The sequence below is a fragment of the Lysobacter ciconiae genome, from assembly GCF_015209725.1.
Taxonomy (GTDB): domain Bacteria; phylum Pseudomonadota; class Gammaproteobacteria; order Xanthomonadales; family Xanthomonadaceae; genus Novilysobacter; species Novilysobacter ciconiae.
On sequence record NZ_CP063656.1, the window covers coordinates 1518054 to 1748739 of the forward strand.

Here is a 230686-nt window from a genome sequence, read left to right on the forward strand (position 1 = left end):
TCCTGAGACCCTTTCCGTGAACGAGACGGTCACGGATCACGATGGCGTGTTCTTGATCTCAACAGAACATGTCGCCGAGTACGTTCGACTCTTCCAGCCTCAGTGCCTGCGGCACAGCGCAAGCTCAGGAAATGCCTTCAAACTTGACTACCTCAACTTCAAGGTGTCAAAAGGCATGACCTATGAGCGTGTACTGATTGTTCCGACCAAGCCGATTAGCAAATTCATCGCATCTGGTCTCCATCTAGAGGCCAACTCTGCCTCCAGCTTCTACGTCGCGGTTACGAGGGCCGAGCAAAGCGTAGCCATCGTTATGGACAAGGCGGGCACTTCTTCGTTGCCATTCTGGAAGCCAGGGAGGCTCGCCACGGGGCGGTGACGCTCGCTCCAGCGTGACTCTCCGAGGCCTTCGCCGATGTCCGCTTCTGGCCGGGAGTAGCCGCGAGCGATCCAAGTGGGCAGACCGGAACGTGTATTCAAAAAAATTCCACGGACGCTAGCTATCGGCACATGAGGCATGTTGCCGCGGCCCGCCAACACCGATGACAAACGTTTACAGCCCTTGATCGTCATTCCTGTAATTTACGGTGGCGGCGTCTGAGACTAGTGTCCGGCCGCAGACGAGGATGGGCAGCATGAGTGTGCGAGCCTCTCATGAAATGGCCGCCAATTGTCTTTCGACCCAGGTCAAGCCGTACCAAATACGCCGCGCGGTCTACACTCGGCCGATGCTTTTAGCAAGAAAACGCTCCGGCAGCTAATTTTAGCAAGCTTCAGCTAATCGAATGATTTCAACGGCTTAACACTTTCACGCCCTGCCTCATTGGCGAAGATGTAACGACACGAACGACCATGTGGCGATCCTGACGGTGGTGCATCGACCAGCCCAGCACCAGCTTGCTGTACAGATCGATGACGACGCAGAGGTACAACTTTCCTTCTGTTGTCACGATCTCGGTGATGTCGGTGACCCACTTGGTCTCCGGCTCGTGAGCGGCGAAGTTGCGCTGCAGCAGATTCTCCACACCCACCGGTCGGGTGCCGGGTTTAGCGCCGTAGCGGCGTCTGCTTCGCCGCGGCCAGCCTTGCAGGCCCGCACCGGCCATCAGGCGTGCCACCCGGTTGAGGCTGGCCTGTTCGCCTTCATCGACCAGGTCTTCCCGCATCCGGGGTGCACCAATGACGCCTTTGCTGTCCTCATGGATCTCCCGCATGCGCGACAGCAAGCGTGCATTCGCCCGCGCCCGAGGCCCCGGCGTGCGGCTCGCCCAGGCGTAGAAGCCGCTCGTTGATACTTCAAGGCAGCGGCACATCATCCCGACGGGGTAGTCGCTGCGGCAGCGCGCAATCACCGTGTACCGTTCGGTGATTGCTTCGCGAAGTACGCTGCCGCGTCTTTTAAAAAATCCCGTTCTTTGGTCACGCGCGACAGCTCGCGCTTGAGGCGGGCGAGCTCTTCATCACGAGGCGTTCCGCCGCCGGGGAAAGCCTTGGTTCCGCCGGCGTCGGCCTCCCGGACCCAGCGGGTCAGCATGTTCGGATTGAGGCCGACCTCCAACGCGATCTGACGGCAGCTCAACTTCGACCGCCAGACCAGCTCGACGATCTCACGCTTGTACTCAGGGCTGTAACGCTTGCGCTTGGACACGGACACTCCTCTGATCCAGTATGGATCTTAGTGAAAGTGTCCGCAGAATCGGGGTAGAACTCCTTCACCGAGAGCCAGATCAACGCCGTGCTCAAGCAGTCGCAGGCCGGCATGCCCTTTCCGAAGCTATGCCGCGAACACGGCATCAGCTCGGCCACGTTCTACAAGTGGCGCAGCAAATTCGGCGGCATGGCGGGGGGGATTACCGGATCAGATCGCCAAATTGGTCGCTTTCTCGTAACTCGACACGGTACTTCATGCCTACGACCTCGGGACCTAGTGGATGCCCCGGCGCTCTGCTTCGATTCCGTTCGGCCGGACTCCGATGCGATCACTGCAGCTTCAGTGGTGGCCTAGCGCCGGGGCACAGACAGGTTGTCGCTCTGAGTGATGGAGCGCCATCGACGAACTTCCCGCCGTGATGTCAGAGAATTCCCACTAGTCAGGTCGAGCAAGCCATTTGAACGGATATGTTTTCTGCCAATCGGGATCCGGATCAGCACCGAACCAGGGTTCCTCAAGGGCGAAGGCTTTCTCGCCGTCGGGCAGGTCGACGACATGGAGTGCGGGATAGTGACGAACTAACCGCTCGGCCTCTTGCCTGATGTGTTCGGGAAGCGTCTCATCCACACTAAGCTCCTTCAGGTAGCAGCCGGCTTGGATGAGATGTCGGGTTAGCTCGGTTGTCGTTGTCATGTGCATTCCTTGGTGACTGGTCCATACGGGTACTCGCGCCACCAGCCTGGGTCGATCTCGGGGTCGAAGCACATGCCGCGCATTCCCTTCGCCTGCAAAGCAGCTTCCAGATGGATGTCGACTGAGCTCGGGTAGTGCCGGAGGAGGCGATGCGACTCTTGGCGCACCGGCTCCGGCAGGGTGTGGTCGCTCCTTAGCGACCGTAGAAACCGCCTCGTCTGAAGGACGCAAAGGGTTCGCTCGTCGGGGGTGCTCATGGGATGCTCCTGTGGGTGTGAACTTGATGAAGTGTGGTGTCGTGTCGTCGCAATGATTGAGATCGGCAGATGTGGCGGGATCGTCCCAGCTCGGTAGTCATGGCGAAGCTAGCGTCCGAAAGCGCCCGAAACCTCACCACAGGTGTTCCTCAGCTATCGGAGACCATCGGTGATCCAGGATCACCAGTCGGTCGAGGGCGGATTGCAAGCCATTTAGTCAATGCCAAGCTCCCTGCGTAGTCCGGAAATGTAGGTACGGCCCACCTGCAGTTCTTTCCCATTCGCCATAACCAACCAGTAGCGGCTGCCGGAGCCGGAATGCAGCGAGCGGTTATGACGCAGATTGACAAGGCAGGAGCGGTGGCAGCGCACGAAATCGGGCGGCAATACGGCAGTCAGCGCGGCCAGGGACTTGTCGCGCAGTTCGCTGCGGCCATCGAGCAGGCGCACCTCGCTGTAGTCACCGTCTGCACGGATCCAGAGCACGTCGGCCAACTCGACCAGTGCCGTGCCCGCCAGATGCCGAGATAGCGTGCGAGTCCCGGGCGATAGCGGGCGGCGTCGAGCAGGCGATTGAGGGTCTGGCCGAGGCGTTCGCGCGTGAACGGCTTGGGGACGAAATCCAGCACCCCGTGTTCGAACGCTTGCAGGGCGCGCTCGCGATGGGCCGATACCACCACGCAGTGGTAGCGTCCGGCCACCGCCTGTCGCAACAGATCGAAGCCGTCCTCGCCGCCGAGGTTCAGGTCCAGCAGCAGACCGTCGTAAAGGCTGCGCTGCAGCCGGTCGCCGGCCAGGTCGAGGTCCGCGACGGCGTCGAAGCGTGCCCGTCCGCCCGCCAGTTCGCCGCACATGCGTAGCAATCGCTCGCGGATGAGCGGTTCGTCCTCGACGACCTGCACGGGGCGGGCGTCGAGCGCGTGGTGTTGATCGGCGTCGAAGGGCCGGACGACACCCTGAAGCTTCCGCTGGCGGCAGACGCGCTGCTCGCGGACCTGGCCGATATCGCCCGGGAGCAGGGCTTCGAGGACCTGACCGGCATGACCCGCCGCGTGCTGGCCAAGCTGCGTCGGGAGCCCGCCCAAGGCCGCAGCCTCATGCACCGGGGCAGGCAAGTGACCTTGGGCGCTTACGATGCGCAGCTGGCGATCGCCGCCTCGCTTGCAACGGGCGGCTGGAGCAGGACCTGCGCCAAGCCCACGAGGAAGCCGGGCGGCAGCAGCAGGAGCTGGATAGACTGCAGCTGATGGCTGCCGAACACTCCGCCCTGCAGGCACGCTGGACCGACGACACACATCGGTTGGACGCGCTGCAGAGCGAATTGACCGGTGCGCGTGATGCGCTGGACCAGGAACGCACTCAACGGCAGCGCGCCGAGGCGGAGGCCGCGCGGGTCAGTGCCCGGCTGGGAGCGACCCAGGAGCTCCTGGAACGCTTCAGTCCCGCATCGGAACCGGGACCGCGCCCGGGTAAGGCAGAGCGAGCGGCGATGAAGTAAGGCGTCGCCAGCGCGCTGCTATCGAGGTCTGAGGCCAGTGAAACGGAAAATCGGGTCGAGCGGTCGACACCGAATGGAACCGAAATGGCGGGTTAGCAACCCAGACATGGCGCGGGCGAACTGACATTTTGCGTCTGACCTTTTTGCCGCCAGGCTATGGGGAGGCGTTTGCGTATACCAAATGACCAAGAGGCCAGCTTGACCAACTCATCGAACCTTCGAGATCGTCTCGAACATCATCAAGTCATTACCTACTTCGCGGCCGTCATTGCCGCGGCGGCCGTCGCGCTCCTGGTACCGGGCACCGCCGCGCTGGAAACGGCAATCAACCCTGCGCTGGCCCTGATGCTGTTCGTCACCTTTTTGCAGGTGCCGCTTGCCGACCTGGGCCGCGCTTTCACCCGCATTCGCTTTCTGGGCGCGCTGCTGATCACCAACTTTCTGGTGCTGCCGCTGCTGGTCGCGCTCCTGATGCAATTCCTGCCAGCAGACCCGATGGTGAGGCTCGGGGTGCTGTTTGTCTTGTTGACGCCATGCATCGATTACGTGGTGACGTTCTCCCACATCGGCCGCGCCGACGCTCGGCTGCTGCTAGCGTCCACCCCGGCACTACTCCTCACGCAAATGCTCTTGCTGCCGGTTTACCTGCGCGTGTTCTTGGGGGACGCGGCGGCCGGGCTGGTGCAGCTTGGCCCGTTTGTTCATGCGTTCGTGTGGCTGATCGCCATTCCTCTTGCGCTGGCCGCCCTGGTGCAGTTGTGGGCGGCGCGCAGCGGGGGCGGCCAGCGTGTTGCGGCAGGTCTGGGCCTGCTACCAGTGCCGGCGACGGCGCTGGTTCTGTTCATTGTTGTGGCTGCGATGATGCCGCAGCTTGGGGCCGCCATCGAAGCCGCTTTGCAAGTGATTCCGCTGTATATGGCGTTCGCGGTGGTTGCCCCCCTCATTGGTTGGGCGGTCGCAAGGCTATTGCGGCTCGATGCTCCGGCCGGCCGGGCCGTGGCGTTCAGTGCCGGCACGCGCAATTCCCTGGTGGTGCTGCCGTTGGCCTTGGCCGTGCCGGCAGCTATCCCCGTTCTGCCCGCCATCATCGTGACGCAAACAATGGTCGAGCTAGTGGCTTCGGTGATCTACATGCGGCTGATCCCGAAGTTGGGTGCGGGCCGCAAACCCATCAATGAGCGCGCCGCCCGCTCTCGTCGATGACGACCTCGCCGTCCTCCTTGGTAAACGGACGGGTCACCGGCGGCAGGAGGTCGAGCACGACCTCCGAAGGTCGGCACAGCCGCGTCCCCATCGGCGTTTCCACGAAGGGCCGGTTGATCAGGATCGGCTCCGCCAACATGGCATCGAGCAGTTGCTCGTCCGACAGGGTCGGATCGTCGAGCCCAAGCTCGGCATACGGCGTGCCTTTCTGCCGCAGCGCATCGCGCACGCTCAGGCCCGCGGCCGCGATCAGCTCGATCAGACGTTCGCGCGTGGGCGGATCCCGCAGGTACTCGATGACCGTGGGCTCGATGCCGGCGTGGCGGATCAGTGCCAGCGTGTTGCGCGAGGTGCCGCAGTTCGGGTTGTGATAGATCGTCGCGTTCATGGCGGGGCCTCAGCTGCAGCTCGATGTGGTCCCACAGCAGGCGGCCCGCGCGGGCCGGGCGACTTCGGTACTCGATGTGCTCGCCGGCGAGGCCGCTGCCGGCGCGATCGCCGTAACCGAAGGGGCGGTGACCGCGCCGGAGGCCTCGGCCAGCGTGGCTGCGGCCAGGTCGCCCTTGCGTTCGCTGTAGCGGCTGGTCAGATACTCGCTGCGGTCGCGCACCAGCAGGGTGAACTTGACCAGTTCCTCGATCACGTCGACCACGCGGTCGTAGTACGGCGAGGACTTCATGCGGCCGTTGTCGTCGAACTCCTGCCAGGCCTTGGGCACCGACGACTGGTTGGGGATGGTGACCATCCGCATCCAGCGGCCGAGTTGGCGCAACGCATTGACCACGTTGAACGACTGCGAGCCGCCGCACACCTGCATCACCGCCAGGGTCCGGCCCTGGGTGGGACGCATCCCGGCCTGTTCCAGCGGCAGCCAGTCGATCTGGTTTTTGAACACGGCCGTCAGGGTGCCGTGGCGCTCCGGGCTGACCCAGACCTGCCCCTCCGACCACAGAGACCACTCGCGTAGTTGCTGCACCTTGGGGTGGTCCGCGTCCACGCTGTCCAGCATCGGCAGGTCGTGCGGATCGAACACCCGGGTTTCGGCGCCGAAGTGGCGCAGCAGGCGCTCGGCTTCCAGCGCGAGCTTGCGGCTGTAGGACTGTGGGCGCAGCGAGCCGTACAGGATCAGGATCCGCGGCGGGTGCGTGGCGCCGTCCGCGCCGAGCTTGTCGTGGGCAGGAATGTCCACGGCCGCTGGAGCCAGGTTGGCGAGATCGGGTGTTGTCATTGCGGTTGCTTCGTTCGGTTTCATTCCAGTATTCTAGAAACATGGAACTCAAGAACGCAACCACCGCACTGGCCGCCCTGGGGCAACCCACGCGGCTGTCCGTCTTTCGCCTGCTGGTCGAGGCCGGTCCAGAGGGGCGCATGCCCGGCGAGATCGCCGAAGCGCTGTCGCTGCCGGGGGCGACCTTGTCGTTTCATCTCAAGGAACTCGCCGCCGCCGGCCTGATCCAAGGCGAGCCCCGCGGCCGTTACATCTGCTACCGCGCCGACTTCGACGCCATGAACGGCCTGATCGAATTCTTGACCCGCAACTGCTGCGGTGGTGACCAGAGTCGCTGTCTCCCTGCCTCCCGCCCATCCGCCGCGGGTACCTGGAAAGCGAACAAGGTCTGAACCATGTTGCTTGCGCTGCTCATCTTCATCGCGACCATCGTCTTGGTCATCTGGCAGCCCAAAGGCCTCGGGGTCGGCTGGAGCGCTTCGTTCGGCGCCGCACTGGCGCTGCTGACGGGTGTGGTCGGCCTAGCCGATATCCCGACGGTCTGGGGCTTCGTCTGGAACGCCACCTTCACCTTTGTCGCGGTGATCATCATCAGCCTGGTGCTGGATGAAGCCGGGTTCTTCGAGTGGGCGGCACTGCACGTGGCGCGCTGGGGCAAGGGCAACGGGCGCAGGCTGTTTGTCTACCTCGTGCTGCTCGGGGCGGCCGTCGCGGCGCTGTTCGCCAACGATGGCGCCGCGCTGATCCTGACGCCGATCGTGATCGCCATGCTGCTGGCGCTGAAGTTCAGCCCAGCCGCCACGCTGGCCTTCGTGATGGGTGCCGGCTTCATCGCCGACACCGCGAGCCTGCCACTGATCGTCTCCAACCTGGTCAACATCGTCTCGGCGGACTACTTCGACATCGGCTTTGCCGAATACGCCTCGGTCATGTTCCCGGTGAACCTGGTCTCCGTGGCCGCGACGCTTGCCGTCCTGCTGTGGTTTTTCCGCCGTGACATTCCCGCGAACTACGACGTGACCCGGCTGAAGGATCCGCGCTCGGCGATCGTCGACCGCACCACCTTCAACGCGGGCTGGGCGGTGCTGGGCCTCCTGCTGGTGGGCTTCTTGGTGCTGGAAAGGCTCGGCGTGCCCATCAGCGCCGTGGCGGGCGCGGGGGCACTGGCGCTGCTGACCGTGGCGGCGAAGGGGCACGTGATCTCGACCCGCAAGGTCGTGCGCGAGGCGCCCTGGCAGATCGTGGTGTTCTCGCTCGGCATGTACCTGGTGGTCTATGGCCTGCGCAACGAAGGGCTGACCGACCACCTGGCCGGTCTCCTGGACGGGTTCGCCGGCCATGGCCTGTGGGCAGCGACCTTCGGGACGGGCCTGCTGACCGCATTCCTGTCGTCGGTCATGAACAACATGCCCACGGTGCTGGTCGGTGCGCTGTCGATCGACGCAAGCCAGGCGGACGGGGCGGTACGCGAGGCGATGGTCTACGCGAACGTCATCGGCAGCGACCTAGGTCCGAAGTTCACGCCGATCGGCAGCCTGGCCACGCTGCTGTGGTTGCACGTGCTGGCACGCAAGGACATCAGGATCACCTGGGGCTATTACTTCAGGGTCGGTGTTGTTCTGACGCTCCCGGTGTTGCTCGTGACGTTGGCGGCCTTGGTGATACGGCTGAGTCTTGCGTGATGGCGCCGACCGCTGCGATGACCCATCCGTGCGGCAGATCGTTTGCTCCGCTCTGACCTGAGGCGTTCGTCATGAAGAACCGTTACTACGTGTTGTTCCTATGCACAGCCAATTCCGCTCGCAGTCTCATGGGTGAAGCGTTAGTCAACGCCATGGGGGGAGAGCGCCTACGCGCTTTTAGCGCCGGCAGCCACCCGACGGGGCAGGTGCATCCGATGACTGCGCAGGTGCTCCAGAGCGCAGGGCTGCCGACCGCGAATCTGCGCAGCAAGAGTTGGGAAGAATTCGCCCATTCCAGCGCCCGGAAGATGGACTTGATCATTACGGTCTGCGACCAGGCCGCGGTTGAGGCCTGTCCCACGTGGCCGGGGCACCCGGTACGCGTGCACTGGAGCATTCCCGACCCGGCGAGGATGGACGGCACGCCTGAGCAAATCCAGGAGGCGTTCGCGGCCGCGCTGAAGAGGCTGCAACAGCGCATCTCCCAACTGCTGGCCCTGCCTCTTGAGACTTTGGACAGCGTGGCAGCAAAGAGCTGCATCGAGCAGCTTGGACAGAAGCGCGAGCCATCTACCAATCCACTCCTTTGCCCCTGAGACCGCGTGGTCGAGGCCGACAGCGATGCCGGTCATCTCATCAACGCCAGCAAAGGCTGGTACGCGGCTGAAGCCACCACCCGCTAAACCCGTGAGGCGTCGAGCATGAAAGACCGCTACAACGTGTTGTTCATTTGCACCGGCAACTCCGCCCGCAGCCTGATGGCCGAGGCCTGGCCAACGCCTTGAGGCGTGAGCGGCTGCGGGCGTTCAGCGCCGGGAGCCATCCGGAAGGTCAGGCACACCCCCTGACGCTGCAGGTGCTCGAAAGCGCCGGGCTGGCGACCGCAAACCTTCGCAGCAAGAGTTGGGACGAGTTCACCGGTGCCGGGGTCCCTGAAATGGACCTGATCATCACCGTCTGCGATCGCGCGGCTGGCGAGACCTGTCCGACCTGGCCCGGACACCCGGTCACCGCCCATTGGAGCATCCCGGATCCGGCCGCCGCGACCGGCACGCCCGAGCAGATCCGCAAGGCCTTCAGCGTCGCGCTGCAGATGCTGCAGCAGCGTATTTCGCTGCTGCTGGCGTTACGCCCCGAAGCCTGGGATCGCTTGGCGATGAAGACCCGGGTGGAGCAGATCGACCAATCCCCTTCCGCTACGTGACGCCACCGCACACCACACCTTTTCGGAGATCGAGCACATGAGCATTCGCGTTGGCATCAACGGCTTCGGCCGCATGGGCCGTCTCACCCTGCGCGCCGCGTGGGATGAGCCGGACATCGAGTTCGTCCAGATCAATGACCCAGCCGGCGAGCCGGCCACCCTCGCGCACCTGCTGACGTTTGACTCGGTGCACGGCCGCTGGGACCGAACGATTGAAGCCGACGGCGATGCGCTCGTGATCGAGGGCCGACGCATTCCGTTGACGCGCAACAAGGAGCTCGCCGCCACCGACTGGTCCGGCTGCGACGTGGTGATCGAAGCCTCGGGCAAGTTCCGCAAGCCGGACGTGCTGCAGCCCTATCTCGACCAAGGTGTGAAGCGCGTGGTGGTGACCGCGCCGATCAAGACGGCCGGGACGCTCGACATCGTCATGGGCGTCAACCAGGACCGGTTCGATCCGACCAAGCACCGCATCGTCTCAGCGGCGTCGTGCACGACCAATTGCCTGGCACCGGTGGTCAAGGTGATTCATGAGGGGCTTGGGATCCGCCACGGCAGCCTGACTACGATCCACAGCCTGACCAACACCCAGACGATCATCGACGCGCCGCATAAAGACCTGCGCCGGGCGCGCTCGGCCGGGGCAAGCTTGATCCCAACCTCCACCGGCTCGGCCACTGCGATCGCGGAGATCTTTCCGGAGTTGAAGCGTCGTCTCGACGGCCACGCCGTGCGCGTGCCGCTCACCAATGCCTCGCTGACCGACTGCGTGTTCGAGGTCGAGCGTCCGACCACCGTCGAGGAAGTGAACGCGATGCTGAAGGCGGCCGCCGATGGTGAGCTGTCCGGAATCCTCGGCTTTGAGACGCGTCCACTGGTTTCGATCGACTACCAGACCGATCCGCGCTCCAGCATCATCGACGCGCTGTCCACGCTCGTTGTCAACGGCACCCAGGTCAAGATCTACGCCTGGTACGACAACGAATGGGGCTACGTGAACCGCACCGCCGAACTGGTGCGGCTGGTCGGCAGCGCGGATCGGTGACCATGCTCGCGCGCCTCTCCCCGGACGTGCGCCAGTACCTGCTGATCACCGGCAACTACTGGGCCTTCACCCTGACCGACGGCGCCTTGCGGATGCTGGTGGTGCTGCATTTCCACCAGCTTGGCTACAGTCCACTGCAGGTGGCGATGCTGTTCCTGTTCTACGAGATCTTCGGGGTGGTCACCAATCTCGTTGGCGGCTGGCTCGGTGCGCACGTCGGGCTCAACCGCACCATGAACATCGGCCTGGCCCTGCAGGTGGTGGCCTTGTCGATGCTGCTGGTGCCGACCGCATGGCTGCTGGTGCCGTGGGTAATGGCCGCGCAGGCACTGTCGGGCATCGCCAAGGACCTCAACAAGATGAGCGCAAAGAGCAGCATCAAGCTGCTGGTGCCCAACGATCAACAAGGGGCGTTGTACCGCTGGGTCGCTGCGCTGACCGGCTCAAAAAACGCGCTCAAGGGCGTGGGCTGCTTCCTGGGCGGTGCGCTGCTTACCGCCGTCGGCTTCGCGCCGGCGATCGCGATCATGGTGGTCGGTCTGGCGCTGGTATGGCTGCTGAGCCTGGCGCTGCTGAAGCGTGACCTGGGCAAAGCGAAAGCCAAGCCAAAGTTCCGCGACATCTTCTCCAAGAGCCGCGCGATCAACCAGTTGTCAGCCGCGCGCATGTTCCTGTTCGGCGCCCGCGATGTCTGGTTCGTGGTGGCCCTGCCGGTGTTCCTGGCCGCCTCGCTGGGATGGGACCACTGGCAGGTCGGCGGCTTTCTCGCGGCATGGGTGATCGGTTATGGCGTAGTCCAATCGCTCGCGCCGTACGTCACCGGCCGCCGAGGCGGCAAGGTCCCCGATGGCCGCTCGGCGCTGGGTTGGGCGAGCGTACTCGCGGTGGTGCCTGCGGCGATGGCGATATTGTTGCTGCAGGGCCAGTCGCCGCAGCTGGTGCTGATCGCGGGACTGACCGTGTTCGGCGTGCTGTTCGCGATCAACTCCTCGCTGCACAGCTACCTGATCGTCAGCTATGCGGCCGAGGACGGCGTCTCGCTCGATGTGGGCTTCTACTACATGGCCAACGCGATGGGACGTTTGCTTGGCACGGTGCTGTCAGGCTGGGTGTTCCAGCGCTTTGGATTGGCCGCCTGCCTGTTGGTGTCGGCAGGGCTGGTCGCGACCGCGGCCTTGGCCTCGGTCACATTGCCACGGCACGACCGTGAGGGTGTGGTCCCACCATGAGACATGCTTTAGGTTCAACGCATGTTCGCTCGACCGCAATTGACCATCGAATACCGGCGTGATCTGAACTCGGATCACCCTCACGCAGCTCAATGGGTAGAGCAGCGGATTTATACCCGTAAGCACCAGAAGTGTCCCGGCGCATGAGATCGAACCGCTGCAGCAGGCGCAACAGTTCCTTGGACACGCGCTGCTGACCGGGCTGCGCGATCATCAGCCGTGTCTGTGTAGTGGTGGCCGCAAGTACAAGCGCTGCCATGGCCGCGAACTGAAACGCGCCTCGCCCTGTAGCCTTTGCGGCATTCAGCGAAATTGTATAACCCCGTTGCCCGCAGGTATCCTGCGTGGTCATGGTCCGCTTGCCCCGCCACCGCTGGTTGCCGCTCCTACGCGTTCTCGCGCTGGGGCTGTTTGCGCTGGGATTGGTGCTGCAACCGGTCATGACAGCCGCCGGTGAGATGCACGAGCTCGCACACGACCCGTCGGGCATGCACAGCCACGGCCCGCACGCCAACGATCTGGGCGCGGAGCTCACCGCGACAGGTGCGCACGATCAGGATGGATCGGAGACCTTGCACGTGCTTCTGGATTTTGCACATTGCTGTGGCGCAGCTGCGGCCGTAATGCCTGTCCTGGAGTCCTTGTCTGCTCTTCCGATAGCCGGTCGGCTGGTGGTTGAGAAGGCGTCGCCCCCACCGACCGTGCGCCTACCGAGTCCGTTCAAGCCTCCGATCTTCGGATGACTGCGCCATCGGCCTGACGCCGATACCCGTCATTTCGATTCACCGGAGCAACCCCCATGCGTTTTCGATCAGCGGCATTGGCCGCGTTCGTCGTCGTGTGTGCCGTGGCATTTCCCACGCACGCCGCCGGCCCCCTTACTCTGGACGACGCCTTTCTTCGCGTTGCCAGCACTCATCCCAATCTGCGCCTGTTTGGCGCCCGCCATGAGGTCCTGGCAGCCGAGTTGGAGCGAGCCTCCTTGCGCCCGGTGCTGGTCGCTGGCGCCGAACTCGAGAACGTGCTGGGTACCGGCCCGGCCAGCGGTCTCGACAGCGCCGAGATCACGCTGAGCCTCGCTTCCGTGTTGGAGCGGGGCGGCAAGCTCGATGCCCGCCGCACGTTCGCGCAGAGCCGCATCGACGCGCTGGCCATCGCGCGCGAGGCGCAGCGCTTGGATCTTCTGGCCGAAGTGGCCCGCCGCTACCTCGCAGTCATCGGTGCGCAACGACAAGGCGAGCTCGCGCGGCTGGACGTCGACCAGCGCGAGCGCACCGTCACTGCGGCGCGCCGACGTCACGAGGCGGGCGCCTCGCCCGAGTCGGTCGTACTCACCGCCCAGGCGGCCCTGGCGCGGGCCGAACTGGATGGGGCTCGGGCTCGACAGCGTGAGACAGCCGCCCGCCAACATCTCGCAGCCCTTTGGGGCGAGCGCAATCCGGCATTCGAGATCGCCGGGGGCGATCCGCTGGCAGTGCCGCGGGTCGCGGACTTCGCGGTACTCGCCGACTGGCTGCAACGCACCCCTGAGCTCGCGCAGTTCGTCGATCAGCAGCGCATTGGCGAGGCACGCCTGCGACTGGCGCGCAGCGAGGCGACCCCCGACCTCGACTGGCAGGTCGGCATCCGGCGGATGGCGGATGGCGAAAACTTCGGCTTAGTCGGCAGTGTCTCGATCCCACTGGGCACCACCAGCCGCGCACAACCGGGCATCCGTGCCGCACGTGCCGAGTTGACCGCGTTGGAAATCGAACGAGAGGCCACGGGTCTGTCGCTCTACTCCACCCTTGCCGAGGCGCATGGCCGCTTCGGTGTGGCGCGCCTGGAAGCGCAGCGGCTGGGTGAGGACGTGCTCCCACGCCTGGCCAAGGCCGAAGCCGCGGCCGCCACCGCGTATCGCGCAGGGGCGGCCAGCTATCTGGAGTGGTCGAGCCTGCAGGCAGAGCGCGCCGCGGCCCGGCGGCAACAAGTGGAGGCGGCGCTGGAAGCCCAGCGCGCTCTGATCGAAATCCAGCGGCTGACCGGCCAGGCATTCATCGCCGGCCCGGGCTCGCACGAAAACCAAGGAGCAACACCATGAAGCCTACTCACCTGATCCCCGCGCTGGCGCTGGCGCTAAGCCTGGCGGCCTGTGGTGGTGACTCGGACCAGCCGGCGAAGGACACCCCTGCCGACGAGACGGCTGACCACGGCACAGAGGCCGACGACCATGGCCATGAGGCGGGTGAAGTCGCCAGCACGGTCATTCCGGCCGAGATCGCCGAGAAGTCCGGTATCAAGACGCGGCCCGTCGGCCCCGGCGTGATTGCCGACGAGCACGAGGTGCAAGGCCTGCTGACCGCGGTCGATGGCCGTGTTGCCCAGATCTCCGCCCGCTTTCCCGGACCGATCCGTTCGCTGCGCGCCAACGCCGGCGACCAGGTTCGCGCCGGTCAGACGCTTGCGACGATCGAGAGCAACCTGAGCCTGAGCACCTACAGCGTGACCGCGCCGATCTCCGGTGTGATCGTCGAGCGCAACGCCTCGGTCGGCGGCCTGGCCAGCGAAGGCACTCCGCTGTTCGAGATCGCCGACCTGTCCCAGCTCTGGGTCGACCTGCACATCTTCGGAGCCGACGCCCAGCACATCCAGCCGGGCGTGCCGGTAACCGTCACCCGCATGAGCGATGGCGAGACGCTGCTCACCACGCTCGAACGTGTGCTACCGGGCATGGCCACGGCGAGCCAAAGCACTGTTGCCCGCGCGACGATCGACAACACCGACAGCCAGTGGCGTCCGGGAACTGCGGTCAAGGCGCGGATCACGGTCGCGCAGCAGCCGGTTGATCTGGTGGTGCCGTTAACCGCGCTGCAGTCGATGGATGGCCGGGAGGCCGTGTTCGTGCGCGAGGGCGAGACATACCAGGCCCGACACGTCGAGCTCGGCGTGCGCGATGCCACGCAGGTGCAGATCCTGTCAGGCCTGAGTGTGGGCGAGGAGGTCGTGGTCGCGGAGAGCTACCTGATCAAGGCGGACATCGGCAAGGAGGGCGCGGCGCATGAGCACTGACGCCACAGCCCACCAGACCGGCCTGCTGGAGCGGCTCGTCCGCTTCTCGATCCGGCATCGCTGGATGATGCTGGTGCTGACCCTGGGGCTGATCGGAGTGGGCATCTGGAGCTTTACCCGGCTCCCGATCGATGCAACCCCCGACATCACCAACGTCCAGGTGCAGATCAACACCGAGGCGCCCGGCTACTCGCCACTGGAGTCCGAGCAGCGGGTCACCTATCCGATTGAAACGGCGCTCGCCGGCTTGCCCCGGCTCGACTACACGCGCTCGCTGTCGCGATACGGCTTGTCGCAGGTCACCATCGTGTTCGAAGACGGTACCGACCTGTACTTCGCCAGACAGCAGGTAGCCGAGCGCCTGCAGCAGATCCGCTCACAGATTCCCGAGGGGCTGGAGCCCGAAATGGGGCCGATCTCGACCGGTTTGGGCGAGATCTTCATGTACACCGTCGACGCAGCGCCCGAAGCGACCAAGCCGGACGGCACGCCGTGGACCGCCACTGACCTGCGCACCCTGCAGGACTGGGTCATCCGGCCGCAGATGCGCAACACCCCCGGAGTGACCGAGGTCAACACGATGGGCGGCTTCGAGCGGCAGATCCACATCACCCCGGATCCGTCCAAGCTGGTCGCACTCGGCTTCACGCTGCAGGACATCGTCGACGCGGTGGCCGCCAACAACCAGAACATGGGTGCCGGCTACATCGAGCGCAACGGTCAGCAATACCTAGTGCGCGTGCCCGGCCAGGTTGGTGGGATCGACGAGATCCGGAACATCGTGCTGGACCGACGCGACGGCCTGCCGATCCGGGTCGCTGACGTGGCACAGGTGGGTGAGGGTCCGGAGCTTCGCACTGGCGCGGCGACCCAGAACGGCGAAGAGGTCGTGCTGGGCACCGCGTCGATGCTGGTCGGCTCCAACAGCCGAACGGTCGCGCAGGCCGCGGCGGCGAAGCTGCAGGATGCGAACGCAAGCTTGCCGGAAGGGGTCACCGCGACGGCGGTCTACGACCGCACCGAACTGGTCGAACGCACCATGCAGACCATCTCGAAGAACCTGATCGAGGGTGCCTTGCTGGTGATCGTGGTCCTGTTCCTGCTGTTGGGGAACTTCCGCGCCGCGCTCATCACCGCAGCCGTCATCCCGCTGGCCATGCTGTTCACCATCACCGGCATGGTGCGTGGCGGCGTGTCGGGGAACCTGATGAGCCTCGGTGCGCTCGACTTCGGGCTGATCGTCGATGGCGCGGTCATCATCATCGAGAACGTTCTGCGGCGGTTTGGCGAGATGCAGCGCCGACTTGGTCGGACGCTGACACGCGAGGAACGCAACGACCTGACGGCCACCGCCACGGTCGAAGTCATCCGGCCCAGCCTGTTCGGCATGTTCATCATCGCCGCGGTGTACCTGCCGATCTTCGCGCTGACCGGGATCGAGGGGAAGATGTTCCACCCCATGGCGATCACCGTGGTGCTGGCCCTCACCGGTGCAATGGTCCTGTCGCTGACCTTCGTTCCCGCGTCCATCGCGATCTTCATGGGCAACCGCGTCGAGGAGAAGGAGAACAGACTGGTCCAATGGACGCGGCGGCGCTATGAGCCGTTGCTTGCGTGGTCGCTTCACCGGCAGAACTGGGTATTTGGCGGGGCACTTGCCCTGGTCGCCGTGTCCCTGCTGCTCGCCACGCGTCTGGGCAGCGAGTTCATTCCCAGCCTGGACGAGGGGGACATCGCCATGCACGCGATCCGTATCCCAGGGACGGGTCTGGAGCAGTCGGTGAAGATGCAACTCGCCGTGGAGGAGCGACTGATGCAGGTTCCCGAGGTGGAGCGGATCTTCAGCAAGATCGGCACGGCGGAGGTGGCGACTGACCCGATGCCACCGAACGTCGCCGACACGTTCCTGATGATGAAGCCGCGCGAGCAATGGCCCGATCCACGCAAGCCAAAGGACGTGCTGATCGACGAGATCGAGGCGGCGGTGGCGACGCTTCCGGGCAACAACTACGAGTTCACGCAACCGATCGAAATGCGGACCAACGAGCTGATATCCGGCGTACGGGCGGACGTGGCGGTCAAGGTGTTCGGTGATGACCTGGACACGCTGATCGAAGTAGCCGAACAGGTTGAAGCGGTTGCCAGGCAGATCGAGGGCGCGGCCGACGTCAAGACCGAGCAGGCGACAGGCTTGCCACTGCTGACGATCGTCCCGGACCGTGCGGCGCTTGCGCGCTTCGGCTTGAATCCGGGCGTCGTGCAGCAGACCGTGGCAACCGCAGTCGGTGGCCAGGTCGCCAGCCAGCTGTTCGAGGGCGATCGCCGCTTCGATATCGTGGTCCGACTGCCGGAACACATGCGCGTTGATCCGGCAGCCCTACAGGACCTGCCGATCCCCTTGTCCGACGATGCGAATGCGGATCGATCGAGCCTGGAGCCCAGTTGGGCGACCGCACGGACCGTGCCGTTGCGGGAGGTTGCGACAATCGAGAGCCTGCTCGGGCCAAACCAGATCAACCGCGAGAACGGAAAGCGCCGGGTGGTGGTCACGGCCAACGTGCGTGATCGCGACTTGGGCGGCTTCGTTGAAGACCTGCAGCAGCGCATCGAGCAGCAGGTGAGCGTTCCGGAAGGCTACTGGATCGACTACGGCGGCACGTTCGAGCAGTTGATCTCGGCCAGCCAACGGCTCGCAGTAGTGGTACCGGTGACCTTGGTCCTCATCTTCGGCCTGCTGTTCATGGCGTTTGGCTCGGCCAGGGATGCGGTGATCGTGTTCAGTGGCGTGCCGCTGGCCCTGACCGGCGGTGTAGCTGCACTGGCATTGCGCGGTATCCCGTTGTCGATCACCGCCGGGGTCGGCTTCATCGCCCTGTCCGGCGTGGCCGTGCTCAACGGCCTGGTGATGATCGCCTTCATTCGCAACCTGCGGGAGCAAGGGCAGTCGCTGGATGACGCCGTCTTCAACGGCGCACTCGGGCGGCTACGGCCGGTCTTGATGACCGCCCTGGTGGCATCGCTCGGCTTCGTCCCGATGGCGCTCAATGTCGGCACGGGCGCGGAGGTGCAGCGTCCGCTCGCCACCGTGGTGATCGGCGGGATCGTATCCTCCACGCTGCTCACCCTGCTGGTGCTGCCGACCCTCTACCGCCTTCTGCACCGCGGCGACGCAGCGAAGTCGCAACGGGAGGCCCACTGACGTGAGCGAAGAGAAGATCGAAATACACGACGCCCACCAACGTCGGATCCTGTTGATCGTCCTTGCCTTGAACCTCGCGCTTGCCGCGGGGTTCTGGGTCACGGGTCTCGCTGCCGGCTCAAGCGCCCTGATCGCGAATGGACTGGACAATGCGTCCGACAGCGCTGTCTACATCATCACCCTGCTCGCGCTCAGTCGTTCACCGGCCTGGAAACGATCGGCGGCCAAGGTGTCCGGCTGGCTGCTGATCCTGTTTGCCGCGGGAATCCTTGTCGACGTGGGCCGTCGATTCTTCGGTGACGTCGAGCCCATTGGCACAACGATGATGGTGATGGCCCTGGGAGCCGCCATAGTGAACGCGACCTGTGTGTGGCTACTCAAGAAGATCCGGCAGGCCAACGTGAACGTGCGTGCCGCGACCACCTTCAGCACCAACGACTTTGTCGCCAACGCGGGCGTGCTTGTGGGTGGCGGATTGGTGCTCTGGACCGGGCGGGCCTGGCCCGATCTGGTCGTCGGTCTTGCGGTGGCGGCGATCGCCCTGAAAGGGGGCATCGAGATCCTGCGAGATGCGCGAGGTCAAGAGCATGGCTAGCAGAGCCGGCTTGCAGCACTTTCTCCATCGGAGCCGCGCTTTGTGTCGGGGCATTCGGCAGGGCATTACGGTAAACCCATGAGGCGATTGGAGGTGTCCACCGATGGGTGCCGCAGCGTGTCAAGGATGGCGCATTGGCCGCGCTCGCCCCCACTGCAGCTGCCGATCACCCGTTCGAGCTCCGCGGCCATCCGCTGCAGGTCACCGAGCCGGGCCTGAATGTCCACCAGGTGCACACGGGCGAGCCGGTCGACATCCTGGCATGACAATCCGTCGTCCTCGGCCAGGCCCAGCAGGCTGCGGATCTCCTCCAGGGAGAAGCCAAGGTCGCGGCCACGACTGATGAAGCGCAATCGATCCACGTCCGTTGACCGATAGTCGCGGTACCCGCTCGCTGTGCGCGGCGGCGCAGGCAACAACCTGATGCGCTCGTAGTAACGCACGGTTTCCGGATGGCACCCGCTGCGTGTCGCGACCTCTCCAATCTTCATGGGCTTGACCCTGTAGCGGCTACAGGCTTTAGGATCGCCGACCTGACAGCGGTCCGCAATTCCTGCGTCCGCTCCCATCTGGAGACTTGACCATGGGTGACTCGTGCGGCTGCGGAAGCACAGTGGATATCCGGGCCTTGGAGGCCGGGCAGCGGCGCGTGCTGATGATCGTGCTGGCGATCAACATCGCCACCTTCGTGATGATGATCACGGCGGCGATTTACAGCGGATCGTCCTCGTTGCTGTCAGGCAGCCTCGACAATCTCGGCGATGCGCTGACCTACTTGCTGAGCCTGGCGGTGATCGGCGCCAGCTTGCGCGCCAAGGCCAAAGTGGCGCTGATCAAGGGACTGCTGATTTTCGGCGCCGCGGTGGCGGTCGCCATCCAGATCAGCTGGCGCCTGGCCCATCCGGAGGTGCCGATCTTCGAGGCCATCGGCATTGCTGCGGTGATCAACCTTGCGTTCAACGCCCTGTGCCTGTGGTTGCTGACGCCGTACCGCTTCGGCGATGTGAACATGTCATCGGCGTGGGAGTGTTCGCGCAATGATCTGTACGAGGGTGTTGCGGTACTGCTGGCGGCCGCCGGCGTGTGGCTGTTCGATGCGGGCTGGCCCGATCTGGTCATCGCCGGTGGACTGTTGCTGATGTTTCTGCGGTCCGCCTGGCGGGTACTCCGTATGGCTTGGCGGAGCTACCGGGACGAGGCGAAATAGCAAGTTGCGGCCCGTTGCCCGGCCCAAGAGAAGAAATGCCCCGTATGCCGGGGCGTTTGTTCGCCGAGTTGGCTGATGATCGGCATCCACTGGCCGCGACCGTTATCCGCAGCAGGGATTCTGTTGCTGGATCGGTGGACACGGCACCGTGCCGTAAGAACAGAACACACAACAATCGCCCGGCTTGGGCCGCAGTACCGTGCCGCAGCCTGGACACTCGTAGAAAAACTGACAGGCCGTGGTAGGCATCATCTCGCTGGCCTGGTGCCTGCATTCTGGGCAGGTCAGCAAGCTTTGCAGTTGCAGATCAGCCACCATTTGTCCGCGCCTTGGCCAAGAAGCCTGCTTCGGTGATAGCCCGTGCGATGTCCGAAGCACTAGTACGCTCGGAATCGAAGGTCACCGTTACGGTGCCTGCCTTGGTATCGACCGCGGTATCAGCTACGCCGGGCACCTTCTCGAGCGCTTTCTCAATGGTGATGCTGCACGTGGGGCAGGTCATGTTCGCGGCCTGCAGCACCACCGTCTCAGTCGGGGCGGCCCCCGTCGTTCCGGCCCATATGACGGCCATCAAGGCCAATGTCCACTTGCGCATCGATCGTCTCCTACAGAAGCCAGATCACGTAATACGGAAACAACAACAACAAGGCGATCACGACCGTGACAAACCAAAGCCCGCGCCGCCGGCGGCTCAAGATGCCCGGATCCACGCATTGGCCTTCGGCGCGGCATCGAGAGGCTGGTCCGTACAGGCCCCAGAAGGCTAACCCCAGCGACAGCAGGGCGGCAGCAGTGAACCAAGGGCGCCATGGATCCAGCGCGGTCAGGTTGCCGATCCAGGCGCCACTGATGCCCAGCAGGACCAACGCCAGCGGCACGACGCAGCAGATCGATGCGCCAATGGCGGCGATGCTCGCGCCAACGATGGCTGGAACAGACGATTTGGCCGGGGTTGTTAGCATCGGAGCATACTAGCCTCTGTACCTAGGTACGGAGTCAAGCCGTGCGTCCGAACACGTTTACGATCAGCCGGCTGGCGGCGGCGGCCGATGTGCACGTCGAAACCGTGCGCTACTACCAGCGACGTAGGCTGCTGCGTCAACCCGAGCGACCGATAGGAGGCGTGCGTCGTTACGACGAAAACGATGTAAATCGGCTTCAGTTCATCCGTCGCGCTCAGATGATGGGATTCAGCCTCGACGAGATCGCTGGCCTGCTACAGATCACAGGCGAGCGTTCTTGCGAGCAGACCCGTCAGTTGACCGAGCGAAAGCTCGCCGATGTCCGTCTACGAATCCGCGAGCTGCGACAGCTGGAGAGGGATCTCGAACAGAAAGTAGCGCGGTGCGTTCAAGTGCCGACGGGAGAGTACTGCCCAACCCTCGATTTTCTGGAGCGGCCAAGAAAGCCAGCTGCGACAGGCAGTTAGCTCACTTTCGGCCGTTTTTTACACGAATCCCTGCCGACCCTCATTTCCGCCCACCCGACGTATGCACGCGCCTATCGCTTCGCTTGGTCGGCATTGCGCACCGGTGTTGCCGGCGACACCCGCGCGGAGAGCCTGTGGCTCAGCCCCACCTGGGAGATCTACGAGCGCTGGTGCTACGCGCGCGTGACGCACTGCCTGCGCGAGCGACATCCCGGGCTGCGGTGGTCGATGCACTATTCAGGCACTCAGGGCGATTGCATCAGACTGGTGGGCACTAGCCCATCACTCCGGATTGAAGCATGGCTGCAGCGGCGGTTCCATGCCGGCGATGGCAAGGCCACTGGATTTCGGAGCATTTCCGGGGTGCTTGTGCCTGATCTGCTGATCACCGTGGAAGCCGGTGATGTACGGCAGATGCTCGTGCTGGATGCGAAGTACCGGACGAGTCGGTCAAATGTCTTGGATGCCATGCGCTCGGCGCACCTTTATCAAGACGCGCTGCGATGGAACGAAGATCGCCCGGTTGCTTCTCTGTTGCTCGTGCCCCGGGGCGGCGGTGCTCCCTGGTTGGAAGCACCGGACTTCCACGCAGCTCATCGGGTAGGGGTGCATGTACTCTCACCTGATTCTCCGTCGTCGTTGTTAGACGCGCTGCTCGGGAGGTGGCTGGCCGCCGTGCCGGTGCTGGCAATGTCTGATGTCAGTGATAGCGGGGTAGAACCCACTTGAGGATTAGGGAGGTTTATCGGGGGTGGGGCAGGGCAGCTAGTTGCTTGGAACGGGGTTGCTTCTGGTGTCCGTAGATAGATAAGGGGCGGATCTTGGTGCTTAAGGTTTTTCTGAACCATTGTGCGGAAGACAAGGCGCTAGTCACGCCGTACTTCAACAAGCTTAAGGCGCTCGGTTTTGAGCCATGGATCGACAAGAGGATTCTTCCCGGACAGGACTGGGATGAAGTGATCCAGCACGCCTTCAATGCTGCCGACGTCTATCTGATCTTCATGACCCCGCGTAGCGTCAGCAAGCGCGGCTATGTCCAAAGAGAAATCAGTGACGCATTGGACAAGCAGCGATACAACTTGCCCGGAGACATCGGGCTGATCCCAATCCTGCTCGAGGACTGCGAAGTACCGGTAAAAATTTTAAGATCGCACCAGTACATCCGTTTGCCTGAGGGGTGGCAAGAGTTGGTTGAGTCGCTGGAACTGGCCGCACAGCAACGGAGTATCGCCATCCACACCGGCGTGGAGATGGACCCCTTTCGGATGTTCCTTCGCGAAGAGAAGCATCGGTGGGAAGGCCTTCCTGGCTACGAAGTGTCGATGAGATATCCGCATGTCGAGTCATCGCGAGTGCCCAACACCGCCGTCGAGCTCAACGAATTCTTCGCGTCCCTGCGGCTGAATTCCTTGCTCAATGCCAGAAAGGCCAGGATCAATCAGGAGGAGGAACACTTCTCAAGCTGGGCCGGCGACCCGGACTGGAAGCCGGCGAATTCATTCCATGTTTTCATCTCACCTAACTTGGCGAACCAATTCATCTTGAGCTTTAGCGTTCATGAGGATGGCATGTTTGCGGGCGCGGCTCATGGATTCATGTGGGTCGAAACACATAACTTCATGATCATTGATGATCAGCTAATCAAGATCAGTTTCGATGACTTTCTCTCCGAACCCCATTCGGCTTACACCTCGATAACTGCGTTGGTTCGAGAGCGAGTGGCGAAGGAGTATGCGGGTCGATTCGATGGGGAGCTTAGTTCCGACGATCTAATTAGAGTACGTGAAGCGTTACCCAGCGATGGGACGATCTTCAGGAACTTCATCATTACCCCTATAGGGATCACTTTTCTGTACCCGCAAGGTGAGTTGTTCGGACATGCGGCCGGCGCCTTTGGCGCCGATCTCTCGTTTAATGACCTCCGCCCGTGGTTGAAGCCCGGCGGGCCCCACACTTTCGCCCAACACGCCAGCGCGATTTCTTGGGACCCGGGGATAGACGATGAAGTCCACGAATAATATGAAGCCTACTAATCTGACCAAGCCTTCCGGCGAGAGGCCCTGAATGTGTACCGCTGAAGCGCTTGCTAAGAGATTGGCTGAACGGGGACAGCCCACGCGGGAGGACTACCAGGCAGCTCTGGGTTGTCTGGACGAGGCCGTATGCGAAGCCATAGCCGTCGGACAAGCCCAAGCTGGGCGGATGGCGAGTCCTTGTGTGGGATACGCAACGTACGTCTTCGCCCGCATGTGTGGCCACGCTACGGCTGCCATTCGTGCCGTACCCCTGTCCCGATGGGCTGAAAACGACTATGAGGAATGGGGGTTCCATGTACTGGCATGCCATGCACGGGCGCTATTGGAAGGCAATCTGTACTTCCACTACCTCGTATCTCCGACAGACGAGGATCTAGAGGAGGGCAGAGCTAGAATCACACTGCTTCAGCTTAACGACTGCTGTACTCGCTTGAAGATGTTCACGGACAATCAGGAGCAGCGACAGGGATTTGAGGGGCAGCGAGATGAGCTAGTTGCACGCTTGAAAGCAATTCCGTTCTTTCAACAATTGGCGCAGCCCGTGCAGGCACAATGTCTGTCTGGCAAGAAGGCTTGGTTCTTGGACCGGGCCCAGTTGGTGGAGATGGTGGGGATGGAGAAGGCGCAATTCGACATACTCTGGGACCTGTGGTCGCAGCACTCCCACATCCACCCTATGTCGTTCTACCGAATGGAAGCCAATGGCCGTGGTTCGGGGCTGGATAACGATACAGATCGAAGCTACCTGACAACCGCGATGCTGATATGTACAGGGATACTGGAAGCGGCCACCGACAAGATGGTAGAAATTAGTCCTGACGTGGCTGGTGTACGCCAGGGGCTGAATTCTAAGTTCAGCCCTGGCCCGAAGAGTAATAGGCCGCAGTAGCCTATAGATCGGAAGTGGAGTAGGAAGATTTATCGGGGGTAGGAGAGGCGGCGCACAATCCACAGCTGACGTACCCTGACGTTAACGTCGCCGAAGGTATGCGGCCGAGCTCGACGCGATAACGGTAAGCTTGCTATGACAGAAAGCGGGTCCGACACGGCTGCTATAGATGTGAAACCTTGTTGCTAGCGATGACGGATAAGGCCCGTTAGTTCGCTATTTCGCACCCGCAAACCAGGTGCCAAAGTTGCGATAAGGGATTCCACGATAAGCTGATCTGACTCGTTCGTGAGCGGGCCCAGTATGACTTCGCCCTGACTAAGAGCATTGGGTGCTAATGGCATGTCGATGAAGTGAGCCTTGGGGCCGAAGGGTCCCGGTAATCCCCCCACAGGTTAGCTGACCCCAGAAGTGGAATTTTCTCGTACGCTTTCCCGAGGAGGTTCCAATGAAGAAGTCCCGCTTCACCGACAGCCAGATCATCGCCGTGCTCAAGCAGGCACAGGCCGGCACGCCCGTCCCGGAGATATGCCGCGAACACGGCATCAGCTCGGCCACGTTCTACAAGTGGCGCAGCAAATTCGGCGGCATGGATGCGTCGATGATGTCCCAGCTCAAGGAGCTGCAGGACGAGAACCGGCGGCTGAAGAAGATGTACGCCGACGCGCAGCTGAGCGCCGACCTGCTGAAGGAAGCGCTCTCAAAAAAATGGTGAGGCCATCTCAACGCCGGGAGATGGCCCGAACAGCGATCGAGGGCGGGCGCACGAACATTCGGCACGCCTGCCGGACCTTCGAATTGAGCGAGACCTGCTACCGCTACCAGGCCACGTCGTCGGACGAGAATGCACGCATCGCCGACTGGCTGGTGCGGCTGACCACGGCGTATCGCGATTGGGGCTTTGGCCTGTGCTTCCTGCACCTGCGCAACGTCAAAGGCTTTGGCTGGAACCACAAGCGGGTCTATCGCATCTACCGGGAGCTGGAGTTGAACCTGCGGATCAAGCCGAAGAAGCGCCTGGTGCGGGAGAAGCCCGAGCCGCTGGCCGTGCCCGATACGATCAACCAGATCTGGTCCATGGATTTCATGCATGACCAGCTCAGCGACGGCCGGAGCTTCCGTCTGTTCAACGTGCTGGACGACTTCAACCGCGAAGGGCTGGGCATCGAAGTGGACCTGTCGCTGCCGGCAGCGCGGGTGATCCGTTCGCTGGAGCAGATCATCGAATGGCGCGGCAAACCCCGTGCGATCCGCTGCGACAACGGGCCGGAATACATTAGTGGCGCGCTGCTGGCCTGGGCCGAGCGACAGGGCATCCGGATTGAGCACATCCAGCCTGGGAAGCCACAGCAGAACGCCTATATCGAACGCTACAACCGCACGGTGCGTTATGCCTGGCTGGCCCGGATCCTGTTCGACACCATCGAGCAGGTGCAGGACAAGGCCACGCGCTGGCTATGGACGTACAACCACGAGCGCCCCAACATGGCACTCGGCGGCATTACCCCGATACAGAAACTGGCACGTGCCGCTTAGCTCCACTTTTGGTGTCCGTTAAAAACGGGGGGAGGGTTCTACCCCGTTTCCACGGACGGTTTGATTAAGGCCTGAAACTCCCGATCACGCCGGGCAACTCTACGACGCATTCGCGGGTTGTGGAACCGCTCCAGATAGTCGAACAGATCGGCCCGCGCCTCGTCCCGGGTCCGGTAGTGAGTGCGGTGCACGCGCTCCCGCTTGAGCACCCCAAAGAATCCTTCGCACGCCGCGTTGTCGCCGCAATGGCCAACCGCGCTCATGCTGCAGACCAGGGCGTTGCCGCCCAGAAACTTCTGGTACGTGCCGCTGATGAACTGCCCGCCGCGATCCGAGTGCAGGATCACTTCGTTCTCGCCTTCCCGCTGCCACACCGCCATCTGCACGGCCCGCACGACCATGTGCCTGTCCTGGCGATGGTGCATCGACCAGCCCATCACCCGTTTGCAGTACAGGTCCAGCACGACGCACAAGAACAGCTTGCCCTCGATCGTCACGATCTCGGTGATGTCCGTCACCCACTTGGTCTCCGGCTCGAAGGCGTCGAAATCGCGTTCCAGCAGATTCTCGACCCCAACCGGTCGACTGCCCGGCTTCTGGCCAAAGCGACGCTTCTTGCGCTGCGGCAAGCCCTGAAGTCCGTTCGCCGCCATCAGTCGCGCCACCCGGTTGAGGCTGGCGCTTTCGCCCTCGTCGCCCAGGTCTTCGTGCATGCGCGGCGCGCCGAGAACGCCTTTGCTGTCCTCATGCATCTCCCGGATACGCACCAGCAAACGCGCGTTGTCCTGCGCCCGCAGTCCGGGCTTGCGCCCGGACCAGGCGTAGAAGCCGCTGGTCGACACTTCAAGGCAACGGCACATCATCCCGACGGGAAAGTCGCTGCGGCAGTACTCAATCACCGCGTACCGTTCGGTGACTGCTTCGCGAAGTACGCCGCCGCGTCTTTTAAAAAATCACGCTCCTTGGTCACCCGCGTCAGCTCGCGCTTGAGGCGGGCGAGTTCCTCGTCGCGCGGGGTTCCACCGCCAGGAAAGGCTTTGGTTCCTCCGGCATCGGCCTCCCGCACCCAGCGGGTCAGCAGGGCCGGACCGACCCCGACCTCCAGAGCAATCTTTCGGCAGCTCGAATTCGACCGCCGGACCAGCTCGACGAGCTCGTGCTTGTACTCAGGGCTGTAACGCTTGCGCTTGGACATGGACACTCCTCTGATCCAGTATGGATCTTAGTGAAAGTGTCCGCAGAATCGGGGTAGAACCCCGCTGCCCATTCGAGGTCGTTGGTCCAGCCTTCTGGACCTGGTGTGGCGTGAAGAATAAACCTGACTTCTCTTTGAAAGGACCAATAAGTGTTCTTGAACGTCGCGAGTGAGGTCGTGCGCCCATTGATACGAAATCCATCTGGCGGAATCAATTCAATACGCGCCTCGTACTCTGCGGCGATATCGTCGACGTAGGTGACGCGACTTAAGAACTGACTCTCTTCATCTATATGGTCTGGGGACAATGTATAGCCTTGTCCGCGCACCCGCATCATAGACGCAGGGTTTGACATTATTGGCACATGAGCGAAAGGCTGCCTTGGAAGCGAAATTCGCACGCCTTTCATCGCAGCCCCATACATCGCCCATTGAGCGATATCCTCTTCGACCTTCTCTACCCAGCAGCTTGCGAACAGCATCGTGCCGAAGTCGAAGTTGCCGATACGTTGCGCCTCTTGGGTGTCATCCAATGTGTCCAGCCGCCCGAATCGGATAGTCTTGTGACGGAGGATGGAGGCCAGTGCGCCGATACTGGTGTAGTGGTGTATCAGTTGGTCTTTCATCTCACTGCGTTCTGGTGCAACTAGTTGCTCGCGCATCCCGTTAGATCTGCTCAGCATTCAGGGGCAAGAACTGCGGGATGATTGTGCCACGGGAAAAGGATCATCCTCCACAGCGTCCACCATAGGGACATGATCCCTGCGTTCCGCAGCTCGGCATCCGTCATCAGGCCATGGCAGTACGCATTGCGCAGATTGAACCCTTCCGAGTTGGCCAGCAGGACGTGAAGTTCAAATACAAGGTTCTTGCCAAAAAAACGTTCGGCTTCCGGCATATCGAGCATTTCGCCCAGCGTCTTCTCGTGTTGCGTGCCATCTTCGCTCATGCCCGTTGTATGAGTTCCAATCCTTTTTAGTTGCGCGCGCACGAAAGGCTCTACCGCGGGAATTAGGTAGACCGACACCGCAAGCCAGTCGGCGATGAAGCCCGAGAACAACCCCCTGGCTAGAGTCTCAGTTTGGCCACGCGGCGTGATGGGTGATGCTTCTACGATCTCCTTGACCACGTGGAATGATGGCTGATATTGGCTGTGCAGAGTGTTCACGACATGCGACACCATGACTGACGACCGCATGGGAATGTCGACTTCGTGGGCGCTACTGATTGCGTGCAGACGAACTGACGCTGGGTCATTCAGATCGAGGGGTGGGCGCTGGGCAACAACCACTCCGTCCGCGTTGACGTGAGTGGTTGTGAACATGCTTGCTAGCGGATGTTCGACATGCTGTTGCCGTACACGTTCCTCGATTTCTTCCAGATTCAGCCACTGCCCCGTGCGATAGGTCGCTCGAAGTAAAGCGGAGAAGAAATCGGGTGCTGCGATCTGCTCGTCGATCCACTTTACCCATTCGCTGACATCGGTGTTCGCGGAAAAATGGCCGAAATGGTCCATGGAAGCCCGTTCGTAGGTAGCAAGCCGATCTCGCAGATCCTGGATACGCGATGGCACCGCCTTGGCCTTGCGCAGGAGGCTTATGGCTTCGGTCATGTGCATTGGGGCGATCAGTGGTTGCTGCTCTGCGGCAAGTTCTGCAGCGCGCGCCATGGCCTCACCCTGGGCCATAAGCGACGCGTTGGCCTCCTTCGATTTACCCAATCGTTGATTCAGCCGATAGGCCTGCGCATGCCATCGCGCCGCTTCCTGAGGATCGTCGGCGTCCAAGGCGGCAGCCTTGGCTTCAATCTGGGGGAGGATGGCTTCGCAGGCGTGGCGATTACGATTAATCGCTTCGTCACACAGACGAAAAGCCAAGCCGGGCCAGTTGTTCTCGATCGAGTACGGAATTTCGTCGAGAATCACGTTCCAGTATCGCTCCCACAACGCGGGATCCTTTTTGGCATACACCCAGAGCAAGACCAGGCTGCGTTGCAGTTCGTCGAGTCCACGAATCGCGTGCTCCGTACCAAATACCGACCCGACGTAGTCTAGGTAGGCGTCAACAGCCAACCGCCCCAAGCGCCAATCGGGAGGGATGCGTCCATCGGCCGTTACCGAAAGGTCGGCAAATCGTGCCTTGAGCCAAGGAGTTGGAGCCTCACGGGCAGCGCGTGCCAGAAGGGCCACATCGTTCTGGCCGAGGTCCTCCATGGACATGCTCCGGCCTTCGCTGCTTTGAAATACTGGCCCAAAGGGTGCGTGGGACGGGTGCCGCAGGTGCATGGAGATAGCGCCACCCAAGACCTGCATGGCCTTGGATAGAAGAGGTTGACCTTCTTCTTCGAGTTCCCTGGCCCTCTGGTAAAATTTCGTCGTCAATGACCAGGGGGCGGCGCCGTCTCCTTCCTCCCCGACCAACGAAATCCAGTCAAGCGCAGCGTAGGTCTCATCGTCGATAGCCTCCTCTAGTACAGGCATGCACTTCTCCGATCGGTCGGTGTTGGTCGATATGAGGGATCACCACTCTAACGGCGAGCCGTTCTAAGATTCTGCCGCCGCCTCTCGCTACTTCAGTAGGCGAGCTGCAGGATTGTCTTCCGCTGCGCCTGCCTGAAAATACCCAATCACGCTCGCCACGGAACGATGCTCGGTCATCGCCATCACGGCCGGGAGTGGGACGCCTTGCTTGCCGGCCTCGGTCACAAATCCCGACCGCAAGCTATGCGCCCCAAAGTCCCCCTCCAACCCCGCCAAGCGAGCCCGGCGCTTCACGATAGTGGCCACCGAGCCCGGGAGAAGGGCAGGGCCCACCCGATCCTTCCAGATCCGCCGGAAGATCGCCCCTTCGTGGATCTCTGCCGCATTAAGCCAGGCCGCGAGCGCTTCGGCACTGCGCCCCAGGATCGGCTTATCCGGCGTCGAATCCGCTTTCACCCCGGCCTGCTGGGTCTTCGAGTACTCCAGTCGATAGATATAGCCGTCATCGCCCACCTTGCGCAGGTCGCGCACGTCCGCGGCGGCGATTTCACTGCGCCGGCGTCCGCCGCTGGCGAACCCGAAGCAGAGCAGGGCACGGTCACGCAGGCCTTCGAGGCTGTCGTCGCAGGTCGCCAGCATGGCCTCCAGCTCGGGGCGCGTGATGGCCGTCTTTTTGGTCGGGCGCTCGCCGCGCTTGACTGCGGCACGGCGGGCCCGGCTCAGCAGCGTGCGGACACTGGGCAGCTCGCAGGGGTTGGCTTGGCGCTTGAGCTTGTGCGCCGTCGACAGCACGGCCACCCGCTGAACCACGGTCGAGAGCTTCAGCGGCCCGATCCTAGCCTTGAGGCCGGCGGCCACCAGTGCCTGGTCCAGCGCTGAGGGCATCTCGGTGACGAGGCCGGCCTTGTTCTTGCGCTGGATGTGATCGACCAGGAACTGGATCACCACGGCTTCATTGACCGGCAAGGTCAGTTCGACGCCATAGCGGCCTTGGTGCCAGCCGGCCCAGTAGCGCAGGGCGGTCGCGTAGCTGCGGGTGGTGTTGGCGGCCGCGGCTTCGGCGAGCAGTTCGCGCACTGCGTCGGCCGCTTGCTGGGCGAGCTGCTCCGGCAGCACCAGGCTGGCGGCTGTCGCGGCGCTGACGGGGAGTGCGTTATTGCGTTTCATACTATGTAGTGTATGTTATGACATAGGGTGCGTACTGGCGATAATCATCACTTATCACCAGTACGGAATCAACCGAGTAGGGCGCCCGCGTAGGAGGCACCTCGATGGCACGTGGCATCACCGAATCTGACGTCCACGCAGCGGCCGACGCACTGGTCGCCGCTGGCGAACGGCCGACGATCGAACGGATCCGAGCGCATCTCGGCACCGGCTCGCCCAACACCGTGACCCGGTGGTTGGAAACCTGGTGGCAGGCGTTGGGTGCTCGGCTGCAGGGGCATCAAGCGCGCCTGGCCGTGCCTGAAGCGCCGGAAGCGGTCGCCGCGCTGGCAGGGCAATGGTGGGAGCTCGCCATCGATGCCGCACGAAGGAGTCTCCATGAGTCCCTGTCGGTCGATCGGGCCACCATCGGGGCGCTGCGCGAAGAGCTCAATCAGGATCGCGAAGCGCTACAAACCGAGGCCGCAACGTTGCGCCACGCCGCTGAAACCGCCTCTCAAGCGGAGCGCGTCGCCGTAGCCCAGACCACTGAGCTGCAGCGGCTGGTGAACCAGCTCCAGACCCAAGGCCAGGACCTTGGCGCCCAGCGCGATACCGCGCTGGCGCGGGTGACGGAACTGGAGTCGACGCGCCAGGAGCTGGAGACCCGGCTCCGCCTGTGGGAGGAGAACGCTCGCGCTGAGCGCGATAACTTGGCTCAGCACGTCCGCGCGGTCGAGGACCGCACCCACGCCGAAGTCGACCGGGCGCGGCAGGAGGCCAAGGAAGCTCAGGCACAGGTCGTCGCGGCGGCCCGGGAACGCGCATCCAGCGAGGGCCAGCTTCGCGCCGCGCGCGACCGGGCCCAGGCGGAGGCCGCACAGGCCCTGCAAGACGCCGGCGTCCAACGCGCACGGGCCGACGCTCTGGAACAGCAACTGGGCAAGCTGCAGGATTTGCCGGCTGCGCTGGAAGCGTCCTGGATCCGCAGCCAACGAAAGCCCCAGCCTGGATCACGGACGCCGGGCGCCGGGAAGGCGGCCGGGGCCACCGGCAAGCGCGCTACCAAGCGCAAGCCATCCGGGTAACCTAGGGTTTCCTAATCAGACGGTACCCACGCGCGTGATTCCAGCCGACAAACTCACCCGCTTTGATGCAGCAAGCGGTCACCGACAAAGCGGCCGAGCCCGGGTTCTTCGGGCGCTGCTGGAGGCGACGGTCTATGCCCACGTGCCGCGTGATGACCACCGTGGCCGCTTGCGCTACCCACATGAGTACGCTGAGCACACGACCGAGGTGCTACAGCAATTTCTGAGCGATTAGCAGGACGTAGGTCGGTCAGATTTCACCGACCCCAACGATCAAGAGGGGTCAGAAACTTCAACGTAGGTGATCGGTGATGTCCTTAATCTCCGCCTCTGTTCGTCTTGGCCAGGCCTGCCTACCTCCTAAGAGCACAGTTTCTACGCGTGGCAAGTCGAATTTTCCGGGGAAAGAGCTCGTCAGAGGCGTACAGGTGTACCCACCGGAGTGCAGAGCGCCGTCGTTGTACCCACTTGAGTGGTCGTTCTGTACCCGAGATGTGCAGAGTCCTGACCCACTTGAGTGCGCTGAGCACCGGGAAGGTCTGTAGGCGAAGGTGCGGGAAGGTTTGTGCTGGAGAGTCTGCGCCCCTCACTTCGCATAATGCATATTATGTAACAAGACATCTGACCTACGAACCAGCGCCGCCGGTCGCACGGCTTTCTCGTTCATCCTCCAGACCGACCACCCCATTGAAATGTCCCGGCATTAAAAAGCCACCCGGCGCTGCGCCGGATGGCTCGGTGCGCCTTACCTGTCACTCAAACCCGCGGCGGATCCGTCTCACGCTCGGGATGACGATGGCGGGCGACCGCTTCGATAAACGCCTTGACGCTGGACGTGAGCGATTCCTCCGCGCCAACCAGGATTCCCGGATCCGGGCTTCCGTCGACGAGCGTGACCGGGATGCCCGCGCCATCGAGCAAGGAGCGCGAAGCGCCCAGCGCAAGGATCGTCTTGCCGTGACGGTACTGGTCCTTGATGAACTCGGCCGTGTGGCCATCGCGGGCCAACGCGGCGATGCCTGCCTCGCCTGCCGGCAACACCAAAGCGTCGAACAGGACCGAGGGTTCGTTCTCCATCGACGCATCCGCGTCCAGGGCGTCGCCCGTCGCCGGCTTGACCGGACCGATCCGGCTGCCCACGAGCCGCGGCACCGCACCAGCCGCAAGCAGCGCCGCCTGGATGCTGGCAACGGCCTCGCCGTCCACGCCATCGGCGACCAGCAGTGCGATCTTTCGCGTCCGGATGCCGCCATCGCCGGGCCGTGCCAACAACGACAATGCGGGTGAACGGGTGATTTCCGGGGCCGGCGGATTGGCCAGTGCACGGGGCATCGGCTCCGGAAGCGCCATGCCAAGCCCTTGGGCGACCTGCGCGGCCAGCGACTCGGAAACATTGCGCAGCATCGACACCATTCGTTCGCGGATCGCCGGCACGGTGCATTTGCTCAGCTCAAAGCGGAACGCGGCAGCGATGTGCGCCTGCTCGGGGGCGGATTGGCTCTCGTAAAACAGGGTTGCCTGGTTGAAATGCTCGGCAAATTTCTCCGGCTTGCCGCGCACCTCATCCTGGTGCACCGGCTCGGGAAATGGCACATAACCGGCCACGCCGGTCTGGAACGGACACCCACCGGCCAGACTGTTGGGCTCATAGGAGACCGAGCCCCGGTGGATGGCCTGGCGATGCATGCCGTCGCGCTGGTTGTTCTGCACCGGCGCGATCGGGGCATTGATCGGGATCTCGTGGAAGTTCGGTCCGCCCAGCCGGCTGAGCTGGGTATCCACGTAGGAATGGATGCGCCCGGCCAGCAACGGGTCATTGGTGAAGTCGATGCCCGGCACCACGTGCGCGCTGCAGAACGCGACCTGTTCGGTTTCGGCGAAGAAATTGTCCGGATTGCGGTTGAGGGTCATGCGTCCGATCGGTGTCACCGGCACCAGTTCCTCGGGCACGATCTTGGTCGAGTCGAGCACGTCGAAGCTGTACTTCTCCGCATCCTCCTCGCTGAAGATCTGCACGCCCAGTTCCCATGACGGGTACTCCCCCGCTTCGATCGCATCCCACAGGTCGCGCCGGTTGAAGTCCGGGTCTGCGCCGCCGATCTTGACCGCCTCGTCCCAGACCAGTGAATGCGTTCCCAGGATCGGGTTCCAGTGGAACTTGACGAACACGGACGCCCCTTCCGCGTTGACGAACCGGAAGGTATGCACGCCAAAGCCCTGCATCATGCGGAAGCTGCGCGGAATCGCGCGGTCCGACATCAGCCACATAATCGTGTGGATGGACTCGGGCATCAGGCCGATGAAGTCCCAGAACGTGTTGTGGGCGGACGCCGCCTGCGGCATCGCGTGGTGCGGCTCGGGCTTGACCGCGTGGACCAGGTCCGGGAACTTCATCGCGTCCTGGATGAAAAACACCGGCATGTTGTTGCCGACCAGATCCCAGTTGCCCTCGTCGGTGTAGAACTTGACCGCGAAGCCGCGCACGTCACGTGGGGTGTCCTTGGAGCCGCGCTCGCCCGCCACCGTGGAAAAACGCACGAAGACCGGCGTGATCTTGCCGGCCTCCTGGAACGGCGCCGCCCGCGTGAGCTTGGTCAGTGGCTCATAGCACTCGAAGATGCCGTGGGCACCGGATCCGCGCGCATGCACTACGCGTTCCGGGATGCGTTCGTGGTCGAAGTGGGTGAGCTTTTCGCGCAGGATGAAGTCCTTCAGCAGGGCCGGTCCACGTAGCCCGGCCTTCAGGGAATTCTGGTTGTCGGCGACCCCTACTCCCTGGTTGGTCGTCAGCGGTTGGCCAGTCGCATCCACGCGGACGCGGTCGAGCGGATCGACGGTAGGGTTCCTGCCTGCCGTGGCGGCGCGCCCGGTCTTGTCGGAGTGGTTGGTCTCGGCCAGCGTGCTGGCACCGACCAGCGCGGACGCGGGAGGATGGTGGGCTCCTTCGCTGGGCGCGCGGGCGTTGTCGTGGCCGTATTCGGCGGGCTTGGTCGGGTTGTAGGGCATGGCCGCGACGGTGGAGTTGATGTCGGCGGCCTGCTGCGCCGGCGCATCGTCGATGTCACCCGGAGGTGGCGCTGCGGGCCCGCTGTCGGACGCGCGTGCGGCGGCCTTGGCAGCCGTGCCGCTCTTCTTGCTGCCATTGGACGGTGGGCGTTTGGAAGTCGGCATGGTGCTCTCGCGGCGTGGTCTGGAACGGGAAACGTAAGGCCGCGAAGGTGAAACCCGCATCAAATACGGGTCAGCCTGCCGACCAGCGCGACAGGTCCTGCTGGACGGAGTTGATGCCCTCCCAGGGGTCCTTGCGCCTGCGCCGCAGACGCGGCGGTACGCTGCGCAGATCGAACTCGTTGCCGGCCTTGAGCGACCCCAGTTGCGCCCATGTCAGTGGCAAGGCGACCGGCGCTCCCTCCCGGGCCCGCAGCGAGTAACTGGCGATCGCCGTCGCGCCGCGACTGTTGCGCAGGTAATCGATGAAGATCTTGCCCGGACGCAATTTCAAGGTTGAAACCGCAATGAAGCGCTCGGGCTCGGACTCGGCCAGGGCATCGGCAAACCCGTGCGCGAAGTGCTTGACCAGCTCCCACTCGCACCCCGGATTCAGCGGTACCACCACGTGCAGCCCCTTGCCGCCGGTGGTGCGCAGGAAACTTACCAGCCCGGCTTGTTGCAGCAGCTTGCGAACGTCGCGGGCGGCCTGCTTGACCTCGGCAAACGGGACGTCAGGGCCCGGATCGAGATCGAAAACCACCCGGTTGGCCACGTCCGGGTTGTCGGCGAACGATCCCCAGGGGTGGAACTCCAGGGCGTTGAACTGGACCAGTTCCATCAACCCGGCGGCATCGCGGACCACCAGGTAGTTGGCGTTGGTGCCCGCTTCCTCCTTCAGGCGGACCAGGTCCACGCGCTCCATGCCCGCGGTGTGGTGTTTCTGGAAGAAGCACGCCTTGGCGGTCCCGGACGGGCACCGGATCACCGACAGCGGCCGATTGATGACCTCCGGCAGCAGGTAGTCCATGACCTGCTCGTAGTACGCCGCAACGTCGGCCTTGGTGATGCGCGCGTCGGGATAGATCAGCTTGGTCGGGCTGCTGATTTTGACCGGCTCGGCGGACGGCTTGGGGGCGGACTTGTCGCTGCTCATCAGGTCACCGGGATCCTTGTCCAGTCGAATGGTCTTCAACGAAGGCTGCCGCAGCAGGCCCTGGCCGCTGATGCCCCGCAGGTAGACCTCGGCGACAAACAGCGGGTTGAACCAGGTCGCCGCGCGCAGCGGCCCCTTCTGGCTCGCCGGCACCTCCACGGTGGGCGTCGCACTGCCGGCGTTGCCGATATGGGCACTGATCTCGTCGAGCTGGCGGTCGCTGAAACCGCTGCCCACGCGACCGGCGTAGGACCAGCCCCCTGCTCCGTCGGGGCTCGCCAGCAAAAGCGCGCCAAAGCCCTTGCGCGAGCCCTTGGGGGGCAGCGTCCCAACCACGGCGAACTCGTCACTCTGGATCGATTTGGTCTTGCGCCAGTCGTCGCCGCGACCGGGGTGATAGACGCCGTCGGCGCGCTTGGAAATGATGCCTTCGAAGTGCTGTTCGCCGGCCAGGGCAAATGCGGCGGCACCATCGACCGGGATGTGCGAGCTGTACGCCAGCGACGGCGGAGCGTCGGCCAGCACGGCTTCCAGCAAACGCTTGCGCTCCAGCAGCGGCGCCCGGTCAATGGCGATCCCGTCTAGGTGCAACAGGTCGAACAGGACGTAGCTCAGGGCGCCCTGCTGCTCTCCCGACAGCGTCGCCTGGAGGACATTGAAGTCCTGCTGGGTACCGGTGCCGGCGATCAGCTCACCGTCCAGCGCCGCACTGCGCAGCCCCAGTTGCTCCAGGGCCTGAACCACCTCGGGGACCTTCCCCGTCCACTCCAGTGCGTTGCGGGACCACAGCCGCACCCGCCCGGCGACGATGGTCGCCACCAGCCGGTAGCCGTCCCATTTGACTTCGTGCAACCAGCGCTCACCAATGGGAGGCGCATCGCCCAACTTGGCCAATTGCGGCTCGAACGCGCCACCGTCGAGCGTGGCCTTTTTCGCGCCCGGCAGTTTGGCCGCCGCCGTCGCCCATTTCTTTTTCGCCGCACGTGTTGACGTCGCGCGCGGTTCCGGAGGCGCCAGCAGGCCCTTCTTGCCCGTCTTGCCTGCACCGGCGCGTTTGACGTCGGCGGCCGGCGCGGGCGTGACATCGCCCAGAAGGTCGTCCGCCTCCAGATCGGAGGCGTAGGCGTCATCGTCCTTGAACAGCAGCCACTGCGGCTGCCGGGCCGCCTTGCCCGAACGCACCAGATGCCACCCGCCCTTGAGCTTCTCGCCGAACAGCTGGAAGCGCAGGTGGCCTTTGGCGAGCTGGGCTTCGGCGTCGTACTGCGTGCTCCACACGCCATGGTCGAACTGCGCCACGTGGCCGCCGCCGTACTCGCCCTTGGGAATTTCGCCCTCAAAGCTCGCGTAGTCGACCGGGTGGTCCTCCACCTCGACCGCCATGCGCTTGACCTTGGGGTCGTAGCTGGGGCCCTTGGGCACGGCCCAGGATTTCAGCGCATCGCCCACCTGCAGGCGGAAGTCGTAATGGCGGCGCGAGGCGTGATGGAGCTGGACGACGAAAATCGCCCGGTCACCCGGCGTCAACGGTTTACCCGGCTCGGGCTCGCGGGTCCTGTTGAACTGCCGCTTCCTGCGGTACTCGGTGAGACTCATCGATCCGCGGCGGCCTATTCCGGCCGTTTTGCCGGCACGAAGGGAGAAACGGGGTCGCTGGCGGGGAAGGTTTCCTCCAGCGCCTCGTCCTGGTTCTCGCTCTCGATCTGTTTGCGGCGCTGCCGCTCCTCCGGCGTCTCGTCCCTTGCCGGCGGCTCATCCGGCGGCGGCGGGTCCTTGCGGTCACGGCTGTTGTGCTGGCTCATGGTCCTGTCCACGGTGCGGGACTTCAAAGATGGATTGCCGCGCGCATACGCAACGTGATGCGGGGAATGACGGAGAAAGGCTCAGCCGGCCGCGGCATGGACGCCCATCGTCAGCTGCAATCGATGCTCCTTTCCGTCGTCGCGCAACGGGATCCGCGGGGCCGGACCGGTCCAGCGGATCGGGGCCCCGTCCAGGGTGGCGTCGTGAATTCCGCGCGTCGCTCCCTCGGGGTTGTCCACCTGGATGCGGTAGCGGGAAGCGCCGTGGCGGTAGAGGATGCTGAAGCCGGGCCAGGTGGCGGGAATGCAGGGGTCCAGCAGCAGATGGTCGCCGCTGAGGTGGAACCCCAGCAGCGCCTCGACGCCTGCGCGGTAGAGCCAGGCGGCCGAGCCGGTGTACCAGGTCCAGCCACCCCGCCCCGCCAGCGCGCCCACCGAGTAGACATCGGCGCAGGACACGTAGGGCTCCACGACAAAGTGTTCCGCTGCCGGTGGCGAACTGGAGTGCGTGATCGGGTTGAAATAGTCGAACAGTTCCCAGGCCCTGCTGCCCTCGCCCAGGCCCGCCCAGGCGAAGATCGACCAGATGCAGCCGTGCGTGTACTGCCCGCCGTTCTCGCGCACCCCGGGTGGGTAGGCCTTGATGTAGCCCGGGTCGTGCGGACCGTTCTCAAAAGGCGGGGTCAGCAGCCGCGCCAGGCGGTGTTGGTGATCGACCAGTTCGCGCTCGGTGGACTCCATGGCCTGGCGCCGGCGCTCGGGATCTCCGGCCGCCGACATGACCGCCCAGGACTGGGCAATGCTGTCGATGCGGCATTCAGGCTGCTGCGCGCTGCCCAGCGGGGTGCCGTCATCGTAATAGCCGCGGCGGTACCAGGCGCCGTCCCAACCGGCGCCTTCCATCGCCGACTTCACCGTGGCGGCGGTCCGATCCCAGCGATCGGCGCGCTGGTGATCGCCACGTGACCGGGCGATCGGCCCCAGCCGCGCGATGACGTCCAGCAGAAACCAGCCGAGCCAGACGCTCTCGCCGCAGCCCTGCGCCCCGACCCGGTTCATTCCGTCGTTCCAGTCGCCGGTGCCCATCAGCGGCAGGCGATGCGGGCCCAGTGCCAGCGACACATCGACGGCGCGCGCGCAATGTTCGTAGATGCTCCCCGTTGTGGCCGAAATGGTCGGCGTGAAAAAGGCGTCGGTCTGGCCGTCTTCCAGCGTAGGGCCCTCAAGGAAGGCGGCGTGCGCATCGAGCAGCTGTACATCCCCGGTCACCGTCACATAGTGCAGCGCCGAATACGGCAGCCAGAGCCGGTCGTCGCTCATCCGGGTGCGGATGCCCTTCCCGCTCGGCGGCAACCACCAGTGCTGCACGTCGCCTTCGAGGAACTGGCGCGAGGCGGCGCGCAGGAGATGCTCGCGGGCGACCTCGGGGCAGGCGATGCAAAGCGCCCTGACGTCCTGCAACTGGTCGCGGAACCCGTACGCGCCGCTGGCCTGGTAGTACGCCGTGCGCGCCCACATCCGGCACGAGAGGACCTGGTAGAGCAGCCAGTGGTTGAGCAGCAGGTTCATCGCCGGATCCGGCGTGTTGACCTGGAGCGTTGCGGTGACATCGTCCCAGCGGTTGCGGATCGCGTCCATGACAGCGTCCAGGTCCAGGCCGCGGGCGTGCTGCACCAACGCGCTGGCCGCATCCGTGGACTCCGCATCGCCGATCAGGAAACGCAGCTCGCCGGTCGCGTCCGGCTCGATTTCCAGTAGCGATTGCAACGCGGCGCAGGGATCGCGACCCGCGCCGCACCAGTTGGACAGCGGGAGGGCTCCGTGCAGGGAGGCCGGTCGTTGGAGCGAGCCATGCATGCCCAGGAACTCGCCCCGGTCGCAGGTGAAACACCGCATGCCCTCGCCGATGTCGGCAAAGGCCACCCGCCCGGCGAAGTCCGCGCGCCAGCGGTTCACCGCAAACACGGCCGAGGTCTGTGGATCCTGCGAGGTGACCACCTGCGGACCGGGAACGCTGCCGTTGGGTCCCAGCGCCCATTGCAGGTAGGCGGTCACCACAATGGCGCGGGCTCGACCGGAGCGGTTGCGGATCCGCAGGCGGGAGACCTTCACCCCATGGTCGGGTGGGAGCAGCTGCAGCAGTTCGATTTCCAGCCCGTCGCATTGATGCGACCAACTGGACCAGCCGCGCCCATGGCGGGTGATGCGCTTCGTACCGGGCCCGGGCAGTGGCAACGGGGTCGCGCTCCACAGCGCCCCACTGTCGCGGTCACTCAGATAGACGACCTCGCAGGGCTCATCAGTGACGGGATCGTTGGGCCATGGGGTGAGCGGATTCTGCTGGCTGTTGCAGGAGAATGTGTGCCCGCCGCCCTCGCCGGTAGTGATGAAGCCGGCGACCGGATTGGCGACGACGTTGCTCCACGGCGCCGGCGTGCACCGGTGGCCATCTGCACGGATGACATATTCGTCACCGCCGGGTGAGAAACCGCCGTATCCATTGTCGAACTGCAGCGCCAGATCGTCGCCGGTCCCCGGGTGTGGCGGCGCTGCGGGAACCACGTTCCGCGCTGGCGCATCCTCGGCTGCGGTCTCGACCCGCCCTGCCATTGTCGTGCTGCCCGGGGAATCGCCGCCCACCTCGGTCGACGAGGGCCACTCCCCGGCCGGCAATATCACGCGCGCCGCGCCGATCAGGCCGTCGCGCAGGCCCGGGTCGATCTGCTCCACGTCGACAAAGAACGCCTCTGCCTTCGCCGCTTCCGGATCGGCGCCGAGTGCGCGCTTCTGCGCTTCCACCAGCCGGGCGAGCGACTGGCCTGGCGCGGCTCCGCCAACGGCATTCCGGTGCCCCAGCACCACCACATCCACGCCCAGACCCATCGATTGCCAGTAGCGCTGGACCCGCAGCAGTTCACTCGTGGCAGTTGCGGTCGGGTGCTCGTCCGCGATCACCAGCACGATGGGACGGTCGCCGGAAATCCCACCGGCCCAGAGCTGCGGCGCGCCGCCGACGGCGCTGGCGATCGCGTCCGGCGAGGCGCGCCACGCGGGGTTGGAAACCATCAGGGCGGCGAGCAATTGCGAATAACGCGCCGCGCACGTCTCGTCCAGCTCGAACTGCGTCCGTCGGGCGGCCGCGGCGGCGCGCGCCTGCTGGATGACCGCGCCGCAGTGCTCCGCGGACGCCAGCGACCTCGCCAGTGCGAGGACGTTTTCACGCGAGTCGGCCACGCAATTCCAGAACGCGATCCTTACGGTGGCGCCGGGCGCCACGCGGACGCGACGACGCAGACTGATGACCGCGTCCAGCACGTCACCGGCGTTTTCGCCCAGCACTTCGCCGTTGCGCAACTGGCAGCCGTCCTGCAGCGGCCGGCCACGCCCGAGGAACCGGCGGCGATCGGTCTCGTATTCGCAGGTGTCCGAAGGCTGGCCCTCCACGCGGGCCACCTGCGCGACCCAGGTTTCATGCTCCTCGGGCGACTGGCGCCGCCGGGTGGCCAGCAGGACCCCGCCCTCGGCCACCCATTCGGTACGCACGAACAGCTTGGAAAAGGCCGGGTGCGCGGCGTCGGCAGTCAGCAAGCCCAGCACCGGCTCGCTGTAGGAGGTCACCTCGAGCACGCGCGGACGCAGGTCCCGGTTGGTGATGGTGAGGTGGCGCAGCTCGGCATCGCGATCGACAGCGACGACGACGCTCAGGCGGGTTTCCAGCAACTGCGAGATCCGCCTGCTGGAGAACACCCCACAGCCGGCGTCGATATCGATGCCGCCCGGAACGTGGGGCATCGGCTGCCTGGTGGATGACCAGAGCGCTCCACCGTCCACGTCGCGCAGCAACAGGTAACTGCCCCAGGCGTCACGGGTCGGGTCCTCGCGCCAGCGCGTCAAGGCCCGGCCGCACCAACGGCTCCACCCCGAGCCGGCATCGGTCAGCAGGGTGGTGTAGCGGCCGTTCGACAGCAGGTGCGCGCGCTGCACGGCAATCGTGGCGACGTTCGACACGGAGATGCCCGTTCCATCAGACAGCATGGAAACCTGATGCTACTCCCGGCCCGTTACGCCGCCTTGAAGGCCTTTTCGATACCTTGCGCTTACCGAGGCGGACGGGTGCCACCGTGACCGACGAGCAACTGATCGACCGGCTGCAGCACGCCGCATTCGACTACTTTCCCGGTGCGTTCAATCCAGCCAACGGACTGGTGGCCGACACCACCCGCCCGGGCGCGCCCTGCAGCATCGCGGTGGTCGGCTTCGCCCTCTCCACCTACCCCGTCGCCGTGGAACGCGGCTGGATCGGCCGGACCGAAGCGCTGCAGCGTGCGCTCGCCACACTGCGCTTCTTTCATGGCAGCGACCAAAGTGGCGCGGCCGACGCCACCGGCCACAAGGGCTTCTATTACCACTTCCTGGACATGGAAACGGGCAGGCGAACATGGCGCTGCGAGCTGTCGACGATCGACACGGCCCTGCTCATCGCCGGCGTCCTGCTCGCAGCGCGGTATTTCAACCGCGACCACCGCGATGAGCGTGAATTGCGTTTTCTGGCCGAGGCCCTGTACCTGCGGGTGGACTGGGACTGGGCGTGCGCGGGGCGCGCGACCATCCGCCAGGGCTGGAAACCGGAGTGCGGATTCCTGCATTACGGATGGGACGGCTACGACGAAGGCATCCTGCTGTATGTGCTGGCTGCCGGCTCGCCGACCCACCCCATCGAGACCGCGAAGTACACGGCCTGGACGGCCACCTACCAGTGGGAAAACCTGTACGGCGAGGAGTTCCTCTACGCCGGCCCGCTGTTCGTGCACCTGTTCTCGCACGCGTGGATCGATTTTCGCGGGATCCGCGACGCCTTCATGCGCCGCAAGCGCAGCGACTACTTCAAAAACACCCGTCGCGCCATCGCCGTGCAACGTGAATATGCATGGCGCAATCCCCGGGGATTTGCCGGCTACACCCGCGATTGCTGGGGTCTCACCGCGTGCGACGGTCCCGACGAGGGGACGCCCGAGCTGGCGAGCCACCTGGGGCGGTTATACGGCTACGCGGCCCGCGGAGTTCCCTATGGCCCCGATGACGGCACCTTGAGTGCCTGGCTCGGCCTGTCCTGCCTGCCGTTTGATCCGGAAGCGGGACTCGCTGCCACCCACGCCGTGCTGCAACGCTACCCGCAAACCCTGCACGACGGTCGTTTCGCCAGTGCCTTCAACCCGTCGCTGGCCGGGAGCGACGGTGAGCCCTGGGTGTCGGCGGGTACGTTCGGGCTGGACCAGGGCCTGTTGGTGATGATGGTGGAGAACCACCGCACCGGCCTGATCTGGGAGCTGATGCGCGGATGCCCCTATCTGCGCAGCGGATTGAAGAACGCCGGTTTCGGCGAAGGTTGGCTGCAATGAACGATCCCGACCATGGCAACGCGCTGCTGCCTGCAGAGCTGGATCGGCATGAGGAAGAACGTCTGGGCAACGTGCGGCCGCCGGGCTGGTGCAATCCGCGACCGACCGGGCGGTACGACCTGGCGATCCTGGGAGGCGGGACGGCCGGGCTGACCGCTGCGGCCGAGGCACGCTCGCGCGGGGCGCGGGTCGCGCTGATCGAATCCGGGCTGCTCGGCGGCACCTGTCTCAACACCGGCTGCGTCCCGTCCAAGTCCTTGGTTCACAGCGCCAGGACCGTGGATGGGTGGCGCGACGCCGCCATACACGGCAACGGTCCTGCAGCGGCCGAGCGCGTCGACTTTGCCAGCGTGATGGAGCGCATGCGCGCCACCCGCGCGCGGATCAGCCGCGGTGACGCGGCGGCGCGTCTGTCGGCCCAGGGCACGGATGTCTTCTTCGGGCAGGCCCGGTTTACGGCCAACGACACGCTCGAGGTGGCGGGAACCCCATTGCAGTTTTCCAAGGCACTGGTGGCGACCGGTGCGCAGCCGCTTATTCCGTCGATTCCGGGGCTGGCCGAGTGCGGGTTCCTGACCAGTGACACCGTGTTCGAGCTGACTGCCCTGCCACCGCGCATCCTGGTCATCGGCGGCGGGCCGCTGGGCTGCGAGATGGCCCAGGCGCTGTGCCGCTTCGGCGCCCGCACCACCATCGTGCAGGACTGGCCGCTCTTCCTGCCGCGCGAAGAGCGCGACGCCGCACAGATCCTGTCGGGCGCCTTCGCGCGAGACGGCCTGGAAGTGCGCCTCAACACCCGCGTGGTGGATATCCGCATGGACGGCGAGCGCCGGATCGCCGAGCTGCTGAGCGACGACGACCGCAGCACCCTCGAGTTCGACGCGATTCTCACCGGCACGGGCCGTTCTCCCCGCGTGGAGGGTATGGATCTGGAGCTTGCGGGGATCCACTACGACGGCGGCCGGGGCATACACGTCGATGACTTCCTGCGCACCACCAACCCGAACGTTTTTGCCGCCGGCGACGTGTGTCTGGAGCACCGCTTCAACGACGCTGCGCGCGCATCGGCCAGGCTGGCGGTCTGCAACGCCCTGGACGGCGCTGTACAACGTCTCAGCGAGCTGGTGATTCCCTGGTGCACCTACACCGATCCGGAAATCGCCCACGTCGGCATGTACGTGCGCCAGGCCAGGGCCCGCGACATCGGTGTCCGCACGTTCACCGTCCCGATGCACACCGTCGACCGGGCGATCATCGACGGCGAGGACTGCGGCTTCGTCAAGATCCACGTGCGCGATGGCACCGCCGAGATCCTCGGGGCCACGATCGTCGCCCGCCACGCCGGCGAAATGATCAACGAGATCACCCTGGCGATGGTCGCCAAGCTGGGCCTGGATACGCTGTCACGAGTGATCCACCCTTCCCCCACCCAGTCCGAAGCCATCCGCATGGCCGCTGATGCGTTTGTGCGCAGCCAGCGTGGCCCGGCCGTCACGGGGAAATTGCGAGACTGAGGCGACTACGGAGTCACGCACTGATCGAAAACGCATTATTTGAAGAAGGAGGCGCGAGATGAAACTCGGCATGATCGGCCTGGGACGCATGGGCGCCAACATGGCCCGCCGCCTGATCCAGGGCGGCCACTCGATCGTTGGATTCGATCCGGACCCGGATGCCCGCAAGGCGCTGGAGAGCGACGGCGCGCAGACCGCGGACAGTCTCAAGGCGCTGGTCGAATCCCTGCCCGGTCCGCGCAACGTCTGGATGATGGTCCCCGCCGGCGACATTACCGAAAGTACGGTAGGTGATTTGCTGGCGCTGCTGGATTCTGGCGACACCCTCATCGACGGCGGCAACTCCAACTACAAGGACACCGTGCGGCGGGCCAAATCGCTGGCCGAGCACGACATGCATTACGTGGACTGCGGCACCAGCGGCGGTGTCTGGGGGCTGGCGGAAGGCTACAGCCTCATGATCGGCGGGGAACCGGCCCCGGTGGAGGCGCTGCGCCCGGTGTTCGAGACCCTCGCTCCGGCGACGGACCAGGGCTGGGGCCACGTCGGCCCACCCGGCGCCGGCCACTTCACCAAGATGGTCCACAACGGCATCGAATACGGAATGATGCAGGCCTACGCGGAAGGCTTCGCGATCCTTCAGCACAAGCAGGAATTCTCCTTGGACCTGCATCAGGTCGCCGAGATCTGGCGCAACGGCAGCGTGGTGCGCTCGTGGTTGCTGGACCTCACCGCCCGCGCCCTGGACGAAAACCCGACTATGGACGGGATCGCCCCGTGGGTGGACGACTCGGGCGAAGGCCGATGGACGGTGGCGGAGGCGATCGATCTGGACGTCTCTGCCCCGGTGATCACCTTGGCCTTGCTGGAGCGGCTGCGTTCGCGTGACAACGACTCCTACTCCGACAAGCTGCTGGCGGCGATGCGCAACCAATTCGGCGGGCACGCGATCAAGAAGGAGTGACGCTCAAAGCGCGCGGTGCGCGGGGCTCCCTCAGGCGCCGCGTTTGCGCGCCATCCTCGGCCAGTACTGGAACTCATCGGCGTAGACCTCCGCATCCACTTCCATGACCCGTGCCTGCAGGCGTTCCTGGACATCGGCGACGGCCTGGTTGTAGATCGCCGGGCCTATGTCCTCGATGAAGAAATCCAGCAGCATGTCCGCGGCGAGCTCACTGAGGTCCTCGTCCAGGTTGGCGCTGGCATAGCGCTGGATGGACTCGAGTGCCTGCTTTCGCACCGGCTCGGGAATTTTGATGGTCATGGATTCGGGTTCTCACGGCTGGCGCGTCGCGCCGGGCGTGCCATGGTCGACCAGAGCGGCGCCGACGTCGAGACATGGCGGCATTCCGTTCGGAGCGCGGACAGAAGCAACACGCCTCTCGAAAGAACAAATCGGTGCCGGCGTTACACTGGCACCCCACACCGCCGTCGCTCGATGCGCCCGAAGCCATGCGTAATCCCCTGCAGGACCAGTTGCTGAAAGCCGGCCTGGTCAAGAAGAACAAGGTCACCCAGGTCGTCCGCGAACAGAACAGGAAGCGGCACGGCAAGGGCTCGTCCAACGCAGCGCCCGAGCCCGACGCGGTGGATGCCCAGCAACTGCTCGCCGAGCGCGCCGAACGCGACCGCGCGCTGGCGGCCGAACGCAACGCGCAGGCGCGGGCCAACGAGCTGAAGGCGCAGGTGCGCCAGATCGTGGAGATGCATCGGGTCAAGCGCGAGGGCGAGATCGACTACCGCTTCACCGACGGCAAGGCCATCCGCAGCGTGTTGGTCAGCGACGTGTTGCGCGCCCAGCTCGCCAAGGGCGCGCTGGTAATCGTGCGCCACGGCGACAGCCATGAGCTGGTGCCGCGTGCGGCCGCGGAAAAGATCCGCGAGCGTGATCCGGAGGCGATCGTGCTCGACCACGGCCGCAGCGATGATGGCTCCGGCGATGCCAGCGAGGACGATGATTTCTACAGCCAGTTCAAGGTGCCCGACGACCTGGTCTGGTAATCACTCCAGCGCCGCTCAGCCCAGCAGCGCCCTCGCCCGCTTGACCACGTTGTCGACCGTGAATCCGTAGGCGTCAGCCAGCGCCTGCATCGGCGCGGACGCGCCAAAGCGGTCGACCGACAGCACATCGCCGCCGTCGCCGACCCAGCGATGCCAGCCCTGCGCGCTTCCGGCCTCGACCGCCAGCCGCGCAGTGGCCGCAGGCTGCAGCACCGAGTCGCGGTAGTCGCGCGGCTGCGCCTCGAACAGGTCCCAGCTCGGCATGGAAACGCACCGGACGCTGACGCCGTCGCGCCGCAGCCTTCCTGCGGCCTCCACGATCAGGCTGACCTCAGATCCGCTGGCGATCAGGATGATCTGCGGCGAGTCGTCGGCGTCGGCATCGAGCACGTAGGCGCCCTGCCTCAGGCCCTCGGCCGCGGCGTAGACCTCCCGGTCCAGCGTGGGCAGATCCTGCCGGGTCAGGATGAGCATCACCGGCCGGTCGCGCGTCTCCACCGCGACGCGCCAGGCGACGGCGGTCTCGTTCGCATCGGCCGGGCGAATCACGCTGAGCCGCGGGATTGCCCGCAAGCTGGCGAGCTGTTCGACGGGCTGGTGGGTCGGGCCGTCCTCGCCGAGCATGATGCTGTCGTGGGTGAACACGTGGATCAGATGCAGGCCCATCAGTGCGGCGAGGCGTATCGGCGGGCGCATGTAATCGGAGAAGACGAGAAAGGTTGCCCCGTACGGGATGAAGCCCCCGTGGGCCGCCATGCCGTTGACGATCGCGCCCATCGCGTGTTCGCGAACGCCGAAATGCAGGTTGCGGCCGGCCAGGCTCCAGCCACCTCCGTCGGAGCCCTGCGGGTCTTCGCCCGCGTCCAGCGGCGGATTGAAGTCGCCCATTCCCTTCAGGGCGGTCTTGGTGGAGGGATCCAGGTCGGCGGAACCGCCCGACAGTTCCGGCAATTTGGGCGCGAGCGCGTTCATTACCTTGCCGCTGGCAACGCGGGTCGCCATCCCCTTTGCATTGGCCGGAAAAATGGGGATGTCGGCATCCCAGCCGCTCGGGAGCACGCCCTCCAGGCGCCGGCGGAGTTCCGCCGCCAGCTCGGGATGGGCGTCGGCGTACGCCTGCATCCGGTGGTTCCAGGCGTCTTCCTGGTCGGCGCCCTTCCCCACCGCGGTCTGCATGGTGGAGAGCGCCTCGTCGGGAACCCGGAACGCCGGCTCCACCGGCCAGCCCAGGCTCTGCTTGGTCAGGCGCACCTCCTCCTCGCCGAGCGGCGAGCCGTGGGCCTCGAAGCTGTCCTGCTTGGGCGAGCCGTAACCGATGTGGGTGCGGACCAGGATCAGTGACGGCCGGGCGGATTCATCGGCGGCCGCGCGGATTGCCGCGTCGATGGCCGACAGGTCATTGCCATCCTCGACCCACTGCGTGTGCCAGCCGTACGCGCGGAAGCGCGCTTCGCAATCCTCGGTAAAGGCGATGTCCGTGGCCGCGGACAGGGTCACGTAGTTGGCGTCGTACAGGCAGGTCAGCTTGCCCAGCTGCAGGTGGCCGGCGAGCGACGCGGCCTCGGAGGCGACGCCTTCCATCAGGTCGCCATCGCTGGCCAGCACCCAGGTTCGATGGTCGACGAGCTTGTGCCCGGGCCGGTTGTAGCGGGCCGCGAGCTGCGCCTCGGCCATTGCCATCCCGACCGCGTTGGCGAAGCCCTGCCCAAGCGGGCCGGTGGTGAGCTCGACGCCAGGCGTGTGCCCGCGCTCGGGATGGCCCGGCGCCCGGCTGCCCCATTGGCGGAACTGCTTGATGTCCTCCAAAGAGAGGTCGAAGCCGCTCAGGTACAGCAAGCTGTAGAGCAAGGCCGAACCGTGCCCGGCCGAGAGGACGAACCGGTCGCGGTCGGCCCAGTCGGGGTTGCGCGGATTGACCTTCAGCCAGCGCGACCACAGCACGTAGGCCATCGGCGCGGCGTCGAGCGGAAGACCGGGGTGTCCGCTGTCGGCCTTCTGCACCATGTCCACGGACAGGAAACGAAGGGTGTCGATACAGAGCTGGTCGATTCGCGCGGACATGCTGTTACCTCACTGCTGGGTGGATGCTTCCTCCAGTGCGGCGTCAACGGTTTGCTGTGCATCCTTGAGCAATTGCTTCAGATGGTCGGCGTCGCGAAAACTCTCGGCGTAGATCTTGTAGATGTCCTCCGTCCCGGACGGGCGCGCGGCAAACCAGCCACTGTCAGAGACCACCTTGATGCCACCAATGGGCGCACCGTTGCCCGGCGCCTTGTCCAGCACGCGCCGGATCGGCTCGCCGGCAAGCTCGGTGCCGGTGATCGCGTCGGGGGTCAGCGCAGCGAGCGCGCGCTTTTGGGCCTTGGTCGCCGGCGCTTCCACCCGATCGGTGAACGGCTCGCCATAGCGCTCGCACAGCTGGCGGTAGACCACGCCCGGATCATCGCCGCTCAGGGCGGTGATCTCCGCGGCCAGCAGCGCCGGCGCGATGCCGTCCTTGTCGGTCGTCCAGACAGAACCGTCGCGCCGCAGGAAGGAGGCCCCGGCGCTTTCCTCGCCGCCGAATCCGAGCGCGCCGGAAAACAGCCCGTCGACGAACCACTTGAACCCCACGGGCACCTCGTACAACTGCCGCCCCAGCCCGGCGGCAATGCGGTCGATCATGGCGCTGCTGACCACCGTCTTGCCGATGCCGGCACCCGCGCCCCACTGCGGCCTGTTGCGGAACAGGTAGTCGATGGCGACGCAGAGGTAGTGATTGGACGGCATCAGCCCGGCGCTGGCGGTCACGATGCCGTGGCGGTCGTGGTCGGTATCACAGGCGAACGCCACGTCGTAGCGGTCCTTCATGCCGATCAGCCGGCTCATCGCGTACGGCGATGACGGGTCCATGCGGATGCGCCCGTCCCAGTCCAGGCTCATGAAGCCGAACTGCGGATCCACCTGCTCGCTGACCACGTCCAGCGCGATCCGGTAGTGCTCGGCGATGCGGGCCCAGTAGTGGACGCCAGCGCCGCCCAGCGGATCCACGCCCAGCCGCAGGTCAGCGCTGCGGATCAGGTCGAAGTCGATCACGTTGCCCAGATCGGCGACATAGGCCGACAGGAAGTCGTGTTCGCGGGTGGTGTCGGCGGCGCGGGCGCGCCCGCCGGTCCAGCGCCGGACGTCGGCCAGGCCGTTGGCGAGGCTCGCGTTGGCATGCTTCTGGATCCAGCCGGTGACGTCCGTATCGGCGGGGCCGCCGTCGGGCGGGTTGTACTTGAAGCCACCGTCCGCCGGCGGATTGTGCGACGGCGTGATCACGATGCCGTCGGCACGACCGCGCTCGCGGTTCGCGTTGTGGACGAGGATCGCGTGGGAAATCGCCGGCGTCGGCACCGGCTCCCCGCCCGCGGAGACGCGCACCTCGACGCCGTTGGCGGCCAGCACTTCCAGCGCGGTCTCCAGCGCCGGCGCGGAGAGCGCGTGCGTGTCGGCGCCGATGAAGATCGGGCCGTCGATGCCCTGCCCCTCCCGGTACGCACAGATGGCCTGGGTAACGGCGAGGATGTGGTCCTCGTTGAAACTGCCTTCCAGCGAGGAGCCGCGATGGCCGGAGGTCCCGAACGACACCCGCTCGGCCGGGTTCGACGCGTCCGGGCGGGTCTGGAAGTAGGCGTTGACCAGATGACCGACGTCGATGAGGTCGCGGGCTTCGGCGGGGGTGCCGGCGCGTTTGTCGATCCGCGTGCCCATCAGCTGCGACCCCGCACTGCGCGGTAGCGCTGGATCAGGGTATTGGTGGAGCTGTCGTGGGTCAGCGCGGGCGCGTCCTTGGCCTTGAGCTCCTCTGCAAGAGGCGTGGCCAGCTGTTTACCGAGCTCGACACCCCACTGGTCGAAGGAATCGATGTTCCACAGGGTTCCCTGCACGAACACGCTGTGCTCGTAGAGCGCCACCAGGCTGCCCAGCGCGTGCGGGGTCAGCCGGTCGGCAAGAATGGTGTTGCTGGGCCGGTTGCCGTCAAATACGCGATGCGCTTGCAGCGCATCGGCGGTGCCCTCGGCCTCGACCTGGGCGGGCGTCTTGCCGAATGCCAGCGACTCGCCCTGGGCCAGCAGGTTGGCGATCAGGAGATCGTGCTGGTCGCCGGCAACCGTATCCGCACCGGCCTCAGCTTGCAGCGGCAGCGGGTTCAGCGGATGGCAGAAGCCGATGAAGTCGCACGGCACCAGACGCGTACCCTGGTGGATCAGCTGATAGAACGAGTGCTGCCCGTTGGTGCCTGGTTCGCCCCAGTAGACCGGCGCGGTCTGGTAGTCGACCCGGCTGCCATCGGCGGTCACGTGCTTGCCGTTGCTCTCCATGGTGAGCTGCTGCAGGTAGGCCGGGAACCGACTCAGGTATTGCGAGTACGGCAGCACCGCGACGGTATTGGCACCGAGAAAATTGTTGTTCCAGATCCCCAGCAGGCCCATCAGGACCGGCAGGTTGCGCTCCATGGGCGCAAGCCGGAAATGCTCGTCCATGGCTTGGAAGCCCGCCAGCATCTCGTGGAAGCGCTCCGGGCCGATGGCCAGCATCGTCGACAGGCCGATCGCGGAATCCATCGAATAGCGTCCGCCCACCCAGTCCCAGAACCCGAACATGTTGGCGGTGTCGATGCCGAACGCCTCCACCCCTTCGGCATTGGTGGATACCGCGACGAAGTGTTTGGCGACCGCCGCCTCGTCGCCCAGGGACTGCATGCACCAGGCTCGGGCGGCATGCGCGTTGGTCAGCGTCTCCAGCGTAGTGAACGTCTTGGAGCAGACGATGAACAGGGTCTCGGCCGGATCCAGGCCGCGGGTGGCCTCGGTGAAATCCGTGCCGTCCACGTTGGACACGAAATGGAACGAGAGCTCGCGCTGGCTGTAGAAACGCAGCGCCTCGTAGGCCATGACCGGCCCCAGATCCGAGCCGCCGATCCCGATGTTGATGATGTTGCGGATCGGCTTGCCGGTGTGGCCCGTCCACTGTCCGCTGCGCACGCGATTGCAGAACGCCGCCATCCGTTCCAGCACGGCGTGTACATCGGCCACCACGTCCTCGCCGTCCACCACCAGCTTGCTGCCAGCGGGCATGCGCAGGGCGACGTGCAACGTCGGACGATCTTCGGTGACATTGATGCGGGCGCCGGCGAACATCGCCTCGCGACGCTCCTCGAGGCCGCGGGCACGCGCCAGGGCGAACAGGAGGTCAAGCGTTTCCCCATTGACCCGGTTCTTCGAGTAATCGAGGTACAGCCCCGCTCCCTGGGCCGCCATGCGCGCGCCCCGCTCCGGGTCGTCGGCAAACAGTTCACGCAGATGGCGCGGCGCCATCCAGGCCAGGTGCTCTTCCAGCGCCTTCCATTGCGGCTTTCCGGTGAGCGACCGCTCCTTCATCAGACGCTTTCCTCTCCCGCAAGCGCGCGGCTATGCGATTCGATGGTGTGCAGCAACTCCTTCCATGACTTCACAAAGGCCTCGGCGCCCTCCATCTGCAAGCGGTCCGCCAGCGCGGGAATATTCACGCCAGCCGCGGAGAACCGCTGCAGCACCGACTCCGAATCGCCGCCGTCCAGCGCCAGGGCCCCCAACAGCTGGCCGTGGTCGGCAAACGCGTGCAGGGTCTTCTCCGGAACGGTGTTGATGGTGTCCGGCGCGGCGAGTGCTTCGATGTACAGCGTGTCCGGCGCCTTGGGATCCTTGGTGCCGGTGCTCGCCCACAACATCCGCTGCGGCTGCGCGCCGCGCGCCGCGAGTTTCTGCCAACGCGGCGACTCAAGCAGTTCGCGGTAGGCCTTGTAGGTCTGCTGGGCAACCGCGATGCCCAGCGTGTTGTGCATCACCTCGGGCACCTTGTCGGCAACCGCACGGTCCCAACGGCTGACGAACAGCGACGCCACCGACGCCACACGGGCGTCCAGTCCGGCTTCCAGCCGCCGCTCCAGCCCGCGCATGTACGCCTCGGCCACGGCCAGGTATTGCGCCGTCGAGAACAGCAGCGTCACGTTGACCGGCACGCCGGCGAAGATCGACTCCTCGATCGCCGGCACCCCTTCAGGCGTCCCCGGAATCTTGACGAAGAGATTGGGACGATCGCCCTGCTCGTGGATCGCCTGGGCGGCGGCAATGCTGCCGGCGGTATCGGCGGCCAGCAGCGGCGAGACTTCCATCGATACCCAGCCATCCACGCCGTCGGTCGCGTCGTGGACCGGCCTGAACAGGTCCGCCGCCCGGCGCAGGTCCTCCAGCGCAAGCTCCATGAACAGCGCTTCACCGGACTTGCCCTCGCCCGCCTTCGTGCGCATCCCCTCATCGTAGGCATCGCTGCCGCCGACCGCCTCGTTGAAGATGCTTGGGTTGGACGTAAGGCCGGTGACCGAGAAGTCGGCGATATACCGCGCCAGCGTGCCGTCATCCAGGATGGTTCGGGAAATGTTGTCCAACCACAGGCTCTGGCCCATGTCGTGGAGCTTTCGGGTGGTTTTCATGCGTCCTCCGGTATGCAGCAACAACCAACATGGTAGTGCCCCGGGCGTACGAGGGAGCAATGCCACTGCGTGGTCGGCGCGGCGCAACCGGGCCGGCGCCCGGTCAGCAGGGGTGGCTCTGCTCGGGCTGCGGGTCCTGCCAGTGGCGGCCGTCGGTGACAAGCTCGCTGGCCGATTCCGGACCCCAGCTTCCGGGTTCGTAGATGGTGAGCGGCGTGTTGTGATTGCCATGCGAATCGGGCAGCACCGGCTCGACGATGCGCCAGGCTTCCTCCACCGAATCGTCGCGGGTAAACAGGCTGGTGTCGCCTTCGATCGCGTCGCCAAGCAGCTGCTCGTAGGGTGATTTTCCAAGGTCGCGGGAACTGCGTGCGACCAGCTCGACCGGGCGCCCTTCCATGCCCTCGCCGGCCTTCTTGACCCGTGCGCCGGTGGAGATCACCACTTCGGGGCTCAGCCGGAAGCGGAAATAGTTGGTATCGGCCAGTGAGATCCCGTCGAAAATTTCCAGCGGCGGCGGCTTCAGGTCGACCATCACCTGGGTGCTGGTGATGGGCAGCTTCTTGCCGGCGCGGATGTAGAACGGCACTCCCGCCCAGCGCCAGGTGTCGATGTACAGGCGCAGCGCGACGAACGTTTCGACCTGCGAGTCCGCGGCAACCCCGGTCTCGTCGCGATAGCCGCGGAACTGCCCGCGCACGACGTCCTGCGGGCGCAGCGATCTGGTGGCGCGGAACAGGCGCAGCTTCTCGGCGCGCAGCGACTCAGGATCGCGGCCCGCCGGGGCATCCATGGCCAGCAGGGACATGACCTGGAGCAGGTGGTTCTGGACGACGTCGCGGATCGCGCCGACCTCCTCGTAGAACGCGCCCCGCCCCTGCACGCCGAAGTCCTCCGCCATGGTGATCTGCACGCTGTCGACATAGGTGCGGTTCCAGACCGGCTCCAGGAAGGTATTGGCAAAACGGAAATACAGCAGGTTGCGCACGGCCTCCTTGCCCAGGTAGTGGTCGATGCGGAAGATCGAGGATTCGGGAAACACCGCGTGCAGTTCCCGGTTGAGCTCCCGCGCCGAGGCCAAATCCCGCCCGAACGGCTTCTCGACGATCACCCGAGCATTGGCGTTGCACCCCGAAGCGGCCAGGCCCTGCACCACCGTGCCGAACATGCTGGGAGGGATGGCCAGGTAGTGGATTGGCCGCGAGGCCGAACCCAGCGCCTGTTTCAGGCCGCGGAATGTCTCCGGGTCGCTGTAGTCGCCGTCGATGTAGCGCAGCTGTTCGCACAGGCGGGCAAAGGCGTCCTCGTCCACGCCGCCATTGGCTTCAAGGCTGGCGCGCGCCCGCTGACGCAGGCGCTCCAGCGACCAGCCGCCGCGGGAGACACCTATCAGGGGCATGTCCAGCTCGCCGCTGCGGATCATCGCCTGCAGTGCCGGGAAGATCTTCTTGTACGCCAGGTCCCCCGTGGCGCCGAAGAAAACGAATGCGTCTGAGACGGGTTTGGCCATGCCGCTGCTCCGGTAAGTCGACCCGTCGATTTTGCCTACCCGAACGTGATGCCAGGCGAATGGCCAAGCGAGCGCCCGATCAGCCGTGCCCGCGACCCATGCACGGCGCGAGCAGGTCCTGGCTCGGGTCGTAGACGGTCGTGTCCACCTGCATCAGCCCCAGCACCGAACTGAAAAGATTGTCGTGCGTGGCAGGTGCGTCGAGACGCTGGCGCATGCAGCCGATGTCGATATGCCGGTCCGCCGCCAGCGCTGGTGACAGCCACATCACCATGGGCACCTTCAGCTGGGTGGCCGGCGCGATCGCGTAAGGCATCCCGTGCAGATAGAGATTGCCCTCGCCCAGCGATTCGCCGTGGTCGGAGACATAGATCACCGCACTGTCGCGGGTGTCGTCCGCGCCCAGGGTTTCGATCAAACGGGCGAGGAAATGGTCGGTATAGAGGATCGCGTTGTCGTAGGCGTTGACGATCTCCGCCTGGCGGCACTTGCCCAGGTCCGCTGATTCACACACCGGGAGGAACCGGCGGAACTGATCCGGGTAACGCTGGTAATAGCTCGGCCCGTGATTGCCCAGCTGGTGCAGCACGATTACCTGATCGCGATCCTGGGTGTCGATCTTCGCCCGGAGGTCGTGCAATAGGACCTCGTCCAGGCATCGCTCCGTGTTGCACAGTTCCGGAACCCGGGCGTCCACGAGGGATTCAAACGGCAAGCCGGCGCATACGCCCTTGCAGCCGCCCTGGGTGTCGCGCCACAGGGTCGCGATGCCCGCGTGGTCGAGCACGTTGAGCAGCGACTCCGACTCCCTGATCGCGCGCTTGTCGTAGCCACGTCGCCCCTGCGCGGAGAACATGCACGGCAGGGAGACATCGGTGCTGGAGCCGCACGCGCTCACGTCGGTGAAGTTGAGGACATCCAGATTGGCCAGCTCGGGCGTGGTCTGGCGCGCGTAGCCATTGAGGCCCCAGTTCTGGGCTCGCACGGTTTCGCCCACCACGATCACCAGCACCCGCGGTTTGCCGTCGCCGCGCCCCACAACGAGGGCGTCGCTGCCGACCGGTTGGCGTGCGCGGACGGCCGCCGCGGGATCCTCCGTCGCGACCCGTATCAGGGAGACGAGGTAGTTGCCCGGGGCGATCAGGTGGCGCAACTCCGTCCGGTTGCGCATCAGCGCAGAGATATCCTGGAACGACACCAATAGTGCGCCGGTGGTCACGGCCGCGACGGCCACCATGAGGAGCACACGCCGCAACAGCGCGGGCGCGGGCGCTTGCGCAGGAATCCGCGTCCACCAGACCATCGCCACGGGGATGAGTGCGGCCAGCACGGGCAGCGCCAGCCCGGGCGTCAACAATTCGCGGGCCTCGCGGCTGTCGGTATGCAGGACGTTGCGGATCATGTCGGGATCCAGATAGACGCCGTAATGGTGGGAGTAATAGCCGGCCAGCGCGGTGACCACAAGCAACACCGACAGCACCGGTTTGGCTGTCCAGCGGTTCATGACCACGCACAGCAGCAGGAAATGCAGACCGGTCATCGCCGTTGCCAGCGACGCGGCGGTCACCCAGCCGCGTGCGCTTTCCAGCGCACCGGTCCCGGCGTAGGCACGCCAGAACGCGGCGTTGCAGGCGACGGTAAAGAAGATACTCGCTGCCAGGACCATGCCCTCCTGACTGACCCAAGGGCGCCACACCGATACGCGGCGACGCGCGTCGCGGGTTTGGACGATGGCGCTCATGCCGACGTCCCCTTCCCGTTGGGGCGAAGGAGCCACGTTGATCCGCCCAGTGCCACCAGCCAACAGATGATCAAGGTCCACAGGTCGTGGGAAAGGAAGTGGGCTCCGCGCAACTGCTGGCTGATCCCGAACAACGCGCCCAACCCCAGCGCAACCGCAAGTCCTGCCCACCGCCAGCGCGGTCGCAGTGCGCAAAAGAAGAAGTAGAGCGTCACCCACGCGTAACCGGCGCTTGCGTGGCCGGCGGGAAAGCACGCCGCACGACCCATGCTCGGCGGCCGCGCATCAAACAAGCCGACAAACGGCTGCAAGCCACCGTAGCGCTGCAGGTCCCACGGACAATCCATCCCGCTACCTGCCTTGAGCAGCGATACGGTGACCGCTCCTGCCAGCGTTGCCCACGCCAGATATCCCAGCGGGCGACGCCAACGGGTCAGCCTCTTGTCGAAAAGACTCCACAGCCATGCGAGCAAGACGCCCAGCCACGCGGCGGCGGAGACGGTCTTGCCGGCCTCGTGCACCACCGTTGTGGTGATCCAACTCTCGCGCAGGGCCCACGTGTGGCCTTGGGCCGCGTACAGCAGGTCCGCGAGTAAAAAATCGCCGCCTGCATTGATCAGCATTACGCTGGCTGCGGCCGCCGCCAGGAGCGGATATACAAGGTGATGGCGCAGGAAAGCGCGCTTTGGCCTCCCCGTCGAGGGAAGGCGTTCGGATGGACAGAACTCGTCGGATCGCGTTGCGTGAATGGCGGGCACGTCGAAACTACGGGAGGGGGCCAGCGCCAAGCATGTGCGCCCCGTTGTAGCGATCTCTCAGCCATTTCTCAGGCGTTCGTTATCGGTCGCCAGCGGCCCGGACTAGACTTGCCTGGATCCGTGCCCCAGCAGAGCCAATGTCCGACTCCCTGAAAATCCTGATCGTGGAAGACCAGCACGATATCGCCGCCAACATCTGGGACTTCCTGGAGCGCCGCGGCCACGAGGTCGACCACGCCGCCGACGGCGAGACCGGGCTGATACAGGCCCTGCGCATCGCATTCGACGTGATCGTGCTGGACCTTGGCCTGCCCCGCCTGGACGGACTGGACCTGTGCCGGCAGCTGCGTGAGGCCGGCCGTGGAACACCGGTGTTGATGTTGACCGCCCGCGACACGCTCGACGACAAGATCCGCGGGTTCCATGAGGGCGCGGATGACTACATGGTCAAGCCGTTTGAACTCAAGGAACTGGAAGCGCGCATACGGGCATTGCACCGTCGCGGTGCGCCCTCGCCACTGGTGCCGCTCGTAACCGGCCCGCTGGAACTGGACGTCCAGGCGATGGTCGCCAGTCGCGGCGGTTCCCGGATCGCGCTTACACGCAGCCAGAGCAGCATCCTGGAGCTGCTGATGAAACGATCACCCGGAGTGGTCACCCATGACCTGCTGATCCGGGCCGTTGCGGGCAACCGCGGCGGCGATGCAGCCTCCCTGCACACGCATATGTATGACCTTAGAAACCTGGTGGACAAGCCGTTCGACACGCCACTGATCCGCACCGTGCACGCCATCGGTTACCGCCTGGTGCCACCCGAATGAGGTTCCCGTTGCCGCTGCGCACGCGCGTGACCTTGCTGTACACGGCCATGGGCGCCGTCCTGAGCGTGGTGTTTGCGCTGGGCGTGGTGTTCATCGCCGAGGAGTACGAGCGCGTCCTGGTGGACTCCATCCTCACCGGCCAGGCGCATGATTACGCCGAACGGCTGCAGCGCGAGCCCGGTATCGACCTTCCACGCAGCGACCGGGTCAGCGGCTATCAGCTCCTGCCGGGCAACCGCGGCGAAGTTCCGGACGTATTCCTGGCGCAGGCACCGGGGATCCGTGAGGTACGCGACCCGGATGGCGACGAGGTGTTCCTGGGCGTGTTCGATACCGCGGCCGGACGCCTGTTCTTTGTGATGGACCTGCACGACATTGAAGCGCTGGAGCGCTACCTCGCCTTCGTCCTCGCCGTGGTGGTGCTAGCAGGAACCGCTTTCAGCGCGTGGCTGGGATGGCTCCTGTCGGGTCGGGTCGTGCGCCCGGTCCAGCAACTGGCCGAGTCCGTCGCCGCGTTGCCGACCCAGCCCGAACGCACGGCGCTCGCAGCCCAACTGCCGCCCGACGAACTGGGACAGCTGGCCACGGCAATTGATGACTACCAGGCCCGCCTGGCCGCTGCCGCCGAAGCCGAGCAGGCTTTCCTGGGCGATGCCAGCCACGAACTGCGCACACCGATTTCCGTCGTGCGCGGCGCGACCGAGTTGCTGCTGGAGGACAGCGCCGACATGCCGGCCCTGCAGCCCCGTCTGCACCGCCTGGACCGCGGCATCCGTGAACTGTCGGAACTCATCGATGCGCTGATGCGACTGGCCCGCCACCGGGTGGATTTGGCAGAGTCGGTGGAACTGCGCGGCTGGCTGTCGTCCTGCTTGAAAGGGGTTCCTTCAATCGCCGACGGATCGGTGAGCGTCGCCCTGGAAGGCCCCGAGATCGACATGGAACTGCCGGCGAGCGACGCGACCCTGATCGTCCACGGCGTGTTGCGCCGCCTGCTGCCTCCGGGCGTGCAGGGAGCGCTGCGTGTCTCGATCTGCGACAGCAGGATCTCGTTCGTCTTCGACGGCGATGACACCCGGCGACCCACCACCTCGAGGCCCCGCCCTGCCAGCAGCGACCGTCGCCTTGGCCTGACGCTGGTCGGTCGGCTTGCCCACCGCATCGGCTGGGAGATCGACGACACCAACGCCGCCTCAGGCATCGTCGATATACGCCTCGCTCAGGGATAGAACCTCGCCCTGCCGTATCCTGTGGCGTCCCCGCACCCCGCTTGATGCGCCCCGCAACAGTAGGGAATCCTGATGTCCAGCAAGTTCAATGGCAGCCGCAACGACAATGACGACACCCCCGATACGGGCATCGAGCCCCACGCCGACCTGCGCGATGCGGCCGGCAAGCTGCTGTGTGGAATCGTCCGCCGCGATGGCGAATGGGTGCTCGGCATGGACGGCAAGATGGTCGGCAGCTCCGACAGCGCCGCCACCATGCTGGCCCTCATCCGCCGTGCCGCCTCGATGCACGAGCGCACCGGTGCCACCACAACGCTCAAGTTCTCCGATGCGCTGCGCGATGCCGCCCACACCGAAGCGCGTCAGCTCGGACTTGACTTTCCGCAGTTCGAGGCCCAGCTCGACGAGAAGATGAAGACCAACCCGTCCTCATCCGCGAGCAGCGCGGCCGACCGCAGCGGGCTGCACTGAGCGCCCCGAATCACATCCCGGCAACCGGAAACTGCACTGAGGCCTGGAATCCGTCTGCCCGGTCAGTGGCGGGCGAGGCCAATTTGAGCTCGGCGCGTGCCGCCGTCGCAACGGTCGAGACGATCGCCAATCCCAGCCCATAGCCGGGCGCCCGGCCGCTACCGCGGACGAAACGCTCGGTCAGCTGTGCCAGCTCGGCGGGGTCCAGGACGTCGCCGGCATTGACGACGGTAAGCCGCGCGTCTGTGGTCAGTTCGACATTGATGGGACGTCCCGGCGCGCCGTGTTTCAACGCGTTCTCGATCAAATTTCGCGCCAGGATCGCGAATGCGTCTGCATCGATCGGTGAGAGGACCGGCCCATCCGGCGGCAGCGTCAGCTGGATGGGAACCGTGGCCACGCGTTGCAGATCCTCCACAACGTGGTTCAGCAGCATCGCCAGGTCCTGGGGAACGTCCGCAAGCACGCTCCCGCCCTCCGCCTTTGCCAGTTGCATCAACTTCTCGGCGAGGCGCGCCAGCTCCCTCAGCGATGCCTCGATCTGCGCTGCGCGATCCTTGACCGGTCCGTCGGCCGCCTCATGGCGGAGACGCTGCACCTGGGCAAGCGCGGCCGCCAGCGGGGTGCGCAGCTCGTGCGCACTGTTGGCGGTGAACCTGCGCTCGGTCTCAAGCGCACGCCGCAGGCGATCAATCAGGTTGTTGACCGCATCCGCGCTCGGACGGATTTCCAGCGGCAAGGGCGCGGTCTGGATCGGCGAGAGGTCACCTACGCCTCGGGCTTCGACCGCGCGTCGATAGGAGCGCACGCTGCGCAGGCTGAAACGCACGAACAGCCAGACGCCCAGCAGGCTGGCGGGCACCAGCACCAGCAGTGGCAGCAGCAGGGCAAAGGTGGCATCCCGCGCGGCCTTGCGGCGATATGACAGGGGTTCGGCCACCTGCAGGAACAGCGTGTCGCGCAGTGCACTGGCGCCGTACAGGCGGTGGGTCGGCGTCGTGCTGAAGCCCTGCATCGTCGGTGGGCCAAAGACCGTCAGGTCGGCGTCGCGCGATTGCAGCAGGATGGTGCCCTCGCGGTCGCGCACCAGATACGCGACCTGGCCGGGAAGCGCATTCAGTGGCGCCACCCTCTGCTGGGTAAGTGGCTCTTCGCGATTGAGGATGTCCATGACCGCGAGCGGCAGGATCCGCTGCGCAGCGCCCTGCATCGCATCGTCGAACGCATCGTCGAGCCGGTTCTGCACGATCAGCCCGGACAGGGCGGTCGCGACCACCCACAACACGACGATCCCCAGAGTGAGGCCGTAAACGAGCTGCTTCTGCAGACTGCCCGCCGCCTTCATGGCTGCTCGAGCCGGCCCAACCGGTAGCCCATGCCGCGGACGGTATCGACCACGTTGAAGCCGAGCTTTTTACGCAGGTGGCTGACATGGACCTCCACCGCATTGCTCTCTATCTCGGCCCCGAACTCGTACAGGCGTTCCTCCAACTGGGACTTCGACAACAACGCGCCCGGGCGCTGGAGGAAGGCTTCCAGCAGCGCCCATTCCCGCGCCGTCAAGGCGATGGCTTCCCCTTCGCGCTGGATGCTTCGATCCGTCAAGTCGATGGACAGCTCGCCCAGCTGCAACCGCGGGTTCGGATTGCCGCTGTAACGACGCGCCACGGCAGCCACGCGGGCGGACAGTTCCGACAGGTCGAACGGCTTGACCAGGTAGTCATCTGCCCCGGCGTTGAGGCCGGCAATGCGGTCGGACAGCTGGTCCATGGCCGTCAGGATGATGACCGGCGTGCGGTCGGCGGCCGAGCGCAGGCGGCGCAGGAAATCGATGCCGCGGCCGTCGGGCAGCATCAGGTCGAGCAGGAGAAGGTCGTACGGAGTCGAGCCGATCGCCAGTTGCGCGTAAGCCAGTGTCTGCACCCAATCCACCGCGTGTCCGTCATCGCCGATCTGCTCGCGCACGGCCTGGCCCAGGTCGGCGTTGTCCTCGATCAACAGTACCCGCATTGCAAAAAACCCCCGCCTTAAGGCTGGCATCAGGATGCTCCGCCAGAGTCCACGTTGCACCCACTCAAAGGAGATCGCACTCATGAAACTGCTCACTCTGACCGGCGTCGTCCTCGTCGGCCTCGCCTTCAGCGGCGGCGCACTGGCCAGTGACGACTGTACCGATCCCGTAGCCGACTGGCAGCCGCGGGAAGTCCTGCGCCAGCAGCTGGAACAACAGGGCTGGGAAGTCCAGCGCATCAAGGTCGACGACGGCTGCTACGAAGTCCGCGGGACCGACAAGCTGGGAAACCGCTTCAAGGCCGAGTACTCCCCGGCATCGCTGCAGATCCGTGAGCTGAAGATCAAGTTCGACGGCAAAGGCGGCGCCCGCGACTACCTGGACCGAAAACCGGACCAGAGGGCCAAGTGAAGTCCGCCACCCACCCGATTGCAGGAGCAACAACATGAACAAGCTCGTCCTATCCCTCTGCCTGGCCGGTGCCATGGCCCTGCCCGCACTGGCTGATGCCCGGCCGGTCACCCTGACCACCCAGATGAAAGCCCACGGCGGTGACGGCGCCTACCTGGCCATCTATGTCACCGATGCCGCGGGCAAGTACCACAAGACACTCTGGGTCTCGGGCAAGAAGTCGAAGTACTACAAGAACCTGCGCGACTGGGCCCGCGGCAGCGGCATGCGGGCGAGCGAGTTTGACGGCGTGAGCGGCGCGAGCGTCGGCAGCGGGCGCACCCTCAAGGTCACCGCCGAACTTGAGGACGCGTTGATCGATGCCGGCTATGAAATACGGATCGACACCGCGGTGGAGGACGGTCGCGACAATCCCGCCGACGTGCGGGCGCCCCTGACCAAGGCCGGCAGCGGCAAAGCGACTGCGGGGCGCGGTTACGTGCAGTCATTCACTTACGACATGTAATCGATCGGCCTGAAGGAGGTCCGCATCATGTTGCGTCGGATTCACTCACTGCCCGCTCTTGTCCTTGGGCTGCTGATCGCCGTATTGGCGATCAGCGGCGCGATCCTGTCGGTCAATCCAGCCATTGACCGGCTGGGAACGACGGTGCCGGAGCGTGGGCAGGTCAGCGTCGCCCTGCTTGCGGAGCGGATAGCCGAGAACTTCGTCGGCGTGGAGCAGATCCAGCGCAGCCCGTCCGGCTCGATCATCGTCTACTACAACCAGGGTGACCGGGCCGAGGCGATGCGTGTCGACCCGCTCAGCGGAAAGGCGATCGGCCCGTACGCGCCCTCGCCCACCACGCGCTGGATCAAGAACCTGCATCGCTCATTTCTTGCAGACACGCCGGGCAGGGCCGCGGCCGGGATCTCGGCGCTGACGATGCTGGTCCTGTGCGTGTCAGGCATGGCACTGCTGCTCAAGCGCGTCGGGGGATGGCGGCAGCTGTTGCGCCCACTGCGAGGCAGTTTCAGCCAGCGTTGGCACTCGGAGCTCGGGAGAATCGCCCTGTTGGGGCTGCTGATGTCCGCGCTGACCGGCATCCTCATGTCGGCGACCACCTTTGGCCTGATACCCGAGGGGGCGGATACCGAGCCTGCGTTCCCGACTGCGGTGGAGACGCCAGACGCGCCGGTACCGGTGGGCACCCTGCCCGCTCTGCTGGAGATGGATCTCCAGGACCTGCGCGAACTCGTCTATCCGATGCCGGACACTCCCTCGGACTTCTACTCGCTCGCCACCGCGCAGGGCGACGGCTACATTGACCAGGCCACGGGCGTCCTGCTGGTCTTCCAGCCACATGACCGGGTCCAGAACATCCATGAACTGATCTACCGCCTGCACACCGGCGAGGGACTGTGGTGGCTGGGTCTCCTGCTGGGCGTCTGTGCACTCAGCGTTCCGGTGATGAGCGCCACCGGCGTGGTGATGTGGTGGCAGCGTCGCCGCCTGATGCCGCGCATCGCCAACAACAGCGGCGCGCAGGCGGCAGACACCGTCATCCTTGTGGGCAGCGAAGGCAACAGCACCTGGGGCTTTGCGAACGCGTTGCACGACGCGTTGCACAAGGCCGGCAAGCGGGTGCACACCGCCCCGATGAACCTGCTGGCGAAGGAGTATCGCCAGGCACGCCACCTGTTCGTACTCACCGCCACCTACGGTGACGGAGACGCGCCCACCTCGGCCAGGCAGTTCCTTGCGCGCCTGGAAAGGTTCAGCGGTGACAACAAGCCGGCGTTCGCGGTCCTGGGTTTCGGCGATCGCCAGTTCCCGCGGTTCTGCCAGTTCGCCAGGGAAGCCCGCGAGGCCCTGTTTCGCCGCGGCTGGACCGAATTTCTCGAGCTGGACACCGTGGACCGGCAGTCCTCGCAGGAGTTCGCGCGCTGGGGAGAGGCGGTTGAACCTGCACTGTCCCTCAAGCTGGGGCTGACACACGTACCGTCCCACCCCCAAACCTGCCCACTCGAGCTGATCAGCCGGATGGACTACGGTGCCCAGGTCAATGCGCCGACCAGCATCCTGCGCTTCGGGCCGGTCGCCTCACCGAGCGCTGGCGGGAGGTTGCGTCGGATGCTCGGTATCAGTGAACTGCCCCACTTCGACGCAGGTGATCTGGTGGGAATCGTGGCGCCGGGAAGCCCGGTCCCGCGGTTCTATTCCCTTGCCAGCGGATCCAGCGACGGCTTCCTTGAAATCTGTGTGCGCAAGCACCCCGGCGGCCTGTGTTCGGGGATGCTTCACGACCTGCAACCCGGCGCCCGGATCGATGCGTTTATCCAACCCAACCCCGACTTCCGGCCGGCCTCGGGCAAGTCGCCGGTGGTTCTCATCGGCGCCGGAACAGGAATCGGGCCGCTGGCCGGATTCATCCGCAACAACACCGGTAAACACCCGATGTATCTGTACTGGGGCGGCCGCGACCCGGCGTCGGACTTCCTCTACGAGCCGGAGCTGGACGGCTACCTGGCCGATCACCGGCTGACCGGGTTGAACGCGATTTTCTCCCGCACCGCCAATGGCGGTTACGTGCAGGACCGGCTGCTGGACCACGCCTCGCAGATGCGGCGACTGATTGAAGACGGCGCTCAGATCCTGGTCTGCGGCGGCCGCGCGATGGCCGACAGCATCCGCCAGACCATCGACGCCATCGTGGCTCCGATCGGCCTGGATGTTGCCACCCTCAAACTGCAGGGGCGCTACCGTGAAGACGTCTTCTGAATCCGCTGATTCATCCGTCGCGGTGATGCAGCGGTACAGCCTGCACGGCGAGACGATGGGCACCCGTTACAGCGCGCTGTTCTTTGCCGCGCCGGGCGTCGATGAGCCGGACATTGGCCAGCGGCTCTTCGCCGCTGTGGATACCGTCGATCGACAGATGTCGAGCTGGAAGGCCGATTCCGATCTGAGCCGGCTGAATGCCGCGCCGATCAACCAATGGATCACGGTTCCGGCCGAGCTGTTCACGGTGCTGGAAACCGCCCTGCAGGTCGGTCGACAGTCCCGGGGCGCGTTCGATATCGGCGTCGGCGATCTGGTCCAGTCCTGGGGTTTCGGCCCCGCCCGGGGCGCGATCGACCTCACGGCGATCGCCGCTCGTAAAGCGGGTGTCCGCCGCGCCGCATCCGAGATCCTCGAACTGGAAGCCCCGCAGAGCCGCGTCCGCAAGCGGGCGGCGATCATCCTGGATCTCGCGGGGATCGCCAAGGGGTTTGGGGTGGACCAACTGGCCCGCTGTCTCGACGGTTTCGGCATTACCCGCTACCTCGTCGGGATAGACGGTGAGATGCGCGCCCGCGGCCGCAAGCCAGACGGCCGTCCCTGGGCCGTCGCGATCGAGAAGCCTGTCCGCGGTGTGCGCGAGGTCACCGGGGTGATGGAGTTGGCTGACGCGGCAATTGCCACGTCCGGCGACTACCGACACTGGGTTGAGCATGACGGCCGCAGCTACCCGCACACGATGGACGCCACCGGCCAGCAGCCGGCCAGCAACCGACTCGCCGCGGTCAGCGTCGTGGACGCCACGTGCATGCTTGCCGACGCATGGGCGACCGCCTTGCTCGCCTTGGGCGAGACGGAAGGGGTCAGGCTGGCGCGTGAACGTGGAATGGAGGCATTGTTCACCCTGCACGATGGCGACGGCTTTCAGGAGATCCACGTCGGCTAACATCCACCGCTTTCTACCGGAGCGCGCAATGACTGCACCTGATACCGACGATACGGTTCTTGATTGCCTGGTCATCGGCGGCGGTCCGGGTGGTTTGACGGCGGCGACCTACCTGGCGCGCTTCCGTCGCAAGCTGGTGCTGGTCGACGCGGGTCAGAGCCGCGCGCGCTGGATCCCGGCAAGCCACAACTGCCCGGGTTTTCCGTTTGGCGTGGCAGGCAATGAGCTGCTGGCCCGCTTCCGCGAGCACGCCACCCAGTACGACGTGCCCGTGGTCGAGGACCGGGTGGACGCGCTGGAACGCGCCGGAAATATCTTCATCGCCCGCTCCGCGACACGCCAATGGCGCGCCCGCAGCATCATCCTGGCCACCGGCGTGGTCGACCTGCTGCCCGAGATTGAAGGCGCCGAGGATGCCATCGCCACCGGCGCTATCCGGCTGTGCGCGGTCTGCGACGGGTATGAGGCCCGGGATGACGCGATCGCGGTGCTGGGCCGCGGCGAGGAGGCGATCGGCCACGCCGAGTTCCTGCGGACGTTCTCGCGCAGCGTCACCGCCATCGCGACCGACGGTCTTGACGGGGACCCGGCGCTGAGAGCACGCGCCGCCGCCAGCGGCGTGACACTGCTTGCGGCGCCGGAGCGGTGGCGCCTGGTCGACGGCGGCTGCGAGGCGCAGCTCCCGGACGGATCCCGTCATCGCTTCGACACCCTTTATCCGGTCCTGGGCTCAGACGTCCAGTCTTCCCTGTTGTCGCCGCTGGCCGCGAAGACCGACGATACCGGAGCGTTGATCGTCGACGCCCACATGCAGACCAGCGTAAGCGCGGTCTACGCGATAGGCGACGTGGTCAGCGCGCTCAACCAGATCAGCGTGGCGGTCGGACAGGCAGCGATCGCGGCAACGGCAGTGCACAGAGCCCTGCCGCCAAATCCGCGCTGAGCCACCCATTGCCGGCGCTGGCCGATCACTAACGCGGTCGCATACGGCGAGCGCCAAGAGCCAAGCCCGGCGGGGACAAACGCAGAACGTGAATCATTCATGACGTGAGCGCCGGAGCACCTTCAGAAGCCTTCCCAGACCACGCCGTCATCACAAATCCGGGAATAGCTTTTGACGTGCCCTCGCAGGGCTCACAGGAGATGACCATGCCAACCGACAAGAAACAATCGACGGACAAATCTGACAAGAAGCAGGCCAGCGGCTCGGATCAGAAGAGCGGCAAGTCCTCGTCAGGCAGCACGTCCAAGAGCACCAAGAAAAGCGACGACTCCAAGAGCCGTTGAACCTGAAGCGCAGCCAGGAACGCCCGCAATTGCGGGCGTTTCTGCTTTCACCTGATGGAGATTTACACCGTGGACGGCGTTTCCAGCGCGTTGCTTTGGGGCCTGCTCGGCTTCGTGATATTCCCGTTGTGGCTCGCCGCGGGCGCCGCTGACTTCATCTGCCACGCGCGAACCGATATCGCGCAAACGTCCGGGGTTCGCGAATCTGTTCTGCATCTGCTGCAGACCGCGCAGATGGGCCTGCCGATCATCGCCATCCTGTTTCTGGAGGTCGACGCGAGCGTGCTGGTGCTGGCGTTCGTGGCCTCGGCGACGCATACCGCAACGGCCTACTGGGACCTGAGCTACACGGCACCGCTGCGACCCATCCCGCCCGTGGAGCAGTTTCTGCACGCATTCCTGATCGTGCTCCCGCTGGTGGGGCTGGCAATCATCTGCGTGCTCCACTGGCCGCAGACGGTGTCGCTGCTCTCGCCGGGCAGCGCGAACTGGTCGCTGCATTTACGAACGCCGCGTTTTGCGCCGTGGGTTATCGCCGCGGTGATCGCAGCCTCCTTGCTCATCATCGTTGCGCCCGGGCTGCTGGAACTGCGCAGGACGCTGCGCGCCCGCCACGGACGCGCCGCAACGCCGTAACTCGCTTTCGGGTCCCGGCCTACCCCGCCGCCGTGGTCAGCACGTCCGCGTTGCGCATCACCTGCAACGCGGCCTGCTTGCGCGGCTGTGACAGCGCCGCCACACAGTCGGAAGGCGCATGGACGTCGAACCCGCGCATGTGCGCGTCCAGAGCGCTCACCAGAACGCAGGCATCGGCAGCGATTCCGGTGATTACCACGCCAGTGCTTTCCAGCGATTCGAGCAGCAGCGGGAGTGGGGTCTGGAAGAACGCGGAATGCCTGGGCTTGAGCACGAACAGGTCCTCCTCGTCCGGCATCAGGTGGTCGAGGATCTGCGGCGCCAGTCCCTTGTCGGCGCGTTCGATGATCTGCAGGAAATTCGACTTCCAGCGGCCGAAGTTGTCGTTGACATAGATGCACTGTCCACCCGCATCGCGCACCCGCGCCTTCACGCGGCCGATGGCCGGCGCGATCGAAAGTGCCGCCTTGGCGTGGGCTGCGCCGTCCTCGAAGTCGAACGGGTTGATCATGTCGATCACCAGCAGTGCCGTATGTGCTGAAACCTTCATCGGTGATTTCCGGTGTGCCATGCGGGGAAATCTGTGCGCCGGTGGCTCACGGGAATGTGAACCGCCCGTGCGGGTTTCACCCGCCGTTGAATCGACCCTTCGTAGCGTTGGAAAACCGCGCGGATCCGCGCCCACGCACCCACACGGAGGTTTCATGGCCAGCTCATCCAAACCCGGCGCCGGGAAAAAATCCTCGGCCGAGGCGAAGAAGGCGGCGCGCACGGCGGAACGCCAGCAGAATCTGCAGGAGCCCATCGACGCGAAGTCTTCCAAGCCGAAGCCCACCAGTAAATCCCGGAAAAAGACCGATGCCGTCCAGGCTGGCACCCGCGAGCAACCGGTCGACATGCCGGCCCAGCATCTGCCCAAGCCGGGCAATGAGCATGAGCTCCGCCTCGCTCCGCGTTACCAAGCGCCCGACTACAAAGGCAGCGGCAAGCTCACCGGCATGAAGGCCATTGTCACGGGCGGTGATTCGGGCATCGGGCGCGCCGTATCGGTGTTGTTCGCGCGCGAGGGCGCCGACGTTGCGGTGGTCTATCTCAACGAGCACAAGGACGCCAAGGCCACCAAGGCGGCCGTGGAGGCCGAGGGGCGCAGCTGCGTGCTGATCAGTGGCGACGTCAAGGACCCTGCATTCTGCGAGCGCGCCGTCGCCCGCTCGGTCAAAGCGCTCGGCGGAGTGGACGTGCTGGTCAACAACGCCGCGTTCCAGCTGCATGCCGAGAAACTGGAAGACCTGAGCGAGGAGCACCTGCAGGAAACCCTGCAGACCAATATCGGCGGCTACTTCCGCATGGCGAAGGCGGCGCTGCCGCACCTGAAGGAGGGTTCGAGCATCATCAATACCGGCTCGGAAACGGGCATCTTCGGGCACAAGTCGCTGCTCGACTACTCCGCGACCAAGGGGGCGATACACGCCTTCACCCAGTCCCTGGCGAGCAACCTGCTGGAGCGCGGCATCCGGGTCAACGCGGTCGCACCGGGTCCGGTCTGGACCCCGCTTAATCCGGCCGACAAGCCGGCCGAGGAGGTCGGCGAGTTTGGACGCGACAGCGACATGAAGCGCGCCGCTCAGCCCGAGGAGATCTCGCCTGCCTACGTGTTCCTCGCCTCCCCGGTTACCGCCTCCTACATCAGCGGGATCGTGCTGCCGGTGATGGGCGGACCGAGGGGCTGAGCGGCGACGACGCAGCACGGATTGCAGACACAAAAAAGGCCCCGTCTCCGGAGCCTTGATTGCTTGAAAACCCTAAGGTAATCAATGGTTTGAAGTGGCGTCCCCAAGGGGATTCGAACCCCTGTCGCCGCCGTGAAAGGGCAGTGTCCTAGGCCTCTAGACGATGGGGACGCGGTAGTCCCTGTACCCTGTTTTTCGGCTGTCTTTCACACAACCAGGTACAAAAACTATTTTGAAATGGTGGAGCCAGGCGGGATCGAACCGCCGACCTCCTGCATGCCATGCAGGCGCTCTCCCAGCTGAGCTATGGCCCCACGGGGCTGGAAAGTCCGTAAGATTAGAGCGCTATCCGGCACCCGTCAAGCCCCAGTCAGGATTTCCGCGGAACTTTCGCTTTCCAGCCGCAAAGTACCCCGGCCGTGCCCGCGTTCGGCAAGGTACTCCAGCCATTTACCGAGGAAGGTGTTCATCCGCAGACGATGGCTGATCAGGGCCGCCGGCAGTGGATACATGCCCAGCACATCCTGCCAGCGACGACCGATGTAGCAGTGCGTGGCTTCCAGTTGGTGGGCGTCGTGGTAATGGCGCAGGTAGGCCGAGGGGTCCGGCATGCCGGTCACCGGGTCCACCATCGCGTAGCTCACGCGCAACTCGGTCGTGTAGCGGTGCTGCAGCAGCACTTCCACACGCAGGTCCAGGCCATCGCCTACGCTGGAGATGTGCGTCCCCGGCGCGAGATCGGAGGTGTTGAACAGGCGGCGCAGGCGGACGTGGTTCTCCGCATACAACGCCATCAACCAGCCGAAGCGGTCGAGTGACGGCAGGCGGCGGGTGGCAAGAGAACTGGTCATGCACTGATCCTACACGTCCGCCGTCGCGCCGGACCGCGCAGCGCCACGGCGCTGGAACGCTGCGGTTCAGAACATCTCGCGATTGATCCGCAGCGTCGTCATGACCTTGCTCGCGATCTCCTCGATCGACGTATTGGTGGTGCTCAGCGTGGGGATCCGCTCGGCGCGGAACAGCGCTTCGGCCGCGGCGACCTCGCGCTTGCAGGTCTCCAGCTTGGCGTAGTGGGAATCGGGACGACGCTCCTGGCGGATCTGCTGCAGCCGGTGCGGATCAATGGTCAGGCCGAACAGCTTGTCGCGGAATTTGCGCAGGCGCTCGGGCAGCCGGTCGTGCTCGAGATCCTCTTCGGTGAGCGGGTAGTTGGCCGCCCGCACGCCGTACTGCAGGGCCAGGTAGACGCAACTGGGCGTCTTGCCGGCGCGCGACACGGCCACCAGGATCACATCGGCGTCGTTGTAATCGATGGCGATCCCGTCGTCGTGGGTGAGCGCGTAGTTCATGGCGTTGATACGCCGGTGGTAGGTGTCGAAATCGACGATCGCGTGGGCGCGACCGACCTGGCGCATGCGCGACCGGCCCAGCTCCCGCTCCAGCGGCTCGATAAAGGGTGCGAACACATCCAGCATCAGCGCGCCACTCTTGGCCAGCGCCTCGCCGACCTCGCTGTCCATGCAGGAGTTGATCACCACCGGACGCACCGCATGCAGCTCGGCCGCGGCCTTGATGCGCTCCACCGCGTCTTCGGCGCGCTCCACGCTGTCGACGAAGGAGATGCGCTCGGCGATGAAGTCGGTGCCGTTGAACTGGGTCAGCAGACTGTGGCCGATCGTCTCGGCGGTGATGCCCGTGCCATCGGATATGTAGAAAACGGGCCGTGTTTCGTTCATGGGGTCTGGCGTCTCGGAATCGGCAGGGAAAAAGCCCGCCAGATCAACCTTGTAAGCACCCGGCGCAGCGGCGATCATAGCGGCTTCGCCGCGTTCAGCGGCGTGCCCCCCCACGGAGATACCCTGTTTTGAACGACAATATCCTCTGGCTGCACGCGCTGCGCCTTGACGACCTGGCCCGCGTCGGCGGCAAGAACTCGTCGCTGGGCGAAATGATCGGCAATCTGTCCTCCCTCGGGGTCTCCGTTCCCGGCGGGTATGCGACCACGTCAGAGGCGTTCAAGGACTTCATCGCCCACAACGACCTGCACCAGCGCATTTTCGACCGTCTGGCGCCGTTGGACGTCGACGATGTCGCCGCCCTGACCGAAGCCGGCAAGGACATCCGCGACTGGGTGATCAGCGCCCCGCTGCAGCCGGGGCTGGACCGCGACATCCGCATCGCCTATCGCCAGCTGTGCGACGAGAACGGCGGCGGCGACGTGGCCGTGGCGGTGCGCTCGTCGGCGACCGCCGAGGATCTTCCGGATGCCAGCTTCGCCGGCCAGCAGGAAACCTTCCTCAACGTCACCGGCGAGGACGACGTGGTGGTCAAGGTGAAGGAGGTCTTCGCCAGCCTCTACAACGACCGCGCGATCGCCTACCGCGTGCACCACGGCTTCAAGCACGAGGACGTGTTCCTGTCCGCCGGCGTGCAGTTGATGGTGCGCTCCGACGTGGGCGCGTCCGGCGTGCTGTTCACCCTGGACACCGAGTCGGGCTTCCGCGAAGTGGTCTTCATCACCTCCAGCTTCGGCCTGGGCGAGATGGTCGTCCAGGGCGCGGTCAATCCGGACGAGTTCTACGTCTACAAGCCCACCCTGGCGCAGGGCAAGCAGGCGATCCTTCGGCGTTCGATCGGTGCCAAGCAGCTGCGGATGGTCTACTCCGACCAGCCCGGCGAGCGCGTGCGTACCGAGGACACCCCGGCGGACATGCGCGGCACCTTCTCCATCAACGACGAGGACGTGCACGAGCTGGCCCGCCAGGCGCTGATCATCGAGAAGCACTACGGCCGCCCGATGGACATCGAGTGGGCGAAGGACGGCGTCAGCGGCAAGCTGTTCATCGTCCAGGCGCGCCCTGAGACCGTGAAGTCGCGCGGCCACGCCACCCAGATCGAGCGCTACCAGCTGGGCGAGCGCGGTCCGGTCGTCTGCGAGGGCCGCTCGATCGGCAACAAGATCGGCAGTGGCATCGCCCGCGTGATCCGTTCATTGGACGACATGGCCCGCGTGCAGGCGGGCGACGTGCTGGTCGCCGACATGACCGACCCGGATTGGGAGCCGGTGATGAAGCGCGCCGCAGCGATCGTCACCAACCGCGGCGGACGGACCTGCCACGCGGCGATCATCGCCCGCGAGCTCGGCGTTCCCGCAGTGGTTGGCACCGGCAACGCGCTGGAGGCCATCAAGGAAGGCCAGACGGTGACGGTAAGTTGCGCCGAAGGCGACACCGGTTTCATCTATGAAGGCGCCCTGCCCTTCGAGCGCCACGTCGCCGATCTGGACAAGATGCCCGAGGCACCGCTGAAGGTGATGATGAACGTCGGCAACCCCGACCGCGCCTTCGATTTCGCGATGCTGCCCAACGCCGGCATCGGCCTGGCCCGGCTGGAGATGATCATCGCCAGCCACATCGGCATCCACCCCAAGGCATTGCTGGAATACGACCGCCAGGATGCGGCGACGAAGAAGCAGATCGATGCGAAGATCGCCGGCTACGGGGACGACCCGGTCCAGTTCTACGTCGACCGTCTCGCCGAGGGAATCGCGACCATCACCGCGTCGGTGGCACCCAAGGCCGTGATCGTGCGCCTGTCGGACTTCAAGACCAACGAGTACGCCAACCTGATCGGCGGCGCGGCCTACGAGCCGGACGAGGAAAACCCGATGCTCGGCTTCCGTGGCGCCTCGCGCTACGTGGATCCGAGCTTCAGCGATGCGTTTGCGCTGGAGTGCCTCGCGGTGCTGAAGGTGCGCGACGAAATGGGCCTGACCAACCTGTGGGTCATGATCCCGTTCGTGCGCACTCTCGACGAGGGTCGCAAGGTGGTCGAGGTGCTGCGCGCCAACGGTCTGGAACAGGGCAAGGACGGCCTGAAGATCATCATGATGTGCGAGCTGCCGTCGAATGCGCTGATGGCCGAGGAGTTCCTGGATATCTTCGACGGCTTCTCGATCGGCTCCAACGACATGACCCAGCTCACCCTCGGGCTGGACCGGGATTCGGGGCTGATCGCGCACCTGTTCGACGAACGCGACCCGGCGGTGAAGAAGCTCCTGTCGATGGCGATCAAGACCGCCAAGGCGAAGGGCAAGTACGTCGGTATCTGCGGCCAGGGGCCGAGCGACCACCCCGACCTGGCGCAGTGGCTGATGGAGGAAGGCATCGATTCGGTGTCGTTGAACCCCGATACGGTGGTCGACACCTGGTTGCGCCTGGCCAAGGCCAAGGCCGCCGGCTGATCCATCAGGCGCCGCAGACGACGGCGCTCGCGCACGCCAGTTCCACACCCAACGCCCCGCCTGACCGCGGGGCGTTGCTTGTTGCTCAAGCCTGCGCCGGTAGCCGGTCCGCCGATTCCAGACCGCCCAGCGAGCCCATGAAGCGGCGGTAATAGCGCAGCTCGTTGATGGAGTCGTGAACATCGCTCAGCGCGGTGTGGCTGGCCTGCTTGTTGACGCCGGCGCTGATTGACGGCGCCCAGCGCTTTGCCAACTCCTTGACCGTGCTGACATCCAGGTTGCGGTAGTGGAAATAGCGCTGCAGCTTCGGCATCTGGCGATGCAGGAAGCGTCGGTCCTGGCAGATGGAGTTGCCGCACATCGGCGAGGCGTTCGCCGGCACCCAGTGGGCAAGGAATGCGAGGGTCTGCTGCTCGGCTTCCTGCAGCGACACGCCCTGCTCCAGCACGCGCGTCCACAGCCCGGACCCGCCGTGCTGGTTGCGGTTCCAGTCGTCCATCGCCTCCAAGGTCGCCAGCGGGTGGGCGATGGCCAGTTCCGGACCTTCGGCGAGCACGTTCAGCTGCTTGTCGGTCACCACCGTGGCGATCTCGAGGATCGCGTCGTTGTCGGTGTCCAGACCGGTCATTTCCAGGTCGATCCAGACCAGGTTGTCGGCATTGACAGGGCCGTTGGCCATCGGGGGCTCGCGTCGCTTGAAGGGGGCAGGCATCATACCGTCACCCTGCAACGGAAGCCTGCATGTCTGCCACGCCCTTCGCCGATCCGAACCACTACGCAGTGATTTCGGCGATGATCACCCCCGCTTTTTTCCTGACCGCCACCGGCTCGCTGTTGATCTCCTCCAACAACCGCCTGGCGCGCGTGGTCGACCGCATGCGCAAGGAGATCGAGCACCTGCGCGAAACCGTGCCGGGCCCGATGCGCACCGAGCTGGAGATCCGGATCGGCTACCACCGGCGGCGCTCGTACCTGGTGCTGGGCGCGCTGCGGATCCTGTACGCCGCACTCAGCGCGTTCGTGGGCACCAGCATCGGGATCGCCGCCGATGCGTTCTTCCATTATCAGCTGGGCTACCTGCCTACGCTGCTGGCGGTACTCGGCGTGCTGCTGATGCTGGCCGCCTCGCTGTGCCTGGGGCAGGAGGCGCGAATCAGCCTGCGGGTACTGGAGCGCGAGCTGCGCGCGGAGCTGGACAAGGATTCCACCATCCCGCAGCCGTTCTGAGTCAGGCGCAATGCCGCCTTACGACGACTTCATACGCTTGCGGCGGAAATAGGCGGTAAGCCGCGCGCCCGCCTCGTCACCCAGCAAGCCGCCCTCCACCTCCAGCCGGTGGTTGTGGCGCGGGTCGGTCAGCAGGTCGAAGACGCTACCGGCGGCGCCGGTCTTCGGGTCGGCAGCGCCATAGACCACGCGGGCGACGCGCGCATGCACCATGGCCATCGCGCACATCGCGCAGGGCTCCAGGGTCACGTAGACCGTGCATCCCAGCAGGCGGTGGTTGGCCAGGCGGAACCCGGCCTGGCGCATCGCCACGATCTCCGCGTGTGCGGTGGGATCATGCTCGGTGATGTTGCGGTTCCAGCCCTCGCCCAGTAGCGAGCCGTCCGCGGCGACCACGACAGCCCCAACCGGGATCTCGTCATCCTCACGCTCGGCGCGGTCCGCCAGCGCCAGCGCTTGACGCATCCAGCGCTGGTCGTCGCTCATTCCCACTCGATGGTCGCGGGCGGCTTTCCACTGACGTCATAAACCACGCGAGAAACACCACGCAACTCGTTGATTATCCTGTTGGAAACACGCCCAAGGAAATCATACGGCAGGTGCGCCCAGTGCGCCGTCATGAAGTCGATCGTCTCCACCGCACGCAGTGCGATGACCCACTCATAGGCCCGCGCATCACCCACCACGCCGACCGACTTGACCGGCAGGAACACCGCGAACGCCTGGCTGGTCCTGTCGTACAGGTCGGCCTTGCGCAGTTCGTCGATGAAGATGTGATCCGCGCGGGCCAGCAGTTCGGCGTACTCGCGCTTGACCTCGCCCAGGATCCGCACGCCCAGACCGGGGCCGGGGAACGGATGGCGGTAGACCATCGAGGCGGGAAGGCCGAGCTCGACCCCCATGCGGCGGACCTCGTCCTTGAACAGCTCCCGCAGCGGCTCGACCAGACCCAGTTTCATGTGCTCGGGCAGGCCACCCACGTTGTGGTGGCTCTTGATCATGTGGGCTTTGCCGTTCTTGCTGCCGGCCGACTCGATCACGTCGGGGTAGATCGTGCCTTGGGCCAGCCATTTGGCGTTGGCGAGCTTGCCGGACTGCTCGTCGAAGATCTCGACAAACAGGTTGCCGATGATCTTGCGCTTGGCCTCCGGATCGGTGACGCCTGCCAGCGCGGTGAAATAGCGCTCCGCCGCATCGACGCGGATAACCTTGACTCCCAGGTGCTCGGCAAACGTCGCCATCACCTGATCGCCTTCCTGCCAGCGCAGCAGGCCGGTATCAACAAACACGCAGGTGAGCTGGTCGCCGATTGCCTTGTGCAGCAGGGCCGCGACCACGGACGAATCCACGCCGCCGGACAGGCCGAGGATGACCTCGTCGTCGCCGACCTGCTCGCGGACCCGGGCGACCTGGTCCTCGATGATCTGCTGCGGCGTCCAAAGCGTCTGGCATTCGCAGATGTCGGTGACGAAGCGCTCCAGCAGCGCCCCGCCCTGCTTGGTGTGGGTGACTTCCGGGTGGAACTGGACGCCGTACCAACGGCGCTCGTCATTGGCCATCGCCGCCACCGGCACGCGGTCGGTGCGCGCGGTAACGACAAAACTGTCCGGCGCCCTGGAGACGTGGTCGCCGTGGCTCATCCACACGTCCAGCCGTGGCGGCGAGCCGGGATGGTCCTTGAGCCCGTCCAGCAAACGGTCCTGCGCGACCAGCGCCACCTCGGCATGGCCGTACTCACGCTGGTCGGCGGCCTCGGTTTCGCCGCCCAGCTGCTTGGCCATCGTCTGCATGCCGTAGCAGATGCCCAGCAGCGGCAAACCGGAATCGAAGACCTCCTGCGGCGCCTGCGGGCTGCCGTCCAGGGTCGTCGATTCGGGACCGCCCGACAGGATGATGCCCTTGGCACGAAAGCCCGCGATCTCGGCCGGGTCGTGGTCCCAGGCCCAGATTTCGCAATACACGCCGAGCTCGCGGATGCGCCGCGCGATCAGCTGAGTGTACTGGGCCCCGAAGTCGAGGATCAGGATCTTGTCTCTATGGATGTCGGTCATCGTCTTCAGCCCACCCGGTAATTCGGTGGCTCTTTGGTGATCTGCACGTCGTGGACGTGGCTCTCGCGAGAGCCGGCGGACGTCACCCGCACGAACTTCGGTTTGCTGCGCATCTCCTCGATGGTCGCGCAGCCGACGTAGCCCATGGTCGCGCGCAGGCCGCCCACCAGTTGGTGGACGATATTGCGCAGCGGACCGCGGTACGGCACCCGGCCCTCGATGCCTTCAGGCACCAGCTTGTCGGCATCGGAGGAGTCCTGGAAATAGCGGTCCTTGGAACCGGTTTCCATCGCCGCCAGGCTGCCCATGCCGCGGTAGCTCTTGTAATGGCGGCCCTGGAACAGCTCGCTGTCGCCGGGTGACTCATCGGTGCCGGCAAACAGGCTGCCGATCATCACCGTGGAGGCGCCGGCCGCCAGTGCCTTGCCGATATCACCCGAGTAGCGGATGCCGCCGTCGGCGATCAGCGGGATGCGGTCCTGCAGGGCCTCGGCGACCATGTCGATGGCCGAGATCTGCGGCACGCCGACGCCGGCGACGATGCGGGTGGTGCAGATCGAGCCCGGACCCACGCCGACCTTCACCGCGTCCGCGCCGTGATCCATCAGCGCCAGGGCGGCGTCGCCGGTAACGATGTTGCCGCCGATGACCTGCAGCTGCGGGAAGTGCTTCTTGACCCACTTCACCCGGTCCAGCACGCCCTGCGAATGGCCGTGGGCGGTGTCCACCACCACCACGTCGACGCCGGCGGCGACCAGCGCTTCGACCCGCGCATCGGTGTCTCCGCCCACGCCGACCGCGGCCCCGACCAGCAGGCGTTCGCTGCTGTCATAGGCGGCGTTGGGGTTGTCGGTCTTCTTCTGGATGTCCTTGACGGTGATCAGGCCCTTGAGCTCGAAGGCATCGTTGACCACCAGCACCTTCTCGATCCGGTGCTTGTGCAATAAGCCCATGACTTCCTCGTCGCTGGCGCCCTCCTTCACCGTGATCAGCCGGTCCTTGCGCGTCATGATGTGGCGCACCGGATCGTCCAGCTTGGTCTCGAAGCGCATGTCGCGACTGGTGACGATGCCGACCAGCTGGCCGCTGTCGACCACGGGCACGCCGGAGATGTTGCGCTCGCGGGTGAGGTTGAGCACATCGGCGATGGTGGTGTCGGGACTGACGGTGAACGGCGCGCGGATCACGCCGGCCTCGAAGCCCTTGACCTGGGCGACGTGGGCGGCCTGCTGGGCCACCGTCATGCTCTTGTGGATGATGCTCATCCCGCCCAGCTGGGCCAGCGCGACCGCAAGGCGCGCCTCGCTGACGGTATCCATCGCCGCCGACAGGATTGGCAGGCGCAGGCCAAGCTCGCGGGTCAATCGGGCGCCCAGGTTGACGTCCTTGGGGAGGACCGTCGAATGGGCCGGAATCAGCGAAACATCGTCGTAGGTGAGAGCTTCAGCCTGGATGCGCAACATGGTCGGAACCGGAATAGGTGAAGCGCGCCATTGTACCGCTTTCGCAGCGCTCCCATCGCGCTCAGCCGTCGGCCGCCTCGGCGGCTTCCAGGGTGTTCTGCATCAGGGTGGCCACGGTCATCGGCCCCACCCCGCCCGGGACCGGGGTGATCCAGCTGGCGCGTTGCGCAGCCGCCTCGAAGCCGACATCGCCGACCAGCCGGCCGTCATCAAGGCGGTTGATGCCCACGTCGATCACCACCGCGCCGGGCTTCACCCACTCGCCCGGGATCAGCTGCGGGCGTCCCACGGCCACCACCAGGATATCGGCGCCGCGAACGGAAGCCTCCAGCACGTCCTGCGGAGTGAACTTGTGGCAGCAGGTGGTCGTGCAGCCGGCGATCAGAAGCTCCAGCGCCATCGGCCGGCCGACGTGGTTGGAGACGCCGACGATGGTCGCGCTGGCGCCGCGTACGGGCCGGTCGGTGTAGGCGAGCAAGGTGGTGATCCCGCGCGGCGTGCACGGGCGCAGCCCGAACTGGCGCAGGGCCAGGTGGCCGACGTTCTCGGGATGGAACCCGTCCACGTCCTTGCTCGGCGAGATGCGGTGGATCAGGGCGCTGGCGTCGCGGCGGTCGGGCAAAGGCAACTGGACCAGGATGCCGTGGATATTGGGATCCGCGTTGAGACGGTCGATCAGCTGCAGCAGCTCGTCATCACTGGTTCCGGACGGCAGGTCGAAGTCCACGGCACGGATCCCGACCTTGCGTGCCGCCCGCCGCTTGTTGCGCACGTACACCGCCGACGCCGGATCACCGCCGACCAGCACGACGGCGAGCCCGGGCGCGGATTTGCCCGCCGCCAGACGAACGTCGACACGCGCCTTGAGGTTGTCCAGCAGGTCCTCGGCAATGCGCTTGCCATCCAGGATTCGGGCGGTGGGCGGGCTGGCGTCAGTATTCAAAAGCGGGACCTGGAGTGACGTGGCCGGGCATTATCGCCGACCCGCGCTCAGTAGGCGCCCATGTAGTCGCGCTTGCCGATTTCCACGCCGTTGTGGCGCAGCAGTGCGTAGGCCGTCGTCACATGGAAAAAGAACTGCGGCAAGCCGTAGGTCAACAGATAGTCCTGGCCGCTGAAGCGACGCTCCTTCGGGGTACCCGGGCGGGTCAGGATCTCGCAGTCCTCGCTGCCATCGAATCGCGCCGCATCGACGGTGTCGAGGAACGCCAGGGTGCGCTGCAACCGGTCGCGCAGCTGCTCGAAACCCTGCTCCTGGTCGTCGTAGGCAGGCACGTCCTGTCCCGCGAGACGGGCGGTCACGCCGGTCGCGAAATCGCACGCGATCTGCACCTGGCGGACCAGCGGCAGCATGTCCGGGAAAAGCCGCGACTGCAGCAGCACCGTCGGCTCGATCTTGCGCTCCGCCGCGTAGGCCTCGGCCTTGCCGATGATGGCCACCAGGCTTCCCAGCATCTGCCGGAAGACCGGAACGGACGCGGCGTACATGGAAATCGACATGGCAGGACCTCGTTTTGGGGAAGCGACCATGTTAGCCGGTCCGCGCGTGCGCCCGCGCCGGCGCCGGGCGCAGCAGCCGGCAAAGCCCTAGAATTGCACGCCCTGCCCTGCCGCCGTGTCCATGCCCTACCGCCTGCTGAAGTTGTTCATCGCCCTGGCCGCCTACGGGCTGTCGATGGCGATGATGCTGCAGTCCCGTTACGGCCTGATGCCGTGGGATGTGCTGCACCAGGGCCTGTCGCTGCAGGGCGGCTGGCCGATGGGTCGCGTCACCGTGGCGGTGAGCTTCGTGGTCCTGCTGGCCTGGATCCCGATCCGCCAGAAACCGGGCTTCGGCACGGTCTGCAACGCCGTCCTGATCGGGTTGACCTTCGATGCGGTGGTGGGCCCGGTGGGGGAACTGGTCGAGAACGCCGGCCCGGCGATGCGCATGGCCTTGCTGGGCGGCGGCATCGTGCTCAACGGCGCGGCAACCGCGGCGTACCTGGGAGCGGATTTTGGTGCCGGTCCGCGCGATGGCCTGATGACCGGCCTGGTCCGGCGCAGCGGCCGCTCGGTCCGGCTGGTGCGCACGCTCATCGAGGGCAGCGTGCTTACCACCGGTTACGTGCTGGGCGGCACGCTGGGCGTGGGCACGGTGATGTACATGCTGCTGATCGGCCCGCTGATCCAGCTGATGCTGCCGTGGTTCCAGCGCAAACGCCCAGCGCCGGGTCCGTCGGTCATCCCCGCAGCAGGATCGCCGGCAGCGCCACCAGACCAAGCAATACGATGACCGCAGCGGCGGCCAGGAGGACCTTGAGCGGTTCGCGGCGCCACACGTCGGCGAAAGTCTCGCCGGTACCGTCCTTCTGCCCGGCCTCGTACTCGGCGCGGGCCCTGGCCTGCCGGTTGCCCTGGTAGATCGCCATCAGCCGCTTGGCCTCGGGCAGATCGCCGTCGTTTGACAACCAGATCGCGCCGTGGGAGATGCCCCAGCGGCTGGGCTTGGTCTCGTAATACTCGATGCGGTTTTCATCGAGCATCGCGCGCACGTCCTCGATCTCATCGTCCAGGACCAGGCGCAGGTTGAGCAGAAGCTTTGACATCCGCCGATGATACCGCCCGACGGGCGGCTGCGGCTCAACCGCCGCCCAACACCTCAAGCGGATCCGCGGTGGTCTTCTCCGGGCCGCGCGGGGCTTGCCGGGGAGTTCCGGGACGCGCGCCCGACCTTCGCGGACGCGCCTGCACGCCGCTTTCCAGTCGCGCACGCACATCGACCGGGATGGCTTCGTCGCCGAGGTCCCTGATCAACCTGGCCAGCAGTGCGCCGGCCATGTCGCGGATCCCGCTGCTGTCTTCTTCGGGCAGGTACTGCAACGCGTCTTCGACCAGTTGGACGCTGCCGCGCAGGTACAGGTCGCGGGCTTCCTCGACCTGGGGATCGCGATCGAGCACTTGGCGCGCGGCCGTCACGGCCTGCGACCAGTCGCCCAGGCCAGCATGGATCTCGGCGATGTGGAGCCACGGCAAGGTCTGGCCCGGCGCGGCATCCGCCGCACGCTGGTAGGCCTGGATCGCTGCTGCGGCGTCATCGCCGCGCATCGCCGTTTCAGCCGCGGTCATGCTGTCGGCATACCCTGGCGCGGCGCCCGCGGCGAGCGTGGCGCAACCGGAACCGGCCAGAGCCAGCAAAGCGACACCCAGCACCCAGCTCCGGCCGCGCGTGTCGGTGGCTTGCTTCATCGACATATCCTCGAACCTGGCCACAGCAGCCCCGCCGCGAAGATATCAGTTCCGTCCAAGAATCACGACGGCGGCGCGACGGGTAGATGCCAGTCGTAGCGGATCGCCATGTAGCGCAAGCCGAAGCACACCGCCGCCGAGGTGGCCATCACCAGCACCGCGGGTAGCTCCAGCGCAACCCCGATCACCACCACGATCGCTCCCAGCATCGCCGCGATTGCATACAGGTCGGACTGGAACACCACCGGCGTGCGCGCCACCAGCACGTCGCGGACAATGCCGCCTCCGATCCCGCTGAGCATTCCCAGCAGCACGGCACCCACCGGCCCCAGGCCGTGGTCGAGCGCCTTCAGCGTACCGATGACCGCAAACAGGGCCAGACCCGCCGCGTCGAACAGTCGCACCGGGTTGCGCAATCGCTCGATGTCGGCGTAGCGGTAGAACGTGATGATCCCGGCCAGGCAGCTGACCGCCAGGTAATGCCAGTTGGCCAGCGCGACGGGCGGGGTCGCACCGATCATCAGGTCGCGCGTGATGCCACCGGCCGTCGCGGCGGCGAAAGAAAGCACCAGCACACCGAAGATGTCCAACCGGTTGCGCACGCCGACGGTGGCACCACTGATGGCAAACGCGAAGGTCCCGATCAGGTCGATCGTGGTGATGATGGTATTGAGGGCCAATTCGCGATCGCCGGAAAACGGGAGCACAGGATGCCATGAGGTCGTGGACATCGCGCGGCTGCCGAGGCCGTGAGTGGGCCGTCGTGATGGGCGTGTCCACTTGCGGCCGTCGTCCCCTTTCCCCTAGCCTGCCCCGTCCGCCAATCCGGCGCACGAAGCCCAGGAATCCCGATGGAAATTGCCGACCGCCGCGTTGCAACGGTGCACTACACGCTCCAGCTCGACGACGGAACGCAGGTGCACTCGTCCTACTCCGCGCAACCGCTGGTGTACCTGCACGGCGCGGGAAAGTTGATGCCCGGCCTGGAGAAGGCGCTGGCCGGCAAGAAGGCCGGTGATCGACTCAAAGCGGTGGTGCCCCCTGAGGAAGGCTACGGTCCGCGTCACGAACAGCTGGTCCAGACGGTTCCGCTGTCGGCATTCGAGGTTGTGGACATGGTCAAGCCGGGCGCGAAGTTCCTGACGGAAACCGCGCAGGGCCCCGTGCTGGCAACGGTATTGACCGTGGAAGGTGACCGGATCAAGGTCGACGGGAACCACGAGCTGTCGGGCAAGACGCTGCACTTCGACCTGCGGGTGGTGGACGTCCGCGAAGCCACGCTGGGCGAGCTGACCCAGGGCGACGTCATCGAGGACTGACTCAGTCCGCTGATCGACCTGGATTGCGCGCCTGCCAGGCGGCCAGAAGCGACCGGTAGTGGTCTACCTCGTCGGCGTAGACATCGTGGACGCAACTCTCGCAACCGCTGTCGCAGCAATCCATCGGCAGCGGGCGTTCGGGCTCCACGGGAGGCGGGTCGTTGACTGCGGCGGGCTGCGGCAGTGGCAGCAGCTCCAGCGTCAGGTCGGATCGGGTCGTCGGGTTGCTCACAACAGCCATTCTATCGGCAGCGCCTCCATCACCCTGACCGCGGTGTTCAGCCAGAAGCCGTTGCCGGGCTCCTGTTGCAGGGCATGCTCCTCACCGGGCAGCTCGCCGCGCTCCACCCACTCCAGCTTGCCGTCCGGCCCGCGCCGAACCAGCCAGGCGCTGTCGGGAACGAGTTCCTCGAAGCGGTTGGCGATGCCCGATGCGATCGCCGTGCTTTCGACCACAAGCCCCATTTCGGTATTGAGGTTGGCCGAGCGCGGATCGAAGTTGAACGAACCGATGAAGGCGCGGCGGCGGTCGGCGGCGAACACTTTGGCGTGCAGGCTCGACGCCGAGCTGCCGGTGAGCTTGCGTCGAACCGCCGGGACGTCCGCTGTCTCCGGCTTCATTTCGTAAAGGGTGATCCCGGCGTCCAGCAAGGGCTTGCGCCGCTTGGCGTAGCCGGCGTGGACCGCCGTGACGTCGGTGGCCGCCAGCGAGTTGGTCAGCACCGTTACCTTCACGCCCTCTCGGGCCAGTCCGGCCAGGTATTCGACCCCGAAGGCCGTGGGGACAAAGTACGGGGAGACGATCTGCAGCTCGGCGTCGGATACGCCGATCACCTGCTGCAGCCGTTCCGACAGCAGGCTCTCGCGCGCCGCCAGCCCGAGCCCCTTGGCCGGATCGTCGCTGAGCAGCTCCACCGGAACCCATTCCAGGCCCAGGTCACCGCTCGCCAGCGCCTGCAGGTACGGCGAGTCATCCAGCGCACGCAGGTACGCGCGCGCGGCCGGGTCGCGCTCCACCACCGACGCGGCCGTGGCCAACGCCTCCAGCGCACCGGGCGGCGCGGCGGGGACAATGCCGTGCAACGGATAGGACGAGCCGCTGGCCCAGTAGAGATCGAAGTCGAGCGACACCTCGTCCACGATCGGCCCGACCGCGAGGAGATCAAGGTCGACGAAGAGCACGCCGTCACCGGCGTCGAAGTACTCGTCGCCGACGTTTCGCCCGCCCATGATCGTCGCCTGGTTGTCGGCGGTGAAGGACTTGTTGTGCATCCGCCGGTTGAGGCGCGCAAAATCGGTCAGGTAATCGAGCCAGCGCCAGTTCCGGTGCGGGAACGGATTGAACAGGCGGACCTCGATCAGAGGATGCGTATCCAGCGTCGCCAGCAGCGGATCCAGCCCGGCGGTGTTGTTGTCATCCAGCAGGAGCCGCACCCGCACGCCACGGTCAGCGGCCCGGTGCAGCGCTTCCAGCAGCAGGGTCCCGGACATGTCGCCACGCCAGATGTAGTACTGCACGTCCAGTGAGCGCTGCGCGCCTTCGGCGAGGGCGACGCGGGCCGCGAACGCGTCATCGCCGCGCGCCAGCGGCAACACGCCGGAAACCCCGGGATGCGCCCGGGCAAACGGCTGGATGCCGCGACCCAGCAGCGTGTCGGCGGTGTCGACCAGGCGCGTGGACTGGGACCGCCCGTCCAGCGACGGAAGCCTTGCGCTGATCGCCAGCGCCACCATCAGCAGCGCCAGCGTGGCGACCACCGTGGGCCAGCGGAACACGTGGTTTTTTCCAATCATGAGCCCCTATTGTAGGGGCCACGCCGCCCTGGAAACGCCTGCGGACTACTCGGCCATCAGCTGCATGATCGCCGGTACCGGCGCGTTGCCGTAGCTCAGGAAGCGGTTGTGGAAGGTCTTCAGGTCGAAGTCCTCGCCCAGGCGCTGCTTCTGCTGCTCGCGGAAGTCGTAGATCTCCGCGTAGCCGGTGAAGTACGAGGTCAGCTGGACCTGCGACAGGCGGACGCGGCGCCACTTGTTGACCGCCTCGGTCTCTTCCTGGAAGGCCTCGCGGCGCAGCAGGTCGAGCGCCCTGGCTTCGCTCAAGCCCTCCACGTGGACCTCGTAGTCCAGGATCGCATTGGTGACCACGCGCAGGTTCCACTTGCCGTACATCAGCCACATCTCCGGCGCCTGCTCGCCCCAGCCGGCTTCCAGCATCATCCGCTCGGCGTAGACCGCCCAGCCTTCGATCATCGCGCCGTTGCCGACCAGGCTTTTGACCAGGCTCGGGCTCTTGTTGGCATGCAGCAGCTGGGTGTAGTGGCCCGGGATAGCCTCGTGGATGTTGAGGATCTGCAGGACCCAGTGGTTGTACTCGCGCAGGAAGCTCTCGGCCTGCTCGTCGCTGTAGTCATCCAGCGGGCTGACGTTGTAGTAGGTGTTGGCGGTCGGGTTGAACGGGCCCGGCGCGCTGACCGAGGCGCCGGCACCACCGCCGCGCATGTACTCGGGCGTCTCGCGGACCACCAGCGGACGGCTGGCGTCCTGGTCGAGCAGGTCGTGCTTGCGGACGAACTCCGCGAGCAGCGGGATCTGGCGCTTGATCTCGTCGAAGAACTCATTGCGCCCCACGTGCCGGGCCGAAAGCTTGTCGATCATCATGCCGATCCGCTGCAGGCGGTCATCCGGCATCGCGGTTCCGGCGAAGTACTTCGGCCAGAGCTCCACGGTGATCTTGTCCATCTGCCCGTGCAGGCGGTTCTTCTCGTCCACCGCGCGCTGGTGCAATTGGGCGGCGGTGAAGTGCGACTGGATGTCGTAGGCGAACTTGCGCTCGTACTGCTCGGCGCCGATGCGGAAGGAGCGGGCCTTGCCGGCGGCGACCTGTTGGGCCTGCACGCCTTCCAGCCAGCCGGTCCATTCGCCGATCGCAGCGCGGGCGGCATCAATGCGCGCGTTGAACGTGGCCTTGTCCGCGGCATCAAGACCCGAATCGGCGATCTGCTTGCGCAGCGGATCACCGAGCACGCTGAGGGAACCACGACCCTGCACGATCGCGAGTTCGACGTGCTCGGCCGTCGGGTCGGCGATGTTGGCGCGTGCCGCGGCGTAGTATTCCGGCACGTGCTCCACGCGCGCCATCACGGTGCGCAGGCGCTCGTCCTCGTCCGCGTACGGCGTGTTGAGAAGCAGGCCGATGGGACCGGCGATGTTGTAGCGCGAGGGATTCCACTGCCAGTCGCGGAAGGTCTCCTGGTACCAGATGCTGGCCTCGTACCGGTTCTTCAGCAGCATGTGGTCGATGCGCTCGGCGGGCGAGAGTTGCGCCGGGTCGAACGCGGCCAGCTCCTGCAGCCCTGCCCTGGCGAATGTCAGGTCGGCGGCGCGCTGCCGGGCGTCCGGAATCGTGAGCGTCGCCGCGTTGTCGTAGCGACCGGCATAGATCGAGGACTCCGGACTGCGCTCCAGCCCCCGCATCAGCAGCGACTCGGCCACGCTCGCGAAGTCCGCGTCCACCGCGGCGGCCTGGCTGTCCGCTGCGACCGGTGCGGTCTGGCATCCGGACAGCGCGCCGGCGCCAAGCACGCTGGCAGCAATCAACAGGGAAAGGGTGGTCTTGCGCATACAGCTGCTCCGCATCGGCCTGCCGCAACCGGAAGGGTCGCGGCGAATCGAACATCGTAGCGGCCTGGGCGCCGGGCGAGCGTGCCGTTGGTCAGGCACGCGCGCGAAATGTCGCGCAAAAAAAGGCGGGCCGCGATGGCCCGCCTTCTTCCTTGCTCCCGTGGCTCAGTGGCCCGATGCCGGGTCGCTCTTCTCGCTGCTGTCAAAGATCGAGGCGTCCGCTTCGCCCTTGACGTGGAGGAACCCGATCAGACCCTTCTCCGCGCGCGACAGCGCGTGGTCCACCAGCAGGTAGCGGCCGGGGTAGTCGACCTTGAACTCCACCATGGTGGCCCCGCCCGGCGGCACGAGCGTGGTCTGCACGTCGAGCAGCGGCGGACTGGTGAAGGACGCCAGGTTGTAGACGCGGTCGAACACCTCACCGATCAGGTGGAAACTGGAGGTCAGGTTCGGACCGCCCACGCCGAAGAACATGCGCACGGTTTCGCCGACGTTCGCCTGCATGTCAAAGGTCTTGGTCAGCGCGTTCATGCTGCCGTTGAACATCAGGTGCTCTGGCCGCTCATCGAGCAGTTTCTCGACCGAGAACTCCTGCAGGCCGCTGGAGCCGTGCTTCTGCGCGGTGTAGAGCTCGCCCTGCATGATGTAGAACTCGCGGTCCACGCCGGGCAATCCGCCCTCAGGCTCGACGAGGATCATCCCGTACATGCCGTTGGAGATGTGCTGGGCGATCATCGGCGTGGCGCAGTGGTAGACGAACAGTCCCGGATGCAGCGCCTTGAAGGTGAAGCTCTTGGTCTGCCCCGGCGCGACCTGGGTCACCGCCGCGCCACCACCTGGTCCGGTGACCGCATGGAAGTCGACCGAATGGATGTTGATGCTGTCCTCGGCGTTCTTCAGGTTGATGGTGACCGTGTCGTTCTGGCGGATCCGCAGCAGCGGGCCGGGCACCGTGTTGTCAAAGGTCCAGTAGCGGTAGGTGCTGCCATCCGACAGCTGCCCCTCCACCTCGGTGGTCAGAAGGTCGTAGGTGATGTGCTGGGCGGCGCGGTCGCCGACCGGCTTGCCGACCTGGTACGGGTCCTTCGCAACGTCCACGGCGGTGCTGACGACGTCGGCCACGTCACCGACAACCAGCTTGCCGAACATCCCGGCGGCCTTGTGGCCAGGGATCGTGCAGACGTACTCGAACACGCCGGCCTTGCCCGCACGGAAGACGATGGTGGTCGACGAACCCTCGCCGACAAGCTGGTCGGACTGCGCGTTGAACGCAGGCACCGCGATGTCGTGCATCGCACCGTCGCCGTTGACCACGGTGATGGCAACCACCGCGCCTTCAGCGACCTTCAGCTCGGGGTTCACCTGGCCCTTGATGGCGCCCGCGTTGCCGACGAACACCAGCTGCCCGTTCTCGATCGCGGTGCGCAATGTGAAGGTGACGTCCGCCACCGGGGTGACGTCCGCCGAACGCGCCGCAATGGCCTGCGGCACAAACCCGGCCGCTCCGGCCAGGGCGAACAGCAAAACCAGCTCTTTCATTCCCATCTTCCTTCCAGTCAGCAAAAGTGCTTCGTTGGCCGGCACGATAGGCATCCGCCCGCGGAGTCTCCATGACCTGGGTCAAGCCTGGACATACGGGTGCGAATGTTGACGGTCGTGGACTGCGGCGCGCGCAGCCGCCCGTTAAGATCACCCCACTACCCAGCAGCGAGGGCAACCGTGACCGAACGCATTCTCCACCCCGGCCTGGCCGGCAAGATCATGGGCGCGGCGCAGGCCGCCGAGTTGATCCAGCCCGGCATGACCGTCGCCATGAGCGGATTCACCGGTGCCGGCTACCCCAAGGCGGTTCCGCAGGCGCTCGCCGCGCGCATGGAGACCGCGTCCGCCGCCGGCCATCCGTTCAAGATCAAGGTCCTGACCGGCGCATCCACCGCGCCCGAGCTGGACGGCGCGCTGGCCCGCGTGGAAGGCATGGAGTTGCGCCTGCCCTACCAGTCCGACCCGGCCGTGCGCGAGCGCATCAACGCCGGCAACCTGGAATACATCGACATCCACCTGAGCCACGTTGCCCAGCACACGTGGTTCGGATTCTTCGGCAAGATCGATGTGGCGGTGGTGGAGGTCTCCGGCATCCGCGAGGACGGCAGCCTGATTCCGTCCTCCTCGGTTGGCAACAACATGACCTGGCTGGAACAGGCCGACAAGATCATCCTGGAGGTCAACCGCTGGCAGCCCGAGGCGCTGGCCGGCATGCACGACATCTATTACGGCACCGCCCTGCCCCCGGACCGCAAGCCGATCCCGCTGCTGCATCCCGATGACCGCATCGGCCAGCCCTGGTTCCGCCTGGACCAGGACAAGGTCATCGCCGTGGTGGAGACCAACGACCCGGACCGCAACTCGCCATTCAACCCGCCCGACGAGGCGTCACAGCGGATCGCCGGGCACCTGCTGGATTTCCTCGGCCGCGAGGTCAAGCGCGGCCGGCTGACCGACAAGCTGCTGCCGCTGCAGTCGGGCGTGGGCAACATCGCCAACGCGGTGCTGGCGGGGCTGGCGACCGGCGGTTACACCGGACTCTCGGCCTACACCGAGGTGATCCAGGACGGCATGCTGCAGCTGATCAAGGAGGGGGTGCTGCGGATGGCATCGGCCACCTCGTTCTCGCTCAGCCCGGCCGGGATCGAGGAATTCAACGCCAACGTCGACTTCTACTCCAGGCGCATCCTGCTGCGTCCGCAGGAGATCTCCAACCACCCCGAGGTCATCCGCCGGCTCGGCTGCATCGCCATGAACGGCATGATCGAGGCGGATATCTACGGCAACGTCAACTCGACCCACATCGCTGGCAGCCGGATCATGAACGGCATCGGTGGCTCGGGCGACTTCGCGCGCAACAGCTACCTGTCGGTCTTCATGGCGCCCAGCACGGCCAAGGGCGGCAAGATCTCCGGGATCGTGCCGATGGTCAGCCACGTGGACCACACCGAACACGACACGATGGTCGTGGTCACCGACCAGGGCCTCGCGGACCTGCGCGGACTGGCGCCCAAGCAGCGCGCGCGGGTCATCATCGAGAACTGCGTCCACCCGGACTTCAAGCCGATGCTGCAGGACTACTTCGACCGCGCCTGCCGCGACAGCTACGCCAAGCACACCCCGCACCTGTTGCCGGAGGCCCTGTCGTGGCACCAGCGCTTTATTGATACAGGCAGCATGCTGCTCTGACGGCTGACGGCTGACGGCTGACGGCTGACGCAATTTGACTCGTGTCAGCGGCCTGCGCGAGCCTCCGCCCGCTTGCAGGCGGCCGCGGTAAACAGGACATCGGTGGAGGAGTTCAGCGCGGTCTCGGCCGAGTCCTGCACCACACCGACGATGAAGCCGATCGCGACCACGCGCATCGCCAGGTCGTCGGATATGCCGAACAGGCCGGCCGCGAGGGGGATCAGCAGCAGCGACCCGCCTGGCACCCCGGAGGCGCCGCAGGCCGCGACCGCGGCGACGACGCTGAGCAGGAGGGCGGTCGGCAGGTCCACCGGAATCCCCAGCGTGTGCACCGCCGCCAGCGTCAGCACCGTGATGGTGATGGCCGCGCCGGCCATGTTGATGGTCGCGCCGATCGGAATCGAGACCGCGTAGGTCTCGCGATGCAGGCCCATCTTGCGGCACAGCTCCATGTTGATCGGGATGTTGGCCGCCGAGCTGCGGGTGAAGAACGCGGTGATGCCGCTCTCGCGCAGGCAGCGCAGCACCAGTGGATACGGATTGCTGCGGGTCACGAGGGCCACGATCAGCGGATTGGCCAGCAGCGCGACAAACAGCATGCACCCCAGCAGGACCGCCAGCAGCTGGGCGTAGTCCAGCAGGGTCGCCAGTCCGGTCGCTGCAATCGTCTCGGCCACCAGACCGAAAATTCCGATAGGGGCCAGCTGGATCACGGCGCGGACCAGCCGGGTCACCGCGTCCGACAGGTCCGCAACCGCGGTGCGGGTGGTGTCGGCCGAGTAACGCAGGGCAATCCCGAGCCCGACGGCCCAGGCGAGGATGCCGATGTAGTTGCCGGCCTGCAGCGCGTGGATCGGGTTGTCCACGACCTGCAGCAGCAGGTTGCGCAGCACCTCGCCGATTCCGCCCGGCGGGCTCAGATCGCCTGCGCCGGCGACCCCCAGGTGCAGTGTGACCGGAAACAGGAAACTGGCCGCCACTGCCACCATGGCCGCCGCAAGCGTGCCGACCAGGTACAGCACCAGAATCGGGCGGATGTGCGTCTTCTGTCCCTGCCGGTGGTTGGCGATAGACGCGCCCACCAGCACCAGTACCAGGATGGGCGCGACCGCCTTCAGGGCCGACACGAACACCGTGCCAAGCAGCCCGGCCGCCAACGCCGCCGAGGGCGCAACAAGCGCCAGCAGCGTGCCGGCGATCAGCCCGATCACGATCCGCAGGACCAGGCTTGTCCCGGTCCAGCGCGCCAGCAGGCCTTGCGACTGCTTGCCGGGCAGCGACGGCGTGGGCTTGTTCTCGGGAAGGCGGGGATCGGTCATGAAGTCAGGTCCGGGTCGGGAGGCATCCGCGTCGGCCGCTGTCCGGGCCGCGCACGAAGCGTCGATTGTCGCCGACCGCGCCGATGATTTGGCCGCTTGCGGGAAAATCGTGATCGCGAGACACGCCACGGCGCGTTAGCACCGCCGGCGCCGGTCGAGTGACCCATGTCATTGATCCGCACGCCAACGCAGACGAGGATGGCTGCCTCAGCCGCGCTTGCGGCGATTACGGCGAGGAGTCGATGCCCATGCACGGCGAATACAAGGAGCCCGGCGGCAAGCTGGTGGTGGTCGATCTGGTCGTGTCCGGCGGACGGTTGAGCGACGTTCGCGTGAGCGGAGATTTCTTCTTGGAGCCCGATTCCGCGCTTGACCTGATCAACCGCGCCCTGGTCGGCACCCGCGCCGACGCCGGCGTCGATGCCTGGGCCACCGCCGTGCGCACCGCGTTGGGCGATGGGGCGTCGCTGTACGGCATCAGCGCCGAGGGCGTCGCCATCGCGGTGGAGCGCGCGGTCAACGGCGAGGCCGCGCCATGAGCCGGACCGGGTGGCACGAGCACGACTGGCAACTGATCCACACCGACGCCCAATCGCCGGCGATGCACATGGCGCTGGACGAGGTGCTGACCAACGAGGTCTCCGCCGGTCGCCGCCGCCCCACGCTGCGGGTCTGGGAATGGGCGGATCCGGCGGTCGTCATCGGTCGCTTCCAGTCGCTGCGCAACGAGGTCGACGGAGACGCAGCCGCGGGTCATGGCATCCAGGTGGTCCGACGCATCAGCGGCGGCGGCGCGATGTTCATCGAACCGGGCAACACGATTACCTATTCGATCTGCGGCCCGCTCTCGCTGGTCGAGGGCCTGTCGTTCCAGCAGTCCTACGAGCTGATGGATCGCTGGGTGATCGAGGCGCTGGCCGAACTGGGCGTGGCAGCGAGCTACCAGCCGCTCAACGACATCACCTCCCCCGCCGGCAAGATCGCCGGAGCCGCGCAGGCACGCAAGGGCAACGCGGTGCTGCACCACGTCACCATGGCCTACGACATCGACACCGGCAAAATGCGCGACGTGCTGCGCATCGGACGCGAGAAACTCTCCGACAAGGGCACCACCAGTGCGGCCAAACGGGTCGATCCCCTGCGCAGCCAGACCGGCTTGCCACGCGCGGCCGTCATCGAGCGCATGATCGCGGCCTTCCGCCGCAACCACGGGCTGCGCGACGACCATCTCACCCCGGATGAGCTGGGTCAGGCGATGCGATTGGCAGAAGCCAAATTCGAGACGGCCGAATGGACTGCCGTGGTGCCGTGAAAGGCCGGGTTTTCACGCGTTGCACGGGTTGCCGCTGCTATTTTCGGCACAGGCCAAACCGGTGGGACCGACCATGAAAACCGCATCCTTGTCTTCGTTCTGGTGGCGCGCCCTGATCGGGCTGGCGCTGGTGTCGATGCTGGCGGCGTGTGCCACCGGTCCCCGGATCCGTACCGACGCGGATCCCACGGCCGACTTCTCGCAGTACCGGACCTACGGCTTCTACCAGCCGCTGGCGATGGAGCAATCGGGTTACACCTCCTACCTCTCCGACAACATCAAGATGGCGGTGCGCCGGGAGATGGAAGCACGTGGCTACCGTTACAGCGCCGACAAGGCCGACCTGCTGGTCAACTTCCAGGGCGTGATCCGCGAGAAGACGGACGTCTACGAGATTCCGCGCTCGGACGTCCAGTACTTCTACAGCTACCGCGCACGCGCGTATTACGCGTTCCCGGTGTGGTATGACGAGACCCGGGTGAGCCAGTACACCGAAGGCACGCTGACCGTCGACCTGGTCGACGCCGCGCGCAACCGGCTGGTCTGGAGCGGCGATGCCATCGGCCGGGTCAACCAGAAAAGCCCGCAGCAGCGCGTCGCGGCGGCCGACCAGGCGATCAGCGCGATCTTCGCCAAATTTCCGTACCGCGCTGCGCCCTGACAAGCGCGCGCAAGCGCACCGGTTCCGTAGCAAAGGGTGCTGCAGGAAGCGACCTGCAGCGAAGCGTTTCGCAGCGAGCCGTGTGCGCGCGCACCGTCTGGAAGCCCGGCTCTAGGTGCCGCCACCACTGCGCCAGATCGACACTACCAGCCACGCACCGGCAATGGCGGCGCCGACGAAACCCAGCAGGCCGAAAGCCGGCAGACCCAGGAGTGTGGGCCCGCCACGCACGGTCAGCGTGATCGAGGATCCGATGATGAGTGCGGCCAGGACCACGCCTACCGTCAGGCGGTTGGCCGCGTGGTTGAGCTGGGTACCGAATTCGTCCAGGCGATCGATGTCGACATGCAGTTTGACGTTGCCGCGCCGCGCCGAGCGCATCAGCCGGCGAATGTCCCGCGGAAGGCCTGCCAGTAATTCCGTCGTTTCCGCCAGCGTGCGCGCGCCCTGGCGCAACAGCGTCGCCGGTCGATAGCGCTGCAACATCGCGCGGCGCAGGAAGGGCGCCGCCTCGCTGGCCATGTCGAAATCCGGATCCAGGCTGCGACCCAGTCCTTCCAACGTGACGAACACCTTGATCATCAAGGCCAGGTCGGCCGGCAGGGCCAGCCGGTTGGCCCGCAGCAAGGCCGTCACGTCGCCCAGCATCGTGGCCAGGTTCAACTGGCCCAGCGAAATCCCGTGGTACTGGTCGACCAGCGCGTCCACGTCCAGCGCCATCTGGGCCTCGTCGGCGTGGGCCTGCGTCGCCCACTCGAGCATCACGTCGGTGACCCGGGCCGCGTCCCGCATCACCAGCGCATCCAACAGGCCGATCACCTGGTTGCGGCGGGCATCCGACAGCCGCCCGACCATGCCGTAGTCGATCAGGGCAATGACGTTGTCGGGCAGCACGAACACATTGCCGGGGTGCGGATCGGCATGGAAAAACCCGTCCTCGAACATCAACTTCAGCACTGCATTCGCGCCGCGCCGGGCAATCAGCTTGCGGTCCAGCCCGGCGGCATCGACCGCGGCCAGGTTGGACAGCGACACACCGTCGACAAAATCCTGCACGTTCATCCGCGCGCCGGTGTATTGCCAATGCACCGCGGGAACCACGATCTCCCCCGAGCCGGAGAAGCTGGAGGCAATGCGCTCGGCGTGACGGCACTCGGCCGCCAGATCGAGCTCGCGGCCCAGCGAACCCTTGAACTGGCGGACCATCGCGCTGGGCTGGAACTGGCGCAGTTCCTCGAAGCGCGCCTCCATCGCCTGCGCCGCGCGATGAAGCAGGCGCATGTCGGCTTCCACCACCGGCTTGATGCCTGGCCGGCGCACCTTGACGACCACCTCGGTGCCGTCGTGCAGGCGCGCACGGTGGACCTGGGCGATCGATGCGGCGGCCAGGGGCGTCCGGTCCAGCCAGGCGAACACGGCTTCGGGCGACGCGCCCAGGTCCTCCAGCATCTGCTGGCGGATGAGCTTGTAGGGCACTTCCGGCGCCTGGTTTTGCAGCTTGCCGAACTCGGCGATCCACTCCGGCGGGAACAGGTCCACGCGCGTCGCCAGCACCTGCCCCAGCTTGACGAAACTGGGGCCCATTTCCTCCAGCGCGTGGCGCACCCGCACCGGCGTGGGCAGCGCCACCAGCTCCTCCATGTGGCCCAAGGGCAGCACGCGCCCTGCGCGGGCGAGCACCGGCGCCAGCCCGAGCCGGCCGACCATGTCGCCGAAGCCGTAGCGGATCAGTATCGAGGCGATGTCGTAGACCCGCCCCAAGTCCCGGGTTGCGCTCAGCCCATCCCACAGCATGCGTGTAGCTCCGGTTGACCGCGGATCGGCGCGGCGCTCAGACAATGTGCGCCATCACTGCGATGTAATGGCACAGGCTCCCGCCGAGGACAAACATGTGCCATATCGCATGCGAGTACTTCAGTGCCGGCCGGTGATAGAAAATCGTCCCTGCGGTGTAGAAAATGCCGCCCGCCAGCAGCCAGCCCAGGGTCCAGCCGTCCAGCGCACGCCACATCGGCTTGATCGCGACCAGCACCAGCCAGCCCATTGCGATGTAGATCATCGTCGACAGGCGCCGGTAGCGGCCGGTCAGGAACAGCTTGAACACCACCCCGGCTGCGGCCAGCGTCCAGATCACGCCGAACAGCCACCAGCCCCACGGACCACGCAGGCCGATGAGCGTGAACGGCGTGTAGGTTCCCGCGATCAACAGGTAGATCGCGCAATGGTCGAAGACCTTCAGCCTCGCCTTGGCAACCGGGTGGCGCACCGCGTGGTACAGCGTTGATGCGACGTAAAGCAGCAACAGGCACACGCCGAAGACGATCGCGCTAGTAAGTTGCCACGCATCGCCCCACAGCGCGGCCAGGGTGATGAGGACGGCGCCGCCGGCGAGCGCGGCCGTCGCGCCCAGTCCGTGGGTGAGCGCGTTGGCGAGCTCCTCCGAAGCCGGCGCCGGCGCGGGCGTCGGTGATGACCGCGACGATGAGAGGGTAGGCATGCCGGCCATGCTAGCGCCGTTTACCGGCAACCGGTGGACGCCGCGGCTCGGGTGATCGGCGGCATCAGGCCTTTTTGAGAAAGCACGTCTTCAGCACCAGACCCTTGATCTTGTCCGAGCTGCCTTCGATGTTTTCCGGGTCGTCCTCCACCAGGCGGATGTTGCGGATCACCGTGCCCTGCTTGAGCGGGATCGAGGAGCCCTTGACCTTGAGGTCCTTGATGACGGTAACGGTGTCGCCCTCGTTGAGGATGTTGCCGTTGACGTCGCGCACCACCATCGCGTCCGCGGGCTTCGCGTTCGGATCGGTCGGCCATTCGTGGCCGCAGTCGGCGCAGACGTAGTGATCACCGTCGGGGTAGGTGTTCTCCTTGCCGCACTTGGAACAGGCCGGAATATCAGGCATCAACACACCATCCATTGAAGAGTCGGGGGGCCGGACAGTATAAGCCAGCGCCTCAGGACGTGGCCGCAACTCATTGAATCTGCTTATGAAGCCCGCGTGCATCGCGTGCCCGTGCACGCAGCGCTGGCGGCGCTTACGGAGTAGCATGGAGCGGGGCCTGCTGCACGGCCCTCTCCTTGCCGACCGCTTTCCAGGGTCCAAGCCTGCTCCCGCCATGCGCCCTGCCCTCAACCGGCGGCGTTCTAACAGGGGGTCTTCATGCCCGGTTATCTCACGCGCCAGCAGCGCATCCGCCTGGGCGATCTGGATTACACGATCCGCTCGCTCAGCGATAAACAGCAGTTTTCCGACCCCGACGGGCGCGCCAAACGGCTGGGCATCTCCTCGGCCCAGTGGTCGCTGTTCGGGCAGGTCTGGCCCGCCGGACAGCTGCTCGCCAATGCGATGGCGACTTTCGATATCGAGGGCAAGCGCATCCTGGAGGTCGGCTGTGGCCTGGGGCTGGCAAGCCTGGTGCTGCAGCGGCGCGGCGCGGACGTGATCGCCAGCGACATGCACCCTCTGGCTGAGCCCTTCCTGGCCTACAACAGCGCACTCAACGACCTGCCCAGCGTGCCCTACCGCAAGCTCCAGTGGGGTGTGCCACTGCCCACGCTGGGACGCTTCGACCTGCTCATAGGAGCGGATGTCCTCTACGAACGGCCGCACGCGGAACTGATTGCCGCGCTGGTCGGAAGGCACGCGCTGCCCGAGGCCGAGTTGTTGTTCTGCGACCCGGGCCGGGGCCACAGCGGCGCGTTCACCCGGGCCCTGGCATTGCAGGGCTTTGAGGTCAGCGAATCCCGCGGCGCGCTGGACGAGGATGAGCCCGAGACCTTGCGCGGTCGACTGCTCCACTACCGGCGCCGCGCAGCAGACGGTCCGCAATGATGTCGGAGGCCACGGATTTGCCGGACATCGACCGCTCGATAAGCTGCCAGCGATGCGACGCGGTGTGTTGCCGACAAACCGTCCTGGTCATGCCGGAGGACACCGCCGTCCCCCGCCACATGATCGCGCGTACGCCGCACGGCCTGCACGTCATGGCCCACGACGAGGACGGCTGGTGCGTGGCCGTGGACCCGACGCGCATGAACTGCACCATCTACGACCAGCGGCCGGGAATCTGCCGCGCGTTCCGGATGGGGAGCCCGGATTGCCGCAGCGTTCGCGATGCCTACTCGCGTCTCTACGACGAAGCCGCGCCGCCGGCGGAGTAAGCCGTCCCCGAAGTGATCAGCCGCGGGCGGTCTCCAGCGCTGCTGAGAGGTCCGCCCACAGGTCATTGACATGCTCGATGCCGGCCGACACCCGCAGCAGGCCGGCGGTGATGCCGGTCGCCTGGCGCGTCGCCTCATCAAGTACGCGGTGGGTCAGCCCGGCCGGGTGCTGGATCAGACTGTCCACCGAGCCCAGGCTGACCGCCGGGGTCAGCAGGCGCACGGCCTTCATGACGGTCGATGCGGCGGCGTGCCCGCCGTGCAAATCAAAGGCGAGCAAGGCGCCCGGCCCGCGCATCTGCGTGGCGGCGAGGTGATCGTTGGCGACCGTCCCCATTCCCGGATAGAACACCGTTGCCACCGCAGAGTGTTCGGCCAGCCGCTGTGCCAAGACCCCGGCGTTGTGCTGGGCGCGCTCGACGCGCAGCGCCAGCGTCGGCAATCCGCGATGCAGGAGATAGGCTCCCAGCGGGTGTAGCAACGCGCCGGTAACGGCACGGATCTGACGCAGCGGCTTGGCGTTTTCCTCGCTGCAGCACACCACCCCGGCAATCACATCGCCGTGGCCGCCGAGGAACTTGGTTGCGCTGTGGAGTACATACGTCGCGCCCAGGGCGATCGGGTTCTGCAGCACCGGCGTGGCAAACGTGGAGTCCACCGCTACCGGGACCTTGCCCGCCGCTGCGACCACGGCGCGGATGTCGACCAGGTCCAGGGTCGGGTTGGCCGGCGTCTCGATCATCACCAGCGCCGTCGTGGGGCGGATACGCGAGGCAATATCGGCCGCGTCCACGAATTCGGCCTCCAGTCCGGCCATGCCGCTGGCGAGCAGGTGATCGGAGGTTCCGTACAACGGACGCACGACCAGCACGTGTCCGCCGTCCGTCCTCACCGCCATCAGTAATGCCGCCAGCGCCGCCATCCCGGAGCCAAAAGCGACGCAGGCCTCGCTGCCTTCCAGCTGCGCCAGAGCGCCTTCCACCCGTGCCACCGTGGGATTGTGCAGCCGCGCGTAGATCGGATTGGCCGCGCTTGCCTCCCCGGCCACCAGCGCATCGAAGCTGGCCGTACCTGCCGCCAGATCGGGTACCGGGTAGGTCGTGGAGAGGTCGATCGGCGGGGCGTGAACGCCCAACTGGCCGAAATCCTCGCGCCCGGCGTGGACGGCAAGCGTGTGAAGGTGCGGCATCCGATGGGGCTCCTTGGCTGTGGAGCCCCATTCTAGGATCGATTGCGCCCTTAGAAGCGGTAGATGGCAGCCAGCCCGGTCTCGCTGGGCATGCGGCCCTTGGGCACGACTACGACCTGGCCACCGTTGGCGATCACCTTCTCGGCGATATCGTCCAGCAGGTCTTCTCCGATGCCGCCTTCCGCGGCGAAGTCGACCGCACCGCTCTGCAGGTCCATGCGGCCGTTGACCTGCCGATCGGCTTCCACCAGCAGGGTGGATACGCGTGCCGACACGGCGCTGCGCGCCACCTGGGCGATATCGTCGTTGGCCAGCCAGCGCGCACGCGCGGCGTGGTACATGTCCACCAGCCCCGCCAGGCGCTCCAGGTACTTGGGCTCCATGACGCGCCAGGCGCGCTCGCGCAGCTCGTCCAGGCTGATGGCGTCGGGATGCGTGTCGATCCCCTGCGGCAGCAGATAGGCGTTGTGGCTCAGCTTGCGGAACATCGCCTGATGCTCGGGCAGCGCGGCCAGCATCAGTGGCAGTCGCGCCGGACGCGAGAACTGCTCGGCGACCGCGCGATCAACCGCACGGAAGAACTGCTCGGTGTCGGCATCGACCAGCTTGCTGCGCTCGATCTGGCCGTCGTTGACGCCGGCGATGGTTGCCGCCGCTCCGCGCGACCACGACGCCGGGCGCTGTCGCAGCGGGTCATCGCCAAGCACGGCCTCAAGCGTGTCGGGAAAGTCGTCGCCGGCTTCGAACGGATCCAGCGCATCGCGGTTGCCGACGAACATCTTGGCGCTGTGACGGTTGATCGCCAGCACCTGGTAGCGGTCGGCGGACTGCACCATCCGCAGCAGCGGCTTGATGTGGAAGCTGTCGCCGACATTGACCAGCTCGGGCACGGCGCGCTGCAGGCGATAGACGCGGAACATGTCCGGCGAGACCAGCACCGCCAGTCCGTCCAGGGTGTGATTCCAGAAGTTGCGCTCCTCGCCCAGCTTGCGCAGGTTGGCCAGCAGCGGCGCGGGATCCTTGTCCGGGTAGCGCTCCTTCCACGACGCCTCCGCCTTCTTGACCAGGTTGCCGAACCGGATAGGGTCCTGGCCGTTGTCCGGGTGGCTACGGTGCGTCGGCTGATAGAGCGAAATGCACGGGCCGACCGGATCCTGGAACAGGTTTCCGGTGAAGTCGTCGATAAGTGAATGCATCTTGGCACCTCGGTGAACGTGAATTTGGGGGCGGCAAAACTCGGGTTCTGCGACCTGAATCCAGTCTACCCTCCCCGCCTGAAGGCAATGTCGCGACCCACCCTGCGCGCTGACTCGCGCCAGCGGAGGAAAGGCGTGATGCCGTATCGTGGCGACATGCCCGAGTTGCCCTACCTTGCCGGTTACGATCCTGGACTTCGCCAACAGGTGCGCGAGTTGATCCGTCGCGACCGGCTGGGATCCTGGCTGCAGGAGCGCTACGACCAGGCCCACGAGGTGCGCACCGACGGCGCCCTGTACCAGTACGTGGTCGGGCTCAAGGACCGCCACATGCGCAAGGCGGCGCCGCTGGACAAGGTGGTATTCGACAACCGCCTGCAGGCAGTGCGGCACGCGCTGGGCACCCACACAGCGGTCTCGCGCGTGCAGGGTGGCCGGCTCAAGGCCAGCCGCGAGATCCGGATCGCCGGGGTTTTCCGCGATGCGCCAGAGCCGTTCCTGCGCATGATCGTCGTCCACGAACTGGCCCACCTGCGCCAGTCCGACCACAACCGCGCGTTCTACCAGCTGTGCAACCATATGGAGCCGGACTACCACCAGTTGGAATTCGATATGCGGCTGTACCTGACGCAGCTGGATCTGGCCAAGCGGGATTCAGTCCGGCAGTAGCGTCGGGTACGGCGCGATCCTCCGGATCACCGCCTCAGCCGCTGCAACCCCCGCAACAGATCGACGGCAGTTGTTCGATCGCGTCCGGCCCGACCGGATAGCCGGCAAAGCCCAGCACGACGGCCAGATGGTTGGCATCCAGCGCCGCCGCCACCCGCAAGCGGTGGCTGGAGGGAGCGAAATCGATCACTGCCGCAGGATCGACGTCGTAGATCGCATCTTCGATCCGACCCAGCGCCTGCGGGTCAAGCGCCATCGCGCCCGCCTTTTCGCCCATGTCGATGTGGAACTCGCTCATGCCGGTCCTCCTGCCTGGTTTCGTCTTGCCGACCATGGTGCGCGGAGGACGGCGGAGCGGCCGTGACCCGGATCAAGCGTCGGGCAGACCGTAGCGCCGGTTGGCAGTTTGTTCAGCCGGACCGGCAGCAACACCCGGATAGGCGGCAATTGTTTGTGGCTGCGTGTGGATTGCGGTGGGATTGGCGCCCCCACGTGCAGGCAGGTGACGGCGCACCGTACGCTGGAAGAACAGGTTGTTGGGCACCTGCAGGACCGACGAGGATTTGCCGTCGACGCACTCCTGCAGCGTCGTGTAGATCAGGTTGATGTCCACGACCTGGCCTTTCAGCCCCGGCTTTTCCCCGTTTTCCAGCAACTCGATGTGGTCGTTCAGCCGGAACGGGCGCGTGGTGAGGATCAGCGCCGTGCAGAAGATGTTGGACAGCACGCTCCAAGCCGCAAAGAACGCCACCGCGCCGACGGCGGCGAAGCCGGTGAACGCGGTCCACAGGATCGTCCCGGACACGCCAAAACGCTCCAGTATCAGCAGCAGCGCGCCGAACGAGACCAGGAACCCGAGCAGGCGCCGGCCGCCGACGGCCACCTGGGGCAGCAGGTTGTAACGCTGACTGACCCGCTTGATCAGGTGCCGACCCATTGCCCGCAACGCCCATGCCGCGATCAGGATCAGCACGATCTGCCCGGCCGGCAACAACACGTCCAGCCACTGCTGGGTCCACGCGGGAAACTGGTCTTTCATGATGATGGCGCGCTCAGGCATTGCGGCAGGAAGCGGCGCAGGATCCGCCAAACCGGCAAGGATACCGCCCGCCAGGGCTGTTTGCGGGGGTGGCTTTTGTCATGGGTGCGCGAATCGTGCATCGGTTAGGCTGCAGGATCCCAACGACGAGGTTCCTGTCCAATGAAGCACCCTCTCGCGCTGGCCCTGGCTGTGGCGCTGACCACCAGCTTGGCCGCATGCAGCCAGTCCGAAGCCAATCCGGCTGAGCCCAGCCAGTCCGCATCCCAGGACGGCAACACCGTGAACGAATCCAGCAACAACCCCTTCTTCGCCGAGAGCAGCCTGCCGCTGCACTACCCCGCGTTCGACAAGATCACCGACGCCGATTTCGGCCCCGGTTTTGATCGCGGCATGGCCGAGCACCTGAAGGAAGTCGAGGCGATCGCCAACAACAGCGCAGCGCCGACTTTCGAGAACACCATCATCGCGCTGGAGAAATCCGGCGAGATCCTCGACCGCACCTCGACCGTGTTCTTCTCCCTGGTCGGTGCCGACACCAACGACACCCGCAAGGCGATCCAGGCCGAATACGCGCCCAAGCTGGCCGCGCACCGCGACGCCATCGCGCTGAACCCGAAGCTGTTCGACCGCATCCAGAAGCTGTACGACACCCGCGACTCGCTGGGCCTGGACGCCGAGGGCGTGCGCCTGGTGGAGCGTTACCACACCGACCTGGTCCGCTCGGGCGCCAAGCTTCCCGAAGCCGACAAGGTCCGTCTGAAGGAAATCAACGGCGAGCTGGCCAATCTGGGTACCAGCTTCAACCAGAACGTTCTGGCCGAGGTCAACGCCTCCGCCATCACGGTTGACAGCAAGGACGAACTGGCCGGCATGACCGACGACCAGATCGCCGCCGCGGCCGACGCCGCCAAGGCCGCCGGCAAGGAAGGCAAGTACGTCATCGCCCTGCTCAACACCACCGGCCAGCCGCTGGAGTCGCAGCTGGAAAACCGCGCCCTGCGCGAGCGCCTGCACAAGGCATCGGTCAGCCGCGGCAGCCGCGGCAACGAGTTCGACAACACCAGGCTGGTGTCGACGATCCTCAAGCTGCGGGCCGAGAAGGCCGGCATGCTGGGCTATCCGACCTACGCGGCCTACGTACTGGCCGATGAAACCGCCAAGACCCCCGAGGCGGTCAACGAAATGCTCGGCAAGCTCGCCCCGCCGGCCGTCGCCAACGCCCGCCGCGAAGGCGCCGCGCTGCAGGCGATGATCGACAAGGAGCAGGCCGCCAAGGGCGAGCCCACCTTCAAGCTGGAACCGTGGGACTGGGCGTACTACACCGAGAAGGTCCGCGCCGACAAATACGACTTCGACGAGTCACAGCTCAAGCCGTACCTGGAAATGAAGAACGTGCTCGAGAACGGCGTGTTCTACGCCGCCGGCCAGCTGTACGGCCTGAGCTTCAAGCAGCGCACCGACCTGCCGGTCTACCACCCCGACGTGACCACGTATGACGTGTTCGACAAGGACGGCAGCCAGCTGGCGATCTTCGTGTTCGACCCGTTTGCCCGTCCGTCCAAGCGCGGCGGGGCGTGGATGAACTCCTACGTGTCCCAGTCCGCACTCACCGGCAACCTGCCGATCGTGGCCAACCACCTCAACATCACCAAGCCGACCAATGGCCCGGCGCTGATGACGTGGGACGAGACCACCACGATGTTCCACGAGTTCGGGCATGCGCTGCACGGCATGTTCTCCAACGTGAAGTATCCCTACTTCAGCGGCACCAGCGTGCCGCGCGACTTCGTCGAGTTCCCGTCCCAGGTCAACGAGATGTGGGCCGACTGGCCCAGCGTGCTGGCCAACTACGCCAAGCACTACAAGACCGGCGAGGCGATGCCGCAGGCGTTGCTGGACAAGGTCGCGGCAGCCTCCAAGTTCAACCAGGGCTTTGCCACCACCGAGTACCTGGGTTCGGCGATGCTTGACCAGAGCTGGCACCAGGCCAAGGCCGACGCCATCCCCGACGCCGCCGGCGTGATGGACTTCGAAGCCGCTGCGCTGAAAGCCAACGGCACCGACTACGCCGCCGTGCCCCCGCGCTACCGCACGCCCTACTTCAGCCACATCATGGGCGGATACGCAGCCGGCTACTACGCCTACATCTGGTCGGAAGTGCTGGACGCCAACACGGTGGAGTACATCAAGAAGAACGGCGGCCTGACCCGCGAGAACGGCGATCGCTTCCGCGACACCCTGCTCTCGCGCGGCGGCAGCAAGGACGCCCTGCAGCTGTTCCGTGACTTTGCCGGCCACGAGGCGGAGATCAACCCGCTGCTGGTGCGCCGAGGACTTGATGGCACGGTCACCGACGACGCCAAGGTGCCAGTCATCAAGGAGTAATCCCGCCGCAGGTGCTGGATCAAAAACGCCGCCGGGTTGATCCCGGCGGCGTTTTTTTATGGGCTGAAGCGGGCCGTGTGAAGCAGACCACGCATCGAGTGGCGCTAGCTGCCACCCTCGAAGAGGTCACGGTATTCGGGCGAGATGTACGGCATCAGGACGTTCGCCGGAACGTCCACCGTCTGCACGCCATCGGAGTACGGACCCACCTGGTAGGGCGAGAAAACAAAGCGCAGGCCGCGCAGCTTTCCCGCCGCTCCGGGCAAGGGCTCGAACTCGCCGAATTGCGCGGGCTCGGGTGCGGTGCCCTCGTCGATCATGCGTCCTGCGCTGCGCATCATCCGGGTGCGTTCCGCGGGATCTGAGGCGTCGCCATCGATGCGCTGCGAGAGACGTGTGTGCAATTGCTCGCGGGCGTACTCGGAGACCGCTTTCCAGCCGGCGGGATCGGTCACGAGCTCTTCGGCGGTCAGCATCCTGTTGCGGGCCGGCAGCCAGTTGAAGCGGGCAAGCAGCGGCATCCCATGGGCGCCACCGGTGTAGCTGCTGCCATCGGCGGCCCAGGAAACGAGCTGCGGCGTGCGCAGCAATTCGACAAAGCTCAGCGAGAGGTCGTAGGGCGCGTTGCTGCCGCCGTCTTCTGCAGGTGGACGCGACTGCGCGGCCTGGATCATTTCCCCGCGGGCGCTGTCCGCATAGGCTTTCATGCGCCTGGCCAGGCCCGGATAGGCCGAGGCGTCACCCTGGTAGCTGATGCCGACGAGGTAGTCGCTGGTGCCTTCCACGATATCTTCCAGCACCACCGGCTGGTCGTCGGTCACCGGGTCGGGCAATCCAGGCGCCGGCTGGGTTGCGCCGGTGCCGGTGGGACCCGCGGTGTCGGGCGGCGAGCGATCGCAGCCGACTGCAGTAACCAGCAGGGCGGCCATGAGCGCGGCGATGAGTGGCGTGTGACGCATGCAGTGATCCCCCTGGACGAATTACGTGCAGCCTAGCCGCGCTGACGTGACGCCCAAATGCACGGGAGCCCGGCGCAGCCATGCGCGCGGCTGGACTCCACTCGCGGACCGCTCAGGCCGCGCTGCGTATCACCACTCGGTGCGGTGCGGGATCAGACCCTGCAGCTCCTCGTCGGTCAGGTTGCGCCACTGGCCGATCTTCAGGCGGCCCAGCTTGACGTTGCCGATGCGCACCCGCACCAGCGTCTTGACCCGGAACTTGAAATACGCCGCCATCAGGCGAATCTGGCGATTGAGTCCCTGCACCAGAACAATGCGGAAGCCGAAGCGGCCCAGCTTGGTGGTCTTGCAGGGCAGCGTGGTCTGACCGTGGATGGGCACGCCCTTGGCCATGGCGCGCAGGAATTCGGGGGTCACGTCGTGGTTGACCGCCACCAGGTACTCCTTCTCCAGCTTGTTCTCCGCGCGCAGGATCTCGTTGACGATGTCCCCGTTGCTGGTCAGCAGGATCAGCCCTTCCGAATCCTTGTCGAGCCGGCCGATCGGAAAGATCCGCTGCTCGTGGCCGATGAAGTCGATGATGTTCCCGTCCACCGCCGACTCGGTCGTGCAGGTGATCCCGACCGGCTTGTTGAGCATGATGTAGACGTGCTTGCGCTTGCCCTTGGCGACGGTCTTCACCCGCAGCGCCTGGCCATCCACCTTGACCTCGTCATCCTCACCGACTTCGGAGCCGACCCGCGCCCGGATGCCGTTCACGGTCACCCGGCCTTCGGAGATCAGGCGATCGGCTTCGCGGCGGGAGCAGAACCCGCTTTCGCTGATGTGTTTGTTGAGGCGCATGACGGGATGGGGACCGGTGGGGGCCGCGTAGGCTGGCACAAGTGTCCCCCAATGGCGAACACGGGCGGAAGATCCACCGATGCGCAGCGCCGGGGTAAGGTTTGCCGGGCTTACTCGACGAGCGACAGGTAGGCCGGGTGGCGCTTGGCCCATCCAGCGGCGTAGCTGCATTCCGGACGCACCTTCCACTTGTGCTGGCTGGCGTGCTCGAAGGCCGCTTCCACCAGCTGTCCGGCGATTCCGCGGCCGCCAATTTCCGACGGGACGCCGGTGTGGGTGATGACCATGACGTTCCCATCGCGGTGATAGTCGAGCACCGCATCGGTGCCGTCCACGGTGAGGATGAAACGGCCGGCATCGGCGTCGTGGCGCGGCGCCGGGGTTTGCGCTGGGGTGTTCTCCGGGGATTGGCCTGCCATGGGTAGCTCCTGACTGTGTGGAATGGCAGTCAATCTACTACCGCAGGCATTCACCCCGGATGAGCACCGCGCAATTGGCAAGCGCGTCGCAATCTGGCCTGACGCAGCGTGGTTCCCGTCCTGCGAGCGGCCCTACCCGAACGAAGGACTCAGCAACTCGCGCAGGAAGTGGCTGCCGATGGCGGGATTGAGCATCAGCACGAACAGCACGCCGTAGATCGCGCCCGACAGGTGCGCGCTGTGGTTGGTCCGGCCGCCGCCGCTGCGGTCCATCCAGAACGAATAGCCCACGAAGAACACGCCGTACAGGATCGCCGGCACCGGCAGGAAGAACACGAAGATCAGCGACCACGGCTTGACCAGGATGAAGGCGAACAACACCGCCGATACCGCACCGGAGGCGCCCAGGCTGCGGTAGTTGCGGTCGCCCTTGTGGCGCAGGTAGGTGGGCATGATCGCCACCACGATCGCCGACAGGTAGAACAGCGCGAAGCCGACGGGGCCGATCATCTGGGTGATCAGCTGCTCGGCGAAGCGGCCGAAGAAGAACAGCGTGATCATGTTGAACAGCAGGTGCTGCCAGTCGGCGTGGATGAAGCCGTGGGTGATCAGCCGGTCGTACTGCTTCGCGCCGCTGATCGCCGGCGGCCACAGGATCAGGCGCTCCAGCAGCCGCGGGTTGCCGAATGCTTGCCAGGAGACCAGGACGGTGACGGCAATGATGGCCAGGGTGATCATGAATCAGACTTTCCGGTAGTGGTCGACGACGCGGTAGCGGCGGGCGTACAAGCCGAACACCAGCGCGGCCACCAGGGCGAAGGCGGCGAAGAAGAACATCTGGAATGAGGCGGTGCTGAGCCCGGTGGCAGCGATGTTGCCGGTCACCGCATCGTTGCGGACCGCGGCGTTGGCCAGCAGCACCCACAGGTTGCCGATGGTGGTGGTCAGGTTCCAGAAGCTCATCACCACGCCCTTCATGGCCAGAGGCGCCTGGCTGTAGGCGAATTCGAGCCCGGTCGCCGAGACCAGCACCTCGCCGAAGGTCAGCAGCGCGTACGGCAGCACCTGCCAGACGATCGACATCGGATCGCCGTTGTCCATGGCCACCTGGATACCGCCGATGACGATCCAGGCCAGGCCGCTGAAGGCGATGCCCGCGGTCATCCGGCGCAGTGCGGTGGGTTCCCAGCCGAAACGCCGCAGCGCCGGGTACAGCACCATGTTGTTGAACGGGATCAGGATCATCACCAGCGCCGGGTTCAGCGCCTGCATCTGCGATGAGACGAACCATTCGGGCTTGGTCATCGCGTTGCCCTGGATGACCCAGGTCGACGCCTTCTGGTCGAACAGCGAGAAGAACGGCGTGGTCAGCGCGAAGATCACCAGCACGCGCAGGACGCTGCGCACGCCGTCGACGGCCATGTCCGGATGCACGCCGCGGGCCCGATCCAGCTGCATATAGGCGCCGCCGCCCGCACCGACCAGCAACACCACCAGCGCGATGCAGAACGCGATCACGAATCCCAAGGTCGGAATCAGTGCGAACGAGGCGGCGGCCACGACCACGCCCGCCATCGCCATCCACAGGCCCATCCTCCCCTGCCCCGGCTTCTCGGCCAGCAACGCGGTGCGGATGACCCGCGAGAAGGAGTCCGGATCCGCCACCGTGGCCGGCGGGACGATCACGTAGTGCTTCCGGCCCAGCCAGAACACCAGGGTGGCGATGAACATCAGCGCGCCCGGGATGCCGAAGGCCACGCTGGCACCAAAGTGCTTGAGGAACAACGGCATCATCAGCGAGGCAAAAAGTGACCCGAAGTTGATGATCCAGTAGAAGCCGTCAAAGACGACCTTCGCCAGGTGCTTGTTGGTGCGGTCGAACTGGTCGCCAACAAAGGACGCCACCAGCGGCTTGATGCCGCCCGCGCCCAGCGCGATCAGGCCCAAGCCGGTGAAGAACCCGGTGCGGCTGTCCTCGAACATCGCCAGGCAGGCATGGCCCGCGCAATAGATCAGGCTGAACCACAGGATGGTGTTGTACTTGCCGAAAAACCGGTCCGACAGGTAGCCGCCCAGCAACGGGAAGAAGTACACACCGATCATGAAGGTGTGGATCAGGTCCTTCGCCGCCAGCTCGCGCTCGGTGCCTTCCAGGATGTGCTGCAGCAACGTCGAGGTGATCAGGAACTGCACCAGGATGTTGCGCATGCCATAGAAGCTGAAGCGCTCGCATCCCTCGTTGCCGATGATGTAGCGGATCTGGCGCGGGAACCGGGCCTTGCCGGTCGCCGCGGCGGCGTTGGTCGTCATCGTTGGATGGTCCGGAAAAATCGAAACCCGGAGCCTACGCGAAGCCGGTCGCCAACGCCCCTGCCGTTGGCCGTGGTGCGCTCACTCAGAAACTGCGGCTTGCGGACACGCCTACCTGCCAGTGGCGCCCCGGCGCCGGCTCGTAGTAGCGCCCGTTGCCGTCGTTGACGATGACCGAGCCGATGATGTCGCGGTCAAAGACGTTGTTGAGCCGTGCAAAACCGCGCCACTCCAGCCCAGCGCCCTGGATGCGGTGCTCGGCGGCCAGGTCGAAGCGCGCGGCCGCCGGTGCGTATTCGGAGTTGGCATCGTCCACGGCGATGCGGTCGGTGTACTGCCCTTCCAGCATCACGTCGGTCGAGGCGAGCGGGCTCCAGCGCAGCTCCGACCAGGCGGTATTGCGCGCCAGCCCCGGGATCCGACGCCCGGCCTGGATAATCAGGCTGTCGTCACCGCAGGGCGGCGTCCCGCAGGCGGCGAAATCGGTCAGGTATTCGGCGTCCAGGAAGGTGTAGGCGCCCGACAGGTGCCACTGCGGCGCAAACTCCAAGGTGCCGGCCAGTTCCACGCCGCGCCGCCGCGACACGCCGGCGTTGCCGTACACGCTGCGACCGCCCTGGTTGGCGATCACCACCAGCTCGTCGCGGGTCCGGCTCTGGAACACCGCGCCGGACCACTCCCAGCCGTCGCGCCTTGCGCGGACGCCGGCTTCGATGTTGCGACTGCGCGCCGGTTCCAGCCCGTTGTTGAGGCCACTGCGATCGTCATCGCGGTAGGCCAGCTCGGACAGGGTGGGCGTCTCGAATCCGGCGCCCGCGTTGGCGTACACGCTCAGCCACGGGGTCGCGCGGAACAGCACTCCGGCGACCGGCGAGGTACGCGCGTAGTCCAGCGAACCGCTGTCATCGGGGTTGTCGGCGGTGATGTAATGGTCGCGCGAGTTGAAACGCACCTGGCTGCGGCGTGCGCCCAGGTTGATCCGCCAGCGCTCGGCCGGAGCCCACTCGGCCTGCGCGTAGACATCGCGGGCGGTGACGCGGTCGTCCTGGTCGCGGCGGAGCTTGCCCACCACGCCGATGCGGTCGCCGATGAAATTCTCGAAACCGCGCCGGCGCTCCTCCGACACCTGGTATTCCAGCCCGGTGGTCAGCGAGAACGGCCGCTCCAGCAGACTCGAGGCCCATTGCCAGCGCAGGTCGGCGCCGCTGTAATCGCGATCCAGGTCGATCGCCCCGCCGCCGTGCATGGGATTCTTGCGCTGGACAATCACGGGCACGGACAGCATCTGGGTGGTCTTGCGACTGCCGGCGTGGGCCGTCAGTTGCAGCGTCTGCGATTCGCCCAGCGCCTGCTCGATCCGGGCGCCGGCCTGGCCCTGGCGGACCGTCTTGCGGGTGTCGAACGCGAGCGCGCCATCGCTGGCAGCGCGACGGTCACCACGCAACTGGCCCGCGGTCAGCCCCTGCGGGTCGTCGGCCTCCAGGTCCAGACCGTTGACCAGCACGGTGTAGCGCGTCCCCGTGCCGGCGACGCCTTTGAGTACCGCCTGGCCGCTGCGCCGGTGCGAGCGGCTGTGGCGTCGAAAGCCGTCGCTGCGGACATCGGCGAAATCGCCGACGAAGCTGCCGTCGTTCCCGTCACCCCAAGGGGTCTGGAACGACAGCGAGGACTGTTGCAAACCGTAGCCGCCCAGCACAAGGCCGGCGGAGAGCGTCGGTTCGTCGGGTGCCGATGCGGTAAACAGCGAAATCACGCCGCCCGAGGCGTTGCCGTACAGCGCCGAGAACGGGCCGCGCAGCACTTCGATGCGCTCCGCCGATGCGATCGGGAAATGCGACACCTGCCCCTGCCCGTCCGGCATCGTGGCCGGAATGCCGTCGGTGTAGAGCCGCACGCCGCGTACGCCAAAGGTTGCCCGCGCGCCGAAGCCACGGATCGAGATCTGCAGGTCCTGCGCGTCGTTCTGGCGATTGCGCGCCACCACGCCGGGTATCCGGCCCAGGGACTCGGACAGGTCAATGGCCGGACGCGCCCGATGGATGGCGTCGGCTTCCACCAGGTCGATGGCGGCCGGCACCACCAGCGCGTCGGCCGGGATCCGGGTCGCCGAGACCACGACCGAAGGCAGCTGCACCGCGGCAGCTGGCTGCCCGGACTGGTCGCCTTGCGGCTGGCCGGACGCCTGCGCGCTCACGCCCACGGGCAGGCCCAGGGCAATCAGCAGGCAGCCGTGCAGGAGCGAAGCACGCGGCTGCGCGTTACGGGCGGGTAGTCGCATGGTGCAAAACCTCGTCATCGCGGTCGCAGCGCCGCGGTCAAGGGATGCGCAGCCTACCGTGCAACACGCAAACGGCCTGAACGCGACACTCACATGCGATCGCTCGCAGGGGCGCAATCACCCCGACTTAAAGTCCCGGACGCGACTATTTCCGCTTTGCTGCGCTGCGTTTTGGCCGGCGGAAATGAGACGGGCTCTGCCGGATATCTCGCGCTCCCTATTCATCTTTCACGCCGCCAGCATTGACAACAAAAGAATGATCGTTCATTCTCCCCCGGTCTGAGCGGCCTTCCGCTCTTTTTTTCTTCCAATTCCCGAGTCCATTCCCATGTCCAGGTCCCCCCGCCGCTTGGTTTTCCTGCCGTTGGCGCTCGCCATCACCCTCGCCGCCTGTGGCGGTGAGCCGGAAGCACAGCAGCGGCCCCCGACACCGGTCACGGTAGTAACGCTCGCTCCGGAAACCACGACCCTGACCCGCGAGCTGCCGGGCCGGACCACCGCCTTCCAGATTGCCGAGGTGCGGCCGCAGGTCAGCGGCATCGTCGCCAAGCGGCTGTTCCAAGAAGGCAGCATGGTCAAGGCGGGGCAGCCGCTGTACCAGTTGGACAACGCGGCCTACAAGGCCTCGGCCGCGACCGCACAGGCGCAGCTTGCCCGCGCCAGGGCGACGTTGGTGGCAGCGCGGCTCACCGCCGCGCGCTCCAGCGACCTGGCAAAGATCGATGCGGTGAGCAAGCAGGACAATGAGAACGCGATTGCGGCGCTGCGCCAGGCCGAGGCCGAGGTCGCCGCCGGCCAGGCCGCCGTGCAGAGCGCCCAGGTGACCTTGGGCTTTGCCCACATCACCGCTCCGATCAGCGGCCGGATCGGCAAATCCTCCGTCACCCAGGGCGCGCTGGTGACCGCCAACCAGCCCGAGGCGCTGGCCACGGTGCAGCAGCTGGATCCGATCTACGTCGACCTCACCCAGTCGGCCAGCGAACTGCTTGAACTGCGCAAGGGACTCGCGTCGGGAAAGCTGGAGGACGGCCGCAGCATGCCTGTCACGATCCTGCTGGAGGACGGCACCGAGTTCGGCCAGAAAGGCGAACTGGAGTTCTCCGAGGTCAGCGTCGATCCCACCACCGGCAGCTACGCGCTGCGGGTCAAGGTCGCCAACCCCGACGACCTGCTGCTGCCTGGCATGTACGTGCGCGCAGTGATCGGCGGCGGCGTCCGCCAGAACGCGATCCTGGTGCCGCAGCAGGGCATCACCCGCGACCCCAAGGGGCACGCGACGGCGATGGTGGTCAACGCCGAGAACAAGGTTGAAGTGCGCCAGGTAAAGGTCAGCCGCACCATCGGCGACAAGTGGCTGGTGGATGACGGCCTGGTGGCAGGCGACCGGGTGATTGTCGAAGGCCTGCAGAAGGTGCAGCCCGACGCGCCGGTGCAGCCGACCGAAGCCGGAGCTGAGGCTCAGGCCCCGGCCGCCCCCGGCGCTGCCGCGCCCGCGCCAGCCCAACCGGCGGCCGCGTCGCCCGGCACCCCCAATCCCGATGCCGCCGACCCGGCGCCGCCCGCCGATGCAGCAACGCCCGCTGACGACGCGCCGGCCTCGAAGCAGTAAGCAGAGAATCCCCCATGGCCCACTTCTTCATTGACCGCCCGATTTTCGCCTGGGTGATCGCGATCATCGTGATGCTCGCCGGCTCGCTGGCGATCTTCACCCTGCCCATCTCCCAGTACCCGACGATCGCGCCGCCCACGGTGTCGATCAGCGCCAACTATCCGGGCGCGTCCGCGCGGGTGGTCGAGGACTCGGTGACCCAGATCATCGAGCAGAACCTGAAAGGCCTGGACGGCCTGATGTACTTCTCCTCCACCAGCGAGGCCAACGGCAGCGCGTCGGTCACCCTGACCTTCGAGGAGGGCACCGACCCGGACACCGCCCAGGTGCAGGTGCAGAACAAGCTCCAGTCCGCCATGCCGCTGATGCCGCAGGAAGTCCAGCGCCAGGGCGTGAACGTCAGCAAATCCTCCAGCGGATTCCTGCAGGTCATCGGCTTCGTGTCCGAGGACGGCAGCCTGGAGAAGGACGACATCGCCGACTACGTGGGGGCAAACGTCGCCGATCCGCTGAGCCGCGTCCCCGGCGTCGGCAACATCCAGGTGTTCGGCGCCAAGTACGCCATGCGCATCTGGCTCGACCCCGACAAGCTCGATACCTACGCCTTGACCCCGGCCGACATCACCGCCGCCCTGCAGGCACAGAACGCGCAGGTCGCCGTGGGCACGCTGGGCGGTGCACCCGCGATCGATGGCCAGCAGATCAACGCGACCATCACCGCGCAGGACCGCCTGCAGACCCCGGAGCAGTTCCGCAACATCATGCTGCGCAACAACAAGGACGGCTCGGTGCTGCGGCTGGGCGACGTGGCCCGGGTCGAGCTCGGCGCGGAGAACTACGAGTTCATCACCCGCTACAACGGCCAGACCGCGACCGGTGTGGCGATCTCGCTCGCCACCGGCGCGAACGCGCTGGACACGGCCGATGGCGTGAAGAAGACCCTCGAGGAGCTGAAGCCGTTCTTCCCGCCGGGCCTGGTCGCGGTCACCCCGTTCGACTCCACCCCGTTCGTGCGGGTGGCGATCAAGGGCGTGATCATGACCCTGATCGAGGCGATCGTGCTCGTGTTCCTGGTCATGTACCTGTTCCTGCAGAACTTCCGCGCGACCCTGATCCCGACCATCGCCGTGCCAGTGGTGCTGCTGGGCACGTTCGGCATCCTGGCCGCGCTGGGCTTCTCGGTGAACATGCTGACCATGTTCGCGATGGTGCTCGCGATCGGCTTGCTGGTGGATGACGCGATCGTGGTGGTGGAGAACGTCGAGCGACTGATGAGCGAGGAAGGCCTGTCGCCACTGGAGGCCTCGCGCAAGTCCATGGACCAGATCACCGGCGCCCTGGTCGGCATCGGCCTGGTGCTGTCGGCGGTGTTCGTGCCGATGGCGTTCCTGGGCGGATCGACCGGCGTGATCTACCGGCAGTTCTCCGCCACGATCGTGTCGGCGATGGGCCTGTCGGTGCTGGTCGCCATCGTGCTGACGCCGGCGCTGTGCGCGACGATGCTCAAGCCGATCAAGCCCGGTGAACACGGCAAGACGACCGGCTTCTTCGGCTGGTTCAACCGCCACTTCGACAGCGGCAGCGCCAAGTACCAGCGCGGCGTGCGCTCGATGATCGGCCGCCGCAAGCGCTACATGGGCATCTTCGCGCTGATGGTGCTGCTGATGGGCTTCCTGTTCCTGCGCCTGCCCAGCTCGTTCCTGCCGCCGGAGGACCAGGGCATCCTGTTCTCCGAGATCGTCGCGCCCGTCGGTGCGACCCAGCAAAGGACCATGGAGTCGATCAAGAAGGTAGAGTCCTACTTCCTGGAGAACGAGAAGGAAGCCGTGGAGTCGGTCTTCTCCATCCAGGGCTTCAGCTTCAGCGGCACCGGCCAGAACAGCGGCATGGCCTTCATCAAGCTCAAGGACTGGAGCGAGCGCAAGGACGAGGACCTGGCGGCCACGGCCGTGGCCGGTCGCGCAATGATGGGCCTGTCGGGAATCAAGGACGCATTCGCGTTCGCGTTCTCGCCGCCGGCGATTCCCGAGCTCGGCACGTCGGCCGGTTTCGCCTTCTACCTCAAGGACAACGCCGGCCTCGGCCACGACGCGCTGGTCAATGCACGCAACCAGTTGCTCGGGGCTGCCTCGCAGGATCCGATGCTGGTCAACGTGCGCCCCAACGGCAAGGAAGACGCGCCGCAGCTGCGTCTGGACATCGACCAGCAAAAGGCCGCGGCGCTGGGCCTGTCGGCGGCGCAGATCAACGCGACGCTGGCGGCTGCCTGGGGCGGCCAGTACATCGATGATTTCATCGATCGCGGCCGGGTCAAGCGGGTGATGTTGCAGGCCGACGCGCCGTTCCGGATGGTGCCCGAGGATTTCAACCGCTGGTCGGTGCGCAACAACGAGGGCGAGATGGTGCCCTTCTCGGCCTTCGGCACCTCGCGCTGGGAATACGGCTCGCCGCGCCTGGAGCGTTACAACGGCGTGCCGGCAATGGAGATCAACGGCGAGGCGGCCCCGGGCGAGAGCTCGGGTGCGGCGATGGACCGCGTCGAGGAGCTGGCGTCGCAGTTGCCGCCGGGCTTCGAGATCGAGTGGACCGGCCTGTCCTTCCAGGAACGCGCCGCCGGTGCGCAGACCCCGCTGCTGTACACCCTCTCGCTGCTGATCGTGTTCCTCTGCCTGGCGGCGCTGTATGAGAGCTGGACCATCCCGACGGCCGTGTTGATGGTGGCGCCGCTGGGCATCCTGGGTACGGCGCTCGCCGCATCCATGCGCGGCATGGAGCGTGACGTGTATTTCCAGGTCGCCATGCTGACCACCGTCGGGCTGACCAGCAAGAACGCGATCATGATCATCACCTTCGCCAGGGACTACATGGAGAAGGAAGGCATGGACCTGATCCGCGCCACCATGAAGGCCGTGCACGAGCGCCTGCGCCCGATCCTGATGACTTCGCTGGCCTTCGGCATGGGCGTGCTTCCCCTGGCCATCGCCACCGGCGCGGGCTCGGGTGCGCAGCGCGCAATCGGTACCGGCGTGCTCGGCGGAATGATCGTCGGCGCGCTGCTGGGCCTGTTCTTCGTCCCGCTCTTCTTCGTGGTCATCGAGTTGCTGTTTGACCGTGACCTGCGCAAACCCGCTGCCGAAGCCCTCGCAGCAGGAGACGACCGCAATGCATAAGCCACTTGTTACCGCGCTCGCGCTGGCGACCAGCCTGTTCGTGTCCGGCTGCGCGATGCTCGAGCCGCGGGTGCCGGAAGTGGCCCCGGCGATCCCCGCCGAATGGCCGCTGCCGCCGACCACCTCGGCCGATGCCAATCCGCCGGCGACGGCCGCCGCGCAGCCGCAGATGGACCCGGGCGCGACACCGGTTGCCGATGTGGGCTGGCGCGACTTCTTCGTCGACCCGCGCCTGGAACAGCTCATCGCGCAGGCCCTGGAGAACAACCGCGACCTGCGCGTTGCGGTGCTGAATGTAGAGCGTGCCCGCTCGCAGTACCGCATCCAGCGCGCCGACCGGGTGCCCTCACTCGGCGTAAGCGCCGAACTGCAGCGCACAGGCGGTGATGCGCCGGTCACCGACCTCTATACCGCCGGACTTGGGATCGCGCAGTTCGAACTGGACCTGTTCGGACGCGTTCGCAGCCTCAGCCACGCCGCGTTGCAAAGCTACTTCGCAAGCGCGGAGTCGCGCCGCGCCGCGCAACTCTCGCTGGTGGCGGAGGTCGCCAATACCTACCTGGCGTTGGCGGCCGACCAGGAACTGCTTCGCGTGACCGAAGCGCGGCTGGCGAACCAGCAAGCCGCCTTTGACCTGACCGAGAAACGCTTCGAGCTGGGCGCGCTGTCGGCGCTGGACGTCAACCAGGCCCGCACCACGGTAGAAACCGCGCGCTCCGACGTGGCACGGTTCGCCGGCCAGGTGGCCCAGGACATCAACGCACTGACCTTGCTGGTGGGCGACACGCTTGATCCTGCGTTGCTGCCGACCCGATTCGAACCGGCCGTGAGCGGCCTGGCCGGTCTGCCTGCCGGTCTGCCCTCCAGCGTGTTGCTGCGCCGGCCTGACGTGATGTCCGCGGAGCACCGCCTGCTGGCCGCGAACGCCAACATCGGCGCCGCGCGTGCCGCCTTCTTCCCCTCCATCAGCCTGACGGGGTCGATCGGCTCGGCGAGCGATGAGCTGTCGGGGTTGTTCAAGTCCGGCAACGGCGTGTGGTCGTTCATGCCGCAGATCAACCTGCCGATTTTCCAGGGCGGCCGCCTGCGCGCCAACCTGGGCATGGCCACGGCGGATCGCGACATCGCCTTGGCCGAGTACGAGAAGTCGATCCAGAGCGGCTTCCGCGAAGTCGCCGACGCGCTGGCGCTCAGCAAGACGCTGGCCCAGCAGCGCATCGCGCAGGAAGCCCTGCTGCAGGCGGCCACGCGGACCAACGAGCTGAGCCAGGCCCGCTACGACGCCGGCTTGGACAGCTACCTCACGCTGCTGATCACCCAGCGCACGCTATACGACGCCCAGCAGTCGCTGGTGGCCACGCTGCTTGCCGAACAGGCCAACCGCGTCACGCTGTACAAGGTGCTGGGCGGAGGCTGGGTCGAAGGCCAATGAACGCCACGCCGGACCTTCCTGGAGCCAACAAGGCCGAAGCGCGCGTGGAGGCGCAGCGCGAGCGGATCCTTGTCGCCGCGCAGAAATGCTTCGTCGAGCGCGGCTTCCACGGCGCCAGCATGGCCAACATCGCCGACACGGCCGGGATGAGCGCGGGCCTGATCTACCGGTATTTCGCCGGCAAAAACGAGATCATCCTGGCCATCGTCGAGCACCAGCTGGCGATGCTGCTCAAGGACATGAACCTCAAGCGCAAGGTCGACATCACCGCCGAACTGATCGCCAGCTTCGACCGGTGCGGCGACGATGAAACCCGCGGCATGAACCCGGCCCTGCTGCTGGAAATGTCCGCCGAGGCGACCCGCGATCCCAGCATCGCCGCCTCCCTGGACGGTTTTGACCGGGCGATGCGGGGCGCGTTGGCCGGTTGGCTGGCCGAGGACGACGAGGACGGTCGCCCCGGCCTGCCGCACGCGCTGGCCCAACAACGCGCCCTGTTGATGCAGCTGCTGTTTGAAGGCCTGAAGGTGCGCCAGACCCGCGAACCGGACCTGGACCGCACCCTGCTTGAGGCGGCGCTGCGCGAATTCGTGCCGCAGCTGCTCAAACCGTCTTGAAATGATGCTCCACGGTCGCCGCCGACGCGTACTTCGGGCGCTGGCAGCGGGCCATGGTTTTCACCGGCCGATGGACGTCAGGCGGAATGACTGGAAAGCTCGTCGATCAGCGTCATCGCTGCACACGGGTTTCGCTCTTTCGCCCCACCGATGAAGAACACGAACACGTCCCGCTGCTTTGGATCCGGCTTGGCGGACGGCGGACCGATGCGCGGCAGGTCGTCGGGTTCCCCGCCGCTGGCCCACAGGCTTGCCCGGCGCGCCCAGTCCTTGATGGCGCCGCGCTCATAGCCGGTGATGCTGTCAGCGTGTGAGCGCATCAATCGCGCGTAGACAAAATCGCCGGTGATATCGGCAAACGAGGGCTCCTCGTCCGAGTCGGTGAACACCGTCGCCATACCGTGGCTGCGCACGAGATCCCGATAGGCGGAGTCAACGAACGCCGGATCGCGCACATCCAGCGCGTGGCGCAATCGCCGGCCGTTCGCTTTTTTCGGCAGCAGGTCGAGGAATTTGGCGAAATCCTCCGCGTCGAGCTTGTGCCTGGCGGTGAACTGCCAGACCAGCGGCCCAAGGCGATCGCCCAGTTCGACAATGCCGTTGATGAAGTCGTCAATTTGCGGGCCCGTGTTCGCCAAGGTGCGGGATTCCACGATGCGTCTGGGCGCTTTCGCCGAGAACACGAATCCCTCAGGCGTTTCATCCCGCCACTTCGCGTAGATCGCGGGCTTCTGCGCGCGGTAGTAGGTGCCGTTGATCTCGATGGCGGTCAGATGCCGGCTGGCGTACTCCAGCTCGCGACGCTGCGCCAACCCGGCGGGATAGAACATTCCCGCGCGCCAAGGCGCGTATGTCCATCCGCCGACGCCGACACGGATGCGATCGACGCCGGGCGCTGCAGGTTCGTCAGGAGCGCGCTTGGCGTCGGACATATGCAGACTCCGCTTGGGACCGCGGCCAGTCTGGCACGGACTAGAGTTCGCGAACGTGCGCGCCGCGCAGTTGCTCACGCAGGAAAGCTGCGGTCCTGCTGGCCGGTGATTTTGCGACGTCCGACGGCGTCCCCTCCGCCACCACGCGCCCGCCCTCGCCGCCCGCACCGGGCCCGATATCGATGATCCAGTCGCTGGCTGCCGCCAACCGCATGTCGTGCTCGACCACGATGACGGTGTTGCCCGCTTCCACCAGCCCGTCCAGCTGGCGCATCAGCACGTCCACATCGGCCGGATGCAGGCCGGTGGTCGGCTCGTCGAGCAGGTACACCGTTCCTCGCCGCTGCGCGCGCTGCAGCTCGCTGGCCAGCTTGATGCGCTGGGCCTCGCCGCCTGACAGTTCCGTGGCCGGCTGGCCCAGCCGCAGATAGCCCAGCCCGACCTCGCGCAGCACCTCCAGCGGGCGCAACACTGCCGCGGCGTCGGCAAAGAAGTCGGCCGCCGCATCCACCGTGAGCGCCAACACTCCGGCGATGGTCAGGCCGCTCCAGGTGATCTCCAAGGTCTCGGCGTTGTAGCGGGCGCCGTGGCACTGCGGGCACGGCGCATAGACGCTGGGCATGAACAGCAATTCCACGCTGACGAAGCCCTCGCCCTCGCAGGTCGGGCAGCGGCCCTTGGCGACGTTGAACGAGAACCGCCCCGCGTCGTAACCCCTGGCGCGCGCTTCCGGCGTGGCGGCGAACAGCTTGCGGACCTGGTCGAACAGTCCGGTGTAGGTCGCCAGGTTGGAGCGCGGCGTGCGGCCGATCGGCTTCTGGTCAACCACCACCAGCCGCTTGACCGCGTCGAGTCCGGCAACGATCCGGCCGCCGCGGGTCACCGGAGCCGGCTCCAGCGGGTCGTCCTCATCGCTGTCGCTGTCGGCTGGTTTACCAAGGTGCTCGGACAGCAACTCGACCAGCGCCTGGCTGACCAGGCTGGACTTGCCCGAACCGGACACCCCGGTGACGGTGGTGAACACGCCCAGCGGGAAGGCGACGGCCAGATTGTCAAGGTTGTTGCGGCTGATGCCCTGCAGTCGCAGCCAGTCGGTGGGAATGCGCGGCGTACGCCTCGCCTCAGCGATCGGCCCGCCCGGTTGGTCGCTGCACGCGGCGTCAACCCTCGCGCCAGGCGATGGGAACAGGTAGCGCGCGGTCTGCGATTCGCTGACCTTGACCAGCCCATCCAGCGGACCGCTGTAGACCACGCGGCCGCCCTGCTCGCCCGCCGCCGGGCCGATATCGACCACCCAGTCCGCGCGGCGGATCACGTCGGTTTCGTGCTCGACCACGAACAGCGAATTGCCGGCACCCTTCAAATCGTCCAGCGCCGCCAGCAGCGCCTGCGTATCGGCTGGATGCAGCCCTGCCGACGGCTCGTCGAGCACATACACGACCCCAAACAGGTTGGAGCGGATCTGAGTGGCCAGCCGCAACCGCTGCAGCTCGCCCGGCGACAGCGTGGGCGTGGTGCGCTCCAGAGTCAGGTAGCCCAGGCCCAGCTCGACGATGACCTTGATCCGCGCCAGCAGGTCGGAGGCAATGCGCTGCGCGACGATCGCCTGCTCCGGATGTTCATGCGCTTGCGGCGAATCTGCAGCCGCGCCGTGCGCGACCGGCTCCAGCAGCACAGTGAGTTCCTTCAGCGGCAGCCGCGACAACTCGCCGATATCCAGCCCGGCAAACGTGACCGACAGCGCCTCGCGACGCAGACGCTTGCCCTCACACAGCGGGCACATCGCACTGACCATGTAGCGCGCGACACGCTTCTTGATCATCGCGCTCTGGGTGGTCGCGAACGTGTGCAGCACGTAGCGCTGGGCGCTGGTAAACGTGCCGTTGTAGCTGGGGTTGTCGCCGCGCTCGATCGCCTCGCGGGTCTCTGCAGGGCTCAGGTCGCGGTACACCGGCACCACCGGCTGCTCGTCTGTAAACAGGATCCAGTCGCGCTGCTCCTGCGGCACTTCCCGCCAGGGAATGTCGATGTCGTAGCCCAGCGTGACCAGGATGTCGCGCTGGTTCTGGCCGTGCCACGCCGGCGGCCAGGCGGCGATCGCGCGCTCGCGGATGGTCAGGGTGTCGTCAGGGACCATCGAGCGTTCGCTGACCTCATGCACGCTGCCCAGCCCGTGGCAGCGCGGACACGCGCCCTGCGGCGTGTTGGGCGAAAACCCGTCGGCATAGATGATCGGCTGCCCGGGCGGATAGTCGCCGGCGCGGGAATAGAGCATGCGCAACGAGTTGGACACCGTGGTGACGCTGCCCACCGAGGAACGCGTGCTCGGCGAGCCACGCTGCTGCTGCAATGCGACCGCCGGTGGCAGGCCATCGATGGAGTCCACGTCCGGCACGCCCGCCTGGTCGATCAGCCTGCGCGCATAGGGCGCGACCGAGTCCAGGTAACGCCGCTGGGCCTCGGCGTAGAGCGTGCCAAAAGCGAGCGAGGACTTGCCCGAGCCCGACACTCCGGTGAACACCACCAGCGCGTCGCGCGGGATGTCGACATCGATGTCCTGCAGGTTGTGCTCGCGGGCGCCGCGCACCCGGACGAAACCGTCGTCACCGCCTGTCGTCGACGGGGCCTGCGGACGGCGCTTGGGCGTGCGGTCAGTGCTTAAACGACGGTCGGACATCGGCTCGTCTGCTTGGGATCGACTGGCGAGGATGGCCAGAACCGGTTGACCGCGTCGTGAACCTCCGCCGCTGCGGACTTGCCTGCAGCCGCCGCAGCGGGTCGCTCAGTCCTCGCCTTCCAGTTCCGCCCAGCGCGCGAATGCCTGCTCCAGCTGCACGTGCAGCTGCGCCATCGCCACGTTGTGGGCAGCGATCGCATCGGCGTCGCGCTGGTAAAACGCAGGGTCATTCATCCGCGTCGTCATCTCCGCGATGCGCCCGTCCAGACCCTCGATCACGCCGGGCAACGCCTCCAGCTCGCGCGCTTCCTTGTAGGCGAGCTTGCGCTTGGGCTTGCTCGGCGTCGTTGCGGCGGCGGCGATCGGGGAGACCGGCATCGAGGCGGATTTCGTTGCGGTCTCCACCCGCTCCGCCGGACGTTGGCGAACCCAGTCGCTGTAGCCGCCGACGTACTCGCCGACCTTGCCATCGCCTTCCATCACCAGGGTGGAGGTCACGACGTTGTCGATGAAGTCACGGTCATGGCTGACCAGCAGCAGCGTGCCTGGGTAGTCGCCGAGGATCTCCTCCAGCAGCTCCAGTGTCTCCACGTCCAGGTCGTTGGTCGGCTCGTCCATCACCAGCAGGTTGGACGGCTGGGCGAACAGCTTGGCCAGCAACAGTCGGTTGCGCTCGCCGCCCGACAGGCGGGTGATCGGCGCACGCGCCCGCTCCGGGGTGAACAGGAAATCCTGCAGGTAGCCGATCACGTGCTTCTGCTTGCCGCCGACCTCGACGAACTCGCGGCCTTCGGAGACGTTCTCCAGTGCGTTCCAGTCCTCGCGCAGCGTCGCCCGGTACTGGTCGAAGTAGGCGATCTGCAGGTTGCTGCCGGAGCGGACCTCGCCGGAAAGAGGCTGCAGTTCACCCAGCAAGACCTTCAGCAGCGTGGTCTTGCCGCTGCCGTTGGGACCGATCAGGCCGATGCGGTCGCCGCGGAAGATCGTCGTGGAGACGCCCTTCAACAGCGGTTTGCCGCCGAAATCGAAGAACACCGACTTGGCTTCGATGACCTTCTTGCCCGAGGACTCGGCCTGGGCCAGGTCCATGCGCACGTTGCCGACCGCATCGCGGCGCTTGGCGCGCTCGGACCGCATGGCCTCGAGCCGGCGCACGCGGCCTTCATCGCGCGTGCGCCGCGCCTTGATGCCCTGCCGGATCCAGATCTCTTCCTGCACCAGCATCTTGTCGAAGCGCGCATTTTCCTGCGCTTCGGCGTTGAGCCGCTCTTCGCGGCGACGCTCGTAGTTGGCCCAGTCGCCGGGCCAGCTGGTGACCTGGCCGCGGTCGATCTCGACGATCCGGGTCGCCAGCGCGCGCAGGAACCGCCGGTCATGGGTCACGAACAGCAGCGCGCCCTTCCAGGAATTCTTGAGGAAGTCCTCTAGCCAGTCGATCGCCTCTATGTCCAGATGGTTGGTCGGCTCGTCCAGCAGCAGCAGGTCGGGCGCCGAGACCAGCGAGCGGGCCAGCAATACGCGGCGCTTCATGCCCCCGGACAGGCCGGAAAACTCGGCGTCGCCGTCCAGGCCCAGGCGGTCCAGAGTCTCCACGACCTTCTGATCCGCGCCCCAGCCGTCGGCCGCTTCGATCTTGGCCTGCACTTCGGACAGCGCATCGCCGTCGAACACGTCGGCGTGGCTGATCCGGTGGTACTCGGCCAGCCAGGAACCCAGCTCGCCCATCCCGCTGGCGACCACGTTGAACACCGTGCCGCCGGCGTCGGGCGGGACCTCCTGTTCCAGGCGCGCGATACGGCGACCGCTGGCACGGCGGATCTCGCCGTCGTCGGGCTGGATATCGCCCGCCATCAGGCGCATGAGGGTGGACTTGCCGGCGCCGTTGCGGCCGATCAGGGCGATGCGCTCGCCGGGTTCAATGGACAGCTCGACGTTCTCGAGCAAGAGCGGGCCGCCGACGCTGTAGTCGACGCTATTCAGGGTGATCAATGACATGCCGCTATTCTACGCGGCCCGCGAACCCGGTAGCAGGGAATCGCGCATACTGGGCGGTGCGGACCGCAAACGTCCGTCTGCCCACTCAGCGGCGCTACCGGAGATCGACATGGCAAAGGGCATGGACCAGAAGAAGGACGAGAAGAAAAAGCCGTCCAAGACGATGAAAGAGAAGAAGGCGGAGAAGCGGGACAAGAAAGCCGGGAAAGCCTTCACTCCGGCCTGATCGCACTCGCCCGGTTGATACCGCGGGACTGGCGCCTCAGGAACTGCACGAGAGCATCGAGCAGCCCGCCTTGTCGCGGGCCCAATCCGGCCTGCGGGCGGCGAATGGCTCCCGGCCGGGTTGATCCTCGTACGGCCGGCGCATTACCTCCAGCAGCTCGGTGATTCCGTCCATGTCGCCACGGGTGGCCCGGTCAATCGCCTGCTGGGCCAGGTAGTTGCGCAGCACGTAGCGCGGATTGGCGGCACGCATGATCCGTCGGCGCTGCTCCGGATCCAGTCTGTCGGCCGTCAGGCGCACCTGATAGAACTTCATCCAGTCCCGGAATGCGGCGGCTGACGCGACGCGCTTGTCCGCGTCGTAGAACGCGTCGATAAAAGCAGCACTGTCCATCGCCCCGTCGAGTGCATCCGGGTCGCAATCCGACAGTGCGCGGAAGAACAGCGTCATGTCGACCTCGGCCTCGGCCAGCAGCTCCTGCAACGATTGCATCAACGCGCTGTCGCCTACGCGGTACGCGGCCAGACCAAGCTTGCGCACCGTGTTGTCGCGATCAGCAGCGTTGTAGGCATCCACGTAGGCCTGCAACCCCGCCTGCAACGGTGCCGGGTCGCCGAACAAGGGCGCCAGCGCACCGGCCAGTCGCCCCAGGTTCCAGTACGCCACGGCGGGCTGCTGGCCAAAGCGGTAGCGCTTGCGCCGCGCGTCGGTGGTGTTGGGCGTCCAGCCCGGATCGAAGTTGTCGATCCATCCGTAGGGGCCGTAATCGATCGTCAGGCCAAGGATCGACATGTTGTCGGTGTTCAGCACGCCGTGCACGAAACCCACACGCATCCAATGCGCCACCATGACCGCGCTACGTCGGCAGATCTCGCTAAACCACGCTGCGTGGAGGGCTTCCCCCTCGCCGTCGAGCTCGGGGAAGTCACGGCGGATGCAGAAATCGACCAGCTGCCGCAGCAGGCCGGTGTCGCCACGCGATGCGGGCAGCTCGAAACTGCCGAAGCGCAGGAAAGACGGCGCCACGCGGCAGACGATCGCGCCGGGCTCCGGTGCGGCGCGGCCGTCGTAGAACATGTCGCGGACGACCTGCTCGCCGGTTCCGATCAGGCACAACGCGCGGGTGGTCGGCACGCCCAGGTGGTGCATCGCCTCGCTGCACAGGAACTCGCGGATCGAGGAACGCAGCACCGCCCGCCCGTCCGCGCTGCGCGAGTACGGCGTCGGTCCGGCGCCCTTGAGCTGCAGCTCCCACCGCTCGCCCGCTTCCGTCACGACGTCGCCAAGGCTGATGGCGCGGCCGTCGCCCAGCTGCCCGGCCCACACACCGAACTGGTGGCCGCCATAATTGGCCGCGTACGGCTGCATGCCCGCGAGCAGCGCATTGCCGCTGAACACGTCCGCGAACTGCGGAGTCGCGGCGTCGGCTTCGGTCAGTCCCAGATGGGCCAGCATTTCCGCGGAGTAGGCCAAAACGCGCGGCTCAGGAACGGGTGTAGGAGCCGCTGCCGACCACACCGCGCCCTCGACTTGGCGTACGCCGGCCGAGGTATCCGGATCACCGGGAAGGTCGCGCACGAAGGCATTGTCGAACGTCAGATCAAGCATCGCTTTCACCGCTCAAGACCCGCCTGGTTGCGCGGACACCGTCCATCCTAACGTTTGCCGGCGCCATTCCCGCCGCAGGACCGGTGCGCCGGGGACGCATGACCTAGACTGGTCCGGATACACCGATCCATCCACCGATCCAGACATCCTCAAGGAAATGCCGATGGCGAAGCCGAATTATTCGTTTGAAAAGCGTCAGCGAGAAATCGCCAAGAAGAAGAAGAAGGAAGAAAAGCTCTCGCGCAAGCAGGCCGACAAGCCGGACAACGACGGCGATGAGCCCGGCGCGGATGCCGGCGATGGTGCGCCGACCACCGAACAGGGCTGAAGCCCGGGACGGGGGTTTGTGCGCGCTGCATTGGCGTCATCTGCTTAGCGGGAGCTGACCCGGACCGCACCCGATCACGATTGGCATCGCGTCAATGTCGCGCGGGCGTTAAACTGTGCGGTCTACCCGACCGGCCCAGCCGGCGCTGCCGAGAACCGCGATGAGCGCCGAAACGCCCGCTACCCCCGACTCCCTCCCCGACACTCCGTTGAACTTCGACGGCTTGGCCCTGCCCGAGACACTGCGTCAGGCCATCAGCGCGCTGGGCTACGAGTCGCCCTCGCCGATCCAGGCCGCCACCATCCCGCCGCTGATGCAGGGCCGCGACGTCATCGGCCAGGCGCAGACCGGCACCGGCAAGACGGCGGCATTCGCGCTGCCGATCCTGGCGCGCATCGATCCTGCGCAGAAGACCCCGCAGGCGTTGGTGCTGGCACCGACCCGCGAACTGGCGATCCAGGTCGCCGAGGCGTTCCAGAGCTACGCCTCGCACATGAAGGGCTTCCAGGTGCTGCCGATCTACGGGGGCCAGAGCTATTACCCGCAGCTGCAGGCGCTCAAGCGCGGCGTGCAGGTCATCGTCGGCACGCCGGGTCGCGTCATCGACCACCTGGACCGCGGCTCGCTGGACATCTCCGCGCTGCGTTTCCTGGTGCTGGACGAAGCCGACGAGATGCTGCGCATGGGCTTCATCGACGATGTCGAGAAGGTCCTCAAGAAGACCCCGGAAACCCGCCAGGTCGCGCTGTTCTCGGCCACCATGCCGGTGCAGATCCGGCGCATCGCCCAGACCTACCTGAAAGAGCCGGTCGAGATCGCGATCAAGAACAAGACCAGCACCGCCGACAACATCCGTCAGCGTTACTGGGCCGTCAGCGGCGTGCAGAAGCTCGACGCGCTGACCCGGATTCTGGAGGCCGAGCCATTCGACGCGATGATCGTGTTCGCGCGCACCAAGCTGGGCACCGATGAGCTCGCCTCCAAGCTCGCCGCCCGCGGTATTGCCGCCGCTGCCATCAATGGCGACGTGCAGCAGGCACAGCGCGAGAAGACCATCCAGAACCTCAAGGACGGCAAGATCGACGTGCTGGTCGCGACCGACGTCGCCGCCCGCGGGCTGGACGTGGACCGCATCAGCCACGTGCTCAACTACGACATCCCGTACGACACCGAGAGCTATGTCCACCGCATCGGCCGCACCGGGCGCGCCGGGCGCAAGGGCGAGGCGATCCTGTTCGTCGCCCCGCGTGAGCGCGGCATGCTGCGCGCCATCGAGCGCGCCACGCGCCAGCCGATCCAGCAGATGGAACTGCCCTCTATCGAGACGGTGAACGAGCAGCGCGTCTCCAAGTTCCTCGACCGCATCACCGACACCCTGGCCGACAACGACCTGGGCCTGTTCCGCGAGCTGATCGAGCGCTACGAGCGCGAGCAGAACGTGCCTGCGGTGGAAATCGCCGCCGCACTGGCCAAGCTGTTCCAGGGCGATCACCCGCTGCTGTTGGCGCCGCCACCGCCGCGGGCCAAATACGAGCCGCGCCCGGACCCGCGTGGGGCCAGCCCGCGCGATGTCGGTCACCGCGGCCAGCCGCCGCGACCGCCCCGCCAGCAACGGACCGATCGGGATGTCGCGCCGCGAAGCTTCGACCAGCGCCACTCCGCGCCGGCGTCAGCGGAGCCGCGGCGCTTCGAAGAAGACCGCCCGACGCCGCCCCGCGCCGCCCAGCAGCCGCCCGCACGCCCGAGTGGCGCCAACGCGGCTGAAGCCATGTTCGACGACGCCGCACCGGCAGCGCCTTCGCAGCCGCCACGCAGCGGGCCTTCGGCGCCGCCGCAGCGCAACGCACCGCGCACCGACGAGATCGGCATGGAGACATTCCGCATCGAAGTCGGGCATGAGCACGGCGTGCAGCCGGGCAACATCGTCGGCGCGATCGCCAACGAGGCCGACCTGGAGAGCCGCTACATCGGCCGGATCGACATCCGCGACGACTACAGCCTGATCGACCTGCCCGAAGGCATGCCGCACGAATTGATGGAGCACCTGAAGCGGGTCTATGTGGCCGGCCAGGCCTTGCGCATCCGCCACGCGGACGAGCGCGACAACACCGGCGGGCGCACTGCCCGACCCAACTCGCCGCGCCCGCCGCACGCGCGACCGTCCGGTCCGCGTGCACCGCATGCCGGCAAGCCGGCCGGTGGCAAGCCGGGCAATTTCGCACCGCGTAAACCCTTCAAGCCGCGCTGATCGGCTCCGGGAGCTCCAGGGCCAGCGCGCTCCGGAACTCCCGCGCATCCCCGCTCAGCGGGTCCATGAACGCCAGCGACCGCGCCAGCAGCTTGAGCGGCAACGCGTGCTTGTCGGCTGACTGCTCCTGCAGATCTGGATAGAACGGGTCGTTGATGATCGGCGCGCCCAGCGCCGCCATGTGCACCCGCAACTGGTGCTTTTTGCCGGTGACCGGTTCAAGCGCGTAGCGCCAGACGTCGCCATCGCGGTCGAGCACGTCGATCCGGCTTTCGCTGTTGGCCTCACCGGCCGCCTCGTGCATGCGGAAGAACGGCTCGCCGCGCTGCAAACGGCTGCGGTGGACCAAGGGAAACCGGGTGTCGGGCAGCGCCGGCGCCAGCGCTTCGTAGGATTTGCGGATTGCCCGGTCCCGGAACAGCGCCTGATAGGCGTCCCGGGTCGCCGGATTGACTGAGAACATCACCAGCCCGGCGGTGCCCCGATCGATGCGGTGCAACGGGACGATATCCGCGTTTTTCAGGGTTTGCTGCAGCCGGAACAGCAGGCTCTCGCGCACGTACGCGCCCGCTGGCATCACGGGCAGGAAGTGCGGCTTGTCGACCACCAGCAGGTCCGCGTCGGCATGCAGGACCTGTTCGGTGAACGGTATGGCTGGCTCTTCCGCCACCTCGCGGTAGTAATAGAGCGTCATCCCTGCGGTGACGCTTGCGTGCGCGGCCAGCGGGAGCCCCGCGCCATCCAGCACCCGGCCCCGGGCGAACCGGCTTCGCCACGTCGCCTTATCGATCCGCGGAAACCGGGCGCACATCGCATCAAAGGCGGACGGCCAGGTTCCGCCCGGTAGCTGCACGCGGCTGGCGGGTACGCCATCGATCGGGGCGGGTCGCGGTTTCATCCCGCAAGCGTACGGGAGGGCGGGCGGCGGGACAGGCCAAGTCGCAAGAAGTTCCCACCATCACCTCGCCCTCACGCGGTATTGCCGCGCTTGGCCTAGCTTGGTCGTTGCGGGGCCATTCATCCATGGACGGGCCGCGGGCCTTGCGACTCATGCGGCGCGCCACGAACCCGGGAGGAATGACATGTCCAGAAAGGTATCTCTTGTCTTCGTCGCTTTGACAGTTATTGCATTGGCGGCCTGCACCCGTGCGCCAATGCCGCCGGATCAAGCGACAACCGCCGCAGCCAGTGAGACGGCCATCGCGCCGGGCGAAACGCTTGCCCAGTTGATCGCGCTGGACCAGCAAGCGATTGCGATGGCCGAGCAGGCCCGCCAGCACGAGCAGCTGGACCCCGCGGTGGCCGAACTGGCCGAGCAGATCTCCATGCACCACCGGCGCAATCTGACCCAGACCCGCGCGCTGGGGGATGCCGAGGCACTTGACGTGACCGACACCCCCGCCGTCAGGAACCAGCGCAGCGAGGAGGAGAAGCGGCTCAAGGCAATGGCCGAGCTGGATGCGGACGCCTATCAGCGCGGCTATCTGGACGCGGTGATCCAGACCCACGAGCAGGCTCTGGCATTGATCGACAAGCATCTGCAGGGGTCGGACCGTGACGTCATCCGCGCGCACCTGGAACGCAGCCGTGGCAACTACGAGGACCACATGAAGGCAGCGATGGCGTTGCGCGACAACTGAGACGGGCGCCGCATCGATCGGGCGGGTGAGCGTCCGCCCGGGCTCGCCCGTTGCCGGGTCGGCGTCTATCCTGTGCGTCCGGTTCCTGGACCACGCGATTGATGTCGGCCTCTCCCACGCACTTCCCAGCCACCTCCCCAGTCCCCACTCCCGCCCCACCCTCCCCGCTCTGGCCCGGCCTGCTGCTGGCCACGGTGGTGGCCGTGGTCGCGCTGGTGCTCGGGCGCTGGCTGCCGCTGGTCGGCGGTCCGGTATTCGGCATTCTGCTCGGGGTGCTGATCCGCAACACGGTGTCGCCACCGCGCGCATGCGAGCCGGGGATCCGGTTCGCCGGCAAGAAGATCCTGCAATGGTCGATCATCGCGCTCGGGTTCGGCCTCAGCCTGACCCAGGTGGCCCGGACCGGGATGGAGTCGCTCACCATCACCGCCGTGACGATCGTTGCGGCGTTCACGTCGGCCCTGGTGTTGGGCAAGCTGCTCAACATCCCGTCGAAACTGAAGCTGCTGATCGGCGCGGGAACCGCGATCTGCGGCGGCTCCGCGATTGCGGCCGTCACGCCGATCATCAAGGCCGACGAGCACGACACCGCCTTCGCGATCTCCACGATCTTTCTTTTCAACCTCGTGGCGGTGCTGGTGTTCCCGGCGCTGGGCCACCTGATGGACCTCAGCCAGCAGGGATTTGGCCTGTGGGCCGGCACCGCGATCAACGACACCTCATCGGTCGTGGCCGCCGGCTACAGCTATGGCAAGGAGGCCGGCGACCACGCGACCATCGTCAAGCTCACCCGGGCGACCCTGATCATCCCGATGTGCCTGATCCTGGCCGCGATCGAGGCGTGGAAACACAAGAAAAGTGGCGCCAGCGATTTCCGGCTGTCGGCCATCGTCCCGTGGTTCATTCTGTGGTTCGTGGTCGCCTCTGCCGCGCGCACGCTCGGGCTGATCCCCGAGGCAGTGCAGCCTGCCATCCATGTCGCCGCCAATTTCCTGATCATCATGGCGCTGACCGCCATCGGCCTGTCGGCCGACCTGCGGCGGATGGCGGGCACCGGCTTCAAGCCGATCGCGCTGGGGCTGGGCGTGTGGATCGCGGTGGCGGTTTCCAGCCTGGCGGTCCAGTTCGCCACCGGACAGGTTTAAACCGGCACCGCGAGGCCGCACCGCATAGAATGGCGGGCTACCTTCCGCGAGTCCGTCATGGCAGCCAATTCCACCGTCGTCAAAGCCGAGCTGCAGATCAGCGACATGGACCGGCATTACTACGCCACCCATACGCTGACGCTGGCCCAGCATCCGTCCGAAACCGATGCGCGCCTGATGGTGCGCCTGCTCGCCTTCGCGCTGTATGCCGACGAGCGGCTGGAGTTCGGTCGCGGGATCAGCAACGAGGATGAGCCGGATCTGTGGCAGCGCGATTACGTGGGCGACATCGGCCTGTGGATCGACCTGGGCCATCCCGACGAGTCGCGGATCAAGAAGTCATGCGCCAAGGCCGAACAGGTCGTGGTGGTGAACTATGGCGGCAACGCCTCGGACATCTGGTGGGACAAGATCGCCAGTTCCGTGTCGCGCCTGAAGAACCTCACCGTTCTCGACATCCCCAGCCATGTGGTCGATGCGTTGCCGGCGATCGGCGAGCGCGGCATGCGCCTGAACGTGCTGATCCAGGACGGCGAACTGCAGCTGATGGGCGATCGCGGCAGTACGTCGATGCGCCCCACCGTGCGCATGGCGCCCAGCACCGACTGAACCGGTGGTGACGCCTGACTCCAGTGGACCTGCGGGCGTCCGCGAGGTAGACGTGATCGTGGTCGGCGGCGGCGCCGCCGGCCTGATGTGCGCGATCACCGCCGGCCGGCGTGGCAAGCGCGTGGTGGTCGTCGAGCATGCCAACCGGGTGGGCAAGAAGATCCTGATGTCCGGCGGCGGTCGCTGCAATTTCACCAATACCGGCACCAGTCCGGCCAACTTCCTGTCGGCCAACCCGCATTTCTGCAAGTCCGCCCTGGCCCGCTATACGCCATGGCACTTCCTCGACATGGTCGAGGGCCATCGCATCGCGTGGCACGAGAAGGAGCTCGGCCAGCTGTTCTGCGACGAGTCCTCCAAGCTGATCGTGAAGATGCTGCTGGACGAGTGCAGCGCGGCGGGCTTGCGGGTGGAAACGGGTTGCAGCGTCCGCAAAATCGAGCGGCTCGGCGCGCCCGGCGACGTCCCGGGGAGTGGGCAGGACGGGTTCGTGGTCGACACAAGCCTAGCCCAACTCCGCGCGCAGGCGCTGGTTGTCGCCAGTGGCGGCCTGTCCATCCCCAGCATGGGTGCCAGCGGTTTCGGCTACGAAGTGGCCAAGCAGTTCGGCCACGCCGTCCTTCCGCTGCGCGCCGGCCTCGTTCCGCTGACCCTCAGCGGCAAGCACCAGGAGCGCCTGGCCGATCTGAGCGGCGTCTCGCTGGCTGTTACCGCCACCGCCGGCGGTCAGTCCTTCAGCAACTTCATGCTGGTCACCCACCGTGGCATCAGTGGCCCGGCGATCCTGCAGGTCTCGTCCTACTGGCAGCCCGGCGACGACCTGCAGCTGGACCTGCTGCCCGATACCGATGCTCTGGCCACCCTGCAGCATATGCAGCGCGCGCGTCCCGCGGCCGAGCTGAAAACGTTGCTGGCCGAGCTCTTCCCCAAGCGCTTTGCCCAGCGCCTGTGCGAGGCGTGGCTGGGCCATCTGCAGCCCGCCCGGCCCATCCGCCAGTTCAACCTGCCTGAGCTGCAGGAAGTCGCCGCTGTGCTGCACCGTTTGCCGCTGGTGGCCAGCGGCACGGAGGGCTACCGCACCGCCGAGGTGACCCTGGGCGGCGTGGATACCCATGGCGTGTCCTCGACCACGATGGAGTCCCGCCACGTGCCGGGCCTGTATTTCATCGGCGAGGTGCTGGACGTCACCGGCTGGCTGGGCGGCTACAACTTCCAGTGGGCGTGGGCATCGGGACACGCCGCCGGCAGCGCGGTCTAGAGCTCGAAACGCTCGTTCTCCGACAGGCTGGCGGGATCGTTGGTGACTGCGGTCAGGGCGATGTAGAGCGCCTTGCCAAAAATGCTGCCCGGACCGTCCCAGTATTCGGCGCTGTCCACTTCGACCCGGATCAGGCACAGGTCGGGATCGTCCTTGCCGCCCGGGAAAAACAGCTTCATCGCTGGCGACCACAGCTCGTCGATCTTCGCCCGGTCATTGACGATGGACGCGCGCCCCGCCACGGACAGGTAGCTGTTCTTGCTGGTGGACGCGTAGGAGACGTTGACCTGCGGATTGGCGGTGATCTCGGCGACCTTGTCGCTGTTCCGGCCGGTGGCAAACCAGAGGTCGCCATCGAACTCGACCTCCTGCGTGCCCAGCGGTCGACTGACCAGTCGGCCGTCGCGGGCGATGGTGGTCATCATCGCCACGTCCACGTCGTGGATCAGTTCGGCCAGGTGCTTGATGTGGGCGGCGCGGTCGATGCTGGGTGTGCTCATGGAAGACTCCGGAGGCCGCTCAACGGGCGGCAAGGCAACCATCCAATCGCATGTGACGAAAAGACCCGGTGAATGGTGGGACGGGCAACGACCGCGCGACCAGTCAGGCCGACGTCAGTACTCCTCGGCCGCCGCCTCGCGTCCCTGCTGGCGGATCAGCGCTTCCTCGCGGGCATCGCGGATGGCCAGCTGGACGCTGTCCAGGTCCGCGCTGGATTCATCGAATGCGAACTGGCCGGTCAGCTCGCTGTCGGGCCGCAGCTCGCCCTTCTCGTACAGCGCCCACATCTCCTCGGCGTAGTGGGTCGACAGCAGCTCGGGGGCGACCCCGCCCAGGCTGAGGGTGAGGTTGTTGACGTCACGCTGGAGCATCTTGCGCGCGGCGTTGTTGCCCGATGCGCTGACCACCTGCGGGAAATCGATCACCACCGGACCGTCCGGCCCGACCAGCACGTTGTACTCGGACAGATCGCCGTGGATCAGGTCGATGCACAGCATCAGGACGACCTGGCGCACCAGGAAGGCGTGGTATTCGCGGGCCTGCGCGGCAGTCAGCTCGACCTCGCCCAGGCGCGCGGCGGAATGGCCCTCGGCGTCGGTGACCAGCTCCATCACCAGCACGCCGTTGTAATAGCCGCGCGGCGCAGGAACCCGCACCCCGGCATCGGCCAGGCGATACAGCGCGTCGACCTCGGTGTTCTTCCAGGCGGCCTCCTGCTCCTTGCGGCCGAACTTGCTCGCCTTGGTGATCGCGCGCTGCTCGCGGCTGCCGCGGACCTTGCGTCCTTCCTGGTACTGCACGCGCTGCTGGAAGCTGCGCTGGGCCATGTCCTTGTAGACCTTGGCGCACAGGATCTCGTCACCGGAACGGACCACGTAGACGTCTGCTTCCTTGCCGCTCTTGAGCGGGCGCAGCACTTCGTCGATCACGCCTTCATCGATCAACGGCTGCAAGCCGGCGGGGGTCTTCATGTTTGACGTTCGGCCTTGGACGGCCGGCCAGTATGGTCGATTGGCCGCGATCTGGCCCGGATCGCGCTGAACCGGCTCCCGATGGGCGGTATCGTTGGCCTCCCGAAGCCGCCAGCGAAGCCGTTACCTTGAAACCCTTTTCGACCCGCACACCCGCGCGCGCCGCATCCACCTTTCTGCTCGGACTTGCCCTCGCCGGCACCGTGCTGGCCGGGTGCTCGCCATCCACACTGCCGGCGCCGCCCAACGGCAGCGTGGCCGAACAGCAGCGCATCGATCTGGTCGACGGCACCGGCGCGGTGGCGGCCGCGGGCGATGAGGTCAGCGTCCACTACACCGGCTGGGTGTACGACCAGGACGCGCCGGAAAACCGAGGCGCGCAATTCGACAGCTCGCGCGAGCGCGGCACGCCTATCGAGTTCGTCCTGGGCGCCGGCCGGGTGATCCGCGGCTGGGATGACGGCGTCGCCGGCATGCGGGTCGGCGGCAAGCGCGTGCTGCTGATACCCGCCGCACAGGGCTACGGCAGCCGGGGCGCCGGCGGCGTGATTCCGCCGGACGCCTCGCTGGTGTTCGAGGTCGAACTGATGGACGTCAGCAAGAAGCACTGAGCCGGCGCCCGGCCGCGGATCGAGCGTCAGTTCTTCGCCATCGCTTCGGCGGCAATCTCGAACGAGCGCACCCGCGCCGCGTGGTCGAAGATGTTCGCGGTAAGCAGCAACTCATCGGGCCGATGACGTTCGATGAAGGCGGCGATGCCCTTGCGAACGGTGTCGATATCACCGACCACCGCGCAGGCCAGCGCGCGGCCCACGCCTTCCTTATCCTGCGGTGTCCACCACGCGTCGATGTCGTCGATCGGCGGCGGCACCAGGCCGATGTCGCCCCGACGCAGCTTCGCGAACGCCTGCTGCTGGGTGGTGAACAGGCGTCGCGCCTCGGCGTCGGTCTCGGCGGCGACCACGTTGAGCGCCAGCATCGCGTGCGGCTTGTCCAGGCGCGCCGACGGCGTGAACTCGCCGTGGTACAGCGCCAGCGCGTCGTCCATCGCGTCGGGCGCAAAATGCGATGCGAATGCGAACGGCAGGCCCATCGCCGCCGACAGCCGCGCACTGAACAGACTGGAGCCCAGCAACCAGACCGGGACCTGGATCCCGGCACCGGGCACGGCGCGCACCGGTTGACCCGGTTTGGCCGGACGGAAGAAGCCGAGCAGCTCGGCGACGTCGTGCGGGAACGCGTCGGCGCCCTCGTGGTAGCGCCGCAGCGCGCGCACGGTCGCCTGATCGGTTCCGGGCGCTCGGCCCAATCCAAGGTCGATGCGGTCCGGGTACAGCGACGCCAGGGTGCCAAACTGCTCGGCGACCTGCAGCGGTGAGTGGTTGGGCAGCATGATGCCGCCGGCGCCGACGCGGATGGTCGAGGTGCCGCCGGCGACATAGCCGATCAGGACCGCGGTCGCCGCGCTCGCGATGCCGGGCATGTTGTGGTGTTCGGCGAGCCAGAAGCGCTGGTAGCCCAGGCGCTCGGCGTTGCGCGCCAGGTCCAGCGTGTTGGCAAACGCTTGGGGGATATCGCTGCCCTCGGTGACGGGGGCAAGGTCGAGCAGGGAATAGGGAATCATGGGGAAGACTCGCGGGGGATGGTCCAGTGCCCTTTACATGGGGCCGCCGCGACGGTTTTGCCAACCTGCCTGCCGATACTTCCGCCGCCGGTTCGTAGATAATAGCGATTCTCATTTGTACCCAGCCGAGGTGCCTCCGTGCGACTGCTCCCCCTGACCGCTGTCATCCTGGCCGCGCTTGCCGCCTGCTCCGCCGACAAGCCGCCTTCCAGCGATGCCGGCACCGACGCCCCGGCCAGCGATGCCGCAACCGAACTGGTGGTCTATACCTCGCGCAACGAGCAGCTGCTGAAGCCCCTGTTCGACCGTTACACCGAGGAGACCGGAGTCAAGATCACCTATCTGACCGACAAGGCGCCGCCGCTGATGGAGCGCCTCAAGGCCGAAGGCAGCCGCAGCAAGGCCGACGTGTTCATCACCGTGGACGCCGGCAACCTGTGGCAGGCCACCAACATGGACCTGCTGCAGCCGGTGGACTCCCAGCGCCTGCGCGACAACATCCCGGAAAACCTGCGCGACCCGGAGAACCGCTGGTTCGGCCTCTCGGTGCGCGCACGCACGATCATCCACGATCCGGCCAAGGCCCCCGCGGACACGCTGTCGACGTATGAAGACCTCGCCGACCCGAAATGGAAGGGCAAGCTGTGCCTGCGCACCAGCAACTCGGTCTACAACCAGAGCCTGATCGCCACGATGATGGCCAGCCTGGGCGCGGAGAAGACCGAAGAGGTCGTGCGCGGCTGGGTGGCCAACCTGGCGGCGCCGCCGATGGCCAGCGACAACGAGGTGATCGAGGCGATCGCTGCCGGCCGCTGCGCCGTGGGTATCAGCAACACCTATTACCTGGGTCGCGCGTTGCGCAAGGACGAGGCGCTGCCGGTCACCGTTTTCTGGCCCAACCAGGCCGAGGGCGAGCGCGGCGTGCACGTCAACGTATCGGGCGCAGGCGTGACCCGCCATGCACCGCATCCGCAGGCGGCACGCGAGTTCATCGAGTGGCTTTCCGACGGTGACGCGCAGGAGCTGTTCGCCGGCGAGAACCTGGAATATCCCGCCAACCCGAAGATCGCCACCGACCCGCTGATCAAGGCCTGGGGCGATTACCGCCAGGACCTGATCAACGTCTCCCAAGCCGGGGCGATGCAGGCCGACGCCGTCAAGCTCATGGACCGTGCCGGCTATCGCTGAGCCGTTCACGGTTTCACCGGTGCCGGAAGTGGCCGGCGGCGGGCGCCACGCGCGTGCGCTGCCGGTTCCGCGCGGATGGACGTGGTTGGCGGTCGCGCTGACGCTTCCCAGCCTGATTCCGCTGGGGGCGACCCTGGCGGCACTGGCGCGACCTGATAGGGAGACGCTGCAGCACCTGTGGCAGTACGTACTGCCGCAGGTCGCCGGCAATACCGCGTGGCTGCTGCTGGGGGTGGGCGCGGGAAGCGCGATCCTGGGTACTGCGCTGGCGGCGCTGGTGGCGCTGTGCGAATTCCCCGGCCGGCGCTGGTTTGCCTGGCTGCTGGTGTTGCCGTTGGCGATGCCCGGCTACGTGCTCGCGGTCGCCTTCATCGGCCTGTTCGACTACGGCGCGCCGTTCACCGCCTGGCTGCGTGAGCACGCCTCGCTGCAGCTGCCGGACATCCGCTCGCGCGCCGGCCTGATCGCGGTCATGACGCTGGCGCTGTACCCGTATGTGTACCTGGTCGCCCGCGAGGCGTTTGCCAGCCAGGGCGCTCGCGCGCTTGAGGCGGCCCGCGCGCTGGGCATGGGTCCGTGGCGCGCGTTTTTCCGCGCCAGCCTGCCGATGGCGCGGCCGTGGATCGCCGGCGGCACGCTGCTGGTGATGATGGAGACCCTGGCCGACTTCGGCGCGGTGTCCGCGTTCAATTACGACACGTTCACCACCGCGATTTACAAGGCGTGGTTTGCGCTGTTCTCGACCGACACGGCCCTGCAGATCGCCGCGGTGCTGCTCGTCGCGGTGCTGGTGCTGGTCGGCCTGGAAACCGCGTCGCGGCGACGCCAGTCGTTCGTCTCCGTCGGCCACGCCAAGGCGCCACGCCTGCAGACGGGACGCAGGGGCTGGTGGGCAACGGCGCTGTGCGCGTTGGTGTTGGTCGTCGCGCTCGGCTTGCCGCTCTCGCAGCTGGGCTGGCAGGCGCTGGCCCATCTGGACGACCTGGATCCGCGCTATTTCGCGAGCCTGCGCAACGCGCTGTCGTTGTCGGCCATGGCCGCGGCGCTGACCACCGCAGTGGCCTTCGTCATCGCCCTGGCCGCGCGCGAGCAACCGGGCATGCTCACCGCCACCGCCACCCGCATCTCCACGCTGGGCTACGGACTTCCGGGCGCACTGCTGGCCATCGGGCTGTATGTACCTGTCGCCCGCTTCTCCACCTGGCTCGCCGAGACCCGCGGCTGGGACGTCCCTCTGGAAGGTGGGCTGGTGCTGTTGCTGGTGGCCTACGGCATCCGCTTCCTCGCGGTGGCGCATGCGCCGGTCGCTGGCGGGCTGTTGCGGGTCCGGCCCCAGTTGCTGGAGGCCAGCCGCAGCATGGGCGTCACCGGCGCCCGCCAGTTGCGCGTCGTGCACTGGCCGCTGCTGCGCGGCAGCTTCGCAACCGCCGGCCTGCTGGTGCTGGTCGACACCATGAAGGAAATGCCGATCACCCTCATGATGCGTCCGTTCGGCTGGGACACCCTGGCCACCCGCGTGTTCGAGTTGACCAATGAAGGCGAGTACGCCCGCGCTGCCCTGCCCTCGCTGGCCATCGCGCTGGCGGGGCTGATTCCCGTGATTGCCCTGACCCGTAGAGGACGCGATGCGGCTTGAGATCGACAATGCCGCGGTCGGCTACGACGGCCGCGTAGTGCTTTCCGGAGCCAGCCTGGAGCTGGCCGACGGCCAGATCGGATGCCTGATCGGCCCCTCGGGCGCGGGCAAGACCACGTTGCTGCGTGCGGTCGCCGGGTTCGAGCCGCTTGCCGCCGGCTCCATCCGCGCCGACGGCGAGGTGCTGGTCGGCAACGGCGTGCACCTGGCGCCGGAAAAACGCCAGATGGGCATGGTGTTCCAGGATCACGCCCTGTTGCCCCACCTCAGCGTGATCGACAACGTCCGCTTCGGCCTGTTCCGCTGGCCGCGTGCGAAGGCGAAGTCGCGCGCGGAAGCGATGCTCGACCTGGTCGGCCTGGCCGATTACGCCAGACGCCCGCCGCACCAGCTCTCCGGGGGCCAGCAGCAACGCGTCGCCCTGGCCCGGGCGCTGGCGCCGGAGCCACGCATGGTGCTGCTGGACGAGCCGTTTTCCAGCCTTGATCCCGACCTGCGCGAACGCCTGGCGATCCAGGTCCGCGCCGCGCTGAAGGCGACCGGGATCGGCGCCCTGATGGTCACCCACTCGCAGGCGGAGGCCTTTGCCATGGCGGACCTGGTCGGCGTGATCGGCGAAGGCCGCCTGCAGCAGTGGACCACCGCCTACGATCTTTATCACCGCCCGGCCAACCCGTTCGTGGCCGGCTTTGTCGGCGAAGGCGTGCTGCTGCCGGCACGCGTGGTGGACGACATGCACGTGGGAACCGGGTTTGGCGTGCTCACGTCCGACCACCGGCTGCTCAGCGCGCCCGGCTCACAGGTGCAGATGCTGCTGCGCCCGGATGACGTCATCCACGACGACGACGCTCCGATGCAGGCGCGGATCGTGCGGCGCCATTTCCGCGGCGCCGATTTCCTCTACACCCTGCAGGTGGACGATGGCGAGCAGGTGCAGGCGCTGGTGCCATCCCACCACGACCACGCGGTCGGGCAGGACATCGGCATCCGCCTCGACCTGGAGCACGTGGTCGTGTTCGAGCCGGAGGCCCCGACCGGCACCGCCTAGCGAATCGGCGCGCTACTCCGCGTCCGGCCTGAGCGGCACCAGCCGCAGGTCGTGGAAGTCGAAGCTGAAGTCGGTCAGCGGCGAGATCGCCTGCATGCGCGCCTCGCGCACCGCCCCGTCGGGCTCAAGCGCGAACGTCAGGAAGGCGTCGGCGTTGAGCCAGCGCTCGTCCCAGCGCACCACAAAGGTGTCGTGCTGCCAGTGGCTGAGGGTGCCGACCAGATCGGGCGTCTTGTCGAAACGGATCCGCAGCTTCTCGCCGCTTCGTTCGATGATGATGTCGCCGTACCAGGGGTCGCGGTAGGTCGCGGCGTAGCCACTCAGCGGCAGAGACGACCTGGAGCGCAGGTCACGCTTGGCGATGTGCTCCTGCCAGGACTTGTCGGCCTTTTCCTGCGCATTGCCGCGCGCCGACAGATAGGCGCCGGTCCAGTCGGTACGCGGCCCGCCCAGGTACGCATCCAGCACGCGCAACGTCGCCGCCTGGAACGCCCCGCCCTGCTCGGCGCTGGTCAGCACGATGATGCCCAGATCGTGTTCGGGCACCAGGGTGATGCGGGAGACGAAACCCGGCCAGCCGCCGGTGTGCCAGACCAGCTTGCTGCCGCGGTAGTCCGACAGCGACCAGCCTTCGCCATAGCCGGCGTAGTTGGGCGTGGCGGCGGCCAGCGCGGGCACCGACGGCTTTGGTACCGGGATCGGGGTGATCATCGACCACATCTCGCGCTGGCGCTTCTCGCTGAACAGGCGCCGGGCACTGTCGCCTTCGCCGGAAATCACCCCGCCATCGAGCTGCACACGTACCCAGTGGGTCAGGTCGTGGACGCTGGAATAGATGCCGCCGGCGCCGGAGACGTTGCCCCAGCTCACGCGCGGCGCCGCCACCAGCCTGGTGAAATCGGCCTGCGCATAGCCCGTCGCAACGTTGTCGCCCGGCTGCAGGTAGTCGCTGTTGAAGCGGGTGTCGTCCATGCCCAGCGGACGGAAGATCCGGCTCTGCAGGAACTCCCGGAACGGCTGGCCGCTGGCCGACTCGACCACCAGCTGCGCGACGCCGAACAGGATGTTGTCGTAGGCGTAGCGGTCGCGGAATCCGCCCTTGAGCGGGACAGCCTTCAAGCGGCGCGCGACTTCTTCCGTGGTGTATTTCGAGCCCGGCCAGTACAGCAGGTCCCCGGCGCCCAGGCCGAGCCCGCTGCGGTGGGCGAGCAGGTCGCGGATGCGCATCTCGCCGGTCACGTAGGCATCCGACATGCGGAACCACGGCAGGTGGTCGACCACGCGATCGTCCATTTTCAGCTTGCCCTCGTCGGCCAGCATCGACAGCGAGGCGGCGGTGAATGCCTTGGTATTGGAGGCGATGGCGAACAGGGTGTGCTCGTCGACCGGGACCTTGCTGTCCAGGTCGCGCGTGCCATAGCCGCGCTCCAGTACGACGCGCCCGTCCTTGACGATCGCCACCGCCATCGCCGGCACCTCGAAGCGCTCGCGGATGTCATCGATGTAGGCGTCGAAGTCGGCGAGCTGGCCGGGCAATCCGGCGGGCGTGTCGACGAAAATAGCGAGGTCGGGGCGCGCCTTTGCTTCGGGTGCCGCCGTCTCCGTCGCGGCATCCTGCGCGTGCGCGGCGGGGACCAGCGCAAGGGCGACGGCCAGCGCGACGGCAAGGGCGAGGCATTTTCCGGTACCAAGCCGGCTGAGGTTGGTGATAGGCATCTGTGTCCGTGTCCCCTGAAATCCGAAGGGCTGAAGATACCCCAGCACGGCATAATGCAGCGCCCCGCTGCGCCGCCCGGAGCTGCTTCATGTCAGACCCCACCGCCCTACCCGGCGTGGCCGTCATCGGCGGTGGCCCGGCCGGCCTGATGGCCGCCGAAACCGCCCGCGCGGCCGGCATCGAGGTCGACCTCTACGAGGCCAAGGGCTCGGTCGGGCGCAAGTTCCTGATTGCCGGCAAGGGCGGCTTGAACCTCACCCACGGCGAGGACCGCCCGGGGTTCGACCGGCGATACCGGGAGCGCAGCGAGGCGGTCGGCGCGTGGCTGGACGACTTCGATGCCGCTGCGTTGAGGGAGTGGGCGCGCGGCTTGGGAGTGGAGACCTACGTCGGCAGTTCCGGCCGGGTCTTCCCGCTGGATCGCAAGGCGGCGCCGCTGCTGCGCGGCTGGGTGCGGCGACTGCGCGATCAGGGCGTCCGTTTCCATGTGCAGCACCGTTGGGAGGGCTGGGACAGTGACGGCGCGCTCCGATTCTGGACGCCTACGGGCGAAGTAGCGGCGCGTCACGGCGCCATCGTGCTTGCCCTGGGCGGCGCCAGCTGGCCCCAGCTCGGCTCGGACGGCGCCTGGCAACCCTGGCTGGCTGCGCGCGGCGTGGACATGGCGCCTCTGGTCTCCGCCAACTGCGGTTTCGACATCGACTGGAGTGCGCACTTCGTCCAGCGCCATGCCGGCGCACCGCTGAAGCCGGTCATCGCGCACTGGCAGGAGGACGGTGCGGACCATGCGCTGCAGGGCGAGTGCGTGGTCACCGCCGACGGCATCGAAGGCAGCCTGGTCTACGCGATCTCCGCCCCACTGCGCGACGCGATCGCGCGCGACGGCCGGGCCGTGCTGACACTGGATCTCGCGCCCGGTCGCGATCTCGACCGCCTGCGTGCCGACCTCGCCAAACCCCGCAACGGGCGCAGCATGAGCGACCACCTGCGCCGGCAAGCCGGACTCAACGGCGTCAAAACCGCGCTGCTTTACGAGGTGCTGGGCAAGGAGGGACTGGGTGATGCGGACCGGGTCGCCCGTACGATCAAACGCCTGCCCTTGACACTGCTGCGCCCGCGCCCGATCGACGAGGTGATCAGCAGCGCCGGCGGCGTTCGGCTGGAGGCGATGAACGAGGCGCTCATGCTCAATGCCCTGCCCGGCATGTTCTGCGCCGGCGAGATGGTGGACTGGGAAGCACCGACCGGTGGCTACCTGCTCAACGCCAGCTTCGCCAGCGGCCGCCGCGCCGGGTTGGGCGCGGTGGATTGGCTGGCGCGCTCCACCGACATCCGAGGCTGAGCGCTCGCAGCGAGCGTCACTCCGCCGCGGGCTGACTCGCCGACTGCGGTTTCCAGCGTCGCAACAGCAGCGTATTGGAAACCACGCTGACGCTGGAGAAGGCCATGGCGGCGCCGGCGACCACCGGATCGAGCAATCCGGCGGCCGCCAGCGGAATGCCGATCACGTTGTAGATGAACGCCCAGAACAGGTTCTGCCGGATCTTGGCGCTGGTGCGGCGGGAGATGGCGATCGCGTCCGACACCAGTCGCGGGTCCGAGCGCATCAGGGTGATCCCCGCCGCGTGCATCGCCACGTCACTGCCACCGCCCATAGCGATGCCCACATCTGCTGCTGTCAGTGCGGGCGCATCGTTGATGCCGTCGCCGACCATCGCCACCGGTCCCGCGGCCTTCAGATCATTCACCGCGTCGGCCTTGTCACCGGGCAGCACCTCGGCGCGCACGTCATCGATTCCAAGCGCATCGGCCACCGCCCGCGCCGCGCCGAGGTTGTCCCCGGAAATCATCGCCGTGCGCAGGCCTTGTGCGTGCAGCGTCCGGATGGCGTCGCGGGCCTGGGGTCGCGGCTCGTCGCAGAACGCGAGCAGGCCCAGCAAACGCACCCCGTCGGGCTGGCGCTCGGCCAGCCACGAGACGCTGTGACCGTGTGCGGCCAAATCCCCGCCCTGCAATTGCATGGACGTGAGATCAACGCCGCTTTCCTGCATCAGGCGCGAGCTTCCCAGCAGCAGGTCGCGACCCTCGACCTCGCCTTCCAGTCCGCGGCCTGCCAAGGCTCGCACGTTGGCAGCGCGTGGAATGTCGATATCGCTCGCGGCCTGCAGCACCGCGCTGGCCAGCGGATGCTCGCTGCCGGTCTGCAGCGCAGCCGCCAGGCGCAGCACCGTCGCGTCGTCGCCGTCCGCGCCGATGTGTTGCGCCAGCGTCGGTCGGCCCACGGTCAAGGTGCCGGTCTTGTCGAAGGCGATGACCTTCAGCGAGCGGGCGGTCTCCAGCACCTCGGCGTCCTTGATCAGGATGCCCGCGCGCGCCGCGACGCCGGTGCCGGCCATGATTGCCGTCGGCGTCGCCAGTCCCAGCGCGCAGGGACAGGCAATCACCAACACCGCGACCGCGTTGAGGATCGCCACGTTCCAGTCGCCGCCAATCAAGCCCCAGCCGAGCAGCGTCAGCACACCGATCGCCACCACCACGGGCACGAACACCGCGCTGACCTTGTCGACCATGCGCTGGATCGGCGCCTTCTTCGCCTGCGCGTCCTCGACCAGACGGATGATCCGCGCCAGCGCAGTTTCAGCGCCGATCGCGACCGTGCGCAGGCGCAGGCGGCCTTCGCCGTTGACCGCACCGCCGGTGACGCGATCACCCGGCTCCTTGGCCACCGACAGCGACTCACCGGTGATCAGCGACTCGTCGGCGTGGCTGCGGCCCTCGATGATCTGCGCATCCACCGGAATGCGCTCGCCCGGCAGCACCACCACCTCGTCATCGACCCGCACCTCTTCCAGCGGCAGCTCGCGCTCCACGCCATCGCGCACCACGCGCGCCGTGTCGGGGCGCAAGGCCTGCAGCGCGCGGATCGCCTCCGTCGTCTGTCGTTTGGCCCGCGCCTCCAGCCCCTTGCCCAGCAGCACCAAGGTGATCACGACCGCGGAGGCCTCGAAGTACAGGTGCGCGCCGCCCGGCCCGGCATCCGCAAACAGGTGGTACACGCTCAAGCCATAGCCCGCACTGGTGCCCAGCGCCACCAGCAGGTCCATGTTGCCGGCGCCGGCCTTCAGCGCGCCCCAGCCGGCGCGGTAGAAACGCGCACCCAGCCAGAACTGCACCGGCGTGGCCAGCGCGAACTGCACCCAGCCCGGCAGCATCCAGTCGCGGCCGAACGGCATCGCCAGCATCGGCAGCATCAGTGGCGCCGACAAGGCGATGGCGATCAGCAGGTGGCGCAATTCACGCGAGTGGCGGCTGTCGCGTGGCGGGTGCCCTGCGGTATCCGGGTCGCCGTCGGTGGCCGCATCCGTCGCGGGGATGCGCGCTCCGTAGCCGGCAGCCCTCACCGCATCGACCAGCGCCGAAGCGTCACACCCCGCAAGTATGCGCACGCGGGCCTGTTCGGTCGCCAGGTTGACGTTGACCTCCAGCACGCCGGGAACCGCGGCCAGCGCCTTCTCGACCCGCCCAGCACACGACGCACAGGTCATGCCCTCAATCGCCAGGTCGATCGACTCGTCGCGGACCGCGTAGCCGCCCGCTGCCACCGCATCGACCAGGGTCGACAGCGAGACATCGTCGCCCGCGTCCACCTCGGCCATTTCGGTGGCCAGGTTCACGCTGACCGCGCGCACCCCGGCGACCTTCGACAAGGCCTTCTCGACCCGGCCCACGCAGGACGCGCAGGACATTCCTTCCACACCCAGCCGCAACACAGTCGTGATTTCTCCGCTTGAGCGAGCCTTTTCGCCAGACTCCCAGCGCCCGATATGGGGACGATGGCGCCGGTTGCCACGTCGCGCTCAGGCGGCCGGCCGGAGTGGATCCCCGTCCACGAGTGGTTGCAGCGACGGATCCAGCGCCACGCGCTCATCGAAGACGAAACAGCGGCCTTCATAACCGCCGCCGCCGACCTGCTCGAAGTAGCCGAGGATGCCGCCGTCCAGCTGGAGGACGTTGTCCATGCCGTCCGCCCGCAGCGTCAGCGCGGCTTTCTCGCAGCGGATGCCGCCGGTGCAGAAGCTCACCACCGTCGCACCGGCAAGCGCCTCGCGGTGCGGCGCCAGCGCCCCCACCAGATCGGTGAAGTTGTCGATCGGCAGGGTCAGCGCGTCGCGGAAGCTGCCGTAGGCGACTTCCTCGCGATTGCGGGTGTCCAGCAGCACCACCGGGCGACCATCGTCATCGACGCCGCACTCGATCCAGCGCGCCAGATCCACCGGCGCCACCGTCGGCGCCCGCGGATGCGCGAGCGGCGCCCCATCGTCGCGTCGCCAGGCGATGATTTCCGGCTTGACCTTCACCTTCAGCCGGGCAAACGGCTGGTGGCGGCTGCGGCTGGTCTTGACCGGCATGCCCGCAAAGCGCGGGTCGTCCCGCAGAGGCGACAGGAAGGCGTCAATGCCTTCCGCCGCGCCGGCCAGGAAGATATTGAGACCTTCCGGCGCCACCAGCACGGTACCGCGCAGATCCGCCTCGGCCGCACGGCTGTGCAGACGCTCGGCGAGCGCGTCAGGGTCGGCTATGGGGGTGAAGTGGTAGGCGGCGATATTGATGACCTTCATCCGCCGATTTTACCGGGGCCACTGGCTTTGTGGCGGCCGCCGCGGTCGGCGCGGAGGGAACTTCGGCGGCCGCCCCGGCGTCCAAGGCTCCGTTGTCACCCGGTCAACATGCAATGGACTATTGTTGCCTGTGACCCGGCGACAACGCCGACCCCACCGACGGAGATACGTCTGAATGAAGATCCAGCTCAACACCGACAGAAACATCCAGGGCGACGAATCGGTCGCGGCCCACGTCGACAAGGTCGTCAACAACGTGCTGTCGCGCTTCGCCAGCCAGATCACCCGGATCGAGGTTCACCTGAGCGACCTGAACGCGGACAAGTCCGGCCAGAATGACAAGCGCTGCCTGATGGAAGCGCGCCTGGCGTCGCGCGACCCGGTCGCCGTCACCGCCGAGGCCGCCACCGTGCAGGAGTCGATCAACGGCGCCGCGCAGAAGCTCAAGAGCAAGCTGGAGAGCTCGCTGGGCAAGCTGGCCGCCGATGAGCGCAAGCCGCACCACGTCGCGCCCGGCGCGGATGCGCCGGTGCTGGACCAGGCCATCAAGGACATCGCCGACGCTTCCTGACACGAGCCGCGCCGCCTGCAACGGGCGGCAGCACGAACGCGACCCGGCCTTTATGGCCGGGTCGATCTACACTGGTCGGCCGTACCCAGGTGCCGCCGATGTCCGATCACCCCGCCCCATCCCCTGAGCGACTCTCCCGCAAGGTATCCGACCTGGCGGCGTGCTCGCGCGCGCAGGCCGAACAGTACATCGAGGGGGGCTGGGTCAAGGTCGACGGCGAAGTGGTCGAGTCGCCGCAATTCATGGTCGATGCGCAGTGCGTGGAGCTGGACCCGGACGCGCGCCTGGAAGCCAGCGAACCGGCGACGATGTTGCTGCACAAGCCGGCTGACCTGGCGTTTTCCGATTCGGTGTCGTTGATCACCGAGGCGAACCGCATCGAAGGCGACGAGCGTCGCGGCATCCGCACGCTGCAGCGCCATTTTTCCCACCTGCAACCGCTGATGCCGCTGGATGACGATGCCAGTGGGCTGGTCGTGGCCAGCCAGGACCCCCGCACCGCCCGGCGCCTGAAAGAGGACGGGGCGAAACTGGAGCAGGAGTACCTGGTCGAGATCGACGGCCAGGCGGGTCCCTACACCTTGAGCCGGTTGGCGCGCGGACTGAGCTACGAAGGTCGCACGCTACCGACGTGCAAGGTCAGCTGGCAGAACGAGATCCGCCTGCGCTTTGCGATCAAGGATGTCCGGCCCGGTCAGTTGCGCGACATGTGCGCGCAGGTGGGACTGCGGGTGGTGGCAATCCGACGCCTGCGCATCGGCCGCATCGGCCTGAACAAGATGCCCGTCGGACAGTGGCGCTACATGCCGGTCAGCGAGCGGTTCTAAGAGGCGGGGAACATCCAGCAACGCGTGCGGGTGCGCGGGCGTTGCCGATGCGTGGCAGTACCGGTGCAACCCGCGTGGCTGCGCAGAGCGAACCTCGCCGATTTACCGGAAACCGGCGTGGCTAGCTCGCCGATTCCGGCCGCATGTACGGGAACAGCAGCACGTCGCGGATCGAGGAGGAACCCGTCATCAGCATGACGAGACGGTCGATGCCCACACCCAGTCCGCCGGTCGGCGGCAGCCCGATCTCCAGCGCGCGGATGTAGTCGGCGTCAAAATGCATGGCCTCGTCGTCGCCGCTGTCCTTGGCCGCGACCTGCGCCTTGAAGCGGGCGACCTGGTCCTCGGCGTCGTTGAGTTCGGAGAAGCCGTTCGCCAGCTCCTTGCCGCCGATGAACAGCTCGAAGCGGTCGGTCATGCCGGCATCGTCGTCGCTCTCGCGGGCAAGCGGGCTGACCTCGACGGGATGGCGTGTGATGAAGGTCGGCTGGATCAGGGTGTGCTCGACGGTTTCCTCAAAGATCTCCAGCAGCATCTTGCCCCAGCCATAGCCGGGCTTCAGCGGGATCTTCAGACGCTCGCAATGGGCGCGCATCGCATCCACATCGCGCAGGTCGGCGGCGCTGATTTCCGGGTTGTGTTCCAGCACCGCGTCGCTCATCGTCCAGCGCCGGAACGCCGGGCCGACGTCGATCGATTCCCCATCCCATTCGAGCTGAGTGGTGCCCGGCACCGACACCGCAATGTCGCGGATCATCGCTTCGGTCAGGTCCATGACCTCGTTGTAGGTCGCATAGGCCTCGTACAGCTCCAGCATCGTGAACTCGGGGTTGTGCCGGGTGGACACGCCCTCGTTGCGGAAGTTGCGGTTGATCTCGTAGACGCGCTCCAGGCCGCCGACCACCAGGCGCTTGAGGTACAGCTCGGGCGCGACGCGCAGGTACAGGTCCAGGTCGAGCGCGTTGTGGTGGGTCTTGAACGGCTTGGCCGTGGCGCCGCCGGGGATGTGGTGCATCATCGGCGTCTCGACTTCCAGGAAGCGCCGGCTGTCGAGCCACTCGCGCATCGCCCGGATGATCCGCGAGCGCTTGATGAACACCTCGCGCGCTTCCGGCGACACGATCAGGTCCACATAGCGCTGGCGGTAGCGCTGCTCCACGTCCGACAGGCCGTGGAACTTGTCCGGCAGCGGTCGCAGGGACTTGGTCAGCAGGCGCAACTGGTCGACCCGCACCGACAGCTCGCCGGTGCGGGTGCGCGTGAGTACGCCCTGCGCGCCGACGATGTCGCCCACGTCCCAGCCCTTGAACGCGGCATAGGTCTCGCCCAGCGTGTTCGCCTGCAGGAACAGCTGCAGGCGGCCGGACTCGTCCTGGATCTGGACGAAACTCGCCTTGCCCATCACCCGCTTCAGCACGATGCGTCCGGCGACCGCGACCCGGTGCTGCTTCGCGTCCAGCGCCTCCGCGCTCCACTGCTCCGCGTCGGCGTATTCGGCCTGCAGGTCACCGGCGTAGTCATGACGGCGGAAGTCGTTGGGAAACGCGATGCCCTGCTCCCGCAGCTCGGCGAGTTTGGCCCGGCGCTCGGCCACCAGCTTGTTCTCGTCGGGACGGGCGTCGGCGGTCGTGGCGTCGGCAGGGGCTGGAGCGGAATCGGTCATGGTCATGTCTTAGAGGTGATGCATGGGGTGCAACGGTCGCGGGGCTCGGTTCAGGTGGCGTCGGAGCGTTTCGCGCCCACCGCCAGGCCCGCCTTGAGGCTGGCCGAGACGAACTCGTCAAGGTCGCCATCGAGGACGTTCTGGGTATCGCTGCGCTCGATACCGGTGCGCAGGTCCTTGATCCGGCTCTGGTCGAGCACGTAGTTGCGGATCTGGCTGCCCCAGCCGATGTCGGACTTGGTCGCCTCCACCGCGTCGCGCTCGGCATTGCGCTTCTGGATCTCCAGCTCATAGAGCTTTCCGGCCAGCATTTTCATTGCCCGGTCGCGGTTGGCGTGCTGGCTGCGCTCGGTCTGGCAGGCCACCACCGTACCGGTCGGCACGTGGGTGATGCGCACGGCCGACTCGGTCTTGTTGACGTGCTGGCCGCCGGCGCCGGAGGAGCGGTAGACGTCGGTCTTCAGGTCGGCCGGATTGATGTCGATCTCGATGTTGTCGTCCACTTCCGGCGCGACGAACACCGAGGTGAAACTGGTGTGGCGGCGGTTGTCGGAGTCGAACGGCGACTTGCGCACCAGCCGATGCACGCCGGTCTCGGTCTTCAGCCAGCCGTAGGCGAACTCACCCTCGACGCGGAAGGTCGCCGACTTCACGCCGGCCACGTCGCCGCCGCTGACTTCCATCAGCTCGGCCTTCCAGCCGCGCGATTCGGCCCAGCGCAGGTACATCCGCAACAGGATCTCGGCCCAGTCCTGGGCCTCGGTGCCGCCGGCACCGGCCTGGATGTCGACGAACGCAGCCGCGTTGTCCATCTCGCCGGAGAACATCCGCCGGAACTCGAGCTCGTCGACGGCCTTCGCATAGGTTTCAACGTCCTCGATCACCGCCTGGGCGGTGTCGTCGTCGCCTTCCATTTCCGCCAGCTCAAGCAGCTCCTCGGCGCCGGTGACGCTCTCGGTCAGGCTGCGGATGCCATTGACCACGCGGTCCAGCGAAGCGCGTTCGCGACCCAGCGACTGCGCGCGCTCGGCGTCGTCCCAGACGTCCGGGCTTTCCAGCTCGCGGCTGACTTCTTCCAGACGTTCGACCTTGGTGTCGAAGTCAAAGATACCCCCTGAGCGCCTGCAAACGATCCTTGAGATCGTCGATGCGCTCGTGGACGGGATTCAGTTCGATCATGTCCGTGGTTTCATGCGAAAAATGACCGCCAAGTCTAGCAGGCGCAAGGGCTGAGGGCGTCCCGCGCCCGTGACCGGAGAAGGCGAATCCGCTTGCGCATGTGCGTGGCGGTACGGGGCGCCCATACTGGCATCGGCTTTGGTAACGACAGTTCCAATCCTTCCCCTGCGACAGGCACTCGATGAACCTCTCCCACGACGAGTTCCATGTTGCCGCCCGGACGCTCGCCGCCGACGGATGGTACGTGCTGGCGCACCTGATGCACCCCGGACAGACGCGGGCGCTGGCGGATGAGTGCGCCGCCATGCACGGTGCCGATGCGCTGTCGCTGGCGCGGATCGGTGCCGCCCGCACCGTATCGTTGCTGCGCGGTGACCGTATCCACTGGTTCTCCACCAGCACGGAAAGCGCGGCCCAGCGGGCCTTCATCGACCGCATGAACGCCCTGCGGATCGCACTGAATCACGAATTGATGCTCGGCCTGGTCGATTGCGAATCGCATTACGCCGTCTACCCTCCCGGGACAGGTTATGCGCGACATCTCGACCGCATTCACGACGATGACGCACGCGTCGTGTCCGCGGTGTACTACCTCAATGAGGCGTGGCGCGAGTCAGACGGTGGCGCACTGAGGCTGTACCTCGACGACGGATCGCATCGCAACATCCTTCCGCAGGCCGGCAGGCTGGTGCTGTTTCTCTCGGCGCAATTCGAACATGAGGTGCTGCCGGCCACGCGCAACCGGCTGAGCATCGCCTGCTGGATGCATCAGCAGAGGATGAATGGGCGCCGCTGACGTCCGTCAAGATGCGCGGTGCCTCAGGATTGCAGTACGGTTGGCGAACTCACCAGGGACCGCCGCATGCCCCGCCGCCATGACATCGATGCGTTGCGCGTCATCGCCTTCGCCATCCTGATCCTCTATCACGTCAGCGGGGTGTATCAGCGCGACTCGGATTTCCACATTGTCAGCAGCTACCAGAACAGCTGGCTGGATTATGTCCGGATCGTGTTCAATCGCTGGCGGATGCCACTGATCTTCGCCATCTCCGGCATTGCCCTCGGGCTGGCGCTGCGGGGACGGAACCCGCGCAGCTTCATGCTTGCCCGCACCTGGCGCCTGCTGGTCCCGCTCGTTTTCGGCATGCTGTTCATTGTGTCCGCGCAGGCGTACTGCGAAGGGATCAGCAAGGGAACGATCGAAACCGGCTATGCCGCCTTCATGTGGCGGTATCTGCAACTGCGCCCGTGGCCGGCAGGCACTTTCGCGGGGTCCACCCACGGGATCACGTGGAACCACCTGTGGTACCTGGCCTATCTGTGGGTGTACACGTTGGTGCTGCTGGCGTTGGCGCCGCTGCTCCGCTCCACCCCCGCACAGCGGGCCATCGAATGGCTGGTCCGCCCGCGCGGGCTTGCCTGGCTGCTGATGCCCGCGGCGATGTTCTTTGCTTTCCTGGTGATCCTGAAACCGCGTTTTCCGGAGACCCACGCGCTGGTCGGCGACTGGTACCTGCACGCGGAGTACTTCCCGGTCTTCGTACTCGGTTTCGCTGTCGCCGACAAAGCCGCGATCTGGACCGGCCTGACCCGCCTGCGAAAGCCGTTGTTGGCCATCGCGGTGGCCTGCATTTCGGTGGAGCTGAGCCTCAAGGCAGCGGGCCAGTACCTGCCCGCCGGCGAGGTCCCGCTCTGGGCGCAGCATGTGCCCTGGGGCACGATGGAACGAGCCGCGCGTGCGCTGTACATGTGGTCGGCGCTGCTGGCGATCTTTGCCTGGGGCCACGCGCTGTTGAACCGCCCGATGCGCTGGCTCCCCTACGCCACCGAAGCCGTGTACCCGTGGTACATCCTGCACCAGAGCCTGATGGTGCTGGCCGCGTACTGGCTGATCCCTCTGCAGATCGGGCCCGTGCTGGAACCAGCGCTGGTGACAGTGCTGACGATCGCGGGCTGCGCGTTGCTGCACGAACTGGTGATCCGTCGCGTCGCAGTGCTGCGGCCACTGTTCGGACTCGGACTGGTGCCGCGGGGCGCGCGGCTTGAACGACGGCCAAAGGCAGCACCGCTGCAGGTCGACTGAGGCGTCCCGTCACGCCGCTTCGCGATGGACCACGACCAGCTGGATCGCGTCGCCGCCACGGTAGTCGTCCGCTTCCAGCCGGTACGCGATCCGCACCCGGGGCGGCGGTTCCTGCTCGTCCCAGCCACCGAAATGGATGGCGTTGACCCGCCGGCCAGCGAGCGCGAGCTCGAGCTTCAGGTGCTTCTGGCCGACGATGCGCCAGCCGAGCACATCGAATTCGCCGTCGAACTGGGGCTCGGGGAAGCCCTGTCCCCACGGGCCGCCGTGGCGCAGTGCATCGGCGCTGTGGCGGGTGAACTCGTCGGCGGCCAATTCGCCGTCACTGGGAATCTGCAGATGCAGCAACTCGGGCGACAGGGTCAGCTCGACGCATTTGCGGAACGCATGCTCGAACGCTTCCAGCGAGGCGAGCGGCAGGGAAAGCCCGGCGGCCATCGCATGCCCGCCAAAGCGCTCGATCAGGCCGGGGTTGCGCACATCGACCGTGGCCAGTGCATCGCGGATATGGAAGCCGGGAATCGAGCGCGCCGAACCGCGCAACATGTCGCCGCCCGGCTCGGCCGGTGCAAAGGCGATGGCCGGGCGGTGCAGCCGCTCCTTCATCTTGGAGGCGACCAGCCCGACCACGCCCGGGTGCCACCCCGGATCGAACAGGCATGCGGCCAGCGGCACGTCGCTGGTGTCCAAAGCCACCCGGGCAAACGCCTGCTCGGTTTCGTCGGTCATCTGCTGCTGGACCGCGCGGCGCTCGGTGTTGATGCGGTTGAGCGTGGTGGCAATCTCCCGCGCCTGGGTCAGGTCGTCAGTCAGCAGGCACTCGATGCCGACGGCCATGTCCTCCAACCGGCCCGCCGCGTTCAGGCGCGGGGCGATGGCGAAACCGATATCGCTGGCGCTCAACCGCGCCGGATCCCGCTGGGCGGCCTCGATCAGCGCCTGCAGGCCTGCGCATCCTTTGCCTGCCCGCAACTGGCGCAGCCCGGCCGCGACGAGGGCGCGGTTGTTGGCGTCCAGCGGCACCAGATCGGCGACGGTGCCGACCGCTACCAGGTCAAGCAACCGGCTGAGGTCGGGGCCGCGCCCGTTGCTGCCGCCGGTCAGCGAGCCGTCCGCGAGCAGACGTCGACGCAGGGCCAGCAGCACGTAGAACATCACTCCGACGCCGGCCAGCACCTTGCTGGGGAAGGTGTCACCGGGCTGGCTCGGATCGACGATCGCATCGGCGGGCGGCAGCGTGTCGCCGGGCAGATGGTGGTCCGTGACCAGCACCTTCCACTCCAGCGCCTTGGCCGCGGCGATGCCCGGGTGACAGGCGATGCCGTGGTCCACGGTGACCAGAAGGTCCGGCTGCAGCGGTGCGAGCTCGGCGACCAGCGCGGGCGACAGCCCGTAGCCATGAACCGCGCGGTTGGGGACGGCGTGGGAAACGCGCCGCGCGCCGAGCATGCGCAAACCCCGAACCGCGACCGCACACGCGGTCGCCCCGTCGCAGTCGAAGTCACCGACCACCAGGATGTGGCGGTCACCGGCGATCGCCTCAGCCAGCAGCGCGGTGGCGGCGTCCAGCCCGAGCAGGCCGTCGGGCGGCAGGAGATGGGCCAGGCGAGGACGCGCCTGTGCCTCGTTAAGCGCGCCCCGGGCGCCGTAGATGCGCCGGAGCAGTGGCGGAATGCTGTCCGGCCACGGTCCGGACCCGGCACCGGCCGGGCGACGAACGATCCCGCCGCGGCTCACTGCACGGAGTCCGGCGCCGGATTGACGAAAGACCGCATGGGCCGCCGCCAGAAACGCCAGCGGTTGCGCGGACGCATGTCCAGACGGTGGCCGTCGGCGAACTCAACGTCCAGCGACGCAATGCCGCCCGACCCCAGCTGCACCGACAAGAGCTGCCACCAGTCGCGATCGAACACCGCCAGATCCCGCAGATGACGCAGGTCGAACAGTCCCTCGCCATCCTGCGCCCAGCGCGCGGGGAGCGGACCGGCCGGCACGCCGGCGGCGGTCGCGAACGCGGTAAGGGTGTCGTCGTCGCTGGCGATCCGCGCATGCACGGTGCGCACGTGGTCCGGCAGCGTGCCGGCGCCCCAGAACCACAGCGAATTCACTGGCGCCAGACCCAGCGCTGCCCGTTCGGCATTGCGCGGATGGTTGTGCAGGATCACCTGCGCCTCGCTCAGCAGCGCCCGCCAGCGACGCCCGTCCGGGCCGTCGGGCAATTGCTCGAACAGATCGGCGCCCAGCGCGTTGTCCAGCGATGCCATCGTCGGCAGCTTCGCGCCGGCGGGCATTTGCAGGTACCAGCGTGACGGCACCGGCGCATCCAGCAAGGTCCCGCCATCGCCGAAGTACGGCTTCAGCGCCGGCAGGAACGCGGCGGTGTCCGCCTCGCTCAGCGACAGCGCGTCGCCGTGCGCCATCAGGCGTGCGCCGTTGATCTCCGGCTGGATATAGACCGGGTCCGCGCGCATCCAGGCCGATCCCGCCGCGTCGCCCGCGTCGCGCTGACGGGTGACGGCGGCGACCGGCCAGCCGCGCGGCAGCACGTCAAACTGGCGCTGCACCACCTCGCCGCCGGGATCGGAACGGTCGGCGCGGGCGAACCAGCGACCCGCGCTTTCCGACAGTCGCTGGCCGCCGAAGCGGCTGCGCGCCGGCATCAGCAGGGTGACCGCCCGTCGGGTCATCCTCAGACGACGTAACGGACGGCGACGATGTCGTATTCGCGGGTGCCGCCCGGTGCATCGATGATGATGCTGTCGCCCTCGTGGCGACCGATCAGCGCGCGCGCGACCGGCGAGGAAATCGCGATCAGGCCCAGCTTGATGTCGGCCTCCAGGTCGCCAACGATCTGGTAGGTCCGCTCCTCGTCGCTCTCGGTATCGACCAGGTCGACGGTTGCGCCGAACACGATCTTGTCGCCCACGTTCAGCGCGGCGATGTCGATGATCTGCGAGTTCGACAGCTCGCTCTCAAGCTGCTTGATGCGGCCTTCGATGAAGCTCTGCTGGTCACGCGCGGCGTGGTATTCGGCGTTCTCCTTGAGATCGCCGTGTTCACGGGCGTCGGCAATGGCGGCGATGACGGCCGGCCGCTTGACGGATTTCAGCTGCTCAAGTTCGGTGCGCAGACGCTGCGCACCCTTGGCGGTAAGGGGTGCTTGCATGGAATGGTCCTCGGGCCGGCGCGTGGCCGGCACTGGTTTTTCTGCGACGTCCCGATTGTGCCCGGGAGCGCCGGGGCAAAGCTAGGCGGTGGTCTTCACGGTCGCGTGCAGTTCCTGCAGCGACAGCACCGGCCCGGCATCACGGAACTCCAGCGACTGCAGCAATGCGCGTGCGCCGGCGATGGTGGTCGAATAGGTAATGCGCTGCTGAAGGGCCTCGCGACGGATCGAAAACGAATCCGAAATCGCCTGGCTGCCCTCGGTGGTATTGACGATGTAGACGATCTCGCCGTTCTTGATCAGGTCCACGATGTGCGGGCGGCCTTCATTGACCTTGTTGATCGCCTGGCATTCCAGGCCCTGCGCGCGCAGGAACTTCGCCGTGCCGCTGGTGGCGACCAGCGAGTAGCCGCGGGCGACCAGATCCTGGGCCACCGGCAGCACGCGCTGTTTGTCCGGATCACGCACGGAGACGAAGACCTTGCCGCCGTCGGGCAGCGCCTTGATGCTGGCGGCCTCCTGCGCGCGTGCCATGGCCGCGCCGAAGCTGCGGCCCACGCCCATCACCTCGCCGGTGGAGCGCATTTCCGGCCCTAGGATGGGATCGACGCCCTGGAACTTGGCGAACGGGAAGATCGCTTCCTTGACCGAGTAGTAGTCCGGAATGATCTCGCCCGTTGCGCCCTGCTCGGCCAGGGTTTTGCCGGCCATGCAGCGCGCGGCGATCTTCGCCAGCGCCATGCCGGTGGCCTTGGACACGAACGGCACCGTGCGCGACGCGCGCGGGTTCACTTCCAGCAGGTAGATCGTGTCCTCGCCGTTGCCGTCGTTCTGGATCGCGAACTGGGTGTTCATCAGGCCGACCACGTTGAGCGCCTTGGCCAGCGCCGTCACCTGCTCGCGCAGGCGCGCCTGGGTCTGCGCCGACAACGAGTACGGCGGCAGCGAGCAGGAGGAATCCCCGGAGTGCACGCCGGCCTCCTCGATGTGCTCCATCACGCCGCCGATCAGGACGTTGCCGTCCTTGTCGGCAATGATGTCCACGTCCACCTCGATGGCGTTGTCGAGGAAGCGGTCCAGCAGCACCGGCGACTTCTCCGAGACGCGCACCGCATCGCGGATGTAGCGCTCCAGGTCGGCATCGGAATGCACCACTTCCATCGCCCGGCCACCGAGCACGTAGCTTGGGCGCACGACCAGCGGATAACCGACCTCGCGCGCGAGCACGACGGACTCCTCGGCGTTGCGGGCGATGCGGTTGGGCGGCTGCTTCAGGCCCAGCTTGTCGACCAGCTGCTGGAAACGCTCGCGGTCCTCGGCCAGGTCGATGCTGTCGGGGCTGGTGCCGATGATCGGCACGCCGGCGGCCTCGAGCGCCTGCGCCAGCTTCAGCGGGGTCTGGCCGCCGTACTGGACGATCACGCCCTTGGGCTTCTCCAGCTCGCAGATCTCCAGCACGTCTTCCAGCGTCAGCGACTCGAAGTACAGGCGGTCGGAGGTGTCGTAGTCGGTGGATACGGTTTCCGGGTTGCAGTTGACCATGATGGTCTCGAACCCGTCCTCGCGCAGCGCCAGGGACGCGTGCACGCAGCAGTAGTCGAACTCGATGCCCTGGCCGATCCGGTTGGGACCGCCACCCAGGACCATGATCTTGTCGCGGTCCGTCGGATTGGACTCGCACTCGTCCTCGTAGGTCGAGTACATGTAGGCGGTGGTGGTGGCGAACTCGGCGGCGCAGGAATCCACGCGCTTGTACACCGGGCGCACCCCGAAGGCGCGGCGCAGCGAGCGCACGGCGGTCTCGTCGGTGCCGGTCAGCTGGGCCAGGCGCGCGTCGGAGAAGCCCATGCGCTTGAGCTCGCGCATGCGGCCGGCGTCGAGGGCGGACAGACCATGCGCGGCGACGTCCTTCTCGGCGGCGATGATCTCCTCCATCTGGTCGAGGAACCACGGATCGACGAAGGACAGCGCGTGCACGTCCTCCACGCTCATCCCGGCGCGGAAGGCATCGCCGATGTGGAAGATCCGCTCCGGGCCCGGCTCCTTGAGCTCGCGGCGGATCGTGGCCATGCCTTCATCGGTGGCCAGGTCGATGCCGGTCGGGTCGAGGCCGACCTTGTCGGTCTCCAGCCCGCGCAGGGCTTTCTGCAGCGACTCCTGAAAGGTGCGGCCCATCGCCATCACCTCGCCCACCGACTTCATCTGGGTGGTCAGGCGCGAGTCGGCCTGGGGGAACTTCTCGAAGGCGAACCGCGGAATCTTGGTCACCACGTAGTCGATCGTTGGCTCGAACGACGCCGGCGTCGCGCCGCCGGTGATGTCATTGCGCAACTCGTCCAGCGTGTAGCCCACCGCCAGCTTGGCGGCGATCTTGGCAATCGGGAAGCCGGTCGCCTTGGAGGCCAGCGCCGAGGAACGCGACACGCGCGGGTTCATCTCGATCACGACCACGCGGCCCGTCTCGGCATTGATGCCGAACTGCACGTTGGAGCCGCCGGTGTCCACGCCGATCTTGCGCAGCACCGCCAGGGAGGCATCGCGCAGGCGCTGGTATTCCTTGTCGGTCAGGGTCTGCGCCGGGGCGACGGTGATCGAGTCGCCGGTGTGCACGCCCATCGCGTCGAAGTTCTCGATCGAGCAGACGATGATGCAGTTGTCCGCCGTGTCGCGGACCACCTCCATCTCGAATTCCTTCCAGCCCAGCACCGATTCCTCGATCAGCACCTCGTTGGTCGGCGACAGCTCCAGGCCGCCCTTGACGATCTCCTCGAACTCCTCGCGGTTGTAGGCGATGCCGCCGCCGCTGCCGCCCAGGGTGAAGGACGGCCGGATGATGGTCGGGTAGCCAACCGTGGCCTGGATCTCGACCGCCTGCTCGAAGGTCTTGGCGATCGCCGCCTTCGGGCATTCCAGGCCGATCTCGGCCATGGCGACGCGGAACAGCTCGCGGTCCTCGGCCATCATGATCGCCTCGCGCCGGGCGCCGATCAGCTCGACGTTGTACTTCGCCAGCACGCCGTGGTCGTCCAGGTCGAGCGCGCAGTTGAGCGCGGTCTGGCCACCCATGGTCGGCAGCAGCGCGTCGGGGCGCTCCTTCGCGATGATCTTCTCCACCGTGCGCCAGTTGATCGGCTCGATGTAGACCGCGTCGGCCATGTCCGGGTCGGTCATGATCGTGGCCGGGTTGCTGTTGACCAGCACGACCCGGTAGCCCTCCTCACGCAGGGCCTTGCAGGCCTGCGCGCCGGAATAGTCGAACTCGCAGGCCTGGCCGATCACGATCGGGCCGGCGCCGATGATAAGGACGGTCTTGATGTCGGTGCGCTTTGGCATGTCAGTTGGCCTCCATCAGCGCAACAAACCGGTCGAACAAAGGGGCGACATCCTGCGGACCCGGACTCGCCTCGGGGTGGCCCTGGAAGCCGAAAACGGGTGCACCGGGGATCTCGATGCCCTGGTTGGAACCGTCGAACAGCGAGCGGTGGGTGGTGCGCAGGCTGGCAGGCAGGGTGGCTTCGTCTATCGCAAAGCCGTGGTTCTGGCTGGTGATCATGACCCGGCCGCCGTCGTCGAGCGCCTGCACGGGATGGTTGGCGCCGTGGTGGCCGGACTTCATCTTCATCGTCTTCGCGCCACTGGCCAGCCCGAGCAACTGGTGGCCCAGGCAGATGCCGAACATGGGGATGCGCTGGGCGATCAACTCGCGGATCGCGGCGATCGCGTAGTCACACGGTTCCGGGTCGCCAGGACCATTGGACAGGAACACGCCGTCGGGCCGCAGGGCGAGTACATCGGCAGCGGGTGTCTGTGCCGGCACAACCGTGACCCGGCAGCCGCGCTGGGCGAGCATGCGCAGGATGTTGCGCTTGATGCCGAAGTCGTAGGCGACCACGTGGAAGCGGCCTTCGCCCTGGGCGAATTCGTTGCTGTCCAGGTCGAGCTGGCCCTCGTTCCATTCGTAGCGCTCGTGCGTGCTGACCTCGCGGGCGAGGTCCATGCCCTGCAGGCCGGGGAACTTGCGCGCCGCCTCGACGGCATGGTCCGCGTTGATGCCATCGCCGGCCATCAGCGCCCCGCTCTGCGAGCCGTGGCTGCTGAGGATCCGGGTCAGCTTGCGGGTGTCCACATCGGCGATCGCGACCACGCCCTGGTCCTGCAGCCACTGCGGCAGCGCGACCTGGCTGCGCCAGCTGCTGGGACGGCGCGGCACGTTGCGCACGATCAGGCCGGCGGCCCAGATCCGCGAGGACTCGTTGTCCTGGTCATTGATGCCGGTATTGCCGATATGCGGGTAGGTCAGCGTCACCAGCTGGCGCGCGTACGAAGGGTCGGTGAGGACCTCCTGGTAGCCGGTCATGGCGGTGTTGAAAACCACCTCACCAACGGACAGGCCGGGTGCGCCTACGGAAACGCCTTCGAAGATGGTGCCGTCTTCGAGCGCAAGGATTGCGGGTTGGGTCACGGAAAAATCGCCTTGTCTGCCAGGGGATGCTGAGTCCATCGAGCGCAACACTGGCCAAATACCGGCTGCAGCAAAGCGCGGACGCGGTGGGGGTTCCGGTCCGACAAATGGGGTTCAGGCGAACGGGAATTCTAGCGATGAAGCGCTGCGAGTGCCAGTGCTGCGCATCCCACCGCCGGCGGTAAGCACAGCCGCCGGCGAAAAAAGGCGGCGCTACCGCAGCATGTCGCGCAGCTGATACCGGCCCGGCGCCTGCCCGGCAAGCCACGCCGCGGCATGCAGTGCGCCGCGGGCAAAGACATCGCGACTGGTCGCGCGGTGGACCAGTTCGATCCGCTCACCCGGCCCGGCGAACTGGACCGTATGCTCACCGACGATATCGCCGGCGCGCAGCGATGCGTAACTCGGCTGCGCACCGCCCTGCTCCGCGCGCGCGCCCAGGGCGAGTGCAGTGCCGGACGGCGCATCCAGCTTGTGCTTGTGATGGGATTCGACGATGTCGCAATCCCAGGTTTGCAGCAGCCTCGCGGCGCGTTCGACCAGATCACCCAGCACGGTCACGCCGAGACTGAAATTGGCGGCCAGCAGCACCGGCACCGTCGTGGCGGCTGCGTCCAGCGCGCGCTCGCCGGATGCGCTCAGGCCTGTGGTCCCGGAGACCAGCGGCACGCCGCGCTCAACGCACAGGCCCAGGATCGCTTCCAGGCCATCGGGCAGGCTGAAATCGATCGCGACATCGAACGCGGGCACGCCATGCAGTTCGGTCACGGCAAAGTACGGCAGACCGTCGACCACGCGTTGCGCCGGCTTGCTGCGCGAGACAGCCGCGACCGCTCGCAAATCCTCACGCGTCGCCAGCAGACGCAGCAGGGCCTGACCCATCCGGCCGGAGGCGCCGTGGATCAGGACACGGGTGACATCGGACGATTGCTTCATGCCCGCAGGCTATAGGCTGCGCGGCCGCGCGGGCAAGCGGCGCGGGACGTCTGCACCACCGTTTCCGCAGGAGCTTGCGGACCGCAGAGGGTCACTGGACGAGAGCGCCCTTCAGGGTGGGTGTTCCGTCCACCACCTCTCCCCAGACGAGCCACGCGGCCTCGTCGAGCACCGCCAGCCTGGGGATTCCACTGGCACGGCCGCGCGCGGCCAAGGCCGCGACCGGAATGCTGTGGGCAGCGCCGAGCTCGCGATCGATACGCGAGAGCATCAATTGCTGGCCGTCGCCACCGTCGCGCTCCTGCAGCCAGGACAGCAGCACATGCCCTTGCGCAAGCCCAAGCCCCAGCCGCCCCAGCACCTGCGGCCCATTGGCGACCGCGAGTGGCGGACCGAAACTGTCGCCGGCATCGTCGGAACGGGCGAGTCGCAGCTCGGAGTGGCCATCGGCCTCGGTGTACCAGGCCACCCATACGGTATCGCCCTCGGCAACGACCACCGGGCCGTTGACCGGACAGCCCGTCATCCACCAGCCATCGGCGTGCACGTCGCGCGGCGCGGTCCACGCCCCGCCCTCCAGGCGCACCAGGCGGATGTCGCGGATGTCGCCGGCGCTGCGCCCGCGGTAGACAACGACAGGACCGCGCGAGGTGATTGCCGAGGCCGTGGTGCAGCAGTCGCAGGTAGAGACGTCCAGCGGCCACTCGCTCGATTTCGACGCGGCGGCGCCAAGCGTGTTGGACGCGGGCGCGCGGTAGATGGCGGCGCGCAGCATCATCGCGCCGTCTCCGTGGCCGTGGCCGTCGTCGGCCGGCGCGCTGCCGGGGTGCTGATCGTTGGCGGTCGGCGCGGTTTCCGTGTCGGCCGAGCTGGATGCCGTGGCCTTCTGCCGGCTGTCCAGCCAAGCCATCCCCAGCTCATCGGATGTCTGGGGCCAGAAGGTCACGAATCCGTTGTCGCCCGGCAGATCGGGAAGGCTCACCAGCGTTGGCGGAGACCACGTCCGGCCGCCGTCGCCGGAACGCACCAGATCGATCCCGTAATCCGTACGTCCCTCACCGGTCTGCCGCAGCCAGTGCGCCCAGACTGAACCGTCCGGCAGCGCGTAGACGTGGGGCGTGTCCGCCCAGTTGAGGAACCAGTTGCCGCCGGTGCCTGCGCTGAGTGGATCCGCCCAGGCACCCGGGGCACCGGGCGCGGGTGACGCCAACCGGGCAATCCGCAGCTCACGATGATCGTCGGGCGCGGGCTGCATCCAGCTGAGCAGCAAATCGCCCTGCGGTGTGGCAACGAGGTCGGGATGCGCCGCTTCGCCGGTGACAGGCAGCGGCCACGGCTGGACCCGGGAAAACTTCTCCGGCGCGCCCGGCCAGTCGGCGGGCTCGACCGGCGCTTTGTCGGTGGAACACGCGACCAAGGCCACACAAAGCACCGCAACCAGCAGCCAAGCGGCCGAAAAGCGCCCGCTGCGAGTGGTTCTGATACGTCCGCCGTCCGTCATCGTCCAAGGCCTCCTGCAATCGCCGCGGCCATTCTTTCACGGCGGATGGACAACGAGGCCGCGACGTTCCGGTCACGGCCGGTGTTTCAACCCGGAACGGCGACTCAGGAGGAGGTCATCCGGTCCCAGAAACCTTTGACGCCATCCATGAACGTCGAGGAGCGCGGCGAGTGCCGGCTGGCGTGCTCGCCGGTGAAACTGGTTTCCAGCTTCTGCAGCAATTCGCGCTGCTCGTTGGTGAGGTTGACCGGCGTCTCGATGACCACGCGGCAATACAGGTCGCCGGGCCGGCGGCTGCGGACCGATTGCACGCCCTTGTCGCGCAGGCGGAACACCTTGCCAGTCTGCGTCTCGGCGGGAACCTTCAGTTCCACGTCACCGCCCAGGGTCGGCACCCGGATGGAGGCACCCAGCGCCGCCTGGCCCAGCCGGATCGGCACGTCGCAATGCAGGTCGTCGCCGTCGCGCTGGAAGAACTCGTGCTCGCGCACGCGGACCTCGACGTACAGGTCGCCCGGCGGCGATCCGGCAGGGCCGGCCTCGCCCTCGCCGGACAGGCGGATGCGGTCACCGTTGTCCACGCCGGCCGGGATCTTGACCTGCAGGCTCTTGCTGCCTTCGATGCGTCCCTGTCCGTGGCAGTCGCCACACGGGTTTTCGATGGACTGGCCGCGGCCGCCGCAATGCGGGCAGGCCTGCTGCATCGAGAAGATGCCGCGCTGGATGCGCACCTGGCCCCGACCGTGGCAGGTATTGCACGTATGCAGCTTGCCGTCGGCGGAACCGCTGCCCTTGCACTTTGCGCACGAGTCCAGGGTCGGGATCTCGATGCGCTTCTCGATGCCGGCCACCGCATCTTCCAGCGACAGCTCCATCACATAGCCGACATCGGCGCCGCGGCGCGGACCGCGTCCACCGCCGCCACCTCCGAAGATGTTGCCGAAGATGTCGCCGAAGATGTCGCCCATGTCGTCGGAATACCCGCCGCCACCGCCGCCCATGCCGTGCTCGAACGCCGCGTGGCCGTGCTGGTCGTACATGCGCCGGCGCGAGTCATCGGAAAGCACTTCGTAGGCTTCCTTGCACTCCTTGAAGCTGGCCTCGGCGGTTGCGTCGTCCGGGTTGCGGTCCGGGTGGTATTTCATCGCACAACGCCGGTAAGCCTTCTTCAGCTCGTCGCTGCTTGCCGTCCGGGATACGCCCAGGACCTCGTAATAGTCGCGTTTGCTCATGTACTGCCACTTCCCCTGCCCGTCGGACCAACGTCCGCGCGGTCTGGTTCAAAAATTTGTCGGAACGAGCCACTCAAACAACGAGGGTCCGGGACCACGCATCGATCCCGAACCCTCGCGCCCAACCCGCGCTCATCTGCGGGAGCGGATCGCTTACTGCTTCTTGTCGTCGTCCTTCACTTCGGTGAACTCGGCGTCGACCACATCGTCGGCCGCCGTGTCTGCGCTGGCGTCGCCACCGGCCGCGTCGGCGCCGGCCTGCTGCGACTGGACCGCCGCAAACAGGGCCTGGGCCGCTTCCTCGAGCGCCTTGCTCTTGGCTTCGATCTGGCCCTTGTCGTCGCCCTTCATGGCGGTCTCGACTTCGGCAATCGCCGCTTCCGTCGCGCCGATCAACTCGCCCGGCAGCTTGTCGCCGTTCTCCTTGATCGCGGTGCGCGCCGAATGCACCAGGCCGTCGGCCTGGTTGCGCGCCTGCACCAGCTCGTGGAACTTCTGGTCCTCCTCGCGGTTGGCCTCGGCGTCCTGGACCATCTTCTGGATCTCTTCCTCGGACAGGCCCGAGCCGGCCTTGATCTCGACCTTCTGTTCCTTGCCGGTCTTCTTGTCCTTGGCGGTGACGTGGACGATGCCGTTGGCGTCGATGTCAAACGACACCTCCACCTGCGGCAGGCCGCGCGGCGCGGGCTCGATGCCCGACAGGTCGAAGCGCGCCAGCGACTTGTTGTAGCGGGCCTGCTCGCGCTCACCCTGCAGCACGTGCACGGTCACGGCGGACTGATTGTCCTCCGCGGTCGAGAACGTCTGCGAGGCCTTGGTCGGCACCGTGGTGTTCTTCTCGATGATCTTGGTGAACACGCCGCCCAGGGTCTCGATGCCCAGGCTCAGCGGGGTCACGTCCAGCAGCAGCACGTCCTTGACGTCGCCGGCCAGCACGCCGCCCTGGATCGCGGCACCCACGGCGACGGCCTCGTCGGGGTTGACGTCCTTGCGCGGCTCCTTGCCGAAGAACTCGGTGACCGCCTGCTGCACCTTCGGCATGCGGGTCTGGCCACCGACCAGGATCACCTCGTCGATCTCGCTGGCGCGCACGCCGGCGTCATTGAGCGCGGTACGGCACGGATCGATCGACTTCTTGACCAGGTCCTCCACCAGCGACTCCAGCTTGGCGCGGGTCAGCTTGATGTTCAGATGCTTCGGACCCGACGCGTCGGCGGTCACGTACGGCAGGTTGACCTCGGTCTGCTGCGCGGTGGACAGCTCGATCTTGGCGCGCTCGGCGGAATCCTTCAGGCGCTGCAGGGCCAGCGGGTCCTTGCGCAGGTCGATGCCCTGGTCCTTGTTGAACTCCTCGACCAGGTAGGCGATGACACGGTTGTCGAAGTCCTCACCACCCAGGAAGGTGTCGCCGTTGGTGGCGAGCACCTCGACCTGCATCTCGCCATCGACCGAGGCGATCTCGATGATCGAGACGTCGAAGGTACCGCCGCCCAGGTCATACACGGCCACCTTGCGGTCGCCGCCCTTCTTGTCCATGCCGTAGGCCAGCGCGGCCGCGGTCGGCTCGTTGATGATGCGCTTGACGTCCAGGCCCGCGATCTTGCCGGCATCCTTGGTCGCCTGGCGCTGGCTGTCGTTGAAGTACGCCGGCACGGTGATGACCGCCTCGGTGACCTTCTCGCCCAGGTAATCCTCGGCGGTTTTCTTCATCTTGGACAGGATCTCGGCGGAGATCTGCTGGGGCGCCATCTTCTTGTTGTCGCCGGTCTCCACCCACGCATCGCCGTTGTCATGGGCGATGACGCTGTAGGAGACGTGGTCCAGGTCCTTCTGCACTTCGGCGTCGGTGAATTTGCGGCCGATCAGGCGCTTCACCGCGAAGAAGGTGTTCTTGGGGTTGGTGACGGCCTGGCGCTTGGCCGAGGCGCCCACGAGGATCTCGCCGTCCTTGGTGTAGGCGACGATGGACGGAGTGGTGCGATCACCCTCCGCGTTCTCGATGACCTTCGCCTTGCCGCCTTCCATCACCGCGACACACGAGTTGGTCGTGCCCAGGTCGATACCGATGATCTTGCCCATGCTGTTTATTCCTTTGATATTGGATTTGATGCCGATAGACGGGGGCGGCCACACTTGCTGCCGCTCATGTCAGTTATCTGGGGGTCGCGGCCCGCCGGTTCAAGCGTCGCCGCTGACAACAACCAATGCCGGCCGCAACAAACGTTCATTGAGCAGCCAGCCCTTCTGGTAGACCTGCACCACGTGGCCGGGCGGGTGCTCGGCGCTGGCCACGGTGCTCATCGCCTCGTGGTGTTCCGGATTGAACGGCTGGCCGGCGGGATTGACCTCGACCAGACCGTTGTCGCCGGTGACCTTGAGCAATTGCTTCAGGGTCAGCTCGACGCCCTGGCGCAGGGCATCGGCGTCGTCGCCGGACGCCTGCAGACCCGCCTCCAGGCTGTCGATTACCGGCAGCAACGCCGACAGCAGGCGTTCGTTGGCGAACTTGCGCGCCATCTCAACATCGCGGGTCAGGCGTTTGCGCTGGTTTTCCAGATCGGCACGCTCGCGCAACATGCTCTCGCGCAGGTTGTTGAGCTCCTGGTTGGCCGCGTCCAGCTGGGCCGCCAGCTGGCTTTCCGGATCGTGGTTGTCGCTTTCGACTGGGGCCGACTGTGCTGCCGGATCCTGGTTGGGTTCGGTGGTCATATCTGCTCTGGTCCTGACGATACGGGGACGCTTGGTCCTTGACTGACTCAGCAATGGGGCCAGCGCGGACCAATTCAAGACAATTCCGTGCGGGCGCCGTCCCGATTAGACTCGCGCCTCATGCTTACCCATCTCTCACTCAAGCATTTCGCCGTCGTCCGCCAGGCCGAACTCGTCTTCGGACCGGGGCTCACCGTCATCTCCGGGGAAACCGGTGCGGGCAAGTCCCTGCTGGTCGATGCCCTGGGCCTGCTGTCGGGCATCCGCGCCGACAGCGGCGTGGTGCGCCATGGGGCGGAGCGCGCCGAACTGGCAGGCGAATTCAGGCTGGACGATGTGCCTGCCGCCGTCGCGTGGCTGCAGGAGCATGAGCTCGACGAGGCCGATGTGCCGTCAGGTTCGGGCTGCCTCGTACGACGGGTGATCCGCGCCGACGGCGGTTCCCGCGCCTGGATCAACGGGCGGCCGGTGACGATGACGCAGCTGGCCGAGTTCACCGCACACCTGGTGGAGATCCACGGCCAGCACGAGCACCAGGCCCTGATGGCGCGCGGCAGCCAGCTCGCCCTGCTCGACGCCTACGCCGCCACCGCACCCGAGCGGGCGCAGGTGGCCGAGGCCACCATGCAGTGGAGCGCGCTGCTGCGCGAGCGCGACGAACTGGTCGCCAAGGGCGACGTCAGCGACCGCATCGAATGGCTGGAACACCAGTTCCTTGAGCTGGAGCGGGAAACGCTGGATGCCGATTCCATCGCCCAGTTACTGCTGGACCACCGTCGCCAGGCCCACGCCAGCGACTTGATTGCGGCCAGCGAGAGCGCGTTCGCGCAACTCGGTGGCAGCGACGATGCCTCCGTATCGCGCGCGCTGCAGCAGGTGCGCCACGAACTGCAGCGCGTGGCCACCCACGAACCCCGCCTGACCGAAGTGGACGGCATGCTCGCCGCCGCCGCGATCCAGATCGACGAGGCAGGCAGCCTGCTGGACCGCATCCGCGACGACCTGGACATCGATCCGTCGCTGTTCGAGTCGATCGAGCAGCGCCTGGCCCGCCTGCATGACCTGGCCCGCAAGCACCGTGTGGCGCCGGAAGGGCTGGCCACGCATCGCGATGCGATCGAGGCGGAGCTGGATACGCTGCGCGGGGCCGATCGCCGGCTGGAACGACTCGATGGCGACATTGCCAAAGCCCGCCAAGCCTGGCGGACGGCGGCGGACGCGCTGGGCGCCAAGCGGCGCAAAGCCGCGGGCAAACTCGCCAAGGCCACCACGGCGTTGATCGGCGAACTGGGCATGGGCGGCGGACACTTCGATATCGAGGTCGAGCCGCTGCCTGCCGACAAGCCCGATCCCAACGGCGGCGAGCGCATCGAGTTCATGGTCGCCGCCAACCCCGGCCAGCCGCCGCGCCCGCTGCGCAAGGTTGCGTCCGGTGGCGAGCTGTCGCGGATCTCGCTGGCGATCGAGGTCGCCGCGCTGGGGTTGGATGCGGTGCCCACGATGGTGTTCGACGAGGTCGATTCCGGGATCGGCGGCGCGGTGGCCGACATCGTCGGCCGCAAACTGCGCGCGTTGGGTGCCAATCGCCAGGTCCTGTGCGTCACCCACCTGCCGCAGGTCGCGGCGCAGGGGCATGCGCACTACCGGGTCAGCAAGGCGGCCGCCGACGGCGTCACCCAGAGCCAGGTGCAGCAACTGGATGCTGGGCAGCGCCAGGAGGAGCTGGCACGGATGCTGGGCGGCGTGGAACTCACGCGAGAGGCCCGCGCGGCCGCGCAGCGCCTGCTCGATGACGTGACCTGAAGGCGGGCGCAGCCCAGCCGGCGACGCTGACGCGTTAACGCGAGCCTTTCTTGCGCACGTACAGGACCAGCGTGTGGTCCTCGATCTCGTAGCCGTACTGCGCCGCGATGACGTGCTGGAGGCGCTCGATCTCCTCGTTCTCGAACTCGATCACCTTGCCGGTGTCCACGTCGACCATGTGGTCGTGGTGGCCGCCGCGGTCAAGCTCGTACACCGACTGGCCGGCCTCGAAGTTGTGCTTGAGCACCAGCCCGACCGCCTCGAACTGGGTCAGCACGCGGTACACGGTGGCCAGACCGATATCCTCGCCCTGGTCGAGCAACTGCCGGTAGATGTCCTCGGCAGTGACGTGGCGGGGCTTGCTCTGCTCGAGAAACTGCAGGATCCGCATGCGCGGATGGGTCACCTTGAGACCCGCGTTACGAAGGTTCTGGGATTCCATCAAGGGCTCCTTGCGGGATCCGTGGCGGGCGACGAGCGCCCTGCAACACTGGATGAACGTGGACAGGGTGCAGCCGCGGCGCGGCGGCGGCAGTGTATCATCGCCCCCGTTATCCACCTGCTGCAGACACCGATGACCAAGCACCCATTGCGCACGATCCTGCTCGTCCTTGCCGTTGCCGCGACCACGGCCGGATGCGGCATCGTCTACCGCCAACCCATCTACCAGGGCAACCTGCTGAAGGAGAACGCGGTGGAGCAGCTGCAGGTGGGCATGGCCAAGCAACAGGTGGCCGGCCTGCTGGGGACCCCGTCCATCCAGGACCCCTACCATCCTGATCGCTGGGATTACACCGCCAGCGAGCGCACCGATCGTCTGGCGCGCACCCGCATCAAGAACCTGACCCTGTGGTTTGACGCGAACGACGAATTGGTGAAATGGGAAGGTGACTACTTTCCCAACCAGGACGCGGAACTGGCGAAGAACTCGGTCAAGCAGTTCGGCCGCAACCTCGCCAAGGAAAAGAAGAAGCGCTGAGGCGCCTTCTCATCCCGGCGTTCTGGCCGCCTTTGCGCGGCGGCGCCGGGCCTGTTTGGGGTCGATCAACAGCGGCCTGAGCAACTCCACGCGGTCGCCATCGCGCAGCGCGTCCTGCAGGCCGCAGACCACGCCGAACACCGCCACCGCAGTCGCATCGGCCTGCTCTTCCGGCACCATGCCCGACGCGCGCAGCGCATCGGCCACCACGGCCCCCGCCGGCAGTTCGAGGTCGACACTCTCGAAGCGATCCGGCCACGCCCGCACCACTTCGACCTTCACGACTTCGACCTTCACGACGGATCGCGATCCGCGGCGCGGATGAAGTCATCGACCATGCGGTCGGCCAGCTTCTGGAAACCGATCGCCATCGCCGGTCCGAGCAGGCGGATGGCCGGCTCGAACTTGAGGGTCAGGCTGATCCGGCTGGCCGATTCTTCCAGCGCGGTGAATTCCCAGCGTCCCGACAGCTTGCGGAACGGCCCGTCCACCAGCGCCAGGTCGATACTCTCCGGCGCGCTGAACGTGTTGCGGGTGGTGAACCACGTCTTCAACGCGCCCAGGCCCAGGTCCAGGCGCGCGACCACGTGGTTGTCGCCGGACTCGAGCACCTGCGCCTGATGGCACCAGTCAAAACGTCGCGGGTACGCCTCCACGTCGTTGACCAGTTCGAACATGCGTGCAGCCGAATGGGCAACAAGGGCGGTGCGGTGGATCGTGGTCATGGGAGCAACAGCCATCATCCGGTATCACGGCGCGCTCCGGATCGGACACAATAGGCGCAATGACGAAGAACAAAACCAACAAGAGCGACAAGGATAAGGGAAAGTCGGGCGGCGGCACCATTGCACTGAACAAGCGCGCCCGCTTCGACTACCACCTTGAAGAGCGTTTCGAAGCCGGGCTGTCGCTGCAGGGCTGGGAAGTGAAGTCGATCCGTGCCGGCCGCGCCAACATCGGCGAGAGCTACGCGGTCGTCCGCAACGGCGAGATGTTCCTGTTCGGCGCGCAGATGACGCCGGTGATTTCCACCTCCAGCCATGTCGTCGCCGATCCGATGCGCACCCGCAAGCTGCTGCTGCACCGGCGCGAGATCGACAAGTTGATCGGCCAGATCGAGCGCGACGGCTATACCGTCATCCCGACCTCGATGTACTGGAAAGCCGGCAAGGTCAAGCTTGAGCTGGCGCTGGCCAAGGGCAAGCAGAGCCACGACAAGCGCCAGACCAGCAAGGACCGCGACTGGGCACGCGAGAAGCAGCGCACCCTGCGCCAGCACAACAAGAACGCCTGAGCCGGCCGAAGCGCGTCGACTCCTGTCCGCGTCACGCCCGCCGCGCTGCGGCCCGGCTCAGTCCGCCTCATCCGAGGCGGTGGCCAGGGTGAAGCGGAAGCAGGCGCCCTGCCCCTCGTTTCCTTCCGCGAAGATCACCCCGCCGTGGCGCTGGACGACCCGCTTCGCCGAGGCCAGACCGATGCCGTGCCCGTCGAACTCCGACTGCGCGTGCAGGCGCTGGAACGGTCGGAACAGCTTGCCCACGTAGTCCTGCGGGAATCCCGCGCCGTTGTCGCGGACGAAGAATTCATCCCCTTCCCGGCCCAGTTCAATGCGCGCCGAGTCCCGGTCGCGGGTGAATTTCCACGCATTCCCCAGCAGGTTGACTAGCAGGTTGCGCAGCAGGGCCGCATCACCGCTCGCCTGCAGGCCGGGCTCGATGACCACCTCCACCCGGTCCGCCCGCTCCGGATCGCCGGCGCGCAGGTCGTCGATGATCTCCCTGGCCATGCGCGATAGATCCACCGCTTCGGTCTTCAGCGCGCCACGGCCGACACGCGACATCTTCAACAACGCGTCGATGAGCTCGCCCATCCGGCCGGCCGCGCTGCGCACACGGCCCAGGTAGTCGCGCCCGGACTCGTCCATCGCATCGCCGTAGCGCTCCACCAGCACGCGGCTGAAACCGTCGATCGCCCGCAGCGGCGCGCGCAGGTCGTGGGAGACGCTGTAGGCGAACGCTTCCAGCTCCTCGTTGCTCTGGCTCAGCTCGCGCGTACGCAGCGCCACGCGCGCCTCCAGCGTGCGGTTGAGCGCGCGCACACGCGCCTCGGCACGCAGGCGATCGGTCACGTCTTCGATCTGGACCAGTCCGCTGACCGCCGTACCTTCCCCGCCCGGGATGGGGGCATAGGTCAGCTGGACGTGGCGTGGCTCGCCGCCCTGACGATGCAGGCGGCGGGTTTCCCGGCGCACGCCGTCGCCATCGTCGGCCTGGACCGGGTCGTTTGTCTGGCGATACCCCGGCGGGTCCTCGAACAGGTCATCGAAGGGGCGCCCCTCCAACTGGTCGGGCTCCACGCCGACAATCGCGCCGAACGCCGGATTGGCCTGCACGATCGTTCCGCGCGCGTCCATAAGCGCCTTGCCTATGGCGGAGTACTCCATCGCGGTACGGAAGCGCTCTTCGCTATGGCGGTATTCCTCGGTCAGGCGCCGGGCAATGGATTGGGCGCGCGCTTCGGTGCGTGCCAGCATCCAGGCGATGGCGTACATCAGCAGCGAGGCAAGCAGGCCGAGGGACAGGATGCTCTGCAGGCTGGACAGCCGCGGCGCGGCCTTGGCCAGCGGCGCGGATTCAAATTGCACGCGCCAGCGGCGGCCGTAGTTCTCGAACTCGACCGCATTGGAAAACGCCGGTGGCTTGGCGGACTCGGGGCGCCGGCTGAAAATCCGCTCGGGCGAACCATCGGTGATGTCGTCGATGGTGAAGCTCAGGTCGCGCTCGGGAAGCACCTCGCTGACGAAGTCCTCGACCCAGAAAGGAACGTAGACCCAGCCCAGGATCGATTCGCGGCGCGCCTCCGGGGTCGCCGGCGCCTCCGGTCCGCGGTAGACCGGCCGATACAGCAGCAGGCCGGTGTCGGAGCTGTGCTGGCCGTCGCCCTGGACCAGCGGCACCGGTCCCGACAAGGTCGGCTCGCCCGAGCTCATGGCCTGCTCCATCGCCTGCCGCCGGACCGGGTCGGAAAACATGTCGAAGCCGATCACCGCCAGGTTCTCGGGGGTTCTCGGCTCCAGATAGAGCACCACCGCCAGTCTGTCGCCGCCCAGGTTCGGCCGCACCTTGAGATCGCCCCAACCGGCCTGGTGCCACTCGTCCTGCAGCTCATCCAGCCGCGACTGACGCAGGTAGCCGGTGAAACCCAGCCCGGCCACGCTGGGGAAGCGCCGGTGCAGCTCCATGCCGTCCACGTAGCCGAACCACTGGTCCGGCGTCGGCCTGGCCACCGAAGCAAACAGCGAAATTCCGCCGCCCGCGACGAGCTCGAAGTTCACCATGCGCTGGCGCAACAGGTCGGCGGCGTCCTGCGTCTGCGAGATGAATGTCTCCTCGCTCGTGCGCAGTTCACGGTCGTAGGCCATCTTCCACAGCACGACCACCAGGGTCAGGGAAGCGACCAGCACGCCCAGCGCCCACACCTGCCCGCGCAACGGACGCAATCGACGGCGGATGGCGTCGGCTGGATTCTCTCGGGTCGATTTCGGCATCCGCAAAGCATACAAGCGCAACGGCGGCATGGCACCGCGACGCGGATGAACGCCACCGCGTGCAAACCTCGACGGCGCTTGTGAACGCTACCGGCGGCCCTATACTGGGCAGGTCAGCAATCTTGTAGTCCCCGGGGGTGCATTGGCTTCGACGGGGGTCGCGAAATCGCTTGGCGCATGCCGAGGGGGTAGCTTTCCTCGTAAATCCAGCTGCAAACTTCTAGTTGCCAACGACGACAACTACGCACTGGCCGCTTAAGGCCTAAGCCCCGAAATCGCTTGTGTCCGTGCTCGCGACGTAGGGTAATTATCACGGAATCGCCGGGAGTGGTTGCCTGTCAGCACCCGGTTAACCCAAAGCAGGCTGGTTCCCGGATGCGCTTCGCGCACCGTGCTGTTCGGGAACGAGATCCAACGGTGAGCTAAGCATGTAGTGCCGGGGATGGAGTGCCTTCGGACGGGGGTTCGAATCCCCCCACCTCCACCAATCTGCAACGCAAACGGGCCGCCCACAGCGGCCCGTTTGCGTTTGCGTCCTCGCGTCTGCGCGCTAGCCTTCGACTTCGGCTGGCGCGGTTGGCAGCCGCACCCGGATCAGGGCGTTGCCCTGCGCTGTGTCCGCCGCCTGGATCTCGCCGCCGTGGGCGATCGCGATTTCGCGCGCGATCAACAGGCGCATGCCCAGCCCTTCGTCAAATGGCGCGGCCTCGGCAACGGCGAACAGCCCTGCGCGCTCACCGGCGGCCCAGCGGGCAGCGGGCGTTGCGATCTCCAGCACCACCTCATTACCGTGGGCATGGGCGCGTAGCGAAACCGCACCGTCCGGGTCGCGGGCCTGCATGAAGGCGAACAGGGTGGCGAGCATCTGCACCAGCCGCTGGGCATCGCCGTCGATGGCGACCTCCTCCAGCGCGGTGTCCACGGTGATGTCCACGGCGGGGCCGGAGGAAGCGGCGGCCAGATCCACGACCAGCGCCGGTGCGACCGGCACCCTTCGCCCGACCAGGCGTGAGCGGCGCGCGCGCATCCAGTCCGACACCTCCTGCACCATGGTGCTCAGGCGCGTGGTCTGGCGGTCGATGATCGACAGCAGCTCATCGCGTTGCGCCGCTTCCAGCTCGGGACGACGGAGCAGATAGGTCGCGGTCTGCAGCGGCGAGAGCGGTCCGCGCAGGTCGTGCGCCAGGCGATCCAGCAGCAGGTCGGAAGCGCTGAAGTCCCCGTCTTCCGTGGTCAGCGGGGGATCGAGCTTCGAAGGCTCAGCCATTGGCGGATCCTCCGACACAGCAGGCGCGCGGTGGCGCGCTGCACAGCCGCTCGATGGCTTCCAGCAACGGCGGCTTGACCAGGTGCTCGTCAAAGCCCGCCTCATGCGTGCGCAGCCGGTCCTCGGGCTGGCCCCAACCGGTTACCGCGACGATCGTCGGCTCGGGCACACCTGGCAAGCCGCGCAGCTGCGGTGCCAGGTCGTAGCCGCTCAGGCCGGGCATGCCGACATCCAGGAAGACGAGTTCCGGGCGGAACGCCTGCACTTCGGCGACCACCGCGTGCGGGTCGTACAGGCGCCGCACGTCGTGGCCGAGCAGCTGCACCATCATCGCCAGCGTGTCGGCCGCGTCGCGGTTGTCGTCGACCACCAGCACGCGCCGGGCCACATTGCCGGACGACTCCGGCAGCGGCATGGTTACCGGCTCCTCGACGGAGGCCGGCGCCAGCAGGGGGAGCGTGACCGTGAAGGTGGCGCCGCGACCGATGCCCTCACTGGAGACAGAGACCTCGCCGCCGTGCAGCTCCGCCAGCCGGCGCACCAGCGTCAGGCCGATGCCGAGTCCACCGTGGGTCCGGTCGACCGCGGTCTCCACCTGCGAGAACATCTCGAAGATGCGTTCCACCTCGCCGGCTTCCAGGCCAATCCCGGAGTCACGGACCTCCACCTGCGCGCGGTCGCCGAGCACGCGCGCGCGCAGCTCGATGCGGCCGTCGGGTTCGGAGTACTTGGCGGCGTTGTTGAGCAGGTTGGCGAACACCTGCGACAACCGCGCCTGGTCGGCGACCAGCGGCACGGCCTGCTCGGGCAGGTGCACCACCAGCGCGTGCCGGCCTTGTTCGATCAACGGACGCGCGGTCTCGACGGCGCATTCCACGATCTCGCGCAGCGATGTCGCGTCCTTGCGCAGGGTGAGCTTGGCCTGGCTGATCCGCGCAATGTCGAGCAGGTCATCGATCAGTCGCACCATCAGCGCCAGCTGCCGCTCCATCAGTGCCAACAGCTCGCCGTCCACCGGGGTGGACATGCGCAGCACGGCCAGCGCGTTCTGCAGCGGTGCCAGCGGGTTGCGCAGCTCGTGCGCCAGCGTCGCGAGGAACTCGTCCTTGCGCCGCCCCACTTCCCTGAGCAACTGCTCGATGCGGCCGCGCTCGGCCACCTCGTCCTGCAGCACGCTGTTCTGGATCTCCAGGGTCGCGTTGGCACTGCGCAGCGATTCGTTCAGCACCGCAAGCTCGCGCGCCTTCTCGGTCTGCAGGGCCAGGTTGGCCGATTCGAGCTGGGCGTTGGTGGCTTCCAGTTCCAGCCGCTTGCGATGCAATTCGGCCAGCACCACGACCTTGCTGCGCAGGATCTCCGGGATCACCGGCACCATCACGTAGTCCACCGCGCCCAGCTTGTAGCCGCGCAGGCGATCCATGTCGGTGACATTCACGGCGGTGACGAAAATGATCGGGGTTTTTTCGAAACGCGGGTGCTGGTGGATCATGCTGGCGGTCTCAAACCCGTCCATCCCGGGCATGTTGACGTCCAGCAGGATCAGCGCGTAGTCGTCCTCCATGAGGCGGCCCAGCGCTTCGACACCGGAGCGGGCATCGACCAGTTCCTCGCCCAAGGGCTCCAGGATCGCGCGGTAGGTCAGCAGCCTGCCGGGCTGGTCATCGACCAGCAGGATCTTGACCGGCGCGCTGGTGGCCGCGGCTTCGCAGGGGACGCTCACCGGTGCAGCCATTGGCGCAGGACGCCAAGCAACTGGTCGGTCACGACCGGCTTGGCAAGGTAGTCGGACGCGCCGGCCTCCAGGCATTTCTCGCGGTCGCCCTTCATCGCTTTGGCGGTGACGGCGATGATCGGCAACGCGCGCAGATCAGGGCGCTCACGGATCGCGCGCATCGTCTGGTAGCCATCCATTCCCGGCATCATGATGTCCATCAGCACCAGGGCGATGGTGTCGTCGGCGAGCACCTTCTCGATCGCCTCGGCGCCGTTGCCGGCAGTCACCACGTCCATTCCGTGGCGCTCCAGCATGCTGGACATCGCGAAGATGTTGCGCACGTCGTCGTCGACCACCAGCACGCGCTTGTCGCGCAGGGAATGGTTTGACGTGTGCAGGCTCTCGACCATGCGCTGCTTGGCCTCGGGCAGGTCGGCGATGACGCGGTGCAGGAACAGGGCGGTCTCGTCGAGCAGGCGCTCGGGCGATTCCACGTCCTTGATCACCACGCTCTTGGCGACCTTGCGCAGGCGGCGGTCGTCGTCGGCGGTGAGATCCTTGCCGGTGAACACGACCACCGGCACGTCGCGCAGCTCCGACTCGGCCTGGATGCTGTCGAGCAGTTCGAAGCCGGTCATGTCGGGCAGGCGCAGGTCCAGCAGCACGCAGTCGTAGCGCCCTTCCCTCATCAGGCGCAGCGCCTCCTCGCCGGTGCCGACGGTATCGATGTCGATGTCGTCGTGGCTGATCAGCTCCTTGATGCTCATGCGCTCGGCGGCGTTGTCCTCCACCACCAGCAGCCGCTTCACACGCGGCTCGCTGTATTCCTTGATGCGCTGCATGGCCGCGCCGATGGTCTGGGTGGTGGCCGGCTTGGCAAGGTAGGCGAAGGCGCCGCGTTCGATGCTCTGGTGGCGCTCCTCCTCGATGGTGACGATCTGCACCGGGATGTGCCGGGTCGCCGAGTCCTGCTTCAGGCGCGCCAGCACGGTCCAGCCGAGCATGTCGGGCAGCAGGATGTCGAGCGAGATCGCGGTGGGCCGGTATTCGCGAACGAGGCGCAGGGCTTCGCTGCCGCGGTTGGCGACGATCACCCGGAACCCGCGGGAGCGGGCCAGGTCGCGCAGCACGGTGGCGTAGCGCGGGTCGTCTTCGACCAGCAGCAACAGCGGCTCGCCGTCGACGCACACATCGCGATCGTCATCGACCGTCTCGACCGCCGTCTCCGCAAGCTCCTGCGGCAGGCGCGGAAAGGCCTGCCGGGCCCGGTCGTGGGCCGCCGCGGCGCGCGCTTCCTGGGTGCCGTCGGCGCCGGCGTAGGACAGCGGCAGGTACAGGGTGAAGGTACTGCCGGCGCCCGCCTCGCTTCGCAGGCGCAGCTCCCCGCCCAGCAGGCCCGCGATCTCGCGGCTGATCGCCAGACCCAGCCCGGTGCCACCGTACTGGCGCGAGGTGCCGGCGTCGGCCTGCTGGAAAGCCTCGAACACGATGCGCTGCTTGTCCGCCGATATGCCGATGCCGGTGTCGGTGACGTCAAAGGCGACCACCGTCGGCGCCGCATCCAGCACGGCGTGCCCGGGGGTCCAGCCGTCCTTGGCCGCACGCCCGATCAGGCGCACGCTGCCGTTGGCGGTGAACTTGAACGCATTCGACAGCAGGTTCTTGAGGATCTGCTGCAGGCGTTTGGGATCGGTGTCCAGCGCGCGGCCCAGCGCGGGCTCGAACTCGACCGAGAACTCCAGCTTGCGCCGCTCGGCCTCGTGGCGGAACGTCCGCTCCATGTTCTCGCGCAGGTGGCGGAAGCTCATCTCTTCGTTGTCGACCGTCACCGTGCCCGATTCGATCTTGGACAGGTCCAGGATGTCGCTGATCAGGTTCAGCAGGTCGGTGCCGGCGGCGTGGATCGTGGTGGCGAACTCGACCTGGCGCGGGGTCAGGTTGGTCTCGACGTTCTCGGCCAGCTGCTGGCCCAGGATCAGGATTGAGTTCAGCGGCGTGCGCAGCTCGTGCGACATGTTGGCCAGGAATTCGGACTTGTAACGCGAGGTCAGCGCGAGCTCGGCGGCTTTTTCCTCCAGCGCGCGGCGGGCGTGCTCGATCTGCAGGTTCTTGCCTTCGACCTCGTTCTTCTGCTCCGCCAGCAGCGCGGCCTTGAGCGCGATGTCCTCGTTGGTCTGGCGCAGGGTCTTCTGCTGGGCCTGCAGTTCGCCGGCCAGCTGCTGCGACTGCGCCAGCAGGCGCTCGGTGCGCATGGTCGCCTCGATGGTGTTGAGGACGATGCCGATGCTGCGCGAGAGCTGGTCGAGGAAGGCCCGGTGGGAGACGGTGAACTCCGACAGCGAGGCCAGCTCGATGACCGCCTTGACCTGGTCCTCGAATAGCACCGGCAGGACGATAACGCTGCGCGGCACCAGGTCGAGCAGGCCGGTGCGGATCTGCAGGGTGCCCGGCTCGACCGAATCGATCACGATCATCCGGCCCTGCGCGGCGCACTGGCCCACCAGGCCTTCGCCGAACTCGATGACCGTCCTGGCCTCCGCGGAGGAGCGGCTGGCGTAGCCGGCCAACTGGCGCAACCGGCGCTTGCCGCCGGCCTCGTCGTCCTCCACGACGTACATCAGCCCCTTGTGGGCGTTGATCAGCGGCGCAAGTTCGGAAAGCAGCATGTTGCCCAGCGTGATCAGGTCGCGCTGGCCCTGCATCATGCCGCTGAAGGTCGCCATGTTGGTCTTCAGCCAGTCCTGCTCGCGACCGCTCTCGGTGGTCGCGCGCAGGGTGCCGATCATGGCGTTGATGTTGTCCTTCAGGTCGGCGAGCTCGCCGCTCACATCGACCTGGATCGAGCGGGTCAGGTCGCCCTGGGTCACCGCGGTCGCCACCTCGGCGATGGCGCGCACCTGGGTGGTCAGGTTGGCCGCCAGCTGGTTGACGTTGCCGGTGAGGTTCTCCCAGATGCCCGCGGTGCCGGGCACCTTGGCCTGGCCGCCCAGCCGGCCCTCGACGCCGACCTCGCGCGCGACCGTGGTCACCTGGTCGGCGAAGATCGCCAGCGTGTCGGTCATCGAGTTGATGGTGTCGGCCAGCTCGGCGATCTCGCCCTTGGCCTCCACGGTGAGCTTCTTGCTCAGGTCGCCGGTGGCGACCGCGGTCACCACCTGGGCGATGCCGCGCACCTGGGTGGTGAGGTTGGTGGCCATCGAGTTGACGTTGTCGGTCAGGTTGGCCCAGGTGCCGGCCACGCCGGGCACCCTCGCCTGCCCGCCCAGCTTGCCCTCGGTACCCACCTCACGCGCCACGCGGGTCACCTCGGCGGCGAAGCTGTTGAGCTGGTCCACCATCGTGTTGAGGGTGTCCTTGAGCTGCAGGATCTCGCCCTGCGCATCCACGCCGATCTTGCGCGACAGGTCGCCCTTGGCGACCGCGGTGGCGACTTCGGCGATGTTGCGCACCTGGCTGGTCAGGTTGGACGCCATCGAGTTGACGTTGTCGGTCAGATCCTTCCAGGTGCCGGCCACGCCGGGCACGGCCGCCTGGCCGCCCAGCTTGCCTTCGGTGCCGACCTCGCGGGCCACGCGGGTCACCTCGGCGGCGAAGCTGTTGAGCTGGTCGACCATCGTGTTGATGGTGTCCTTGAGCTCGAGCATCTCGCCCTTGACGTCCACGCCGATCTTGCGCGACAGGTCGCCCTTGGCCACCGCGGTGGTCACCTCGGCGATGTTGCGCACCTGGCTGGTGAGGTTGGAAGCCATCGCGTTGACGTTGTCGGTCAGGTCCGCCCACGTCCCCGCCACGCCCGGCACGGTCGCCTGACCGCCGAGCTTGCCTTCGGTACCGACCTCGCGCGCCACGCGCGTCACCTCGGCGGCGAAGCTGTTGAGCTGGTCGACCATCGTGTTGATGGTGTCCTTCAGCTGCAAAATCTCGCCCTGGGCATCGACCGCGATCTTGCGCGACAGGTCGCCCTTGGCCACCGCGGTGGTGACCTCGGCGATGTTGCGTACCTGGCTGGTCAGGTTGGAGGCCATCGCGTTGACCGAGTCGGTCAGGTCGGCCCAGGTGCCGTCGACACCCGGTACGGTGGCCTGGCCGCCCAGCTTGCCTTCGGTGCCGACCTCGCGCGCCACGCGGGTCACCTCGGCGGCGAAGCTGTTGAGCTGGTCGACCATCGTGTTGAGGGTGTTCTTGAGCTCCAGCATCTCGCCGCGCACGTCGACCGTGATCTTGCGCGACAGGTCGCCCTTGGCCACCGCGGTGGTGACCTCGGCGATGTTGCGCACCTGCAGGGTCAGGTTGGAGGCCATCGAGTTGACGTGGTCGGTCAGGTCCTTCCAGGTGCCGGCGACATCGGGCACCTGCGCCTGGCCGCCGAGCTTGCCTTCGGTACCGACCTCGCGCGCCACTCGGGTCACTTCCGCGGCGAAGCCGTTGAGCTGGTCCACCATCGTGTTGATGGTGTTCTTGAGCGCGAGGATCTCGCCCTGCGCGTCCACGCCGATCTTGCGCGAGAGGTCGCCCTTGGCCACCGCGGTGGTCACCTCGGCGATGTTGCGGACCTGGCTGGTCAGGTTGGACGCCATCGCGTTGACCGAGTCGGTCAGGTCCTTCCAGGTACCGGCGACGCCGGGCACCACCGCCTGGCCGCCCAGCTTGCCTTCGGTGCCGACCTCGCGCGCGACGCGGGTCACCTCGGAGGCGAATCCGCGCAGCTGGTCAACCATGCCGTTGATGGCTTCCTTCAACTGCGCCATCTCGCCGCGCACGTCGGCGGTGATCTTGCGCGACAGGTCGCCGTCGGCCACCGCGATGGTGACCTCGGAGATGTTGCGCACCTGGGTGGTCAGGTTGGAAGCGAGCTGGTTGACCGAATCGGTCAGCTCCTTCCACACCCCGGACACGCCCTTGACCTTGGCCTGGCCGCCCAGCCGACCGGCGGTGCCCACCTCGAGGGCGACACGGGTCACCTCGGCGCTGAACTCGCTCATCTGCCCGATCATGCGGTTGACGATCTTCGCCGAGCGCAGGAACTCGCCTTTCAGCGGGCGGCCGTCGGCTTCCAGCGGCACGGTGTGGGTCAGGTCGCCCTTGGCTACGCCGGTCATGGCCTCGGTCATCGTCTCGATCGGCCGCACCAGGTCGTCGATCAGGCCGTTCACCGAGCGCTGCATGCCCTGCCAGGCGCCGTCGTGGTTGCCCATCACCAGGCGCTTGCCGGTCTGGCCGTCGCGGCCGACCGCGGTGCCGACACGCGCGAGCTCGTCGGCCAGATGCCGGTTGCGGATGACGATCGCGTTGAAGCAGTCGGCAATCTTGCCCGCCGTGCCGTCCCAGTGGACCGGAAGCTGGACGGAGAAATCCCCGTCGCGGACTGCGCACAACGCCTGCAGAAGGCGGCGGTCCACGTGGTTGTCGGTCACATCATCGTCGTCGGCGCGCGCCGCGCGCCGGGCATTATCGTCCACGTTTCCTTCCCCCCGAACCTGCCACCGGATGCGCAGGATCGCCTGTCAAATTTTTGAGACGCTACCGCACGTCCAGTGACGATATTTTCACAGATCGGCTTCACGCACGCACAGGCGCAGGAAATGGTAAAAACGACGGCTTGGTCCGGGAGACGGAAATGGATTGGAGCGCGCAGCTGCACGTGATCATGGGCACCGCCATCGCGATGGTGCTGGGCGGGATGGTCGGTTTCGAGCGCGAGCTCAAGAACCGCCCCGCAGGCTTCCGCACCCACATGCTGGTGGCCGGCGCGGCGGCGTTGCTTGTCGGCATCGGACTGATGAGCCTGCACAACCCGAACGTTGTTGGAGTCCTGCCGCCGGAGCAACTGCGGATGGATCCGCTGCGCCTGGTGGAATCGGTGATCGCCGGCGTGGCATTCATCGGTGCGGGCACGATCTTCGCCAGCCGCGCGTCCAAGGCGGTCGTCGGCATCACCACCGCCGCATCCTTGCTGATGGTGGCGGTGATCGGCATTGCGACCGGGTTGCAGTACTACCTGTTGGCGATCTCGGCGACGGTGCTGACGCTGCTGGTGTTGACCGTGCTGAAGTGGATGGAAGGCAAGTTCCGCAAGGAACACGTCGACGCCGGCTAGTCGGGGCCGTTCTCGCCGGACCTCAGACCACGCCCTGCGCCAGCATCGAATCGGCGACGCGGACAAACCCGGCCACGTTGGCGCCGTCCAGATAGCTCAAATTCCCGGCCTTGTGCATGCCGTGCTCGACGCAGGCGGCGTGGATGCCCTTCATGATCTGGTGCAGGCGAAGGTCCACCTCCTCGGCGGACCAGCACAGGCGCGCGGCGTTCTGGCTCATCTCCAGCCCCGAGGTGGCGACCCCGCCGGCGTTGCTCGCCTTGCCCGGCGCATACAGCACGCCGGCTTCCTCAAACGCCCGCGCAGCCTCCAGCGAAGACGGCATGTTCGCGCCTTCGGCCACGCAGATCACGCCGTTGCGGATCAGCAGTTGGGCGTCATCGTGGTCGATCTCGTTCTGGGTCGCGCACGGCAGGGCCACATCCACCGGCACGCTCCAGGGGCGCACGCCGGGCACGAAGCGCGCACCGATGCGCTCGGCGTATTCGCTGACGCGGCCGTAGTGCTCGTTCTTGATGTCCATCAGCTCGGCCAGCTTGTCGGGCGTGAAACCCTCATCGTCGATCACCGTGCCGCTGGAGTCTGACACCGTGACCACCTTCGCCCCGAGCTCCATCGCCTTCTCGATCGCGTACTGGGCGACGTTGCCCGAGCCCGACACCGAGACGCGCAGGCCGTCCAGCGAGGCGCCCTTGCGCGCCAGCATCTCCTCGACGAAATACACGGTGCCGTAGCCGGTGGCCTGCGGTCGGATCAGTGAACCGCCATGCGAGAGGCCCTTGCCGGTGAATACGCAGTCGGCCCGGTTGCCGAGCTTTTTCATCATGCCGACCATGTAGCCGATCTCGCGGCTGCCCACGCCGATGTCGCCGGCCGGAATGTCGGTGTTCGCGCCGATATGCCGGTACAGCTCGGTAATGAAGGCCTGGCAGAAACGCATGATCTCGAAAGGACTCTTGCCCTTGGGATCAAAGTCCGAGCCGCCCTTGGCGCCGCCCATCGGCAGCATGGTCAGCGCGTTCTTGAAGGTCTGCTCGAAGGCCAGGAACTTCAGTACCGAAAGGTTGACCGACGGGTGGAAACGCAGGCCGCCCTTGTAGGGTCCCAGCGCGAGACTGTGCTGGACCCGATAGCCGCGATTGACCCGCACCTGCCCGTGGTCGTCGACCCAGGGCACGCGGAAGATGATCGTCCGCTCCGGCTCGACCATCCGCTCCAGCACCCCGTAGCGGACGTACTTCGGGTGGTTCTCAATGAACGGCCAGACGCTCGCCACCACTTCGGTGACCGCTTGCAGGAACTCGGTCTCGCCCGGGTTTCGCTCGGCAACGTAGGCCAGGAAATCGCCTGCGGACTGGAACGTGTTGGCCATCGGCATTCCATGAATGAGCTCAATTCATGCTGCACCGCAACACGCCGGGCTGTCAATCTTTGTCCGTACATACAACAGGAAACGGGCCCCGCAGGGCCCGTTTCATTACGCTGGCGAACGCTGTGCGATCACGAGCGCAGCGGCACCAGCGTCAACTCCACGCGGCGGTTCATCGCACGGCCCGACTCGGTGTCGTTGCTCGCGATCGGCCGCGACTTGCCCGCGCCAGTGATGATGAACCGGTCACGCACCACACCGCGCGACATCAGATAGTTGCCCACCGACTCGGCGCGACGCACCGACAGGGCCTGGTTGTAGGAATCCGAGCCCACGCTGTCAGTGTGGCCGGCGACCTCGATGATGGTCTGGTTGTACTCGCTCAGGGTGCGCGCCAGGTTGTCCAGCACCGGGTAGAACTGCGGCTGCAGGTCGCTCTTGTCAAAACCGAAGGTGATGTTGTCGGGCATGTTCAGGGTGATGTTGTCGCCCTGGCGCACGATGTCCACGCCGGTTCCGGCCATCTGGTCGCGCAGCGCGCGCTCCTGGCGGTCCTGGTAGTTGCCGATCGCGCCGCCGGCCAGGCCGCCGACGCCCGCACCGACCAGCGCGCGCTGGCGACGCTCGGTGGCGTCACTGCCGCTCAGCAGGCCGGCGACGACGCCCGCAACCGCGCCAATTGCCGCGCCCTGCTTGGTCTTCGCGTTGGGATCATGCGGCTGCTGCTGGCCGTACGGGTCCTGGCCGCCGTAGTAACCGCCACCAGTGGTGGCACAACCGGCGAGCATCGCGCCCATGACGGCAGCGGCAAGAATGTATTTGGTCGGATTTTTCATGAGCACGTCCTATTCAGTCGGGATGACATGGATACCAGGGCAACGGTACCGACTCACAAGTATGAACGGGGTGACGATCCCCGCCGCGTTCAGTTTCCGTCCGGAAAACCACGCGTCTGTCCGGACCGCGCCGCGCACTGCGTGAGAGAGGGAATGCGGCGCCGCGCGCTCACCGCCGCGGTCACCCAAGGGAAACGCACGCCGCATGGCCAATCCGTCCGCCCTCGCCTACCACCTGCGCGAACTGGCGATCGCGCTCGATCCGCAGTCGCCGCTGCATGCGATGCCGGACGTGCGGGGCGCAGACCGTGCGGTGCTGGACATCGGCTGCGGCATCGGCCAGACACTCGCCGCGTGCGGCACCGTGCCCGGTCGGCGGCTGGTGGGCCTGGACGTCGACCGTGAGTGCTTGGACTACGGAGCCCGGCGGTTCGCGCACATTGACTTCGTCGTCGGCAGGGCCGAACGGCTGCCGTTCCAGGACGGGGCGTTCGACCTGGCGGTTTCGCGCGTCGCGTTGCCGTATTCCGACCTTGGCCGATCGCTGGACGAGATCGCGCGGGTACTGGTTCCCAACGGACGGGTCTGGCTGACCCTGCACCCGTTTGCCACGACGTGGTTGCACTTCGTTCAATCGCTGCGCGGCGGCGATTTTCGCGATGTCGTGTTTCGCGGCTATGTCATGGCCAACGGGCTGCTCTTCCATTGCCTCGGCAGGCAGCTGCGATTCCCGTTCAACCAGCGCTGCGAGTCATTCCAGACCGTGGGCGGCATGCGACGCGGCCTGCGGAAGGCAGGATTCACCGACATCCATATCCAGCGGGGTCGGCACTTCCTCTGCACCGCCCGCAAGCGGGCCGGTGACTGACGTTATTCGAAGCTGCCCGCCGCGTCGTGCGAGAGGTTGTCGAAACGCGTGTATTCGCCGAAGAATTTCAGCTTGATCGATCCGGTCGGGCCGTTTCGCTGCTTGCCGATGATGATCTCGGCCAGGCCCTTGTCGGGCGAGTTTTCCTTGTTGTAGTAGTCATCCCGGTAGATGAACATGATCACGTCCGCGTCCTGCTCGATGGCGCCGGACTCGCGCAGATCGGCCATCACCGGGCGCTTGTCGGTGCGGGTCTCCAGCGATCGGTTGAGCTGGGACAGCGCGATCACCGGGACGTTGAGTTCCTTGGCGAGGTGCTTCAGCGAGCGGGAGATCTCCGAGATCTCCGTCGCACGGTTCTCGGTGTTGCCCGGCACCGCCATCAGCTGCAGGTAGTCGACCACCACCAGGCCCAGGTCGTGCTCGCGCTTGAGACGGCGCGCCTTGGCCCGCAGCGAGTCGGGCGACAGGCCGGGCGTATCGTCGATGAAGATCTTGGATTCCTTCAGCATCCGGATCGCGCTGGTGACCCGGCTCCAGTCCTCGTCCTCCAGCTGGCCGGTGCGCAGGCGCTGCGCGTTGACGCGGCCGTTGGAGGAAATCAGGCGCAAGGCGAGCTGGCTGGCCGACATCTCCATCGAGAACACCGCGACCGCCTTCTTGCTCTTGATCGCCGCGTACTCGGCGATATTGAGTGCCAGCGTGGTTTTCCCCATCGCCGGGCGCGCCGCCAGGATCAGCAGGTCGGTCGGCTGCAGGCCGGCGGTCATCTCGTCCAGCTCGGTGTAGCCGGTGGACAGGCCGGTGACCGAGCCGCCCGCCGCGTAGCGCGTCTGCAGCACGTCGAAGGCTTCCGACAGCGCGGTGTTGATCGCGGTGAAATCGGTGCGCCCGCGTGCGCCAGCCTCGGCGATTGCAAAGACCTGCTGCTCGGCCGCCGACAGGATCTCGCTGCTCTCGCGCCCCTCGGGCTGGAAGCCGTCGTTGACGATCGTGGTGCCGACCTCGATCAATTTGCGCAGCACCGCCTTGTCGCGAACGATCTCGGCGTAGGCCTTGATGTTGGCAGCCGAGGGGGTCGTGCTCGCCAGCTCGATCAGGTAGGCGCCGCCGGCGACCTGCTCGCCCTCGCCGATCGACTCGAACCACTCGCCCAGCGTGACCGCGTCGAACGGCTTGCTCTTTTCGGCCAGCTCGCGGATCGCCCGGAAGATCAGCTGATGGTCGCGGCGGTAGAAGTCGTGCTCGCCGATGCTGTCACCGACGATGTCGTACGCCTCGGGCGCAAGCATCAATCCGCCTAGCACCGCCTGCTCGGCCTCGATCGACTGGGGCGGCACGCGCAGCTGGTCGAGCCGCTGGTCGGCGCGGCTCTCGAAGCGGGAATCGCCGCGGTGTTCACCGCGGTAGCCGGGACGTGCACTCATCGAGGGGAAATTCCTGACAGGGGCCGCGCGTCGCGGTCGACGCGGCCGAGCGCCCATCCTAGGGCCGGACGAGCGGGAGGGTTGCAGACAAGTCTGTGGATAACCGGTGGACAGCGCGGGACAACGTCCCACGAGCCTGTCCCCGCGGTGTCGCACCGGGCGCGACCGCGACGCTGGAGATCCGCATCTATATCGCGGAAACGCGAAAGGCACCTTGCGGTGCCCTTCGCTCGGACGATCTGGAGGACCGGGCTTGAGGCCCGGCCGCGGCCTTGATCAGGCCAGCTCGCCTTCGACGATCACCGAGACGGTGCTCTCCACATCGGCGTGCAGGTGGATGACCACCTCGTAGGTGCCGGTGTGGCGGATCGCGCCCTCGCCCATGATCACCTCGGACTTCTCGACCGCGTAGCCGGCCTTGGTCAGCGCCTCGGCGACGTCGCGGGTGGTCACCGAACCGTACAGCTTGCCTTCGGTGGATGCGTTGGCGCGGATGGTGACTTCAGCACCTTCCAGCTTGGCCTGGCGGCTCTCGGCGTCGGCGTGCTGCGCCTTGGCCTTGGCTTCGTACTCGGCGCGGCGCGCCTCGAAGTCGGCCAGGTTGGCGGCGGTGGCCGGCGTGGCCTTGCCCTGCGGCACCAGGTAGTTGCGGCCGTAGCCGGGCTTGACGTCGACCTTGTCGCCGAGCTGGCCCAGGTTCTGCACGCTTTGGAGGAGGATCAGTTGCATGGTGTTGCTCCGTATTCGTTAGCGGGGCGAAAGGCCCCGCAACTGTGGCTGTCCGAACGGGCGCGTGCCCTGCCTCCGCAGGCGGAGGCGCCGGGATCAGGCGTTGTGGTTGTCGGTGTACGGGATCAGGGCGAGGTAGCGCGCGCGCTTGATCGCCGTGGCCAGCTGGCGCTGGTAGCGCGCCTTGGTGCCGGTGACGCGGCTGGGAACGATCTTGCCGGTCTCGGTGATGTTCTGGCGCAGGGTGTTGAGATCCTTGTAATCGATCTCCTTCACGCCTTCAGCGGTGAACTTGCAGAACTTGCGGCGGCGGAAAAATTTGGACATGGGAATGCTGCTCCTGGAGGGGCGTGATCAGGCGGATTAGGCGGCGTCGGACGAGTCTGCGTCGTCTTTGTCGGCGTCGGACTTGTCATCGGACTTGTCGTCGCCATCGGTATCGTCGTCGTCACGACGACGGCGCTCGCCCCGGTCGGAACGCTCCGGCTTGTCGCTCTTCTCGTCCTTGAACTTCATGATCAGCGACTGCTCGGTGTCGGCCTCGTCGCGCTTGATCACCAGGTGGCGCAGGATCGCGTCGTTGAAGCGGAAGCTGTCGACCAGCTCGTTCAGGACGGTCTGGCTGCACTCGATGTTCATGAGCACGTAATGGGCCTTGACCAGGTTGACGATCGGGTACGCCAGCTGGCGGCGACCCCAGTCCTCCAGACGGTGGACCTTGCCTTCGCCGGCCTCGATCACGCCCTTGTAGCGCTCGATCATGGCAGGCACCTGCTCGCTCTGGTCGGGGTGGACCAGGAACACGATTTCGTAATGACGCATGTGTGGTGTCCTTGTGGATGTCGGTCTTGCGACCGGTCAGCCCCCCGCAACCGATATGGCACGGTGGGGCAAGGTTCCCGTCGGCAAGGCCGAGGGAAGCCGCGAATTATCGCAGCTTTATGGCACCGCAACCAGCGGGGCGACGATCAGGCCAGGTCGGCGGACGTCGTGAAGCTCTCGCCGCAGCCGCATTCGGCGTTGGCATTGGGGTTGCGGAACATGAACTGGTCGCCGAGGCGATGCTTGACCACGTCGATCTGGGTGCCGTCCACCTGGGGCAGGCTCAGCATGTCGACGTAGATCTTCACGCCGCCGTCTTCGTACACGCTGTCGCCGGCGCGCTCGTCGGTGGCCAGGTCGGCGAAGTGCTGCCAGCCCGAACAGCCGGTTTTCTTGGCACCGAAGCGAAGGCCGATGGCGTCGGGGCTCTCGGCGAGGAAGCGCTGGACGCGTGCCAGCGCGGCGGGTGTCAGGGTGATGCTCATGAAATCTCCTGCTGCGATGGGGCCATGATACCGGGGAGTGGCGACGGGGCCGGATCGGCGTTCACGCAAGCTCTCCGGTAAACTCCAACGCTTTCAATATTGGCCCCAACAGGCAAGGATTCAAGGCATGACGGCGGTGCGAGCATGACCATTATCAGCATCGAACACGCGCTGGCCGGCAAGTTGCCGGTGGGCGGCGAGATCACGGTCCGCGGCTGGGTGCGCACCCGGCGCGACTCGAAAGCCGGCCTGAGCTTCGTCAATGTCAGCGATGGCTCCTGCTTCTCGCCCATCCAGGTCGTTGCGCCCAATACGCTGGCCAACTACGACAGCGAGGTGAAGCACCTCACCGCCGGCTGCTCGGTGATCGTCACCGGCGAGCTGGTCGCCTCGCAGGGCAAGGGCCAGGGCTTCGAGATCCGCGCCGAGAGCGTTGAAGTGGTGGGCTGGGTGGATGACCCGGAGACCTACCCGATCCAGCCCAAGGCGCACTCGCTGGAGTTCCTGCGCGAGGTCGCCCACCTGCGGCCGCGCACCAACCTGTTCGGTGCGGTCACCCGCATCCGCCACTGCCTGGCCCAGGCGGTGCACCGCTACTTCCACGAAGACGGCTACTTCTGGATCAGCACGCCGATCATCACCACCTCCGATGCTGAAGGTGCCGGCCAGATGTTCCGCGTGTCCACGCTGGACATGGCCAACGCGCCACGCAACAAGGCCGGCGGCGTGGACTTCAGCCGCGACTTCTTCGGCCAGGAGACCTTCCTGACCGTGTCCGGCCAGCTCAACGCCGAGGCCTACGCGCTGGCCCTGAGCAAGGTCTACACCTTCGGGCCGACCTTCCGCGCCGAGAATTCCCACACCACCCGCCACCTGGCCGAGTTCTGGATGGTGGAGCCGGAAATCGCCTTCGCCGACCTGGCCGAGGACGCGCGCGTGGCCGAGGAGTTCCTGAAATACCTGTTCCGCGCGGTGCTGGACGAGCGCGGCGACGACATGGCCTTCATCGCCGAGCGCGTGCAGAAGGACGCGATCACCCGCCTGGAAGGCTTCATCAACGCGCCCTTCGAGCAGATCGACTACACCGACGCGGTGAGCCTGCTGCAGAAGTCCGGGCACAAGTTCGAGTTCCCGGTCGAGTGGGGCCTGGACCTGCAGACGGAGCACGAGCGCTGGCTGACCGAGCAGCACGTGGGCCGGCCGGTAGTGGTCACCAACTACCCCGAGCAGATCAAGGCGTTCTATATGCGCCTGAACGACGATGGCAAAACGGTGGCGGCGATGGACGTGCTGGCACCGGGCATCGGCGAGATCATCGGCGGCAGCCAGCGTGAGGAACGCCTGGACGTGCTGGACAAGCGCATGGCCCAGTTCGGCCTGGATCCGGAGACCTACCAGTGGTACCGCGACTTCCGCCGCTACGGTTCCGTGCCGCATGCCGGCTTCGGTCTGGGCTTCGAGCGGCTGGTGGTGTACGTCTGCGGGCTGACCAACATCCGCGACGCGATCGCCTTCCCGCGTGCGCCGGGCCAGGCGGAATTCTGATGCCGAATACGCTACGAGGTGACCGCCGGTGATCCTGTTCTTCGCCCTGCTCTGCCTGGCGGCCGCCATCGCCGGCGCGACGGCGTTCGTGATCTTCTGGCCGCTGACGCTGGTGCACATGCGCGACCGGCAGCCGGAGCTGCTGGCGGAGTTCGGGCCCAGCGCCTTCATCAGCCCGTCGGCGTGGGCGTGGCTGATGCGCGGCGGATACCGCGCCGCCGGCGACCGCAACCTGAGCGGACTGGCAGCGCCGGCGCGGATATCGCTGCTGACCATCCTTGCCGGGCTGGTGAGCTCGGGCGTGCTGTACGCGATTGCGACGGTGATGCCATGAACAATGACCAGTGGTGGCTGGCGGCGCTGGGGCGCACGATCGTCTGGGCGCGTCTGCGCGAGCTGGACGCCGGGACGGCGGAAGTGCTGGACAGTGACGGCAACACGTTGTCCTACGACAGCCCCGACACCGCCAGGGCGGCGCTGATGGACGCGGAGTTCGCCGCGCTCGACGGGATGGACGCCGAGGACGCCGCCGACCGCGGTTTCGCGCTGGATGAACTGGTGGTTCCGTACGCTGAGGACGATGACCGCCTGCGCGCGCTGATGGTCCAGACGCTGCCGCGCGCCCACTGACAGGAGAGCGACATGGACCTCAACCTCACCGGTCGCCACGCCCTGGTGCGTGGCGCGTCACAGGGCATCGGCCTGGCGACGGCGCGGGCGCTGGCGACGCTGGGCGCGGACGTCACCATGGTGGCGCGTCGCGGCCAGCTGCTGCTGGAGCTGTCGGCCGAACTGCCGCGACCGCAGACAACACAGTCCCACGGCTGGCTGGCGGCGGACTCCGAGGACATCGACGCGCTCCAGGCACAGGTGCAGGCGCTGGTGGCCGGCAAACCGGTCCACATCCTGGTCAACAACAGCGGCGGCCCGCCGCCGGGCAGCGTGCACGGCACCGACGTGGTCGCCTTCGAGGTCGCGTTGCGCCAGCACCTGCTGGCCAACCATGTCGTCACCGAGGCGGTGATCCCGGGCATGGAAAGCGACAGCTACGGCCGCATCGTGAACGTCATCTCGACCTCGGTGAAGGAGCCCATCCAGGGCCTGGGCGTGTCCAACACCACGCGCTGGGCGGTCGCCAGCTGGGCCAAGACCCTGGCCACTGAGCTGGCCCCGCGGGGCATCACCGTCAACAACGTCCTGCCGGGCTCGACCCAGACCCCGCGCATCGACCAGATCATCGAGACCACGATGCAGCGCAGCGGCCGCTCGCGCGCCGATGTCTACAGCGACATGGTCGAGGAGATCCCGATGGGCCGGTTCGCCCGCCCCGAGGAGACCGCGGCGGCCATCGCCTTCCTGTGCTCGCCGGCGGCGGCCTACATCACCGGGGTCAACCTGCCGGTGGACGGCGGCCGCACGCGCTCGTTGTGACCGCGGCGCAGCGGTAAGCTTCCCGGATGCAGCTGCCCCACTGGATCAACGGCCAGGCCGAACACGCCGAGACGCGGATCGATGTCGCCAATCCCGCCACCGGCGAGGTATTTGCGGGCGTCGCGGCCGGCGACAGCGGAACCGTTGATCGCGCGGTAGCGGCCGCGTCCGACGCGTTTCCGCACTGGTCGGCGCTGCCCAGCACCGAGCGCGCCGCGTGGCTGGCTAGGCTGGCCACAGCGCTGGAGGACCGGCTGGAGGATTTCGCGGCGGCCGAATGCCGCGACGGTGGCAAGCCCATCCGCTTGGCGCGCGAGATCGAAGTGCCGCGCGCGGTCAGCAACCTGCGGTTCTTCGCCCATGCGGCAACCCAGTTCGCCAGCGAATCCCATCACGGCCAGGCCGGGCTGAACTACACGCTGCGCCCGCCGCTTGGCGTGGTCGCGGCGATCACGCCGTGGAACCTGCCGCTGTACCTGCTGACCTGGAAGATCGCGCCCGCGCTGGCGGCCGGCAACACGGTCGTCGCCAAGCCCTCGGAAGTCACCCCGCTGACGGCGACGATGCTGGGCGAGCTGGCGGCGTCGATCGGGTTTCCGGCCGGCGTGCTGAACATCGTCCACGGCACGGGCGCTGGGGTCGGCGAGCCGCTGGTGACACACCCGCAGATCAAGGCGGTGACCTTCACCGGCAGCACCACCGTTGGCCGCCGCATCGCCGGGTTGACCGGCCCGCTGCTGCGCCGGACGTCGCTGGAGCTGGGCGGCAAGAATCCGACCCTGGTATTCGCCGACAGCGACTGGCGCAGGAATCTCGACCTGCTGGTGCGCTCCGCCTTCCAGAACTCCGGCCAGATCTGCCTGTGCGGTTCGCGCATGCTGGTCGAACGCAGTATCTATCCCGAATTCCGCGACGCGCTGGTTGAACGCGCCAACGCGCTGCGCGTCGGCGACCCGCAGCGTCCCGACACCGATCTGGGACCGCTGGTGTCGCAGGTCCACTTCGACAAGGTCACCGCCGCGATCGACCGCGCGCGCCGGGAAGGCGCCACCGTGCTGTGCGGCGGCCAGGCGCTGGAGCTGGCGGGTTGGTTCATCGGCCCGACCGTGCTGGAAGGCCTGGGCCCGGACTGCGCGACCAACCGCGAGGAAATCTTCGGCCCCGTCGTCACCTTGCAGCCTTTCGACGACGATTCGCACGCGCTGGCGCTGGCCAACGCCGGCGATTACGGCCTGGCCGCGTCGGTGTGGACGCGCGACCTCAACCGCGCCCACCGCTTGGCTGCGCAACTGCGCGCCGGGGTGGTCTGGATCAACACCTGGATGCAGCGCGACCTGCGCACGCCGTTTGGCGGCAGCGGTGCATCCGGCCTCGGCCGCGAAGGCGGCCTGGAGGCCATGCGATTCTTTACCGACGTGCGCAACGTCGGCATCCACCTGGACTAGAGACACGATGAATTCGATCCCCGAACTGCTGCGCAGGAACACCCAATGGGCCGAGCGCATCCGCGCCGAAGACCCGACCTTCTTTGAACGCCTGTCGCGCCAGCAGGCGCCCGAATACCTGTGGATCGGCTGCTCCGACTCGCGCGTACCGGCCAACCAGATCATCGACGTCGCCCCCGGCGAGGTCTTCGTCCACCGCAACATCGCCAACGTGGTGGTGCAGAGCGATCTCAACTGCCTGTCGGTGATCCAGTTCGCCGTGGACGTGCTGAAGGTCAAGCACATCCTGGTGGTCGGCCATTACGGCTGCGGCGGCGTGCACGCGGCGCTGACCGACCAGCGCGTGGGCCTGTCGGACAACTGGATCCGGCACGTCACCAACGTCGCCGAAACCCACGCATCCTTCCTCAGCCAGCTGTGCAGCGAGGAGCTGCGCCATGACCGCCTGTGCGAGCTGAACGTGCTGGAGCAGGTCATCAACGTCTGCCATTCCACGGTAGTGCGCGATTGCTGGGAGCGCGGCCAGCCGCTCGCCGTGCACGGCTGGGTCTACACCCTGCGCGATGGGCGCGTGCACGACCTGGGCATCGACATGGACAACCTCGACACCATGCCCGCGCGCCATTCGGCCGCGCTGGCGCGCATCTACGCCGACCGCGAGGACCGCTGAGATGGCGACCGGGGTGCAGGCGGATGCGGCGCCGCGTGCGGTGGGCCATTACCCGCATGCGCGGCGCGTCGGCGGACTGCTGTTCCTGTCCGGCATCGGCCCGCGCAACCCGGTCGACAACACGGTGCCGGGCAACGTGGTGGACGCCGAAGGCGGGCTGGTCTCGCACGACATCCGCGCGCAGGTGCTGGCGACCTTTGCCAACGTGCGCGCGGTGCTCGCCGCCAGCGGCGCGCGCTGGGAGGACCTGGTGGACGTCACCGTCTACCTGACCCGGATGGATTCGGACTTCCACACCTTCAACGCGATCTGGGCCGAGCACTTTCCGGACGCAGGCAGCGCGCCGTGCCGGACCACGGTGGGCGTTGATGCCCTGCCCACGCCGATCGCCATCGAACTGAAGTGCATCGCTGTCGTGGAGGACTGACCATGCTGCCCAATCCCCTGAACCTGCAGGCCTGGATCGAGGAACACCGCCACCTGCTGAAGCCGCCGGTGGGCAACAAGGTCGTCTACGACGGCGACTTCATCGTGATGGTCGTCGGCGGTCCGAACGTGCGCACTGACTACCACTTCGACGAGGGGCCCGAGTGGTTCTTCCAGCTCGAAGGCGAGATGGTCTTGCGCATCCAGGAGACCAACGCGGACGGGGTGATGGCGCCGCGCGACATCCCGATCCGGGCCGGCGAGATGTTCCTGTTGCCGCCGCGTGTCCCGCACTCCCCGCAGCGGATGCCCGACTCGATCGGGGTGGTGATCGAGCGCCGCCGCCTGGCGCACGAGGACGACGGCCTGATGTGGTTCTGCGAGCGCTGCAACCACAAGCTCTACGAGGAGTTCTTCCACCTGCAGGACATCGAAATCGACCTGCCGCCGGTGTTCGACCGCTTCTACGCGTCCACCGAACATCGCAGCTGCGGGCAGTGCGGGCACCTTAACCCGGCCCCCGACAAGTACGTGATGCCGGACACCTGAGCCGGGCGGATAGACTGCTCCCATGCTCAAGATCGACACCCACGCCCACTACCTGCCGCAGAACTGGCCCGACCTCGCGCGCAAGTACGGCGACCTGCGGTTTCCGGTAATCCACCACACCGAGGACGGGCGTCACCGGATCTATAAGGACGGCAAATTCTTCCGCGAAATCTGGTCCAAGACCTGGGACCCGCAGGAACGCATCGACGACTACGCCAGCTTCGGCGTGCAGGTGCAGGTGCTGAGCACGGTGCCGGTGATGTTCTCCTACTGGGCGCGGCCGCATCACGCGCTGGAGCTGCACCAGGCGCTCAACGACCACATGGCGGCGACGTGTCGCGACTACCCGCGCCATTACGCGGGCATCGGAACCGTGCCGCTGCAGTCGCCGCGCCTGGCGGTGCAGGAGCTGGAGCGCTGCATGGATCAGCTCGGCCTGCAGGGCGTGCAGATCGGCAGCCACGTGAGCAGGTCGCCTGACGAACACTGGAACCTGGACGCGCCCGAGCTGTTCGAGTTCTTCCAGGCCGCCAGCGAACTGGGCGCGGCGATCCTGGTGCATCCGTGGGACATGATGGGCACCGCGAGCATGCCCAAGTACTGGCTGCCGTGGCTGGTGGGCATGCCCGCCGAACAGTCGCGCGCCGCCTGCTGCCTCGTGTTCGGCGGCGTGCTGGAGCGGCTGCCGAAGCTGAAGGTCTGCCTGGCCCACGGCGGCGGTAGTTTCCCGTACACGATCGGCCGCATCGAGCACGGCTTCAACATGCGCCCCGATCTGGTCGCCACCGACAATCCGCGCAACCCGCGCGAGTACCTGCGCCGGCTGTACTTCGATTCCTGGGTCGCCGACGATGCCGCGCTGCGCTACCTGCTCGACACCTGCGGGGTCGACCGCGTGATGCTGGGCACCGACTATCCCTTCCCGCTGGGCGAGCAGTCGCCGGGCGCCGCCATCGACGCGCTCGGCCTGGCGGAAAAAGAACAACAACGCCTGTACCACGGCACCGCGCTGGAATGGCTTGGCCTGCCGAAGTCGCGTTTCGAATGACTCGCGCCGAGCGCGCGCCCTCACCTGTTGGGATCCACGACCTGATGACCGAACTTCACTCCTCCGAGCACGCTTTCGCCCTCGACGCGGCCGATCCGCTGCCCACCTTGCGCGCGCAGTTCCACATCCCGCAGCACGCGGACGGCGACCAGGCCTACTTCGTCGGCAACTCGCTGGGCCTGCAGCCGCGCGGCGTGCGTGCCCAGGTCGAGGACGTGCTGGACAAGTGGTCGATGGAAGCGGTCGAAGGCCATTTCCGCGGCAACTCGCAGTGGATGCGCTACCACCAGCTGATGCGCGAGCCGCTGGCGCGGATCGTCGGCGCGCAGCCCGAGGAAGTGGTCGCGATGAACTCGCTGACCGCCAACCTGCATCTGATGATGGTCAGCTTCTACCGGCCGACAGCCGAGCGCCCGGCGATCCTGATCGAGGCCGGCTCGTTTCCCAGCGATCGCTACGCGGTCGAATCGCAGATCGCCTTCCACGGGTTCGACCCGGGCACGGACCTGATCGAAGTCGCCGCCGACTTGCCGGGCGGGTTGTTCTCGATGGCGGCGATCGAGCAGGCAATCACCGAGCACGGCCATCGCCTGGCGCTGGTGCTCTGGCCGGGCGTCCAGTACCGCACCGGCCAGGCCTTCGACGTCACCGAAATCACCCGCATCGCCCATGCGCAGGGCGCGCTGTGCGGCGTCGACCTCGCCCACGCGGTCGGCAACATCCCGCTGGAACTGCACGACAGCGACGTCGATTTCGCGGTCTGGTGCCACTACAAGTACCTCAACAGCGGGCCGGGCGCGGTCGCCGGCTGTTTCGTCCACGAACGCCACGCTCGGACCGATGCGCCGCGTTTTGCCGGCTGGTGGGGCCACGACGCGGCTACGCGTTTCCAGATGGGTCCCGACTTCCAGCCGACGCCGGGCGCGGAGGGCTGGCAGCTGAGCAATCCGCCGATCCTCGGGCTGGCGCCACTGCGCGCGTCGCTGGACCTGTTCGATCAGGTCGGCATGCCGGCGCTGCGGGAAAAATCCCTGCGCCTGACCGGTTATCTGGAGTCGCTGATCCAGCAGCGCCTGGCCGACACCCTGGAGGTGCTGAGCCCGGCCGACCCGGCCGAGCGCGGCTGCCAGCTGTCGCTCCGCGTGCGCGGCGGACGCGACGAGGGCCGCTCGCTGTTCGACCATCTGGCGGCCAACGGCGTGCTCGGTGACTGGCGCGAGCCCGACGTGATCCGCATCTCCCCCGCCCCGCTCTACAACACCCATCACGACGTCCTGCGCTTCGCCGACGGCGTGGACGCGTGGCGGAAGACCCGCTGACCATGGCCGAACCCATCCCCGCCGGCACTTCGGCCGCAACCGAAGCGCCACCGGTGTCCGGCGATGGCGCCGTCGCGCCGCACCTGACCATCGTCGGTGCCGGTCTGGCAGGCGCGCTGCTGGCCATCCTGCTCGCCCAGCGTGGCTGGAGCATCGATGTCTACGAGAAGCGCGGCGACCTGCGCGAACTCGGTTACGAGCGCGGCCGCTCGATCAACCTGGCGCTCGCAGAACGCGGCCGGCACGCCCTGCGACAGGCCGACGCCGACGACGCGGTGATGGCGAAGACGGTGATGATGCGCGGCCGCATGGTGCATTTCGCCGACGGGCACCTGGACCTGCAGCGCTACGGCCGCGACGACACCGAGGTGATCTGGTCGGTGCACCGCGGCGAGCTCAACGAGGCGCTGCTCGACATCGCCGAGGAGGCCGGCGCGCGCATCCACTTCCACCATCGCCTCGACAGCGTCGACTTCGAGGCCCGGATCGCAAAGTTTGGCGATGATCGCGGCGACACCGTGCGCGAGATCCACTTCGACACCCTGGTCGGTGCCGATGGCGCCGGCTCGTCCCTGCGCCAGGCGATGGCGGAGGTCTGCGAACTGGGCGATCGCAGCGAGTTCCTCGGCCACTCCTACAAGGAGCTGGAGATCCCGCCCGGTCCGGACGGCGGCTTCCAGATCGAGCCCCATGCGCTGCATATCTGGCCGCGAGGGCGCTACATGTGCATCGCGCTGCCCAATGATGAGGGCACTTTTACCGTCACCCTGTTTTTGCCGAACCGTGGCGCCCCCGACGCTGGCACACTCAACGGCGTCGACGGGGATCACGGCGACACGACCAATGTCACCAAACCCGGCACGCACCCAGCACCCGGCTTCGACACCATCACCACCGGCGCGCAGGCGCGGGCGTTCTTCGATCGCGACTTCCCTGACGCATCCCGACTGATCCCCGCGCTCGAACACGATTTCGACCACAACCCGACCGGCGTCCTCGGTACGCTGTACCTGGACCGCTGGCACCTGGACCACCGCGCGGTGCTGATCGGCGACGCAGCGCACGCGATGGTGCCCTTCCACGGCCAGGGCATGAACTGCGCGTTCGAGGATTGCGTCGCGCTCGCCAACCACCTCCTGCAGACCACCGCCCGCGGCGAGGCGTTCGCCGGCTTCCAGGCCGAGCGCCTGCCCAATGCCCGCGCGATCCAGCAGATGGCGCTGGAGAACTACCTGGAGATGCGCGACCACGTCGATGACGACGACTACCTGCTGCAGCGCGAGCTGGGCAACCGCCTGGCCGAGCGCCACCCGCAGCGGTTCCTGCCGCGCTACGCCATGGTGACCTTCACCCACCTGCCCTACGCCGTCGCGCTGGCGCGTGGCGAGACCCAGCACGAGATGCTGGTGGAGCTGACCCGGGACCGCACGTCCTTGGACGGCTTCGACTGGGATGCCGCCGACGCGCTGGTCGAAGCCCGCCTGCCGCCGTTGCCTGAGGACTACTGAGACGTGGCGGCCAGCTTCCTGTTCTACGACCTGGAAACCTTCGGCTCCGATCCCCGTCGCACGCGCATCGCACAGTTCGCCGCGATCCGCACCGATGCCGACCTCAACCCGATCGACGAGCCGATCAGCATCTTCGTCAAACCCGCCGACGACCTGCTGCCCTCGCCCATCGCCACCCTGATCACCGGGATCACCCCGCAGCACGCGCTGCGCGAAGGCATGGCCGAGCGCGACGCGCTGGCGCTGATCTTTGATGAGATGGCGCGGCCGGAAACCTGCACGCTGGGCTACAACTCGCTGCGTTTTGACGACGAGTTTGTCCGCCACGGCCTGTTCCGCAACTTCTTTGATCCCTACGAGCGCGAATGGCGCGGCGGCAATTCGCGCTGGGACCTGCTGGACGTGATGCGCTTCGCCCACGCCCTGCGCCCGGACGGCATCGTCTGGCCCAAGCGCGAGGACGGCGCGACCTCCTTCAAGCTCGAGCACCTGGCCGAGGCCAACGGCGTGCGCGAGGGCGACGCGCATGAGGCACTGTCGGATGTCCGCGCGCTGATCGGCCTGGCACGCAAACTCAAGACCGCGCAGCCGCGCCTGTGGGACTACGCCCTGCGCCTGCGCGACAAGCGCTACGCGGCCAGCCTGCTGGACGTGGTCGCGATGACGCCCGTGCTGAACGTATCGCAGCGCTTCCCGGCCAGCCGCCTGTGCGCCGCCCCGGTGATCCCGCTCGCCCGCCATCCGCACATCGACAGCCGGGTCATCGTGTTCGACCTCGGCCAGGACCCCGACAGCCTGCTCACGCTGGACCCCGAACAGATCGCCGCGCGCCTGTACGTGCGTGCCGCCGACCTGCCCGAGGATGTGGAGCGCGTCGCGCTCAAGGAGATCCACCTCAACCGCAGCCCGGCGCTGTCGGCCTGGGCGCATCTGCGGCCGGCGGATTTCGAACGCCTCTGCATCGACCGCGAGCTGGTCGAGTCACGGGCCGCACGCCTGCGCGACGCCGGGCCGGCACTGGCGGAAAAGATCCGCGCGGTCTTCAGCAACGACCGCGAACATCCGCCCTCCGATATCGATGCCAGCCTCTACGACGGCTTCCTGGACGGCGCCGACAAGCGCGTGTTTGCGGAGATCCGGACCAGCGACCCGCAGGCGCTGGCCGAGCGCGACTTCGGCTTCCGCGATGCGCGCCTGCCCGAGTTGCTGTTCCGCTACCGCGCACGCAATTTTCCGGAGCACCTGTCAGACCCGGAACGCGTGCGGTGGGACGACTACCGACGCCGGCGCCTGTTGGATGAGGCCGCACGCTTGGGCGAGCAGAGCCTGCCGCAGTATTTCGCCCAGATCGACGCCCTGCGCGCCGAACACCACGACCAACCCGACCGCCTCGCGCTGCTGGACCACCTGCAGCAATGGGGCGAACAGCTGCATCAATCACTATGACCGCCTACTTCAGCGATGCCAGCCTGAAGTTCCTGCGTGGACTGGCGCTGCACAACAACAAGCCCTGGTTCAACGAGCACAAGCCGCAGTACGAGGCGCACGTGCGCCAGCCGTTCCTGCGCCTGATCACCGACCTGCAACCGGATCTGGCCGCGGTCAGCCAGCACTTCCGCGCCGACCCGCGCACCGTTGGCGGCTCGATGTTCCGCATCTACCGCGACGCCCGCTTCTCGCACGACAAGTCCCCGTACAAAAGCTGGCAAGGCGCGCGCCTGTTCCACGAACGCCGCCGCGAAGTGGCCGCGCCGTCGTTCTACATCCACCTGCAGCCCGGCGCGAGCTTCGTCGGCGCCGGTCTGTGGCATCCCGAACCCAAAACCCAGCTCCGCATCCGCCACTTCATCCTCGACAACCCCGTCAGCTGGAAAGCCACCGCGCATTCGCCAAAGCTGCGCAAATGCTTCGACTTCGGGCAGGAGAACAAACTGGTGCGACCACCGCGCGGCTTCCCCGCCGATTTTGAATTCATCGACGACCTGAAACACCGCAACTGGGTGTTCGTGCGGCCGCTGGACGACGCGACGATGACGGGGACGAAGCTGCGCGAGACTATTGCGGGCGATCTTGTGATGCTGGGGCCGTTTGTGGATTATTTGTGTGCGGGGTTGGATTTGGAGTTTTGAGTTTGTCTGCCCAAACAAAAGACTCCTCAGCGTCCCGAGCCACTACCGCTTTTTCGACTCAGGGCGAACTACGCATTCGACACACTGCCCTCTTCGACCAGCGTAGACGTTTTGGTTAACTCCAAGCATTGTCCCTAAGTCGAGGCTCACTTTAGGCGAGGCGACAGCTTGGGTTCTGCCCACCCTTCTCCTTGGAATCCGCGTAGGACCTTGATGTGGGCGGAAGCGCCACTAATGTTCCTTACCTCAGCGCGAACTCCCATCGCACCAATCAGTATCGGCTCATGCCCCTCGATAGGAAACGTAAATTCCTCGCTGCGAGGGTTTGGCCCGACCTCGGTATATCGCACTCGCAACTGTCCATCACGAACCCCCATATATTCGAGCGCTCGCAATCTATTGTTTTCTAGCAGAATCGAACGAATTCCTTCTTCCGTCACCTCGACGTCCTTTCCCTTCACACGCCGATTCCAAATAGTTTGATACCCGTTGTAGCCGCTATTGTCGACAAACCACTCCCTGTCACCGTTGGTGCGATGAACTCGTAGACCGACTGTATCGCCCTTCGCCAATACATTGCCCAGCAGTCCGTGCCAAGCGCGGCCCTTGCCTTCCACAGGAGTGTAATAGTCCCACTTACTATCTCTGTGAGAAAAGTGCAGATCTGTCGCGTCGATTGCGAAACTGAAGGGAAGACGCAACGCCCCTGGCATTCTGCTTTCAAAAGGCTCAGATATCCGGTACGTCTGAAGGTCCGTAGTGTCTCCTTCAACGTAGAACTTATCGCCCGGAAATACTTGCAACTCTTCGCCCGTAAGGCTGGCGTTCGGCGAAGCAGCGAAGGCTTGCACACAAGCAAGCATGACAATAAGGAAAAAGGCTAGCATTAAGCGGTGCACGATAACCTCAACGCGTTACGTGGGAAGGTCGCACCATTTTGCCATATTTTACCGAGCAGCACCCAAACAGGGTGAGATGCCGTGGCCTAACAACCCAGCACCCGGCTCGCGGCCCAATTTGTCCCATGGAAACACCTCCAAAGGGACGATGGCGCGAGGCCCGACAAAACTCAAACTCATCATGTGTAACGTTCTGGCCCGTGGGAGAAAGAGGTCCTTTCTTGTGGGACGGGCTTATGACGAACGCCCTCTTCTTCTACGATGGGTGCTTTTGTGTAGCTCGCGTTGATAAGAAGATTTCGTCACCTGTTGGGCAATCAAAAGTTATCTGCGGCGATGCAATGGCCGCTCGCGCCAAGCGCGCTCAGTCAGTTCCGGAGTGATGGTCTCACGAAGCACCCGGAGGGCATTGTCAGAATATCGAGGGTGCTTTTGCGAGCCAAACTCAAACACCATAACATTAGTCGGGTCTTCGTCTATACGCAAAAAGTCGCGGATAGCCTTGACCTTAGTAGGTGTCAATCCTAGCTTTTCCGCCAACGCACTGGGACTCCAGTGGTATTTTTTCTGGAGGTCCACTTCACGGATCGCAGCGGCGCCCTCAGGGTCATCCCCTGATACGTATCGAACCGCTGGTGCATCCACTGACCTTGTGATTCGAACGCGAACGGTCGGGCCGACTCCCTCCACGTGTGTTGTAAGGGTCGTCAGCCTCGGGAACACCTCTTCTACAGCCGTGTGCGCCTTGATAGCTTCTTCAATACGGTCCAAATCCCTTTTGGAGATAGCCACTTCGTCGCTCACATGGGCCTCCATCGCTAGAAGAGTGGTAATTCGGCCCCTAGCTTCGTCTCTTGCTCTTCGCCCCGGCGACAGCAGGTCGCGAATCTGGGCATATTCCCGGTTAACCAGCATCAAGAAATCTGGAAGTGGCTGGGTGGAGAGGGGTAAGACTCGCGCCGGCAGGTTGTCGGCTAGCGTATCTTGAAAATGTGCAACCAAGATTTCGTCGAGAGCTGTGATCAAAGATCTGGAATTGATGTAGAGAGTATCTTCAGGAACAACGATCATCCAGTGTTGCGCTTGGTCACGCATTGCGTCTATGACGCGGATAGCCCCGCCTTGCGCACCGTAAATCCAGCCTCTGGCCTGAGCTATGCTCACCGCCCTCTCAATACCAATAGAAGTTCCCTTCGCCTTATCAAATACGCTCTGGCCCTTCAGTACCAACAACGCCTTAACCAGCATTTCGCTGGCGTGCTGGAGCATTAGCAACACTGCTTCAGACCTTCCGTCGTCGTTGTGGCTATTGAACGCTTCCAATCCACGTTTCAGTGAAGCTATAGCGTTGGCTTTCAGAGTTTTGGCTTCCCGCTTTAACTTCACGATGCACCTACCTTCGGCCTTCTTCGAGTGGATGTTACTGCGTACGCTTCGACCCCACCACCTTCGGAAGCCGCGCTGATTGACGATACGCAGTTGTGCGGTTTCACTTTATTCGTGCCTTGACGAAACGGGTACTCGCTTGAATTGCAATGACGCGGGCTGTCAGAGCCTCCGCCTTGCGCGACGTGTCGCCGCTTGACAAGAACTTTCATTTCGAACGCAACCAACTTCCCTCGCAACAGCTCCACAGCCACTGGCATACCACCGCCTTATGTCCCCAACCACCGCGTCTTGCGCCGCCCGCATCCACATCGCTGATCACCCCGATCAGCTTGCCTTGCGCATTGAGGCTGTCGAGCGCGTCCAGCGCGACGTCGAGCGAATCCGGATCGAGGCTGCCGAAGCCTTCGTCGTGGAACAACGCGTCGGTACGGGTCTTGTGGCCTATGGCAACCGCGTTGGATCAATCAGCCGCTCGCGCGCCGGTCTGGGGGCAATCGGTGCGCACTGGCGTTCGATCATGCGTCGCACGACAGGCGCATCGCGACCGCAGTGGAGTGTCCGGATGCGCTCGGATATGGCCGCGTCGTGGTGAGTCATGCGACTGTTGTGGCGCACGTAGTCGAGCCACGTAGGCGTCTCGTAACGCTCGATCCAGACCTCGGGGTCGGCGAGATCGCGCAGCAGGGTCCAGTTGCGCGCCCCGTCGCGGCGCCGGACGCGACGTCGCTCGACCATCGCGCCCATGAACTCCCCGAGATCCGTCTCACGAATCGCGTATTCGATGGTAATCACGACCGGACCCGTTCGCCCGTCCACGGGGACGGCCGTGCTCGGCTCTTTCCACAAGTGCAGCAAATCGAGATTGAGTTCTTTCGTCTGCGCCACCGGCCACCAGCGTCCGAGCGCCGCGCCGCCTAGCATGACGACGGATGCCGCCAGCAGTGCCAGGGTGACGCTCGTGTCTGCCGCGACTTCACCCCACAGCCAGCTTCCACTCGCCAGGCCGCCAAACGCCGCCATCTGGTAGATCGACAACGCGCGCGCGACCACCCAGCGTGGCGCCGACATCTGCACGGCGACGTTGAACGTGGCAAGCGCCAACAGCCACCCGGCGCCGGCCACCAGCAACGCGGCCATCGTCACCAGCAGCTGCGTACTGACAGCGGCGATCGACCCGGCGAGGGCAAACGCGACACTGGTCCAGCCCACGATGGCCCCGGTCGACATCCGTTGGCGCAGCTTCGCGTTCCCGACGGCGCCGGCCACCGCGCCCACGCCAAACGCACCGAGCAGCAGGCCATAGGTGAGCGGTCCGCCGCCGAGCCTGTCCTTGGCGAGCAGCGGCATCAGCGCCATGAGTCCGCTTGCCGCGATACAGAACACCGCGCTGCGCACCAGAACCGTGCGAATGGCGGGCGATCCGGCGACAAAACGGACGCCCGCGCCCATGGCGATGCCGAGCGTTTCGCGCGGCAGCGTCTGCGGGTTCGCGGGTGGACGCCAGCGCAGCAGCACGACGATCAACCCGATGTTGCTGACCGCGCTCACCGCGAACGCCGCCGCGGCACCGGCGGCCGCAACGATCGCGCCGCCGATCGCGGGACCCGCGCTGCGGGCGATGTTGAAACCCATGCTGTTGAGCGCCACCGCGCCCGGCAACTCTGCCCGCGGCACCATGTCCCCGACGGACGCCTGCCACGCCGGCCCGTTGAAGGCGCTGCCGCAGCCCATCAGGAAAGTGAAAATCAGCAGCAGCCACGGCGTGATCCATCCGCTCCATGCGAATCCCGCCAGCGTGGCCGACACGATCAGCATGAAGCCCTGCGCGGCGAGCATCACCTTGCGTCGATCGAGATTGTCGGCGACCGCCCCGGCGACCAATGAGAACAACGTGATCGGCAAATAGACCGACGCCAGCACCAACGCGACCATATCGGCCGATGGCGCGATCGCAATCATCAGCCAGGAAGCGCCGACCGACTGGATGAGCACGCCTAGGTTGCTGACCGTGCTGGCGGCCCAGACCCCACGGAACACCGGGTAACGCAATGGCGACAGCGCCGAGGGGGCTTGCTCGTTGTGCACGGAGCCGGATTCGTCTGGTGTCATTCAGGTCGGCTTTTGGGAATGGATCTGCGTCCGTAGCGTAGCAGTGCGGGCATGCCCGTCCGGCGGCTCACTGTCAGGGGCACACCACCGCGCTATGCCCCATCCCGCGGGTCTTGCGCACCTGGATCTGCACCGGGATGCGCTCTTTCACCGCATCCACATGGCTGATCACGCCGATCAGCTTGCCCTGGGCGTTGAGGCTGTCGAGCGCGTCCAGGGCGACGTCGAGTGAGTCCGGGTCCAGGCTGCCGAAGCCTTCGTCGAGGAAGAAGGAATCGATGCGGGTCTTGTGGCTGACCAGATCCGACAGGCCCAGTGCCAGCGCGAGGCTGACCAGGAAGCTCTCGCCGCCGGACAGGGTGCGGGTGTCGCGCTGGGCGTCGGCTTGCCAGGTGTCGAGCACGCTCAGGGCCAGCCCTTTGCCGTCGCGGGCCAGCAGGTAGCGGCCGCCGTCGAGCCGCTGCAGGTGCTGGTTGGCCAGGCACACCAGCTGGTCCAGGGTCAGCCCCTGGGCGAAGGTGCGGAACCTGTCGCCCTGCGCCGAGCCGATCAGGCCATTGAGGTGCTGCCATTCCTCCAGCCTCTCGCCGGCCTCGGCGATCTGCGTGTGCAGCGCCTGCAGGCCGCTGCGCTGGGCGTGATCCAGCGCCAGCTGGGTACGGATCTGCGTGGCCTGATCGCGCGCCTGCTCCACGGCGGCTTCGCTGGTCTGTGCGTCCGCAATGAGTTGCGCCAGATCCGCGTCGCTGCGGGGCGTGGCCTGCAGTTCGTCGCAGCGCTCGCGCAGTTGCGTGGCACGGCTGCGGATGTCGGCGAGTGTCTGGGTCAGCGCGTCCTGCTGGGTCTGCAGCCGTTCGCGTTCTTCCGGCGGCAGCCGCGCGGCCAACAGTGCATCGTGGTGGGCGAAGCCGCGTTGCTGGAGCGCCGCTTCGAGCTGGCTTGTGGTGTGGGCGAGATCCTGCGAACGGCTCTCCAACAACACCTCGGCCGCATGCAACGCTGACGCGGCGCGCTGCACCTGTCGCTGCACCTGCTCCAGCTCGGTGACGGCGTGGCGTAGCGCGGCGGCGGGCTCGGCTACCGGGGCGAGCGCCTCACCGGGTGTTGCTGCGTGGCCGCTTTGATCCCAGCGCTGCTGCCAATGCCCGCCCTGCTCGCCCGCCTGTTTTGCTTTGCTGCGGTGCTCGACCAGCGCGTGCTGCAGGCGCTGCAGTTCGGAATCGCGTTGGCGCCATTGCGACCACTCGTGCCCGCGCTCGCTCAGCCATGCTTCCGCGTCGGTGGGCAGCGCACGGTCCGGCAGGTCGGCGGACAGCTGCTGACGCAGGCGCTCGGCTTCGCTAACGGCTGCATCGTGACGCTCACGCTGCTCCTGCTCACGGCCCGCGGCCATCGTCAGCGATTCGCGCAGGACATGGAGTCGGGTGTCGTGACGCTCCAACGCCAATTGCTGTTCGTCGCGTTGCTTGTTCGCGACCTGCACGGCGGCGTGCCATTGCTCCAGCTTGGCGACCTGCTCGCTCGCCTGTTTGCCCTGCATGCCGACGGCGGTGAGTTCGACGGCCAATGCCGACTGCTCGTCGCCGTCGGCAAAGGTCAGCCGCAGCGCGGCGCAGCGTGACGCCCATTCTTCGGCGAGCGTGGCGTTTTGCGCGCCCAATGCCTGCAGGTGGTGTTCGGTACGGGTCAGGTCGGCTTGCCTGGACGCATGCTGGACCTCACAGCGCCGGTGACGCTCACTGGCCTGCTGGAGCTGCAGCTCGGCTGCGCTGGCATCGGCCTGCGACTGGCTGGGGTCGAGCTGCCGGTACTCGTCGATGGCCGGGTGCTCGGTGGCGCCGCAAAGCAGGCACGCCTGCCCCTCTTCCAGGGCCGCGCGGTGGCCCGCCAGGTCCATGATCTGGCGCTCCAGCGCAACGATGCGCTGACGGTCCTGCAGGATGGTCTTGGCAACATCCAGTGCCGATTTCGCCTTTGCCAGTTGCTCGGCATCGCTGACGAGCAGGGCCTTCAACGACTCCAATCGCGCCTGTTCGTCAGTGATCTGCGTGCGCAGCGTTTGCCGCTGCTCGGTCAGCGGCGACAGATCGCGCAAGGCGGCGTATCGCTCGCGAAGGCCGTCGCGCGCCTCGCGCAGTGCGTCCAGGCTGGTGCCGGCGCTGGCGGTCGCGAACCGCGCGGTGTCCGCGTCCACCTGCGCGCTGGCTTCAGCCAGGGCCGTCGCCAGCCCTGCCCTCTCCTCTTCGGCGGACTTCAGCAGCGCTCGGGATTGCTCGTGCCTTTCGGACGCGTCGGCCAGAGCCTGCCTGGCGTGCGCTTCCTGTTGGGTGGCGGTCTGCAATTGGGCGAATCCGGCGCGCCAGCCCGGCAGCTTCTCGCCCAGCTGCGCGTGTGCGCTCAAATCCGTCTGGGTGGACTGCAATTCGTCAAAGCGCTGCTGGTCGGTGTGCAGCGCCAGCGCGCTGGCCTGCGCGCACTGCTTCGCGAGCTGCAGGCATTGCCAAAGGCCGTTGCGCTCCAAGCCGAGCTGCCCGGCGTGCTGTTCCTGCGCCTGCTCGCGGTGTGTCTTTGCGTCGGCAACGCCCTGGGTCGCGTTCTGCCATTGGGTGTAGGACGGCCACGCGGCTTCGGCAGGTTGGGCCTGTCGCAGGCGCTCTCGCGCCGGGGCGGCGGCGCTCAGTGCTTCCTGCGCGGCGCGCTCCTGATCGTCAACGGTGCGCAGCTGCGCCTGCACCTTGTCCAAGTCCTGCCGCCACGCCAGCGCTTCGCGGCTGCGCTGCCGCGCGACCACCAGACGCCCCACCTCTTCGGTCACTGCCTGCAGCTGCTCCTGCATGGCCGCGAGCGCCTCCTCTGGCAGCAGTTGCACGCCGCCGGCCGTCGCCTGCAGCTGGTCGACCTCGCGCTTGATCCGGTCGGTCTGCGCGTACACCCGCTGCGAGATCTCGCTGTAGATGTCCGTGCCGGTCAGCTGCTCCAGCAGCTCGGCGCGCTCGTTGTCCTTGCTGTGCAGGAAGCTAGCGAACTCGCCCTGCGCGAGCAGTACCGAGCGGGTGAAGCGGTCGAAACCCAGCCCGGTGCGGGCCTCGGTCTCGTCCAGCTTCTCCTTGATCGAGGTGGTGACGATGCTGCCGTCGGCCAGCGCCAGCTCGACCTGCGGCGCCTGCAGCTTGCCGCCCGCCTTGCCATGCGCGCGCCGCTGCGACCAGAACGCGCGGTAGCGCTGGCCACGGCTCTCGAACTCCACCTCGGCCAGGCAGTCCGCCGTGTGCTCCGTCATCAGCGGATTCTGCGAGGCCGAGATGGTGGGCATGCGCGGGGTGCGGTGGAACAGCGCCAGACAGATCGCGTCCAGCAGCGTGGTCTTGCCGGCGCCGGTAGGCCCGGTGATCGCGAACAGCCCGTCGGCAAACGCAGGGGCGGTGAAGTCGATCGCGGTCTCGCCCTTGAGCGAGTTGAGGTTCTTCAGGCGCAGCGAGAGGATTTTCATGCCGGCTCCCCCCCTTCGATGTCGGCCAGCACCTCATCGAAACACGCGTGCAGCCGTTCAACGCGCGCGTCCGTCAGGTCCTCCTCCTGGGCCAGGCGCTGGGCGAACACCTCACGCGGCTGCAGCTCGTCCAGGTGCTGGCCGTCGGCGGCATCGATCACCGCATGGGCTGCGCTGCGCTTGCGGCGGATGCGCAACACCTCCAGCGGCAGCGCTTCGACCAGCTCGGCGACCCGGTTCTGCAGGTCGGGCAGATAGTCATCCACCTCGACCATGACCTCGACCCAGCCGAGCCCGCCGTCCGGCACCTCGCCGGCGATAGCGGCCAGTTGCGCCGGCAGGCTGGCGAGCGTGCCGGCCGCCCGCGCCAGCACGCGGAAGCGCGGCACCGGCAACGGTGTGACCTCATGCAACTGCTCGCCCTGCAGCTCGACCAGCAGCACCTGCTTGGCCTGGCCGATCTCGTCAAAGCTGAGCGGAATCGGCGAGCCGCTGTAGCGGATATGGTCCAGCCCGCCGACCTTCTGCGGCTGGTGGATATGCCCCAGCGCGATGTAGGCGGCCGGCGGAAACGCACTGGTGGGAAAGGCGTTGAGCGAGCCGACATAGATCTCGCGCACCGAGTCGCTGGTGCTGGCGCCCACGGTGGTCAGGTGGCCGCTGGCGATGATTGGCAGAGGCTCGCCGGCGGCCTCGCGCATCGCGACGGCGGCCTCGTGGATGCGCGCGTAGTGGGAGGCGATCCCGTCCATCATCGCGCCGCGCTTGTCCTCGGCGCTCTGCCCGGCCTCGCTGCGGGAGACATCGCGCGAGCGGATGAAGGGCACCGCGCACAGGATCATCCCCGGACCGCCATCGCGGCCGGGGATCCGGTGCACGTGCTCTTCCGGCGACTGCATCAGCGTCGGCACCACCAGCGTGTCCAGCCGCGCCAGCAGGCCGCGCGATTCCGCCAGCATCGCCGGTGAGTCGTGGTTGCCGCCCAGCACGATCAGGCGCGCACCCGCGTCGCGAATGCCGACAATGAAGCGGTTGTACTGCTCGCGCGCGTAGCTGGGCGGGGTGCCGGTATCGAACACGTCGCCGGCCACCAGCACTGCATCCACGCGGTGCTGCTGCACCTGCTCGACCAGCCAGTCCAGGAACGCCGCATGCTCGGCTTCGCGCGATTGGCCGAGAAAGTTCTGGCCAAGATGGAGATCGGAGGTGTGCAGCAGACGCATGCGGTGCGGGTCCCCGGAAAAGCGTGGGCGCCAAGGCGCGCCGGAAGTGGCAAAGACCGGCCAGTGTGCCTGCCGGCCCTGTTCCGGGCCATTCAATCCGCAATGGATCGCACCGGTTGCGACGGCAAGGGCGCCGCGCGCGGTTGTGGTTCACCCTGCGGCAGCGCTTTTGCGGCAGGCTTCGTCCATGACCGACGAGGATCGACGATGAAGAAATGGCTGCTGGCGGCAATCCTGATCGTGCTGGCGCTGGTGGGCTACGTCGCCGCCGGCCCGTACATCACCTACACCGCGATCCGCGACGCGGTGGAATCCAAGGACACCGCCAAGCTCTCGCGCCAGGTTGATTTCCCGCAGCTGCGGACCAACCTGAAGCTGCAGCTGGACGACTACATGGTCCGCCGGGCGGGACCGGACATGCAGTCCAGCCTGCTTGGCGTGTTCGCCGTGCGCGTGGCCAGCGGCGTGGCCGGCGCGGCGGTGGACACCATGATTACCCCGGCAGGACTGGCGGCGATCCTGGAAGGCCGCGCGGTGGTGCATCGTGTCGCCGGGGACACCGGGCCGGATCCCTATCGCCCTGCCCGGCCGACCAACCCGCTGCGCGATCCCAGCTACCGGTTCGAATCGCTGTCGCGCTTCAGCGCCACCGTTCCGGGTGAAGACGGTGAGGACATCACGCTGGTCCTGACCCGCCAGGGCCTGCGCTGGAAACTCAGCGATATCCGCCTGTCGGAGCCGGCCAGGGACGCGCTGATGCGGCGCCCCTGATTCCGCTGTCGCGGCTGAACTGTTACCGGGTCGGACGCATCTGCGCGCCCTGCCCGAGACCAGTCAACGTCAGGCGCTCTTGCGCTCCTTGACCGCCGGCTCGGCGTCGGCAACGCCCGCCACATCGGCGCGCGCCAGGTTCGCCTTGCGCACCTCGGCGGCGGTTTCGCCGTCCCCGGCCAGGAAGGCTTCCAGCGAGTCGTCCATCGCCTCCATCCACGGCGTGTGGTGGGGCGGCGCGACGGTCCCGGTCATCGTCGAGCGGTAGCTCTTGTTGCGGTAGCCCAGGATGTCCTTCTGCTTGTCGCGGATCCATTCCTTGAACAGCACGCCCATGCCCTCGATGTCGAACTCGGGGTAGTCGGTCGGGCCGACCAGATCGCGGATGTATTCGGCCTGGAAGTCGATATGGGAAAACGCATCGTCCGCCTTCTCTTCCTTCTCCACCCACTTGCGCGAGTCGGCGACCATCTCGCCCCTCGACGGCAACGCCAGCTTGCCCAGGATCACGTCGCGGGCATACCAGGCCTGGGCGTCGAACATGTTGAAGGTGTAGTACTGGTCCTGCATGCCCAAGTAGATCAGCTTGGGGTTGTCGATCCAGAAGATGCCCTTGTAGAGGTCCTCCGGGTACAGCCGGTTGTAGGTGCGAAGGGTCAGGTCATCCGGCAGGAACGGGAAGTAATGCTGATAGCCCGTGCACAGGATGATCGCGTCGACATCGCGCGTGCTGCCATCGACGAAGTGCGCGGTGGAACCCTCCACGCGGGTCAGCAGCGGGTATTCGCGGAATTCGGGCGGCCAGTCATAGCCCATCGGCGAGGTGCGGTAGCTGAAGGACACCGACTTGGCGCCGTACTTGTGGCACTGGGTGCCGATGTCTTCGGCGGAATAGCTGCTGCCGACCAGCAGCAGGTCCTTGTCGGTGAACTCGCAGGCGTCGCGGAAATCATGCGCGTGGAGGACGCGGCCCGGGAACTGCTCCAGACCTTCGAAATAGGGTGCGTTGGGGGTCGAGAAGTGGCCGGTCGCCACGATCACGTAGTCGAACTCCTCGGTGGAGAGCTCATCGGCCTTCAGGTCACGCACGGTGACGGAGAACTTGCCGGTCTCCTCCGAATAATCGACCCACTGCACTTCGGTATGGAAGCGGATGCTGCGGCGCAGGTCGATTTTCTCCACCCGGCCCATGATGTAGTCGCGCAGCACGGCGCGCGGCGGGTAGGAAGCGATCGGCTTGCCGAAGTGCTCCTCGAAACTGTAGTCGGCGAACTCGAGACATTCCTTGGGGCCGTTGGACCACAGGTAGCGGTACATGCTGCCGTGCACGGGCTCGCCATAGGCGCCCACGCCGGTGCGCCACGTGTAGTTCCACATGCCGCCCACGTCGTTCTGCTTTTCATAGCAGACGATTTCGGGAATCTCGGCGCCTGCATTCGCGGCAGCCTCGAAGGCGCGCAACTGGGCAAGGCCGCTGGGGCCGGCGCCTAGGATCGCAATACGTTTGTTACTCAATGGAAACTCCTGTTGTCTGGCGGCGGGAAACAACCGCGATGGGGCGCGTGAATCGGGCGGCAGCGCACACGAACACATGAATCCGTCGAGAGACGGAACGAAAGTCCGTAGTGGCCCTCTCCGGTCACCAATCAGTGACCCGGACGCTCAGCCCGAAACCGCCAGCGCAGGTGCGCCGCGTCCACGGTCGACCGGCATCGTGCCGTTGACCTGGATCGCCCGCGAGGCGAAAAAAAGACGGGATTCCCCTCCCGTCGTTGCGGCGAGTACACCGCCGAACCGCATGAAATACGGCTTGAATGGGGGCTTTACATCAACGGACAATGTTAACACAAATGCAACGGCCATGCCATTTTTGCGGCCATCACACTCACCCGTGACGCTGCCCGTGCTAAGCGATCAAGGCGCCGATCTACTGCCCGTCCGGATCAATCCGGGTTGGCGACCCCGTGGGGCACGTGGCCGGCGGTGACCAGGCCACGCGCCGACTCGATGTTGTGCTCGGAATCGTCAAAGAAGATATCGGCGCCGAAAGCCTCCAGGAACGGTCCCTTGGGACGGCCACCGAGGAACAGCGCCTCGTCAAGTCGGATGTCCCAATCGCGCAGCGTGCGGATCACCCGCTCGTGCGCGGGTACCGAACGTGCGGTGACCAGGGCGGTGCGGATCGGCGCTTCCTGGCCCATCGGAAACGCGTCCTGGAGCCGGTGCAGTGCGTCCAGGAAGCCGCGGAACGGGCCGCCCGACAGCGGCTCGCCGGCACGGTCGAGCTCGTGCTGGGAAAACGCCTCCAGCCCGCCCTCGCGCGAGACGCGCTCGCTCTCGTCGCCAAAGATCACGGCATCCCCATCAAAGGCGATCCGGAGCTGGTGCTGGCGCTCCGGCAGCGCCTTGGCGGGCAGCAGCGTTGCTGCGGCGATGCCGGCGGCCAGCGCGTTGCGCACGTCCTGCGCGTGGGTGGAGAGGAATAGGTCGGCGCCGAACGGGCGGATGTAAGGAAACGGCGGCGCCCCGTTGCTGAAAGCGGCGCGGCGGATCGCCAGGCCGTGGTGGGCAATCGAGTTGAATATCCGCAGGCCGGTGTCGGCGGAGTTGCGCGAGATCAGGATGACCTCGACCCGGGGCGCTTCCGGCGGCGAGTCCTCGTTGAGCGCGAGCAGCTTGCGCACCAGCGGAAACGCAACGCCGGGCTCGAGCAGTTCGTCCTCGCGGCTGAGCTGGTAGGCCGCGTAGGCGTCCAGTCCCTCGCTGGCGAACAACGAATGGCTGTCCTCCAGGTCGAACAGGGTGCGCGAGGAGATCGCGACGATCAGCGGGTCGGCTTGGTTATCGGGCATGGCGATATTGTGCGCGATCGGCGTCGCAGGGGCTGCGATGGGAGCGCGGGGTGCCTCGCAAGTGTGCGTGGCTGTGCCGTGCCGACCGGATCCGCGACGAATTCCTCGTCGCGGCAACGCTAACCGCCGACAAACTGCTCGGTCAGCATCCGCTCTTCCAGGCTGTGCTCGGGGTCGAACAACAGGGTGACGGTGTGTTCGCTGGACTCGCGCACGGTCACCTGGACCACATCGCGGACCTCGTGCGAGTCGGCCGTCGCGCTCACGGGGCGCTTGTAGGGGTCCAGCACGCGCAGTCGCACTTCGGTGTCGGCCTTGAGCACGGCGCCGCGCCAACGCCGGGGCCGGAATGCTGCGATCGGCGTCAGCGCCACCACCTGGGTGTCCAGCGGCAGGATCGGCCCGCCGGCGGAGAAGTTGTAAGCCGTGCTGCCGGCCGGGGTGGCGACCAGCACGCCATCGCAGATCAACTCCTCCAGCCGGCGCTGTCCGTGCAGGTCAATCGAGAGGTGCGCGGCCTGGCGGGTCTGGCGCAGCAGCGAGACCTCGTTGTAGGCCAGCGACCGCACCCGTGCGCCCGAATCGGTCTCGGCCATCATCTCCAGCGGTCGCAGGACCGATGGCTTGGCCGCGTGCACGCGCTCGATCAGTTGACCGGCGCTGTAGTGGTTCATCAGGAAGCCGACCGTGCCCTGGCGCATGCCGTACACCGGTTTGCCCAGCTCGCCGTAGCGGTGCAGCGTCTGCAGCATGAAGCCGTCGCCGCCGAGCGGCACCAGCACGTCGGCCTCGTCCGGTGCGTGATCGCCGTGCAGGTCCACCAGCTCGCTGCGCGCCGCCTGCGCCTCTTCGGCAATGCTGGCAAGGAAGGCAAAACGCGGGGATGAAGTCATTGGCCGCTCCGGAATCATTGCCCGCAGGATAGCGTGGCTGCGGCACGCAAAAAAAAACCGGCGGGAGCCCGAGGGCCACCGCCGGTTTTTCAGACCACCGGGATCAGGCCGCCGCTTCTGCCAGCTGCGCCAGGCGACGCACCGCGACCGACACGGTCGGGTAATCCAGGTTCTTCTGGTTCACCAGCTCGGCGAGCATCGACAGGGTGAAACGCAGGCCCTGGTCATCGCGCGCCAGCCAGGCCTCGACCTTCGCCGCCGCCGGCTTCTTGCCGCCGCTGGCGAGGATCTGCCCGACCAGCGCCCGCTGCTGCGCCGCCAGTTCGTCACGCATCGCGCCGCGGGCGAGCGCCTGCCAGCGTCCCTCCACCGGCAGGGCGTTGATCTGCTCGTGCAGCCACGGCAGCTGGAACGCGGCGCCCAGTTCGAAGTACGCGCGCGACGCTTCCAGCGCCGACACCTTGCGGGCGTTGGCGATCTCGATGATGTCGCAGGCGAACTCCAGCACCGGCAACGCCGCCAGATGCTCCGCCAGCGCCGACGGCACGCCCTTGGCCTTCCACTCGGCCAGCTGGGCGTTGAACTTCTCGCGGCGCACGGGCGACATCGTCTCCGGCAGCGCCGCGTGCACGGCCTTGAAGCCGTCGCCGAAGCGCGCCATGCCCTTGGTGATCTCCGGCATCGGGCCCGGACGCGACAGCAGCCAGCGGGTGACCGTACGCAGCAGGGTCCAGATCGTCTGCAGGGCGTCGATCTGCACCGACTCCAGCACCTTGCCGTCGAGGGCGTCGATCTGCGCCCACAGCGCGCGGGCATCCAGCGCCTCGCGGGCGATGGTGTAGGCCTCGGCGATCTCGCCGGGGCTGCGGCCGGTGTCCTCCTGCATGCGCAGGGTGAACGTGGCGCCCATGCGGTTGACCATCGAGTTGGTCACGGCGGTGGCGATGATCTCGCGCTTCAGGCGGTGGCCTTCCATCGCCTTGGCGTACTTGGCCTGCAGCGGTTTGGGGAAGTAGCGCACCAGTTCCTTGGACAGGTAGGGATCCTCGGGCACGTCCGAATCCACCAGCTGCTGGAACAGCACCAGCTTGCTGTAGGACAGCAGCACCGCCAGCTCCGGCCGGGTCAGGCCCAGTCCCCGCGCCTTGCGGTCGGCGAATTCGGCATCCGATGGCAGGTACTCGATCTGGCGGTCCAGCAGGCCCTGCGATTCCAGGGTCTGGATGAAGTGCTGCTTGGAACCCAGGCGCGGCGCACTCATGCGCTCCATCAGGCTGATGGCCTGGTTCTGGCGGTAGTTGTCCACCAACACCAGCCCGGCCAGCTCGTCGGTCATCTCCGCCAGCAGCTTGTTGCGCGCCGGCAGGGTGAGCTTCTTCAGCTTGACCTGCTCGTTGAGCAGGATCTTGATGTTGACCTCGCGGTCGGAGGTACCCACGCCGGCGGAGTTGTCGATGAAGTCGGCGTTGAGCAGCGCGCCCGCCTGGGCGGCCTCGATGCGGCCCAGCTGTGTCATGCCCAGGTTGCCGCCCTCGCCGATCACCTTGCAGCGCACGTCGCGGCCGTCGATGCGCAGGCCGTTGTTGCCGCGGTCACCCACGTCGGCATGGCTCTCGGTGCTGGCCTTGATATAGGTGCCGATGCCGCCGTTCCACAGCAGGTCGACGGGCGCCTTGAGGATCGCGCTCATCAGCTCGTTGGGGCTCATCGACTGGATCGACTCATCGATGCCGAGCACGGCCTTGACCTGCGGGGTCAGGTCGATCGACTTGGCGCTGCGCGGGAACACGCCGCCGCCCGCGCTGATCAGCTCGCGCTTGTAATCGTCCCAGCTGGAACCGGCCAGCTTGAACAGGCGCTGGCGCTCCTTGTAGGACGTGGCCGCCACCGGATCGGGATCCAGGAAGATGTGACGGTGGTCGAACGCGGCCACCAGGCGGATGTGCTTGGACAGCAGCATGCCGTTGCCGAACACGTCGCCGGACATGTCGCCGATGCCGACCGCGGTGAAGTCCTCCTTCTGGGTGTTCACGCCCAGGGCGCGGAAGTGGCGCTTGACCGACTCCCACGCGCCGCGCGCGGTGATGCCCATGCCCTTGTGGTCGTAGCCGACCGAGCCGCCGGAGGCGAACGCATCGCCCATCCAGAAGTTGTGGTCGGCCGAGATCGCATTGGCGATGTCGGAGAAGCGCGCGGTGCCCTTGTCGGCGGCCACCACCATGTAGGCGTCATCGCCGTCGTGGCGGACCACGTTGTCGGGATGCACGACCTTGCCATCGACCAGGTTGTCGCTGATGTCGAGCAGGCCGTTGATGAACATCTGGTAGCAGGCCACGCCCTCGGCCTGCAGCGCGGCGCGATCGGACGGCGGGCGCTTGACGATGAAGCCGCCCTTGGCGCCGACCGGCACGATGATGGTGTTCTTGACCATCTGCGCCTTGACCAGGCCGAGCACCTCGGTGCGGAAATCCTCGCGCCGGTCCGACCACCGCAGGCCGCCGCGGGCCACCGGGCCGAAGCGCAGGTGGATGCCTTCCACGCGCGGTCCGTAGACGAAGATCTCGCGGTACGGACGCGGCTTGGGCAGGTCGGGCACCAGCGCGGAATCGAACTTGAAGGCCACGTAGCCGCAATCGGCCCCGCCCACGCCGCACTGGTAGTAGCTCGTGCGCAGGGTCGCCTCGATCACGTCCATGAAGCTGCGCAGGATGCGGTCCTCGTCGAGGCTGGAGACGCGATCCAGCAGCGTCTTCAACGCGGTCGACGCGGCTTCGGTCTGCGCCTCGCGCTTGCCGCCGCGGGCCGCGACCACCGGTGCCAGCGCGGTCACGACGGTCTCGTCACCGCCGCTCAGGCGTTCGAGCTGCTGCTGCAGCGACGCCTGGCCGGCCTTGATGTCGGCCTTGTCCTCGTTGCCGGTGCTGGGATCGAAGCGGGCTTCGAACAGCTCAACCAGCAGTCGGGCGAGGACCGGGTAACGCGCGAAGGTCTCCTCGACGTAGCTCTGCGAGAACGGCACGCCCACCTGCAGCAGGAACTTGGCGTAGGCGCGCAGCATCGCGACCTGGCGCCAGGTCAGGCCGGCGGCGAGGATCAGGCGGTTGAAGCCGTCATTCTCGGCCTCGCCACGCCAGGTGCGCGAAAACGCGTCCTCGAAGTTGTCACCGATTCCCTCGACGTCGACATCCGGCGTGCCGGTCTCGACCTCGAAGTCCTGGATGTAGACCACTTCGCCACCGGCGTGCAGGCGGTAGGGATGCTCGGCGATCACGCGCAGCCCCATGTTCTCCATCATCGGCAACGCGTCCGACAGCGAGATGTCGTCGTGCTGGCGGTAGAACTTGAAGCGCAGGCCGCCGGTGCCCGGGCGGCTGCGATACAGGCTCAGGCGCAGGTCCTCGGGGCCCGTCAGCGCGGCCAGGTGCTCCACGTCGGCCGCGGCCACGGGCAGCGACACGTTCTCGATGTAGCCCGCCGGCAGCGCGTTGCCGAAGGTGGCCGCCATCTCCAGACCGCGCTCCTCGCCATGGCGCTCGGCGAGCACGCCGGCCAGGTCGTCGCGCCAGTCACGGACGATTTCCGCCAGTTCCGCCTCGATGAGGGCGTTGTCCACCTGCGGCATGCCTTCCACGCCCAGCGCGCCCGGCTTGGGGCGGACCAGCACGTGCAGCTGGGCCAGCGGCGAGTCGCTCAGCATCACGGTGGTGTCGATGTGCTCGCCATGCAGTTCGCGCTTGAGCATGGCCTCGATGCGCAGGCGCACGTCGGTGTTGAAGCGCTCGCGCGGGATGTAGACCAGGCCGGAGAAGAACCGGCCGAAACGGTCGCGGCGCAGGAACAGCTTGCTGCGCACGCGCTCCTGCAGGCCAAGGATGCCGGTGGCGGTCTTCAGCAGCTCCTCGCCGCTGGACTGGAACAACTCGTCGCGCGGCAGGGTCTCCAGGATGTGGCGCAGCGCCTTGCCGCTGTGGCTGTCGTCGGCGAAGCCCGAGTGCTGCATGACGAAGTCGTGACGCTCGCGCACCAGCGGGATGTCCCACGGGCGGCGGGTGTAGGCACTGGAGGTGTACAGGCCCAGGAAGCGCTCCTCGCGCACCGGCTTGCCGCTGTCGTCGAAGCTCAGTACGCCGATGTAGTCCATGTAGCCGCGACGGTGCACGGTGGCGCGCGCGTTGGTCTTGGTCAGGATCAGCGCGTCGACCGAGCCCGAGTTGGGCATGCGCGTCGCCGCCAGGGAAGAAAGCGAACGCGGCTTGTGGTTGTCCTTGCCGCGCAGCAGGCCCAGCCCGCTGCCCTTGACCGCGCGCAGCACGTCTTCGCCGCCCTGCTCGACCACGTCGTATTCGCGGTAGCCCAGGAAGGTGAAGTGGTCATCGGCGACCCAGTGCAGGAACTCGCGCCCCTCGTTGCGGCCGGCATCGTCCACCGGCAGGGTGCGGGTGGCCAGGTCGTCGGCGACCTCCAGCATCTTGTCGCGCATCTCGCGCCAGTCCGCGACGATCGCGCGCACGTCGTCCAGCACGGTCGCCAGCTTCTTCTCGATCCCCGCCATCGACGCCTTGGACTGGCGGTCGATCTCCAGGTGCATGATCGACTCGGCCTCACCCTCGCCGATGGCCGTCAGCTTGCCCGCCTTGTCGCGGGTGACCGGCATGACCGGGTGGCCCAGCACGTGCACGCCGATGTCGGCCTCGGCCAATGCCATCGACACCGAGTCAACCAGAAACGGCATGTCGTCGTTGACGATCTGCAGCACCGTGTGCGGCGACTCCCAGCCGTGGCTGTCCAGGGTCGGGTTGAACAGGCGGATGCTGGCCGTGCCCGGCTTGCGCTGGCGGACAAAATCCAGCATGTCGACCGCAAGCGCGGCCCAGCCCTGCGCGGAGTGCTGGGACCATTCGTCCTGGCCCATGCGCTCGTAGAACGCCTTGGCGAAGGCCTCGGTCTGGACCTGCTCCTTCTTGGGCGCCTGCTTGCGGATCGCGGCCAGGATCGTGTCCAGCGACACGTCGCCTGTCGCGGACGACCCGCCTGCGAGAGTGGCGACAGCGGTGCTGGTCGCGCCCTTGGCGGGGGCAGCGGATGTCTTGCCGGTGCGGCGGGCGGGGGTTTTGCGTTCAGTGCTCATGCGAATGTGGTTTCCAATGCAGTGAGGCCCGCGTTGTTACACACGGGCCAAGGCTCAGGAGTCGGTACACCAGACGGGTGTGGGGGTGCATTTTCAGCGCAGGCCGGTCTCGTTGCGGGCGATCACCAGGCGCTGGATCTCGCTGGTGCCCTCGTAGATTTCGGTGATCTTGGCGTCGCGGAAGTAACGCTCGATCGGCAGTTCCTTGGAATAGCCCATGCCGCCGTGGATCTGCAGCGCCTGGTGGGTGATCCACATCGCCGCCTCGGACGCGGTCAGCTTGGCCACCGCCGCTTCGGTGCTGAAACGTCCGCCGTGCTTCTCGGTCTCGCCCTTCTTCCAGGCCGCGCGCAGCGTCAGCAACAGGGAGGCGTCGAGCTTGCACTTCATGTCGGCGATCTTGGCCTGGGTCATCTGGAAGGCGCCGATCGGCTGGCCGAAGGCCTTGCGCTCACGGACGTACTCCAGCGTGGCTTCATAGGCGGCACGGGCGATGCCGATGGCCTGGCTGGCGATGCCGATGCGGCCGGCGTCGAGCACGCTCATGGCGATCTTGAAGCCCTCGCCTTCCGCGCCCAGGACTTCCTCGGGCTTGATCACGTAGTCGGTGAATTCGATCTCGCAGGTGGCCGAGGCGCGGATGCCCATCTTCGGCTCGGTCTTGCCGCGGTGGAATCCCTCGCGCTCGGTGTCGACCATGAACGCGGTGATGCCGCGCGCGCCCTTGTCCATGTCGGTCATGGCAAACAGCACGATGTATTTGGCGACCGGGCCGGAAGTGATCCAGCTCTTCTTGCCGTTGACCAGGTAGGTGCCATCGTCCTGCAGGGTGGCCTTGCAGCGCATCGCGGTGGCATCGGAGCCCGACTGCGGCTCGGTCAGCGCGAAGGCGCCGATCTCGCGACCTTCGGCGATGGCGCGCACGTAGAGCTGCTTCTGCTCCTCGTTGCCGAAGGTCAGGATGCCGTTGCAGAACAGCGAGTTGTTGACCGAGACGATGGTGGAATGGGCGGCATCGGCGGCGGCGATCTCGACCATCGCCAGCACGTAGGCGATCGGGTCCATGCCGGCACCGCCGTACTCGGCCGGCACCTCGATGCCCATCAGGCCGTTCTCGCCCAGGGTGCGGATGTTCTCCAGCGGGAACTCGCCGGTGCGGTCGTGGTGCTCCGCGCTGGGAGCAATTTTTTCCTGCGCGATACGACGCGCCACGTCCTGGATCATCAACTGCTCATCGCTGAATCCGAAATCCACGTCCGCACCTCTGGCTGGTAAACAATCCGGCAATTGTAGCCCTGCCCGCCCACTAAACCGAACCGCTGCGCCCCGGCGTGCTTGACCTCTGCAGCGCCCGTCCGCACACTTATCGCTGCATCGCGATAGGTAGATGAATATGGATCTGGAAGGCTGGTCGTCACGGCTCAAGGTGTTTGCCGACGCCACACGGGTGCGGCTGCTCACATTGCTGGAACGTGAAGAGCTCACCGTTGCGGAGCTTTCGGCCATCACCCGGCTCGCCCAGCCGCGGGTTTCCACCCATCTGGCGCGGCTCAAGGATGCCGGGCTGGTGCGTGACCGGCGCGCCGGCGTGTCGGCGTACTACCGGTTCGACGAGGCGGCCTTGGACCCAGCTCAACGCGCCCTGTGGAACACCCTGCGCGAGGGCAGCGACGATCCGCTGCTGCGCCAAGACGCCGAACAGGTCCGGCAGGTGCTGGCAATGCGCGCCGCCGACCAGAACTGGGCCGACTCGGTCGCCGGCGACATGGAGCGTCACTACTCGCCCGGCCGCACCTGGGAAGCGATGGCGCGCTCCGCGTTGCCGCTGCTGGAGACCGGCGACGTGCTCGATGTGGCCTCCGGCGATGGCGTGCTGGCCGAGCTGCTGGCGCCGCATTCGCACCGCTACGTGTGCCTGGATTCCAGCACCAAGATGGTGCTAGCCGCCTCCGAGCGCCTGCGCCGGCTGGAAAATGTCGAGGTCCAGGAAGGCGACATGCACGAGCTGCCCTTCGCGGATGCCAGCTTTGACCTGGTCGTGTTGATGCACGCGCTGTCCTACGCCGACCACCCCGCCGAGGCCGTGGCGGAGGCGGCGCGCGTGGTGCGGCCGGGCGGTCGCATGCTGCTGACCAGCCTGGCCGGGCACGGCCACCGCTCGGTGGTGGAAGCATACGGCCACGTCAATCTCGGCTTTGCGCCGGCCGAGCTGCGCAACATGGTCGGCAAGGCCGGGCTGGGCGTGGAGAGTTGTGAGGTCGTGACCCGCGAGCGACGCCCGCCGCATTTCGAGGTGATCGCCCTGCTCGCGCGCAAACCCGCGGAAGGTGCGCGATCGAAAGCACCCAAGACGCGCCGCAAGAGCGAGCCGGAATCATGAACAACGAACTGCCCTGGCTGAACCCCGCGCGCGCCGAGGCGCTTCAGGCGCAACTGCGTGAGCGCATCCTGGTGATCGACGGCGCGATGGGCACGATGATCCAGCGCCACGGGCTGGAGGAAGCCGACTACCGCGGCGAGCGGTTCGTGGACGGCTACGACCGTCAACACGACATCGCCGACCACGTGCACGGTGCCGACTGCGGCTGCGCCCGCGACCAGCGCGGCAACAACGACCTGCTCAGCCTGAGCCGTCCGGACCTGATCCTGGATATCCACGCCGCCTACCTCGCAGCCGGCGCCGACATGGTGGAAAGCAACACCTTCAACTCCACCCGGACCTCGCTGGCCGATTACGGGCTGCAGCACCTGGCGCGCGAACTAAATGCGGCCGGAGCGCGGCTCGCCCGCGCCGCCTGCGACGCAGCCGAACAGCAGACGCCGGGCCGGCAATGCTTCGCCATCGGCGTGATCGGTCCGACCAGCCGTACCGCGTCCCTGAGTCCGGACGTCAACCGCCCCGGCTTCCGCGCGACCAGTTTCGACGACCTGCGCCTGGCCTATCGCGAGGCGGCCGAGGGCCTGATCGACGGCGGCGCGGACGTGCTGATGGTGGAAACCGTGTTCGACACCCTCAACGCCAAGGCGGCATTGTTCGCCATCGCCGAAGTATTCGAAGGGCGCGGCGCGCGGCTGCCGGTGATGGTCTCGGGCACGATCACCGATGCCTCGGGTCGCACCCTGTCGGGGCAGACCGCCGAAGCGTTCTGGTACTCGCTGCGGCACGCGCGACCGCTGTCGATCGGCCTCAACTGCGCGCTGGGCGCGAAGGATCTGCGGCCCCACGTGGACACGCTGTCGCGGATCGCCGAGGTCGCGGTCAGCGCGCACCCGAACGCCGGCCTGCCGAATGCCTTTGGCGGCTACGACGAGACCCCCGAGGACACCGCCGGCATGCTGCGCGAGTTCGCCCAATCGGGCCTGGTGAATTTCGTCGGCGGCTGCTGCGGCACCACCCCCGAACACATCGCGGCGATCGCCGAGGCCGTGCGCGGCCTGCCGCCGCGGCAGCCACCGCGCATCGCCGACGTGGCCTGAGGTTCAAACGATGAGCACCCTCCCCCGCTACACCCGCCTCAGCGGCCTTGAGCCACTGGTCATCAGCCCGGAAAGCAACTTCATCAACGTCGGCGAACGCACCAACGTCACCGGCAGCGCGCAGTTCAAGAAGCTCATCAAGGACGACCGTTACGACGAGGCGGTTGCCGTCGCCCGGCAACAGGTGGAGAACGGCGCGCAGGTGCTCGACGTCAACATGGACGAGGGACTGCTGGATTCCGAGCAGGCGATGGTGAAATACCTGAACCTGATCGCCGCCGAGCCGGACATCGCGCGGATCCCGGTGATGGTCGACAGCTCCAAGTGGAGCGTGATCGAGGCCGGGCTGAAGTGCCTGCAGGGCAAGGGGATCGTCAACTCGATCTCGATGAAGGAAGGCGAGGAGGAATTCCTGCGCCAGGCGCGGCTGGTGCGCCGCTACGGTGCCGCGGTCGTGGTGATGGCCTTCGACGAGATCGGTCAGGCCGACACCGTCGAGCGCAAGGTCGAGATCTGCGCACGCGCCTACAAGCTGCTGACCGAGGAGATCGGGTTCCCGCCCGAGGACATCATTTTCGATCCCAACGTGTTCGCCATCGCGACGGGCATCGAGGAGCACAACGATTACGCGGTGGCCTTCATCAAGGCGACGGCCGAAATCCGCCGACGTTTCCCGCATTGCCACATCTCCGGCGGGGTCTCCAACGTCAGCTTCGCGTTCCGCGGCAACGAGCTGGTCCGCCAGGCGATCCACGTCGTGTTCCTGTACCACGCGATCAAGGCGGGCATGGACATGGGCATCGTCAACGCCGGCGCGCTGCCGCTGTACGACACCCTGGACCCGAAGCTGCGCGAGGCGGTCGAGGACGTGGTGCTCAACCGCAACCCCGAGGCCACCGAGACACTGCTGGAACTGGCCGAAAGCTACCGCGGCCGCAAGGGCGAGAAGAGGGTCGAGGACCTGGGCTGGCGCGAGCAGCCGGTCAGCGCACGCCTGAGCCATTCGCTGGTGCAGGGCATCGACCAGTGGATCGTCGAGGACACCGAGCAGGCCCGGCTGGCTGCAGCCCGACCGCTGGACGTGATCGAGGGCGCGCTGATGGACGGCATGAACGTCGTCGGCGACCTGTTTGGCGCCGGCAAGATGTTCCTGCCGCAGGTGGTCAAGTCGGCGCGGGTGATGAAGAAGGCCGTGGCCCACCTGCTGCCCTTCATCGAGGCCGAAAAGCTGCGCACCGGCGATACCGGCAAAACCAACGGCAAGATCGTCATGGCCACGGTCAAGGGCGACGTCCACGACATCGGCAAGAACATCGTCGGCGTGGTGCTGGCCTGCAACAACTTCGAGGTGATCGACCTGGGCGTTATGGTGCCCTCGCAGGTGATCCTGGACCGCGCGATCGCCGAGAACGCCGACATGATCGGGCTGTCAGGGCTGATCACGCCGTCACTGGAGGAGATGGGCCACGTTGCCCGCGAGATGCAGCGCCAGGGCTTCAGCATGCCCTTGCTGATCGGCGGCGCGACCACGTCACGTGCGCACACGGCGCTGAAGATCGATCCGTTCTACAAGCCGGCAACGGTATGGGTGAAGGATGCCTCGCGCGCGGTCGGCGTCGCCCAGAACCTGCTCAGCGTCGAGCTGCGCGATGCCTTCGTGGCCGCCAACGCGTCCGACTACGCGCAGATCCGCGAGCGCCACCGCACCCGCGGCAGCGGCAAGCGGCTGGTATCGCTGGAACACGCCCGCGGCAACCGTTTCGAGGGCGGCTGGGACGAGTATGAACCGCCGGCGCCGCTGCAGCCGGGCCTGCATGTGTTCGACGACTATCCGCTGGACGAACTGGTGGAGCTGATCGACTGGACGCCGTTCTTCCAGGCCTGGGAGCTGGCGGGACGCTACCCGGCGATCCTGACCGACGAGGTCGTCGGTGCCTCCGCCAGCGACCTGTTCCGGGACGCCCAGGCGATGCTCAAGCGCATCGTCGATGAGAAGTGGCTGACCGCCAAGGCCGTGTTCGCGCTGTGGCCGGCCAACAGCGATGGCGACGATGTGATCGCCCAGGTCGATGGCCGCGCCGAGCCGATCCACTTCCTGCGCCAGCAGGCGGACAAGCCGCCGGAGCGGCCCAACCTGTGCCTGGCCGATTTTGTCGCGCCCCGTGACAGCGGACGCCAGGACTGGATCGGTGCATTCGCCGTGACCGCCGGGCTGGGCATCGAGCCCCACGTGCAGCGCTACGAGGACGACCACGACGACTACAACGCCATCCTGCTGAAAGCCCTGGCCGACCGCCTGGCCGAGACCCTGGCCGAGCGCGTGCACCAGCGGGTGCGCACCGAATTCTGGGGTTACGCGGCCGATGAGTCGCTCGATACCGACGCGCTCATCGACGAGAAGTACCGCGGCATCCGGCCTGCGCCCGGCTATCCGGCATGCCCGGAACACAGCGAGAAGGCGACGATCTTCCGCCTGCTCGATCCGGCAAAAAACGCCGGCATGCAGCTGACCGAAAACTTCGCCATGACGCCCGCCGCGGCGGTGTCGGGCTACTACTTCAGCCATCCGCGCAGCCAGTATTTCGTGGTCGGTCGCGTGACGCGCGAGCAGGTGATGGATTATGCCGCGCGCAAGGGGTTGACCCTGGCCCAGGGGGAGCGACTGCTGGCCTCCAACCTGGATTACGACCCGGAGTAGGGTTGTTTTTGCGACCTGCAGGCCTTCGCGGCGAATGTCCCCCGGCACCCGCCTGCGGCGGGCGCCTCCTCCTCTATTTCGCCGCGAAGGTCTGCAGGTCGCTTCGCCAATCACCCGGATGCTGGATGGACGGGAGCGGAGGCCTTGGGGTGTGAAATAAAGGAGGAGGCACCGGCTTCATCGGTGCCGGGGGACATTCACACCCCAAGGCCTCCGCTCCCGGCGCTCCGGCGCAAATATCACCAGACCAGATCGTCAGGCACCTGGTATTGCGGGTCCGCGTAAGGGTCGTCGGCCGCCGGGGCGTCCGGGTCGACCTTCAGCGCGACCGCCGGGGCGAACACCCGCTCGGCCTCGGCCAGCAACGCCGCATCGACCAGCAGGTAACGGCCGTCGGTCTGCAGCACGCCCAACTCGCCGGCATTGAGCGCTTTGAGCTGCTCGGTGGTGACGTGGATGCGCTTGATCTTGCCGCCGTACTCGAAATGCCGGGCGATGTCCGCGTCGAGGGAATTCAGCGCCTTGCCCTGCACCAGTTGGGTCAGTTTTGCGCGTGCTTCGCGCCGTTCGCGGGCGGCATCCTGCTTGGCCTTTTCCGCCGCGATGCGCTCGTCCTTCTCGCGCTGGGCGCGGATCGCGTACGCCTTCGCCAGGTCGATGTCCTCGCGCGAGCGCGCCGGGTTGCGGGGCGGACGCGCCTGTCCTGGCGCACCTTGCCGCTGGCGCTTGTCGGATAGTTTGGCGACCCGGCCGTGCGCCGCCGGATTTCCCCGCCTCTCTGCGCCGCGCCCTGCCCCGGCATTGCCGCCTTTGCGCTCCGGGCTGCCATCGCGCTTCTTCGCGGGACGGCGCTCGGGCTCGGGCGCAGGCTTGAAGCCAAGGCCCATCAACTGGTTGCGCAGGGTGTCATTCATGGTGTTCTTCAGCAGACAGGGGACGGCAGATGGGTCGCGCGCTCAATAATGCGGCGGTGGGGGCTCGCCCGCCGGATCGGCGGAATGCGGATTTGCCGCGACCGACAGGCGCAGCTGGCGCAGGTCTTCCAGGGCGCGGTGCAGCAGCAACGCGTTGCGCGCCTCCTCGTCGCGAGCGGCGGCCAGCGCATCACTGAGCTCGCCCAGATGATGCTCCTGGAACGAGAGCCGGGTTTCCAGGTCGATCAGGCGCTGCTCGAGGCTGGGATCGGAACCGCTCATGCGATCACTCCAGGCGGCCCGGAACGCGTCAACGAGCGACCGCGACCGATGCCGTAGTAGGCGATGCCGGCTTCTTCGAGTTCGTCGGGATCATAGAGATTGCGCCCGTCGAAGATCACCGAATCAGTCAATGCACCGGCAATGCGCCCGAAATCGGGGCTGCGGAACTGTTTCCACTCGGTGATCAGGATCAACGCGTCGGCGCCTTCCAGCGCGTCGTACTCCGAATCGCACAGCACCAGATCGCTGCGCTCGCCAAAGATGCGCTGCGCCTCGCTGGACGCCTCCGGATCAAATGCGCGTACCTGCGCGCCGGCGGCCCACAGCTGCTCCAGCAGGCGCCGGCTGGGGGCGGCGCGCATGTCGTCGGTATTGGGCTTGAACGCCAATCCCCACAGGGCAAACGTCTTGCCAGCGAGGGTGTCGCCGTAATGGCGCTGGACCAGTTCAAACAGGTGCTCCTTCTGGCGCTCGTTGACCGCCTCCACCGCATCCAGCAGTCGAGGCTGCAGGCCGTGCTGGTGCGCGGTGCGGGCAAGTGCCTGCACGTCCTTGGGAAAACACGAGCCACCATATCCGGCGCCGGGGTAGATGAACTGCCAGCCGATGCGCGGATCCGAACCGATGCCTTGGCGCACCATTTCCACGTCCGCGCCAACGCGTTCGGCAATGGTCGCGATCTCGTTCATGAAGCTGATCTTGGTCGCCAGCATCGCGTTGGCCGCGTACTTGGTCAGCTCGGCCGAACGCACGTCCATCACCACGAAGCGCTCGCGGCTGCGCACGAAGGGCGCGTACAGGCGGCGCATCTTCTCCGACGCCTCGGCGTCGTCGGTCCCGATGATGATGCGGTCCGGACGCATGAAGTCGTTGACCGCATCGCCTTCCTTGAGGAACTCGGGGTTGGACACGACGGTAAAGTCGATCCCGGCGCCACGCCGCGCGAGCTCATCGGCGATGGTCGCGCGCACCTTGTCGGCCGTACCCACGGGCACCGTCGACTTGTCGACTACCAGGGTCGGCTGGTTCAGGTGCTGACCGATCGTCCTGGCCACCGCGAGCACGTACTGCAGGTCGGCGCTGCCGTCCTCGTCGGGCGGCGTGCCGACGGCGATGAAGACCACCTCGGCGTGGGCAATGGCCCGTACTGGATCGGTGGTGAAGTGCAGGCGCCCGGCGTCGTGGTTGGCGCGCACCATCGGCGCCAGACCCGGCTCGAAGATCGACACCTCGCCCCGCTTCAGCCCATCGACCTTGGCCTGGTCGATGTCCACGCAGATCACCTCATGGCCGACTTCTGCCAGGCAGGTGCCGGTGACCAGTCCGACATAGCCGGTACCGAAAATACTGACGCGCATGGTGTTTCTCCTGTCCCGCCCGCGGGAAGACCGACCCGACGACGGGGTGCGGAGCGGTTATTCGCCCGCGCTGTCCTTGACGATGTCGAGCAGCTCGACTTCGAAAACGAGGACCGCGTTCGGACCGATCGCGCTGCCGGGCGGGCCCACTTCGCCGTAACCCAGCTCGGACGGGATCCAGAAGCGGTACTTGCTCCCCACCGGCATCAGCACGATGCCTTCCTGCCAACCGGGAACCACCTGCTGCAGCGGAAGGTCGGTCGGTTCACCGCGGTCATAGGAGCTGTCGAAGGTCTCGCCATCCAGCAACGTGCCCTTGTAGTGGACGCGGACCATGTCATCCACGGTCGGCTTGGGGCCCTTGCCCTCCTCCAGCACCTGGTACTGCAGGCCCGAATCGGTCACCACGACGCCCGGCTTTTTGGCGTTCTCCGTCAGGAATGCCTCGCCTTCGGCCTTGTTCGCATTGCCGATCGCGGCGGCCTCGGCGGCGCGCTTGGCCTGCAGCTTCTGGCCGAAGGCCTCGGCCACCTGCGCGGCCTGCTCGTCGGTCATCAGCGACTCGCCGCCGTCCAGTTCGATCTTGATCGCCTTGGCCAGCGTGTCCACGTCGACCTCGTCCTTGACCTGCTCCAGCGCCTTGGCCAAGTCCAGGCCGATCATGTAGCTGACCTGTTCCTTCTCGGTGGCTAGGCCCTTGATCTTCAGCGGCTGTCCCTGGGCAGTGGTGGCGTCAGCGGCGTCGGTTTTTGGCGCGGTCTTGTCATCGGACTGGCAGGCCACCAGCGCGAGCGCCATGGACGCGGCAAGCAGCGCGGTACGGGGGAAATGAATCATGGAATCTGGACTCCTTGGGGCAAGACGCCCCGGTACGGGACCGGGGCGTTGGCAGTGGAAGGAAGGATACGCAGCCGCGCCGGGGCTTGGGCCCGCAGGCGCAGCCGCCGCCTTACTTGATGATCGCCTGCAGCTCGACATCGAACTCCAGGGTCGCGTTCGGCCCGATCGGGCCGCCCGGGGTGCCCTTGCTGCCGTAGGCGAGGCTGCCCGGAATCCAGAACCGGTACTTGGCGCCGACCGGCATCAGGCCCAGCCCTTCCGTCCAGCCTGCAATGACCTGGTTGAGGCCGAACTCGGTCGGCTCGCCGCGCTTGTAGGAACTGTCGAACACCGTGCCGTCCAGCAGCTTGCCCTCGTAGTGGACGCGGACCCGGTCCGACGGCAGCGGCCGCTCGCCCGAGCCCTGGCGCAACACCATGTACTGCAGGCCCGAAGCGGTGGAGAACACGCCCTTCTTCTGCTTGTTCTCGGCCAGGAACTTCTCGCCTTCGCTGCGGTTGGCCTCGCCCTGCACCTTGGCCTGGGCTGCCATCTCGCCCTGCTGCTTCTCCGCCTGGCCCTGCATCTTCTGCGAGAAGCTGTCGCGGACGGCGTTGAGCTGGTCATCGCTCAGGGCCAGCTTGTCGCCGGCAAACGTGGCGCGCACGCCCTGCAGCAGTTCCGGCAGGTCCAGCTCGCCCTTGATGGGCGCCAGGTTGCGGCCGACATCGGCGCCCACCAGGTAGGCGACCTTCTGCTTGTCGACCTCGGGAATCCTGGCGTCGGCAGGCGCCTTTCCGGCCCGCGAGGCGATGCGCATCATCAGGGCCTGGCCGACCTGCTGCACTTCGCCCTCGGCGATCAACGGCGGCTGACCGTTGAAGGCATTGCTGATGGCCCGCTCAAAAGCGGCCAGGTCCATGTCCGGCGCGGCGGGGGTGATGGAACGGGCGATGTCATGGCCAACCATGTAGCTGACCTTGGCGCGATCGGTGGTGAGCAAATTCTTCTCCTGGGCTGGAGCGTTCTGCGCGGCGGCAGCAACGGGAAGCGCCACCGTGGCACCCAGCAGCGAGACGGTGGTGAACAACACGGCACTGCCGCGCACGAAAGCCTTCATCCGGATTGCTCCATTGGGTCGCCGGGGTGGCGGCGAAAACGCCTATTGTCGCGGTCGCGGCGTCGTGGGGCAATCACGGCACAAAACTGTTGACTGCACGTGTTTCGGTGTTATAGTCGCATACAACACCGACTGACCCACTGCGGGGACGACGCCATGAACCGGAAGCTCAACAATTCGTTGTCTGCCCTGGCCATCACCGGCGCGGTACTGGTGAGCACCGTGGTGTTCGGCTTGAGCCCACTGGGAGTCCAGCCTGCCACGGATCGCCTCGCTTCGACGGCCACAGCCGGCCCGGTCAGTGCCCGCACCGGCGAACCACCGGACGCACGCGGCTCCGGTTCGACCGATGGAAACGCCCACTTCCGGCAGGCGCTCCTCATGCCCTACTTCTCATTTGTTCCACGGGGATAACCCAATGACCGCAGTCCAATGGAGTGATGGCGCTCCGATCTATCGGCAACTGAAGGAGCGTGTCGTGGCACTGATGCTCGATGGCGAGCTCAAGCCCGGCGACGCGCTGCCTTCGGTCCGCCAGGTCGCCGCCGACTATCAGCTCAATCCGATCACCGTCTCTCGCGCCTACCAGGAACTGGTGGACGAGTCACTTGTCGAAAAACGCAGGGGTCTTGGTATGTACATGACTGAAGGAGCAGCCGAAAAACTCCTGGCAAGCGAGCGCGACCGGTTCCTGACCGAGGAATGGCCGTTGGTGCTGGAACGCATCACCCGCCTGGGCCTGAACCTGGAACAGCTGGTAACTCCCGATCCGACCAAGGCAGGTGCCTGATGAACGCCCCCCTCGCCACCACCCCGGCAACCGTGGTCAACGCCCGCAACCTGCGCAAGGTCTACAAAAAAGGCAGGCCGGCCCTGGACGGCGCCAGCTTCCAGATTCCGGCGGGCCGGATCGTCGGCCTGATCGGTCCCAACGGCGCGGGCAAGACCACCGCGCTGAAGGCCATGCTCGGCCTGATCCCGTTTGAGGGCGAGATGACCGTCCTCGGCCGCGATCCGCGCAGCGCCCGCGACGAGCTGATGCGCGACGTGTGCTTCATCGCCGACGTCGCGGTGCTGCCGCGCTGGATCCGGGTGCAGGAAGCGATCGAGTTCGTCGCCGGCGTGCACCCGCGCTTTGACCGCGCGCGCTGCGACCGCTTCCTCAAGGGCACCAAGCTGACGCCGAAGATGCGTGTGCGCGAACTGTCCAAGGGCATGATCGTGCAGCTCCACCTCGCCCTGGTCATGGCCATCGACGCCAAGCTGCTGGTGCTGGACGAGCCCACCCTGGGCCTGGACATCCTCTACCGCAAGCAGTTCTACCAGCGGTTGCTGGAGGATTACTTCGACGAGGAGAAGACCATTCTCATTACCACCCACCAGGTGGAGGAGATCGAGCACATCCTCACCGATGTCATGTTCATCAACGACGGCCGGATCGTGATGGAAAGCGCGATGGACGACGTGGGCGAGCGCTTCACCGAAGTGCTGGTCAACCCGGACCGGGCCGAAGCGGCCCGCGCGCTGGAACCCGTCCACCTGCGCTCGATGCCGTTCGGCAAGACCGTGATGCTGTTTGACGGCACGCCGCGCGAGCAGCTCGCCGCCTTCGGCGAGATCCGCACGCCGGGCTTGGCCGACCTGTTTGTCGCCACCATGCAAGGGACCTACGAATGAACGCCGCCGACTCCTCCCTGCCGACCACCGCGCGCAGCTTTGCGCCGGTCCATTCCACCCACACCTTCAAGATGCTGCTCAAGCGCGAGTATTGGGAGCACCGGGGCGGCTT

205 protein-coding genes, 2 tRNA genes, 1 other RNA gene and 2 pseudogenes (2 of these 210 only partly in view) are annotated in these 230686 nt (G+C 66.5%); 96 read left to right on the forward strand and 114 right to left on the reverse strand.

Annotation, left to right across the window (positions count from 1 at the left end; all coding sequences use genetic code 11):
- Window positions 1-379, forward strand: partial view of a UvrD-helicase domain-containing protein gene (locus INQ41_RS06915; protein WP_193983076.1) — the 3' end only. The gene continues 713 nt to the left of window position 1, outside the view; only the last 379 of its 1092 coding nucleotides appear in the window; its start codon lies off the left edge, out of view; it ends in the stop codon at window positions 377-379.
- Between the two features lie 433 nt (window positions 380-812).
- Here INQ41_RS06915 and INQ41_RS13240 read toward each other — a convergent pair.
- Window positions 813-1648: pseudogene (locus INQ41_RS13240) on the reverse strand (IS3 family transposase); the annotation flags it as partial.
- Window positions 1649-1726: 78 nt separating this feature from the next.
- On the opposite strand from INQ41_RS13240, the pseudogene INQ41_RS06930 reads away from it, so the two are divergent.
- A pseudogene (locus INQ41_RS06930) lies at window positions 1727-1840 on the forward strand (transposase); the annotation flags it as partial.
- Window positions 1841-2086: 246 nt separating this feature from the next.
- Here INQ41_RS06930 and INQ41_RS06935 read toward each other — a convergent pair.
- The 4 genes from INQ41_RS06935 to INQ41_RS13250 all read right to left on the reverse strand — a co-directional run bounded on the left by INQ41_RS06935 (window position 2087) and on the right by INQ41_RS13250 (window position 3503).
- The gene (locus INQ41_RS06935; protein WP_193983078.1) at window positions 2087-2344 is read right to left on the reverse strand and encodes a BPSL0761 family protein; all 258 of its coding nucleotides are present in this window, start codon (window positions 2342-2344) and stop codon (window positions 2087-2089) included.
- The gene (locus tag INQ41_RS06940) at window positions 2341-2601 is read right to left on the reverse strand and encodes a BPSL0761 family protein (RefSeq protein WP_193983080.1); all 261 of its coding nucleotides are present in this window, start codon (window positions 2599-2601) and stop codon (window positions 2341-2343) included. Before INQ41_RS06940 ends, INQ41_RS06935 begins: the two co-directional genes overlap by 4 nt.
- 213 nt (window positions 2602-2814) lie before the next feature.
- A complete protein-coding gene (locus tag INQ41_RS13245; RefSeq protein ID WP_343224917.1) occupies window positions 2815-3087 on the reverse strand; it encodes a LytTR family DNA-binding domain-containing protein in 273 nt (90 codons plus the stop codon).
- On the reverse strand, window positions 2997-3503 hold the full coding sequence (locus INQ41_RS13250; RefSeq protein ID WP_228076524.1) for a LytR/AlgR family response regulator transcription factor: 507 nt from the start codon (window positions 3501-3503) through the stop codon (window positions 2997-2999). Before INQ41_RS13250 ends, INQ41_RS13245 begins: the two co-directional genes overlap by 91 nt.
- Before the next feature lie 21 nt (window positions 3504-3524).
- Here INQ41_RS13250 and INQ41_RS06950 point away from each other — a divergent pair, with 21 nt between their 5' ends.
- From INQ41_RS06950 to INQ41_RS06960, 3 genes are all read left to right on the forward strand, one after another.
- On the forward strand, window positions 3525-3848 hold the full coding sequence (locus INQ41_RS06950; RefSeq protein WP_228076525.1) for a hypothetical protein: 324 nt from the start codon (window positions 3525-3527) through the stop codon (window positions 3846-3848).
- Window positions 3848-4099: a hypothetical protein gene (locus INQ41_RS06955; RefSeq protein WP_193983082.1), complete on the forward strand. Its 252-nt coding sequence runs from the start codon at window positions 3848-3850 to the stop codon at window positions 4097-4099. The genes INQ41_RS06950 and INQ41_RS06955 overlap by 1 nt, the downstream gene beginning before the upstream one ends.
- 198 nt (window positions 4100-4297) lie before the next feature.
- Window positions 4298-5302 (forward strand): arsenic resistance protein, encoded by a 1005-nt coding sequence (locus INQ41_RS06960; RefSeq protein ID WP_228076526.1) that lies wholly within the window; start codon window positions 4298-4300, stop codon window positions 5300-5302.
- Here the strand turns inward: INQ41_RS06960 and arsC are convergent.
- Window positions 5271-5690, reverse strand: coding sequence for an arsenate reductase (glutaredoxin) (gene arsC / locus INQ41_RS06965; RefSeq protein ID WP_193983086.1), 420 nt, complete (start codon window positions 5688-5690; stop codon window positions 5271-5273). The two genes, INQ41_RS06960 and arsC, sit on opposite strands and share 32 nt — an antisense overlap.
- Window positions 5691-5699: 9 nt before the next feature.
- Window positions 5700-6530, reverse strand: a complete 831-nt coding sequence (gene arsH, locus INQ41_RS06970) for an arsenical resistance protein ArsH (protein ID WP_193987263.1) — start codon at window positions 6528-6530, stop codon at window positions 5700-5702.
- 41 nt (window positions 6531-6571) lie between these two features.
- Here arsH and INQ41_RS06975 point away from each other — a divergent pair, with 41 nt between their 5' ends.
- The 11 genes from INQ41_RS06975 to INQ41_RS07025 all read left to right on the forward strand — a co-directional run bounded on the left by INQ41_RS06975 (window position 6572) and on the right by INQ41_RS07025 (window position 18532).
- The gene (locus tag INQ41_RS06975; protein WP_193983088.1) at window positions 6572-6922 is read left to right on the forward strand and encodes an ArsR/SmtB family transcription factor; all 351 of its coding nucleotides are present in this window, start codon (window positions 6572-6574) and stop codon (window positions 6920-6922) included.
- Between the two features lie 3 nt (window positions 6923-6925).
- Window positions 6926-8212: an arsenic transporter gene (locus INQ41_RS06980; RefSeq protein ID WP_193983090.1), complete on the forward strand. Its 1287-nt coding sequence runs from the start codon at window positions 6926-6928 to the stop codon at window positions 8210-8212.
- Between the two features lie 71 nt (window positions 8213-8283).
- Window positions 8284-8808, forward strand: coding sequence for an arsenate reductase ArsC (locus INQ41_RS06985; protein WP_193983092.1), 525 nt, complete (start codon window positions 8284-8286; stop codon window positions 8806-8808).
- Window positions 8809-8913: 105 nt separating this feature from the next.
- Complete coding sequence (locus INQ41_RS13420) at window positions 8914-8997, forward strand: arsenate reductase/protein-tyrosine-phosphatase family protein (RefSeq protein ID WP_455430066.1); 84 nt, start codon at window positions 8914-8916, stop codon at window positions 8995-8997.
- On the forward strand, window positions 8994-9416 hold the full coding sequence (locus tag INQ41_RS06990) for an arsenate reductase ArsC (RefSeq protein ID WP_455430064.1): 423 nt from the start codon (window positions 8994-8996) through the stop codon (window positions 9414-9416). Before INQ41_RS13420 ends, INQ41_RS06990 begins: the two co-directional genes overlap by 4 nt.
- A 37-nt stretch (window positions 9417-9453) precedes the next feature.
- On the forward strand, window positions 9454-10461 hold the full coding sequence (locus INQ41_RS06995) for an ArsJ-associated glyceraldehyde-3-phosphate dehydrogenase (protein ID WP_193983094.1): 1008 nt from the start codon (window positions 9454-9456) through the stop codon (window positions 10459-10461).
- Window positions 10462-10463: 2 nt separating this feature from the next.
- Window positions 10464-11690, forward strand: a complete 1227-nt coding sequence (gene arsJ / locus INQ41_RS07000; protein WP_228076527.1) for an organoarsenical effux MFS transporter ArsJ — start codon at window positions 10464-10466, stop codon at window positions 11688-11690.
- 799 nt (window positions 11691-12489) lie between these two features.
- Window positions 12490-13770 carry a TolC family protein gene (locus tag INQ41_RS07010; RefSeq protein WP_193983098.1) on the forward strand — a complete coding sequence of 427 codons (1281 nt, stop codon included), beginning with the start codon at window positions 12490-12492 and terminating at the stop codon, window positions 13768-13770.
- Window positions 13767-14738 carry an efflux RND transporter periplasmic adaptor subunit gene (locus tag INQ41_RS07015; protein ID WP_193983100.1) on the forward strand — a complete coding sequence of 324 codons (972 nt, stop codon included), beginning with the start codon at window positions 13767-13769 and terminating at the stop codon, window positions 14736-14738. The genes INQ41_RS07010 and INQ41_RS07015 overlap by 4 nt, the downstream gene beginning before the upstream one ends.
- 22 nt (window positions 14739-14760) lie before the next feature.
- Window positions 14761-17937: an efflux RND transporter permease subunit gene (locus INQ41_RS07020; RefSeq protein ID WP_193987265.1), complete on the forward strand. Its 3177-nt coding sequence runs from the start codon at window positions 14761-14763 to the stop codon at window positions 17935-17937.
- Window position 17938: 1 nt separating this feature from the next.
- Window positions 17939-18532, forward strand: coding sequence for a cation transporter (locus INQ41_RS07025; protein ID WP_193983101.1), 594 nt, complete (start codon window positions 17939-17941; stop codon window positions 18530-18532).
- Between the two features lie 65 nt (window positions 18533-18597).
- Here INQ41_RS07025 and INQ41_RS07030 read toward each other — a convergent pair whose 3' ends face one another.
- Complete coding sequence (locus INQ41_RS07030; protein ID WP_193983103.1) at window positions 18598-19023, reverse strand: MerR family transcriptional regulator; 426 nt, start codon at window positions 19021-19023, stop codon at window positions 18598-18600.
- Between the two features lie 92 nt (window positions 19024-19115).
- Between INQ41_RS07030 and INQ41_RS07035 the strand changes: the two genes are divergently transcribed.
- Window positions 19116-19739: a cation transporter gene (locus tag INQ41_RS07035; protein ID WP_193983105.1), complete on the forward strand. Its 624-nt coding sequence runs from the start codon at window positions 19116-19118 to the stop codon at window positions 19737-19739.
- Between the two features lie 102 nt (window positions 19740-19841).
- On the opposite strand, the gene INQ41_RS13255 is transcribed toward INQ41_RS07035, so the two are convergent.
- The 3 genes from INQ41_RS13255 to INQ41_RS07045 are packed head-to-tail and all read right to left on the reverse strand — an operon-like array spanning window position 19842 to window position 20701.
- Window positions 19842-20057: a GDCCVxC domain-containing (seleno)protein gene (locus tag INQ41_RS13255; RefSeq protein ID WP_407074225.1), complete on the reverse strand. Its 216-nt coding sequence runs from the start codon at window positions 20055-20057 to the stop codon at window positions 19842-19844.
- Complete coding sequence (locus INQ41_RS07040; RefSeq protein WP_193983107.1) at window positions 20047-20334, reverse strand: heavy-metal-associated domain-containing protein; 288 nt, start codon at window positions 20332-20334, stop codon at window positions 20047-20049. Before INQ41_RS07040 ends, INQ41_RS13255 begins: the two co-directional genes overlap by 11 nt.
- A gap of 10 nt (window positions 20335-20344) precedes the next feature.
- Window positions 20345-20701, reverse strand: a complete 357-nt coding sequence (locus INQ41_RS07045; RefSeq protein ID WP_193983109.1) for a mercuric transporter MerT family protein — start codon at window positions 20699-20701, stop codon at window positions 20345-20347.
- A 41-nt stretch (window positions 20702-20742) separates the two neighbouring features.
- Here INQ41_RS07045 and INQ41_RS07050 point away from each other — a divergent pair, with 41 nt between their 5' ends.
- The 5 genes from INQ41_RS07050 to INQ41_RS07070 all read left to right on the forward strand — a co-directional run bounded on the left by INQ41_RS07050 (window position 20743) and on the right by INQ41_RS07070 (window position 25629).
- Window positions 20743-21168, forward strand: coding sequence for a MerR family transcriptional regulator (locus tag INQ41_RS07050; protein ID WP_193983111.1), 426 nt, complete (start codon window positions 20743-20745; stop codon window positions 21166-21168).
- A gap of 93 nt (window positions 21169-21261) precedes the next feature.
- Window positions 21262-21897 carry a nuclease domain-containing protein gene (locus INQ41_RS07055; RefSeq protein ID WP_193983113.1) on the forward strand — a complete coding sequence of 212 codons (636 nt, stop codon included), beginning with the start codon at window positions 21262-21264 and terminating at the stop codon, window positions 21895-21897.
- Window positions 21898-21992: 95 nt separating this feature from the next.
- Window positions 21993-23186 carry a TIR domain-containing protein gene (locus INQ41_RS07060; RefSeq protein ID WP_228076788.1) on the forward strand — a complete coding sequence of 398 codons (1194 nt, stop codon included), beginning with the start codon at window positions 21993-21995 and terminating at the stop codon, window positions 23184-23186.
- A 448-nt stretch (window positions 23187-23634) separates the two neighbouring features.
- Window positions 23635-24093, forward strand: a complete 459-nt coding sequence (locus tag INQ41_RS07065) for a hypothetical protein (RefSeq protein ID WP_052106480.1) — start codon at window positions 23635-23637, stop codon at window positions 24091-24093.
- 448 nt (window positions 24094-24541) lie between these two features.
- Window positions 24542-25629, forward strand: a protein-coding gene (locus tag INQ41_RS07070) for an IS3 family transposase (protein ID WP_228076528.1) whose coding sequence is annotated in 2 segments (ribosomal slippage) — window positions 24542-24794 and window positions 24794-25629 — 1089 coding nt in all. Because the reading frame shifts where the segments join, the coding sequence is not laid out codon by codon here.
- 38 nt (window positions 25630-25667) lie between these two features.
- Here INQ41_RS07070 and INQ41_RS07075 read toward each other — a convergent pair.
- The 3 genes from INQ41_RS07075 to INQ41_RS07085 all read right to left on the reverse strand — a co-directional run bounded on the left by INQ41_RS07075 (window position 25668) and on the right by INQ41_RS07085 (window position 30470).
- Window positions 25668-26824 (reverse strand): IS3 family transposase gene (locus INQ41_RS07075; RefSeq protein WP_193983117.1). Its coding sequence is split into 2 segments (ribosomal slippage): window positions 25668-26575 and window positions 26575-26824, totalling 1158 coding nucleotides; the frame shifts between segments, so codons are not numbered across the junction.
- Window positions 26825-27500: 676 nt separating this feature from the next.
- A complete protein-coding gene (locus INQ41_RS07080; protein ID WP_193983119.1) occupies window positions 27501-29303 on the reverse strand; it encodes a DUF4209 domain-containing protein in 1803 nt (600 codons plus the stop codon).
- Window positions 29304-29390: 87 nt separating this feature from the next.
- Window positions 29391-30470, reverse strand: a complete 1080-nt coding sequence (locus INQ41_RS07085) for a site-specific integrase (RefSeq protein WP_193983121.1) — start codon at window positions 30468-30470, stop codon at window positions 29391-29393.
- 104 nt (window positions 30471-30574) lie between these two features.
- On the opposite strand from INQ41_RS07085, the gene INQ41_RS07090 reads away from it, so the two are divergent.
- Window positions 30575-31537, forward strand: coding sequence for a DNA-binding protein (locus INQ41_RS07090; protein WP_084105494.1), 963 nt, complete (start codon window positions 30575-30577; stop codon window positions 31535-31537).
- A 756-nt stretch (window positions 31538-32293) separates the two neighbouring features.
- On the opposite strand, the gene INQ41_RS07095 is transcribed toward INQ41_RS07090, so the two are convergent.
- The 4 genes from INQ41_RS07095 to INQ41_RS07110 all read right to left on the reverse strand — a co-directional run bounded on the left by INQ41_RS07095 (window position 32294) and on the right by INQ41_RS07110 (window position 41518).
- Entirely contained in the window at window positions 32294-34708 is a 2415-nt protein-coding gene (locus INQ41_RS07095) for a catalase (protein WP_193983123.1), read from the reverse strand.
- Between the two features lie 70 nt (window positions 34709-34778).
- The gene (gene ligD, locus INQ41_RS07100; protein ID WP_193983125.1) at window positions 34779-37277 is read right to left on the reverse strand and encodes a DNA ligase D; all 2499 of its coding nucleotides are present in this window, start codon (window positions 37275-37277) and stop codon (window positions 34779-34781) included.
- Window positions 37278-37291: 14 nt separating this feature from the next.
- Window positions 37292-37483, reverse strand: coding sequence for a hypothetical protein (locus tag INQ41_RS07105; protein ID WP_193983127.1), 192 nt, complete (start codon window positions 37481-37483; stop codon window positions 37292-37294).
- Window positions 37484-37564: 81 nt separating this feature from the next.
- Complete coding sequence (locus tag INQ41_RS07110; RefSeq protein WP_193983129.1) at window positions 37565-41518, reverse strand: GH36-type glycosyl hydrolase domain-containing protein; 3954 nt, start codon at window positions 41516-41518, stop codon at window positions 37565-37567.
- A gap of 86 nt (window positions 41519-41604) precedes the next feature.
- Here INQ41_RS07110 and INQ41_RS07115 point away from each other — a divergent pair, with 86 nt between their 5' ends.
- From INQ41_RS07115 to gnd, 3 genes are read left to right on the forward strand one after another with little or no spacing between them, the layout of a single operon-like run.
- Window positions 41605-42882: a glucoamylase family protein gene (locus INQ41_RS07115; protein ID WP_228076529.1), complete on the forward strand. Its 1278-nt coding sequence runs from the start codon at window positions 41605-41607 to the stop codon at window positions 42880-42882.
- A complete protein-coding gene (locus INQ41_RS07120; RefSeq protein WP_193983133.1) occupies window positions 42879-44396 on the forward strand; it encodes a mercuric reductase in 1518 nt (505 codons plus the stop codon). Before INQ41_RS07115 ends, INQ41_RS07120 begins: the two co-directional genes overlap by 4 nt.
- Window positions 44397-44454: 58 nt before the next feature.
- Window positions 44455-45360, forward strand: a complete 906-nt coding sequence (gene gnd, locus INQ41_RS07125; protein WP_193983135.1) for a phosphogluconate dehydrogenase (NAD(+)-dependent, decarboxylating) — start codon at window positions 44455-44457, stop codon at window positions 45358-45360.
- A 30-nt stretch (window positions 45361-45390) separates the two neighbouring features.
- Here gnd and INQ41_RS07130 read toward each other — a convergent pair whose 3' ends face one another.
- Window positions 45391-45660: a DUF2164 domain-containing protein gene (locus tag INQ41_RS07130; protein WP_193983137.1), complete on the reverse strand. Its 270-nt coding sequence runs from the start codon at window positions 45658-45660 to the stop codon at window positions 45391-45393.
- A 188-nt stretch (window positions 45661-45848) separates the two neighbouring features.
- Between INQ41_RS07130 and INQ41_RS07135 the strand changes: the two genes are divergently transcribed.
- Entirely contained in the window at window positions 45849-46397 is a 549-nt protein-coding gene (locus tag INQ41_RS07135) for a DUF2058 domain-containing protein (RefSeq protein ID WP_193983139.1), read from the forward strand.
- A gap of 15 nt (window positions 46398-46412) precedes the next feature.
- On the opposite strand, the gene tkt is transcribed toward INQ41_RS07135, so the two are convergent.
- The 7 genes from tkt to INQ41_RS07170 all read right to left on the reverse strand — a co-directional run bounded on the left by tkt (window position 46413) and on the right by INQ41_RS07170 (window position 56932).
- Window positions 46413-48458, reverse strand: coding sequence for a transketolase (tkt, locus tag INQ41_RS07140; RefSeq protein ID WP_193983141.1), 2046 nt, complete (start codon window positions 48456-48458; stop codon window positions 46413-46415).
- A gap of 9 nt (window positions 48459-48467) precedes the next feature.
- The gene (pgm, locus tag INQ41_RS07145) at window positions 48468-50132 is read right to left on the reverse strand and encodes a phosphoglucomutase (alpha-D-glucose-1,6-bisphosphate-dependent) (protein WP_193983143.1); all 1665 of its coding nucleotides are present in this window, start codon (window positions 50130-50132) and stop codon (window positions 48468-48470) included.
- On the reverse strand, window positions 50132-51802 hold the full coding sequence (gene pgi / locus INQ41_RS07150; protein ID WP_193983144.1) for a glucose-6-phosphate isomerase: 1671 nt from the start codon (window positions 51800-51802) through the stop codon (window positions 50132-50134). The genes pgm and pgi overlap by 1 nt, the downstream gene beginning before the upstream one ends.
- Window positions 51802-52893: a transaldolase gene (gene tal, locus INQ41_RS07155; RefSeq protein WP_193983146.1), complete on the reverse strand. Its 1092-nt coding sequence runs from the start codon at window positions 52891-52893 to the stop codon at window positions 51802-51804. Before tal ends, pgi begins: the two co-directional genes overlap by 1 nt.
- Before the next feature lie 103 nt (window positions 52894-52996).
- Complete coding sequence (zwf, locus tag INQ41_RS07160) at window positions 52997-54403, reverse strand: glucose-6-phosphate dehydrogenase (protein ID WP_193983148.1); 1407 nt, start codon at window positions 54401-54403, stop codon at window positions 52997-52999.
- A gap of 79 nt (window positions 54404-54482) precedes the next feature.
- Entirely contained in the window at window positions 54483-56144 is a 1662-nt protein-coding gene (locus INQ41_RS07165) for a phosphoethanolamine transferase (RefSeq protein ID WP_193983150.1), read from the reverse strand.
- Window positions 56141-56932, reverse strand: coding sequence for a phosphatase PAP2 family protein (locus INQ41_RS07170; RefSeq protein WP_228076530.1), 792 nt, complete (start codon window positions 56930-56932; stop codon window positions 56141-56143). The genes INQ41_RS07165 and INQ41_RS07170 overlap by 4 nt, the downstream gene beginning before the upstream one ends.
- A 119-nt stretch (window positions 56933-57051) precedes the next feature.
- Here INQ41_RS07170 and INQ41_RS07175 point away from each other — a divergent pair, with 119 nt between their 5' ends.
- The 3 genes from INQ41_RS07175 (at window position 57052) to INQ41_RS07185 (ending at window position 59423) form a co-directional block, all read left to right on the forward strand.
- Window positions 57052-57723, forward strand: coding sequence for a response regulator transcription factor (locus INQ41_RS07175; RefSeq protein ID WP_193987266.1), 672 nt, complete (start codon window positions 57052-57054; stop codon window positions 57721-57723).
- Window positions 57720-58952 carry a sensor histidine kinase gene (locus INQ41_RS07180; RefSeq protein ID WP_193983154.1) on the forward strand — a complete coding sequence of 411 codons (1233 nt, stop codon included), beginning with the start codon at window positions 57720-57722 and terminating at the stop codon, window positions 58950-58952. Before INQ41_RS07175 ends, INQ41_RS07180 begins: the two co-directional genes overlap by 4 nt.
- A gap of 72 nt (window positions 58953-59024) precedes the next feature.
- Window positions 59025-59423 carry a hypothetical protein gene (locus INQ41_RS07185; protein WP_193983156.1) on the forward strand — a complete coding sequence of 133 codons (399 nt, stop codon included), beginning with the start codon at window positions 59025-59027 and terminating at the stop codon, window positions 59421-59423.
- Between the two features lie 10 nt (window positions 59424-59433).
- Here INQ41_RS07185 and INQ41_RS07190 read toward each other — a convergent pair whose 3' ends face one another.
- A complete protein-coding gene (locus INQ41_RS07190) occupies window positions 59434-60768 on the reverse strand; it encodes a sensor histidine kinase (protein WP_193983158.1) in 1335 nt (444 codons plus the stop codon).
- On the reverse strand, window positions 60765-61433 hold the full coding sequence (locus INQ41_RS07195; RefSeq protein ID WP_193983160.1) for a response regulator: 669 nt from the start codon (window positions 61431-61433) through the stop codon (window positions 60765-60767). Before INQ41_RS07195 ends, INQ41_RS07190 begins: the two co-directional genes overlap by 4 nt.
- A gap of 82 nt (window positions 61434-61515) precedes the next feature.
- On the opposite strand from INQ41_RS07195, the gene INQ41_RS07200 reads away from it, so the two are divergent.
- The 7 genes from INQ41_RS07200 to INQ41_RS07230 all read left to right on the forward strand — a co-directional run bounded on the left by INQ41_RS07200 (window position 61516) and on the right by INQ41_RS07230 (window position 67475).
- Entirely contained in the window at window positions 61516-61845 is a 330-nt protein-coding gene (locus INQ41_RS07200) for a PepSY domain-containing protein (protein ID WP_193983162.1), read from the forward strand.
- A gap of 34 nt (window positions 61846-61879) precedes the next feature.
- Window positions 61880-62350 carry a DUF2271 domain-containing protein gene (locus INQ41_RS07205; RefSeq protein WP_193983164.1) on the forward strand — a complete coding sequence of 157 codons (471 nt, stop codon included), beginning with the start codon at window positions 61880-61882 and terminating at the stop codon, window positions 62348-62350.
- Between the two features lie 27 nt (window positions 62351-62377).
- A complete protein-coding gene (locus INQ41_RS07210; RefSeq protein ID WP_193983166.1) occupies window positions 62378-64606 on the forward strand; it encodes a PepSY domain-containing protein in 2229 nt (742 codons plus the stop codon).
- A complete protein-coding gene (locus tag INQ41_RS07215) occupies window positions 64590-65552 on the forward strand; it encodes an FAD:protein FMN transferase (protein ID WP_228076531.1) in 963 nt (320 codons plus the stop codon). The genes INQ41_RS07210 and INQ41_RS07215 overlap by 17 nt, the downstream gene beginning before the upstream one ends.
- A gap of 28 nt (window positions 65553-65580) precedes the next feature.
- A complete protein-coding gene (locus INQ41_RS07220) occupies window positions 65581-66495 on the forward strand; it encodes an NAD(P)/FAD-dependent oxidoreductase (RefSeq protein ID WP_193983168.1) in 915 nt (304 codons plus the stop codon).
- 206 nt (window positions 66496-66701) lie between these two features.
- A complete protein-coding gene (locus INQ41_RS07225) occupies window positions 66702-66839 on the forward strand; it encodes a hypothetical protein (RefSeq protein ID WP_193983169.1) in 138 nt (45 codons plus the stop codon).
- 54 nt (window positions 66840-66893) lie between these two features.
- Window positions 66894-67475, forward strand: coding sequence for a diguanylate cyclase (locus INQ41_RS07230; protein WP_193983171.1), 582 nt, complete (start codon window positions 66894-66896; stop codon window positions 67473-67475).
- A gap of 19 nt (window positions 67476-67494) precedes the next feature.
- On the opposite strand, the gene INQ41_RS07235 is transcribed toward INQ41_RS07230, so the two are convergent.
- The gene (locus INQ41_RS07235; protein ID WP_193983173.1) at window positions 67495-68025 is read right to left on the reverse strand and encodes a cysteine hydrolase family protein; all 531 of its coding nucleotides are present in this window, start codon (window positions 68023-68025) and stop codon (window positions 67495-67497) included.
- A 154-nt stretch (window positions 68026-68179) separates the two neighbouring features.
- Here INQ41_RS07235 and INQ41_RS07240 point away from each other — a divergent pair, with 154 nt between their 5' ends.
- Window positions 68180-69205 carry an SDR family oxidoreductase gene (locus tag INQ41_RS07240; protein ID WP_193983175.1) on the forward strand — a complete coding sequence of 342 codons (1026 nt, stop codon included), beginning with the start codon at window positions 68180-68182 and terminating at the stop codon, window positions 69203-69205.
- Between the two features lie 95 nt (window positions 69206-69300).
- Here INQ41_RS07240 and INQ41_RS07245 read toward each other — a convergent pair.
- The 4 genes from INQ41_RS07245 to ppsR form a co-directional block, all read right to left on the reverse strand.
- A tRNA-Glu gene (locus INQ41_RS07245) sits at window positions 69301-69376 on the reverse strand.
- 67 nt (window positions 69377-69443) lie between these two features.
- Window positions 69444-69519 (reverse strand) — tRNA-Ala (locus tag INQ41_RS07250).
- A 45-nt stretch (window positions 69520-69564) separates the two neighbouring features.
- Window positions 69565-70056: a DUF1249 domain-containing protein gene (locus INQ41_RS07255; RefSeq protein WP_193983177.1), complete on the reverse strand. Its 492-nt coding sequence runs from the start codon at window positions 70054-70056 to the stop codon at window positions 69565-69567.
- A gap of 66 nt (window positions 70057-70122) precedes the next feature.
- Window positions 70123-70944 carry a posphoenolpyruvate synthetase regulatory kinase/phosphorylase PpsR gene (ppsR, locus tag INQ41_RS07260; RefSeq protein WP_193983179.1) on the reverse strand — a complete coding sequence of 274 codons (822 nt, stop codon included), beginning with the start codon at window positions 70942-70944 and terminating at the stop codon, window positions 70123-70125.
- Window positions 70945-71072: 128 nt separating this feature from the next.
- On the opposite strand from ppsR, the gene ppsA reads away from it, so the two are divergent.
- A complete protein-coding gene (gene ppsA, locus INQ41_RS07265; protein WP_193983180.1) occupies window positions 71073-73451 on the forward strand; it encodes a phosphoenolpyruvate synthase in 2379 nt (792 codons plus the stop codon).
- A gap of 85 nt (window positions 73452-73536) precedes the next feature.
- Here the strand turns inward: ppsA and orn are convergent, their stop codons facing one another.
- Entirely contained in the window at window positions 73537-74130 is a 594-nt protein-coding gene (gene orn, locus INQ41_RS07270; protein WP_193983182.1) for an oligoribonuclease, read from the reverse strand.
- A 62-nt stretch (window positions 74131-74192) separates the two neighbouring features.
- Here orn and INQ41_RS07275 point away from each other — a divergent pair, with 62 nt between their 5' ends.
- Complete coding sequence (locus INQ41_RS07275) at window positions 74193-74678, forward strand: DUF2721 domain-containing protein (RefSeq protein WP_193983184.1); 486 nt, start codon at window positions 74193-74195, stop codon at window positions 74676-74678.
- Window positions 74679-74696: 18 nt separating this feature from the next.
- Here the strand turns inward: INQ41_RS07275 and tadA are convergent, their stop codons facing one another.
- From tadA to INQ41_RS07300, 5 genes are all read right to left on the reverse strand, one after another.
- Window positions 74697-75164: a tRNA adenosine(34) deaminase TadA gene (tadA, locus tag INQ41_RS07280; protein WP_193983186.1), complete on the reverse strand. Its 468-nt coding sequence runs from the start codon at window positions 75162-75164 to the stop codon at window positions 74697-74699.
- Window positions 75161-76729 (reverse strand): glutamine-hydrolyzing GMP synthase, encoded by a 1569-nt coding sequence (gene guaA / locus INQ41_RS07285; protein ID WP_193983188.1) that lies wholly within the window; start codon window positions 76727-76729, stop codon window positions 75161-75163. Before guaA ends, tadA begins: the two co-directional genes overlap by 4 nt.
- A 5-nt stretch (window positions 76730-76734) precedes the next feature.
- Window positions 76735-78192 (reverse strand): IMP dehydrogenase, encoded by a 1458-nt coding sequence (guaB, locus tag INQ41_RS07290; RefSeq protein WP_193983190.1) that lies wholly within the window; start codon window positions 78190-78192, stop codon window positions 76735-76737.
- A 61-nt stretch (window positions 78193-78253) separates the two neighbouring features.
- Window positions 78254-79135 carry a bifunctional methylenetetrahydrofolate dehydrogenase/methenyltetrahydrofolate cyclohydrolase FolD gene (gene folD / locus INQ41_RS07295; RefSeq protein WP_193983192.1) on the reverse strand — a complete coding sequence of 294 codons (882 nt, stop codon included), beginning with the start codon at window positions 79133-79135 and terminating at the stop codon, window positions 78254-78256.
- Window positions 79136-79182: 47 nt separating this feature from the next.
- On the reverse strand, window positions 79183-79692 hold the full coding sequence (locus tag INQ41_RS07300; protein WP_193983194.1) for a DUF1993 domain-containing protein: 510 nt from the start codon (window positions 79690-79692) through the stop codon (window positions 79183-79185).
- Window positions 79693-79813: 121 nt separating this feature from the next.
- Here INQ41_RS07300 and yczE point away from each other — a divergent pair, with 121 nt between their 5' ends.
- Window positions 79814-80467, forward strand: coding sequence for a membrane protein YczE (yczE, locus tag INQ41_RS07305; RefSeq protein WP_193983196.1), 654 nt, complete (start codon window positions 79814-79816; stop codon window positions 80465-80467).
- On the opposite strand, the gene INQ41_RS07310 is transcribed toward yczE, so the two are convergent.
- From INQ41_RS07310 to INQ41_RS07320, 3 genes are all read right to left on the reverse strand, one after another.
- Window positions 80415-80780, reverse strand: coding sequence for a DUF6164 family protein (locus INQ41_RS07310; protein WP_193983198.1), 366 nt, complete (start codon window positions 80778-80780; stop codon window positions 80415-80417). The genes yczE and INQ41_RS07310 overlap by 53 nt on opposite strands.
- Before the next feature lie 34 nt (window positions 80781-80814).
- Window positions 80815-81420, reverse strand: coding sequence for a tetratricopeptide repeat protein (locus INQ41_RS07315; protein WP_193983200.1), 606 nt, complete (start codon window positions 81418-81420; stop codon window positions 80815-80817).
- A gap of 62 nt (window positions 81421-81482) precedes the next feature.
- Window positions 81483-82151 carry a trimeric intracellular cation channel family protein gene (locus INQ41_RS07320; RefSeq protein ID WP_193983201.1) on the reverse strand — a complete coding sequence of 223 codons (669 nt, stop codon included), beginning with the start codon at window positions 82149-82151 and terminating at the stop codon, window positions 81483-81485.
- Between the two features lie 120 nt (window positions 82152-82271).
- Between INQ41_RS07320 and INQ41_RS07325 the strand changes: the two genes are divergently transcribed.
- A complete protein-coding gene (locus tag INQ41_RS07325) occupies window positions 82272-82739 on the forward strand; it encodes an FKBP-type peptidyl-prolyl cis-trans isomerase (protein WP_193983203.1) in 468 nt (155 codons plus the stop codon).
- Between the two features lies 1 nt (window position 82740).
- On the opposite strand, the gene INQ41_RS07330 is transcribed toward INQ41_RS07325, so the two are convergent.
- The 4 genes from INQ41_RS07330 to nirK all read right to left on the reverse strand — a co-directional run bounded on the left by INQ41_RS07330 (window position 82741) and on the right by nirK (window position 87899).
- The gene (locus INQ41_RS07330; protein WP_407074226.1) at window positions 82741-82971 is read right to left on the reverse strand and encodes an oxidoreductase-like domain-containing protein; all 231 of its coding nucleotides are present in this window, start codon (window positions 82969-82971) and stop codon (window positions 82741-82743) included.
- Entirely contained in the window at window positions 82968-84533 is a 1566-nt protein-coding gene (locus INQ41_RS07335) for a phospholipase D family protein (RefSeq protein ID WP_228076532.1), read from the reverse strand. Before INQ41_RS07335 ends, INQ41_RS07330 begins: the two co-directional genes overlap by 4 nt.
- A gap of 45 nt (window positions 84534-84578) precedes the next feature.
- On the reverse strand, window positions 84579-86360 hold the full coding sequence (locus INQ41_RS07340; RefSeq protein WP_193983205.1) for a DUF885 domain-containing protein: 1782 nt from the start codon (window positions 86358-86360) through the stop codon (window positions 84579-84581).
- A gap of 165 nt (window positions 86361-86525) precedes the next feature.
- Window positions 86526-87899 carry a copper-containing nitrite reductase gene (gene nirK, locus INQ41_RS07345; protein ID WP_228076533.1) on the reverse strand — a complete coding sequence of 458 codons (1374 nt, stop codon included), beginning with the start codon at window positions 87897-87899 and terminating at the stop codon, window positions 86526-86528.
- Between the two features lie 222 nt (window positions 87900-88121).
- Between nirK and INQ41_RS07350 the strand changes: the two genes are divergently transcribed.
- Window positions 88122-89591, forward strand: a complete 1470-nt coding sequence (locus tag INQ41_RS07350) for an acetyl-CoA hydrolase/transferase family protein (RefSeq protein ID WP_228076790.1) — start codon at window positions 88122-88124, stop codon at window positions 89589-89591.
- 44 nt (window positions 89592-89635) lie between these two features.
- On the opposite strand, the gene sstT is transcribed toward INQ41_RS07350, so the two are convergent.
- Window positions 89636-90910: a serine/threonine transporter SstT gene (gene sstT, locus INQ41_RS07355; protein WP_193983211.1), complete on the reverse strand. Its 1275-nt coding sequence runs from the start codon at window positions 90908-90910 to the stop codon at window positions 89636-89638.
- Window positions 90911-91068: 158 nt separating this feature from the next.
- On the opposite strand from sstT, the gene INQ41_RS07360 reads away from it, so the two are divergent.
- The 3 genes from INQ41_RS07360 to INQ41_RS07370 all read left to right on the forward strand — a co-directional run bounded on the left by INQ41_RS07360 (window position 91069) and on the right by INQ41_RS07370 (window position 92883).
- Entirely contained in the window at window positions 91069-91449 is a 381-nt protein-coding gene (locus INQ41_RS07360; RefSeq protein ID WP_228076534.1) for a biotin--protein ligase, read from the forward strand.
- Window positions 91446-92222 (forward strand): lipoate--protein ligase family protein, encoded by a 777-nt coding sequence (locus INQ41_RS07365; protein ID WP_193983213.1) that lies wholly within the window; start codon window positions 91446-91448, stop codon window positions 92220-92222. Before INQ41_RS07360 ends, INQ41_RS07365 begins: the two co-directional genes overlap by 4 nt.
- A 73-nt stretch (window positions 92223-92295) precedes the next feature.
- A complete protein-coding gene (locus INQ41_RS07370) occupies window positions 92296-92883 on the forward strand; it encodes a DUF4136 domain-containing protein (protein ID WP_193983215.1) in 588 nt (195 codons plus the stop codon).
- Window positions 92884-92994: 111 nt separating this feature from the next.
- On the opposite strand, the gene INQ41_RS07375 is transcribed toward INQ41_RS07370, so the two are convergent.
- From INQ41_RS07375 to INQ41_RS07385, 3 genes are all read right to left on the reverse strand, one after another.
- A complete protein-coding gene (locus INQ41_RS07375) occupies window positions 92995-94674 on the reverse strand; it encodes an ABC1 kinase family protein (protein WP_282436996.1) in 1680 nt (559 codons plus the stop codon).
- 40 nt (window positions 94675-94714) lie between these two features.
- Window positions 94715-95380, reverse strand: a complete 666-nt coding sequence (trhA, locus tag INQ41_RS07380; protein WP_193983219.1) for a PAQR family membrane homeostasis protein TrhA — start codon at window positions 95378-95380, stop codon at window positions 94715-94717.
- Between the two features lie 64 nt (window positions 95381-95444).
- Window positions 95445-95786: a zinc ribbon domain-containing protein YjdM gene (locus INQ41_RS07385; protein ID WP_193983221.1), complete on the reverse strand. Its 342-nt coding sequence runs from the start codon at window positions 95784-95786 to the stop codon at window positions 95445-95447.
- 258 nt (window positions 95787-96044) lie between these two features.
- On the opposite strand from INQ41_RS07385, the gene INQ41_RS07390 reads away from it, so the two are divergent.
- Window positions 96045-96716: a class I SAM-dependent methyltransferase gene (locus INQ41_RS07390; RefSeq protein WP_193983222.1), complete on the forward strand. Its 672-nt coding sequence runs from the start codon at window positions 96045-96047 to the stop codon at window positions 96714-96716.
- Window positions 96713-97045 carry a YkgJ family cysteine cluster protein gene (locus tag INQ41_RS07395; RefSeq protein WP_193983224.1) on the forward strand — a complete coding sequence of 111 codons (333 nt, stop codon included), beginning with the start codon at window positions 96713-96715 and terminating at the stop codon, window positions 97043-97045. The genes INQ41_RS07390 and INQ41_RS07395 overlap by 4 nt, the downstream gene beginning before the upstream one ends.
- Window positions 97046-97061: 16 nt before the next feature.
- On the opposite strand, the gene INQ41_RS07400 is transcribed toward INQ41_RS07395, so the two are convergent.
- Window positions 97062-98234: a trans-sulfuration enzyme family protein gene (locus INQ41_RS07400; protein ID WP_193983226.1), complete on the reverse strand. Its 1173-nt coding sequence runs from the start codon at window positions 98232-98234 to the stop codon at window positions 97062-97064.
- Window positions 98235-98284: 50 nt separating this feature from the next.
- Entirely contained in the window at window positions 98285-99430 is a 1146-nt protein-coding gene (locus INQ41_RS07405) for a baeRF3 domain-containing protein (RefSeq protein WP_193983228.1), read from the reverse strand.
- 156 nt (window positions 99431-99586) lie between these two features.
- Between INQ41_RS07405 and INQ41_RS07410 the strand changes: the two genes are divergently transcribed.
- Window positions 99587-100099, forward strand: a complete 513-nt coding sequence (locus tag INQ41_RS07410) for a M48 family metallopeptidase (protein WP_193987271.1) — start codon at window positions 99587-99589, stop codon at window positions 100097-100099.
- Between the two features lie 34 nt (window positions 100100-100133).
- Here INQ41_RS07410 and INQ41_RS07415 read toward each other — a convergent pair whose 3' ends face one another.
- Together INQ41_RS07415 and INQ41_RS07420 are read right to left on the reverse strand one after the other, a co-directional pair.
- Complete coding sequence (locus INQ41_RS07415; RefSeq protein ID WP_228076535.1) at window positions 100134-100397, reverse strand: hypothetical protein; 264 nt, start codon at window positions 100395-100397, stop codon at window positions 100134-100136.
- Window positions 100398-100469: 72 nt separating this feature from the next.
- Window positions 100470-101138, reverse strand: coding sequence for a mechanosensitive ion channel family protein (locus tag INQ41_RS07420; RefSeq protein ID WP_193987273.1), 669 nt, complete (start codon window positions 101136-101138; stop codon window positions 100470-100472).
- A 162-nt stretch (window positions 101139-101300) separates the two neighbouring features.
- Between INQ41_RS07420 and INQ41_RS07425 the strand changes: the two genes are divergently transcribed.
- Entirely contained in the window at window positions 101301-103526 is a 2226-nt protein-coding gene (locus INQ41_RS07425) for a M3 family metallopeptidase (protein ID WP_193983230.1), read from the forward strand.
- A 104-nt stretch (window positions 103527-103630) separates the two neighbouring features.
- Here INQ41_RS07425 and INQ41_RS07430 read toward each other — a convergent pair whose 3' ends face one another.
- From INQ41_RS07430 to INQ41_RS07455, 6 genes are all read right to left on the reverse strand, one after another.
- Window positions 103631-104485 carry a DUF3298 and DUF4163 domain-containing protein gene (locus INQ41_RS07430; protein ID WP_193983232.1) on the reverse strand — a complete coding sequence of 285 codons (855 nt, stop codon included), beginning with the start codon at window positions 104483-104485 and terminating at the stop codon, window positions 103631-103633.
- A gap of 129 nt (window positions 104486-104614) precedes the next feature.
- On the reverse strand, window positions 104615-105328 hold the full coding sequence (locus INQ41_RS07435) for a pseudouridine synthase (RefSeq protein WP_193983234.1): 714 nt from the start codon (window positions 105326-105328) through the stop codon (window positions 104615-104617).
- A 110-nt stretch (window positions 105329-105438) separates the two neighbouring features.
- Window positions 105439-105747: a GNAT family N-acetyltransferase gene (locus INQ41_RS07440; protein WP_193983236.1), complete on the reverse strand. Its 309-nt coding sequence runs from the start codon at window positions 105745-105747 to the stop codon at window positions 105439-105441.
- Window positions 105748-105879: 132 nt separating this feature from the next.
- Window positions 105880-106485, reverse strand: coding sequence for a rhomboid family intramembrane serine protease (locus INQ41_RS07445; protein ID WP_193983238.1), 606 nt, complete (start codon window positions 106483-106485; stop codon window positions 105880-105882).
- Between the two features lie 3 nt (window positions 106486-106488).
- Window positions 106489-108057 (reverse strand): POT-type proton-dependent oligopeptide transporter, encoded by a 1569-nt coding sequence (locus INQ41_RS07450; RefSeq protein ID WP_193983240.1) that lies wholly within the window; start codon window positions 108055-108057, stop codon window positions 106489-106491.
- An 85-nt stretch (window positions 108058-108142) separates the two neighbouring features.
- On the reverse strand, window positions 108143-110335 hold the full coding sequence (locus INQ41_RS07455) for a TonB-dependent receptor family protein (protein ID WP_193983242.1): 2193 nt from the start codon (window positions 110333-110335) through the stop codon (window positions 108143-108145).
- A gap of 328 nt (window positions 110336-110663) precedes the next feature.
- Here INQ41_RS07455 and INQ41_RS07460 point away from each other — a divergent pair, with 328 nt between their 5' ends.
- From INQ41_RS07460 to INQ41_RS07475, 4 genes are read left to right on the forward strand one after another with little or no spacing between them, the layout of a single operon-like run.
- Window positions 110664-111944, forward strand: a complete 1281-nt coding sequence (locus INQ41_RS07460; protein ID WP_193983243.1) for an efflux RND transporter periplasmic adaptor subunit — start codon at window positions 110664-110666, stop codon at window positions 111942-111944.
- 14 nt (window positions 111945-111958) lie between these two features.
- Window positions 111959-115114 carry an efflux RND transporter permease subunit gene (locus INQ41_RS07465; RefSeq protein ID WP_193983251.1) on the forward strand — a complete coding sequence of 1052 codons (3156 nt, stop codon included), beginning with the start codon at window positions 111959-111961 and terminating at the stop codon, window positions 115112-115114.
- Window positions 115107-116546, forward strand: a complete 1440-nt coding sequence (locus INQ41_RS07470) for an efflux transporter outer membrane subunit (protein WP_193983253.1) — start codon at window positions 115107-115109, stop codon at window positions 116544-116546. Before INQ41_RS07465 ends, INQ41_RS07470 begins: the two co-directional genes overlap by 8 nt.
- Window positions 116543-117163, forward strand: a complete 621-nt coding sequence (locus INQ41_RS07475) for a TetR/AcrR family transcriptional regulator (RefSeq protein ID WP_193983255.1) — start codon at window positions 116543-116545, stop codon at window positions 117161-117163. The genes INQ41_RS07470 and INQ41_RS07475 overlap by 4 nt, the downstream gene beginning before the upstream one ends.
- Before the next feature lie 77 nt (window positions 117164-117240).
- Here the strand turns inward: INQ41_RS07475 and INQ41_RS07480 are convergent, their stop codons facing one another.
- From INQ41_RS07480 to INQ41_RS07495, 4 genes are all read right to left on the reverse strand, one after another.
- Window positions 117241-118095 carry a DUF72 domain-containing protein gene (locus tag INQ41_RS07480; protein ID WP_193987274.1) on the reverse strand — a complete coding sequence of 285 codons (855 nt, stop codon included), beginning with the start codon at window positions 118093-118095 and terminating at the stop codon, window positions 117241-117243.
- Window positions 118096-118135: 40 nt separating this feature from the next.
- Window positions 118136-120772, reverse strand: a complete 2637-nt coding sequence (locus INQ41_RS07485; protein WP_193983257.1) for an excinuclease ABC subunit UvrA — start codon at window positions 120770-120772, stop codon at window positions 118136-118138.
- A gap of 105 nt (window positions 120773-120877) precedes the next feature.
- On the reverse strand, window positions 120878-122767 hold the full coding sequence (locus INQ41_RS07490) for an ATP-binding cassette domain-containing protein (RefSeq protein WP_193983264.1): 1890 nt from the start codon (window positions 122765-122767) through the stop codon (window positions 120878-120880).
- A 262-nt stretch (window positions 122768-123029) separates the two neighbouring features.
- Window positions 123030-124601, reverse strand: coding sequence for a protein adenylyltransferase SelO (locus tag INQ41_RS07495; RefSeq protein ID WP_193983266.1), 1572 nt, complete (start codon window positions 124599-124601; stop codon window positions 123030-123032).
- A 163-nt stretch (window positions 124602-124764) separates the two neighbouring features.
- Here INQ41_RS07495 and INQ41_RS07500 point away from each other — a divergent pair, with 163 nt between their 5' ends.
- Together INQ41_RS07500 and INQ41_RS07505 are read left to right on the forward strand one after the other, a co-directional pair.
- Window positions 124765-124929 (forward strand): hypothetical protein, encoded by a 165-nt coding sequence (locus INQ41_RS07500; protein WP_193983268.1) that lies wholly within the window; start codon window positions 124765-124767, stop codon window positions 124927-124929.
- Window positions 124930-125089: 160 nt separating this feature from the next.
- Entirely contained in the window at window positions 125090-127177 is a 2088-nt protein-coding gene (locus tag INQ41_RS07505) for a DEAD/DEAH box helicase (RefSeq protein ID WP_193983270.1), read from the forward strand.
- Here INQ41_RS07505 and INQ41_RS07510 read toward each other — a convergent pair.
- Window positions 127164-128075, reverse strand: a complete 912-nt coding sequence (locus INQ41_RS07510; protein ID WP_193983272.1) for a pseudouridine synthase — start codon at window positions 128073-128075, stop codon at window positions 127164-127166. The genes INQ41_RS07505 and INQ41_RS07510 overlap by 14 nt on opposite strands.
- Window positions 128076-128331: 256 nt before the next feature.
- On the opposite strand from INQ41_RS07510, the gene INQ41_RS07515 reads away from it, so the two are divergent.
- From INQ41_RS07515 to INQ41_RS07530, 4 genes are all read left to right on the forward strand, one after another.
- A complete protein-coding gene (locus INQ41_RS07515) occupies window positions 128332-128817 on the forward strand; it encodes a DUF4142 domain-containing protein (protein WP_193983274.1) in 486 nt (161 codons plus the stop codon).
- Window positions 128818-128918: 101 nt separating this feature from the next.
- The gene (locus tag INQ41_RS07520) at window positions 128919-129962 is read left to right on the forward strand and encodes a YeiH family protein (protein ID WP_193983275.1); all 1044 of its coding nucleotides are present in this window, start codon (window positions 128919-128921) and stop codon (window positions 129960-129962) included.
- Window positions 129963-130019: 57 nt separating this feature from the next.
- A complete protein-coding gene (locus INQ41_RS07525) occupies window positions 130020-130571 on the forward strand; it encodes a YaeQ family protein (protein WP_193983277.1) in 552 nt (183 codons plus the stop codon).
- 85 nt (window positions 130572-130656) lie between these two features.
- Entirely contained in the window at window positions 130657-131829 is a 1173-nt protein-coding gene (locus INQ41_RS07530) for a BaiN/RdsA family NAD(P)/FAD-dependent oxidoreductase (protein WP_193987275.1), read from the forward strand.
- Here INQ41_RS07530 and INQ41_RS07535 read toward each other — a convergent pair.
- Together INQ41_RS07535 and INQ41_RS07540 are read right to left on the reverse strand one after the other, a co-directional pair.
- A complete protein-coding gene (locus tag INQ41_RS07535) occupies window positions 131826-132329 on the reverse strand; it encodes a pyridoxamine 5'-phosphate oxidase family protein (RefSeq protein WP_193983279.1) in 504 nt (167 codons plus the stop codon). The genes INQ41_RS07530 and INQ41_RS07535 overlap by 4 nt on opposite strands.
- 114 nt (window positions 132330-132443) lie before the next feature.
- On the reverse strand, window positions 132444-133301 hold the full coding sequence (locus tag INQ41_RS07540) for a PA4780 family RIO1-like protein kinase (RefSeq protein ID WP_193983280.1): 858 nt from the start codon (window positions 133299-133301) through the stop codon (window positions 132444-132446).
- A gap of 128 nt (window positions 133302-133429) precedes the next feature.
- On the opposite strand from INQ41_RS07540, the gene INQ41_RS07545 reads away from it, so the two are divergent.
- Complete coding sequence (locus tag INQ41_RS07545; RefSeq protein WP_228076538.1) at window positions 133430-133912, forward strand: FKBP-type peptidyl-prolyl cis-trans isomerase; 483 nt, start codon at window positions 133430-133432, stop codon at window positions 133910-133912.
- 26 nt (window positions 133913-133938) lie between these two features.
- Here the strand turns inward: INQ41_RS07545 and INQ41_RS07550 are convergent, their stop codons facing one another.
- Window positions 133939-134925 (reverse strand): LLM class flavin-dependent oxidoreductase, encoded by a 987-nt coding sequence (locus INQ41_RS07550; protein WP_193983284.1) that lies wholly within the window; start codon window positions 134923-134925, stop codon window positions 133939-133941.
- A 138-nt stretch (window positions 134926-135063) separates the two neighbouring features.
- Here INQ41_RS07550 and INQ41_RS07555 point away from each other — a divergent pair, with 138 nt between their 5' ends.
- Genes INQ41_RS07555 through INQ41_RS07565 form a run of 3 tightly spaced genes read left to right on the forward strand, consistent with a single transcriptional unit; the run spans window position 135064 to window position 138797 of the window.
- The gene (locus INQ41_RS07555; RefSeq protein ID WP_228076539.1) at window positions 135064-136113 is read left to right on the forward strand and encodes an extracellular solute-binding protein; all 1050 of its coding nucleotides are present in this window, start codon (window positions 135064-135066) and stop codon (window positions 136111-136113) included.
- Window positions 136097-137749 (forward strand): ABC transporter permease, encoded by a 1653-nt coding sequence (locus INQ41_RS07560; RefSeq protein WP_228076540.1) that lies wholly within the window; start codon window positions 136097-136099, stop codon window positions 137747-137749. The genes INQ41_RS07555 and INQ41_RS07560 overlap by 17 nt, the downstream gene beginning before the upstream one ends.
- Window positions 137739-138797, forward strand: a complete 1059-nt coding sequence (locus INQ41_RS07565; protein ID WP_193983285.1) for an ABC transporter ATP-binding protein — start codon at window positions 137739-137741, stop codon at window positions 138795-138797. The genes INQ41_RS07560 and INQ41_RS07565 overlap by 11 nt, the downstream gene beginning before the upstream one ends.
- Before the next feature lie 12 nt (window positions 138798-138809).
- On the opposite strand, the gene INQ41_RS07570 is transcribed toward INQ41_RS07565, so the two are convergent.
- The gene (locus INQ41_RS07570) at window positions 138810-140513 is read right to left on the reverse strand and encodes a serine hydrolase (protein ID WP_193983287.1); all 1704 of its coding nucleotides are present in this window, start codon (window positions 140511-140513) and stop codon (window positions 138810-138812) included.
- 89 nt (window positions 140514-140602) lie between these two features.
- Between INQ41_RS07570 and INQ41_RS07575 the strand changes: the two genes are divergently transcribed.
- Entirely contained in the window at window positions 140603-141856 is a 1254-nt protein-coding gene (locus tag INQ41_RS07575; RefSeq protein ID WP_193983289.1) for a TIGR03862 family flavoprotein, read from the forward strand.
- 16 nt (window positions 141857-141872) lie between these two features.
- On the opposite strand, the gene INQ41_RS07580 is transcribed toward INQ41_RS07575, so the two are convergent.
- Together INQ41_RS07580 and INQ41_RS07585 are read right to left on the reverse strand one after the other, a co-directional pair.
- Entirely contained in the window at window positions 141873-144260 is a 2388-nt protein-coding gene (locus tag INQ41_RS07580) for a heavy metal translocating P-type ATPase (protein WP_193983291.1), read from the reverse strand.
- A gap of 111 nt (window positions 144261-144371) precedes the next feature.
- On the reverse strand, window positions 144372-145133 hold the full coding sequence (locus INQ41_RS07585; protein WP_193983293.1) for a sulfurtransferase: 762 nt from the start codon (window positions 145131-145133) through the stop codon (window positions 144372-144374).
- A gap of 175 nt (window positions 145134-145308) precedes the next feature.
- On the opposite strand from INQ41_RS07585, the gene INQ41_RS07590 reads away from it, so the two are divergent.
- Window positions 145309-145704: an HPF/RaiA family ribosome-associated protein gene (locus tag INQ41_RS07590; protein WP_193983295.1), complete on the forward strand. Its 396-nt coding sequence runs from the start codon at window positions 145309-145311 to the stop codon at window positions 145702-145704.
- Window positions 145705-145802: 98 nt separating this feature from the next.
- Window positions 145803-146531 (forward strand): rRNA pseudouridine synthase, encoded by a 729-nt coding sequence (locus INQ41_RS07595; RefSeq protein ID WP_193983296.1) that lies wholly within the window; start codon window positions 145803-145805, stop codon window positions 146529-146531.
- Window positions 146532-146652: 121 nt separating this feature from the next.
- On the opposite strand, the gene lysS is transcribed toward INQ41_RS07595, so the two are convergent.
- A complete protein-coding gene (gene lysS, locus INQ41_RS07600) occupies window positions 146653-148194 on the reverse strand; it encodes a lysine--tRNA ligase (protein WP_193983298.1) in 1542 nt (513 codons plus the stop codon).
- A gap of 50 nt (window positions 148195-148244) precedes the next feature.
- Window positions 148245-149373 (reverse strand): peptide chain release factor 2 gene (gene prfB, locus INQ41_RS07605; protein WP_193983300.1). Its coding sequence is split into 2 segments (ribosomal slippage): window positions 148245-149297 and window positions 149299-149373, totalling 1128 coding nucleotides; the frame shifts between segments, so codons are not numbered across the junction.
- Between the two features lie 181 nt (window positions 149374-149554).
- Here prfB and INQ41_RS07610 point away from each other — a divergent pair.
- Both INQ41_RS07610 and INQ41_RS07615 read left to right on the forward strand, forming a co-directional pair.
- Entirely contained in the window at window positions 149555-150169 is a 615-nt protein-coding gene (locus INQ41_RS07610; protein ID WP_193983302.1) for a 2OG-Fe(II) oxygenase, read from the forward strand.
- Window positions 150170-150235: 66 nt separating this feature from the next.
- Window positions 150236-151456 carry an acyltransferase family protein gene (locus INQ41_RS07615; RefSeq protein WP_193983303.1) on the forward strand — a complete coding sequence of 407 codons (1221 nt, stop codon included), beginning with the start codon at window positions 150236-150238 and terminating at the stop codon, window positions 151454-151456.
- Between the two features lie 9 nt (window positions 151457-151465).
- On the opposite strand, the gene recJ is transcribed toward INQ41_RS07615, so the two are convergent.
- The 10 genes from recJ to grpE all read right to left on the reverse strand — a co-directional run bounded on the left by recJ (window position 151466) and on the right by grpE (window position 165462).
- The gene (recJ, locus tag INQ41_RS07620; protein ID WP_193983305.1) at window positions 151466-153193 is read right to left on the reverse strand and encodes a single-stranded-DNA-specific exonuclease RecJ; all 1728 of its coding nucleotides are present in this window, start codon (window positions 153191-153193) and stop codon (window positions 151466-151468) included.
- The gene (locus INQ41_RS07625) at window positions 153190-154143 is read right to left on the reverse strand and encodes a phosphoglycerate mutase (protein WP_193983307.1); all 954 of its coding nucleotides are present in this window, start codon (window positions 154141-154143) and stop codon (window positions 153190-153192) included. Before INQ41_RS07625 ends, recJ begins: the two co-directional genes overlap by 4 nt.
- 2 nt (window positions 154144-154145) lie before the next feature.
- Window positions 154146-154622, reverse strand: coding sequence for a transcription elongation factor GreA (gene greA / locus INQ41_RS07630; RefSeq protein WP_193983308.1), 477 nt, complete (start codon window positions 154620-154622; stop codon window positions 154146-154148).
- A gap of 81 nt (window positions 154623-154703) precedes the next feature.
- Window positions 154704-157955, reverse strand: a complete 3252-nt coding sequence (gene carB, locus INQ41_RS07635) for a carbamoyl-phosphate synthase large subunit (protein WP_193983317.1) — start codon at window positions 157953-157955, stop codon at window positions 154704-154706.
- 1 nt (window position 157956) lies between these two features.
- The gene (gene carA, locus INQ41_RS07640) at window positions 157957-159084 is read right to left on the reverse strand and encodes a glutamine-hydrolyzing carbamoyl-phosphate synthase small subunit (RefSeq protein ID WP_193983328.1); all 1128 of its coding nucleotides are present in this window, start codon (window positions 159082-159084) and stop codon (window positions 157957-157959) included.
- A 213-nt stretch (window positions 159085-159297) separates the two neighbouring features.
- On the reverse strand, window positions 159298-160020 hold the full coding sequence (dapB, locus tag INQ41_RS07645) for a 4-hydroxy-tetrahydrodipicolinate reductase (protein ID WP_193983330.1): 723 nt from the start codon (window positions 160018-160020) through the stop codon (window positions 159298-159300).
- 91 nt (window positions 160021-160111) lie between these two features.
- Window positions 160112-161443 (reverse strand): hypothetical protein, encoded by a 1332-nt coding sequence (locus INQ41_RS07650; protein WP_228076541.1) that lies wholly within the window; start codon window positions 161441-161443, stop codon window positions 160112-160114.
- A gap of 182 nt (window positions 161444-161625) precedes the next feature.
- Window positions 161626-162753 carry a molecular chaperone DnaJ gene (dnaJ, locus tag INQ41_RS07655; RefSeq protein WP_193983332.1) on the reverse strand — a complete coding sequence of 376 codons (1128 nt, stop codon included), beginning with the start codon at window positions 162751-162753 and terminating at the stop codon, window positions 161626-161628.
- A gap of 153 nt (window positions 162754-162906) precedes the next feature.
- Window positions 162907-164832: a molecular chaperone DnaK gene (gene dnaK / locus INQ41_RS07660; RefSeq protein ID WP_193983334.1), complete on the reverse strand. Its 1926-nt coding sequence runs from the start codon at window positions 164830-164832 to the stop codon at window positions 162907-162909.
- A 99-nt stretch (window positions 164833-164931) separates the two neighbouring features.
- Window positions 164932-165462 carry a nucleotide exchange factor GrpE gene (gene grpE / locus INQ41_RS07665; protein WP_193983336.1) on the reverse strand — a complete coding sequence of 177 codons (531 nt, stop codon included), beginning with the start codon at window positions 165460-165462 and terminating at the stop codon, window positions 164932-164934.
- A gap of 120 nt (window positions 165463-165582) precedes the next feature.
- On the opposite strand from grpE, the gene recN reads away from it, so the two are divergent.
- Window positions 165583-167265, forward strand: a complete 1683-nt coding sequence (recN, locus tag INQ41_RS07670; RefSeq protein ID WP_193983338.1) for a DNA repair protein RecN — start codon at window positions 165583-165585, stop codon at window positions 167263-167265.
- A gap of 34 nt (window positions 167266-167299) precedes the next feature.
- Here the strand turns inward: recN and fur are convergent, their stop codons facing one another.
- Window positions 167300-167707 carry a ferric iron uptake transcriptional regulator gene (gene fur / locus INQ41_RS07675; RefSeq protein ID WP_193983340.1) on the reverse strand — a complete coding sequence of 136 codons (408 nt, stop codon included), beginning with the start codon at window positions 167705-167707 and terminating at the stop codon, window positions 167300-167302.
- Between the two features lie 147 nt (window positions 167708-167854).
- Here fur and INQ41_RS07680 point away from each other — a divergent pair, with 147 nt between their 5' ends.
- On the forward strand, window positions 167855-168244 hold the full coding sequence (locus INQ41_RS07680) for an outer membrane protein assembly factor BamE (RefSeq protein ID WP_193987279.1): 390 nt from the start codon (window positions 167855-167857) through the stop codon (window positions 168242-168244).
- Window positions 168245-168253: 9 nt separating this feature from the next.
- On the opposite strand, the gene INQ41_RS07685 is transcribed toward INQ41_RS07680, so the two are convergent.
- Complete coding sequence (locus INQ41_RS07685; RefSeq protein WP_193987280.1) at window positions 168254-168526, reverse strand: RnfH family protein; 273 nt, start codon at window positions 168524-168526, stop codon at window positions 168254-168256.
- A gap of 11 nt (window positions 168527-168537) precedes the next feature.
- Entirely contained in the window at window positions 168538-168969 is a 432-nt protein-coding gene (locus INQ41_RS07690) for a type II toxin-antitoxin system RatA family toxin (RefSeq protein WP_193983342.1), read from the reverse strand.
- Between the two features lie 59 nt (window positions 168970-169028).
- On the opposite strand from INQ41_RS07690, the gene smpB reads away from it, so the two are divergent.
- Window positions 169029-169538 carry an SsrA-binding protein SmpB gene (gene smpB / locus INQ41_RS07695; protein ID WP_193983344.1) on the forward strand — a complete coding sequence of 170 codons (510 nt, stop codon included), beginning with the start codon at window positions 169029-169031 and terminating at the stop codon, window positions 169536-169538.
- A gap of 57 nt (window positions 169539-169595) precedes the next feature.
- On the opposite strand, the gene INQ41_RS07700 is transcribed toward smpB, so the two are convergent.
- Window positions 169596-171791: a CHASE domain-containing protein gene (locus INQ41_RS07700; RefSeq protein WP_193983346.1), complete on the reverse strand. Its 2196-nt coding sequence runs from the start codon at window positions 171789-171791 to the stop codon at window positions 169596-169598.
- Between the two features lie 133 nt (window positions 171792-171924).
- Between INQ41_RS07700 and ssrA the strand changes: the two genes are divergently transcribed.
- Window positions 171925-172278, forward strand: a transfer-messenger RNA (tmRNA) gene (ssrA, locus tag INQ41_RS07705).
- A gap of 63 nt (window positions 172279-172341) precedes the next feature.
- Here the strand turns inward: ssrA and INQ41_RS07710 are convergent.
- The 3 genes from INQ41_RS07710 to INQ41_RS07720 are packed head-to-tail and all read right to left on the reverse strand — an operon-like array spanning window position 172342 to window position 180231.
- A complete protein-coding gene (locus INQ41_RS07710) occupies window positions 172342-173058 on the reverse strand; it encodes a sensor histidine kinase (RefSeq protein WP_193983348.1) in 717 nt (238 codons plus the stop codon).
- Window positions 173051-174778 (reverse strand): response regulator, encoded by a 1728-nt coding sequence (locus INQ41_RS07715; RefSeq protein ID WP_193983350.1) that lies wholly within the window; start codon window positions 174776-174778, stop codon window positions 173051-173053. Before INQ41_RS07715 ends, INQ41_RS07710 begins: the two co-directional genes overlap by 8 nt.
- Entirely contained in the window at window positions 174775-180231 is a 5457-nt protein-coding gene (locus INQ41_RS07720) for a HAMP domain-containing protein (RefSeq protein WP_228076542.1), read from the reverse strand. Before INQ41_RS07720 ends, INQ41_RS07715 begins: the two co-directional genes overlap by 4 nt.
- Window positions 180232-180389: 158 nt before the next feature.
- Here INQ41_RS07720 and INQ41_RS07725 point away from each other — a divergent pair, with 158 nt between their 5' ends.
- The gene (locus INQ41_RS07725; RefSeq protein ID WP_193983352.1) at window positions 180390-180869 is read left to right on the forward strand and encodes an MgtC/SapB family protein; all 480 of its coding nucleotides are present in this window, start codon (window positions 180390-180392) and stop codon (window positions 180867-180869) included.
- A gap of 22 nt (window positions 180870-180891) precedes the next feature.
- On the opposite strand, the gene gdhA is transcribed toward INQ41_RS07725, so the two are convergent.
- Window positions 180892-182241 carry an NADP-specific glutamate dehydrogenase gene (gene gdhA / locus INQ41_RS07730; protein WP_193983354.1) on the reverse strand — a complete coding sequence of 450 codons (1350 nt, stop codon included), beginning with the start codon at window positions 182239-182241 and terminating at the stop codon, window positions 180892-180894.
- Window positions 182242-182369: 128 nt separating this feature from the next.
- Complete coding sequence (locus INQ41_RS13350; RefSeq protein ID WP_193983356.1) at window positions 182370-183074, reverse strand: OmpA family protein; 705 nt, start codon at window positions 183072-183074, stop codon at window positions 182370-182372.
- A 205-nt stretch (window positions 183075-183279) separates the two neighbouring features.
- Between INQ41_RS13350 and INQ41_RS07740 the strand changes: the two genes are divergently transcribed.
- A complete protein-coding gene (locus INQ41_RS07740) occupies window positions 183280-183942 on the forward strand; it encodes a class I SAM-dependent methyltransferase (protein ID WP_193983358.1) in 663 nt (220 codons plus the stop codon).
- 2 nt (window positions 183943-183944) lie between these two features.
- Here INQ41_RS07740 and INQ41_RS07745 read toward each other — a convergent pair whose 3' ends face one another.
- From INQ41_RS07745 to INQ41_RS07765, 5 genes are all read right to left on the reverse strand, one after another.
- Complete coding sequence (locus tag INQ41_RS07745) at window positions 183945-185369, reverse strand: replicative DNA helicase (RefSeq protein WP_193983360.1); 1425 nt, start codon at window positions 185367-185369, stop codon at window positions 183945-183947.
- 276 nt (window positions 185370-185645) lie between these two features.
- The gene (gene rplI, locus INQ41_RS07750; RefSeq protein WP_193983362.1) at window positions 185646-186098 is read right to left on the reverse strand and encodes a 50S ribosomal protein L9; all 453 of its coding nucleotides are present in this window, start codon (window positions 186096-186098) and stop codon (window positions 185646-185648) included.
- A 96-nt stretch (window positions 186099-186194) separates the two neighbouring features.
- Window positions 186195-186425, reverse strand: a complete 231-nt coding sequence (rpsR, locus tag INQ41_RS07755; protein ID WP_043959664.1) for a 30S ribosomal protein S18 — start codon at window positions 186423-186425, stop codon at window positions 186195-186197.
- 36 nt (window positions 186426-186461) lie between these two features.
- Window positions 186462-186920: a 30S ribosomal protein S6 gene (rpsF, locus tag INQ41_RS07760; RefSeq protein WP_193983364.1), complete on the reverse strand. Its 459-nt coding sequence runs from the start codon at window positions 186918-186920 to the stop codon at window positions 186462-186464.
- Between the two features lie 146 nt (window positions 186921-187066).
- A complete protein-coding gene (locus INQ41_RS07765) occupies window positions 187067-187405 on the reverse strand; it encodes a HesB/IscA family protein (RefSeq protein ID WP_193983366.1) in 339 nt (112 codons plus the stop codon).
- 144 nt (window positions 187406-187549) lie between these two features.
- On the opposite strand from INQ41_RS07765, the gene asnS reads away from it, so the two are divergent.
- Genes asnS through INQ41_RS07830 form a run of 13 tightly spaced genes read left to right on the forward strand, consistent with a single transcriptional unit; the run spans window position 187550 to window position 199475 of the window.
- Window positions 187550-188950 carry an asparagine--tRNA ligase gene (gene asnS / locus INQ41_RS07770; protein WP_193983368.1) on the forward strand — a complete coding sequence of 467 codons (1401 nt, stop codon included), beginning with the start codon at window positions 187550-187552 and terminating at the stop codon, window positions 188948-188950.
- Window positions 188951-188978: 28 nt separating this feature from the next.
- Entirely contained in the window at window positions 188979-189284 is a 306-nt protein-coding gene (locus INQ41_RS07775; RefSeq protein ID WP_193983370.1) for a hypothetical protein, read from the forward strand.
- Window positions 189281-189580 (forward strand): hypothetical protein, encoded by a 300-nt coding sequence (locus INQ41_RS07780; RefSeq protein WP_193983372.1) that lies wholly within the window; start codon window positions 189281-189283, stop codon window positions 189578-189580. Before INQ41_RS07775 ends, INQ41_RS07780 begins: the two co-directional genes overlap by 4 nt.
- A gap of 12 nt (window positions 189581-189592) precedes the next feature.
- Window positions 189593-190381, forward strand: a complete 789-nt coding sequence (locus tag INQ41_RS07785; protein ID WP_193983374.1) for an SDR family oxidoreductase — start codon at window positions 189593-189595, stop codon at window positions 190379-190381.
- Window positions 190382-190407: 26 nt separating this feature from the next.
- Complete coding sequence (locus tag INQ41_RS07790) at window positions 190408-191826, forward strand: aldehyde dehydrogenase (RefSeq protein WP_193983376.1); 1419 nt, start codon at window positions 190408-190410, stop codon at window positions 191824-191826.
- 7 nt (window positions 191827-191833) lie between these two features.
- Window positions 191834-192496, forward strand: a complete 663-nt coding sequence (can, locus tag INQ41_RS07795; RefSeq protein ID WP_193983378.1) for a carbonate dehydratase — start codon at window positions 191834-191836, stop codon at window positions 192494-192496.
- Between the two features lies 1 nt (window position 192497).
- Window positions 192498-192923: a RidA family protein gene (locus tag INQ41_RS07800; RefSeq protein WP_193983380.1), complete on the forward strand. Its 426-nt coding sequence runs from the start codon at window positions 192498-192500 to the stop codon at window positions 192921-192923.
- A 2-nt stretch (window positions 192924-192925) separates the two neighbouring features.
- Window positions 192926-193471 (forward strand): 3-hydroxyanthranilate 3,4-dioxygenase, encoded by a 546-nt coding sequence (locus tag INQ41_RS07805; protein ID WP_193983382.1) that lies wholly within the window; start codon window positions 192926-192928, stop codon window positions 193469-193471.
- Window positions 193472-193493: 22 nt separating this feature from the next.
- Window positions 193494-194519, forward strand: coding sequence for an amidohydrolase family protein (locus tag INQ41_RS07810; protein ID WP_193983384.1), 1026 nt, complete (start codon window positions 193494-193496; stop codon window positions 194517-194519).
- Window positions 194520-194563: 44 nt separating this feature from the next.
- Complete coding sequence (kynU, locus tag INQ41_RS07815) at window positions 194564-195838, forward strand: kynureninase (protein ID WP_193983386.1); 1275 nt, start codon at window positions 194564-194566, stop codon at window positions 195836-195838.
- 2 nt (window positions 195839-195840) lie between these two features.
- Entirely contained in the window at window positions 195841-197346 is a 1506-nt protein-coding gene (locus INQ41_RS07820) for an FAD-dependent oxidoreductase (protein WP_193983388.1), read from the forward strand.
- Window positions 197347-197349: 3 nt separating this feature from the next.
- Window positions 197350-198792 carry an exodeoxyribonuclease I gene (sbcB, locus tag INQ41_RS07825; protein WP_193983390.1) on the forward strand — a complete coding sequence of 481 codons (1443 nt, stop codon included), beginning with the start codon at window positions 197350-197352 and terminating at the stop codon, window positions 198790-198792.
- Window positions 198789-199475: a DUF2461 domain-containing protein gene (locus INQ41_RS07830; protein ID WP_193983391.1), complete on the forward strand. Its 687-nt coding sequence runs from the start codon at window positions 198789-198791 to the stop codon at window positions 199473-199475. Before sbcB ends, INQ41_RS07830 begins: the two co-directional genes overlap by 4 nt.
- Before the next feature lie 146 nt (window positions 199476-199621).
- Here INQ41_RS07830 and INQ41_RS07835 read toward each other — a convergent pair whose 3' ends face one another.
- The 6 genes from INQ41_RS07835 to sbcD all read right to left on the reverse strand — a co-directional run bounded on the left by INQ41_RS07835 (window position 199622) and on the right by sbcD (window position 208585).
- Window positions 199622-200362 (reverse strand): hypothetical protein, encoded by a 741-nt coding sequence (locus INQ41_RS07835; protein ID WP_193983393.1) that lies wholly within the window; start codon window positions 200360-200362, stop codon window positions 199622-199624.
- A 336-nt stretch (window positions 200363-200698) separates the two neighbouring features.
- Complete coding sequence (locus INQ41_RS07840) at window positions 200699-201760, reverse strand: hypothetical protein (RefSeq protein WP_193983395.1); 1062 nt, start codon at window positions 201758-201760, stop codon at window positions 200699-200701.
- A 208-nt stretch (window positions 201761-201968) separates the two neighbouring features.
- Entirely contained in the window at window positions 201969-202181 is a 213-nt protein-coding gene (locus INQ41_RS07845; protein ID WP_193983397.1) for a hypothetical protein, read from the reverse strand.
- Between the two features lie 23 nt (window positions 202182-202204).
- Complete coding sequence (locus INQ41_RS07850; protein WP_228076543.1) at window positions 202205-203848, reverse strand: MFS transporter; 1644 nt, start codon at window positions 203846-203848, stop codon at window positions 202205-202207.
- A gap of 97 nt (window positions 203849-203945) precedes the next feature.
- The gene (locus tag INQ41_RS07855; RefSeq protein ID WP_193983400.1) at window positions 203946-207362 is read right to left on the reverse strand and encodes an AAA family ATPase; all 3417 of its coding nucleotides are present in this window, start codon (window positions 207360-207362) and stop codon (window positions 203946-203948) included.
- Entirely contained in the window at window positions 207359-208585 is a 1227-nt protein-coding gene (sbcD, locus tag INQ41_RS07860; RefSeq protein ID WP_193983402.1) for an exonuclease subunit SbcD, read from the reverse strand. Before sbcD ends, INQ41_RS07855 begins: the two co-directional genes overlap by 4 nt.
- A 207-nt stretch (window positions 208586-208792) precedes the next feature.
- Between sbcD and INQ41_RS07865 the strand changes: the two genes are divergently transcribed.
- Window positions 208793-209356: a DUF2939 domain-containing protein gene (locus tag INQ41_RS07865; RefSeq protein WP_193983404.1), complete on the forward strand. Its 564-nt coding sequence runs from the start codon at window positions 208793-208795 to the stop codon at window positions 209354-209356.
- 69 nt (window positions 209357-209425) lie between these two features.
- On the opposite strand, the gene INQ41_RS07870 is transcribed toward INQ41_RS07865, so the two are convergent.
- The 6 genes from INQ41_RS07870 to INQ41_RS07895 all read right to left on the reverse strand — a co-directional run bounded on the left by INQ41_RS07870 (window position 209426) and on the right by INQ41_RS07895 (window position 219516).
- Window positions 209426-210871, reverse strand: coding sequence for an NAD(P)-binding domain-containing protein (locus tag INQ41_RS07870; protein WP_228076544.1), 1446 nt, complete (start codon window positions 210869-210871; stop codon window positions 209426-209428).
- Between the two features lie 147 nt (window positions 210872-211018).
- A complete protein-coding gene (locus INQ41_RS07875) occupies window positions 211019-211219 on the reverse strand; it encodes a hypothetical protein (protein WP_193983408.1) in 201 nt (66 codons plus the stop codon).
- An 80-nt stretch (window positions 211220-211299) separates the two neighbouring features.
- On the reverse strand, window positions 211300-212208 hold the full coding sequence (locus tag INQ41_RS07880; RefSeq protein WP_193983410.1) for a 5'-nucleotidase: 909 nt from the start codon (window positions 212206-212208) through the stop codon (window positions 211300-211302).
- A 119-nt stretch (window positions 212209-212327) separates the two neighbouring features.
- On the reverse strand, window positions 212328-213101 hold the full coding sequence (locus tag INQ41_RS07885) for an NAD kinase (RefSeq protein ID WP_193983411.1): 774 nt from the start codon (window positions 213099-213101) through the stop codon (window positions 212328-212330).
- A 103-nt stretch (window positions 213102-213204) separates the two neighbouring features.
- Window positions 213205-218229 (reverse strand): NAD-glutamate dehydrogenase, encoded by a 5025-nt coding sequence (locus INQ41_RS07890; protein ID WP_193983413.1) that lies wholly within the window; start codon window positions 218227-218229, stop codon window positions 213205-213207.
- 93 nt (window positions 218230-218322) lie between these two features.
- The gene (locus INQ41_RS07895) at window positions 218323-219516 is read right to left on the reverse strand and encodes an acyl-CoA dehydrogenase family protein (protein ID WP_343224918.1); all 1194 of its coding nucleotides are present in this window, start codon (window positions 219514-219516) and stop codon (window positions 218323-218325) included.
- A gap of 106 nt (window positions 219517-219622) precedes the next feature.
- On the opposite strand from INQ41_RS07895, the gene INQ41_RS07900 reads away from it, so the two are divergent.
- Genes INQ41_RS07900 through metH form a run of 3 tightly spaced genes read left to right on the forward strand, consistent with a single transcriptional unit; the run spans window position 219623 to window position 224404 of the window.
- The gene (locus INQ41_RS07900) at window positions 219623-220609 is read left to right on the forward strand and encodes an ArsR/SmtB family transcription factor (RefSeq protein WP_193987282.1); all 987 of its coding nucleotides are present in this window, start codon (window positions 219623-219625) and stop codon (window positions 220607-220609) included.
- Window positions 220606-221706 (forward strand): homocysteine S-methyltransferase family protein, encoded by a 1101-nt coding sequence (locus tag INQ41_RS07905; protein WP_193983417.1) that lies wholly within the window; start codon window positions 220606-220608, stop codon window positions 221704-221706. Before INQ41_RS07900 ends, INQ41_RS07905 begins: the two co-directional genes overlap by 4 nt.
- Before the next feature lie 10 nt (window positions 221707-221716).
- Complete coding sequence (gene metH, locus INQ41_RS07910; RefSeq protein WP_193983419.1) at window positions 221717-224404, forward strand: methionine synthase; 2688 nt, start codon at window positions 221717-221719, stop codon at window positions 224402-224404.
- Between the two features lie 239 nt (window positions 224405-224643).
- On the opposite strand, the gene INQ41_RS07915 is transcribed toward metH, so the two are convergent.
- The 5 genes from INQ41_RS07915 to INQ41_RS07935 form a co-directional block, all read right to left on the reverse strand.
- The gene (locus INQ41_RS07915) at window positions 224644-225318 is read right to left on the reverse strand and encodes a DUF2058 family protein (RefSeq protein WP_193983421.1); all 675 of its coding nucleotides are present in this window, start codon (window positions 225316-225318) and stop codon (window positions 224644-224646) included.
- 42 nt (window positions 225319-225360) lie between these two features.
- Window positions 225361-225600, reverse strand: a complete 240-nt coding sequence (locus INQ41_RS07920; RefSeq protein WP_193983423.1) for a SlyX family protein — start codon at window positions 225598-225600, stop codon at window positions 225361-225363.
- The gene (locus INQ41_RS07925; protein WP_193983425.1) at window positions 225597-226958 is read right to left on the reverse strand and encodes a UDP-glucose dehydrogenase family protein; all 1362 of its coding nucleotides are present in this window, start codon (window positions 226956-226958) and stop codon (window positions 225597-225599) included. Before INQ41_RS07925 ends, INQ41_RS07920 begins: the two co-directional genes overlap by 4 nt.
- Window positions 226959-227015: 57 nt before the next feature.
- The gene (locus tag INQ41_RS07930; protein WP_193983427.1) at window positions 227016-227795 is read right to left on the reverse strand and encodes an FKBP-type peptidyl-prolyl cis-trans isomerase; all 780 of its coding nucleotides are present in this window, start codon (window positions 227793-227795) and stop codon (window positions 227016-227018) included.
- Between the two features lie 112 nt (window positions 227796-227907).
- Window positions 227908-228897 carry an FKBP-type peptidyl-prolyl cis-trans isomerase N-terminal domain-containing protein gene (locus tag INQ41_RS07935; protein WP_193983429.1) on the reverse strand — a complete coding sequence of 330 codons (990 nt, stop codon included), beginning with the start codon at window positions 228895-228897 and terminating at the stop codon, window positions 227908-227910.
- Between the two features lie 156 nt (window positions 228898-229053).
- Here INQ41_RS07935 and INQ41_RS07940 point away from each other — a divergent pair, with 156 nt between their 5' ends.
- The 4 genes in view from INQ41_RS07940 to INQ41_RS07955 are tightly spaced (at most 4 nt apart) and all read left to right on the forward strand, a layout consistent with a single transcriptional unit that may run on beyond the window.
- Entirely contained in the window at window positions 229054-229311 is a 258-nt protein-coding gene (locus tag INQ41_RS07940) for a hypothetical protein (RefSeq protein ID WP_193983431.1), read from the forward strand.
- 4 nt (window positions 229312-229315) lie between these two features.
- On the forward strand, window positions 229316-229687 hold the full coding sequence (locus tag INQ41_RS07945; RefSeq protein ID WP_193983433.1) for a GntR family transcriptional regulator: 372 nt from the start codon (window positions 229316-229318) through the stop codon (window positions 229685-229687).
- Window positions 229687-230574 carry an ABC transporter ATP-binding protein gene (locus tag INQ41_RS07950; RefSeq protein WP_193983435.1) on the forward strand — a complete coding sequence of 296 codons (888 nt, stop codon included), beginning with the start codon at window positions 229687-229689 and terminating at the stop codon, window positions 230572-230574. The genes INQ41_RS07945 and INQ41_RS07950 overlap by 1 nt, the downstream gene beginning before the upstream one ends.
- On the forward strand, window positions 230571-230686 hold the start of the coding sequence (locus tag INQ41_RS07955; protein ID WP_193983436.1) for an ABC-2 transporter permease. Its footprint extends 940 nt past the window's final position; the window shows 116 of its 1056 coding nt (coding positions 1-116); its start codon is at window positions 230571-230573; its stop codon lies off the right edge, out of view. Before INQ41_RS07950 ends, INQ41_RS07955 begins: the two co-directional genes overlap by 4 nt.

Coding starts and splice junctions, on each gene's coding strand:
- INQ41_RS06935 (WP_193983078.1), bottom strand. CDS start 2,344: ATGACAACGACAACCGAGCTAACCCGACATCTCATCCAAGCCGGCTGC.
- INQ41_RS06940 (WP_193983080.1), bottom strand. CDS start 2,601: ATGAGCACCCCCGACGAGCGAACCCTTTGCGTCCTTCAGACGAGGCGG.
- INQ41_RS06955 (WP_193983082.1), top strand. CDS start 3,848: ATGGCTGCCGAACACTCCGCCCTGCAGGCACGCTGGACCGACGACACA.
- arsC (WP_193983086.1), bottom strand. CDS start 5,690: ATGAACGCGACGATCTATCACAACCCGAACTGCGGCACCTCGCGCAAC.
- arsH (WP_193987263.1), bottom strand. CDS start 6,530: ATGACAACACCCGATCTCGCCAACCTGGCTCCAGCGGCCGTGGACATT.
- INQ41_RS06975 (WP_193983088.1), top strand. CDS start 6,572: ATGGAACTCAAGAACGCAACCACCGCACTGGCCGCCCTGGGGCAACCC.
- INQ41_RS06980 (WP_193983090.1), top strand. CDS start 6,926: ATGTTGCTTGCGCTGCTCATCTTCATCGCGACCATCGTCTTGGTCATC.
- INQ41_RS06985 (WP_193983092.1), top strand. CDS start 8,284: ATGAAGAACCGTTACTACGTGTTGTTCCTATGCACAGCCAATTCCGCT.
- INQ41_RS13420 (WP_455430066.1), top strand. CDS start 8,914: ATGAAAGACCGCTACAACGTGTTGTTCATTTGCACCGGCAACTCCGCC.
- INQ41_RS06995 (WP_193983094.1), top strand. CDS start 9,454: ATGAGCATTCGCGTTGGCATCAACGGCTTCGGCCGCATGGGCCGTCTC.
- arsJ (WP_228076527.1), top strand. CDS start 10,464: ATGCTCGCGCGCCTCTCCCCGGACGTGCGCCAGTACCTGCTGATCACC.
- INQ41_RS07010 (WP_193983098.1), top strand. CDS start 12,490: ATGCGTTTTCGATCAGCGGCATTGGCCGCGTTCGTCGTCGTGTGTGCC.
- INQ41_RS07015 (WP_193983100.1), top strand. CDS start 13,767: ATGAAGCCTACTCACCTGATCCCCGCGCTGGCGCTGGCGCTAAGCCTG.
- INQ41_RS07030 (WP_193983103.1), bottom strand. CDS start 19,023: ATGAAGATTGGAGAGGTCGCGACACGCAGCGGGTGCCATCCGGAAACC.
- INQ41_RS07035 (WP_193983105.1), top strand. CDS start 19,116: ATGGGTGACTCGTGCGGCTGCGGAAGCACAGTGGATATCCGGGCCTTG.
- INQ41_RS13255 (WP_407074225.1), bottom strand. CDS start 20,057: ATGGTGGCTGATCTGCAACTGCAAAGCTTGCTGACCTGCCCAGAATGC.
- INQ41_RS07040 (WP_193983107.1), bottom strand. CDS start 20,334: ATGCGCAAGTGGACATTGGCCTTGATGGCCGTCATATGGGCCGGAACG.
- INQ41_RS07045 (WP_193983109.1), bottom strand. CDS start 20,701: ATGCTAACAACCCCGGCCAAATCGTCTGTTCCAGCCATCGTTGGCGCG.
- INQ41_RS07080 (WP_193983119.1), bottom strand. CDS start 29,303: ATGCCTGTACTAGAGGAGGCTATCGACGATGAGACCTACGCTGCGCTT.
- INQ41_RS07085 (WP_193983121.1), bottom strand. CDS start 30,470: ATGAAACGCAATAACGCACTCCCCGTCAGCGCCGCGACAGCCGCCAGC.
- INQ41_RS07090 (WP_084105494.1), top strand. CDS start 30,575: ATGGCACGTGGCATCACCGAATCTGACGTCCACGCAGCGGCCGACGCA.
- INQ41_RS07095 (WP_193983123.1), bottom strand. CDS start 34,708: ATGCCGACTTCCAAACGCCCACCGTCCAATGGCAGCAAGAAGAGCGGC.
- ligD (WP_193983125.1), bottom strand. CDS start 37,277: ATGAGTCTCACCGAGTACCGCAGGAAGCGGCAGTTCAACAGGACCCGC.
- INQ41_RS07105 (WP_193983127.1), bottom strand. CDS start 37,483: ATGAGCCAGCACAACAGCCGTGACCGCAAGGACCCGCCGCCGCCGGAT.
- INQ41_RS07110 (WP_193983129.1), bottom strand. CDS start 41,518: ATGCTGTCTGATGGAACGGGCATCTCCGTGTCGAACGTCGCCACGATT.
- INQ41_RS07120 (WP_193983133.1), top strand. CDS start 42,879: ATGAACGATCCCGACCATGGCAACGCGCTGCTGCCTGCAGAGCTGGAT.
- gnd (WP_193983135.1), top strand. CDS start 44,455: ATGAAACTCGGCATGATCGGCCTGGGACGCATGGGCGCCAACATGGCC.
- INQ41_RS07130 (WP_193983137.1), bottom strand. CDS start 45,660: ATGACCATCAAAATTCCCGAGCCGGTGCGAAAGCAGGCACTCGAGTCC.
- INQ41_RS07135 (WP_193983139.1), top strand. CDS start 45,849: ATGCGTAATCCCCTGCAGGACCAGTTGCTGAAAGCCGGCCTGGTCAAG.
- tkt (WP_193983141.1), bottom strand. CDS start 48,458: ATGTCCGCGCGAATCGACCAGCTCTGTATCGACACCCTTCGTTTCCTG.
- pgm (WP_193983143.1), bottom strand. CDS start 50,132: ATGGGCACGCGGATCGACAAACGCGCCGGCACCCCCGCCGAAGCCCGC.
- pgi (WP_193983144.1), bottom strand. CDS start 51,802: ATGAAGGAGCGGTCGCTCACCGGAAAGCCGCAATGGAAGGCGCTGGAA.
- tal (WP_193983146.1), bottom strand. CDS start 52,893: ATGAAAACCACCCGAAAGCTCCACGACATGGGCCAGAGCCTGTGGTTG.
- zwf (WP_193983148.1), bottom strand. CDS start 54,403: ATGGCCAAACCCGTCTCAGACGCATTCGTTTTCTTCGGCGCCACGGGG.
- INQ41_RS07165 (WP_193983150.1), bottom strand. CDS start 56,144: ATGAGCGCCATCGTCCAAACCCGCGACGCGCGTCGCCGCGTATCGGTG.
- INQ41_RS07180 (WP_193983154.1), top strand. CDS start 57,720: ATGAGGTTCCCGTTGCCGCTGCGCACGCGCGTGACCTTGCTGTACACG.
- INQ41_RS07185 (WP_193983156.1), top strand. CDS start 59,025: ATGTCCAGCAAGTTCAATGGCAGCCGCAACGACAATGACGACACCCCC.
- INQ41_RS07190 (WP_193983158.1), bottom strand. CDS start 60,768: ATGAAGGCGGCGGGCAGTCTGCAGAAGCAGCTCGTTTACGGCCTCACT.
- INQ41_RS07195 (WP_193983160.1), bottom strand. CDS start 61,433: ATGCGGGTACTGTTGATCGAGGACAACGCCGACCTGGGCCAGGCCGTG.
- INQ41_RS07200 (WP_193983162.1), top strand. CDS start 61,516: ATGAAACTGCTCACTCTGACCGGCGTCGTCCTCGTCGGCCTCGCCTTC.
- INQ41_RS07205 (WP_193983164.1), top strand. CDS start 61,880: ATGAACAAGCTCGTCCTATCCCTCTGCCTGGCCGGTGCCATGGCCCTG.
- INQ41_RS07210 (WP_193983166.1), top strand. CDS start 62,378: ATGTTGCGTCGGATTCACTCACTGCCCGCTCTTGTCCTTGGGCTGCTG.
- INQ41_RS07220 (WP_193983168.1), top strand. CDS start 65,581: ATGACTGCACCTGATACCGACGATACGGTTCTTGATTGCCTGGTCATC.
- INQ41_RS07225 (WP_193983169.1), top strand. CDS start 66,702: ATGCCAACCGACAAGAAACAATCGACGGACAAATCTGACAAGAAGCAG.
- INQ41_RS07230 (WP_193983171.1), top strand. CDS start 66,894: ATGGAGATTTACACCGTGGACGGCGTTTCCAGCGCGTTGCTTTGGGGC.
- INQ41_RS07235 (WP_193983173.1), bottom strand. CDS start 68,025: ATGAAGGTTTCAGCACATACGGCACTGCTGGTGATCGACATGATCAAC.
- INQ41_RS07240 (WP_193983175.1), top strand. CDS start 68,180: ATGGCCAGCTCATCCAAACCCGGCGCCGGGAAAAAATCCTCGGCCGAG.
- INQ41_RS07255 (WP_193983177.1), bottom strand. CDS start 70,056: ATGACCAGTTCTCTTGCCACCCGCCGCCTGCCGTCACTCGACCGCTTC.
- ppsR (WP_193983179.1), bottom strand. CDS start 70,944: ATGAACGAAACACGGCCCGTTTTCTACATATCCGATGGCACGGGCATC.
- orn (WP_193983182.1), bottom strand. CDS start 74,130: ATGGCCAACGGCCCTGTCAATGCCGACAACCTGGTCTGGATCGACCTG.
- INQ41_RS07275 (WP_193983184.1), top strand. CDS start 74,193: ATGTCTGCCACGCCCTTCGCCGATCCGAACCACTACGCAGTGATTTCG.
- tadA (WP_193983186.1), bottom strand. CDS start 75,164: ATGAGCGACGACCAGCGCTGGATGCGTCAAGCGCTGGCGCTGGCGGAC.
- guaA (WP_193983188.1), bottom strand. CDS start 76,729: ATGACCGACATCCATAGAGACAAGATCCTGATCCTCGACTTCGGGGCC.
- guaB (WP_193983190.1), bottom strand. CDS start 78,192: ATGTTGCGCATCCAGGCTGAAGCTCTCACCTACGACGATGTTTCGCTG.
- INQ41_RS07300 (WP_193983194.1), bottom strand. CDS start 79,692: ATGTCGATTTCCATGTACGCCGCGTCCGTTCCGGTCTTCCGGCAGATG.
- yczE (WP_193983196.1), top strand. CDS start 79,814: ATGCCCTACCGCCTGCTGAAGTTGTTCATCGCCCTGGCCGCCTACGGG.
- INQ41_RS07310 (WP_193983198.1), bottom strand. CDS start 80,780: ATGTCAAAGCTTCTGCTCAACCTGCGCCTGGTCCTGGACGATGAGATC.
- INQ41_RS07315 (WP_193983200.1), bottom strand. CDS start 81,420: ATGAAGCAAGCCACCGACACGCGCGGCCGGAGCTGGGTGCTGGGTGTC.
- INQ41_RS07320 (WP_193983201.1), bottom strand. CDS start 82,151: ATGTCCACGACCTCATGGCATCCTGTGCTCCCGTTTTCCGGCGATCGC.
- INQ41_RS07325 (WP_193983203.1), top strand. CDS start 82,272: ATGGAAATTGCCGACCGCCGCGTTGCAACGGTGCACTACACGCTCCAG.
- INQ41_RS07335 (WP_228076532.1), bottom strand. CDS start 84,533: ATGATTGGAAAAAACCACGTGTTCCGCTGGCCCACGGTGGTCGCCACG.
- INQ41_RS07340 (WP_193983205.1), bottom strand. CDS start 86,360: ATGCGCAAGACCACCCTTTCCCTGTTGATTGCTGCCAGCGTGCTTGGC.
- nirK (WP_228076533.1), bottom strand. CDS start 87,899: ATGAAAGAGCTGGTTTTGCTGTTCGCCCTGGCCGGAGCGGCCGGGTTT.
- INQ41_RS07350 (WP_228076790.1), top strand. CDS start 88,122: ATGGGCGCGGCGCAGGCCGCCGAGTTGATCCAGCCCGGCATGACCGTC.
- sstT (WP_193983211.1), bottom strand. CDS start 90,910: ATGACCGATCCCCGCCTTCCCGAGAACAAGCCCACGCCGTCGCTGCCC.
- INQ41_RS07365 (WP_193983213.1), top strand. CDS start 91,446: ATGAGCCGGACCGGGTGGCACGAGCACGACTGGCAACTGATCCACACC.
- INQ41_RS07370 (WP_193983215.1), top strand. CDS start 92,296: ATGAAAACCGCATCCTTGTCTTCGTTCTGGTGGCGCGCCCTGATCGGG.
- trhA (WP_193983219.1), bottom strand. CDS start 95,380: ATGCCTACCCTCTCATCGTCGCGGTCATCACCGACGCCCGCGCCGGCG.
- INQ41_RS07385 (WP_193983221.1), bottom strand. CDS start 95,786: ATGCCTGATATTCCGGCCTGTTCCAAGTGCGGCAAGGAGAACACCTAC.
- INQ41_RS07390 (WP_193983222.1), top strand. CDS start 96,045: ATGCCCGGTTATCTCACGCGCCAGCAGCGCATCCGCCTGGGCGATCTG.
- INQ41_RS07395 (WP_193983224.1), top strand. CDS start 96,713: ATGATGTCGGAGGCCACGGATTTGCCGGACATCGACCGCTCGATAAGC.
- INQ41_RS07400 (WP_193983226.1), bottom strand. CDS start 98,234: ATGCCGCACCTTCACACGCTTGCCGTCCACGCCGGGCGCGAGGATTTC.
- INQ41_RS07405 (WP_193983228.1), bottom strand. CDS start 99,430: ATGCATTCACTTATCGACGACTTCACCGGAAACCTGTTCCAGGATCCG.
- INQ41_RS07410 (WP_193987271.1), top strand. CDS start 99,587: ATGCCCGAGTTGCCCTACCTTGCCGGTTACGATCCTGGACTTCGCCAA.
- INQ41_RS07415 (WP_228076535.1), bottom strand. CDS start 100,397: ATGAGCGAGTTCCACATCGACATGGGCGAAAAGGCGGGCGCGATGGCG.
- INQ41_RS07420 (WP_193987273.1), bottom strand. CDS start 101,138: ATGAAAGACCAGTTTCCCGCGTGGACCCAGCAGTGGCTGGACGTGTTG.
- INQ41_RS07425 (WP_193983230.1), top strand. CDS start 101,301: ATGAAGCACCCTCTCGCGCTGGCCCTGGCTGTGGCGCTGACCACCAGC.
- INQ41_RS07430 (WP_193983232.1), bottom strand. CDS start 104,485: ATGCGTCACACGCCACTCATCGCCGCGCTCATGGCCGCCCTGCTGGTT.
- INQ41_RS07435 (WP_193983234.1), bottom strand. CDS start 105,328: ATGCGCCTCAACAAACACATCAGCGAAAGCGGGTTCTGCTCCCGCCGC.
- INQ41_RS07440 (WP_193983236.1), bottom strand. CDS start 105,747: ATGGCAGGCCAATCCCCGGAGAACACCCCAGCGCAAACCCCGGCGCCG.
- INQ41_RS07445 (WP_193983238.1), bottom strand. CDS start 106,485: ATGATCACCCTGGCCATCATTGCCGTCACCGTCCTGGTCTCCTGGCAA.
- INQ41_RS07450 (WP_193983240.1), bottom strand. CDS start 108,057: ATGACGACCAACGCCGCCGCGGCGACCGGCAAGGCCCGGTTCCCGCGC.
- INQ41_RS07455 (WP_193983242.1), bottom strand. CDS start 110,335: ATGCGACTACCCGCCCGTAACGCGCAGCCGCGTGCTTCGCTCCTGCAC.
- INQ41_RS07460 (WP_193983243.1), top strand. CDS start 110,664: ATGTCCAGGTCCCCCCGCCGCTTGGTTTTCCTGCCGTTGGCGCTCGCC.
- INQ41_RS07465 (WP_193983251.1), top strand. CDS start 111,959: ATGGCCCACTTCTTCATTGACCGCCCGATTTTCGCCTGGGTGATCGCG.
- INQ41_RS07470 (WP_193983253.1), top strand. CDS start 115,107: ATGCATAAGCCACTTGTTACCGCGCTCGCGCTGGCGACCAGCCTGTTC.
- INQ41_RS07475 (WP_193983255.1), top strand. CDS start 116,543: ATGAACGCCACGCCGGACCTTCCTGGAGCCAACAAGGCCGAAGCGCGC.
- INQ41_RS07480 (WP_193987274.1), bottom strand. CDS start 118,095: ATGTCCGACGCCAAGCGCGCTCCTGACGAACCTGCAGCGCCCGGCGTC.
- INQ41_RS07485 (WP_193983257.1), bottom strand. CDS start 120,772: ATGTCCGACCGTCGTTTAAGCACTGACCGCACGCCCAAGCGCCGTCCG.
- INQ41_RS07490 (WP_193983264.1), bottom strand. CDS start 122,767: ATGTCATTGATCACCCTGAATAGCGTCGACTACAGCGTCGGCGGCCCG.
- INQ41_RS07495 (WP_193983266.1), bottom strand. CDS start 124,601: ATGCTTGATCTGACGTTCGACAATGCCTTCGTGCGCGACCTTCCCGGT.
- INQ41_RS07500 (WP_193983268.1), top strand. CDS start 124,765: ATGGCGAAGCCGAATTATTCGTTTGAAAAGCGTCAGCGAGAAATCGCC.
- INQ41_RS07505 (WP_193983270.1), top strand. CDS start 125,090: ATGAGCGCCGAAACGCCCGCTACCCCCGACTCCCTCCCCGACACTCCG.
- INQ41_RS07510 (WP_193983272.1), bottom strand. CDS start 128,075: ATGAAACCGCGACCCGCCCCGATCGATGGCGTACCCGCCAGCCGCGTG.
- INQ41_RS07515 (WP_193983274.1), top strand. CDS start 128,332: ATGCCGCCGGATCAAGCGACAACCGCCGCAGCCAGTGAGACGGCCATC.
- INQ41_RS07520 (WP_193983275.1), top strand. CDS start 128,919: ATGTCGGCCTCTCCCACGCACTTCCCAGCCACCTCCCCAGTCCCCACT.
- INQ41_RS07525 (WP_193983277.1), top strand. CDS start 130,020: ATGGCAGCCAATTCCACCGTCGTCAAAGCCGAGCTGCAGATCAGCGAC.
- INQ41_RS07530 (WP_193987275.1), top strand. CDS start 130,657: ATGTGCGCGATCACCGCCGGCCGGCGTGGCAAGCGCGTGGTGGTCGTC.
- INQ41_RS07535 (WP_193983279.1), bottom strand. CDS start 132,329: ATGAGCACACCCAGCATCGACCGCGCCGCCCACATCAAGCACCTGGCC.
- INQ41_RS07540 (WP_193983280.1), bottom strand. CDS start 133,301: ATGAAGACCCCCGCCGGCTTGCAGCCGTTGATCGATGAAGGCGTGATC.
- INQ41_RS07550 (WP_193983284.1), bottom strand. CDS start 134,925: ATGATTCCCTATTCCCTGCTCGACCTTGCCCCCGTCACCGAGGGCAGC.
- INQ41_RS07565 (WP_193983285.1), top strand. CDS start 137,739: ATGCGGCTTGAGATCGACAATGCCGCGGTCGGCTACGACGGCCGCGTA.
- INQ41_RS07570 (WP_193983287.1), bottom strand. CDS start 140,513: ATGCCTATCACCAACCTCAGCCGGCTTGGTACCGGAAAATGCCTCGCC.
- INQ41_RS07575 (WP_193983289.1), top strand. CDS start 140,603: ATGTCAGACCCCACCGCCCTACCCGGCGTGGCCGTCATCGGCGGTGGC.
- INQ41_RS07580 (WP_193983291.1), bottom strand. CDS start 144,260: ATGTCCTGCGCGTCCTGCGTGGGCCGGGTCGAGAAGGCCTTGTCGAAG.
- INQ41_RS07585 (WP_193983293.1), bottom strand. CDS start 145,133: ATGAAGGTCATCAATATCGCCGCCTACCACTTCACCCCCATAGCCGAC.
- INQ41_RS07590 (WP_193983295.1), top strand. CDS start 145,309: ATGAAGATCCAGCTCAACACCGACAGAAACATCCAGGGCGACGAATCG.
- INQ41_RS07595 (WP_193983296.1), top strand. CDS start 145,803: ATGTCCGATCACCCCGCCCCATCCCCTGAGCGACTCTCCCGCAAGGTA.
- lysS (WP_193983298.1), bottom strand. CDS start 148,194: ATGACCGATTCCGCTCCAGCCCCTGCCGACGCCACGACCGCCGACGCC.
- INQ41_RS07610 (WP_193983302.1), top strand. CDS start 149,555: ATGAACCTCTCCCACGACGAGTTCCATGTTGCCGCCCGGACGCTCGCC.
- INQ41_RS07615 (WP_193983303.1), top strand. CDS start 150,236: ATGCCCCGCCGCCATGACATCGATGCGTTGCGCGTCATCGCCTTCGCC.
- INQ41_RS07625 (WP_193983307.1), bottom strand. CDS start 154,143: ATGACCCGACGGGCGGTCACCCTGCTGATGCCGGCGCGCAGCCGCTTC.
- greA (WP_193983308.1), bottom strand. CDS start 154,622: ATGCAAGCACCCCTTACCGCCAAGGGTGCGCAGCGTCTGCGCACCGAA.
- carB (WP_193983317.1), bottom strand. CDS start 157,955: ATGCCAAAGCGCACCGACATCAAGACCGTCCTTATCATCGGCGCCGGC.
- dapB (WP_193983330.1), bottom strand. CDS start 160,020: ATGAAGCAATCGTCCGATGTCACCCGTGTCCTGATCCACGGCGCCTCC.
- dnaJ (WP_193983332.1), bottom strand. CDS start 162,753: ATGAGCAAACGCGACTATTACGAGGTCCTGGGCGTATCCCGGACGGCA.
- dnaK (WP_193983334.1), bottom strand. CDS start 164,832: ATGGGCAAGATCATCGGTATCGACCTGGGCACGACCAACTCGTGTGTC.
- grpE (WP_193983336.1), bottom strand. CDS start 165,462: ATGACCACCGAACCCAACCAGGATCCGGCAGCACAGTCGGCCCCAGTC.
- recN (WP_193983338.1), top strand. CDS start 165,583: ATGCTTACCCATCTCTCACTCAAGCATTTCGCCGTCGTCCGCCAGGCC.
- fur (WP_193983340.1), bottom strand. CDS start 167,707: ATGGAATCCCAGAACCTTCGTAACGCGGGTCTCAAGGTGACCCATCCG.
- INQ41_RS07690 (WP_193983342.1), bottom strand. CDS start 168,969: ATGACCACGATCCACCGCACCGCCCTTGTTGCCCATTCGGCTGCACGC.
- smpB (WP_193983344.1), top strand. CDS start 169,029: ATGACGAAGAACAAAACCAACAAGAGCGACAAGGATAAGGGAAAGTCG.
- INQ41_RS07700 (WP_193983346.1), bottom strand. CDS start 171,791: ATGCCGAAATCGACCCGAGAGAATCCAGCCGACGCCATCCGCCGTCGA.
- INQ41_RS07710 (WP_193983348.1), bottom strand. CDS start 173,058: ATGGCTGAGCCTTCGAAGCTCGATCCCCCGCTGACCACGGAAGACGGG.
- INQ41_RS07725 (WP_193983352.1), top strand. CDS start 180,390: ATGGATTGGAGCGCGCAGCTGCACGTGATCATGGGCACCGCCATCGCG.
- gdhA (WP_193983354.1), bottom strand. CDS start 182,241: ATGGCCAACACGTTCCAGTCCGCAGGCGATTTCCTGGCCTACGTTGCC.
- INQ41_RS13350 (WP_193983356.1), bottom strand. CDS start 183,074: ATGAAAAATCCGACCAAATACATTCTTGCCGCTGCCGTCATGGGCGCG.
- INQ41_RS07740 (WP_193983358.1), top strand. CDS start 183,280: ATGGCCAATCCGTCCGCCCTCGCCTACCACCTGCGCGAACTGGCGATC.
- INQ41_RS07745 (WP_193983360.1), bottom strand. CDS start 185,369: ATGAGTGCACGTCCCGGCTACCGCGGTGAACACCGCGGCGATTCCCGC.
- rplI (WP_193983362.1), bottom strand. CDS start 186,098: ATGCAACTGATCCTCCTCCAAAGCGTGCAGAACCTGGGCCAGCTCGGC.
- rpsR (WP_043959664.1), bottom strand. CDS start 186,425: ATGTCCAAATTTTTCCGCCGCCGCAAGTTCTGCAAGTTCACCGCTGAA.
- rpsF (WP_193983364.1), bottom strand. CDS start 186,920: ATGCGTCATTACGAAATCGTGTTCCTGGTCCACCCCGACCAGAGCGAG.
- INQ41_RS07765 (WP_193983366.1), bottom strand. CDS start 187,405: ATGAGCATCACCCTGACACCCGCCGCGCTGGCACGCGTCCAGCGCTTC.
- asnS (WP_193983368.1), top strand. CDS start 187,550: ATGACCATTATCAGCATCGAACACGCGCTGGCCGGCAAGTTGCCGGTG.
- INQ41_RS07780 (WP_193983372.1), top strand. CDS start 189,281: ATGAACAATGACCAGTGGTGGCTGGCGGCGCTGGGGCGCACGATCGTC.
- INQ41_RS07785 (WP_193983374.1), top strand. CDS start 189,593: ATGGACCTCAACCTCACCGGTCGCCACGCCCTGGTGCGTGGCGCGTCA.
- INQ41_RS07790 (WP_193983376.1), top strand. CDS start 190,408: ATGCAGCTGCCCCACTGGATCAACGGCCAGGCCGAACACGCCGAGACG.
- can (WP_193983378.1), top strand. CDS start 191,834: ATGAATTCGATCCCCGAACTGCTGCGCAGGAACACCCAATGGGCCGAG.
- INQ41_RS07800 (WP_193983380.1), top strand. CDS start 192,498: ATGGCGACCGGGGTGCAGGCGGATGCGGCGCCGCGTGCGGTGGGCCAT.
- INQ41_RS07805 (WP_193983382.1), top strand. CDS start 192,926: ATGCTGCCCAATCCCCTGAACCTGCAGGCCTGGATCGAGGAACACCGC.
- INQ41_RS07810 (WP_193983384.1), top strand. CDS start 193,494: ATGCTCAAGATCGACACCCACGCCCACTACCTGCCGCAGAACTGGCCC.
- kynU (WP_193983386.1), top strand. CDS start 194,564: ATGACCGAACTTCACTCCTCCGAGCACGCTTTCGCCCTCGACGCGGCC.
- INQ41_RS07820 (WP_193983388.1), top strand. CDS start 195,841: ATGGCCGAACCCATCCCCGCCGGCACTTCGGCCGCAACCGAAGCGCCA.
- INQ41_RS07830 (WP_193983391.1), top strand. CDS start 198,789: ATGACCGCCTACTTCAGCGATGCCAGCCTGAAGTTCCTGCGTGGACTG.
- INQ41_RS07835 (WP_193983393.1), bottom strand. CDS start 200,362: ATGCTAGCCTTTTTCCTTATTGTCATGCTTGCTTGTGTGCAAGCCTTC.
- INQ41_RS07855 (WP_193983400.1), bottom strand. CDS start 207,362: ATGAAAATCCTCTCGCTGCGCCTGAAGAACCTCAACTCGCTCAAGGGC.
- sbcD (WP_193983402.1), bottom strand. CDS start 208,585: ATGCGTCTGCTGCACACCTCCGATCTCCATCTTGGCCAGAACTTTCTC.
- INQ41_RS07865 (WP_193983404.1), top strand. CDS start 208,793: ATGAAGAAATGGCTGCTGGCGGCAATCCTGATCGTGCTGGCGCTGGTG.
- INQ41_RS07875 (WP_193983408.1), bottom strand. CDS start 211,219: ATGGCCGTTGCATTTGTGTTAACATTGTCCGTTGATGTAAAGCCCCCA.
- INQ41_RS07880 (WP_193983410.1), bottom strand. CDS start 212,208: ATGCCCGATAACCAAGCCGACCCGCTGATCGTCGCGATCTCCTCGCGC.
- INQ41_RS07885 (WP_193983411.1), bottom strand. CDS start 213,101: ATGACTTCATCCCCGCGTTTTGCCTTCCTTGCCAGCATTGCCGAAGAG.
- INQ41_RS07890 (WP_193983413.1), bottom strand. CDS start 218,229: ATGAGCACTGAACGCAAAACCCCCGCCCGCCGCACCGGCAAGACATCC.
- INQ41_RS07900 (WP_193987282.1), top strand. CDS start 219,623: ATGGATCTGGAAGGCTGGTCGTCACGGCTCAAGGTGTTTGCCGACGCC.
- INQ41_RS07905 (WP_193983417.1), top strand. CDS start 220,606: ATGAACAACGAACTGCCCTGGCTGAACCCCGCGCGCGCCGAGGCGCTT.
- metH (WP_193983419.1), top strand. CDS start 221,717: ATGAGCACCCTCCCCCGCTACACCCGCCTCAGCGGCCTTGAGCCACTG.
- INQ41_RS07915 (WP_193983421.1), bottom strand. CDS start 225,318: ATGAATGACACCCTGCGCAACCAGTTGATGGGCCTTGGCTTCAAGCCT.
- INQ41_RS07920 (WP_193983423.1), bottom strand. CDS start 225,600: ATGAGCGGTTCCGATCCCAGCCTCGAGCAGCGCCTGATCGACCTGGAA.
- INQ41_RS07925 (WP_193983425.1), bottom strand. CDS start 226,958: ATGCGCGTCAGTATTTTCGGTACCGGCTATGTCGGACTGGTCACCGGC.
- INQ41_RS07930 (WP_193983427.1), bottom strand. CDS start 227,795: ATGATTCATTTCCCCCGTACCGCGCTGCTTGCCGCGTCCATGGCGCTC.
- INQ41_RS07935 (WP_193983429.1), bottom strand. CDS start 228,897: ATGAAGGCTTTCGTGCGCGGCAGTGCCGTGTTGTTCACCACCGTCTCG.
- INQ41_RS07940 (WP_193983431.1), top strand. CDS start 229,054: ATGAACCGGAAGCTCAACAATTCGTTGTCTGCCCTGGCCATCACCGGC.
- INQ41_RS07945 (WP_193983433.1), top strand. CDS start 229,316: ATGACCGCAGTCCAATGGAGTGATGGCGCTCCGATCTATCGGCAACTG.
- INQ41_RS07950 (WP_193983435.1), top strand. CDS start 229,687: ATGAACGCCCCCCTCGCCACCACCCCGGCAACCGTGGTCAACGCCCGC.